Here is a 196,774-nt window from a genome sequence, read left to right on the forward strand (position 1 = left end):
AGTATTTATTGTTTACTCAAGGCGAAAAACCAAAAGGTAGAATAGTGAGTTTGAGTAAAGATTATTTACGTCCCATTGTTCGAGGAAAAGAGATAAAAGCAGTGAAATTTGGAGCAAAAGTAAACAAGCTTCAAATTGATGGGATCAACTTTATTCAGAAAATAAGTTTTGATAATTTTAATGAAGGTACCCAGTTTAAAAACACGATTTACAAAGCCCAAGGACTTACCGAAATAAAAGTAAAAATAGCCGGAGCAGATGCTATTTATGCCACTAACAAAAACAGGATTTTTGCTACAGGTAACACGATACAAACCGATTTTAAACCTAAAGGAAAACCCTCAAAACATCATCATCAACAAAAGAAATTAAAAGCGATGATTACCAAAGAGCGCGCATCGCGATTAGAAGGTAGTTTTGGAAAAGAAAAAGAACATTACCACCTAAAAAAAATTAAAGCAAAAACCAAAGCCACGGAAATACTTTGGATATTTTTTGGAATACACACGGCTAATTGCCTTGAAATTGGTAGAAGAATGCAACAGGGATCTTTAGAAAACGTAGCATAAATTTTTAAAAAACCAATAAAAAACATAGGATAATTGTGCCCTATTATGAGTGAGTTTTAAAAAAAACTTAAAGACTATCAAAAAAAGCAAAGAACCCACCTAATTCTTTGCTTTTTTTTTATTGTTATTAATCCATTAAGCCTTACTTCTGAAAGTGCCTAAAAAATCCCGCATATAGCGGGATTTTTGAACTTTAATATTCAATAAGCTTACACGAATAAAGGTTTCCCTTTCATCATGGCATTCGATTTAATTTTTATAGCTTCTAATACGGCTTCATCTTCGAAATTACAAATAACCTCATCAATCAAGTCGACAATAGCAATCATATCAGCCTCTTTTAATCCTCTGGTTGTAACAGCAGATGTACCTAGTCTAATTCCTGAAGTAACAAAAGGGGATTTATCATCAAAAGGCACCATATTTTTATTTACGGTAATATCGGCTTTTACCAATGCTTGTTCTGCGTCTTTACCTGATAGGTTTTTGTTTCGCAAATCGATTAACATGCAATGATTGTCCGTACCACCAGAAATAATCTGATAATTTTTATCGGTTAAGGCTTTTGCCATGGCTTTTGCATTTTTCTGTACCTGTAATTGGTAGTGTAAAAAATCATCGGTTAAAGCTTCACCAAAGGCAATTGCTTTCGCCGCGATAATGTGCTCTAAAGGACCACCCTGATTTCCTGGGAAAACAGCAGAATCCAATAATGAAGACATCTTTCTTAAAGAACCATTTTTTAATTTCAGTCCAAAAGGATTATCAAAATCCTGCCCCATCATGATCATACCACCACGAGGGCCTCTTAAGGTCTTATGTGTCGTTGTTGTTACTATATGGCAATGTGGTAAAGGATCGTTTAAAATGCCTTTAGCTATAAGTCCCGCAGGGTGTGAAATATCGGCCATCAATATTGCTCCTACGCTATCTGCGATAACCCTAAAACGTTCAAAATCTAAATCTCGCGAATATGCCGAAGCTCCTGCAATAATCATTTTTGGTTGTTCTTTGGTTGCAATTTCTTGAATCTTATCGTAATTTAAAACACCTGTTTCTTGTTCTACACCGTAAAATACAGGATCATAAAGTTTACCTGAAAAATTTACTGGCGACCCATGGGTTAAATGTCCTCCATGTGATAAATCAAAACCTAAAATTTTGTCTCCTGGTGTTAAGCAAGCATGGTATACCGCAGTATTGGCCTGACTCCCAGAATGGGGCTGAACATTCACATATTCGGCACCAAACAAAGCTTTTGCTCTATCGATGGCAATTTGCTCCACCTCATCTACTATCTCACAACCGCCGTAATAGCGTTTTCCGGGGTAGCCTTCAGCATATTTATTGGTTAAAACAGAACCTGCAGCTTCCATAACTTGGTCGCTTACAAAATTCTCTGAAGCAATCAATTCAATACCGTTTAATTGGCGTTCTTTTTCTGCTTCAATAAGTTCAAAAATTTGTTCGTCGCGTTGCATAACTATATATTCTGGATTAAGATTTGGCAAAAATAACAAATAGATTAGTTATTTGCACCATAAAAATAATATTTAGCCAGAAGTTTTACACGGTTTATAAACTATTTTCAAAAATAAAGTACAAGACTCTTCTTTTAAGTTTGTTCAATATTTCTTACTTAGCTTATCCTCTATCAAGTTATAACATAATTTACCCTTTGTTTAACCTAACCCAATAATTTCATGTATTAAGCATCAAATCAACGTTTTCTTTGGCTGCGTATCTCTTCTTCTATTCTTATATTATCAATACGCTTTAAAACATTATTGGCCATATCTTTATACTTTTTTTCATTATCCACATCTCCCAACTTTTTATAAACTTCTGCAACCCCTTTTAACGAAGGCATATGCATCACATTAATATTGAGGCATATTATATATTGATGGATAGCTTCCTTAAAAAAGCCTTTTTCAAAAAGTTGTTGAGCTAAAGCATAATGATTTTCAATGTCTTGTATTTTAGACTCTAGATCTAATGCCACGACATCTTCATTTTTTAAAGTAATGAACGAGCAGGGCACTTTTCTTACCACCTTTTCCGTAACGCTGCCCATTAAGATTTTACTAATACCAGACCTTCCTGTAGTACCCATAATTAGTAAATCTGAGTTGTTTTTCTCTATAGCATTCAGTATGATTTCAGAAGGATTCCCTCCCGCTATTTGCTTTTCTACATCAAGATCGATTAAATTGAATCCTTTTAAAAATGAGTTAAACGTTTCCTTAAGCTCTAAGTGCCTTAATTGGTTTATTTCGGATGGATCAAGATTCGAAAACGTCTGTGAAAAAGTGGAATACACACTCATAATAACAAGCTTCGCATTAAACATTCGAGACATTATAATGGCGCTATGCAAGGCTCGACTGGATTCTTTAGAGAAATCTACAGGGCATAAGATACTTTTAACATCTACAATTTGGTCGCTTTTTACAACAAATACGGGTGCATTGCTTTTTCTGATAATTTTTTCTGCGTTGCTGCCCAATTGAAAGGCATCATCTTTTAGTTTGTTACCAGAACCAACGATTATTAAATTGGCATGTAGTTGATCTGAAGCATTAATGATTTTATCAGAATAGTTGCCGTGTTCTAAAATTGAGGGGGCTACTTCAACACCTTCAGCAGTTAATCTATCAGTAACTTCTTTTAGTTTTGTGGTTGCCGCTTTCTCAACCAACAGGCTTACTTTTTCATTATTAATATCATCGGGCAAAACATGGACAATTGTAACCTTAGACTTAAATGTTTTAGCAAAATTTATGGCATTTTTTAAAACATTTTCTGAAGACTCCGTAAAGTCGATGGCAACCAAGATGTTTTTTATTAATTTCATGATCTGTCAATTTATTTGTTTTACAATCTGATATTTTTTTTCATTAAAGACCAAACATAGATGTTCAATTTAAGGATTATCTCAAATAAGAGTTCAGCATCCAAAGCGTTTTTTCTGTTTCAGAAATATAATCGCTCATTAAGCTTACTGTACCTTCATCATCAGCATCTGCTGCAAGCGATAGTATCAAACGTTCTTTTCTAATTAAAGTAGAGAAGTTTTTTACAACAATTTCTACACATTTTTTCCCATCAATAATGTTCTTTTCTTCAACAATTTCGGTCGTTTTAAGATAATCGGTATACGTATGCAACGGCTCTCCTTCCAAAGTTAAAATACGTTCTGCAATTTCATCAATTTTTGAAAAAGCGTCGTTATATAGTTCCTCAAACTTATTGTGGAGTTCAAAAAAATTCTCACCTTTAATATTCCAATGGAACCCTCTTAAGTTTTGATAAAAAATTTCATAATCTGCCAATAAGATATTTAACTCAATAACTAATTTTTTAGATTTTTCTCTGTCTATTCCTACTAAATTTTTCATGCCTTTTAATTATTTTATACCAAACATACGTGTATTTTTTGTGTTTACAGGTGATATATATCATATATTTATTAAGAAGTTAACGAAAAACAGGAGAAATATCGTACCATTCAAAATATTTAATATTTTTTTATGATTTTCTCATGTACTCTTCGTGTTCAAAACCAATAATATGCTGTTTTTTATTTAATCTTTAAAAATTTTATTAATTTAAAACCTTAATAAACAAACGCTTAAAAGAAACCATTTCCTCTGGTTGCCACTAATACAAAACCCCAGCATCGCCAGGGTTTTCATTTTTTTACTTGTCTTTTACTTCTGTCTGTTTATTAAAAGAATCCCATAGGTCTTTTATCGTAAGAAATCAACATATTTTTAACAACACGGTAATGATCTAACGCCATTTTATGGTTTTCTCGACCAAACCCCGATTCTTTTACACCACCAAATGGTGCGTGAGCAGGATAGGTGTTATACTGATTAACCCAGACCCTACCAGCATGAATGGCGCGAGGTACCTGAAATAATTCGTGAGCATCACGAGACCAAACACCAGCACCCAAACCATAAGGAGTATCGTTTGCAATTTCAATGGCTTCTTCTGTAGAGCTAAATGTTGTTAAAGCTGCCACTGGCCCAAAAATCTCTTCTTGGAACACACGCATTTTATTATTACCCTTTAACACGGTTGGCTGGATGTAATATCCTTCAGAAAGGTCACCTTCATAATTTCCGGCTCCACCACCAGACAGCACTTCGGCCCCTTCTTCTTTACCAATGTTAATGTAGTTAAGAATCTTATCGAACTGTGGTTTGGAAACCTGAGAACCAATCATTGTTTCTGGATCTAAAGGATTTCCTTTTACAACTAATTTTAAGCGCTCTTGCATCTTTTCAATAAAGAGATCTGCAATAGCTTCGTGCACTAAAATACGAGATGGTGTTGTACATATTTCACCTTGGTTAAGTGCGAACATTAACGCACCTTCAACAGCTTTGTTAAAAAAATCATCGTCGTGATCTGCAACAGAAGGAAAGAATATATTTGGAGATTTCCCACCTAGCTCCATCGTTACAGGAATAATATTTTCAGCTGCATTATGGTACACTTTACGACCTGTTTCTGTAGAACCCGTGAATGAAAGTTTAGCAATACGTGTAGACGTTGCCAAAGCCTGTCCGGCCTCTGCACCAAAACCAGTGACTATATTTAATACACCCGCAGGTAAAATATCGCCAATAAGTTCCATTAGCGCCATAACACTTGTAGGCGTTTGTTCTGCTGGTTTTACCACAGCTGTACAGCCTGCTGCTAATGCTGGAGCAATTTTCCAAGCCAACATTAACATGGGGAAATTCCAAGGGATAATTTCACCAACAACACCTATGGGCTCATTTAATACAATACTCAGTGTGTTTTTGTCGTGCTCTGAAATTGTTCCTTCATCTGCACGGATAACTCCTGCAAAATAACGGAAGTGATCAATACAATAAGGGATATCTGCTGCACGCGCCTCACGAATGGGTTTCCCATTATCAATGGTCTCTAACGTAGCTAAGTACTCCAGATTATCTTCCATTACCTGAGCTATCTTTAATAACGCATTACTACGCTCGGTTACTGAAGACCTGCTCCAAGTTGGAAATGCGTTGTGAGCTGCATCAAGGGCAAGATCGATATCTTCTTGAGTTGAACGCGCTGCTTGAGTAAACACTTTACCATCTACCGGAGATATGTTATCAAAGTACTGGCCTTTTACAGGAGCTACAAATTTACCTCCAATAAAATTCCCATACCGTTGTTTGAATTCGGGTTTTGTTACATTTGCCATAGTTATCTATTCTTTTAAATTATTAAATGCTACTTGCTAGAACAAGTGCCTATTAATTACTCTACAAATTTACGTTGGCATATCAGTTTTCTATTTATTGATATAGGTCAATAACTTATGAAATCAGTTCAATATGATACTTTAAAAAAAACACACCAGACGCTTATTACTAACATACAGCATGTTATGTGTTTTTATTTTTATTCAACACACGTATTGGTCCTATTAAATATTCTTCAACACAACACTGAAGTTTACTAAGCGTTAGAGTCCGTATCTAACCTTCTACCCTCTTTTATAAAATTAGGGCTTGTTTAAATCGAGTATCATGAAAAAAAACACCAGAAAAGAGACTTTATCCATATTGGCTGTATCTTAGCAGTCTTAAAATCAATCTTTACAAAAAAACCTCCTGTCGTTTAAGAATTAACATATATCATGAAGCAACTGTTTTCGAATTTACTATTTAAAGTTTTTCTTGCCATAGTTTTAGGTGTTGTTTTCGGACTCTATTTACCTGTAGCTGCAAACCGAATATTCATTACTTTTAATGCGTTTTTCGGACAATTTTTAAACTTCTCCATTCCATTAATAATAATGGGATTAATTATGCCAGCCATTTCTGGCTTAGGCAAAGATGCAGGAAGACTATTATTGTTTACCGCTGCAATAGCCTATAGTTCTACTCTTTTTTCGGGGTTTATGACCTATTTTACAACGTCTAATATTTTTCCACAGTTGCTAGAAACTCACATAAACCACACCCCACCAATTAGTGATTCCAATTCTGAAATAACGCCATATTTTAGTATCGGCATTCCACCTATATTAGATGTTATGAGCGCATTGGTATTAGCATTTGTTATTGGTTTAGGTCTCTCTTATCAAGAGAAGTCAGCTTTAAAATTGGTGGTTAAGGATTTTGAAAAGATTATTATGCAACTAATAGAAAAGGTTATTATACCCCTCTTACCTCTTTTCATTTTGGGCATATTTGTAAACATGTCTTTAACGGGTCAGGTATTTTCAATTCTTTCGGTATTTATAAGCATTATTGGAGTTATATTCGTGTTGCACATTTTATTATTAGTGTTACAATACACTATTGCAGGAGCCCTTACAAAGAAAAACCCTATAAAACTATTGGCCACCATGATGCCTGCTTACTTTACGGCCTTAGGGACCCAATCATCTGCTGCCACTATTCCAGTTACTTTAGAACAAACTTTAAAAAATGGAGTTTCAGAAAAAATCGCAGGCTTTGTAATTCCACTGTGTGCTACCATTCATTTATCTGGAAGCATCATGAAAATTACAGCTTGCGCTATGGCTTTAATGATTTTGCATGGACTCCCTTTTAATTTCACTCTTTTTGCTGGGTTTATTTTCGTATTAGGAATCGCCATGATTGCAGCACCAGGAGTTCCTGGAGGCGCGATTATGGCCGCTGTAGGGATTTTACAGTCTATGCTGGGGTTTAATGAAGAGATGATAGGCTTAATGATAGCTCTGTATATTGCCATGGATAGTTTTGGAACGGCATGCAATGTTACTGGAGATGGAGCTATTTCTTTAGTGGTGAATAAAATCACCAAAACGAAATCGACTCCTTAAACATTAAATTATAATACAGGAGCTTCAAGTATTATCTTGTATCCTTAGCTCTAGCCAGAGTAGATTTCTTTTACAGATTGGTAATGGGGATTGCTTTTTATTAACAACTAAAGGTTAATTGGAAATATCCGTAGGGCTTATTCCGAATTTATTCTTAAAAGCTATACTAAAGTTAGACAGGTTGTTGTAACCTACATCCAAATAAATATCAGACGCTTTCAATTCGCCCGCTTGCAACAATTCTTTAGCTTTCTGCAAGCGTTTATCCTGAAGCCATTTTCCAGGAGGCTCCTGATATTCATTTGTAAAATGACGCTTAAAAGTCGATAAACTCATATTGCATAAAAAGGCTATTTCTTCTAATTTTAGATTAGAATGTACATGGCTTTCTATAGTATTTTTAAATGGTGAAACTTCTTTTGAAATTAATGAATGCAAATAATACTCGAAATTAGAGCCATATTTATTTAGTAAATACAGCATGATTTCTTCGAATTTTAATCCTAAAAGGGCCTCGCTAAAATGCTGATCTATAAAAGTATCGGAAGATAATGAACTTATAAAAGCAGCAAGATAATCATCGTTTTCTATCACAAAACAAGGCATTCCATCTTGATGTGGTTTTACACTATTGGTGTATTTACTTAAAAAACCAATCAGCTTCTCTTCAGAAAAAAATAAGAGCTTACAATAGTAAATGGCTTCCGTATCTAATAACTCTGTCCAAAGCCAATTCCCTTTTTTAAGAAGTAAGGATTGGTCTTTATTTACAGCAACTGATGTACCCGCAAAATGCACTTGTTTTTTACCAACTTGTAAAAAACTGAACATATTCATCCCTAATTTGACCTTGCTTTTCACAACATCACTGGTCATTTTAAAATCATAAACAAATAAATCGGGATGCTTTTCTTGGTCTTTTATAAAATTTTCTGGTATGTTCTCTATAGCCATTTCGCTTTGTATTGAGTGGCTGATATATACATATGGCTTTATCGGAACTATGATGTTTATTTAAAGGAGAACAATGTTAACTCCCCTCCTAATACCAAAGCAACACCATTTACAGGTATGCTATAAAACAGCTAAAATATTATTTTATTAAAACTTCGTGTTAAACCATTAAGATTTTAACCTCTTGCAACACGTTTTTATATTCGACAAGAGATCCGTTACTTTCATTTTCGGGTTCTTTTGTTTTTAATTTCAGATAAAGGGCGCCCCTTCTCTCTCATAAATAAATTATGTTTTGGACTTCCTATTATTTGAGAGGAATAAACACCGGTATGGCCAGAAAACAAATAGGCTGTAGAACAGGCCAATGCAATAAAAACACCAGATTCTATTCCAAAAAGCTCAATCCCCATAACTGTACAGGCAATAGGTGTATTGGTTGCTCCTGCAAAAACAGCAACAAAGCCCATTCCTGCAAGTAAGCCCATGGGCAGAGGAATAAACCAAATTAATACATTACCTAAAGCAGCACCTATAAAAAACAAGGGGGTTACCTCGCCTCCTTTAAAACCAGCACCTAGTGTAAAGGATGTAAATAGAAGCTTTAAAATAAAATCGTAAGAATTAAGATCAACCCGAAACGCATCGACTATAGTAGGAATACCAAGACCTATATATTTTGTAGTTCCCATACTATATATGACAATGGCCAATATCGCTCCTCCAACAACAGGACGAAGTGGCGGGTATTTAATTTGCTTATTAAAAAGATTGCTCCAAAAATGGGTTGATTTAGAGAAAAGCATGGCTACAAGACCAAAAATAATTCCTGCCAATAAAGACCATAATAGATTTATAGGGGTCATGTCTGCCACAATAGGAATATGATATGGTGTATGGGCAACATTCCAGATGTCACAAAAATAATTAGCAAAAATCGCTGCCATAAAACTCGGTATAATCGCATCCAACCGTATTCTACCCAAAACCAATACTTCCAATGCAAAAATACCGCCTGCCAAGGGTGTTCCGAAAACAGAAGCAAATCCGGCACTAATACCTGCAATTAAAATAATTTTTCTATCGCGTTTTGATAATTTCAAAACCTTTGTAAACCGATCGGCAATGGCACCACCCATCTGTACCGCTGTTCCTTCCCGTCCGGCAGAGCCACCAAACAAATGGGTTAAAATAGTACCAAACAAAACGAGTGGCACCATTCTAAAAGGGATGATTTTTTTTGGTGTATGAAACTCTTCAAGCAGTAAATTGTTGCCTTTTACAACACTATGACCAAATACGTGGTATGATAAACCGATTATAAACCCTGCAACAGGCAATAAGGCTATAACCCATACATGCGATTCCCTCCAATTGGTCGCCCAATCTAAACTCAATAGAAAAAATGCTGAGATGCTGCCAACGATAACGCCCAATATCGAACAGATTAAAATCCATTTTAAGAGATATAATAAAGAAGGGATTTGTTCGAATGAGAATAGAAAACTTTTAATTTTATTTTTTTTCATATTACCTTAAATACATGATTCTACAGTGGCATTAAGCCCTTAAAGGTAGATGTCATCAGCTCCAAGCGGAACGGTTCAAGGCAGACCTCATTGCCGAATTTTGAAGTGCAAATATAAAGAAAAAAAACCTTTTATAAGGCTATATAAAGAAAATTGCTAAAACAGGATAGCATCTACTGTTAAAAGCATCCTATTTTAAGCTCTTACCCTTCTAATGCCAAGTTCTGTATTTAAAAAAAGCCTAACCCATAATGAAGCATGAAGCCATAAATCCTTTAGGACACTAATGAATCAGTATTTTTACTTAGACAAACCTAGTGTCTTTTCATTTCATATACCTTTTATCCAAATAATAAGAATCCTTAAATTTATTTTCGTTTAAAAAGTTCGGCAATGGTTTTTCTAATGTCGTCGAGTTTCTCAAGAGGCTCTATAAATGTTGGGTTTTTTAAGTCTATTTGTCCTGCATCCATAACACCAGATTGCATGGGGTATATTAAAATATAGCTTGTGTTTTTAAAATAGGCATTGAGATACGTAGGTATTTTACTCATGTTGTTATGATAAGAGGATTTATCCTTTCTGCTTAATACAATAATCAGGTTATCATTTTTATGAAAATCGCGTGCAAGAATCAAAAAATCGTTCCAATTATTAAAATCTTCAAATACACATGCAATAGGATGGTTGGTCTGGATTTCCTCCAAAAGCTTCAAAGTAGCTTTATTGGCATAAAACACCAATTGCGCACCAGAATTTCGAGCTATGTTCCATACTTTAATCAACCAAAATGGGAATCCTATCTCTTTTTCTGCATTTTCTGGAACAATTATAAGATGTCTTTTTATAGTAGTAAGAGGTTGTGCCGGTTTATAAATTAAAGTCGTGGTATTACATTTGGTTAAGATACCTTCTGTTAGATTTCCTAAAAAGGAACTTGAAATGCCTTTATTGATATGAAGTCCTAGAATTAAATCGGTGATATGGTGTTCTTTTGCGACACTTGTAATGCCATTCACGATGTTTAAATCGTAACGCAACAACTGGTGCAATACCGTATCGGTTGCCGAGGCTGTTACCGCTGCTTTATTTAATATTTTTTTAGCATTTTTATCTGAAGAACCGTCTAATTTATTATTATCGACAATGCTAAGCGCATACAGACCATCCTTATTTCGCTTGGACTTAATGGTTACACCCAAGTTAACAAGCTCATCTATAGTTTCACTATTACTAATGGGAATTAATATTTTTTCTTGATTCTCATACTCCTCATCATCGGTATCGGCACTTTCTAAAAGCGCAATGTTTTGGGCGCCTTTTTGGGCAACAAAAGAAGCAATGGTACAGGTTACCAGTATCATTAAAATAGTTCCATTTAAAACACTTTCATTTAACAAACGGATGGGGTCTCCAGAAGGCGTTTCTCCAATAATAATATTATACCCTACTAAAACGGCAGCTAATGTTGCTGCGGCCTGTGCGTTGCTCAAACCAAAAATTAACCTGCGCTCGTCCTTCGTAAATTTATAGGTTTTCTGTGTAAGCCAAGCCGCTATAAACTTGGCAGTTGTGGCCACAACAATCATTACGGTAGCGACTTTAATGGTTTCCAAGTCTTTAAAAAACACACGATAGTCAATAAGCATGCCTACCCCTATAAGAAAAAAAGGAATAAAAATGGCATTGCCCACAAACTCAATACGATTCATTAAGGGTGATGTGTGCGGAATCAACCTATTTAGTGCCAAACCCGACAAAAACGCTCCAATTATAGCTTCTATACCCGCTAATTCGGCAAGAACTGCACCTAAAAATACCATCACCAGTACAAAAATATACTGAGAGACATTATCGTCAAAACGTTTAAAAAACCATCTACCTATTATAGGAAACAGGAACATCACGATAAGTCCAAAAACAAGAATAGATCCAGACAACCTTACCCAAAACTCTGTATTCACTTCGCCCGTAGTCATGCCCACAATAACTGCTAAAACTAAAAGAGCCAAAGTATCTGTAATCATGGTGCCGCCTACTGTAATGTTTACAGCTCTATTTTTAGCAACGCCCAATTTACTCACTAAAGGGTATGCTATTAGGGTGTGCGACGCAAACATACTAGCCAACAAAACCGATGTAGCAATAGAAAATCCTAAAATATAAATCCCGGACAGGATTCCTAAAAGCATCGGAATCAAAAAAGTATATAAACCGAAAACCAAACTCTTTTTTCTGTTCTTTTTAAAATCGGCCAAATCGATTTCCAAACCCGCAAGAAACATGATATATAAAAGTCCTGCGGTTCCTGAAAGGATAATACTGCTGTCTCGTTCCATTAAATAAATGCCATTTGGCCCAATAACAGCGCCTGCAATAATAAGCCCAAGAAGATGTGGAATCTTTATTTTATTGAGGATAATGGGAGCAAATAATATAATAACCAATATTAAAAGGAATTTTAATATGGGATCCGTTAATGGCAAGGACGTTTCAAAAATATTTATGACCACCATTTTTTATCATTATTAAATTAAGTTTGTTGCTTTTTGAGCGTTTAGCTAATGTTTTGGCAAGAATAATACATACCTTTATTTTAAATCTTGAACTTCCTGTTTTCTATTTATTTAATTTTCCCATAACCTTCTTTACTTTTACAATATCTTCTTATTGAGTTGATTTACCTCCTCCCATTAAAGAGCCAATTGCGTTTCTTTCTTCTTGTTTAAAATAAACCCTGTAGTCTTTCACAAATTTATTGGTAATTTCTGAATTCTATTGTCAAAAAGTTCACCTATTTTTAATTTTTAAATTCTGACCAAAACCCTCGTCTTTACCTTAAAGTCTTTTCGTTTTTTTTTAGCTACGAAGTTACGTGTTTTAAGCACATAAAAACCAACTAGAATAGCCGCTAGGATTGTGGTAAACAGTCTAGATCAAATAATACATTACATATGGCTTAAGTTTTATTTCCACTACAACAGTTAATCTTAGTATTGGGTAAAAGCTTAAAGCAATAACGTCAAAATTTAATGAATAAAGATGTTGCTTTTTAGCTCAGTTATTTTTTAGTCACTGGCTTTATCTTCACTTAAGCTCTCTTCTTCTTGGCCAACTTGAGTATAGATTGTGCCATATCCTTACCGCTACCTAAAACCTTAACTGCTATATGGCCTGTATTCGGGATGGTGTTCATGACCAATTCTAGATTATCAAAAACACGATGGACATGTTCTTCATTTAATTGATCTAAATTAATGTCTTCTACAACCGTAATATGAGGCTCAAAACAAGGCATGCCATTTGAGAATAATTGATGTTTATATCCCACTTTTATAGACTTTTTATTTTTAAAAAGTGTGCTACTGTTTACTTCTTCTTTCCATGGGATAATTTGAATGGATAAACCTTTTTTAGTTTCAGCATCTAAAAACCCATTATTATAAGCCTCTCGTAAGGCTTCGTTTTTTTTATAAAGAAGCGTTTCTAGCTTATTGGTAAATTCCGTGTGCGCTTGTTCCAGCTTTTCATTGGAGGCTCTCAATATGTGTTCTGTACGCTTTTTAGATACCACATAAACAATGATGGAAATGATGATCCAAATTAATGAGGTAATTAAAACCGGTATTAAAATCGTACTGTCCATGGCATATTTGGTTTAATTAAGATGCTTTTTTCACTTCTGATTCATCTTCAACTTAGTTTTTAGACTAGACCGAAAAACCAGAATTAAAACTAAATATAAAAGCATATTTAAAGCTTTGATATTAATTTTAATTCTGGCGTTCCATCTGGTTTTTATTTTGAGTAAAACAATATCTAAACTTCAGCTTGTTTGATGCTTTCCTAAAACAATTTGGTTTCCTCTATTGTTTAAAATTAGCAACGCATCCCATGCGGCATTTATCGTAACATAAATGTCTTGTAATTGGTTTTATCAACCCACATAAAACTAATTTATAGAAGCATTTAAATTTCAATTACCAAAAGTATTATTTTAACCCTTTGCAATCGCTCCTATTTCTGCAATAAACTTATCTGCTAAGCCATCTGCTTCTGTTTGCGATTTTGCTTCTGTATAAATTCTAATAATAGGTTCTGTATTGCTTTTACGCAAATGCGCCCAACTTTCAGGGAAATCTATTTTAACGCCATCAATAGTCGTCAATTGTTCTTCTTGATAACGGTTTTCTATGGTTTTTAAAATTCCATCCACATCCAATCCTGGTGTTAATTCAATTTTCTTTTTACTCATAAAGTAATCAGGATAGGTTTTTCTAAGGGCACTAACGCTCATTTTCTTATCTGCCAATAAGCTCAAAAACAAAGCCACACCCACTAAAGCGTCACGTCCGTAATGCGATTCTGGATAAATAATACCACCATTACCTTCGCCACCAATTACCACCTGGTTCTTTTTCATTAATGCCACAACATTCACTTCGCCCACTGCACTGGCCTCATAAGTACCTCCATGTTTTTCGGTAATATCACGTAGCGCTCTAGTAGAACTCATATTGCTAACTGTATTTCCGGGCGTTCTGCTAAGCACATAATCGGCACAAGCTACCAAAGTATATTCTTCGCCAAACATATCTCCGTTTTCATCCATAAAAGCCAAGCGATCCACATCGGGATCGACCACGATACCAAAGTCTGCTCCATGTTTTTTTACTTCATTAGACAAATCGCCCAAATGTTCTTTTAAAGGCTCTGGGTTGTGTGGAAAATGACCGTTTGGTTCACAGTACAACTTAATAACATCTACGCCCAAGCGCTCCAATAATAAAGGAATGGCAATACCACCAGTAGAATTTACACCATCTACCACTACTGTAAACCCAGCTTTTTTAATAGCTTTTGCATTTACCAATTTTAAATCCAGCACGTGATCGATATGCAAATCGATATAAGCATCGTTTATTGTAATCTTACCAAGGCTGTCCACATCGGCAAACTCCATTTGGTCGCTTTCTGCAATTTCAAGAATTTTAGCACCTTCAGCAGCATCCAAAAACTCTCCTTTAGCATTTAGTAATTTTAAAGCGTTCCATTGCTTTGGGTTGTGGCTAGCCGTTAAAATAATACCGCCATCGGCATGTTCTAACGGTACGGCTATTTCTACAGTGGGTGTTGTAGAAAGCCCCACATCAACCACATCAATTCCTAAGCCCACCAAGGTATTCATTACTAAATTCTGGATCATTTCACCAGAAATACGGGCATCTCTCCCTACTACCACTTTATGCTTATCTTTATTACGTTGCTGTTTTAACCACACCCCATAAGCCGATGCAAATTTAACCGCATCTATAGGAGTTAAGTTTTCGCCAACGGTTCCGCCAATAGTTCCTCTAATTCCTGAAATTGATTTTATAAGTGTCATAAATTTATTTTAATTTTATTGCGTTGCGTATTTTTTATTTCATTATTAATCATGATGAAAGTGTTAAAATTATGTTTTAAAATCAAGTAAGCCTCTAAAATACATATCCTTATATTTTAAAATTAAGAGAAGCACACTCCCTTTTAGGTTACAGGTTTAAAAACCTTACATCATAACGGCACAAATATAGTATTTCAAATTCGTAATTCTTTGATCGTAATTTGTAAATTACGCCAATGAACTACCTTGCCCACATATTTCTCTCTGGAGACAACGAATTAGTGACTATTGGCAATTTTATGGCCGATGGTATTAAAGGAAAAAATTATAAAAATTACCCAAAAGACATACAAACCGGTATTTTATTACATAGAAATATCGACACTTTTACCGATGCGCATCAAACCGTAAGACTAAGCACCAAGCGTTTGCATAAAAAGTACAGCCATTATTCGGGAGTGATCGTAGACATTCTTTACGACCATTTTTTAGCTAAGAATTGGAGCCGTTATTGCGAAATTCCGTTAGAAGTATATGTCGCTGATTTTTATGAGGCTTTAAAAACAAATATTGATGTCTTGCCATTACGGATTCAAAAAATGATGCCCTATATGATTGCCGATAATTGGCTGCTAAGCTATGCATCTATTGAAGGGATTTCCAAAATTTTGGTTGGTATGAACCATCGGACTAAAAACCGTTCGAGCATGAACGAAGCCATAATTGAACTAAAAGCCTTTTATACAGAATTTGAAGCGGAGTTTTCAGATTTCTTTGATGAATTGATTGTCTTTTCAAAAGAGAAATTATTAGAGCTTTCGAAAGAAGAATAAATAGCCCCATACTACATAAAAATCCTGTTTTTTAATTAAGGATCTGGGTTAATAGGGAAATAGTTAGCACAGACACCACTCATCCTTAGGATTGTACACTTGTCGGTTTTAGTTTTATTTATTTTATTAAACCAATCCTATTTAATAACTTGGCATTTAATATACTGAAAAAAAAAAGGGTTTATGTCGAAAAAATTAAAGAAAACCATTAAAATTATCGCTGGGATCGTTGTGTTTTTAACCCTACCCAGTGTGTTGCTTTTTGGCTTTGTATATTTTAAATATAACGAAGATCTTCCTGTTGGAACATCTGGTGAGCAGGCTGATAGTTTAGCACAAAGTATGTTAGAGTCTTTGGACTATGAGGCTTATAAAAACACCAATTATTTGGAATGGACCTTTAAAAATAGAAGGCATTACAAATGGCATAAAAATAAAAACACATGTACAGTATATTGGAAGGATTATAAAGCAACTTTAGATTTAAATAACCATAAAGAAAGTAAAGCTTATGTCCATAACTTTAAAGCAGAAGGCCAAAAAAGAATTGAACTTATCGATACTGCACTAGAGTATTTTAACAACGATTCGTTTTGGGTGGTTGCACCGTATAAAATTTTCGATTCAGGTGTAAAGCGTACTCTAGTTAAAGATAATTACGGTAATGATGCGCTATTGGTTACCTATACCCAAGGCGGCACAACACCTGGCGACTCTTATTTGTGGCAATTTGATACAAACGGTAGGCCGAAAAGCTTTAAAATGTGGGTATCCATATTACCCATTGGTGGCTTAGAAGCCTCTTGGAACGATTGGGAAACCACCGAAAGCGGTGCATGGCTCCCCACCCTCCATAGGTTTCTTTTTATGGGCTTGCAAATTAGCCATATTAAAGGAACGGAATAGGGTATATACCTCCTTTAAAAGTACATTAAAACCACGCCTTCCCCCTTAACTTACTGTCTTTTAAATTTAGAATCACTAATTATTTAAAACCATAAAACTCATACATAAATCTTCAAAAAATCACTTGGCTTTTTGCCCAACAAACTGTTGGCTCTTCGATTTAAATAAAATATTAAAACTGGTTAAGCTCCCATAACTTCTAGTAATATATTGTTGTAAATCATTTTTGCCAAGTTCATCCAGCGCACTGGCATTGATACGCTGTTCCAAAACACGTAACCGGTCGCGCACCATCGTGATTTTATGGAAAAAAGTATCAATAGGCAATTCATACGATTTTAAACTGGTGTCGTTAGGTTCTAAAATAAGCTTTCCGCCCTTGTACTTGTCCGCAATCGGCACTATTTCGCTCACATCGCTCCATTTTTTAAGAATTTGTACCAGACTGCTTTCTATTTCAGAAAAACTAACGGTATCTACATCGCCATCTGCAGCTTCAATAATTTCAAATGCACTATCCAAATCAATAGTTTCCAATCCGTTTTCAATAAATGTTACCCAATAATGCTGGGAAGTTACGTTGGTAACCACTCCTTTTCCGTATTCCGAATGGTCTATTCTAGAGCCTATGCCGAGTATTTTCATATGTATCAATCCTGCGAAAGCAGAAAGTTAGTATTCATTAAACAATTAATTTTAAATTTATAATCGAAATGTTTTATAAAATGAGAAAGTACACCTTTCCAAAAACATCCGATACTTTATAAATGTGTTACAATAATAATAAATACTAAATAAATCTTCACAAAAAATTAGCAACTAAAATCGTAACTTTGCTACTTTGTCTTAACAGACAGGCAGATTTGCAATTTATCTATGAGCGATTTTGAAGATTTTATTGAAGTTAAAGGCGCACGCGTCCATAATTTAAAGAATATTGATGTATCCATACCACGGGAAAAATTAGTGGTGATAACAGGCTTATCGGGCAGCGGTAAATCCTCTTTAGCATTTGATACCATTTATGCCGAAGGACAGCGTCGCTATATAGAAACGTTTTCGGCATATGCTAGACAATTTTTAGGAGGCTTAGAGCGTCCCGATGTCGATAAAATTGACGGCCTCTCCCCTGTTATTGCTATTGAACAGAAAACGACGAGCAAATCGCCGCGATCTACTGTAGGAACTATTACCGAAATTTACGATTTTTTACGTCTATTATTTGCTAGAGCCAGTGATGCTTATAGCTATAATACAGGCGAAAAAATGGTAAGTTATAATGACGAGCAGATAAAGGAACTGATTGTTAGTGATTTTAAAGGAAAACGCATTAACATTTTAGCACCCGTTGTACGATCTAGAAAAGGCCATTATCGAGAATTGTTTGAGCAAATCGCTAAACAAGGCTTTGTAAAAGTTAGAACAGATGGCGCTATCCAAGACCTTAAAAAAGGCATGAAGTTGGATCGCTACAAAACCCACGATATCGAAATTGTTATCGATAGATTGGTTATTGATGGTTCTGCAGATAACGACAAACGCCTTACAGAAACCATCAATACCGCTATGTACCATGGCGAAGATATTTTAATGGTGCTAGACCAAGACACTAACGAGGCCCGTTATTTTAGTAGAAATTTAATGTGCCCGGCTTCGGGGATTTCATATCCAAACCCCGAGCCCAATAACTTTTCCTTTAACTCCCCAAAGGGCGCTTGCGATACCTGTAATGGTATTGGCAGTTTATATCAGGTAAACGAAAAGAAAATTATTCCAGACGATTCCTTATCCATAAAAGCTGGAGCATTGGCCCCTCATGGCCCTGCAAAAAACAGTTGGATTTTTAAGCAGTTTGAAACCATTGCACAACGCTTTGACTTTAAATTGACCGATCCTTATAAGGATATCCCTGAAGCCGCCAAACAGATGATTCTATACGGTGGAAACGAGAAATTCTCCATAGAAAGTAAAATACTGGGCGTAACACGCGATTATAAAATCGATTTTGAGGGCGTTGCGCACTTTATTGAAAACCAATATAACACCGCAGAATCTGCTTCCTTAAAGCGCTGGGCAAAAGACTATATGGATAAGGTTGCCTGCCCTGTTTGCGAAGGGTCTCGTTTAAAAAAAGAGTCTCTGTACTTCAAAATCCATGAAAAGAATATTGCCCAACTGGCAAATACCGATATCGTAGAATTATCGGAATGGTTTGCCAATTTGAATACCCATCTTTCAGAAAAACAATTAAAAATTGCTGAAGAGGTTATAAAAGAGATAAAAACCAGATTACAATTCCTTTTAGATGTAGGCTTGGATTACCTTTCCTTAAACAGAAGCTCGAAGTCCCTTTCGGGTGGCGAGGCACAGCGTATTCGTTTGGCCACCCAAATAGGTTCGCAATTGGTGGGTGTTTTATATATTCTAGACGAACCCAGTATTGGCTTACACCAACGTGATAACGAGAAATTAATAAACTCGCTTGTTGCACTTCGCGACCTCGGAAACTCTATTATTGTAGTGGAGCATGATAAGGATATGATTGAGCGTGCCGATTATGTTATCGATATTGGACCTAAAGCAGGCAAATATGGTGGTGAAATTATTAGTGTGGGTACTCCAAATGAATTAAAAACCCACGATACACTTACGGCCGCATATCTAAATGGTACAAAAAAAATAGAAATCCCAGAACAGCGACGTGAAGGCAATGGTAAATTCTTAGAGCTAAAAGGCTGTACAGGAAACAACCTTAAAAATGTATCGGTAAAACTTCCTTTAGGAAAAATGATTGGTATTACGGGGGTTTCCGGTAGTGGAAAATCTACTTTAATCAATGAAACCCTCTACCCTATTTTAAACGCGTATTATTTTAATGGCGTAAAAAAACCGATGCCCTATAAAAGCATTAAGGGCTTAGAGCATATCGATAAAGTAATAGACATTAACCAATCGCCTATTGGCAGAACTCCTAGAAGCAATCCTGCCACCTATACGGGTACCTTTGGGGAAATTAGGGCTTTATTTGCAAAGATACCAGAAGCTATGATACGTGGCTATAAAGCTGGAAGATTCAGTTTTAATGTAAAGGGCGGACGCTGTGAAACGTGTCAGGGCGGAGGTTTACGAGTTATAGAAATGAACTTTCTCCCAGATGTGTATGTTGAATGTGAAACCTGCCAAGGCAAACGTTTTAACCGTGAAACCTTAGAAATCCGTTACAAGGGAAAATCTATTAGCGATGTCTTGAACATGACCATGAATGAAGCTGTAGACTTTTTTGAACACATCCCGAAAATCCATAAAAAACTTAAAACCATTAAAGATGTCGGTTTAGGCTATATTACTTTAGGGCAGCAAAGTACAACACTTTCTGGCGGCGAAGCACAGCGTATAAAATTGGCAACCGAGTTAAGCAAACGCGATACCGGAAATACATTTTATATTCTGGACGAGCCTACCACGGGTCTACATTTTGAAGATATCCGTGTGCTTATGGTAGTTCTCAATAAATTAGCAGATAAAGGCAATACGGTTCTCATTATAGAACACAATCTAGATGTTATTAAAACAGTAGATTATATTATCGACATTGGCTACGAAGGTGGTAAAGGGGGGGGGAACATTATTGTAGAAGGTACACCAGAAGAAGTTGCTAAGCATAAAAAAAGCTATACGGCGAAATTCCTGAAAAAAGAACTGATGTAAAACACGGGCAACTTATATGCACATGCCCACAAGTATTACGTATAAAATATTAAAGATTTAGAACATGAGAAAAGAACAACATAGTAAGTATTGGAATGAAATAAAAACAAACGATTCTTGGGCCATTTTTAAAATTATGGGCGAATTTGTAAATGGTTACGAGAAACTCAGCAAAATAGGGCCTTGCGTATCCATATTTGGATCGGCAAGAACAAAACCGGACAATCCCTATTATCTTCTTGCAGAAAGCATTGCCAAGCGTATAGTAGAATCCGGTTATGGCATTATTACAGGCGGTGGCCCTGGCATTATGGAGGCGGGCAATAAAGGGGCTCATTTAGGCGGTGGCACTTCGGTAGGATTAAACATCGACCTTCCTTTTGAACAGCACGACAATCCGTATATCGATCCTGATAAAAGTCTGGATTTCGACTATTTTTTTGTTAGAAAAGTTATGTTCGTTAAATACTCCCAAGGTTTTGTTGTAATGCCTGGCGGCTTTGGTACTTTAGATGAGCTGTTTGAAGCCATTACCTTAATACAAACCCATAAAATCGAAAAATTCCCGATTATATTAGTCGGTACAGAATTTTGGGAAGACCTCTTGTCATGGATAAAAAAAATACTTTTGGATAAGTTTGTCAGCATTAGTACAGAAGATTTAGACCTTGTACATTTGGTAGACACGCCAGAAGAAGTGATTACCATATTGGATAATTTCTATAAAGAATCTGGTTTAAGCCCTAACTTTTAAAATGGTTCGATAAGCGTTTAGTTAAAGTGCTTAATATACTAATCATATAAAAAATTATTTTTTAAATATGAATTTGTTATATTGCCATCACTTACATTTAATATGGATTTTAAAATGGTATCAGAATAATTTGAGTATTCGTTTTTGTTACATACTCGTACTCCTTTTAATGAGTATGATTAGCTTTGGTCAGAACACCATAGATATAAAAGCTAAATTTGATATTGAAAAAAATCAAATATCAATTTCTCAAACCATACGATATCACAATACCACATCCGATACACTTAAAAGTGTTTATTTAAACGATTGGAACCATAGTTATTCTTCAAAAAAAACACCCTTAGCCAAAAGGCTAACGGATGAGTATAAAACGGCTTTCCATTTTGCTAAGGAAGAAGAGCGAGGTTTTACAACACTCATTTCACTTAAGCAATTTGATAAAAACCTTAGTTTTGAACGCTTAAAAAATAACCCAGATGTTATTAAAGTCATATTAAAAGACGTCTTACAGCCCCATACCTCTTATACACTTGAGCTCGATTACTTAATTAAAGTACCCCGCGATAAATTTACGAACTACGGCGCCGCTACAAATGGAGATTTAAATTTGAGATATTGGTATATTACACCTGCTGTTTATGATGGAGAATGGCAGTATTACAGTAATAAAAACTTGGATGACTTATTTATCCCTAAAGCCGATATTACTATAAAAGCTGAATTTCCTAAAAACTATCATCTTACCTCCGAATTAAACAGGGTTAGCAACACGGAAACCCCTACAAATAAAACAGTTACGTTAGAAGGAAAAGATAGAGTATCCAGTAAACTGTTTTTAAATAAGGAATCCAAATTCACCGCCATCCAAAATGATAGCCTTGCTATTATTTCCGATATTGAAGAAAAAAACTTGGAACTATTGGAGAAAATCCTCATTACAGAAAAAATCACCAAATTCTTAAGTGATAATTTAGGGGCTTATCCACATGAAAGCTTAGTTCTAGCACAGTTAGAGGCTTCAAAAAATCCTGTATATGGGCTAAATTTTCTACCTAAATTTTTAAAAACCTATTCCACTAGTTTTCAATATGAACTAAAAATATTAAAAGTAACACTTCAAAATTACCTAGAAAACACATTGCTTATCAACCCCAGAAAAGACCAATGGCTTTTTGACGGTATCCAAGTGTATTTTTTAATGAAGTATGTGGAGCTCTATTATCCAGATTTGAAGTTTTTAGGTTCCATGTCCAATATTTGGGGCATACGGTCGTTCCATGCAGCTAGCTTAAAGTACAACGACAAGTATATTTTAGCCTATATGCTTATGGCCCGAACCAATAGAGACCAAATTTTGTCTATGCCAAAAGATTCTTTATTGAAGTTTAATGAGAATATTGGTAATAAATATAAAGCTGGAATCGGTTTTCAGTATTTAGACGACTTTATAAATGCAGATGTTTTAGAAGTCACCATCAAATCGTTTTTAAAAGCATACAAACTCAAACCAACCTCTCCAAAGGCCTTTGAAACCTATCTTAAAGCACAAACACCTAAAGATATTGATTGGTTCTTTAAAGATTACATAAATTCAAGAAGTAAAATTGATTTTAAAATAAAAAACGTTTCTAAAACCCAAGACTCTGTTACGCTTACCATAAAAAACAAGCGCCATAACAGTATGCCTATATCGCTTTATACGCTTAAAAACGACAGTGTTATTTCCAAAATCTGGGTAGAAAACATTATAGGAAATAAAACGCTTACCATCCCCCGAAACCATGCCAACAAGCTGGTTTTAAATTATAACAATGTGATTCCCGAAAACAACCTTAGAGACAATTGGAAATCATTAAAAGGGTTCTTTTTTAACAACAAACCTTTACAGTTTCGGCTTTTTAAAGATATTGAAGATCCCTATTACAACCAAGTGTTCTTTATGCCTATTTTAGAGTTCAATAACATCTACGATGGTATCGATATTGGTATTAGAACCTATAATAAAACCATTTTACGAAAACACTTTACCTACAGCCTCGAACCACAATACTCTCTAAAATCAAAATCTTTAACAGGTGGCGCATCTTTTTCTGTCAATCATTTTATCGAAAACAAAAACTTATATGCCATTAGGTATGGGCTATCGGGAAGCTATAAATCGTACGCCAAAGATTTATTTGTTAGGCAAGTATCGCCATTCGTAAACTTTTCATTTAGAGAAGACGATAATTTTCGATCCAATAAAAGAGATGTGCTAACGGTACGTTATGTGGATATTAAAAGAGATGATGATGTTCTCAATATATCAAACTCCACAAAGCCCAATTACAGTATATTTAATGTAAAGTATCTAAAATCCAATAATAATTTAATTACCCATAATCAATGGGATACGGATCTTGAAATTGGAAAAACATTTTCAAAAATTGCCCTGAACTATGAATATAGAAAACTTTTTGAAAGTAACCGCCAACTGAATTTACGTTTTTTTACTGGTGCTTTTTTATATAACAAAACACCTCTAGAAACAAATTATTTTAGTTTTGCACTAGACCGGCCTACAGATTATTTATTTGAATATAATTATTTAGGGCGTTCGGAAGCCAGCGGAATCTTTAGTCAACAGTATATTGATGCTGAGGGAGGTTTTAAATCAAAGCTCGACACTCCATTTGCAAACCAATGGATTACAACGCTAAATAGCAGTACAACCTTATGGAAATATGTTTTGGTTTATGGAGATATTGGATTGGTGAAAAACAAATTTAACAGTGCCAAATTAGTTTATGATTCTGGAATTCGCATCAACTTAGTTACAGATTATTTTGAAGTATATTTCCCCATATACTCTAATTTAGGCTGGGAAGTAGGCCAACCGCGCTACGATGAAAAAATTAGATTTAAATTCACGTTAGACCCGCAATCGTTATTAGGCTTATTTAGAAGACGTTGGTACTAAATTAGTTCTTTTTTTTATTTAATTCCCTTTCAAAACAGATCTTCAGCTCTCATGGCAGTAAAACCGAATTCATCTGCATTCTATCAATATCTGCTACAGGATTAAAGGATTTTTAAATTGTAATACTCCTAAAGTTTAACTATTTTTGCTACACGCGAAAAACCTGTTCAAATGCAAACTATTCCCGATTTACAAAACAACATGTCTTTTGAAGATTTTAAAGCCGAAGTTTTAAAGGATTACAAAATGGCAGTTATGAGTAGGGAGTGTAGCCTCTTAGGACGTCGTGAAGTCCTTACTGGAAAAGCAAAATTCGGAATTTTTGGTGACGGTAAAGAAATCCCTCAAATAGCCATGGCAAAAGCCTTTTTAAAAGGCGATTGGCGATCTGGATATTACCGCGATCAAACTTTTATGATGGCGATTGGAGAGTATTCGATCGAGCAGTTTTTTTCAGGACTCTATGGCAATACCAATTTAGAGCATGAGCCCATGTCTGCGGGTCGCCAAATGGGCGGTCATTTTACCACACATCTTTTAGATGATCACGGACAATGGAAGGATCAGACCCAGCAATACAATTCCAGTACAGACATATCCCCTACCGCCTCACAAATGCCTCGTCTTTTAGGCTTGGCGCAAGCGTCTAAAGTATACAGGAAATTAGATAACATCGATGCCTCTCGGTTTTCTGTAAAAGGCAATGAAGTAGCCTGGGGAACGATAGGAAATGCCAGTACCTCGGAAGGTGTGTTTTTTGAAACCATTAATGCTGCAGGTGTTTTACAAGTACCTATGATTATTAGTATTTGGGACGACGAATACGGTATTTCCGTACACGCCAAACACCAAACTACCAAAGAAAACATTTCGGAAGTGCTAAAAGGATTTCAACGTGATTCTAAGAAGAACGGACTTGAAATACTTCGGGTTAAAGGTTGGGACTACCCTAACGTTATGGAAACCTATATGGAAGCAGCCACTATTGCAAGAGAAGAACACGTTCCTGTACTTATTCATGTGGTGGAATTAACTCAACCACAAGGACATTCTACTTCTGGTTCTCACGAACGTTATAAAAGCAAAAAACGGCTTGCTTGGGAAGCCGATCATGATTGCAATAAAAAAATGCGGGAGTGGATTATCGAAAGTGGCATCGCCTCTAACGAAAGTCTACTAAATATAGAGCGTCTTATCAAAAAAGACGTACGTGACGGTAAAGAAAGAGCTTGGGCCACTTTTATAGAACCCGTAAAAAAAGAAAAACAAAACCTGCTTAGCGTTTTAAATAGCTTAGAAGGCGTTAGTAATAATGCAAAAAAAATAGCCTTTATAAAAAATGCCTTAGCAAATATTAAAGAGCCCTCACGGAAAGAGATTTTATCCAGTGCAAGAAAAGCTCTTTACGCCTCTGCTGGCGAAACCCTAATAGAGCGCAAAAAACTATGCGACTGGGTAAATCATTATTTTGAATCCATACAACCCAAATTCAGTTCCCACTTATACTCAGAATCTCAAAAAGCTTCAAAACACGTTAAGGAAATACAACCAAATTATGATAGCGATGCGCCATTGGTAGATGGCAGAATCATTATTAGAGATAATTTTGATGCCATTTTTGATACTTATCCAGAAGCGCTTATTTTTGGAGAAGACACCGGTAATATTGGTGATGTAAACCAAGGTCTTGAAGGCCTACAACTCAAATATGGCGAGCCAAGGGTTGCCGATACAGGTATTCGGGAAGCTACCATTATTGGCCAAGGTATCGGTATGGCCTTAAGAGGCTTGCGTCCTATTGCAGAAATTCAATATTTAGATTATTTATTGTACTGTTTGCAAATTATGAGCGATGATTTGTCTACGTTACATTACCGAACAAAAGGACGTCAAAAAGCCCCACTTATTATTCGTACACGTGGCCATAGATTAGAAGGTATTTGGCATTCTGGCTCTCCAATGGGCGGTATTATCAATTTAATTAGAGGCATTCTGGTTTTGGTGCCAAGAAACATGATTAAAGCCGCCGGATTCTATAATACGCTTTTAAAATGTGATGAACCCGCACTTGTTGTAGAATGCTTGAACGGCTATAGACTTAAAGAAAAAATGCCTAATAACATGGGGCGTTTTACCACACCTATTGGTGTAGTAGAAACTATAAAAGAAGGACGTGATATTACTTTGGTTTCTTATGGCTCAACGCTTCGCCTTGTCGAACAAGCCGCAAAAGAGCTTTCTGAAGTTGGTATCGATGCCGAAATTATAGACATACAGTCCTTAATTCCTTTTGATATCAACCATGATATTGCCAAAAGTATTAAAAAAACAAATCGGGTGATGGTAATCGATGAAGACGTTCCTGGAGGCGCTTCCGCATATATATTAAATGAAATCTTAAATGTTCAAAATACCTTTAGGTATTTAGATAGCGCTCCAAAAACCCTTACAGCCAAACCACATAGGCCGGCGTATGGTAGCGATGGCGATTATTTCTCAAAACCTTCTAACGAAGATATTTACGAAGCAGTTTATTATGTTATGCATGAAGTAAATCCTAGCCAATACCCAGCCTTAAGGTAAGTTTCTAAAGCATTATGAAAGCTGTTCCGCTTAAAGTACTCAAAGACGAGTTAAAGGCCATCTCACACCAAGATCTTCAAGATTTATGTTTAAGGCTTTCCAGATTTAAAAAAGAAAACAAAGAGTTGCTCACATATCTTTTGTTTGAATCTTCTAATGAAGAAGCTTATATAGAAAGCGTTAAAGTGCATATAGACGAACAATTTGAGGGCATCAATATTAAAAGCTATTTTTATATTCGGAAAAGTATGCGAAAAATATTAACGAATACCAAAAAGTATATTCGATACTCCCAAAACAAAGAAACAGAAGTTGAGCTTTTATTATATTTCTGCGAAAAACTAAAAAACTTCTCTCCAAGCATTAGAAACAGCCAACAATTGATAAACATGTACAACCGGCAGCTATTACTTGTTAAAAAAATAGTTAGCTCGCTTCACGAAGATTTACAATATGATTACCATATAAACATTGCGAGTTTACAGGACCTGTAGCAGCTGATAATATATTGAAAAAATCAATAAACCCACTTTATAAATCTTATAATACTTTTCAGTGTGAGACACTGCGGTAACAGAAACTATATAGGAATTAAAAAAAATAGAGAATTTTGTTTAAAAACCGAAATCAGATTTAAAATAAAAAAACACCTCGAAAAAGGTGTTTTTTATTAAATACATTATAAGTTAATTAAGTACGTTTTGCTTTTTTAGCAATCTTTGCTGCTTTTTTCTCTTTAGGAGTTAAAGCAGCTTCTTTTTTTACATTTTTTTTTGCGTCTTGAGATTTTGCCATAATAGTTTAAATTAATAATAGTTATGGAAGTAAAATTAATGATTGTTTGAATACGAATCATTAATTTAAATTCAATAAATTATTATAGGTTTATTCCTTAAATTTACAACTTAAAACCTAATTAATCTAAGCCTTATGAAAATATTAGCTATCGGAAAAAACTATGTAAGTGATATAAAAGAAATCGCTGCAAATAAGAGTGGGAATCAGATTATCTTTTCCAAACCAGAATCCAGTCTTGTAAAAGACAATAAAGATGTTGTTTACCCGAGTTTCACTAACCAATTGGTTTATGAGGCTGAACTTGTAATTAAAATCGGAAAAACAGGAAAAGACATTGCGCATGCCGATGCAGCTTCCTATATTTCAGAAATCGGAATAGGGATCGATTATACTGCTAAAGATGTTTTTAATGCCTGCAGAGAAACAAAAGGCCCATGGGATTTGGGTAAAGGTTTTGATGGTGCAGCGCCTATCTCCCCTTTTAAACCTGTTGCCAATTTTCCAGACCTCCATAATATCAATTTCGAGTTATCCATAAATGGCGAAAAAAAACAAGTAGGAAATACAGCCTATATGATTTATAATTTTAGCGATATTATTTCTTTTGTTTCAAAATATATGACCTTACAACCAGGTGACTTAATATTTACAGGAACTCCTGCAAGTGGTACTGGCGAAATTTTTAAAGGCGACCATTTACAAGCCTCTATTGAAGGTGAATTGCTTTTAGACTTTAAAATGATCTAACACCTTTAACCTGTAAGGTAGGGTATTGTTCTATAACTATCGGGACTATTTCTAACATCTTACCTTACAGGATTAAAACGCATAATGCTTATTACACATGGAAGCTTATTTTTAAATATATGAAAAACTCCATTGCCGAAAGAGTACAAGATTTTATAAGTGGTTATCCTCCATTTAATTTATTATCTACTAAATATTTAAAGCAAATTTCTTCTGAAATCACTATTATGTATTTAGAAAAGGGAGATACTATTTTTAAAAAGGACGAGCCCAGTCATGATTATTTCTATGTGGTTAGAGACGGTGCAATAAATTTATATTATGATAACGGTAATGTAAATGAATTTATGAACATCAATGATGCAGGTGATGCTTTTGGCTTGCAACCCCTAATGGTTAAGGCCCCGTATACGCTGACTGCTACAGCTAATGAAGAGTCTATAGTTTATGCCATTCCCATAGCTGTATTTCAATCGGTTACAGAAAATAATGCCAAAATACAAAAATACTTAATCACCTCTTTTGCCTCAAATACATATGCCCCATATACGGCAGAGCAAGCCGGCCAAATTTTTGTTGATTATTTGCCCAATACATCTCAGGACATAGTTAATTTCCAATCTGCAAATTACACCAAAAACCCTATTACCTGTGATATAACATCCTCATTGAAAGATGCTGCAAAAAAAATGAGCTCACATAAAATTGGATGTATTATTGTGGTAGATGGTGATAAAAAACCTGTGGGTATTATTACCGATAGTGATATAAAACATAAAATTGCAACAGGAGAATTTCCTATTGAAACATCAGTAAACAATATCATGAATGCCCCGGTAACTACTGGAAGAAAAAATCTAACAGTAGCAGATGGGCAGTTAAAAATGATAAAAAATAATATTGGCCATTTATGCATTACCAAAGACGGTACCGTAAATTCTAAAGTTGTTGGGGTATTATCCCATCATGATATTTTGGTTACTTTAGGCAATAACCCGACCGTTATATTGAAAGAAATAAAGCGTTGTAAACGCACTAAAAAGCTCCGTGCAGCTAGACTTAGAGCTAAAGGCTTATTAAGAAGCTATATAGAGCAAAATATTCCCATATCGCATATTATCAATGTGATTTCTGAAATAAATGATGCAACAACAGTGCGTGCCATAGAATTGGCAATAAAAAAAATGCCTACACCTCCACCTGTTGCGTTTTCATGGTTGGCTTTGGGGAGCCAAGGTAGGCAAGAACAATTGCTTTTTACCGATCAGGATAATGCTTTAATTTTTGAAGATGTTCCTGAAGCTAAATACGCCGAAACACAAGCTTATTTTTTAGAGTTATCACGATTAGTTACCAGCACTTTAAACAAAGTAGGGTTTGAATATTGCGAAGCCGACATGATGGCCAGCAACCCAGAATGGTGCAAGTCCATTACAAATTGGAAAACGCAATTTAAAAATTGGATTTTAAAACCCGACGAAAAAGCCATTTTGCTATCCTCTATATTTTTTGATTACAACTCTGTTTACGGCAATCCGGACCTCGTGGATCAACTTACAGATACAATTTACAAAACCTTAAAGGAAACCAATTTGTTTTTTAAATTTTTAGGAAGTGATGCGGTTAAAAGTCCGTCGCCTCTTGGTTTTTTTAGACAATTTCTAGTAGAACAAAATGGGGAGCAAAAAGAACTATTCAATATTAAAAGCAGAGCCATAATGCCTTTAGTTGATGCTGCCCGACTATTGGTTTTAAGCAAACAAATAAAAGGGGTGAACAATACCTCTAAACGTTTTGAAAAATTAGCAGAGCTAGAGCCTGAAAACAAAGAGTTACACGAATCTTGCTCGTATGCCTTTAAGGCACTGTCCAAATTCAAGACCAAGCAAGGATTGTTGCATAATAACCCAGGTAAATTTATAGATTTAGAAATTTTAACCAAAGAAGAAAAATTAAAATTAAGGCGTTGCTTTAAGCCTATACATGAAATTCAAGAAGTTTTAAAAATTAGATTTGACTTAAAAAATTTTCTATAAATGATTTTTAATTGGTTTAAAAAAAAACAAAACACCTATCCAGACTTTTGGTTAACTTATCTTGAACATTTTAAAACTGCAAAAAAGGATTCCATTCAAACGACTCGATTTGTAGCTTTTGATACAGAAACCACAGGTTTTGATATACATAAAGACCGTGTACTTTCCATTGGTGCCGTTGCTTTTGTTGGTAAATCTATTCCTATAAAAGAGAGTTTGGAACTGTATTTAAAACAAGATGTGTTTAATCCTGATACTGTTAAAATACACGAATTGCTAAGGACAAGTACCTATAATAAAATAACCGAATTAGAAGCCATAAAACTCTTTTTGAATTATATAAAAAATTCAGTCTTAATAGCACATCATGCCAATTTTGATAAAAATATGATGAATGAAATGCTGTTAAGGCATGGTTTGGGAAAACTCCAAAACAAATTTATTGATACTGGATATCTATTTACCAAGTCCAAACACATCATATACCGCGAAAACTTAAAAAACCATTACACCTTAGACGATTTGTGCCAAGAACTAAACGTGCCAAAAGTAGATAGGCACACCGCCAGTGGCGATGCGCTTATTACTGCTATTGTGTTTTTAAAAATCCTATCCCGCTTAGACAAACGAAAGCATATGGAATGGGGCTACCTATTAAAAAAGTGATGTTTCGTCCTCCTACAGAACATTATCAATAATATCCTGTACTACTTCTGGGTTTAACAGTGTGCTCGTGTCTCCTAAATTACTGGTTTCCTTACAAGCGATCTTACGTAAAATACGACGCATAATTTTTCCTGATCGTGTTTTTGGCAAGCCACTTGTAAATTGGATCTTATCCAATTTCGCAATTGGTCCAATGTGTTCGGTAATAATTTGATTAATTTCTTTGCGCACATTATCTTGTATTCTGCTTTCACCCGTATCTTTTAGAATAACAAAACCATATAGTGCATTTCCTTTTACTTCATGAGGAAACCCAACGATAGCAGACTCGGATACTGCAGGATGTTCGTTTACAGCATCTTCAATTGGCGCGGTTCCTAAATTATGCCCCGATACAATAATAACATCATCCACCCTACCTGTTATTCTATAATAGCCCACTTCATCACGTAAAGCACCATCACCTGTAAAATATTTATTTTCATATACAGTAAAATAAGTGTCTTTGTAGCGCTGATGATTTCCCCAAATGGTACGTGCCATTCCTGGCCATGGGAATTTTATACACAAACGCCCGTCAACTTGATTGCCTTTTAACTCTTCTCCTTCTTCACTCATAAGTGCGGGTTGGATGCCAATAAAGGGCAATGTAGCATAGGTGGGCTTGGTTGGTGTTACGAATGGAATAGGACTGATCATTATGCCACCTGTTTCCGTTTGCCACCATGTATCTACAATCGGACTTTTCTTTTTACCAACATTATCATTATACCAATGCCAAGCTTCTTCATTAATAGGCTCGCCAACAGAACCCAAAACCTTTAATGAAGATAAATCGTACTTATCTACCAATTCCGAACCTTGTTTCGCCAATGCTCTAATAGCGGTGGGTGCGGTGTAAAATTGATTAACTTTATGTTTTTGGATAATCTCCCAAAAACGACCAAAATCTGGATAATGGGGCACACCTTCAAACATGAGGGTTGTTGCTCCATTTGCTAAAGGACCATATAAAATATAACTATGCCCTGTAATCCAACCAATATCTGCAGTACACCAATACACATCTTTTTCGGTATATTGAAATATGTTTTTAAAGGTATAAGATACGTATACCATATAACCAGCAGTGGTATGAACCATTCCCTTAGGCATTCCTGTAGAGCCAGAAGTATATAAAATAAACAAAGGGTCTTCGGCATTCATGATTTCAGGCATGCAATCCTTATAAGCATCATCTAAAAGTGGTTGCAACCACTTATCCCGACCTGCTTTCATGTTTATGTCTGAATGAATTCGTTTTGCAACTAAAACCGTTTCAATACCTGGAGTGTTTTCTAGAGCGTCGTCTACAATGCCTTTTAAATCAATTGTTTTGGCACCACGATAAGATCCATCACTGGTTATAACCATTTTGCAATCGGAGTCATTTATTCTAGTTGACAATGCTGTTGAAGAAAACCCAGCAAAAACAACGGAGTGAATAGCACCAATTCTAGCACAGGCCAAAACAGAAATTGCCAATTCTGGAATCATAGGCAAGTAAATACAGACTCTATCTCCTTTTTTTATACCTTGATCTTTCAACACATTTGCAAATTGACACACCCGTTCATGCAATTGCTTGTACGTAATATGTTCTGCTTCTTCGTCTGGATTATTAGGTTCAAATAAAATAGCCGTTTTATCGCCACGCGTTGTTAAATGCCTATCTATACAGTTTTCCGTAATATTTAATTGTGCCCCTTCAAACCATTTTATATCTGGTTTTGAAAAATCCCAACTTAAAACCTTGTCCCATTTTTTTCGCCACATAAAATGCTCTTCCGCAACCTCCTCCCAAAAATTTTCAGGCTCTCTTACAGATTTTCTGTAAACTTGATAATACTCTTCTAAATGCTTTATGTGGTAATTACTCATCTGCTTATCTTTTTTATAATTAGTACTGATTTCCGAAAATAACAAATTAATATGTATTTTTTAGCTTTTTTCTATGCATAACCTAAATCATTTTAAGAATAAGGCTTTATTTTAAGAGTTTTTATACCTAATAATAGTAGTGAAATAATAGATTAATTAAAAAATCAGACATCTATAAGTAGTATGTTAAACACAATGTATAATCATGCTCTAAACGACACCACCTTAACACCTTGATTCATTTTAAAATCACGTTTTTTTAGAAGCTAAAAGCGTGTTTAGCTACAGGATAGTATTCGATTAGGTTTGGAAACAAAAAAAAAATCGATTATTATTCTTTTAAAACTGCTTAAATGTCTTTATAATAAATTTATATATTTTCACTTTTATTATTTCAAATCTTATGCTGTATATTTACCCCAACCAAACCGAGTATTTTGCATACCAATCGTTTATATTTTATAGATTCTGTTAGAGCATTTGCTATTTTAATGATGCTTCAAGGACATTTCATCGATTCGCTTCTTGATCCTATATACAGAGATACCACCAATACTTTTTATAATATTTGGCTTTATTTTAGGGGTATAACGGCTCCTGTTTTTTTTACTATTTCTGGTTTGGTCTTTATGTATTTGTTACTTAGGGCGCACTCTAAAGGAAAGGACCAGGATAGAATTAAGAAAGGACTCTCTAGAGGCCTTTTACTTATCGCAATTGGTTATAGCCTAAGAATGAATGTTTTTTATTGGTTAAGCGGTAAGTTTAACTACAATTTTCTAGCAGTAGATGTTTTGCAATGTATTGGCCTGTCTTTAATACTTTTGGTTTTATTGCATATCCTATTTAAAAAACACAGCTATATCTTATCATGCATCCTTGCTTTTATAGCCATAGCAACTTTTTTATGTGAGCCACTGTACAGAGATTTGTCCATAAGCGCTGTTCCTAAATTTTTTGCAAATTATATAACTAAAGAAAATGGTTCTGTTTTTACTATTTTACCTTGGTTTGGGTATTCTGCTTTTGGTGCTTGGTTGGCCACTGTTTTTTTTAGACATGTACACCGGCCCCGCTTTAAACTTTTCACCATCTTTTCTTTTTCTATAATTGGTTGTTTCCTACTCTTTTATTCTTCAGGCACATTGTTAAAGCTTTATGATATCACCCATTTTGAACTCTTTAAAGCTTCAGCCAACTACAACTATCTCTTTACCCGCTTTGGGAATGTTCTCCTTATTTTCGCTGTATTTTATACACTTGAACGTTTTTTAAAACAATCTATTATCACACGTATTGGCGAAAAAACCTTATCTATTTATGTGTTTCATTTTATTATTATCTTTGGAAGTTACACGGGCTATGGTCTAAAACGTTATTGGGATAAATCCCTAAACCCAACAGAAGCCATTATTGGGGCAATATGCTTTATGGCTATAGTTTGTATTCTTTCTTTTAATTATGCTAAAACAAATGCTTTTGTTTATAATGGTTTTCGAAAAATAATTCAAAAATTCAAAAATTAGCACCACGACTTAATATTACAAACTAAGAGATAAAACCCGTCATTCTCATAGTAATAAAATTATCATCATTTAACCATTTAACCAATAAAGCAAAATAAAAAGCATTAATTTTGCTATAAACGCAAAGTTACTTTGCCATTCGTAACACGTGAAAAGCATGGCATGTAACGCGCATATACTCATACTCTATTATTAATTTTTATTTATAAAAGATGACCTATAAAGCGATTATTTTTGATTTAGATGGAACATTAGTCAACTCCATAGAAGACATAGGAGATGCCATGAATATTGTGCTTGAGCGCTATAAATATCCAACGCACCACTACAAAGCTTATGAAACCTTTGTTGGCAGTGGTATTAGAAGCCTTGTTGTTAACGCATTACCAGAAGCCCAACGAGACCAAGCACAAATAGACACCTGTTTTGAAGCCATGATGGCTATTTACAGCCAACAGTGTACCGTTAAAACAAAACCATACGATGGGATTGTAGCGTTATTAGACCAATTAAAAACACAACCGATAAAACTGAGTGTATTGTCCAATAAAGCAGACGAACTTACAAAAAAGGTTGTATTAGCGTTGTTTCCCGGTTATTTTAACCCCATTTTAGGTTTAAAAATAGAAGCTCACAAAAAACCAAACCCACATGTAGCCCTAGAACTATGTAAAACATTACAAGTACTACCTGAGGAAACTATTTATGTGGGCGACACCGCTATAGATATGCAAACCGCTAATAATGCCAACATGTTAGCCGTAGGAGTGCTCTGGGGCTTTAGAGATAAAAAAGAGTTAATAGAAGGTGGTGCAAAGCATATTTTAAATCACCCTTTAGATTTAATTGATATTCTGTAAAGATTCTAAAATATACTAGAGAACTATTTAAAGTTTTTTATAGAAGGAATTAATTACAAGAAGTTTTTAAAAGTAAAGACATAAAAAAAGACTTTGTTAATAAGCAAAGTCTTTTTTTATGTCTTTTAGCATGTAAGCTTATTTCAAGTACTCCAATACATTCTGTTCAATACGCTCTTGGATATTAGAAACATCAGCTTTAACAAATGTTTCACCCGTAATATTTTCATAAAGTTCGATGTAACGATCGCTAACAGATTGAATATACCCATCACTCATTTCTGGAACGACCTGTCCTTCTAGGCCTTGAAAATTATTTAAAATTAGCCATTGGCGCACAAACTCTTTACTTAATTGTTTTTGGGTTTCACCATGGTCTTGGCGTTCTTGGTAACCCTCTGCATAAAAATAACGTGAAGAATCTGGCGTGTGTATCTCATCAATCAACACAATTTTTCCGTCTTGGGTTTTGCCAAATTCATATTTAGTATCTACTAAAATCAAGCCACGAGAAGCCGCTATTTCACTACCACGCTTAAATAACTTGCGGGTATAGTCTTCTAAAACAAGATAATCTGCTTCGGAAACAATTCCACGTTTTAAAATTTCATCACGTGAAATATCTTCATCATGATCGCCCATTTCTGCTTTCGTAGCAGGTGTAATAATGGGTTCAGGGAATTTATCGTTTTCTTTCATGCCTTCTGGCATCGCAATACCACAAAGCATACGTTTTCCTGCTTTATATTCTCTTGCTGCATGCCCCGACATATAACCACGAATAACCATTTCCACTTTATATGGTTCACATAAATGGCCTACAGCTACATTGGGATCTGGTGTTGCAGTTAACCAATTGGGAACCAAATCTTCTGTTGCTGCCATCATTTTTGTAGCAATTTGATTTAGTATTTGTCCTTTATAAGGAATACCCTTTGGCATAACAACATCAAATGCAGAGAGCCTATCCGTTGCGATCATAACCAATTGCTCGTTATTGATGTTATAAACTTCTCTTACTTTTCCTTTATAAACGCTTTTCTGTTTTGGAAAATTGAAATTAGTATCGGTAATTGTGTTCATTTAAATAACGTTATGTGTTATGCAAATGTAAATTGTTTACTAGCGCCAAACAAGCGTAAATAAAAAAAGGAGACTAAAATAATAGTCTCCTTTTTAAACTTAACAATATATATGGGTTATTTGAATCGGATATTATAAGTAACACCTACACCAACAGCTTGTAGGTCTAAATCATTTTCTGCCCATGTATTTTGATAAAAGGCATACAGGTTCCAATCCCTATTGTGATATCCAATTTGTGGATTAACATATAATCCACCATCATTATTTTCAACATTCGTTAAAAAACCATAGCCTAAGTCTGTTCCCAAAAATAAACCACTCGGTTTAAAGTAATAGCGAAAAAATCCTGCTACGGGAACAAGCCCAAAATCTTCAAAATCACTTTTCCCAAAATAATGACTGTACCCAGAAGCGACACCAATGGCTACATTAGGATTGAACAAATATTGCCCCCTAAGATCCAAGCCCAAGTTGAATGATGAAACATCACTAGCATCCCCTACTGGAACACCTGCAGTTACGCCTGCTTTTAGCCACGAATTATTGGGTGTGATATCCACATTGGTTTTTTGTGCAAAAATTGGGCTTAACCCTAGTAGTCCGACAATAAAAAATAATTTTTTCATAATGTTTTCTTTTATATTACACTGCAAATATCTACAATGTATATTTAGAAAAATTACAAGATTATCACAAAGATTTATACAATTAAAAACAAATACCATCTTTAAAAAACACAACCACCTGATTAACAAACAAAAACCAGTTTAATAGTATTAACTGGCTTCTCTGATTAAAATATATTTTGTGCGGGTTTAAAAAACGATGGGGTCTTTTATACTATCAGATCACTCCACATTTTCAATACTCCTATAAGCTTCTATTACTTTTTTAACGAGTTTATGGCGTATAACATCTTTATCATCTAAAAAAATCATTCCAACACCTTCCACATTTTTTAAAATCAATAAAGCCTCCTTTAATCCAGATATTGTTCTACGAGGTAAATCTATCTGGCCTGGGTCTCCAGTTAATAAAAATTTAGCATTTTTGCCCATACGTGTTAGAAACATTTTCATTTGGGCATGCGTGGTGTTTTGGCCTTCATCCAAAATCACAAAGGCATGATCTAACGTTCGGCCACGCATAAAAGCCAAAGGTGCAATTTGAATGGTTCCATTTTCAATGTAATGGGCTAACTTTTCTGGCGCAATCATATCTCGCAAGGCATCATATAGAGGCTGCATATAGGGGTCTAGTTTTTCTTTCAAATCTCCAGGAAGAAACCCTAGATTTTCACCCGCTTCCACCGCAGGGCGAGTTAAAATAATACGTTTAACCTCTTTATTTTTTAGGGCTTGTACTGCTAAAGCAACGCCTGTATAGGTTTTTCCCGTTCCTGCTGGGCCTATGGCAAAAACCATATCGTTTTTGCGCATACTTTCTACTAATTTTCTTTGGTTTGCGGTTTGCGCTTTGATAAGTTTACCACCAACACCGTGTACAATAACCTCGTTGCTTTTCTCTGATGTTATATACTCCTCACTGCTTTGGCTAGTTAACACGCGCTCTATAGCGTTTTCATCTAATTTATTATATTTTACAGTATGTTTAAGTAGCATAGCTATTCTGCGGTCAAATTCTTCTAGTAATTCTTCATCCCCAAAAGCTTTTATTTTATTGCCCCTTGCCACAATTTTTAGTTTTGGAAAGTATTTTTTTAAAAGTTCGATATTGGCATTCTGAGGGCCAAAAAACTCTTTAGGGCTAATGTCTTCTAATTCAATAATTATTTCGTTCAAACGCTTATATTTAGTTTTAAATAATATTCTGAGAGAGTAAAAAAATACACAGACTCAGTTAAAATGATTTATTTGTTTTATAACGTATTTATTTTTATAATAGATAAGAAGTCATAACCCATATTTTTCATTTAAAACATAAAACCGAAAACGAAAAATTTATGTAGGTTTGTGAATCTTTTTAAAACTCAAAATTAAACAAATTTGAGTGACTTAACATTAAAACATATCAACATTTTTAACGATGCCAATTATTACATTAACAACAGATTTTGGAGAAAAAGACCACTTTACTGGAGCTATTAAAGGGGCTATTTACAATGAACTATCTGATGTTAATATTGTTGATATCTCTCATGCAGTATCTCCTTTTAATATTTTAGAAGCGGCTTATATTATCCAAAACGCGTATCATAGCTTTCCTAAAGGCACCATTCATGTTATTGGAATAGATTCTGAATTAAATATCGAAAACAAACATATTGCCTTAAAGCTAGACGATCATTATTTTGTTTGTGCCAATAATGGCATCATGAGTATGATTTGTGCTGAAATTGCTCCAGAGAAAATTGTAGAAATTAATATTCACGATAAAATTCATACCAGTTTTCCTGTACTAGATGTTTTTGTTAAGGTTGCCTGCCATATCGCCCGTGGTGGCACCTTGGATGTTGTTGGAAAAAGCATAACCCATATAAAGCCTATTAGAAACATAAAACCTTATGTAAACGATGATAAGTCTCAAATAGTAGGCACGGTTATTTATATTGATAACTATGGCAACGTAATTACCAATATTAAACGTTCTTTTTTTGAAACCATTCAAAAGGGACGTGCTTTTGAAATTTGTGCACGACAACATAAATTTAAAATTATATACAACCGATACAGCGATATTGTTAATTTTGATACGCCCGAAGATAAGCGCCATGTTGAAGGAAAAGGCTTAGTTGTATTTAACTCAGGAGGTTACCTAGAAATTGCCGTTTATAAAAGCAATAGTGCCACCGTAGGTAGTGCCTCTACACTTATGGGATTGGATATGATGGATTCTGTAAGCGTGAATTTTATTAACACGCAAGCACCTCTTAAAGAAATTGAAGGGGATATTTACTAAAATAAAATGCTATGTTTGTAGGTGTTTTCAAAATGAGCGTATTTTACTTTCACATGAATAATGCCTAAATTATATTATAATTTACGATTTTTGAATTAAATAAAAAAAGTCCTAACGCACAACTAAACTAGATGTTAGCAATTTTAAAAAAAGAAATCAATACATTTTTCGCATCGCCAATAGGCTATTTGGTCATTGCTATATTTTTAATTTTAAACGGCATTTTTTTATGGTTGTTTAAAGGCGAATTTAATATTCTTGATTACGGGTTTGCAGACCTATCACCGTTCTTTCTATTGGCGCCGTGGATTTTAATATTTTTGATTCCTGCTATTACCATGCGTAGTTTTGCTGATGAGAAAAAACAAGGCACATTAGAATTGCTTCTCACTAAACCCATATCAAGCTTAAGCATTGTTTTAGGAAAGTATTTTGGCGCGCTTATATTAATTATAATTGCACTTTTACCCACATTGCTGTATGTATATACCGTTTATAAACTGGGTAGCCCTGTAGGTAATTTAGATATGGGTAGCACCATTGGATCCTATATTGGATTGTTATTCCTAGTAGGGTCATATACCGCTATAGGTGTTTTTACCTCCTCCATAACAGACAATCAAATTGTAGCCTTTATAGCAGCTGTGTTTATTTGTCTAGTATTTTATATTGGCTTTGAAGGTCTTGCAGATTTCACCTCAAATTATGCCATCGCACAGTTGGGCATGAGCACACATTTTAAAAGCATGAGTAGGGGCGTTTTAGATACCCGAGACATTTTATATTTTTTAAGTGTTTCACTATTGTTTTTAATTCTTACTAAAGTAAACTTAAACAAGGAACAAAAATGATTTTCAATCTTTCATTTATTCTTTTAATGGGTGTTATATTTATCCTAGTTTGGTTATTTATAAACACGATAGACAAACGCAAATGGCTTAGCTTTTTAATCAGCTTGGGCTTAGCACCACTTGTCTATTTTTACTTGTTTTATCCTATGTTAAATATTTTTAGCAGCTTTTATCATCAAAAACATTTTAATGTAGAAAGGTGGAAAGATAAACCTAGTTTGCGCTACGAAATGACCGATGAAATTATAAATAAAAATATACTGATTGGGAAAACAAAATTAGAAATAGAAGCTATTTTAGGAAAAAGCGAATGGAACAGTTGGGACGAGACACTAAAAGCCCATTCACCCGACATTTGGCACTACAATTTAGGGTTTAAACCTGGTGCTTTTAATAAGCAGCAAGAAACTATGGAAATACTCTTTAGTAAAGATTCTCTTAAAACAGTTAGGCAATATCAAACAGAACACACTTTTGAATAAACAAGTTACGTACATCGCGGCTCTTTTAATCGTTTTAATAACGGTTAACCTTCTAAGCAACAGTTTTTATAAACGTTTTGACTTAACTCATGACAAACGATACACTTTAAGCGAGGCTTCTATAGCTATTATACAAGAAGTAGATGCTCCTATCATTATAGATGTTTTTTTGAGCGGAGAAGACTTTCCTTCGGAATTTAGACGCCTACAAACAGAGACCAGACAATTACTTGACGAGTTTTCTGCAAAAAACAGCAACATTGTATTTCAATTTATAAACCCTCTGGAAGATGATGCTACTCGAGAACGTAATATAGAACAATTAAACCAACGAGGCTTGCAGCCTATGCGGTTGAGCGTTCAGGAAAATGGAAAATCTACCGAAGAAGTCATTTTCCCATGGGCATTAGCGAGTTATAATGATGCTACAGTTATTATTCCTCTTATAAAAAACAAAATCGGTGCTTCACAACAAGAGTTAGTAACTAATTCTGTACAACATTTAGAGTACGCCTTTGCTGACGGTTTTAGTAAGCTTACTAAACCCAAACGGAGAAAAATTGCCATTCTAAAAGGAAATAACCAATGGGAAGACCCCTATATTTTTGATTTTGTAAAAACCTTGGGTGCGTACTATTTTATTGCCCCCTTTACTTTAGACAGTGTTGCCATTGCACCCCACAAAACATTAGAGGCGTTAAAAAATTTCGACTTGATTATTTCGGCAAAGCCAACACATCCTTTTTCAGAAGAAGAAAAACTGGTTTTAGATCAATTTACCATGAATGGCGGAAAAAGTCTATGGCTTATAGATGCCGTATCTATGGAAAAAGACAGTTTGTACCGAACAGGAAGTAGTTTAGCATTTCCAAGAGATTTAAACCTTACAGACTTCTTTTTTAAATATGGTGTTAGAATAAACCCTGTTTTATTAAGCACCCCCTACTCTGCCCCGATAACCTTGGCCTTGGGCGAAGGTAGCGCATCACAATTCCAGCATCTAAAATGGCCGTATTCGCCTCTGGTCTCATCAGAAAACAAACATCCTATTGTAAATAATCTAAATTTAGTAAAGTTCGATTTCGCCAATCAAATAGACACTTTAAAAAACACAGTTAACAAAACGATTTTATTACAAAGTGCAGCTTTAAGCAAAATAGAAGGCACTCCTAAAGACATAAGCTTGGATATTGTTACCCAGGACCTAGACGCTTCACTTTTTAATAAAGGCCCTCAAACCTTAGCCGTATTATTAGAAGGCCAGTTTACATCTGTTTATAAGAATAAGATAAAGCCTTTTAACCTTTCCAATGTAGCCGATATTAGCTCCGCTACTAAAATGATTGTTATAGCCGATGGCGATATTATAAAAAATGATGTAATACGACAGAAGCCCCAAGAACTCGGTTTCGATAAATGGACTGGCAAAACCTATGGTAATAAAGAATTTTTGCTTAATGCCGTCAATTACTTATTGGATGATAATGGACTTATAAACATTCGCTCTAAAGAAATAAGCGTTGCTTTTTTAAACCACGAAAAAATTACAGCACAAAAAACCACGTGGCAATTCGTTAATATGTTGCTGCCATTGGTTTTGTTAGGTATTTTTGGCTTTATATTTAACTACCTAAGAAAGAAAAGGTTTTCCTGATGAATGTTAATAAGTTTGTTTCTTATTTTAGCCTCTATCCAATATATTTGTAATAGTATTTTTTTTTTAATTAAACTCTTTACATCATAGATGAAATTCATAGTTTCAAGTACCTATTTATTAAAGCAATTACAGGTTTTAGGAGGCGTTATTAACAGTTCAAATACCTTACCTATTTTAGATAATTTTTTATTTGAATTGGACCACTCACAATTAACGGTTTCTGCAAGTGATCTGGAAACCACTATGGCGTCCAAATTAGAGGTAGAAAGTGATAGTGCAGGTAGCGTTGCTATTCCTGCACGTTTATTGTTAGACACTTTAAAGACGTTTCCAGAGCAGCCCTTAACCTTTGTAGTGGAAAACAACAATACGGTCGAGATTAGCTCAAACCACGGTAAATATGCTTTAGCTTACGCCGACGGTAACGAATTCCCTAAAGCGGTAGAACTTGAAGACCCTAGCAAAACAGTAGTGACGGGCCACGTGCTTTCTACGGCCATTAGCAAAACTATTTTTGCTGCGGGTAACGACGACTTACGTCCTGTAATGAGTGGTGTGTTTTTTCAGTTCTCTACAGAAGGGCTTACTTTTGTAGCTACAGATGCACACAAATTAGTAAAGTATACTAGAGAAGATATTAAAGCAAGCCAAGTGGCAGAATTTATCATGCCCAAAAAACCTTTAAACCTTTTAAAGAGTATTTTGGCAGCTAGCGAAGATGATGTTACTATTGAATATAACGATTCTAACGCTAAATTTACGTTTGAAAACTCTGAATTGATTTGCCGTTTGATAGATGGAAAATACCCTAATTACGAAGCGGTTATTCCAAAGGAAAACCCAAATAAATTGACGATTGCCAGAAATCAATTCTTAAACTCTGTTCGTCGTGTCAGTATATTTTCAAACAAGACCACACATCAAATCCGACTGAAAATTGCTGGTGCAGAACTTAACATTTCAGCAGAAGATATAGATTATAGCAACAAAGCAGAAGAACGTTTAACCTGCGATTACCAAGGCGATGATATGCAAATTGGTTTCAATTCGCGATTCTTAACCGAAATGCTTAATAATTTAAGTGCAGATGAAGTGCAATTGGAAATGAGCATGCCAAACAGAGCTGGAATTTTAACACCTATTGACGGTCTAGATGAAGGCGAACGTATTACCATGCTGGTAATGCCTGTGATGTTAAATTCATAACACCTGTTTTAGTATAGAATTTCAATTAAATTTTCCTATAAATAAATAACAAAACGCTCATTAAAAAATGAGCGTTTTGTTATTACATCATGTTTTTAGCTATAAAATAATAGTGTTGTTTTTTAAATTTCATTAAAAACGTTTCATCTTTTTCTTACATGATTTAAATAAATGCATATCCAACTCAACACATCTAAGCCCTAAAAAAATCTAAAATACATAGTTCAATTTTAAAGCAGTAGCCCTCGGCAACACCGGTACTACTACAAAACTAGCATCCGGATTATCTTGTATAAACTGTGCGTTAACGCCATTGGCATTAGCACCAAAATCATTAGCACCGAAAAAGTTTGCCAAACCTTCTGAATTAAACAAATTGCTAACCAATAAATTTACTGATAGTTGTTTGTTAAAAGCATATCCTGCCCCTAAATTAAAGATACTGTAAGCAGGCAATTGAAATCTATTTGCCACATTACCTTCCCTTTCTCCCATAAACTGCCATTTAAAAAATGCAGATACTTTGTTTTTTTGATATTCACTACTCAAGTGAAACATGATGTTAGGGTTGAAGGGTAATTGGTTCCCTGAAAAATCTTGAAGGCTATCATCGGTCTCATCTACACTACCTGCAGCATCGTAAACCGACCATGCACTGGCCTTAGCATCTTGAAGCACGCCATTAAAGCGAAATAAAAAGTTTTCGAAAGGAGCATAAACACTCTCTAACTCTAAACCAATAGTCCTAGAGGTATTGGATTGATTGGGTGTGTAAAAAACACTGTTATCAGCTTCATCAAATTCAAAATTGGTCACACTTATATTTTTAAGCTCACTCCAAAATGCAGTTGATGTAAAAGAAAAGTCTTTAAGATTATATTTCAAGCCCACTTCTAATTGATTTATGTTTTGAATTTCCCCTTTTTTATTAATAGGCACATTTGAAAAATTATTAAAATAATAATTCAGCTCGGGCGCTTTATTGCCTTTAGAAAATCTTGTAAAAATAGCCGCTTCATCTTGAATCCTATAATTAATACCTGCAGAATAAGATACATAACTATAGTTGTAGTTAAAAAGGTCTTGCACTCCCGTAGATGCCAAAACACCATTATCATAAGCCGTATCAGGATTACCATCTACACCTCCACTTTCGCTGTATGGTGCATACCGGTCTTTACTCCCTTTATGATTAATGGTTTCTATGCGCAGCCCAAAATCTAAGTGAAGTCTATCTGAGACCCTCCATCTATCATTTAAAAACGTTGCAAACTGACTCACTTTAGCATCTGCATTCACATAAAACAGACCACCATAATTACTAACGCCATTTTTATCTGACAAGTACAAAATGGGCTCATTAGGGTTTTCAAGCGTTACTTCTAACATTTTAGGGTTAGGTTCGTAAGTTACATAGCCAAAACTACCTTGTGTATATAATGACGTATCTGATAAGCCCAAGGATAGTCCCATATTAAAGTCATGATTTTCCCATTGTTTGCGTAGCGTAAGCTGATTCATCCACTCGTTCGCTTTATTATCTTTAAACCACGTAGATGTGCCCATAATACCATCATTGGGCAACGTGCCGTTTCCAATGTACTGAATAGGATTTCCACCTAAAATACCGCTATTACTAAGCCTTGCCATTTCTAAACCCGATTTGGTATCACGAAAAACAACTTCTCCAATAGGAAAGTCTGCTCCACTAATAAAATAAGCCAAGGGATTGTTTAATGACACATAAGCATTGCTAATAGAAGTTTGCCAATTGGCATCCTTTGATGAAAACTTTGTGTTATTTCTGATAGACCATCGATCGCCTAAATCGTGTAATATATCAAAACCAAAGGCTAAATCTTTAGCATGTACGCCTTTTGAAGGATCAAAACTAGTGGTTGCACCTTCTGCGATATGTCTCCCATCTGGAATAGTAGCGCTAAAGGCGGGCATCATTAAAGATGTGGTGTTAAAGTCTTGTCCAAAAGCTGGCTTGGGATCGTTCCAATTCACTGCCGCCACACCGGTCCATCGATTCGTATAATCATCTAAAATCTTTCCGTAGAATTTCAAGTAGCCTCGGTGATGTTTTTTAGTAGCATTAAATTTAAATTGACCGCCTTTACTAAATGTGAAATCGGTATTTCTTGCTCCCTCATCATAACGATAGTGGCCTCCCGCATTGTAAAACCAGTTACTCCCTAAAGGCCCACCAAGAGTAACATCTGCTCTATGCGACAGGTTCCCTTTACCTTGTATAGCACTTTGTAATTGAATCTCTCCATTGAATGTTTCGCTAACGCCTTTAGAGATAAAATTATAGATTCCTCCCGGTGCATTTAAAGCTGTGATAGAAGCACTACCACCACGAATGGCCTCTACTTTATTTGTAGTAAGATCCAAACGATGGAATAAATCGGGAGAATAATAAGAATGCTGCACTAAACTTACCGGAAGTCCATCTTCTTGCAAAGAGACGTAATACCACCCCAAATCATCTTCTGCAGAAGCCGATATTCCACGAGTATACACTTTAGTAAACACTTCGCCAGCAGAGCCATCAGCAAACGTTCCTGGTATATTCTGTAATACATCAGCAGTCCCCCTAGGCACTAGTTGCTTTAAAGTTTCAGAATTCATGCTAGTAACCGCTGTATTGGACTCCAATAGAGTTCGCGGTTCAAAAGTACCTGTTACCACTACCGTTTGTAAATTCAGTAAATCCTCTTCCATTTGAAATAAAAGAGAGCTGTTCTCTACACCAACTTCAATAGGTTTTTGTAGGGATTTGAATCCAATATGTGAGATGTTCAAAACATAATGTCCTAAGGCCACATCTTTAATGCTAAAAAATCCTTGAGCATTAGAGACTGTAAAGAAATCTGTGTTTTTAAATACAACATTTGCACCTTCTATAGTATTTCCATGACTATCTGTTATAATACCTTCAACATTTGATTGACAAAATGCTGAATGAGCAACAATATTCAGTAGGCAAAACACTAGAGTTTTTTTTAAATTATTCATAAATTCAGTTTATTAAGCAAGTCATTTAACTCTTATCTATTTATCATAAAAATAGGTTTACGACAAAGGTGTTTTAAGCATGCAAAAATATAACATACAAACCTGTAACATGTGTAATTTTGTTCACTGAAAAATCTCAAACACTTTATTTTATAATATATATATATATATATACATTTACTTTTTTCTAATTTTTAAACGAATGATCAGCATCTTACAAGCAGATATAATCGCCAAACACCATGACTTCTAGATTAAGCATATCAAAATTTAAAAAACGTTCACCAATCCATCATCTGGAGACTTATTATCGGCTATTCACTTTACGCTAGTCTGCATTTCTTATGTTTATCGATTGGCTACAAGCGGATTATAAGAACGAAATTTTTGGAGCAATGGTTTATGAGAAACCTTACTTAGAAGGGACTAGAGGGTTTATTGGACTCATTATGGCTCTGTTGTTTCAAATTAAAAAAAAGCCAAACAAATAAATGCTTGGCTTTAAAATGGCATATGTTTTAATTATACTATTTAATCTCTAAACTATAAGGCAATAATAACTGGACACCTTTTCGTTGCGACATGGTTTTTAATTCTTTTAAAACCTTATAATTTTCTTCACCCAATTCGTCTTTTAGAATAGATGCTTTAGATTTTATCAATCCAAATCTTTCCAACATTTTATCCAAATTTTTCTCAAAAACAGGAAGGTTTCGTGTTCTATAATCATTAATGCCGGCCGCTTCTGCCGCTCTTTCTAGCGCCAAGTCCAGTCCGCCGAGCTCATCTACCAAACCGTTTTCCAATGCATCCACGCCTGTCCAAACACGTCCTTCTGCAATGTTTTTCACATCATCTTGAGACATATTTCGTCCTACGGCCACACGGTTTGTAAACAGTTCATAAATATCAACAATACTTTCTTTTATAAAATCGTGTTGCGATTCATTTAAAGGCTCAAAAACACTATAAGTAACAGCATTTTTATTGGTTACCACTTGTTCTGCATTAATGCCCCATTTATCGGCCAGACCCTTTGCGTTAGGCAACATCCCAAAAACCCCTATACTTCCTGTAATGGTAGTAGGCTCTGCAATAATTCTATCGGCATTACACGCAATATAATAACCTCCAGAGGCGGCTAAATCGCCCATAGAAACTATTACGGGCTTTAAGGTTTTCGTCAATTCTATTTCCCGCCAGATAAGTTCGCTAGCCAAAGCGCTACCACCTGGAGAATTTATCCGTAAGACTATAGCTTTTATTTTATCATCTTCACGTGCTTTTTTAAAAGATTCCCGCATAGTACCCTGTCCTATAACATTAACATCACCATCGCCATAGACAATTTCACCTTCGGCAAAAATTACTGCTATTTCATTTTGACTGGTTGATTTCGCTTTAAACTTATTGGCGGTGTGTGATGCGTAATCTCTAATGGTGATGGTTTCTAATACTTTGTCCTTTGCTGTACCAGTTGCAGCTTTTAAACCAGAAATATACTCGTCGTAATATGCTATCTTATCAATAAGTTTTGAAGATTGGGCCAAAGTAGCATTTCGAGATAATAAGTTATCGGCAATACTATCCAACTGTTTTATAGATACATTACGGCTATCGGAAATTTCACTTTTAATTTCTGTCCAAATATTATTTAACAAACCTGAAATTTGCTCTCTGTTCTCGTCGCTCATTTCATTGGCCAAATAAGGTTCTACAGCACTTTTGTACCTTCCAAAACGAACCACTTCCATTTTTAATCCCGTATTTTCTTGAAAATCCTTAAAGTACAATTGTTCAGAATGCAAGCCTTTAAACTCGAGCATTCCTGCAGGATTAATAAACACCGTATCTGCAACAGAACTTAAATAATAATCTTTTTGAGTATAAATATCGGCGTATGCCACAATAAATTTTCCAGAGTTTTTAAAATCTAATAAAGCATCTCGTAATGCTTTCGTTTGAGAAATTCCAGCTATTATAAAATTATTATCTATCGAAATACCTTTAATATTATCATCGGTTTCGGCATATTTTATGGCGTGAATAATATCAAAAAGCCCATTTTTATCTTCGTAATTTAAAAAAGGATATTCTTTAAACTCAACCTTTCCTGCGTAATCTTTAATAGGAAAATCTAATTTTAAATCTAGAACGGAATCTGATTTTACGGTAATCAACTCATCTGCGGAAGCACTAAAGATTAAACCTATAATAAATAAAAAAACAACACAGATGCCTAGAAACACAAAAAGACCAGTAACTGTTGATAATACACGTTTAAGAAAATTCATAAATTTAAGGTTATATTAAAATTAAGGCACTATAGTTATAAACTAAAGACCTAGTGCTAGTAATGTTCTTCTACGGTTTACTTTTCCTGATGCTGTTTCAACAAACTCAGGAATCGCAATAATTTCTTTAGGTTTTTCGTATTTTCCTAAATCCTCAAAAACAGCTTGGTCTAATTGATTTGATTTACCTTCCAAAATTAAAATAGCTTTTTGCCCTAAGGTATCATCTGGTTTTGATGCCATAAAAAACCGTTGGTGTATTTTATTTTGAAGCTTAACCTCTATCTGTTCTGGAAACAGTTTGATCCCTCCAGAATTAATAACATTATCGTAACGGCCCAACCATTCAAATTCTGTTTTAGAATGTATTTTGACAATATCGTTTGTTATTACTTTTTTTTCAGAAAGCTGCGGTGCATTAATAACCAGACATCCTCTATCATCCTGAGAAATAGCAATATCGGGCAATGTTTTAAAATAACTGGTAGCAATGCTTTCAGAATCTTTAAAATTATTGAGTTTACGTAATGCAATGTGAGATACTGTTTCTGTCATTCCATACGTTTCATACACCACAGGTTTCTTATCTTTAATGGCGTCTATGATGGTGCTTGAAACTTGTCCGCCGCCCACAATAGCTGTTTTAATATTTAATAAATACTTGGCGAAATTTTTAAGTTGCATGGGGGTGAAAGCACAAAACGTATAGTCTTTTTCATAATCTATAGATGGTAAAGCCGCGGGTTCCGTCATATCTAACTCCAAGCCCAAAATAATAGCCCTAACCATCATCATCTTACCTGCAATAAAGTTTGATGGCAAACAATGTAAAACCTTATCTCCAGGTTTCAAATTAAAAAAATCGCCGGTAGCAATCGCAGAATTTACCATGGCCTCTTTTTTAATTTTAATTTTTTTTGGTTTTCCTGTAGAACCTGATGTATTTACAATAACATAATCTTTATCATCTAACCACTGGAGCAGAAACTGACCTAATTTCTGTTGATAAGGCATGCCTTCTTTTACATAGCTATACGCTATTTCCATTAAGTCGTCAAATTTATAATTAAATCCGTCTAACTTAAATCTTACGTGTACATTCGTATAATTTGGTATCATATTTTATTCTATAATGTTATCATTTTCTTTTATAAGCTCCGTAGCCTTTCCCGTCAATTTATACTTCCAATGGGTCCATTTGTATTTCTTAGACAAAACTAATAAGAGAATTGGGAATACCACGAAAACAGGTATAAATATTTCTATAAGTCCCATTTCCGATGGGTCTGATAAATCTTTTAAAATGGAGTGTGTTTGAAATGCTGTCCAATCTGCTGTAACTAAAAGTGCCGCAAATAAGTTATTGGCAGCATGAAAGCCCAAAGCCAGCTCCAAACCTTCATCCATTAGCGTTAATATCCCTAAAAAGAAGCCTGTACCAATATAATAGACCATAATAACATACCCCAGTTTTTCTACTTCTGGATTTGCAAGGTGCATTAAGCCAAAACACACCGATGTGATGACCAATGGCAGCCATTTGTTTTTTGCCATAACGCCAATGCCCTGCATTAAATAACCCCTAAAAAGATACTCTTCAAAACTCGTTTGTAAGGGTACTAATAAAATCGCAATCAAACAAAGTATTAAAAATGGTCCTAATTGGAAGTTCAGTTCAAAATCTTGTGGATTAAAATAATAATCTATTAACACAAAGCTACTTGACACGATTCCCCAAAGGAAAAAGATAAACCAAAAGCGTTTCCAATCTATTTTTTTTCGGGCAGTTGTTAAACTAATAAAGGATTGCTTATGCCATAATTTAACAGTAAAAATAACTCCCACCAAACCAATAGCAAAAGACAAAAGCATTAAAAACAAAAACATATTGTTTCCTAAAACAGATATCATTTGAGGAATATCGGTTAAAACAGTCCCCGTTTCCATGGCTTCCAGAGCTATAGCGATACCTAATGGCACCATGCCTATACTTTGCCAAACGATAACTATTATAAAAAATCCAATTAAATACCGCCACCACTCATGCAACGATTTAAATGCCTGCGCTATATACATATATTATAAAGTTATGTGCCAATCTGTTTTATTGTTATACATTAATGCGCCATGTTTTACATGCAAAGGTGAATCAAAATTATTGCTAAACAAACTACCTGTCCCCAAACCTTGTGGCAAATCGCTGTTTTTTTGAAACGTATATTGAGCAATAGCACTTAAGCCCACATTGCTTTCTAAGGCACTGGTAATCCACCATCCTATATTTTGCTGTTCGGCTGCTTGTATCCAATCATCACTACCCTTAAAACCGCCTACCAAGCTCGGTTTTAAAATGATGTATTGTGGATGTATGGTGTTTAGCAAACTTTGTTTATCCAAATTAGAAAAAACGCCAATTAACTCTTCATCTAAAGCGATGGGTAGTGGTGTTTTTTCACATAAAAGGGCCATGTCTTCAAGTTGTCCTTGTTTAATGGGCTGTTCAATGGAGTGTAAATCAAAATCAGATAAGCGTTTCAATTTTTCTAATGCTTCATAAGGTGAAAATGCACCATTAGCATCTACACGCAATTCTATATCTTTAGAAGTAAACTGTTTTCTAATGGATTTCAAAAGATTTATTTCGGTTTGAAAATCGATGGCTCCTATCTTCATTTTAATACATTTGAAGCCCGCATTTATTTTCTCTTCAATTTGCTGTTTCATGAAGCTTTCACTGCCCATCCAGATTAATCCATTAATGGGAATAGAAGCTTCCCCTTTTGTAAATGCAGATGGAAACAACTCGAATTTATATTGACTTTCAAGAGATTTAAAAGCCATATGTAGCCCCATTTGGATGCTAGGAAACTCAGTTAAAGCATCTAATAGATAGGCCAATCCTTTATGGATATTTTCACAAGTCCATTTTATTTTACTTTCATAATCTGGCCTGTCATCTATAGATAATCCTCTAAACAAACCACACTCTCCAACACCTTGCTTTTCTTCGGAATTTAAAATAAAAAACCACGTTTCCTTAGTTTTCAAAATACCCCGTGAAGTACCACTGGCTTGCTTAAAATTTAAAATATACTTGTTGTAAGAGGCTGATATCATTTATAATTCAATAAAGTCACCAATACCCAACAACATCAAATCTTTTTCTTTTTCGAAAAATTTTCGCTTAGCCTCTTCATGGTCAATTTCTATATATCCAAACGTATCGTAATGGCAGCCTAAAATCTTATCGCATTCTATAAAATCACTTGCAAGAATAGCATCATGGATTCCCATAGTAAAATTATCGCCTATAGGTAAAATAGCTAAATCTAATTTAGTTTGTAAAGGGATAAGTTTCATGTCATAACTAAGTGCTGTATCTCCTGCGATATAAATATTCTTATGTTCCCCCTCGATAACAAAACCACCTGGTTGCCCTCCGTAGCTTCCGTCTGGGAATGAGGATGAATGGATTGCATTAACATATTTAAGGGTTCCAAACTCAAAATCCCAAGAACCACCATGATTCATAGGATGACCTTCTATACCTAATTTCTCAAAATATCCTACTATTTCAAAATTAGATATAACAATGGCTCCAGTACGTTTTGCAATAGCTTCAACATCTAAGATATGATCTTGATGGGCATGTGTGACCAGAATATAGTCGGCTTTAAGAACTTCAATATTTATATGCGATGCTTTAGGGTTTTCAGAAATATAAGGGTCTACCAAAATGTGGATATCATTTACTTCTATCCCTAAACTGGCATGACCGTAAAATGTGATTTTCATAATTATGATTTAGATAAGAAAAATACGAAAAATTATTAAAATAGCTGCCCAATTCCCATTAGAATAGCTAGAAAAAAGGTAGTTAGCGCTAGTTTTTTTAGCTCAGGATCTAGACTTTTGGGATTATGGTTATTGTATACTTTTTTAAGGTGAAAAAACAAAGGCACATAAGTTACCATGAACATCAAATTAAAAGGAGAGGTATAATAAACCACCCCGAACAAGAAAGATAAAATTAAGGCAAAAACAACCAATATAAAATGATAAATTTTAACGTTTTGTTCCCCTAATTTTACTGCCAATGTTATTTTATTTGATTTCTTATCTGAAATTCGGTCACGCATATTGTTTAGGTTTAACACTGCCGTACTTAGAAGTCCTATGATACAACCCGGTATAACCACTATAAAGTCGATTTTTTTCGCATATAACACATAGCAGCCCGCAACACTTACCAACCCAAAAAAAACAAACACAAATATATCGCCTAAGCCTCGATAACCATATGCCCTACTTCCAACAGTATATTGAATAGAAGCAACAACACTAAGAATCCCTAAAGCGAGAAAAACAGACGTTAGTATAATATAATCGGTTCCAAAGGCATAAAATATAAGTCCAAACGAAAGCCCTATAGCCACTACAATGTTTATTTTAATGGCTTTACGCATGCTTTCCGGACTTATTTTTCCACTTTGAATAGCACGTTGCGGACCAATTCTATCTAAATTATCCGTACCTTTAATACCATCACCATAATCGTTGGCCAAGTTTGAAAGTATTTGTAAACTTAAAGTAGTGAGCATGGCCAAAATGAAGATCCCCCAATTAAAGAAACCCTTATGTTGAGCTAAAAAAGAAGCCAATATAATTCCTGAAACAGAAAGCGGTAAAGTTCTTAAGCGCATTGAAGATATCCACATCGAGATATTATTCATTATGGAATCCATTTTTTATTAAAATTAGGTTTGCGTTTTTCAAGAAAGGCATTGCGTCCTTCCGTAGCCTCTTCTGTCATGTATGCTAAACGAGTGGCTTCGCCTGCAAAAACCTGCTGCCCCACCATACCATCGTCTGTTAAATTCATAGCAAACTTAAGCATTTTTATAGACGTTGGCGATTTGCCCAAAATTTCCTGAGCCCATTCATAAGCAGTCGCCTCTAAATCCTCATGAGGCACTACAGCATTTACCATACCCATATCGAAAGCTTCTTGAGCCGAGTAGTTTCTTCCTAAAAAGAAAATTTCTCGAGCTTTCTTTTGTCCTACCATTTTCGCTAAATATGCAGAGCCATAACCTCCGTCAAAACTAGTAACATCGGCATCGGTTTGTTTAAATATAGCATGCTCCTTGCTTGCTAATGTTAAATCGCAAACTACATGTAAACTATGCCCGCCCCCAACAGCCCAGCCAGGCACCACTGCAATTACGGCTTTAGGCATAAAACGAATGAGACGCTGTACCTCTAAGATATTGAGGCGATGATACCCATCTTCACCCACATAGCCCTGATGTCCTCTTGCTCTTTGATCGCCACCACTGCAAAACGAGTATACTCCATCTTTACTAGACGGCCCCTCGGCAGATAATAAAACCACACCAATATTCACATCTTCATTGGCGTTATAAAAAGCATCATATAGTTCAGTTGTCGTTTTAGGCCTAAAAGCATTACGTACGTCTGGTCTGTTAAATGCTATTCTAGCTACACCATTGTATTTTTTATAAGTAATATCTTCATATTCCTTAACTATTTCCCATTTCGGTATCTCCATCATAAATATTTTAGTCAAAATTAATTTTTATTTTAGTATTAAGCATGATAAGTGTTGAGAAAATAAACCTCATACTTTTCCAAAACTTTTATTAGTAGGGTTAAAAACGATTTGAGTTAAAAGCAAAAGCTATATTATCAATAGCATACAAAGACAACAAAAAAAATAATTATAAAAAAATATTTTCCTATAACTCAAGAATTATATTATATCTTTGCATTAATTTTAACAGTTATTTTAGTACTTAATGATAAACTTATATTGTTTTATCGATTAAATTGGCTTTTAACCAGAACCAAACCTGCTTTCAGAAGATTAACCCCAGCAAATATGTTATCTACCATTACTATTTCTATTCTCGTTCTCATTATAGTAAACCTATTATTACTAAAATTTAGTTGTAATAAAATAGTGAAGTTTAAAAAGACTAATAAAAGGCCTTTAGTATTAAACACAAAAATCACCATTGAACAGGAGGAACAAGAACTTTCTCCAACAGGGAGTTAGTTTTACTAAAATGTCCATTTCCAAACCAGTACCCTCTATTAGCACTTAATGGTGATGGATGGCCACTAGTTAAGATATGATGTTTTTTAAGGTCTATTAGCTTCGTTTTCTGCTTGGCATACCCACCCCAAAGTAAAAAAACCACATGTTCTTTTTTATCGCTAATGGCTTTAATAACCGCATCTGTAAATGTCTCCCAACCTTTTTTCTGATGGCTCCCCGCTTGATGTGCCCTTACCGTTAAAGTAGCATTTAATAACAAAACACCCTGTTTTGCCCAGTGTGATAGGTTACCGCTTTCTGGATATTTTATTCCCAAATCTTTTTCAATTTCTTTAAATATATTTACAAGTGAAGGCGGATGCTTTATTCCGCTATTTACAGAAAAGCACAATCCATGAGCTTGCCCAAATCCGTGATAAGGGTCCTGGCCTAAAATGACCACCTTAACATTTTCAAAAGGGCAATACTTAAACGCATTAAAGATTTGATTTTCCGGCGGGAAACACGTATGTTCTGCGTATTCTGCATTTATAAAATCCGTTAGAGTCTGAAAATAAGCGGACTCAAACTCTTTTTCCAAATAAGGCTTCCAACTTTCATGTATATTCATGTGCTATAAATTAAAATCGAACTAAAATAATATTATCTTTAGTCATTGAAAAATAAATTCAGCTTTGATACCTTTTAAGTTTCCAACCCCTCAAACCATTTTGCTTATTATTGCAGCAATGGTAGCTACGCTTACCTGGTTTGTTCCGGCAGGCAAATACAGTACATTAAGTTTTAATCCCTCTGAAGGTGTGTTTATTAAATCTGATTTTAAAAAAACGCACACCCTTCCTGGTACCCAGAAAACCTTGGACGATTTGCATATTAAAATCCCTCTAGAAAAATTTACAAATGGTGATATATGGAAGCCTGTAGGCATCCCTAATAGTTATAAACAACTGGAGCCTAAACCCCAAGGGCTTGTAGAATTTATAAAATCGCCTATTAAGGGCATTGTACAAGCCGCAGACATTATTTTTTTAGTGCTTTTTATCGGGGGTATTATTGGCATAATGAACTATACCGGGGCTTTTGAGGCTGGTATTTCATGGCTTGCAAGAACACTTAAAGGGCACGAGTACTTACTTATTATTATGGTTACTGTTTTAATTGCAATTGGGGGCACCACTTTTGGACTTGCAGAAGAGACCATTGCCTTTTATCCCATTCTTATCCCCATCTTTTTAGCTGCAAAATATGATGCTATGGTTGCATTAGCTTCTATATATATAGGATCTTCGGTGGGTACGATGTGCTCTACCACCAACCCTTTTAGTACTATTATTGCGTCTAATGCAGCTGGAATTAATTGGACTACAGGATTAACGTCGCGTTTTATAATGCTAGGAATAGGCACCCTAGTTTGTATTCTATATATTATTTATTATGCCCAAAGGGTGAAAAAAGACCCTACTAAATCTATCATTTTTGAACAAAAAGAAGCGATTGAAAAACGCTTCGGAAACTCCACTAGCACAGCACACAAGCTCACTACTCGATTACGCCTAATATTAATTGTTTTTAGTTTGTGTTTTGTCGTTATGATCTATGGTGTATCGCAATTGGATTGGTGGTTTATAGAAATGACTACCGTTTTTTTAGTGGGCGCTATATTGATAGGTATGATTGCTCAAATAAAGGAATATCTTTTTATTGATATTTTTATAAAAGGCGCTAGCGATTTACTTGGTGTAGCTATTATTATAGGTATTGCCCGTGGCATAACCGTTATTATGGATGATGGCCTAATTAGTGACACCATGTTGCACCATGCTAGCAGCATGACCGACGGCATGAATAAAGGTATTTTTATAAACGCGATGCTCTACATTTATGGAGGCCTATCTTTTTTTATTCCATCTTCTTCTGGAATGGCCGTTTTAACCATGCCCATTATGTCTCCTTTAGCAGACACCGTAGGAATTGGTCGCGAAGCTATTGTAAACGCTTATCAATACGGCATGGGCCTTTTCGCTTTTGTAAGCCCTACAGGGTTAATTCTAGCCTCTTTAGCTATTGTTAAAGTGGGTTATGATAAATGGTTAAAATTTGTGATGCCTTTGGTTATCATTTTATTGGTTTTCACAATGCTTTGGCTCACGGTTCAAGTCTATTTATAAAACAGTTTCACAGCTTTAATTATAACTGTGGTTTTTAAATAGAATTCAATCTTTTACTTAATAAAACCTAACAATTCTTACATTAAAATTCTTACTAACATCTCTTTAAGTAATTGCCCTTCTGCAGGTGCATTAGACCCCACCCCTTTGCTTTTTACATCAAATTCATGCAAAATAGCCACCACCTCACTCACTTTTCGCATGGGATAATGTCTTGCTGCCGTAATATACTCATCTACAAAATAAGGGTTTATTTTTATTGCAGCAGCCACATTGCGCGGCGATTTATCGGCCAAACCATGTAAATGTAAAAGCTGCGAAAAAAAAGTAAATAATAAAGATACAGTTACTACCATAGGATTGTCTTTTGGGTTTTCTGCAAAATAGCGAGCTATTTGATGTGCTTTCACGACGTCTTTTGATCCAACAGCCTTCCGTAATTCAAAATTATTAAAGTCTTTACTAATCCCTATATTCTCTTCTATAAGCTCTGGAGTTATTTGACTTCCACTAGGTAAAATAATTTCAAGCTTCTCCAACTCTTTACTAATTTTACTTAAATCAGTTCCAAGAAACTCTACCAACATTTGGGCTGCTTTAGGTGTAATGGCATATTTTTTTGAAGATAAGGTTCGTCTAATCCAGTCTGCCACCTGATTGTCGTAAAGTTTTTTACTTTCATAAACCACTCCATTTTTTTTAATAGCCTTATAAAGCGCCTTTCGTTTATCTATTTTCTTGTACTTATAGTTAATCACTAAAATCGTTGTAGGCTGTGGGTTATTGGCATAACCAGCAAGTTTTTCAATACTGCGCGCTAAATCTTGAGCTTCTTTAACAATAACGACTTGGTAATCGGACATCATAGGGTAACGCTTAGATGTTCCTACAATATCTTCAATACTAACATCGCGTCCATATAACACAGTTTGATTAAAGCCTTTTTCTTCTTCATTAAGAACCTTAGATTCAATAAAATCGGAAATCTTATCTATATAATAAGGTTCCTCTCCCATTAAAAAATAGATTGGCTTTAATTTGCCACTCTTAATATCGGCCACTAATTGTTTAACCTCGTCCAAAATCGTCTTAAAGTTTTTAAATTACAAACACCAAAACCCCATACAAAATATCATTGTCGGAATTTGCCATAAGGAATTGGTTATTATTATTTTGTGTTTAACTTTGAAAAAACATAAAAATACACGCTTGCAACATTTAAATTTTCCAAAGTTTTCATTTCGATTCAAAAATAGCGAAAATAAAATCTCCATTTTTGATGTTCTCCGTAAAAAATTTGTCATTCTTCAACCCGAAGAGTGGGTTCGGCAACACTGTGTCCATTATTTAGTGGAAGAAAAAAAATATCCCAAATCTTTAATTAACGTTGAAAAGGAATTAATAATCAACACCCTAAAAAAACGTTATGACATTGTGGTCTTCAACCCAAATGGAAGCATCCATTTAATTGTAGAATGTAAAGCTCCACAAATTAACATCAATCAAGACACGTTCGATCAAGTGGCACGTTATAATTTAAAGTTAAACGCTACTTATTTAATGGTCACAAACGGATTAAATCATTATTATTGTCAGATGGACTTTAAAAACGAACGTTATGAGTTTTTAAAAGATATCCCAGAATATACGATGCCGTAACCAAAGCGCTGTTGTTAGAGTATCGTTTTAAAAACATTTAAACAGCCACCACTACTAATAAAACTTTAATACCATATTGAAAATAGCCATCGTTATATTAAATTGGAACGGAAAGAAACTTTTAGAACAATTTTTACCCTCCGTTATAGCCCATTCTAAAGAGGCCATTATTTATTTAGCCGATAATGCATCTTCCGATGCGTCTGTTTCCTTTGTAAAAAACACATATCCTTCCGTTAGAATTATTCAAAATTCTATAAATGGTGGATATGCGCAAGGCTATAATGATGCCTTAAAACATATAGAAGCGGACATATTTTGCCTCCTCAACAGCGATGTTGAAGTTACCGAGAATTGGCTTCCTCCTATTATTAACCTTTTTAAAAACGAAAACAATACCGCTATTATCCAGCCCAAATTACTAGATTTTAACAATAAAGATTGTTTTGAATACGCAGGGGCTGCTGGAGGGTTTATTGACAAGTTTGGGTATCCTTACTGTAGAGGACGCATTTTTAACGCTATTGAAAAAGACACGGGACAATTTAACGATACTGCCGATATATTTTGGGCTTCCGGAGCGTGCTTATTCATTAGAAGTACCGTTTTTAATGAATTAAACGGTCTGGATCAGTATTTTTTTGCACATATGGAAGAAATCGATCTCTGCTGGCGCGCTAAAAACTTGGGATATGATGTAAAATATGTGGGTGAATCTGAAGTTTTACACGTAGGAGGTGCTACACTGAATGACCAAAACCCTAAAAAAACATATTTAAATTTTAGAAACAGTCTATTCGCCATTACAAAAAATGCTAAAGGATTTTTGTTTTTTTTAATTGGTATACGATTGATTTTAGATGGTGTTGCAGCTCTTAAATTTTTATTTGAACTGAAACTCCTTCACATTTTAGCCATATTAAAAGCCCACTTAAGTTTTTATGCTCATTTACCAAGGCTTTTAAAACAAAGAAAGGCTATAAAAAATAAAAAAAAATATTACCAAACCGCTTCTATAGTGCTTGAATTTCATCTAAATAGAAAACGGAAGTTTAAAGAATTATAACATATTAGTAAAAGTTTTGTTAAAATGCTAAAAGCGACTGAATTTTGCATATTTTTGTAATTAATCCACGAAAACTAATCCTTTAATAATTATGAAAAAAGTTCTAATACTTAGTATCTCAGCAGTGATGTTATTAAGTTCATGTGTATCCAAAAAAAAATTTACAGATCTTCAAGTAAAACAAACAGAAACTCAAGATTTACTTAATTCTGCAACTGTTAAATTAAACTCTTGTTTAGAAGAGAAAGCTTCTTTAAGCGCCAGATCTCGATCTCTAGAAGAACAAGTTGCCGATTTACGTAAATACAATGACAACTTACAGATTCTTTCTGCTAAAGGTGCTTCAAATGTTGAAAAAACATTAGAAAGTATTAAAGAAAAAGAATTAAAAATTACACGTTTACAAGATGCTCTTACTAAAAAAGACAGTGTTACTCTAGCGCTTGTAACAAGTTTAAAACGTGAAGTTGGCATCAATGATCCAGACATCGAGGTTAATGTTGAAAAAGGTGTGGTGTTTATCTCTATCGCAGATAAATTATTATTCCAAAGTGGTAGCTACAATGTAACATCTAAAGCTAGAGATGTTTTAGCTAAAGTTGCAAAAGTAGTTAACAGCAAACCAGAGTTTGAGTGTATGGTAGAAGGTCATACTGATAGTGTACCTTACAGAAAAGAACCATTATTGGATAACTGGGATTTAAGTGTTAAACGTTCTACATCTATCATTAGAGTTTTACAAGACTTAGGTGTAAACCCAAAACAGCTTATTGCTGCTGGACGTGCAGAATATGTACCGTTAGTAGATAACAATACTGCTGAAAACAGAGCAAAAAACAGACGTACTCGTATTGTTGTATTGCCTAAAATCGATCAGTTCTACGACATGATTGAAAAAGAAATGAAAAACTTAGCGGCTGGTGGTAACTAATCCGTTTTAAAACATAATTTAAAAAAGCTCAACCATAATGGTTGAGCTTTTTCTTTTAATATACAACGACACTACAAAACACTTTTTATTCAATAAATTATTAGTATTACTAAATGACTGAAAATATTAAACAGCGCGCAGCCTTAAGTGTTTATTTTTTGCTTTCTGGATTTTGTTTTGCCTCATGGGCATCAAGAATCCCTACGATTAAAATGATTTACGATTTAAATGATGCTGAATTGGGAAATTTGCTTTTAATTCTTCCTATAAGCTCTCTATTGAGCTTACCGATCTCTGGATGGTTGGTCTCAAAATTTGATAGCCGGCTACCTTTAATTGTTTCTTTTTCATTATTTTCTATTGCTTTAGCGCTTATTGGGCTTTCCAATTCTTTATGGATATTAAGCATTGCTCTTTTTTTATTTGCCTTTAACATGCGTATCATCAATATTTCTATAAACACTCAGTCTTTAACCGTACAAAAAGGCTTTCCAAAAAAAATAATAGGATCTTTTCACGGTATTTGGAGTGGTGGAGGCTTACTTGGTGTAGGCTTTTCAACACTAATGGTTAAAACGGATGTTTTAGTAGCAACCCACTTAATGAGCGTGGGCTTGTTTTCTTTAGTGATTTCCTTTATAGCCTATCCTTTTCTTTTGAAAAATGACAAGTCTCCCCATGGAAATAAGCTCATTTTAGGAAAACCAGACAAAACCATCATGCTATTAGGGCTTATCATCTTTTTTGCTGCGGTTTGTGAAGGCGGCATGTTCGATTGGAGTGGTGTATATTTTAAAGAAGTTGTTAAGGAAGAGATTTTTACTTTAGGCTATCTCATTTTCATCTTATTTATGACGCTTTCAAGATTCTTTTCAGATAAGCTCATGGATTACATTGGAATGAAAAAATTATATATTTTAAGTTCAGTTTTCATATCCTCAGGTATTTTAACTGCTATTATTTTCCCATATTTTTGGCCAGCTCTTATAGGGTTTAGTATTGTAGGCATTGGTGTTGCAGCTATTTTCCCCATGACCTATATGCTTGCAGGAACCTCTAAAAAATACTCTCCAGGTATGGCCATTTCCATTATTACCACCTATGCTATTGCCGGTATGCTCGTGGGACCACCTCTTTTAGGGTACATCGCACATACATTTAATCTAAAAATGTCCTTTTTGTTATTTGTGTTTTCTGGATTAATGTTTATTCCTATCTCCCAACTGTTTTTTAAGTTAAAAGAAGAACAAAGCGAAGGCAAGCAAGGGCTTTAATATATTTACTACATAAGGTAAAGGGAAGCATCTGGAATAAAATTAAAATATTTCCAAACTTCCTTTTCCTTTCCTAATAATTACCGGTTCAGTTTCCGAGAGATCAATAACCGTAGAAGCCTCGTTATCACCATAGCCTCCATCAATAACTGCATCTACAAGTTTATCCCACTTTTCTAAAATAAGCTCAGGATCAGTAGTGTACTCAATCACTTCGTCATCATCATGTATAGAGGTTGAAATAATAGGGTTCCCCAGTTTTTTTACAATTTCCAAAGCAATGTTATTAGCCGGTACACGAATACCGACTGTCTTCTTCTTTTTAAAAGGGTTTGGTAATGTTTTCGAACCTGGTAAAATAAAAGTATAAGGTCCTGGAAGGGCTCGTTTTAATATTTTAAAAACAGACGTGTCTATTTGTTTTACATAATCGCTTATGTTACTTAAATCGTGACAAATAAAAGAAAAATTTGCTTTCTCAAGTTTCACTTGCTTGATTCTTGCTATTTGTTCTAGAGCTTTTAAATTATTAATATCGCAGCCCAAACCATATACCGTGTCTGTAGGATATATGATAAGCCCTCCTTTTTTAAGAATAGCGACAACCTTATCGATTTCCTTCGGATTAGGGTTTTCCTCATAAATTCTAAAATATTCAGCCATAATAATTATCTTGTCATTTCTTTTACAATGTAAAAATTATTTTCCTTATGAAAGCTATCAAACCTGTATTCTTCTATATAATTGTTGGTTTAACAACTTTTAGTTGCTCTAAGGATACCGACAACACGACCATCTTACCCTTAGTAGAGCCCTATCATGAACAAGATGTTTATTATGGACCGGGTAAAGATCAAAGTTTTGATATTTATTTACCTGCAAATAGAAATAGCGATACAAAAACGATAATTTTAGTGCACGGTGGCGGTTGGTCTGGTGGCGACAAAAAAGACATGAACGCTTTTAAAGATTTGATATTACAAGAATTCCCTAGTTTAGCCATTGTTAATATGAATTATCGTTTGGCAGACCATGTACACGCGCCTTACCCCATGCAAATAGATGATATTACAACGGTGGTAGATGAATTAAAAAATAGAAAAAACGATTATAATATTTCTGAAAAAATAGGTTTTATAGGGACTAGTGCTGGTGCACATTTAGCATTGTTATGGAGCTATGCTTTCAGCACCCATAAAAATGTAGAGATGGTATGTAGCATGGTAGGCCCTACTAATTTTACAGACCCTGCATATTTAAACAATACCAACCCCGAATTACAAGGCATGATAGACTTATTTGGTATTAAGCCAGAGATACCATTTCTAAAAAAAATAAGCCCTTATCACCAAGCCACGGCATCTTCTCCCCCAACCATACTTTTTTACGGCGCTAAAGACCCTTTGATTCCTGTAACCCAAGGTACAGCAATGCGAGATAAACTAATAAGCTTAAACGTAAGCCATGAGTTTATATTATATTCAAATGGCGGCCATGGATGGGTAGGCCCAGATTTACTAGATACCTGGATTAAATTAAAAACTTTTATGCAAGCACATCTTTAATATATTAAAAAGACTTAACCAACAACTTCCAGTTTAGCAAACCTTAATAATAATTTTTTAACTCCGCCATGCTGGAAATTGATTTCTGCTTTTACGTCTGCTCCAGTACCTTCTATTTTTATAACTTCTCCTGAACCAAAACGCATATGTTTTACAATATTTCCAACGGCTAATTTACTATCGAATAAGGCTGTATTACCATTTGTCTTTTCTACAGGTTTTAAATTTTTAGGCGTGGTTACTTGAAACTTTTCAGGGTCAGGTTTAGAACTGCCCTTTTTTAACACAGCTTGTTTAGCTGGCTTATATCTAATCTTATTAGGATTTACAGGTGTATGCCCTTCTGCATCACCAAAAATATCGGCACTAAGCATAGGATTGAAGCGACGCTCTTCTATAGGTGTTACAATATCCAAGTATTGTTCATCTATTTCCTCTATAAAACGGCTAGGCTCAGAATCCACTAACTTTCCCCATCGGTATCTTGATAAGGCATAGGTTAAATAGGCTTGTTTTTCAGCACGGGTAAGCGCCACATAAAACAAGCGCCTCTCCTCCTCTAGCTCGCTACGGGTACCCATACTCATAGCACTTGGAAACAAATCCTCTTCTAGTCCAACCACAAACACACAAGGAAACTCTAAACCTTTAGCTAAATGTATAGTCATTAATGCTACATGGTCGCTATCTCCTTTATCGGCATCCAAATCTGTGGCCAGCGCAACATCTTCTAGAAATTCGGCCAAAGAACCTGTAGTGTCTGCAATTTCTTTTTGCCCTTCTACGAAATCTTTCATTCCGTTTAAAAGCTCTTCAATATTTTCCATTCGGGCAACACCTTCTGGCGTTCCGTCTTTATTAAGTTCTTTTATTAAACCACTAGTTCTTGTTACATGTTCTGCCAGCTCGAAAACATCGGCCGTTTGATTTAAAACCTGATAACTTTCTATTAAGGTTATAAAATCCTGGAGTTTGTTTTTTGTTCCTGAATTGATCTTAACATTCGTTTTATCGATGTTTTTCATCACTTCAAAAATAGTTCTATTATAACCATTTGCAGAAACAATCAATTTATCTATAGTAGTCTGTCCGATACCTCGAGGCGGAAAATTAATAATACGTTTTAAAGCTTCTTCATCTGCTGGATTGATAATCAAACGCAAATAAGAAAGCACGTCTCTAATTTCCTTACGTTGATAAAAAGACACCCCTCCATAAATTCTATAAGGGATATCTCGTTTTCTTAAAGCATCTTCAATAGAACGGGATTGTGCATTGGTACGGTACAAAATTGCAAAATCGCTATTAAGCAATTGATTGTTCATTTTCTGCTCCCAAATGGTACTGGCTACATAACGCCCTTCATCACCATCGGTTAAAGAACGATTTACTTTTATTTTCGCCCCTTCATCATTAGCTGTCCAAACCACTTTATCGAGTTTGGTTTCGTTTTTTTCGATAATGGAGTTAGCCGCATTAACGATATTTTTAGTCGATCGGTAGTTTTGTTCTAAACGGAAAACCTTAACATCATCGTAATCCTTTTGGAAATTGAGAATGTTATTAATATTGGCGCCACGGAAAGCGTAAATACTTTGTGCATCGTCGCCCACGACACATATATTTTGAAATTTATCGGATAGCGCTCTAACAATTAAGTATTGTGAGTGGTTGGTATCTTGATACTCATCTACCAGAATGTATTTAAATCGGTTTTGATATTTCATCAATACTTCAGGAAAACGCGTTAAGAGCTCATTGGTTTTCAACAGCAAATCATCAAAATCCATAGCTCCAGCTTTAAAACAACGCTCTACATAGGCTTTGTAAATATCGCCCAACCGCGGTCGCCTGGCCATGGTATCGGCCTCAATCAGTTCTGGATTCTGAAAATAAGCACGCACGGTAATTAAACTATTTTTATAAGAGGAGATTCTAGAACGTACAGCTTTATATTTATAAAGGTCCTTGTCCAGATTCATTTCCTTTATAATGGATGCTATTAATCTATCGGAATCTTGAGTATCATAGATAGTAAAGTTACTGGGATAGCCCAGCCTATCGGCCTCTATACGTAAAATTTTGGCAAAAACCGAGTGAAAGGTGCCCATCCATAGGTTCTTGGCTTCACTGGTTCCTACAATTTGGGCGATACGCTCTTTCATTTCACGCGCTGCCTTATTCGTAAATGTCAACGACAAGATATTAAAGGGATCTACACCCTGACTCATTAAATACGCAATGCGATACGTTAAAACACGCGTTTTTCCAGAACCAGCACCTGCAATAATTATCATGGGGCCATCTTTCTGGATGGTAGGCTCTAATTGTGCCTCGTTTAATTGGCTTAAATACTTCTCCAAATCCTTTTCATTTTAAACCGTGAAATTAACCAATGTTAGGCTTTTAACCCCGTAGATTTATTAATAATTATAAACATAGTAGTTTAATTTTTATCCTTTTCTTTACCATCGCCTGTCATGGCATTCATTAATCCTCCTTTTAGATTGAGCCACAAATAGTTAAACACAGATTTATTTTTAGCACGTTCAATGTCAGATTTTGAACCATGTCTAAAATCTTCAGCTTTATCCTTACTATCCTTGGACACAAAAATATTTACAATGCTAGACAAAAACTTGTTTTTCTCTTCACCATTTTCCTTTAAGATAATAACATCAAAATCATCATAATTCAATTTTAAATCGATATGCCCCTTTTCTTCATTTGCATTCAAGGTAAAATACGTTTTATTGATTTCACCTTCCAATCGCACATTTAAATTGGGCTCCATAAATTGATTCATGCTATCGGCATTTAATTTTCCCATTTCAGCTTTAAACACAAATGCATCACTGGTGTCGTTGATGTCGAAATCCCATTGCACATTTATAGGGCTATTGTCCATAAAAATAGCCTTTACGTTTACCGAGGTAACCGCTTCATCTGGTTTATAGGTATTGCTCAAGTTTTTTATTTGAGCATTTAATTTTGAAAACAAAAGCTTTCCACCTGTGGTTTCTTCATTTACTTTTTCCGTGTAAGTAATAGATGTATTGTTTAAAAGCACAGTACTTAAAGTCATATCAAACTTTAAGTCTCTTAACATTTTACTGTACAAGGGCTTATAGCTCATATCATCTTCCACTAGCTTGTCTCTAAATATTTTGAAATTAGGCTGATACACATCCATACGCTCACTTTTGAAATAAAACAAGGAATCCTGTGCGATACCGAAATCCTGTTTTTGTATTTCAATAGAATCGACACGCAAATTATAATGATCGCGTTCCACAGGGATCATGCTGGAAAGTTTTGATTTAGAATACTTCGTTTGCACACGAAGTCCCTTAAATTTAGAAAAGTTGGGGTGCACATCTATATGCTCTAAAAAGAGATTCTCATAGTCGCTCACTTGATAAAAAACATGCTGTGATGACATAGCAAAGTCCTTATAGGTTATGGGCTGTTTGGGGTTAGATTGGCTAATCTGCAATCCCTCTATTCTTAAATCTATTTTTTTTGAATCCAACATCAAAGAATCATTGGAAACAGTACGAATTTCCACTTCACCTTTATGGATTTGGAAGCTATGGACTTTAATTAATTTGTTCAAGCTGTTCTTGAACGCATCATTATAAGATTTGGATTTTACTAAATCGTTATGATAGTATTTCATCTTAGGCTGACGTAAAACGATGTTTCCTAGGGTAATTTCATCATTAACAAGATAGTTCCAATATCCAAAGTCTGTTACAGAAAAATGCTCCAATTCTATTTGGGCATTTACGCTATCTGTAGTCTTCCCATAAATTACAATCTGTGGATGCTCTAATTCTAAATTCCCTTTTAGGGTATTAATTTTAAGTGATTTGTACTTAATTTTTATGTTTTCAGGAGCTTCTGCAATTTGACTTTCAAGTTTATGCTCCACCACCGCGTTGAGCACGAAAACACATATAATTAGAACCACCATTACCCCAATGGCTACAAGGAGTCCTTTTTTAACTTTTTTGTTCATAATTTAAAGATAGATATTCTATACATGCATTACAATTTATTTTTAATAAGTTAACATATTTAACGGGCTTGATTTTAAGCTTACAGCTCCTTGTTATTTAATGATTTTAAAAAACAGATTCAGAAGCATTCGATAAAAAGCAGGTTTTATAAAACAAATCTTTCATCTTTACATATTTTCTTGCAGGATAAATACAAACCTATTAAGTTTGTATTTAAACTATTTTTTTATGGAAGCCCAACGCATCATTGACCTCTTTTTATACGCCATTCCTACTTTAATTACAGGAATAATTGCGTTTTATTTTTTTAAAGAACACACCAAAAACGAAGATGGCAGAAGGCGCTTCTTGTTAAAAAAAGACTTACAGATCAATGCCATGCCACTACGCCTTCAGGCTTATGAACGAATGGCCCTATTTTTAGAGCGTATTGTTCCTGCAAAACTATTAATTAGAGTAATTCCAACTTCTTCTGATAAAGAGCCTTATGAAGCTTTACTTATAGATAGTATCGAACAGGAATTTGAGCATAATTTATCTCAACAAATCTACGTAAGCGATAAGTGCTGGAACATCATTACCGCAGCCAAAAACGCCACTATACAAATGATAAGAAAAGCGAGCTTATCTGAAAAAACAGACACTGCCAATAAGTTAAGAGAGGTTATTTTAACAGAAATGATGGAGCGTCGCTCTCCTAGTGATGCTGCACTTTCCTTTATAAAAGATGAAGTTTCTGATTTATGGTAACCACCCCATCGGCTATTAATCCCTATGCCTTAAGAATCCATCCGTAACTCGTTAGCCATATGATTCTCGTCTTTGCTTTTTGCATAATCGTAGCCTTGTTGCCACCAAGATACCATGAGTTTTTTATTAAAAATAAGAGAGTTTTCGGTAAGTTTTGATGGGGTATAATATAAATTGAGCTTTACCTCTTTATTAATTGCCGCTAATTTTCCAATAAGAATATCGCTTCGCTCTACTTGGTCTAGTAAATGGCCAAAAAGATTAAGCATCAAGGAAAAAGGGTTTTTACCCAAGACTTTCATGTACTCCATATTCTCCGACTCTAAAACCACAGCATCAATTTCTGTTGCTCCACGTTGGATAGCCTCCCTAATAGGAACGACACACCCAAAAGCACCATCGGCATATTCAAAACCATCTACTTTAGCAAGCGACATAAAAGGAATATAATTGCAGGAAATCCATATCCAATCACAAAACTCATCATAAGAAAAATCTTTTATAGACTTATACTCTACCCTATTTTTGGATAAATTTGAAACCGTAACGACCACATCCTCTTTAGTTGCTCTTATTATATTATATTCCTCCTCGGTAAAATGCTTTTTCAAATAGCGCTTTAAGGCTTTACTCTCCCCAAAAGTCCGTTTCTTTTTCACAAACTGCCATAATGAGTTTAAAAAGTTTATAGATACAAACTCCCTATCTCCTTCTTTACGAATATTAAAAGGGCTAACACTAAAAATATTTCCCTGTTTCACATTCGTAAAGACATGGTATATTTTATCGATTTTTCCTGCAGCGATATGGGGCACTAACAAGCTTCCTGTAGAAGTCCCCAAGAACAAATCGTACTCATGTCCTTTTTCTTTGATTAAGTACTCTGCTACACCTCCTGCATATGCGCCTTTGCTACCTCCGCCTGATATTACTAATGCTCTCATATATTAATTTTCTAAAGGACTGATTTCTTCATTTTTGAATTTAGCAAAATTATAGCCACTTTGCCACCACTCCGTCATTTTTTCCTTATCAAAAATCAATGAATTTGTTGTTAAGATGGTTGGAGCATAGTAAAAGTTGATAATAGCGTTATTATGTGTCGCTACAAATTTGCCGATTTTAATATTTTGCGATTCTATACGATCCAACATAAAACCAAACATATTGGTTATTAATGAGAAAGGATTTTTTGTGGGCATTCTGTTCAATTGATTGATTTCCGTCTGTAAAATAATGGCATCTACTTCTCTTGCGCCACGACTAATAGCCTCCTCAATAGGTACCATGTTCCCCATACCACCATCGGCGTACTCGCAACCCTCCTTTTTAGCCAAGGTCATAAATGGGGTGTAATTGCAGGAAATCCAAACCCAATCACAGAAATCATCATATTCAAAATCACTCAACATTTTATATTCCACTTGATTGAGCGATAAATTAGAAACCGTTACCACAATAGATATATCAGAGTTTTTCAACTCTAGAAAATCTTCAAGAGATATTGTTTTTCTTATTAGCCGTTTTAAATTATAACTTTCCCCAAATGTTTTACTTCCTTTAATAAAGTTTAAAATCACACTCATATGCTTAATAGCGATATTTTGAGTGCCATGTCTTTTTTTAATCACAAATGGACACACACTAAAAATACTGGCATTATTAACATTGGTGTAAACCGATTTTATTTTTTCTATTTTATTTAATGCCAAATGAGACACCAATAAGCTACCTGTTGAAGTTCCTATATAAAGTTGGTATTCACGCTTTAACTCTTCAATAAGATATTGTGCGACACCACCTGCAAATGCGCCTTTGCTACCTCCTCCCGAAATCACTAGTGCTCTCATTTTTTTGATTTTTTATTTAATTAAAAACAAATATTATGAAATAATATAACAATTGAAGTAAATGAGCATTAAAATCTAAACCATAATAGAGTCATTTTAAAACAACAACCACTATAACTATTGCACGTAAACTCACAAAAAGATTCTATCAATCCGCATTCTGCAAGCTTTTAGCTAATTTTGAAAACTGCCAGCTATGATGGGTTGCCGCTTCTTTTAAATTCTCTTTACAAATAGCATTACAAGCCTGTATTTGCGTTAAATACCTAAACGCATTACCCCTTATTTCATGGCCATATCTATTACTGGTATAATTTGTTAACTCCTTAAAGTACTTTGCTTTATTTTCAGGCTCAAAATCTTCGGTAATTAATGCTAGCGTTAACCAAAGTGTTCGGATATTCTTATCATTAAACCCTTGAACACCTTGTGTTCGATCTAAATATTTTTTACGCTCTTGCGGAAAATTTTTCCACAGGTTAAACAATGCTATCTCTTTCGTTATATAAGAGGCATCATTTAAAAGCGTTTCATAAGCTTCTTTTAACGCTAATGGTATTTCAGATAGTGATTGAGCGATTGTTTGACGAACCTTTAAACTGGTATTGAAATCTTCTTTTTTAAGATGGGAAGCCATTTGAAGAACCACTTTTGACTTCGCCTCATCCGACCTATTGGACATTAGGTACTCACTACATGCCACAGTATATGTACCACACGCTATATTTAAATACTCTTGAATAACATCAAATTTCTTTAAGCAGTCCATAATCACATCATACTCCAAGTCACTACTTTTTAACCAAATCTCAACAAACTCACTTAAATCCTGTGCACTCTCTTTTTCAACTTCTTTTATAAAATCATCTGTTTCCACATTTTTAAATTGATGTTTTTGTAGATACTTTTTAACTGCCCCCTTAAAAGCACGATCCCCTACTTGCTCTCGTAACAAATGCAACACCCAAGCTCCTTTTTTATAAAATGTAGCACTACTAGCCTTCGGGTCTAATAATGAAGTGCCTTGTCCTGCTTTATCTTGCGCCAACAACTCTTGGGCGTACTCGTATAGCCGCCAGTAATAATAATCCTCTCCAAAAACTTCACGTTCAGCCAACAAAGCATAATACGTAGCAAACCCTTCCTGTAACCAATGGTGGGTTCCCGAGGTTTCTGTAACCAAGTTACCAAACCATTGATGCGCGAGTTCGTGGGCATTTATATTCACATAATTTCGATCTGCGAAAGCAACAGAATCCACTACAAAAGCATCAGAAAAAATAGTAACACTTGTGTTTTCCATTCCAGCATATAAAAAATCCTTAACTGGCACTTGCTTATAATTTTGCCAGGGGTACAACACACCAATCTCTTTCTCCAAATAATCGAACATCTGTTTGGTATAGCGGTAAGTAGGCTCAAATTTTAAGGCATCTTCTGGATAATAGTACATACCTAATGCTACGCCACTCTGGGAATAAGCAACTTGTTTATCATATTTACCAATAGCGAACGCTACCAAATAACTAGACATGGGCTGTAGCATATCGTAATACCAAGTTGTTGTAGAGGCTCCTATATGCTTATCCACAAGTTTTCCATTAGCAATAACCTCGTAACTCTTATCAAACGTGATATTTAAATCAAATTCAATTTTATCATTCATATCATCAATACTTGGCAACCAATTACTGGTATACTTGCCCTGCCCCTGCGTCCATATTTGTTTTAAACCTTCACTATGCTCCCAGCCAATAAAATACAGTGCTTTTTTAGGCCGTGCTTCATAATAAAACTTAACATTATACGTTTTGTTTTTTTTAAAATTATGATGAAACCAAATTTTAGTAGAATCGTTTGAATACCTTACCTTTTCCCCATTTAAAGTCACAGAATCAAATTTCATCGCAATTGCATCCAAAAAAATCGAGTCTACCGGCTTTAATATTTTAAATTTACCCCTTACGGTTCCTAAAACCGTTCTAGCATCAACATCTAGACCAATACCCACTTTAATCGATTTAAAATCAACATATTCTGTTTGCTGTGAAAACCCAAAACAAGTCACCAATAAAAGCAAAAACACTATAATTTTATTCATATAATAAGAGATAACTGCTAATAAGACCAAAATAGCACTTTTAATCTTAAATGAAATAGCTTAAATTCGCTTTTATGTCTGTTAAACTTCAAACCCCCATAGATTACCTTAAAGGCGTAGGGCCTAATCGAGCGGATTTATTACGCAAAGAACTGGGCATTCACACCTATCAGGATTTAATTAACTTATTTCCAAACAGATACATAGACAGAACACAATATTATAAAATCAACCAATTACAAAAGAGTAATGCCGATGTGCAAGTGATTGGAAAAATAATCGAATTTAAAGAAGTTGCCCAAAAGCAAGGCAAGCGCTTGGTAGCAACATTTGTTGACGAGACTGGCACCATGGAACTGGTGTGGTTTCGAGGACAAAAATGGATTAGAGAAGGTTTACAACTCAACAAACCCTATGTTGCTTTTGGAAAAACCAATTGGTTTTCAGGCAAGTTCAGTATGGCACATCCCGATATGGAATTGCTAGAAGAACATGAAAAAAATCTTCGTGGCGCCATGCAACCCATTTATCCTTCTACAGAAAAACTGTCTAATAGAGGTATTTCCAATCGTGTGATCATTAAAATCATGCAACAATTATTTCTAGAAACTGGCGGGAAATTCGCAGAAACATTACCCGATAGTTTACGCTCGGAATTAAAATTAATGAACAAATCGTCAGCACTTTTTAATGTTCATTTTCCGAAGAGCCAAGCCCTACTTTCCAAAGCCCAATTCCGATTAAAATTCGAAGAATTATTTTATATTCAATTGCAGTTAATCATTAAGAATTTAATGCATAAGTCTAAAATAAAAGGCTTTCCTTTTAAACATGTTGGTCATTATTTCAACACGTTTTTTAAAACGCATTTACCCTTCGAATTAACGAACGCACAAAAACGCGTTCTTAAAGAAATTAGGGCCGATTTAGGAAGCCACGCCCAAATGAATCGCCTTTTACAAGGTGATGTAGGTTCGGGGAAGACCATAGTAGCATTCATGTCAATATTAATGGCACTTGACAACGGTTTTCAAGCTTGCTTAATGGCTCCTACTGAAATTTTGTCAGTACAGCACTATAATGGATTATTAGAACTATGCAACAAACTAAATATCAGCATATCACTGCTTACAGGGTCAACCAAAACTTCAATAAGGAAACAAATCCATGAAACTTTAGAAAACGGAGAATTACAAGTCCTTATTGGCACTCATGCTTTACTTGAAAATAAAGTGAAATTCCAAAATTTAGGACTTGCAGTTATCGACGAACAACATCGTTTTGGTGTAGAGCAACGAAGTAAATTGTGGAAGAAAGGACAAACAAGCCCTCCTCAATCCTCCTACGGGGAGCAAGCCAAAACTATACGCAAAAAGTTTATGACCGCTCGCCCGTCTACATATAAATTATTAATGGAACTTCAAGCTGAAAACAAAAAACACAGCACCCAAGCTGAAGCCATTTTATGGGAATGTTTAAGAAATAAAAAACTGGACCACAAATTTAGAAGGCAACACATAATTGATGAATTTATAGTTGACTTTATCAATCTAGAAAAAAATTTAATAATTGAAGTTGATGGAGGCCACCATAACACTATTGAACAAAAAGAAGCTGATAATTTACGCACACAAATTCTAAATGAAATTGGGTTTTCAGTAATTAGATTTACCAACGAACAAATAATCGGAGACATTGATAATGTGTTACGGTATATTGCGAACCGCTTGGAAAGCCTCCCTTCTGGGGAGGTTGGTGGGGCAACCATCCCGCCACATATTTTGGTGATGACTGCAACCCCCATTCCTAGAACTTTAGCCATGTCTGTTTATGGCGATTTAGACATTTCGGTAATTGATGAATTACCACCGGGAAGACAGGCTATAAAAACAGTACATCGCTATGATAAAAATCGATTAAATGTGTTCCGATTTATCCGTGACGAGATAGCAAAAGGACGTCAGATATATATCGTTTACCCCTTAATCCAAGAAAGCGAAAACATGGATTATAAAGATTTAATGGATGGTTACGAAAGTATATCACGAGATTTCCCCATGCCCGATTATCAAATATCCATTGTGCACGGTAAAATGAAACCGGCGGATAAAGATTTTGAAATGCAACGATTTATAAAAGGTGAAACTCAAATTATGGTCGCCACCACTGTTATTGAAGTAGGTGTAAATGTTCCCAACGCATCGGTAATGATTATTGAAAGTGCCGAGCGCTTTGGTTTGTCGCAACTGCACCAGCTACGTGGCCGCGTAGGAAGAGGCGCAGAACAAAGTTATTGTATCTTAATGACGGGACATAAACTAAGCAGTGATAGTAAAACCAGATTGGAAACTATGGTAAAAACCAGCGATGGTTTTGAAATTGCCGAAGTGGATTTACGACTTCGTGGCCCGGGCGACATCATGGGCACACAGCAAAGCGGCATTTTAACGCTTAAAATTGCTGATATCATAAAAGACAAAGCCCTTTTACAGCTTGCCAGGCACCATGCCAAAACCATTTTAAAACGAGATGCAACGCTATCGAGCCCTGAAAACGGGGTTATTTTAAACACCTATAAACAAATGGGCAAATACAAAAACATCTGGAACTACATTAGCTAATTTTTTTTTTGGTTCTGAAATACTTAACTACTTTTACCTAAAACACATAATATGCTTGGCTTAAAATTAAAAACAGACCCCCGATGGGTCAATATTGTAGAATCTAATATTGAAGAAATATTAACCGATCATGCGTGGTGCGAGCAAAAAGCAGCTACCAATGCTATAACCATTATCACACTTAATCCTGAACATGAAGATTTAGTAACCGAATTGTTGGCTTTGGCAAAAGAGGAACTCGAACATTTCCAAATGGTACACGACATTATTAAAAAACGCGGGTATGCATTGGGCAGAGAGCGCAAAGATAGCTATGTAAACGAGCTCTATAAATTTATGAACAAAGGAGGTAGCAGACAACAAAGTATGGTAGACAGATTATTGTTCTCTGCCATGATTGAAGCCAGAAGTTGCGAACGTTTTAAGCTTTTATCAAAAGAAATAAACGATCCCGAACTTGCTAAATTCTATCACGATTTAATGATAAGCGAGGCCGGTCATTACACTTTATTTATAGGTTTCGCTCGTAAATACGGTAAAGGAATCGATGTGGATAAGCGTTGGCAAGACCTTATAGAATTTGAAGGTGAGGTAATTCAGAATTATGGCAAATCTGAAACCATTCATGGCTAAGCACCAGTCGTAAATTACCAAGTAAAAAAAATACAATGAAATGCTTTATGTGGCAATTTCCAGGTTTTAAAATGAACATCAACACGGTTTCAAATGAAATCGAGAACATCGCTACAAATAATAGCAGAAATCATCATGCTTTTTTTGAATGCTACAATTCAATAATTTATCTTTGCCGCTCAGAAAATTTAGGATATTACAAATGAAGATTTCATACAATTGGTTAAAGCAGTTTATCAACACAGATTGGACACCAGAGCAAACCAGTGAATTGCTTACAGATTTAGGACTTGAAGTAGAAGGCATCGAGGCCTATCAATCCGTTAAAGGTGGATTAGAAGGCGTTATTGTAGGGGAAGTGTTAACCTGTATTCCACATCCAAATGCCGATAAATTAAAAATAACAACAGTAAATATTGGAGAAGCATTGCCGCTTCAAATAGTTTGTGGTGCTCCTAATGTTGCTGCTGGACAAAAAGTACCCGTAGCCCCTATTGGCACTACCCTATATACCGAAGCGGGAGAAGCTTGGACCATTAAAAAAGGAAAGATTAGAGGTGAAGAAAGTTTCGGTATGATTTGTGCTGAAGACGAGTTGGGGCTAGGCAAATCTCATGATGGTATCTTGGTTTTAGATGAAGACATCGTGGTTGGCACTGCTGTTGCAACTATTTTTGATATTGAAAACGATCAGGTTTTTGAAATAGGATTAACACCCAATAGAGCTGATGCTATGAGCCATTGGGGCACAGCTCGTGATTTAAAGGCGGGATTTGCTCAAAAAGACATTCATTCTGAACTTATCACACCATCTGTTAGCGCTTTTCGTGTAGATAATAGAACCCTTAAGATTGATGTAGAGGTTGAAGATAAAACTTTAGCACCACGTTATTGCGGAGTTACCATTTCAAACATTAAAGTAACAGAGTCCCCAAGCTGGTTACAACATCGTTTAAAGGCTATTGGGCTTAAACCCATAAACAATATTGTAGATGCTACTAATTATGTTCTACACGAGTTGGGACAACCGCTACACGCATTTGATACCGCAAGAATTTCAGGTAATAAAATTCAAGTTAAAACATTAGAAACCGGCACAAAATTTATCACTTTAGATGGTATTGAACGCGAGCTTCATGAAGAAGATTTAATGATATGTGACAATGAAAAACCCATGTGTATTGCTGGTGTTTTTGGCGGACAATACTCGGGGGTTTCTGAAACTACCACCAGTATATTTTTAGAAAGCGCTTACTTTAACCCGATTAGCATTCGAAAATCTGCAAAAAGACATGGCCTTAACACAGATGCTTCTTTTAGATTTGAAAGAGGAATCGACCCAAGCATTACCGAATATGCTTTAAAACGAGCAGCTTTATTGATAAAAGAAGTTGCTGGAGGTGAGGTTACCAGTGAAATCGTAGATGTTTATCCTAAAAAAATAGAAGACTTTCAGGTGCGTTTAACCTTTGAAAACGCAAAAAAACTAATAGGTGAAGAAATTTCCCAAGAAACCATTAAGAGTATTTTATCATCGCTAGACATTAAAGTTATTAACGTTACCGAAACAGCTTTGGGCCTAACGGTTCCAGCCTACAGAAATGATGTTCAACGGGAAGCAGATATTATTGAAGAAATCCTTAGAGTTTATGGCTATAACAACATAAATCCAACAGGTAAATTACATGCCTCTATATCTACGACTTCGCGGTTTGAGGATTATAAAATCCAGAATACAATAGGCAATTTACTAGCTGCACAAGGATTTTTCGAAACCATGTCTAACTCTCTTACCACTCCTAATTATACAGAACTAAGTGATGCCTTTAAAAAAGAGCAGAATATTGCAATAGTAAATCCTTTAAGTAGCGATTTATCAGTTTTAAGACAATCCTTATTGTTTTCTGGCTTAGAAGCTTTGGCTTTTAATATCAATAGAAAACGTAGCAATTTAAAATTGTTTGAATTTGGAAAAACTTACCATGGTTATGACGACAAGCGAGAAGAATTTAAACATCTTGCGCTATTTGCTACAGGAAGCCAATCTCCAGAAAACTGGATAAATTCAGAAAAAAAGAGTGATTTTTTCTATTTAAAAGGAAGTATCCTTGCCATTTTAGAGCGTCTGGGCATTTCTCGTTTTAACGAAACACCTAATAAAAATGATTTAATTCCTGAAGGATTGAGCTTTGGTTTAGGAAAAACCGTTTTAGTGGAGTTCGGTTTAGTTAAAAAATCCATATTAAAACATTTTGACATTTCGCAGGATGTTTTATTTGCCGATTTTAAATGGGATGCCATTTTGGAGGTTGTAAAACGTAATAAAATAAGCTTTAAAACCATTACCAAATACCCAGAGATACGTCGGGACTTCGCTTTACTTCTAAATGAAAATGTTTCTTTTGATGCTATTTATAAATTAGCGAAGAAAACTGAAAAGAAATTGCTTAAGAATATAAATCTTTTTGATGTCTATCAAGGTAAAAATCTTCCAGATGGCAAAAAGAGCTATGCCGTTAGTTTTATATTTCAAGACGATCATAAAACGCTCACAGATAAGCAAATCGATAAAATCATGAATACTCTTCAGCTTAATTTTGAAAAAGAGCTTGGAGCAGAGTTACGATAAACGACATGTGGTTAATAAAATCTATATTTTTAGCTATTGCCATAGCACTGGGCCATACAAGTATGGCCCAAAGTAATGATTCTATAAAACCACTCGACTCTACGCTTAATTCTACTTGGGGCTTATTGAAACAAGACACAAATGCAACGTGGAAAAGCGTAAAGTACTCTGTTTCGCGTCCTCTTCATTGGAAAGGCTCTGATTTTAAAAAATTAGGAATTTTACTAGGAGGAACAGCCAGCTTGTCTTTAATGGATGAAGCGTCGAATTCATTTTTCACGAGACAACACCAAGATGTCCCCAAAATAATAAGAGATTTTGGTTGGTATTTTGGCAGTCCTCAAAATTATTTTATGGCCAATGCAGGACTCTACGGCTTTGGTTTATTAACGAAAAACGAAAAAATAAGAAAAACGAGTGTTCTTATAATTTCATCTTCTATAACGTCGGGTTTAATACAAAGTATCAGTAAAACGGCTTTTGGAAGAGCAAGGCCCGGAACAGGTTACAGTCCTTACGAATTTCAGTTTCTATCAAATGAAGGCACATTTCATTCATTCCCCTCTGGCCATACGATTCTATCGGTTACCATGGCGCATGCTATAGCAAAACAATTCACGAATACATGGACTAAAGTAGCTATTTATTCGATTGGAGCAATACCGCCCTTTTCTAGGCTTACCATTAACGCCCATTGGCTAACGGATGTAGCGCTTAGTGCTGCAATAAGTGTTATTGTAGTAGATAGCATCGATAAATTTTTAAACAACAATCGCGTGTACGACACTGAACAAGACCACTCCAAAATCTCTTGGAGTTTAGCCTTTACGCCCAATCAAATTGGGGTTATCGGGAGGTTTTAACCAGCCCCTTAGCTTACCAAATCATACATATTAATAATCTGGATAAAAAACCAGAAGAGATTTAAGCCATACCTATCTAGGTTCACTTTGTTTTAAATCATACTCCCTCTTTTGTTGCCATCCAAGTTCACCTTTTAAAATGATACCCTTTTTCATTTTTTGTTTTCTTTTTTAATAATAACAAAGCGTCGTATTCTGGTAAAAGCAAAAGTGAAAATTTATTCATATATTTTTCATATCTTTAAAAAACATGCGTAAACATTCATATTATGAAAAACTCTAATTATATACGTGTTTTTACAGGAGATTTTATGGCTGTACAACGAGTATTCCTAGAGCTTGAAAGCGAAAACATTTGTGCCGTCATTAAAGATGAATCGGAATCGGGAAGATTAGCCGGTTTTGCCTCTTCAATTCAAGGTTTTCAAGATATACTGGTTCATAAAGACGAACTGGATAAAGCGCTTTCTATAATGGAAACTTTAGCTTCTAGTTTAAAAACAAAATCCTCTGAATCGCCTTTTTAATTTAACATCTAAAAAAATAAAAATTATGTCCGACTCCAATTATACAAAAATATTCACAGGAAACTTTATGATAGGTCAGCGCATTGTTGAAGCCCTAGAAAAAGTAAACATTCACGCCGTTGTTAGGGATGAAACTGAATCGGGACTTTTAAAACCGGTATTTGGAGGCTCTAATTCCGACTATCAAGACATATTTGTACACAACGATGAATTGAACAAATCTATTCCAATTGTAGAAGCCATTAATAGGGAAGCAAATAGTTAAGATACTATATATAAATATCCATCCCCCACGACGTTTTGCGGGGGGATGGATATTTATCAGCTTCTAGATTAGACCGTTACCCCATACATTTTATCGCGAATCTCCTTAATCTTTTTATCCTGCATATAATCCTCAAATGTAGTATACCGATCAATAACGCCATTTGGAGTTAACTCCACTACTCTAGTGGCTACCGTTTGAGCAAACTCATGATCATGTGTGGTAAACAACATAGTCCCCTTAAAGTTTTTAAGTGAATTATTGAATGCTGTAATACTTTCTAAATCTAAGTGATTTGTTGGTTCATCTAACATTAAAACATTAGCTCTAACCATCATCATCCTGCTCAACATACAACGCACCTTTTCTCCTCCAGACAAAACATTTGATTTTTTCAAAGCCTCTTCACCACTAAAAATCATTTTACCCAAAAAGCCCCTAAGATAAACCTCCTCACGCTCTTCTTCGGTTGTAGCCCATTGGCGTAACCAATCTACTAAAGTTAAATCGTTTTCAAAAAACTCACTATTATCAAGGGGTAAATAAGATTGTGTGGTTGTGATGCCCCAATCAAATTTACCTGCATCTGCAGTTTCCTTATTGTTTAAGATTTGATAAAAAGCAGTGGTTGCTCTAGAATCTCTTGAAAACACCACCACCTTATCACCTTTTGCTAGGTTTAAATCGATATCTTTAAATAGAACTTCGCCATCGGTAGAAGCAGCCAAGCCCTCCACATTCAATATTTGGTCACCAGCTTCTCTATCCCGATCAAAAATAATGGCAGGATACCTTCGGCTAGACCTTCTAATATCAGAAATATTCAATTTTTCAATCATTTTCTTTCTACTTGTGGCTTGCTTACTTTTTGCAACGTTAGCAGAAAAACGACGTATAAATTCCTCCAGCTCCTTTTTCTTTTCCTCAGCTTTCTTGTTTTGTTGCGCATGTTGCCTAGCTGCTAATTGAGAAGACTCATACCAAAACGTGTAGTTACCAGAATAATGGTTAATTTTCCCAAAATCGATGTCCGAAATATGAGTACATACAGCATCTAAAAAGTGACGGTCATGCGATACCACTATAACACAATTCTCATAATTGGCCAAGAAATTCTCCAGCCAAGAAATGGTTTCATAATCCAGGTCGTTGGTAGGCTCATCCATAATCAGCAAATCTGGATTTCCAAAAAGTGCTTGTGCTAAAAGTACACGTACTTTTTGTTTACCATCCAAATCTTTCATTAACGTATAATGAAACTCTTCCTTAATACCTAAATTAGAAAGCATCGCTGCGGCATCACTATCGGCATTCCAACCATTCATTTCTTCAAATCGCACTTGAAGCTCTCCAATTCTATCTGCATTCTCGTCGGAATAATCTGCATACAGCGCATCCATTTCAGATTTAATTTTGAAAAGGGGTTCATTTCCCATTAAAATCGTTTCCAAAACGGTATTAGCATCATATAAATTATGATTTTGCTCTAAAACAGACATGCGTTTTCCGGGTTCCAAATGCACTTGTCCTGCAGTAGGATCCATCTTTCCCGAAATGATTTTTAAAAATGTAGATTTCCCAGAACCATTTGCGCCAATGACGCCATAACAGTTTCCGTTATTAAAGGTTGTGCTTACTTCATCAAAAAGAACACGTTTTCCAAATTGAACCGACAGATTTGATACTGATAACATAGCAATTATTTTATTTTTTGCAAAAGTAAAAAAATTAAGCCTCTAACACGACACTTCCTTTACTTATTTTTAGACACTTAACACTGGTTAAACATTTAACAGCGCATTAACAGCACCTTTTAAATGCAAGGCATATTTTTGTATATAAATTATGCCTATTTTTAGGCATTAAACAAGTTATTACAATATGAACTAAGGTTAAACGCCCGTTCATTGATGAAGGCTTGATGGTGTATCATACCGGATCTATTTCTATAAAACATAGGCAACAAATGAAAATTTATTTTTGGCTTCCCATCCTTATTATTTCCCTTGTAAGTTGCAAAACCGATTCTAATGAAAACGATGGTGATGTAGCATATCTTGGAGGGGAAATAATTAATGCAAATACAAATTTTGTCGTGCTTTTAAAAGGCGAGATGGTATTGGACAGTATTATACTTGATGACTCTAATAGGTTTTTATATAAAATTAAACATTTGAGTCCGGGGCTATATACATTTAGGCATGGCAGTGAAATACAAATGGTGCTTCTAGAACCCAAAGACAGTATTATATTTAGACTCAACACCTTAGAATTTGATGAATCTTTGGTTTATACTGGAGATGGTGCTAGAAAAAACAACTATTTTATTAATGAGTTTTTAGAAAATGAATTAACCGAACCTGATATTTTTAAATTTTCACAATTAGAACCTAAAGCATTCGAAAAAAAGTTAGACTCTGTTAGAGCTTCTAGAGTTAAAAAATATCTGTATTTCACGAAAAAACATGAAACCTCCGAGTTGTTTAAAAAAATAGCTCAATCTAATATCGATTATAAATACTATACCAGTAAAGAAATTTATCCTTTTGTGCATTATGGAGAAGGCAAACATAATATTATAAATGCACTGCCAGATGACTTTTATAGTTATAGAAAAAAAATTGATTACAACGATGATTTCCTAAAGGACTATTTCAATTACAATGCTTTTTTAAGATCTAGTTTTAACAATTTAGCACTAAAAAAACACTTCACACACACTAAAGACTGTCACATAAAAAGAAGCTCTATTTGTTACAATCTAGATAGACATCATTTAATTGATAGCTTGGTGACCAATAAAACCATAAAAAATAATTTATTATTTTATAACACGATGTCTTTTTTGGCCAGAAACCAAAATATAGACGGACATGATAGCGTTATCCAATCGTTTTTAGAAAAGAACACCAACGAAGAAAATAAAGTTCTAGTAACAGATTATGCTGAATCTTTAAAAAAATTAAGGCCCGGAGAGAACTTCCCCAGCATAGATGTTATTAATCATGAAAATAAAGTATTTAACAGTAATGCTTTAATAACTTCTCCAACCGCTATCTGTTTTTGGTCCCATGCCTTTTATGAGCATTTTAAGAGAAGTCACGATAAAATTAAGGATTTAAGAAAAAAGTATCCTGAAGTCAATTTTATAATTATAAATATTGATGATTATAGTACAGAAAGATGGGTCTCGACTTTAGAAAAAAACAGGTTTTCTGTAAAAAATGAATACCAATTTAAAGAGCCAGAAAAATCAAAACATTTATTGGCCATACATCCCATGACCAAAGTTATCATTGTTAACAAACACAATAAGATAGTTAATAACAATGCAAATATTTTCAGTATTGGTTTTGAAGAGGAACTTTTAGGATTAATCAATCAATAATCTCTCATATCAACAGAAAAGCCCCAACTTTTATTAAGTTGGGGCTTTTTTTATGGTAACTCTATTATTTAAGCCGATGTTAAAAATTTGATTTTTAGCTACATTTTATTAGCTCTTCCATTATAAGTCACAACACTATTCCAAGCCTTACATTTAAAAAAGCTGCTAACTTTTAATTCAACTGCAATTGCTTCCTTTGCTTCCTTTGCTTCCTTTTCGATATATCAAAACATTTACATTAAATCAGTTATTGAGTGTTTTTTGAGCGTTTTTGAGTTGTTGGTCTATATTCTTATATGGTTGGTATAAATTGTTTTTTTATCTATTTCTACGAAAGTAAATTCACCTTATTTTTAATTTGCTCCAAAACATAGTACCCATGACATTACAACCTAGTCCCGATATCGATAGAGGACCTATAAGTGATATGATACACATCATACGTTATCAGTATAAAAAACATAATCATCTCTGCTTTTAAAGGGGTTATACTGTGGCTTATTAACTCAAATGGAATTTTCACAAACGAGTATGTTTAATGATTTTAACTGCACAGAAGTTAATGACCCAGCATTAGCAACATTCAATAAATAGCACTAAGAGTATAACATGTAATCCATGCCGATGCATATCGAAAATAAACCCCGAATATTAACCTATAAATAATTTTAAAATGAGAACAATCAACACTTTATTTTTTCTACTCTTTTTTATGAAGGCAGCACCAGAAATGGGTGCTCAAAATTGGAATTTAGTCTGGCAGGATGAATTTGATACTGGTATTAGCTCGGACTGGGTATTTGAAACAGGAAATGGCTATTCAGGCTGGGGCAATAATGAGTTACAATATTATCGCCGAGAAAATGCAACTGTAGAAAACGGACAATTGGTTATTACTGCTAAAAAGGAAACGTATGGTGGATATAACTATACATCCGCCAGAATGAAGACCCAAGGAAAAAAAAACTTCAAATATGGTAAAATTGAAGCAAGAATCGCTTCACCTTCAGGGCAAGGCCTATGGCCTGCTTTCTGGATGTTAGGAAGCAACATAACTTCTGTAGGATGGCCTGCGTGCGGCGAAATAGATATAATGGAACACGTAAATAACGAACCAGATTCTTATGGAACAATCCATTGGCAGGATAATAATGGTGCTTATGCTTCTTATGGTGGGCATACCGCAGTGAATGTTAACAATTACCATGTATACTCAATAGAATGGGACGAGAATAATATTAAATGGTTTGTAGATGGAAACCAATTCCATGACGTTAATATAAGTAATGGCATTAACGGAACAAGTGAATTTCATAATGATTATTTTCTACTATTAAACTTGGCTATTGGCGGTAATTGGCCTGGATTCTCTATAGATGAGAGTAAATTACCAGCTCGTATGTTGGTAGATTATGTTCGTGTGTACGAAAGTGACACTAATGGAGGGGGTGAAACATCCAGTCAATTAATTGAAGCAGAAAACCATACCTCTATGTTAGGTGTTGCCACTGAAAACTGTTCGGAAGGTGGACAAAACGTAGGATATATAGATGCGGGCGATTGGATGGCTTATGCCAATATTAATTTCCCTTTTTCGGGAAATTATCTTTTAGAATACCGTGTAGCAAGCGCAGTTAATGGCGCAATCTTATCTGCAGATATTAATGCTGGAGCCACTACTCTAGGACAAGTTATCATTCCAAATACAGGAGGATGGCAAAACTGGACTACCGTATCCCATACTGTTAAGGTAACTGCAGGAACCTATCCTTTTGGGATATACGCTGTCGTTGGAGGTTGGAATGTGAATTGGATAAAAATCACAAACCTAAACTCCACGAAAGCCGTCACCCCCCTACTCGCTTCTAAAAACCATATTGAACAGAAAGTTCAATTATACCCCATTCCCGCAACAAATGAATTGAATCTTAGTGGGCATACCGAAGGAGCAGACATATCCATTATCAATTTTACTAATCAACTAGTTAAAAAGATTAAGACAAATGAATCAGATCGTAATGTAAAAATTGATATCAGTTCACTAAAAGCAGGAGTTTATTTTTTAAGATTAGAAAGCGGTACTTCTGCCCAAACAATCAAATTTATAAAAAAATAAAACTGTAAAACATTTTAGAAGAGGTTGTCTGAAAGTGTTTTTCATATACTTTATCAGGATTACATTGTTAAAAAATATACTGGTTCCGGTAGCTTGTAACATTTAAACAGACCTAATATCATATAATATGACACTTCTTAGACAGCCTATCATAACATGGAAAATTTAAATAACCCAAATAACAACTCATGAATTTTTTTAAATTATTATTTATAACCATAATTTTTGGCGTATTCGGTTTTGGACAAGCTCAAAACAAAAAAGACCCCATCCTTCTGGGAACAATACGTTCTTTTGAAGAAAATATGACTAAACAAATTGAAACAACAACTTTAAAAAAGGGAGGAAAGTTAACATCAAAGCTTTCAGTAACTAAAAATATCGAACTCGATATTCAGTTCAAAGAAATATCCAAAAATGGTTTTAATGTTGTAGGTTCTGTTAGCAATATCCTAAATAGTACATTCTTCATAAAGATGGACCATGGAAATGTTAGTGGGAATATCATACTAAAAGAAAGTAATGAAGCCTATGAGTATTATTCGATATCTGATCAAGTATATATTGTCGAAAAGGATATCAACACTGTATTATGCGTTTCACTTCCCATAACAATTCCTAGTAGTACTGATGAGCAAAAAGCATATGCACCAGTGGAGAGCAACATGGCAACACCCCATAATCTTCAGAGCAAATCTGGAGCTGAGGCCTGCGTCTACTTAGATTATGATGGACATTATTTACCAGCAGGGTCTCGGTGGAACAATGGAAACCCTATAAACGCAGCACCTTCTGGATTTTCTGACGCTCAAATTCAAGAATCATGGGAGGTTGTTGCCGAAGATTTTCGCCCATATGATATTAACATTACTACCAACAAAGCTGTTTTCGATTCTTATCCACCCTCAAGGCGAATGTGGTGTGTTTTTACACCCACCAATACAGCTTCCCCTGGTAGTGGTGGCGTAGCTTATGTAAATTCTTTTGGATTTATTGAGAACGAAGTGTGTTGGGTTTTTCAGGGAGGTGCCAAATTTTCTGGTGAGGCCGCTTCCCATGAATTAGGACACACCTTAGGCTTGGGACATGATGGGCGTACCAACCCTATTGAAACTTATTTTGATGGGCATGGAGACTGGGCTCCCATTATGGGCGTTGGTTACAGAAAACCTATAACGCAATGGAGTAAAGGCGAATATAACAATGCGAACAATTTTCAAGATGATTTATCTATCATGGCGAAATTTATCAGATATAGAAATGACGACCATGGGAATGCTTTTAGCAATTCTACCTATATAAATATAAATAGTTCAGGTACTATAACTCAGCAATATGGAGTTATAGAATCCAAAGGAGATCAAGATATGTTTGCATTCGATTGTGGTACAGGTAATTTATTTCTAGACATTAATACCGTATCTAGGAATGGAAATTTAGACATCAACGTAAATTTATATGAAGGATCCTCAGGAAGTTTAATAGGTGTTTTTAATGGCACTGGTTTAAACACCCATCTTGCTGCTTATTTAGATGCCGGTAGATATTATATTAGTGTTGAAGGTATAGGTGTGGGAAACCCCGCAACAAATGGATATTCAGATTATGGATCCTTAGGTAGTTTTTGGATTTCAGGTACCATACCCCCAAGTTCTGGAAGCAGCAATGTGGCTACAATATATAAAGATTGTGGATATGGTGGATATAGCATAGGGCTAGAAGAAGGGTCGTATTCATTGAGTAAGTTAATTGAACTAGGATCTGGAAATGATGATATTTCTTCTCTAAAAGTACAATCTGGATATCAAGCAACACTTTATTTTGATGATAATTTTAAAGGTTCTTCCATTGTTAAAACAGGTGATATTAGCTGTCTCGTTGCTGATGGGTTTAATGATCAAGTCACTTCTATTATAATTTCAAAAATAAGTCAACATGGATCCGAACAAATAATCGAGGCAGAACACTACACCGCTATGTCTGGTGTTACAGCCGAAACCTGTTCGGAAGGGGGACAAAATGTAGGTTATATAGACACAGGGGATTGGATGGCCTATGCCAATATTAACTTTCCTTATTCGGGTAGTTACCGCATTGAATACCGCGTGGCAAGTGCTGTTGGAGCTGGTGCTTTATCTGCCGATTTAAATGCAGGAACTCTTGTTCTCGGCCAAGTTAATATTCCTAACACAGGGGGTTGGCAAAACTGGACCACCATATCTCATACCGTTAACGTAATAGCAGGAAACTATTCATTTGGTATATATGCCTCAACGGGAGGTTGGAATGTGAATTGGATAAAAATAACCCATTTATCCAGTTTAAAACCTAATAACACCCTGCTAGTTAATAATACAGAAAGCAGCAAGACAGAACCGAAACCAAGGAAAACTAAGGTTTATCCAAATCCATTTGAAAATTCAATACACTTTAATTTTGAAGAAAAGAATGCAAAAATCACTATATACAATATACTTGGACAAATTATGCTGCCATCAAAAAGTATAGAATCTGGAAAAGCTGTTGATCTTTCTATTCTTAGTAAAGGATCATACTTAATACATATTGAAAAGAATGGTGTTATGGAAACCATTCATGTGGTTAAAGACTAATTAATAACAACTTAAAATATTACAAAATGAAAAACAATATATTAAAAAACAAAATAATCAACTTGCTTTATGTAACGGCAGTAATGCTCTTTTTTGGATTAACGGTTCAAGCTCAAACTCTGCCTTACGAAATCGCCAATAATTCTATATATCCAGATCATGAAGTGTTTGTTGCTATTGTAGGTATTACAGATGGCCACGTTTGGGTGGATGCTACTACAGGTCAAGTGAACAATATGAATACCTCAAACAACACAGTTTCTGGTCCCGTAATTAATGGCAACAAAGGTCCTGGCGAAAATGGAAAGTATGCGAATTGTTTCCGACGATTAAGTGATATTCCAAATAAAACTATTAATATTCCTAAAATAGCAGGATGTCGAATATTAATTTCATTTAAAAGTCAGCTATATCTCTATTTTTTCGGACACTCAGGTTCGCCTAGTGGTTATAGTGCTCCAAATCTCGCTAACCCAACAGACCCTAACCAAGGAATCAAGTTTGAATTGATAGAATTAACTTATAACGATGGGGGCCTTTGGTGTAATACATCAAGAGTGGACTCCTACCAATACCCTATGGGACTCGAAATTTGGGGAGATGGTTTTTATAAAAAGGTAGGTGAGTTAAAATCACATGAAAACATTATATCACAGTGGCAAGAAACGGCTCCAAATGAATTTAAAAACTTATTAAACACGGAAGAAGGTAATATACATTTTCCCACCAAAGTAGAAACATTTCCTAAAGATTTTATGGATGATTATATTAATGATATTTGGTCTAAATACTCTACTCAAGAGCTCGTATTTACTTCAGATGCGGGCATTTGGCGTGGAAGTGTTCAAGATGAAAATCAATTTGTGTTTAAAAGAGATAGTGATGGTCAAATAGCAAGAATCCCTGGTAAGCCAACCACTATTCAAGCCATGGAAGGTAGTGGCGTTATGGCATCAGGAGAACGTTGGGATAAAGTAGTGCAGTCTCAAATGGTCGCAGCAATTACTAGACATGCTTTAGATGTAAATGTGCCTTCGGGAGTTCTACAGAATTTTGGAGATACTTCTAAATACTATCAAATTTGGCCATATAACTGGTATTCTAAGTTTTTTCATCAAACAGATATAAGTTTTGAAAGTCAAACCTATACGTTTGCTTATGATGATGTTTATAATCAATCTGCAACCATCCATACACCAAAACCTCTAAATATAAAAATAACCTTAGGTGGTTTGGAAGCAAGTTCAGATCCTAATCCAACTCTGGACCATGTTACTTTATATTGGGACTGTTCCTTTGCAGGAAAATCGGCAGCATTATCGGAAGGTCGCTACACCATGGCTCAATTAGCCGTTTTGGGAGTGCCAAACGACCACGTATCTTCACTACGCATACAACCAGGTTATCAAGCAACCCTATATTGGGATGATAATTTTAGCGGCGCTGATTTAGTAAAAACTTCAGACGTTGATTGTTTAACGAATGACGGCAATTGGAACGATAAAATGACCTCTATTATAATTTCAAAAACAAGTCAAAGCGGATCTGAACAAAAAATTGAAGCAGAACATTATACTTCTATGCATGGCATTACAACCGAAGACTGTGCAGAAGGCGGCCAAAATGTAGGTTATATAGACACGGCCGATTGGATGGCTTATGCTAATATCAATTTCTCTTCTTCTGGGAATTATCGCATTGAATACCGCGTGGCAAGTGCTCTTGAAGGAGGTGCTTTATCAGCCGATTTGAATGCAGGCACAACTGTTCTCGGACAAATTAATATTCCAAATACTGGAGGGTGGCAAAACTGGACGACCCTAGCTCACACCGTATATATAAATGCAGGAACACATGCTTTAGGATTATATGCCACAAATGGAGGCTGGAATATAAATTGGATAAAAATAACAAAATTATCCAGTTTAAAATCCGCTAACATCCTTTTAGATAATAACAATGAAGTTAATAAAAAAACTATAGAAACAAATAAAACCAAATTCTATCCAAACCCTTTTAAGAACGTATTACACTTTAATTTTGAAGAAAAAAGCGCACAGATTACGGTTCTTAATACGCAAGGACAAATTGTATTAGCACCACTAACAGTAGAATCTGGAAAACCCGTAGACTTTTCTAAGCTTAGTAATGGCTTATACCTTATTAATATTGAAAAAAATGGCGTAATAGAAAACATTCGTGTAGTTAAAGAATAGGCTTTTTATTTAAATATAGAACGATTAAAATAGAGCAATCTTTCGCTTTGGTTGCTCTATTTTTTTTATAAAAGGTTGCAAATTCTTTCGTCCTTTTACTATTTTGGTTAATTAAAACTAATTTTTAAATGTATAGACCAAAAAACATCACTGCTTTTTGATCTTATAAATAAAAAAACAACGCCTTGATTGGTGAAATTAAAAACAGAGAATACTTTGATAAAATTAAAGTAGTATTAAAATAGATCTCATAAAAATCAGTTCATTTAAGTCACACAGGCTATTCATTAATTCAAACAATCAGTATAATAAATATCTAGTTAACACTATAAAGGCTCAAAATGATGGGGAACACATGCCCCCTCTCGGTATGATAGTGAAAAACTGACTTTAAAAATGCTCCAGATGCATAAAGAAAGCCGAGAATACAAATATTTATCTACAATACAATCCAATTGAGACAATAAAATGGGACTATAAAACATCTTGTGTTTTTGCTCTTATTCGTTGTTCCCTTTTCAGCATCAAAAAAACACCTAACAGATTTTTAATTTGAAGATTCGAAAATTCAAATAAAAAAACCACCCAATGACTTGTATTGTTATCATGGGTGGTATTGGTTGGTTAATAATATAAATTACTGCTTGATAATTTTACCGTTTATTGTTCTTGTGGCAACTGAAATAGTGTAGAAGTACATACCTGACTCCAAATTACTTATGTTATAGGTTTTTAAATTAAATCCTTCTTTCAAAACCTTATCTTTAAACTCTAATACTTTAACTCCATTAAGATTAAACACTTGTAGTGTAATATTCTCATTAGCTTTAGAAGTTTCAATGTTTAAATACATTAAGCCTTCTTTAACAGGGTTAGGATATACTTTAACACTTTTTATAATCCCCTCATCAAGTACTGATTTATGGTTCAGATTTTCCTTGTTAGATTTTTGAAGATCTATGGTTGTTAAATTTCTTTCTTCTGTACAAACACCTACTTCTTTCCACGCATTTGGCCAAGCCCAATCATCTACACTACCAGGAGTATATGGTCCTCCTATGGTACACCAGCCTCCCACTAAACACTCATATTTCTTACCAAAATTCTGAACAATATCACCTGTATTGTATGTGGAACCATCCACATAGTGACTGGTATCGCAACCTTCCCCTGTATTCATTTCTACGATTATATTCACAACAGAAGATGTGGTATTTGCATTACTATTATCTATTGCTATTGCTGTTAATGTGTGACTCCCAATTACAGCTGTCCAGTTTGCGGTGTATGGCGATGACGTATCTTCACTAATTTTATTTCCATTCACATAGAAGGCAACCTTAGTAACACTACCATCAGGATCATTAGCATTAGCACTAATTGCTATATCATTTCCTATGATAAAAGACGAACCCGATTGTGGAGAAGTTAGAGAAACTGCTGGAGCTATATTAGCTTCTCCACAAGGATTACCATTAACCTGATGGATTGCAGCAAGCAATGAGGTTGAAGCATTACTAGTATCATGGGAAAGTTCCCATATCATAATTCCTCCTCCTCGTTGTTGAGCCAGTTCTGCTTTTTTCTTTATGGTAGTTGTTCCATTGTAATAAACACCATTGTAAACATCACTTGTAGAACTTGCTCCTTCTGCTATTAAAGTTGCATAACTTTTCCATGAAGGGCGCCCATAAAAGGGCACACCTAATATTGCTTTTGATTTAGGTAAACCTCTACCCAACCAATAATCTAAAGAGCTTTCAGCATAACTAAGTGGAGAGTGTAGTGCACCATCGCCACCATCATATGCCATAAGATTTAAAAAATCAACAGCGTCAAATACCTCTGTAAGGATTCCTGTTCCAGCCCATCCTTGTGCAACAACAGCAGCAGTTAATAATTTACCACGACTATGTAGTTGGACACTTAGCTCTTGCATTAAAAGCAAATAGTTTTGCGGTTGACCAGCAGCTCCTTGATCATCTGGATATTCCCAATCGATATCCACACCGTCAAGATTATATTGATTAACCAAGTTAATTACATTATTTACAAATGCGGTTCTTGTAGCAGCTGTAGATGCTAATTGTATAAAACGATTATCATTACCGCCACCGTCACCAATGTCCCATCCTCCTATAGCTATCAGAACCTTAACACCTTGCTGGTGTCCTAAACTAACAACTTGTTGTAGTTTTTGTACATTCTCAATAGGTTCTATACTACCATCTGCTCTAGGCAGTGCAAAGGCGTAATTGATATGGGTTAATTTATCATATTGAATATTATTAGCATCTCCTTGCCAGCTAGGGCTATAGCCTACTACTTTGAAACCATTATCATTATTATCACAATCGTCACTGTCGGTTGAGGTAACATTAATATTTACTGCACTTGATGTAGTTAATAGATTGTTACTATCTGTAGATTTCGTGGTTAATGAATAATGTCCAGCAGCAATATTGTTCCAATTAAAGCTATATGGACTAGAGGTATCTTCTCCTAATTTAGTTCCGTTGCTAAAAAATTCGATTTTGGTAATACTCCCATCATTACCTGAAGCATTTACATTAATCGTCACATTGGCACCTTCAGTATAAGATTGTCCGTAATTTGGTGAAGTAATCACTACCGTTGGTATAGTATTATTTCCTTCACTACATGGACCTATTAATGTCCAAACACCTTCTTGATTGGTTACAGGATTATTATTTTGTGTCCACCATTCAGCTTGGTATTCATTTTCCATATAAGAAACTCTGTCTCCTTTAATATATACTTGTCCAGGGACATATGCGGCCGATGTACAAGAAGCACCACCACTGTTCTTTACAATAAGAGAAACAGATGTTTCTGTTACCCCACTTTCATTGTCTGTAGCTTTTACATTAATCGTATGGCTTCCTTCTAAAACATTCGCCCAGGTATAGGTATATGGCGCTGTCGTTTTTTTTCCTAATAAGGTAGTTCCATTATAAAATTCTACTGTTTTTATGGTGCCATCTGTATCGGTTACATTTGCTGCTATGTTTATTATAGTCCCTGCTGTAAATGTTTCTCCGTTTTTGGGAGAAATAATGGATACCATTGGTGTTTGATTGCCACCAGTTCTACTTACTCTTATTGAAACGGAGGATGTGGCCGAATAATTTTGATTATCAAATGCTTTTGCCTTAATAGTATAATTTCCAGGAGCTACATTCATCCAACTAAACGCATAAGGAGCACTTGTGTCTTCTCCAATTAAAACATCATCATTATAAAACTCTACTTTAGTAATATCACCATCTATATCAGTAGCATTTGCTGTTATAGTAATTTCTGTACCCGCATTAAAAGTAGCGTTTGGGCTTGGAGAGGTTATAGAAACCGTGGGATTGATGTTACCAACAATTCCATTAGCAAACACTTCATTTACTTTATTTATTAATGGTGATTTTACAGTAGACCATCTTTTAAGTTTAGTTCCATAAGATTCGTATGATCCACTTATTTCCAAATCACCAAAAACAGTCCACACGATAGTACCGGCAAGATTATTATCTTTAATATACTGTGCTTTAATACCAATAGACTCCTCATCATCATAACTCAGAAAAAAGTTTCCTTTAGTCATATAAGGTACTTTAGCCTGGTTATCCCATTGCTTTGTCCATCCGCTACCCGCACCTGTTTTTTGATTGATAAAGAAGTAATTTGGAGTGCCATCATAAACATCCAACGGCCAGTTGGTATAATCAGCAGCAGTGCTTACAGGACCATCTGGCTGAATGGTTACATTCGTTTTAACTGTTGCTGCATTTAATGCTGCATTTCCATTGGTAACCACTCCTCTTCCGTAAAATGGGATACCAAAATTTATTTTATTAGAAGGCACGCCCATAGCAGTCATTTTATTAAATAAGGTCTGCCAGTTAAAGTCAGGTGCTTCAGCCCCATCATAAGGATAAACAGGAGCATTATGGCCCGCTTTATTAGACCAGCCCCCATTAAAATCGTAAGTCATCATGTTAAAATAATCCATGCTATTCGCTAGCTTAGACCAATTAAAACCTTCTAACTTTTTATAATCTCCGGCCATAGCCGCTGTAATCAATTTATCAGATCCTATAGCATTTCTAATTTCCTGAACTAAATTCTCAAAATTCGCATAATCCGCATAAGTTCCTGTAAAGTTCATGCCGGAAAATACTCCAGGATATTCCCAATCCAAATCGATACCATCAAAGCCCATATTAATAAGCTTTTTACAATCTTCAATAAAACGAGCCCTTTTTACAGGATCGGCAGCCATTTCAGGAAAATGTTTACACATACTCCATCCCCCAATAGAGGCCATGACTTTAACGCCATTTTGGTGAGCTAAATCCAGTAATCCTTTAGCTCCACTGCCTTCTTTAGGAAGTGGCAATGGCAATACGCCTTCAAGGCCCCATTGAGGATGGGTCCACGTACTGCCACCTACTGCCACTTTAAACCCTAAAGCTTCTGCCCTTTCTTTTACGGCTTCATTTATCCATTGGATAGGTTCAATTTCTCCAAAAAGGATATAAAAATCCCAACTACTGTAAACATCGCCATATAATAAATCAGCGGGTTGTTGTACAGTACCTGACTGATAAATCTGTTTATTCCGAAGATCACCACTATGCAAAGACCCATCTACAGCGACTCCAAAGAAAGAATAGTTAAGAATCGTGTATTTCGAATAGTCGATATTTAATTGTGTTAAAGCTCCTGCAGAAGGAACCCCCGCATTGTCAGACTTCCAGGCATCCCAATTGGTGATATAACCAATAACCTGCTTGTTATGTTTAGACGTATTAGCATTTCCCCCTGTGTTTACTTGGGCATAATTAAAATTTATATAAAGGTTAAAAAATAAAAAGAACAATGTCTTTATGTTTAATGGCTTAAAAAAACACTCTTTAGTGAGTTGTCTTAGTCTTTTAATGTAAGTCATGAATAATTAAGGTTAAGTTTTTAATATAGATTAATATTTAAAACTATAGAAAAGCTCCTTTAATAAAAAACTAATTAGCTAAATGGCTGTGGTATGTATATAAGCAACTGTAAAATGCGCCTAAATAGCTTTATGGTTACGTATTATAAAAAGAGAAGCACAAATGCTAGATAACTCATTACGTAAATTAGTGTTGTTTATCTAAAAAAACAACTTTAAAACATAAAAAGTATTATTTTTCATACATTCGAGAAATATTTTATTAACTGCGACCTTAATATTAAAATGAAGGGCTTTAAAGTAAGAAAAAACACAATACATCACATTCTTTTTTGGTTAATCTATTTTGGATTAAACACCTTTAGATGGGGGCGATATTTTGATGATTATGCCTATTCTTTTAACTCGAATGTGGTTGAGTTTTCAATACATATTATTTTGGTATACTTCAATTTATATTTCTTATTGCCAAGACTAATACCCAATAAATATTTAATATACATTTTCACACTCTTAACAGTCGTATTGGCTATGACTTTCGTAAGGATTATATTTACTTATGAGTTTATCACTACAGATGTATTTAAAGAAGCCGAAAGACCAGGCATTTCAGTCTTTGATTTTAATTATGTTCTTGCTGCTTATATTGGGCAACTATATGTAATTGGGTTTACAACTGCAATAAAAATAACTATTGATTATGTTAAAAACTTACAAAAAACTAAAGATTTAGAAAATCAAAGCCTTGAAAATGAACTCTCTATGCTCAAATCTCAGCTTCAACCTCATTTTTTTTTCAACACTCTTAATAATCTTTATTCTTTAACACTTGAAAAATCTAACAAAGCTCCAGAAACCGTTATAAAACTATCAGAATTAATGAGTTATGTTATTTATCAAGGAAGTAAAAAGGAGGTGCCTTTACACGATGAAATTAAATATATCCAAAATTATATCGACTTAGTATTATTACGATTTGGAAATCGGGTAAACGTACTCTTCTCCATAACTGGAGTTATGGAAAACCACTATATCTCTCCCTTATTATTACTACCTTTTATAGAAAATTCTTTTAAGCATGGAACCGATTGTAATTTGGACAAGCTTTCATTATACGTTGATATTCAAATTTTTAAAAATAAACTAATTTTTAAAACCCGAAATAAAAAAACAAATAATTATATAGATAGTAATGCAAAAGGAATTGGATTAAAAAACACCAAACGTAGACTTGGTTTATTGTTTGGTGATGATTATAATTTGATTATTAATAATACCCCACATAACTATACCGTTACCCTCAAAATACCACTGAATGGAAATAATAAAATGTCTCATTATTGACGATGAGCCCCTAGCAATCAATGTGATAAAAAAACACTTGGAGAATTTTGATCATTTTGAAATTGTAAATAGCTATAATAATCCAGTTGAAGCCATTAATGTACTAACAAAACATAAGATAGATTTAATATTTCTTGATATCAATATGCCAAAACTAAATGGTATAGAGTTTATTAAGAATCTTAAAAACCCTCCCTTTATAATTATTACAACAGCCTATAGAGAACATGCTGTAGAAAGCTTTGAACTGAATGTTGTAGATTATTTAGTTAAACCAATAGCATTAAATCGTTTTATAAAAGCTCTTCATAAAGTATCCCGACTCCAATCCTTTAAAAAGGATACTTCAGCTGGAAATACTAATAGTTCGTTTGTAAATGAAAATGATCATTTTTTTGTAAAAGTCAACAAAAAGATTGTGAAAATTTATTTTGATGAAATTTTTTATATTGAAAGTTTAAAAGATTATGTTTCTATTAAAACTATTTATGGTAATTACATCGTAAACTATAACCTGCTAACCATTACTAAACTACTATCAAAACATCCCTTTATAAGAATTCATAGATCTTATACGGTTGCCACGAATAAAGTAGATGCCATTGATGGAAACTTCATTTATATTCAGGGAAAAACACTCCCTATTGGTAGGAGGTACGCAAAAGAAGTAAAAAGTAAAATACTAGATGGTTTTGTTTAGTTTATTAATTAGGACGTGACTTCAAAATTTTTGTAATATTTTTTAAAAAATCTAGCCATCCCAACGCTATTGGTTTTATTTCTATATAACCAAGTATTAATAACTACATAAACACCTGATTATATATCATTTTTAAATAATATAAAAAGATAAGGGGATTGTTTTCTTAGAAATTTAAGAAAATTTAAATAACACCTTATATAATTGCTACAATAGTATCTCTAAACTTGCTATAAATGCTAGTTGTAAAAACATGAAGTCCCTTAGGCTTGGCTATAAAAACCATCTTGGAAATTATCGAAAACCAATATCGGTTCCGACTAAAAGCAAAAAACATAGATATAAAGTAAATAATGTTGTTAATTTGTACATTAAAAATAAGATTAAACTTATGTTTGGAGCGATAACGATAACATGTATAATATTTACTATTCTACTTTATCTGTATATATAGCCATTTTAAAGATTAAAAATTGAACTTTATAACCCTACACCAACCATAATTATTTAGCGACCCCTTAAATACTCTAAAAGTTTGAAAATTAAATGTATAATAATAGATGATGAACCTTTAGCCATTAATATACTTAAATCTTTTTCAAAAGAGTTTAAAAATATAGAGGTATTAGGGAGTTTTAATAATCCTATAGAAGCGCTTAACCTATTAGAAAACAATTCTATTGATGTTATTTTTCTAGACATTAATATGCCTGAAATTAATGGTCTGGAATTAATAAAAAGCCTAAGTTCTAAGGCGCTTATTGTATTAACTACCGCTTATAGAGAATATGCGGTAGAAAGCTATCAATTAGGGGTTTTCGATTATCTAATCAAACCTATTCCTTTTAAGCGCTTTTTAAAATCTATTACTAAAATTGACGAGTTCTTACATCTTCAAAAAAACAGAAATTATCCAACCAAAATTGATGAAAAAGTATTCTTTTTTTATAAGGTAGATAAAAAATTAATAAAAGTAAAGTTTGATACTATATTATATATCGAAAGTCTTAAAGATTATGTCAGAATTTTTACTGAATCTGAAGATTATATTGTTCATAGTTCCTTAACTAGTATTACTAAAGCATTACCACCTAAAAATTTCATCCGAATTCATAAATCTTTCATCATTTCTATCAGTAAAGTAAAATTTATTGAAGGAAACACAGTAAATATCGCCTCTAAAAGATTACCGATAGGGCGCAAGTACGTTACTGAAGCTAAGAAAACTATCTTAAGTCCCGCTTTATTTGTACAAGGACAATAATTAAAGCCGTTTATATTATCATTCTAACTTCTTGCTATAGCGGTAAAGTATATGTATAATCATCCGATTTCGTTTACCAATAGATAAAAAAAATCTAAAGCTTTTTATACTTCAACAGAAAAGCCCCAACTTAATAAAAGTTGGGGCTTTTCTGTTGATAAAAGTTCCGTTTTAATTTCCTTTTTTATAATCTTCTAGAAACTGAGCTAAACCACTATCAGTTAAAGGATGTTTTAGCAAGCCTTCAATAGAACTTAAAGGGCCTGTCATAACATCGGCACCTAATTTAGCACAATCGATAACGTGCATAGTGTGACGCACTGAAGCTGCTAGAATTTGTGTTTTAAAATCATAGTTATCATATATATGTCTAATTTCTGCAATCAAATTCAACCCATCAGTAGAAATATCATCCAGTCTGCCAATAAACGGAGATACATATGTAGCTCCTGCTTTGGCCGCCAATAAGGCTTGCCCTGGAGAAAATACTAATGTTACATTCGTTCTAATACCTCTTTCAGAAAAATACTTACAGGCTTTAATACCATCTTTTATCATCGGCAACTTCACGACAATCTGCTCATGTAATTCTGCTAAGGCCTCCCCTTCTTTAACCATACCATCAAAATCTGTGGCAATTACTTCCGCACTTACATCACCATCAACAATATTACAAATATCGACATAATGTTTCATGATATTATCATGTTCAGTAATGCCTTCTTTAGCCATTAAAGATGGATTTGTAGTAACGCCATCAAGCACACCTAGGTCTTGGGCTTCTTTTATTTGAGCCAAATTGGCTGTGTCGATAAAAAATTTCATATTTAAAGTTTTATTTTAGAATGTATTGCAAATTTACACTTTTATGAAAACTTTTAAGTGTATTTCAATCAAATTGTGTTATGCTTTTCTAAACCCTTAGCTTTATTAATTTGAAAGCAAACTTTTAATTATGATTTCTTGATTTTTAATTTTTTAATGATAAAGTTATAGGGCAATCTAGTTTTTAAAAACGTAGACCGTTTAAAAAAATCTTTAATTTAAAAGCGGTTAAAGGGAGCTTTTAAAAAGACTAAACCAGATATCCCAACGGGTTTAAAAAAAATTAGCGTTCTTTGCCCAAGGGTTTACACATTATATGTTGTAAAATTTACTCCCATTCACACAAAAGCAACTGTATAAAATAACAATAAATGGATTTTACTAACCCTTTGGTTTACGGTGTTCCCGTTTTTTTAGGACTTATAGCATTAGAACTTTCCTATAGCAAGGTTTATGATAATAAAAAACTATATAAATGGAAAGATTTAATATCAAGTTTATCACTTGGCATAGGCTCTGCTGTAATCGCTGCACTTATAAAAACCATTTCTATTATTGTGATTTTCAATTTCGCTTATGATTTTTTCAATCCTTTGGTTAATGGCGTTCGTATGAATATTATGGGCTGGGAATCCTTTGGGTATGCTTGGTATGTTTGGGTTATTTGCATGTTACTGGATGATTTCACATACTATTGGTTCCATCGTCAAAATCATATGGTTCGCTTCTTCTGGGCGGCACATATCGTGCATCATTCTTCAGATAATTTTAATTTGGGCACTGCTGTGCGCAACGGTTGGTTCACTATTTTTTATAAACCTTTTTTTTATGTTTGGATTGTAATCATTGGGTTTCCGCCAGAAATGGTTGTGGTATGTCTGGGAATAGAAGCGTTATGGCAATTCCAATTACATACACAGTATGTTAAAAAAATGGGATTTATAGAGAAGTTCCTAAACACCCACACCATGCACCAAGTGCACCACGCACAGAATATCGAGTATATGGACAAAAACCATGGTGGCATCCTAAATGTTTTTGATAGAATCTTTGGAACCTGGAAAGAACTGGATGAATCCATCACTATAGAGTACGGCGTTTCCACTCCTCCAAATTCTTATAACTTGTATGTTATTTTAACCCATGAATACATAAACATTTGGGCCGATATGAAAAAATCTAAAAACTGGTACCATAAGCTTATGTATGTTTTTGGACCTCCTGGCTGGAGTCACGATGGAAGTTCTCTAACTGTGAAGCAAATGAGAAAAGCATTAGCAGACACCTCTAAAACACCTCATTAAGTACGCTTTGGAAGTTGTATTTTACAGGTAATTGCTTTTAATAAAGGTTTTTCATGTTTTAATGAGCTTTTCAACATCATTACATAAAAAAGAGAATCCTATATAAAAACCTTGTTCTGCTCTGGCTTATTAAAGCTTATAATGCTTCATCAATAGCTTTTCATAAACCTTATCGGGTAAAACACGTTTCAATACAATAGAAAATTTTTGCATTAGTGCGCCAACTTTATAATGTCCTTTTGGATTTTTCGTATTTATAATATTATACACGGCTTCGGCCATCATATTAGGATTGCTTCCCGCATCTACGTGGTCGTTCATTAAACGCAAGGTATCGCCATAGGGCTTTTTATAGGGAGAATCGTCAAGCAAAGGCGCATGATAGCGCCCTGAAGCAATATTCGTAGCAAAATCGCCTGGCGCCACATTAGTCATCTGTATATTAAACCCCTTTAGTTCCATTCTAAAAGCTTCTGTAATAAGCTCTAGCGCCCCTTTACTAGCACTATAAACCCCTCGATACGGGAGTCCCATATAACCAGCAATAGAGGTTACATTTATAATTAATCCCGATTGTTGTTCTCGCATTTGAGGCAATACAGCTTTTATAACATTAATGGGGCCAAAAAAGTTGGTTTCAAAATTATTTTTAATTTCCGAGTCTGGTGTCTCTTCAATAGGACCGGTAATACCCGCTCCGGCATTGTTTATTAAAACATCTAACCGCCCCGCTTTTTCAATAATGGTTTTCACCGTAGCATTAATAGTAGATACATCCTTTACATCTAAAGCTAATATAGGAAACGTACTGTTTTTATAACGTTCGGGATTTCTACTGGTACCATAAACACGAAAGCCTTTCTCTGTTAAAAACTCGCCAATGGACTTACCGATTCCAGATGAACCACCTGTAATTAAAACAACTTTAGACATAATGAAATAATTTTATAAAAATAAGGCACCAAAATACAATATTAATTAAGAGATATCGTGTTGATGAACATCTTATAAACTAAAAAATCTTGATTCGCCACAGCTTTCAAGATTTGAGTTTATTGCACAAAAAAAGGCAAGCTACCTACATCACACCGCTACGACCATATACCTTTGCTGCGTTCCCGCCCTGGAGGGTTCTACAGGAGCTGGTTGTGTAGGACTTGCCAAGTGCAAATATACAATCTTTTAAAACTAAAGCAATGATTTTTTAAACTGATTTTAAATAAATACCTTGCTTAAAATTATAAAACAGTCATGAAAATACTTAAAACACTCACAACCATAAGTTTAAGCCTTATAATTATTTCGTGTGGTTCCAATTCCAACCAGAACAGAAAAGACTTTTTAATAAAAACAAACACAGAAAAAGGCAATATAGCAATAGGAAGCACCTTAAAACTTAGTTTAGAGAATAAAAAAAACCACATAATCGATTCTGTTTCCTATAATTTAAATGGAAAAAGCATAAAAGCAACTTCAGAGTTAAAAAAAGAAAAACTCGGCAAACACCCACTTGAAGCCACCGTTTATTTCAATAATGAAAAGCAAACAGTATCTACCGCCATTACCATTTTAAACAACGAAACACCTAAAATTTATAATTACAAGGTTATTAATGAATATCCACATGATATCACCTCATACACTCAAGGTCTAGAGTTTTATAAGGACACTTTATATGAAAGCACAGGGCAATACAAAGAATCTAAACTTCGGAAAGTAAATTATAACACAGGGGAAGTTCTAAAAAATATAGATTTAGCCGACGAGTATTTTGGAGAAGGCCTTACCATCATGAACAATAAAATTTACCTTTTAACTTGGCAAGAAGGCACCGGCTTTGTTTACGATGTGAATACTTTCGAAAAACTGAGCAGTTTTAAATATGGAAACAGTAAAGAAGGTTGGGGCTTATGCAACCACGATGGCGTATTGTATAAAAGTGATGGCACCGAAAACATTTGGACCTTAGACCCCGAAACACTCGTGGAGCAAGATAAAATACAAGTGTACACCAACAAGGGCAAAATTATTGGCATTAACGAAATGGAATGGATCGATGGGAAAATTTATGCCAACCGCTATCAAAAAGATGGGGTTGCAATAATTAATCCGAAAAATGGAGCTGTTATGGGTGTCATTGACTTCTCCCCTCTTAAAAAACGAGTTACCCAACACGATGGTTTAGATGTTTTGAACGGCATCGCTTATAACCCAAAAACGAAAACGATTTTTGTTACGGGCAAACGTTGGGATAAATTATTTGAAGTAGAAATTGTGGAGTAAAAAACGTTTTCTAAAAACTTAAATTAAAGTTACCAATTGCCTTGTTAATGCCTGTCTACTATATTTTTGTAAACCGATTGGATATGACTGTAAGCTTTTGTTTTGAAACGCTTTATAATGACTTAATATAGTAGCTTTTAATTTATCGTAATCGGTGTAATAAAAATAATGCCCTGTATTGGTTTCTTTTAAAATGGCTTCCACATCGGAATATTGAGGCCCAAGGGCAATTATAGGGCGATTAGACACCATATACTCAAATAGTTTTCCTGGAATGATACATTTAGTGTCTTCGGAATCAATTTCTACCAACAGCAGCATTTGCGATTCTCTTTGCAATTGAATGGCTTCGTGATGCGACACATAATCTGTTATTTTTAAATGAGTTTCCCATTGATAATTTTGAATAGATTTTAACACCTCTTTACTAACCGCGCCAACCAAATGGAGCTGAAAATCTTTCGAGAACGCTTTATTCTCTTTTATTAAATCGTTTAAAACCTCCCAAAGCACTTTTGGGTTTCTTTTTGAAAGTAAGGACCCTATATGTGCCAATGAAAATTTGGTATCCATAGAAAGCGCTTTGGTAGGCTCTCTATCGTAACCATTAGTAATAACAGCAATCGGTTTTTTAGTGATTTGGGCGAACTCTTTTTTCGTAACAGAACTTGTTACCACAATTTGATCGGCAGTATTTAACACATCAGCTTCGAGAGCTTTATGCTTTTCCTGAGCCGATTTTGTAAGTTTTAATTGTTTATGATACCCAATGGTAGTCCATGGGTCTCTAAAATCTGCCAGCCATTTTAACCCCAATTTTTCTTTTAGCTCCCTGCCAATAAGGTGTAAGCTGTGCGGTGGCCCTGTAGTTATAACAGTTTCAATTTCGTTTTTTAAAATATATGCTGAAAGATATGCTACAGAAGGCTTTACCCATCCAACACGAGCATCGGGAATAAAAAAATTGCCTCTAATAAAAAGCATGATTTTCTCTAAAAATGATTGCTTTTTATCTTCAGAAATAATGCCTTTACTTATCGTTTTAGCCTTACCTTTTGAAAATAGTCCCGCCATTTTATAAGGTTCGTCTATGGGGTGTTTTAAAATCGTGAGCGATTGTGATACTTCCTTAGCTAAACTACCATCAAGCAAAGGGTAGTGAGGATTTTCTGGTACATAAACAATAGGTTCTATGCCAAAGTCTGGTAAATATTTCACAAATTTAAGCCAACGCTGCACGCCCGGTCCACCCGCAGGAGGCCAATAATATGTGAGGATGAGTACTTTTTTTTTTACCATTTTTATTCTGCTCTAGAATTCCTATAATTACTGGAAGAAGAATTTTTAACTACTTTCGTTTCACACGCTATAAGATATATCAAGAAAACACGAAAGAACTATCCCCCATATGTTTCTAATTATAAATGCTTTTAAAATTGTATGTCATGAAGCATTTAAACGATAAAATAAACTTTTGGTTCGCGATATTATAGACTCTTTATTTTTTTTTAAACTCATAAAATAAACCGCCAATCAAAAGCAATCCGAATAAAACCGAACTTCCTAAAGCAATACTACTTCCTGTTTGCACGACTTTAGGTTCAAACTTAAATTCTACTGTATGTTGCCCTGCTGGAATAGACATGCCTCTTAAAATATAGTTTGTCTTTATATGATCTTTCCGTTCACCATCTATAAATGCATGCCATCCGTTTTTATAATACACTTCAGAAAATACAGCAAAGCCATCATTTGAATTGGTCGTACTATATTTTATATAATTAGGGGCGTATTCCACTACCTTAATATTTGCTAAAGCATCTACTTTATAGTTTTCATTTTTTTCTACCCTTGTAATAGCAACGTTCTTATTATCTAAACTATCCAGTTGCAAAATCTCTTGGTTGGCATCATCTACCTGTTTTAGTGTTTTTACAAACCACGCATTCCCATTGGCCTCATCATTTTTATATGGAAACATATTGCCTTTTTCATCTTGTGCTATAATATACTTAGTGTTTAACATATTAAGCACATTTATATTATTATTCGAAATGTAAAAATCGAAAACTTCACGATAACTTTTTAATTCCGCAGCATTATAGCCATTTAAGGAATTATGAAAATAAGACGGTTTAGAAGGTCCGGAAACTAAATCGAATACCCTAAAATGTGTAGTATCTTGTAGGATAAGCTTATCGACCTCATTGGCTTGAAAAGGTTTATTGACTTGAATGGCCGAAACAAAATCATCGTTGTTAACATACCTCCTGGCCACGCCAACCAAATCAAATAAAATAAGCGCTGCAAAAATCACAATCACCCAGGTCTCTTTTAATTTCTTTTTCAGAAACATAAAAATAACTCCTGCAGAAAGCAAGACCAAAATAAGAGTTCGAAAAGTATCTTGCGTAAACAAGTCTTTTCTATCTTCTTTTACCGCCCGAATAAACTCAGGGCCATAAGCCTGTATGTATTGGGCATCTCGAAATCCAACAAAATCGAACGTCGATTTAAAGAGTAAAAACAAAACCGCCAAACCACCAGTAAGTAGCGTTGTATATTTTAGTGCTTTACGTTTTTCTTCGTCTTTCTCATAGGCATTGAACAACTTTACCAATCCAAAAACGCCTAAAACGGGAATACATAATTCTAAAATAACCTGAATAGAAGTTACTGCTCTAAATTTATTGTAAAGTGGCACGTAATCTATAAAAAAGTCGGTTAAAAACCCTAAATTTTTACCATAAGACAATATAAGTGAAAACAGTGATCCACCAACAAGCCACCACTTTAAACGCCCTTTTACCAGAAACAAAGCAAAAACAAAAAGGAAAATCACTACAGCTCCAATATACGCTGGCGCTTCTACTATGGGTTGATTGCCCCAGTACATGGGGGCGCTTTTAGCCCCTTCTAAAGCTTGTGCCGAAGAGACTCCCAATTTTCTATACGCCTCATAAGTATTGGAATCTTTACCTAAATTTTCACCGTTACCCCCCCCCATAAGTCGTGGTATGAACAGATTAAACGTTTCTAAAAAACCATAACTGTAAGCGGTTATGTAGTCTCTATCCAGTCCTGAGGTTACGTCTTTTTCTGTTCCATCAGGATTTATAGTTAGCTCTGTTTGTCCTCTGGTACTCTCCTTAACATATTCTTGCGTAGCCATAATACTCGTGGCATTTAGGGCAATAGCGAACATTACCGCTACCGTTAAAATACCAACCGATTTAAAATAATGTGCTAACACCTGTTTTTTATAAGCATCTATTAAATAAGCAAGGCCCAAAATAATAACCAAGAACATTAAATAATAGGTCATTTGAAAATGATTTGCCACAATTTCGAGCCCCATAGCTATAGTAGTAAGCAAAAAACCTAAAACATATTTTCGTTGAAATGTAAGCAGTATGCCGCTTAGCACAAACGGCATATAAGCAATAGCATGTGCTTTGCTATTATGTCCTACACCTAATATAATAATTAAATAAGTTGAAAAGCCAAAAGCCAAAGCCCCTAAAGCTGCCAATTTATAATCGACTTTAAGTACTAATAGAAGTACGTAACACCCTAAAAAGTAAAGAAACAGATAATCTGCTGGGCGCGGTAGAAAACGTAAACTCAAATCCAGTTCTTTAATATAGTTGTGGGGATATTTCGCACCTAATTGATAAGTTGGCATTCCAGAAAACGCACTATTAGTCCAATATGTTTCCGTGCCCGTCTCTTCCCTAAAATCATTTTGTTGTTTAGACATCCCAATGTACTGCATGATGTCACTTTGAAACAATTCCTTTCCTTTTAAAACCGGGTTAAAATAGGCTAAGGATAAGGCTACAAATCCAACGATTACCAGTAAATGTGGAAGACATTTTTTAAAATTAATTTGCATGAATGGCTGTTAATTGAATGATTGTGAAAAGTAGTTATAATTTTTAAAAATTATATAAATTTAAATCATTAGAATTTTGTCATTTCAAAAACGACATGGCATAAGTCATTCTATTTCTTCATAATCCACATAATCACCCACGTTTTTATTGGACGTTTTTATATTGGGCATTTTATCAATGGTAATTTCCCCTTCTTTTTTAGGTTTTGAAGCTTCTTGCTTCCCTTGAAATCCTCCAAACTGACCACCAAAACGCTCTCCTGCTTTTTTCACCACATATTTCATCAAAACTGGAGCCAATAATCTAGAAAGGATTTTCACACCAAAATAAATCAATAAAATGATTAGTATCATTCGTACCAACCCTGTAGCAGACGCATACTGTAGCATAATCAATAGTTTTTCACAAAAATACAATTCTAAATACTTAAAAAACACCCAAAAATGATAAAAAAACTATAAAATATCTATATTTGAAAATCTTTAACACAGATAAAATTAAACAGAGTTTACCTACTTATCTTAAAGCCTTCAAAATGATGCGAATTAAACCTATAGCCCTTACCTTATTTTGCTTTATATCTTCGTTTACGTATGCGCAATATACCGAAGTTATAAATTCCAATAGACCAGGAGTGTCACGAAGTGCCTTTTCTGTTGGGACCAACGTGGTTCAATTTGAAGTTGGCCCTTTTATAACTCATGAAAAAAGAACGCCTGAGCTACGCAACGACGTGGAGGGATTTGGGGTCGATTTTGCTGTTCGTTACGGGTTGATTTGGGAACCTTTGGAGTTAAATGTAGAAGGAAGCTTTCAAAACGACACCAAGACATATTTTTCGAACATCCCTTTTGAAGATTCTCGGGCCAATTTTAAATACCTATCGGTTGGTGCAAAATATTTAATTTTCGACCCCTATAAAATGGCTAACACACGTACGCCAAACCTCTATAGCTGGAAAGCCAACCAAAGACTAACGCTAAAGACATTGCTTCCAACAATTTCTCTCTATTTAGGTGCCAATTATGATACTAAAAACAATCCTTATGTTGCTCCAGGTGTAGAAGGTCTTAGTCCGAAAGTAATGCTTATAACCCAGCATAATTTTTCAAATAAATGGGTATTTATAATGAACTTTATTAAAGATAGAATTGGCACAGATCAATCTGACTTTCAATACATCCTTACACTTACACACGCGTTTAATCCGAATTGGGTAGTTTTTGGTGAAACACAAGGGATTAAAAGTGATTTTTATGCCGATAACCTTTTTAGCTTTGGAGCTGCTTATTTATGGGGCAGGGATTTCCAAATAGATACAGCGCTAACCTTTAATACAAAAGACACGCCTTCTGTTTTTAGTGTTAACCTAGGCGCATCGTACCGATTGGATTTTCATAAAGATAAAAAACCTACGTATAAGGATTACAGCAAATCTGCTAAAAAAGAAGCCAAAAGACAATCAAGAAGAAGTAAAAAAAATAAAAAAGAACCTTTGCATGAGCAGTTGCTTAGACAAAAAAAAGAACACAACCAATTTTAATTTGTAGCATACATATCTCATTTAAATGATAACAGTTAAAGAAGTAAAAACAAAAAGCGATTTAAAAGCTTTTGTGAAATTCCCTTTTAAAATTTATAAAAACACGCCATATTGGACGCCTCCTATTATTAGTCAGGAGATTAAAACTTTTAATACAAAAGAAAATCCTGTTTTTAAAGATGCAGAAGCGACCTTATTTCTTGCCTATAAAGACAACAAACTTGTAGGTAGAGTTGCGGCTATAATCAATTGGTTAGAAGTAAACGGACAAAATCAAAAAAAAATGAGATTTGGTTGGTTTGATTTTATAGATGATTTAGAAGTTTCCAAAACACTTTTTGATAAAATAGAAGCCATAGGCAAACAACATGGTTTGGAATATGCAGAAGGCCCTGTGGGCTTTTCAAATCTAGATAAGGTTGGCATCGTTACTGAAGGCTTCGAAGAGTTCACATCTATGGTAACTTGGTATAATCACGCGTATTATATCAAGCATTATGAAGCAGCACATTATAAACCTGAAAAAGGATATATAGAAAGCCGATTTCCATTTGAGAATGTGAAACCTGAATTTTTCTTTAAAGCTCAAGAACTTATAAAAAAACGGTATCAATTAAAGGCGCTAAGCTTCACCAAAACCAGTGATGTTATGCCTTATGTTGACAAAATGTTTGACTTGTTTAACGAAAGTTATGCATCATTATCGTCTTTTGTTGCCATTACCGATATTCAAAAAGCATATTTCAAAAAGAAATTTATAAGTTTTATAAATCCCGAATACATAAAATTCGTTGTGGATAAAGACCATAAGCTTATTGGTTTCGCGATCGTGATGCCAGGCTTCTCAAAAGCTTTAAAAAAAGCAAATGGAAAATTATTCCCTTTTGGATTTAAGTACATTTTAGATGCCAAAAAACATAGTAAGGATGTGATGTTTTATTTAATAGGTATTCATCCAGAGTATCAAAACAAAGGCGTACATGCTGTTATTTTTAACGAATATTATAATACGTTTACAGAAAAAGGAATTGAAACATGTTACAGAACACCTGAATTAGACGACAATTTTGCCATTCAACAAATATGGAAACACTTTAAGCCAGAGGTTTATAGACGTCGAAAAACCTATAGAAAATCATTGTCTTAAAAAGACCCGGAACCTAATATGCTTTATTGTAAAAGCAAAAAAAAAACCGAATCTTAACGATTCGGTTTTTTTATCTTATATATTCTATTTCTATTCTCCCATTGCAGCAACTACCGATGCAGACAAACGTTTGTATGTACCATTTTCCAAACGTTCCCTTATAATATCAAAAGCATCTAAAGTAATCTTTACATCTTCTAAATTATGGGTAGCCGTAGGTATCATCCTTAGTAATATTAACCCTTTAGGGATTACAGGATATACAACAATAGAACAGAAGATACCGTAATTCTCGCGTAAATCCTTAACCAAAGCCATCGCTTCTGGAATACTTCCTTTTAGATAAACAGGAGTAACACAGCTTTGAGTAGTGCCAATATCAAACCCTCTCGCTTTTAAACCCGATTGTAAGGCATTGACGTTTTCCCAAAGCTTAGCTTTAAGCTCTGGCATTGTTTTTAACATATCCAAACGTTTACGTGCACCAACCACCAATTGCATTTGTAGCGATTTCGCAAACATTTGAGAACGTAAATTATATTTTAAATAATCAATAATTTCTTGATCTGCAGCAATAAAGGCTCCTGTACTGGCCAAAGATTTAGCGAAAGTGGCAAAATAGACATCAATACCATCTTGAACGCCTTGTTCCTCACCTGCACCTGCTCCTGTTTTACCAAGTGTTCCAAAGCCATGCGCATCATCTACTAAAAATCGGAAATTAAATTTCTTTTTAAGTTCTACAATTTCTTTTAATCTTCCTTGTTCACCACGCATTCCAAACACACCTTCAGAAATCACTAGAATTCCCCCACCGGTTTGTTCTGCCATTTTTGTTGCTCTTTCTAAGTTTTTTTCTAAACTTTCAATATCATTGTGCTTGTAGGTAAAGCGCTTCCCCATATGCAAACGTACACCATCGATAATACAAGCATGAGCATCTACATCATACACAATAATATCATCTTTCGCAACCAAAGCATCAATAGTAGACACCATACCTTGGTATCCAAAATTCAACAAATAAGCGGCTTCTTTACTAACAAATTCTGCCAACTCATTTTGAAGGGTTTCATGTAATTCGGTATGACCAGACATCATTCTGGCACCCATAGGGTACGCCGATCCGTAAGCAACACCTGCTTCGGCATCTACTTTACGAACTTCTGGATGGTTAGCCAATCCTAAATAATCATTGATACTCCATGTGATGACATCTTTACCTCTAAATTTCATCCTGTTAGATATTTGACCTTCTAACTTTGGAAAAACAAAATAACCTTCTGCTTGAGATGCCCACTTACCTAGTGGTCCTTTGTCTTTATAAATCTTTTCGAATAAATCTTTCATTAATTATAAATCTTATTGCTATTAAAAATTTAAAAAATATACCACAAGGGCACGTTAAAATATATCGATCAAAAAAAAATCGTTTTGAGTCAATATAGTTCAGCGCGTTTGTTAGGTGTTAATGGGTGCAAAATTATATATTTATATCGTTCGAACATAATTTTTAGCCCCTAATTATTAATAAAATAAAAAAAGAGACACCTTTTTGCTATTATAACAAGGTTACCTCTTAATTATGTTCTAGTTTTTTATTACCTTATATATTGAATCCCTTCTGCTGTAGCCTTATTTACGCTATCAAAGAAGCCTTGTTCTTCCATCCATTTATCACTATATACTTTACTCATGTATCTGGAACCATGGTCTGGAAAAATAACAACAACCAAATCGTCTTTTTTAAATCGTCCCTCCTCACCTATTTGTTTAATTGCCTGCATGGCAGCTCCAGATGTATAGCCTACAAACATACCTTCTGTTTTAACGATTTCTCTTGCGGTATGGGCACTCTCTTCGTCTGTTACTTTTACAAATTCGTCTATAAGGTCAAAATCGGTTGCCGTTGGTATTAAGTTTTTACCCAAACCTTCTATTCTGTAAGGATATATTTCTTTTTCATCAAACTCCCGGGTTTCGTGATATTTTTTAATTACAGAGCCAAAAGCATCTACCCCTATAACTTTAATATCCGGATTTTGTTCTTTCAGATACTTCGCAGTACCAGAAATAGTACCTCCTGTACCGCTACACGCTACAAGGTGTGTAATTTTCCCTTCTGTCTGTTTCCAGATTTCAGGACCTGTAGATTTATAATGCGCATCGATATTGAGTTGATTGAAATATTGATTGATATAAACCGACCCTTTAATCTCTTCGTGCAAACGTTTGGCGACTTGATAATACGATCGTGAATCGTCTGCACTAACATGGGCTGGACAAACATATACTTTTGCTCCCATGTTTTTTAACATTTCTATTTTATCTGCTGAAGATTTTGAAGTCACTGCCAATACGCAATCGTATCCTTTTATAACACTTACCATAGCTAAACTAAAGCCTGTGTTTCCTGAAGTGGTTTCAATAATAGTGTCGCCTGGAGTTAAAATCCCTTGTCTTTCTGCCTCTTCGATAATATAAAGTGCTATTCTATCTTTTGAGGAATGACCAGGGTTAAAAGATTCTACTTTAGCATAGAAATCACCTTTAAACTCTGAAGCTATTTTATTAAGTTTAATAAGTGGTGTTTTACCTATTAAATCTAATACACTATCAAAAACCTGATTTTTGTGTTTCATAAATGCTTTTTATAAGCTACAGTAATATTACAAAAATATTTGTAACCCAAACGTCGCAAAAATAAAACTTTTTTTTTTATTATCCATGAATTCCCTCTAAATCTAACAGAAAGGCGTATTCTAGCGCCACCTCTTTTAGACTTTCAAAACGTCCGGATGCCCCACCATGACCAGCATCCATATCGATATTAAACAACAATTTATTCGTATCTGTCTTTTTATCCCTTAATTTTGCTACCCATTTTGCCGGTTCCCAATATTGAACTTGAGAATCGTGCAGACCTGTAATTACAAGCATATGAGGATATTCTTTCTCAACGACATTATCATATGGAGAATACGACTTCATATAAGTGTAAGACTCCAACTCATTGGGGTTGCCCCATTCATCATACTCTCCTGTTGTTAATGGAATAGAATCGTCTAACATGGTCGTAACCACATCTACAAATGGAACTGCCGCCAACACCCCATGGTAAAGCTCTGGATTAAGGTTAATAACAGCTCCAATTAATAATCCGCCCGCAGACCCTCCATAAGCATAAAGATGCTTATGGGATGTGTATTTTTGTTCTATAAGGTGTTTAGAGCAATCTATAAAATCGTAAAAAGTGTTTAATTTGGTAAATAGCTTTCCGTTTTCGTACCACTCCCTACCGAGATACTCACCTCCTCTAACATGTGCGATAGCATATATAAAACCTCGGTCCAACAAGCTTAAACGCACGGTAGAAAAAGAAGGGTCTATAGTAACACCATAAGAGCCATAAGCATATTGTAAAACAGGATTGCTTCCATTAAGCGTAATCCCTTTTTTATACACCAACGATATTGGTATTTTAACGCCATCTCGTGCAGTGGCCCAAATTCGCTTAGACTCGTAATTTTCCTTCTTAAATTTAGCTCCTAAAACAATTTGCTCTTTTTTTATCTCGCTCGTTTTGCTATTAAAATTATAATCGATAACCGCACTGGGAGATGTTAAGGAGTTAAAGCCATACCGTAGTATCTGACTATCAAAATCGGGATTATTACCAATATATGCGGTATATGTTTCAGAATTAAAAGGAAGGTAATAATCCTCGGCTCCATCCCAACTTATAATTCGGATAGCATTCAATCCGTTTTGACGCTCATTTACAACCAAATAATCTTTAAAAATCTCGATATCTTCTATTAAAACATCTTCTCTGTACGGAAGAACATCTTCCCAATGTTCTTTTTCTGTAGCATTTTCGCTGGTTTTTAACAACTTAAAGTTGGTGGCTCCATCACTATTAGCAATTATATAAAAGTGGTCTTGATAATGCGCAATACTATAATCTAATTCTCGAATACGGCTTTGGAATATCTTAAAATCGCCATCAGGCGTGTCTGCATTTATAAAACGGTACTCAGACGTTAAGGTACTAGAAGATCCAATTATAATATATTTTTTAGATTTCGATTTATAAACAAAACTATGAAACGTTTCATCTTCTTCATGATACACCTCTACATCATTGGACATACCGGTGTGCAGTTTATGCTTAAAGATTTTGTGCGAACGCAAAGTCACCTCATCTTTCATAGAATAGAACAGCGTTTTATTATCGTTGGCCCAAGTAGCGTTTCCGGTGGTATTTAGCACTTTATCCTTATATACTTCGCCTGTAACCAAATTTTTAATTTGCAATGTATATTGGCGCCTGCTTAATACATCTGTTGAAAAACAGGCCATTGTATTGTCTGGACTTATCGAAATTCCGCCAAGACTAAAATAGCTATGCCCTTTTGCCATCTCGTTACAATCGAACAAAACTTCTTCATCTGCCTCTAAAGTGCCTTTTTTACGGGTATACACGGGGTAATCTTTTCCAACTTCATAACGTGTTAAGTACCAATAGCCATTATGCTTGTAGGGCACGGAGGTATCATCTTCCTTAATCCTAGCTTTCATTTCTTCAAAAAGTTCTTTCTGAAAACCTTCCGTATGCTGCATCATACTTTTGGTATATGCATTTTCTGCATTTAAATACGCAATAACCTCTGGGTTTTCTTTATCGTTAAGCCAATAATACTCATCTATTCTGGGGTCATTATGGATAGTAAGTGTATGTGGTTTCTTTTTTGCTATGGGTGGTGCTATCATGCTTAAATTCTCTATCATTATTCTACTCTTTTTACAAGAAAGTGCAAAAATACTGCTTAGCAACAATATAATTAGGCTGTTTCTCATATTAATTGTTTAAAGCCAGTGTGTAGTTCATTCTTTATTTAATAATTTTGTAAAATAATAACAAAAAAAAGAGACTATGTTTGGAGACATGATGGGTATGATGGGAAAACTAAAAGAAACCCAAAAAAAAGTAGAAGACACAAAAAAAAGAATGGATACTGTTTTAGTAGATGAAAGCAGTAACGACGGCAAACTTAAAGTAACACTAACGGCCAATAGAACTATTAAATCTATAGAAATTGCCGACGATTTACTTCATGATAAAGAGCAACTTGAAGATTACTTGATTTTAACCTTAAACAAAGCCATCGATAAGGCCACAAACATCAATGAAGCCGAGTTGGCCGCCGTTGCTAAGGATGGCATGCCCAATATCCCTGGATTGGACATGTTTAAATAAACTATCGTTCTGGAAACGATTTACCAGGATTATAAGAACAGGGCTTCGTAGTGCTATTAATTAAATAAACGTCGTAGCTTCTAGAACTTTTACATCATCTAAATAAAAAAAGCCGTGTTCCAACCTTAAATTGGCAAATACCAACACGGCTTTTTCTTGAATTTAGAGCTATTATGTTAAATTTAGTTTTAAATAAAATAATGCACTAAGGTTCTAAAAACATTCTAAGTTCTTTTTTTTCCCTATCATTAAAACCTATTTTTGTTAAAATTTAATTTCAAATTAATGATAACCAACGATCATATAAAAGATCTTAACTCCCGCCTTAAAGCCATTAGGCACTATCTTTGACGTAGATGCTAAACTAATTGAAATACAAAACGAAGAGGAGCAAACCTTTGACCCAAATTTCTGGAACGATTCTAAAGCAGCAGAAGCTATTGTAAAATCTATCCGTGTTAAGAAAAAATGGGTAGAAGATTACCATGCTGGCAAAACCATGTTGGAAGACCTTGAAGTCTTACTCGAGTTTTATAAAGAAGGAGAGTCTACTGCTGAAGAAGTTGAAGCACATTATGAAAAACTTACAACGCTTCTTGAAGACATAGAGTTTAAAAATATGCTTTCTGAAGAAGGGGACAGTTTAAGTGCTGTATTGCAAATAACTGCTGGCGCTGGTGGTACCGAAAGTTGTGACTGGGCCAATATGCTTATGCGTATGTATTTGATGTATGCGGAAAAAAGTGGTTTTAAAATAAAAGAACTCAACTTTCAAGAAGGCGATGTTGCAGGTATAAAAACCGTAACCTTGGAAATAGAAGGCGATTTTGCGTTTGGATGGCTTAAAGGTGAAAACGGCGTACACCGCTTGGTAAGGATTTCTCCTTTTGACAGTAATGCTAAACGACATACCAGCTTTGCTTCCGTTTACGTCTATCCTTTAGTAGACGACACTATTGAAATAGACATCAATCCCGCCGATATTGAAATAACCACGGCACGTTCTAGTGGTGCTGGTGGGCAAAACGTGAATAAAGTAGAGACTAAAGTACAGCTCATCCATAAGCCTACGGGAATTCATATTTCCTGCTCTGAAACACGTTCGCAACATGATAATAGATCACGGGCTATGCAAATGCTGAAATCACAACTGTACGAAATCGAACTTCAAAAACAACTATCTCAACGCGATGATATTGAAGCTGGTAAGATGAAAATAGAATGGGGAAGCCAAATTAGAAACTATGTTATGCAGCCCTATAAATTAGTAAAAGACGTAAGAACGGGCCATGAAACCAGTAACGTAGATGCCGTGATGAATGGTGAAATTGGACCATTTCTTAAGTCTTATTTAATGATGATGGGACAAAGAGAAGAGGATCCGTTAAGTTTATAATTAAAAATTTGCAAAGATTCTGATACTGGATTTTATTCCTTATTAAAATCTTTGCAAGTGTAAAAGTAGAGGTTAAAATGAGTAAAATAAAAACTATAATTTTCGATTTGGGTGGTGTATTGATAGACTGGAATCCAGAATATGTGTTTCTGGATGTATTTCAAGGCAATAGAGAGAAAATGGACTGGTTTTTAAAAAACATCTGCACTAGCGCTTGGAATGAAAACCAAGATGCTGGTTACCCTCTTGAAAAAGCCACACAAGAGCTGGTGCTGCAACATCCTGAATATGCCGAGTTAATTAAAATGTTTTATGGCAGATGGACAGAAATGCTTGGAGGCCCTATCGCTGGCACTGTGGATATCTTAGAAAAATTAGTAAACTCAAAACGCTATAAAGTAGTCGCATTGACCAATTGGAGCCAAGAAACCTTCCCTATCGCACTAGAACGTTTTGAGTTTTTAAAATGGTTCGAAGGTATAGTCGTTTCTGGAGATGAAAAAACCAGAAAACCTTTTAAGGCCATTTACGATATCACTTTAAAGCGTTTCAAAATAAAACCAGATCAAGCTATTTTTATCGATGACAATTTAAGAAATGTAGAAGCCGCAAATACTCTAGGTATCCATGGTATTCACTTTAAGACTCCAGAGTTGCTCATTCAACAATTAGAAAAAAATAATATTTCATTATAATGATCACAATCTATCACAACAACCGCTGTAGCAAATCACGTAACGGATTACAGCTTTTAGAAGAATCTGGAAAAGATTTTAAAATAGTCAAGTATTTAGAAGATATTCCTAATGAAAAAGAATTAAAAGACATCATCGATCTATTAAAAATAAAACCTATAGATCTAGTAAGACAAAACGAATCTATTTGGAAATCAAATTTTAAAGGAAAAGATTTAAGTGATGCCGATATTATTTCCGCCATGGTAGAGCACCCTAAATTAATAGAGCGCCCGATTGTTGTTAATGGAAAAAAAGCAGTTATAGGAAGGCCTTCAGAAAAAATTTTAGAAATCATATAAACGCCGCTCCAAAACAGCTGTTTTAAAACTCTTAACAAGATTTTAACTAAAACACTTTAAACCATAGGTTATTTTTGAAGTCATACTTCTTAAAAATAACTTTAGATGAATCTTTCTGTACCTCTTTTTTTTATTCTCGCCATGTGCTTAATGCCTCATACGTTTTATGCACAAGGCCCTAATATTTCAGCTTCTACAACGCACCTTGCCAAAGATGTAAACATATCTGGTAAAGTTATCGATAAAGACACCAAAGAACCCTTAGAGTACGCGACCATAATTTTTACTAATAAAGAAAAAGTAACCACAGGTGGTATTACCGATAGTAATGGTCTTTTTAATATCTCTATTCAAAAAGGAGTTTACGATGTATCCATCGAGTACATTTCATACATAAGCAAAACCATTAAAAACAAAAAAATTGTTTCAGATGAAAACTTAGGCACTGTTTCATTGGAAATCAACATGGAAGCTTTAGGTGAGGTAGAAATTATTGCCGAAAGAACAACAGTAGAGATAAAGCTCGATAAAAAAATATACAACGTAGGCAAAGACCTTACTGTAAGAGGTGGTACTGTAAGCGATGTATTAGACAATGTCCCCTCTGTTTCTGTAGATGTAGAGGGAAATGTGTCCCTTAGGGGCCAAGACAATGTTCGGATTCTTATTAACGGTAAGCCATCTGGTCTAGTAGGCCTTAATTCTACAGATGCTTTACGCCAACTGCCCGCAGAATCTATAGAACGTGTTGAAGTTATTTCCTCTCCTTCTGCACGCTATGATGCCGAAGGTACCGCAGGTATTCTAAACATCATTTTAAGACGAAGTAAACTTCAAGGTTTAAATGGAGCTATTACAACTAACGTAGGGCACCCAACGCAAGCGGGTGTCTCTGGAAATATAAATTATAGAACCGGTGATTTTAATTTCTTTAATACTACAGGTTACAGCTACAGAGAATCTCCAGGCGAATCGTCCACTAAAAACGAATATTTTAACGGGAGTGACCCCAGCACATTCTTAAATGAAAACAGAGATTTTGATAGACAACGTAAAGGCATAAACACCAATTTTGGCGTAGAGTGGTATATTACAGATTCTGCCTCATTAACTAATTCTTTTTTATATAGAAATAGCAATGACGATGATGAAACCAGAAATCTATCAACCGAGTTAGACGAGTATGCCAATGTTATAAATAGCACTAACCGTTTTGAATTAGAAAAAGAAGACGATACTAATATTCAGTATTCATTAAACTTCGATAAACAATTTAATGGGAATAGTGAACATAAATTTACTTTTGATTTTCAATTTGAAAAAAGTAGAGAGAATGAAAATTCGCTAATTTCTGAAGATGGAAATGATGTAGAAACCGTTGAGACCTTAGAAAAACAAGATCAAATTTTATTGCAATCCGATTATGTTATGCCCATAGGCGAAAAAAGTCAATTCGAGTTTGGGTACCGTGGCAATTTCAGCAAGTTAAATACCGATTACACACTTGCTTTTAATGAAAGTGGTAATTATGTAGTAGATACCGATGTTAGCAACAATCTAATATACAAAGAACATATTAATGCGGTTTACTCTCAATTCGGCAGTAAAGTAAAAGATAAGTTTTCATTTTTATTAGGATTGCGAATGGAATCTACTCGTGTAACCATAGATCAAAAAACAAGCAACGACTTAAAAAAGAAAAACTACATTGGCCTATTCCCTACTGTTAACTTAGGTTATGAAATATCAGAAAAACAAAGTGTTACTTTAGGTTATAATAGAAGAATACGAAGAGCGCGTTCTCGTTATATCAATCCATTTCCTTCTCGAAGCAGTGCAACAAATCAATTTCAAGGAAATCCAGATATAAACCCAACCTACTCCAATTCCTTTGATATTGGATATTTAAATAGATTTGGTAAACTTACTCTAAATTCTTCTATATATTTCCAACATGCCACAGATGTATTTACATTTATAGCCCAAGACAGTGGAGAAACAGTAATTGTTGGCGGTACAGAAGTACCTGTTATAACACGTTCTCCAATAAACTTAGCGACCAATGACCGTTATGGGTTTGAGTTTACGCTAACTTATAGACCTAATAAAAAATGGAATATGAATGGAAATTTCAACTTATTCCAGTCTAAAACAGAAGGCTTTTATAATGATATAGATTACGGCGCCCAAAACGCAAGCTGGTTTATTAGGTTTAACAATAAATATACCCTACCCGGCAATATCGATTGGCAAACCCGTTTATTTTATATGGGCCCAAGAGAAGATGCACAAAACAAAACAAAAGGTATGTTTTCTACCGATATGGCCTTTAGTAAAGATTTATTTAAGGATAGCGCCTCTATCGCTTTAAGTGTAAGTGATGTATTCAATTCGGCTAAACGCGACATGTTATCTACCACAGAAACGTTTATTAGCGATAGTGAATTTAAATGGCGAAAACGTACTTTTAATTTATCGTTCACTTATAGGTTTAACCAACAGAAAAGAAATGACCGTGAGAGCAGACAAGGAGAGGATGGTGGAGAAGACATGGGTTTTGAGTAATAAAACCCATACTATTTAAACACAAAAAAAAGGAAGCTAAAAATTAGCTTCCTTTTTTGTTATCTTAAATGTTCAAAATAAATAATGACTTATTTATTTCGAGCCTTTTTTTCATCTCTTTTCTCTTTAATAAACTCTATAAGAGCACCACCGATCCAATACGGTATTACAAAAGTCATTAAAAATATCATCAACCAAAACCCTATGGTCAAAATGGTTAAAAATGCTAAAAATCCTAAATATTGGTCAAAATCGAACATAATGATGCGTGTCTTTTAAAAAATCTAATGCAAAGATAACGCAAAGCCATTAGTTATACAATATCAAATTAAAATATATTAACAGTGTTTTTAACAATTACATAAAGGAATGCCATATTCCAAATGTGGTTTTCTAATGGAATAACAGTTTTGCTTTTAAGATTTACTTATTTTTTTTACCACTGCTTAAATAATCCTTTTCGTAAAATCTCTTTTTAAAAACGGTTCTTTACGATGAACGTAGAAAGGCAAAAGAGGTTTTAAAATTTGATAAACAAAATATTTTTAGTTAAGCTTTAAAAACAACTACATATTATAGTTTTTATTACCTACTTTTGTAGCAACATGAAAAGAATAGCTACAAACATAAAGCATTTAAGAACGCTTAAAAAGCTTTCTCAAGAGGTTTTAGCCACGGAGCTAAACATTACCCGGTCCCGTATTGGTTCTTATGAAGAAGGACGCTCTGCCCCTACTATAGAATTGCTTATAAAGTTATCTGATTACTTTAAACTTCCTATTGATATTTTATTGCGAAACGATTTAACAAAAGCAACAAACGCCTCTTTTATTGAAATTGACAATAGACGGGTGTTGTTTCCTATTACGGTAGACTATGATAATGAGGATTTAATTGAAGTGGTTCCCGTTAAAGCTTCCGCTGGATATTTGGCCGGCTATGATGACCCCGAATATATTGAACAACTACAAAAAATAAAACTCCCCTTTTTACCTACAGGTAAACATCGAGCCTTTCCCATAAAAGGAGACTCCATGCTCCCTATGAAAGATGGTGCATTTGTTATTGGCCGTTTTGTAGAAGACAGAAAAGATATAAAAAGTGGAAGAACCTACGTATTAGTAACTCTAAATGATGGTATGGTATATAAACGCGTTATAAATAATATAGATTTTAACAACTCCCTGCTATTAATGTCCGATAACAAAAAATATAACGATTACAGCATTCCTATTAGTGATGTTTTAGAAATCTGGGAATACACATGCAGTATTAATACCCAAGAATATAGTGAAGAAGAACTCAAGCTAAGCAGCATTATAAATATGTTTACGGAACTGGGGATTGAATTAAAAGCTTTAGAAAAATTAATGTAATGGTATACACAGTTATTGACGTTGAAACTACAGGTGTTGGAAATAAGATTACCGAAATCTCTATTTTTAGATATGAAGATGATGTGCTAGTAGATGAGTTTACCTCACTTGTAAATCCAGAACGGCTCATTCCCGATTACATAACCGCCCTAACGGGTATTGAAGACAGTATGGTTGCCGAAGCGCCTACATTTTATGAGATTTCTGAAAATATTTTAGCCATAACCCAAAGTGCTACATTTATTGCCCATAGTGTTAATTTTGACTACAATGTGATACGAAACGAATTTAAGGCCATTGGTATAAGTTTTACGAGAAAAAAGCTTTGTACCGTAAGGTTGTCGCGAACATTGCTGCCTGGGCATAAGTCTTATAGTTTAGGAAAACTATGTAGCACCCTAAATATTCCTATAGTAGGCAGGCATCGTGCGAGAGGAGACGCTGAAGCCACTGTAACACTTTTTAAATTACTACTAGAACAGCCTAACGCCCATGATACCATTCAGTCTTTCTTAAAAAAAAACTCCAAAGAAGCAACGCTTCCAAAACACCTTAAGCAAGATACTTTTGAGCAATTGCCGCAAGCTCCAGGGATTTATTATTTTAAGGATAAAAAAGGCCGTGTAATCTACGTAGGCAAAGCAAAAGACATTAAAAAGCGTGTCTTAAGCCATTTTTATAGCAAAACAGAGAACGAACTCAATTTATCTCGTGAAACTGCTGATGTGGATTTTGAACTCTCGGGCAGCGAAACCATTGCCTTGCTTATGGAAGATGCTGCTATAAAACAATATTTTCCAAAATACAATCAAGCTGCTAAACGCCCCCCTAAAGCGTTTGCTTTATTTAGCTATCAAGACCGAAGAGGAATTATACATTTGGCTTACAACTCGCTTAAAGCTACCCCAGCGCCTATACAGATATTATACAGCATTCAAGAATGTCGCCAATATTTAGAACTTCTTTGTAAACGTTTTAATCTGTGCCCAAAATATTGTCATTTACAGGAAGGCGTCATGCATTGCTCCCATTATTCTATTCAAACCTGTAAAGGCATCTGTAAAGAAAAAGAATCTAATGCTTTATATAATCTCCGGGTGAAACAAGCTATAGAATATCTTAAAAATATATCTAAAGATTTGATTATAAAACAACTCGGTAGAAATGAAAATGAAGAGGCTTTTATTATGATTGAAAACAACAATTACCGAGGTTACGGCTTTATTGATAAAGATGAGCAGATTACTAATAATGCCGACCTGGAGCGTTTTTTAATTCCACAAAAGGATAATGTAGATATTCAAAAAATAATTAAGACTGCAATTGTGAGTACGTCTTGATTGCTTAAAATGCATCCTTAAAAATGTAATAGACCGACTTCAAATGCTTAATAAAACCATTTTGCCTTTTCATTGTAATTGAGGTTGGCTCCTTTTGAAATTATAAAGACCTGTAAAATCTAAATCCTACTATGCAATGGTTAATCGATACACATTAGTTTCTCTTTTTATAAACCCTAGCTTTTGATATAATTTATTCGCTGCTACTCGCTCCGGACTAGAGGTTAAGTTTATTTTTTCGATATTTTTATCCTTAACATACTCTATAGAAAATTGAATGAGTTGTTTGCCAACACCTTTACCTCTTGCGGCGCTATCAACCACCACGTCTTCTATCCAAACCTTATCTCCCGTTGGGATTCTATTAAAAACCAATGTTAATGTTCCTAATATTTCGTTATTTTCTTCTGCTATAAAAAGCACTGTATTAGGAGAAGCAATAAGGGTTTCCAAGTCTTTTTTTGTCGGCAATGCACAGTCTGGACAAAGCTGAGGAATCAGTTGCCCAAAGGCATTTACCACATTTTCTGTTATAGTTCTTACCTTGTAAATATTCATGATGAAAAATAAGTGTTTATTAAATTCTCAATACTATGCAACGTTTTTCAAAACCAACATATATCCAAATATAGAAAAGAAGTTATCAATAGGCACATATAAAGTATAAAAAAAGCCTTCTCTTAAAATATCTTTTAGATCTAAATAAATCACCAATAAAAAAACACCAGACAGAATACAGCTCTTACTTAGGTTAGGGTTTTGAAACTAGAACAAAAAAACCTGATGAAAAATTCCATCAGGTTTAGTCTCCTATCTTCTAATCTTATGATTTTAAAACAGCTTTAAAAATTTATACTGTTTTCAAATATTCTAATACTTCAATACTGACTTTTTCTCCAGTAAATCCGAATTTATCATCCAGTACACTTGCCGGTGCAGAATAGCCAAAATGTTCTAATCCGAACACTTTACCATTTGCGCCTACAAGTCCTTCTAAGTTTACAGGTAATCCTGCTGTTAAACCAAACAAAGGTTTGTTTTTTGGAACAATACGTTCTTGATATTCTTTTGATTGCAATCTAAATAAACCTTCTGAAATAATAGAAGCAATATTCACTTTTAAGCCATGTTTTACTTCTAAAAGTTCTGCAGCTTCAAATAAAGTCGCCACTTCCGATCCATTGGCTATTAACACCACATCTGGATTCTCTGTTTCTTTTACTAAATAGCCTCCTTTTTCTGCCGCTAAAGCCTCTTTATATCTTGAGGTGCCAAGTGCTGGAATATCTTTAATACCTTGTCTTGATAAAATCAAGCCTGTTGGCGTATTCTTGTTTTCCAAAGCCATTTTCCAAGCCACACTGGTTTCTGCAGAATCTGCAGGTCGTAAAGCCAAGAAACTGGGTTTGCCACTATGATTTTTAAGTTTTTCCAATAAACGTATTTGTGCTTCTTGCTCCACAGGCTGATGCGTTGGGCCATCTTCACCTACTCTAAAGGCATCATGTGTCCATACATATTTTACTGGTAATTCTTGGATCCCACTTAAACGAATGGCTGGTTTCATATAGTCTGAAAACACAAAAAATGTAGCCACTACAGGAATAATCCCTCCATGTAATGCCAATCCATTGGCGATACAGGCCATAGTTAATTCGGCAACCCCTGCTTGTAAAAACGATCCAGAAAAGTCTCCTTTTTGTAACGCTTGTGTTTTCTTTAAGAAGCCATCCGTTTTATCACTGTTCGATAAATCGGCAGACGACACAATCATATTCTCTACATTTTCGGCTAAGTAGCCTAAAACGCCAGAAGAAGCTGCTCTTGATGCTAATCCAGCTTTATGCTCTATAGATTCAAAGTCTAATTCTGGCAATTCTCCAGACAAGAAGAAGTCTAATTTATCGGAAAGTGCTGCGTTTTCTTTTCTCCAAGCTGCAATTTCAGCTTTCTTTTCGGCTGCCTTTGCTGTTTTTTCTTTTAATAAGTTTTGATAAAATGCATTAACATCATCATATATATCAAACGGATTATCTATAGAAGCGCCTAAGTTTAATAAGGTTTTGGCGTAATCTGCACCAGTAGCACCTATGGGCTGACCATGTAATTCACAATGGCCCTCAAACATACTGCCATCTGCAGTAACACAGCCTTTACCAATTATCGTTTTACCAATAATTAATGTTGGTTTTTCTGTTTCGTTATTGGCATCGGTTAATGCTTTTCTTATTTCTTCATGATTATGCCCATCAATAGTCACTACTTTCCATCCCCAAGCTTCATATTTCATGGCGGTATCTTCAGTTGTTACCTCATCTGTTGGTGTAGACAACTGGATATCGTTAGAATCGAAAAACATAATAAAATTGCTCAAACCTAAATGACCTGCAATTCTACCAGCACCTTGAGAGACCTCTTCCTGTATGCCTCCATCTGAAATAAAACCATATATTTTATGGTTCATCCAGTCTCCAAAACGAGCCTGTAAAAACTTAGCGCCAATTGCCGCACCAATACCCATGGTATGACCTTGACCTAAAGGGCCTGAAGTATTTTCGATACCTCTAGCAACATCTACCTCTGGATGTCCTGGTGTAATAGACCCCCACTGACGAAAATCTGCAATATCTTCTTTTTTATAATTACCCAAAAGGTAATACTGTGCATACATTAATGTTGATAAATGTCCCGCATCCATAAAAAAACGATCTCTAAATGGCCATGCCATATCTGAGGGGTCATAATTAAAAAATTCTGAATATAGGATGTGCATAAAATCAGCGCCTCCCATAGGGCCACCTGGATGTCCCGAATTTGCCTTTTCTACCATAGCCACAGCCAATGCCCTAATATTATCCGCGGCCTGTTGATCTATTTTTTTGTTCATTTTGTTAATGATGTTAATATTTATCGTTTGTTCGTAATTTCTTACACTTATTATTAATATAATTACAAATCTATTAAAAATTTATCTCTCATTGATTCTATATTCAAATTTAAAATCAAATTCTAATTTTTTTGATATATATTTTTACTAATATTTTTTTTGATTTTTTAATTCACCAAAACAAAAAAAACACAAAACACTACTTATAAGATGATTAACCAAAACTTTGAAGAATTTTTAACAAGACAATTAACAATTAAAAAATAGGGAGGTTATATAGAGCATATTCAAAATCCTATTGTTTTCAGCGCACTTAAAAATATCCTATATTTATCATACTTGTTTTTAAAATCTTAAAAAACGGATTATATATAATAATAATATTTAAATACCAAATCTATTTTAGCAAGAGGAATTTCCTTTTTCACCATTCTCTTTTAAAAACAATACACTATAACGTTTAAAATGCTCGACCAAAGACTGTAAATGCTTATAGAATTTAATCATGGTTTTTTTACATTTACTTTTTACTATAATTTCAAAAGCGATATTTTTTTCTTCTATTAAATTTATAAAGAACCATCCGTTAGGAAAAAAAACCGTTAAGCCCTTATTTCCCATTTGTGTTTGATATAATATAAATTCACCATTAGCCCAATTAAGCAATTGCCCATAAGCATCTATAGAATTTAGGTGCTCATGCCAAACCATTTGATATCTGGAATCTACAAATTCTGGTTTCATTTTATTGTTTTTTTAAAGCGCTCACATTTAGACCATAGTCTATAAATTAAATCCCGTTGCTAATTACAACGGGATTCCTGCTATTAATCACTCTGTATTTAATTTATTAAATCAATGTTTTAATCTCGGAGATTATACGGTCTGCTAATTTATCTGCTTTTTCTTGAGATAAACTTTCTGTATAAATCCTAATTATAGGCTCGGTGTTGGACTTTCTTAAATGCACCCATTCTGAAGCAAAATCAATCTTTACGCCATCTATTGTGTTAACCTCTTCATTTTTATACTCGATTGCCATTTTATTTAAAATATCATCCACATCGATATCAGGTGTTAAAACTATTTTCTTTTTACTCATAAAATAATTCGGGTAAGTCCCTCTTAAGGCTTTACATGATATCTTTTTATGGGCGAGATGGGAAAGAAATAAAGCAACACCCACCAAAGAATCTCTCCCATAATGGGATTCAGGATATATAATCCCGCCATTTCCTTCACCCCCTATAACAGCTTTTGTTTTTTTCATTTCAATAACAACGTTCACTTCGCCCACCGCACTAGCCGTATAGGTTCCACCGTGTTTCTCTGTAACATCCTTTAAAGCTCTCGAAGATGATAAATTGGAAACCGTATCGCCACCTTTTAATTGTTCCAACACATAATCTGCACAGGCCACAAGCGTGTACTCTTCACCAAACATAGCCCCATCTTCACAAACAATTGCCAACCGATCAACATCAGGGTCGACTACAATACCTAAATCGGCCTTTTCTTTAACCACAAGCTCCGATAGGTCTGTTAAATGCTCCTTTAATGGTTCTGGGTTATGCGGAAAGTGCCCATTGGGTTCGCAATATAACTTAACACAGGCTACACCCAGCTTATCTAATAAGGCAGGAATTGCAATGCCTCCTGTAGAGTTTACGGCATCGACAACCACTTTAAAGTTTGCCTCTTTAATAGCCTTTACATCTACTAGTTTTAATTTTAAAACTTCTTCAATATGTTTGTCTATATATCCAGATACTTTTTTGTAAGTGCCCAAGTCATCCACATCGGCAAAAAAGAAAGCATCTTTTTCGGCAATTTTTAAAATCTTTTTTCCTTCTTCAGCATTTAAAAACTCCCCTTTTTCATTAAGCAATTTTAAAGCATTCCATTCTTTTGGATTATGACTTGCGGTGATTATAATCCCACCATGAGCAGATTCCATAGGAACCGCAATCTCTACAGTAGGTGTTGTAGAAAGGCCTAGATCTATTACATTTACACCTAAACCTACTAAAGTATTACTTACCAATCCACTTATCATCTCTCCAGAAATTCGGGCATCTCTACCCAAAACAACGGTTAAGGTTTTAGTGCTATTTTGTTCTTTTAGCCACATACCATAGGCTGCTGCAAACTTTACAGCGTCAATGGGCGTTAAGTTATCATTTACTTTACCCCCAATAGTGCCTCTTATTCCTGAAATGGATTTTATCAGTGCCATAATATCTCTAATTTATAATTTTAAACCCCATCTTTGGAAACAAGAATGGTGTCTTATGTAAGGTGATATAGGACGAAAGACATATAAAGACTTATTCTTTGAATGCAAAACGTCCTATACCAGCTTATTTAATAATTCCGTTTAATAATATTTTGGTGTATCCTTTAATACTCCCATCTTACAAAGGCTTCCATCGCTGCATAATGCGATAGGCCAAGTTGGTCGTAAAGTTCGGCTGTTTCTTTGTTCCTATCCTCAGCACGTTGCCAAAACTCTCTACTATCGGTACCCTGGAACACCACTCCATCTTTTTGCGATTGGTGTTTAAAGATTCCTTTCCGTTTCTCTAAAACTTGGTCTGGCCCCATGGGTACAGCCATCTCAATCTCATCGATACTCCATTCTTGCCAAGCGCCACGATATAGCCACAACCAACAATCATTCATGAATTTTTTAGGCTTAAGTGCTTTAACAGCTTCGAAAACAGCATCTAAACATACTTTATGCGTTCCGTGTGGATCCGCCAAATCTCCTGCTGCAAAAATCTGATGGGGTTTAATTTTTTCAATTAAATCCATTGTTAACTTAACATCTTCTTCTCCTAAAGGATTTTTCTCGATTTTACCAGTTTCATAAAACGGTAATTCCATAAAATGAATTTGAGCATCTGGAATACCGATAAAATGACATGTGGCACGCGCTTCTCCTTTTCTTATAAGGCCTTTAATATACCGTACTTCTGGCGTGTCTATTTCACTTGATTTTTTGTTTTTCAAAAACTCAGCGGCTTTTTTATAAATGTCTATCGCTTCTTTGCTTTCAATTCCGAATTTCTCATTGTAATCGCAAACAAAACTGGCAAATCGCAAGGCCTCATCATCTGCAACAGCTATATTACCTGAGGTTTGGTAGCCCACATGAACCTCATGTCCCTGTTCATGCAATCTTTTAAAAGTCCCCCCCATACTAATGATGTCGTCATCGGGATGTGGACTAAATATAATAACCCGTTTTTTAGCCGGTTCTGCACGTTCTGGTCGTTTAGCATCATCGGCGTTTGGTTTTCCGCCTGGCCAACCTGTAATAGTGTTTTGTAGTTTATTGAATATTTTAATATTGATATCATATGCTGGACCAGAATCTGCCAAAAGATCACTCATACCGTTTTCGATATAATCGGGATCTGTTAACATTAAAATAGGTTTATTGAGATGAAGGGCCAAATTGAGAACCGCTTTTCTAATCAACTTATCTGTCCAAACAATTTTTTCAACCAACCAAGGCTTGTCTATTCTTGTTAGTTTTGATGCCGCAGCTTTATCCAATATAAAAGTAGCGTTATTATGTTCCTGTAAGAACGATGCTGGTACTCTACTAGTTACCTCACCCTCTGTTGAAGCCTTTATTATATTCGCTTTTCTTTCACCCCATGCTAAAAGTATCACTCTTTTAGCTTCCATAATTTTCTTAACGCCTACTGTAATAGCCGTTCTAGGGGTGTTTTCCAAGCCTGAAAAATCGCCGCTTGCTGCCACTCTAGTAATGTGATCTAAAGCCACCAAACGCGTTCTGGAGTTTTGAAGCGACCCAGATTCGTTAAATCCAATATGGCCATTACCTCCAATTCCTAAAATTTGGATATCGATACCGCCCAAAGATTCTATTTTGGACTCATATTGATCACAAAAATCGGCAATGCCCTCTTTAGATAATAGTCCATCAGGTATATGGCAGTTTTCTGGCAATATATCGATATGATTGAACAAATGTTCTTTCATAAAGCGCACATAACTGTTTACAGAATCGGGCTCCATAGGATAATATTCATCCAAATTGAAAGACACCACATTTCTAAAACTTAAGCCTTCCTCTTTATGCAAACGCACCAATTCTACATATAAGCCCTTTGGAGAAGACCCCGTTGCCAATCCTAGAATACAGGGCTGTTTTTGAGCCTGTTTAACTCGTATAAGATCTGCTATTTCTTTAGCAACGGCTTTCGACGCTGTCGCTGAATTTTCAAAAACCACGGTTCCGATATTCTCAAACCGTTTTTCGAATCCTGTTGCTTTGTCTATACTGCTTTTTAACATATCTATTTTTTTATGTATTATTTAGTTTTAATTATTTCTTCCCAATATCCTGTCTAAGACCCAACTGGTATGCATCGCGGTTTTTCCAGTAGAAGGATGTACAATCCTTTTAGATAAATGGGCTTTCATGTTTTGCACATGAAACTGCTGAATATGTTTCGGGTTTTCTATGACAACACTTTCTTTTTGTCCTTCAGTTTCCAGTTCTATAGGAGCCTCATCAAAAACCGAAAAGCGTATTTTTCCTTTACTGCCATAAATTTCTACTTGATCTTCTCTTTTTGCCGTTCCAAAATTCCAACTTCCAGACCCTGTTACTCCATTCTCATGGACCCAATGCCCTGTAACGGCATCCATGGCTGTATATAAGCCTTGTTGGTTAATGGCCATACCCCTTGCTTCTGTAATGGGACCTAGTAAGTGGCCAAATAAATCTATGCCATGAGATGCCAGATCGTCAAAATACCCTCCATAAGCAATTTTAGCATCGGTACGCCAATTGTAGTTTTTAGACAGGTCTATAGCATTTGCTGGTTTGCTAAGGTGCCAATTGATATGCCTAAGCTCCCCTATTTTATTATTATCGACCCAGGATTTTACGTTTTCAAACCTAGGCAATGAACGTCTATAATATGCCACAAACAATGGAATGTTCTTAGCTTCAAAAGCATTATTAATTTCCACACATTCCTTGTAAGTAGGCGCCATCGGTTTTTCAATACAACATATTTTACCTGCTGCGGCCACTTTTAAGGCATAATAACCATGGGAATCTGGTGGCGTTGCAATGTAAACAGCATCAATTTCAGGAGCATTAATCAAATCTTCTGCCTGTTGATAAACTTTGGGAATCGCGTGTCTTAAAGCATAATCTTGAGCTTTTTCAAAATCCCTTCGCATTACGCCGTGCAACTCAAAACCTTCTGTCTTTTGATAAGCAGGACCGCTTTTAAGCTCCGTAACATTTCCACACCCAATAATGCCCCATTTATAAACCTTAGTCATAACTTCATAAACCTTATTAAAATCTGTTTTTTATTTAGATGTCCAACTTTTAAACTTATGTCCCCATAAGGCAAAAAACAGAACGAAAGCATAACATGGTATTAAAATCCAATAACTGCTTGTAGACGCCGCAGCCATAGCCTCGGCCTGTTCTATGCCACTAGTTACCAATTCATGTTTCGTAGAATCGACCATTCTTCCATATAATGGCGGAATAATAGCACCCCCAGAAATAGCCATAACCAATAAGGCTGAAGCTGTTTTGGTGAACTTTCCTAACCCATCCAAAGACAATGGCCAAATTGCTGGCCAAACTAAAGCATTAGCTATACCAAGAGCAGCTACAAATAATATAGAGGTATACCCGGTGGTATTTAAAATACAGATACTGAAAATAATCCCTAAAATGGCACTAACGATCAATGCTGTGGTTTGCTTAACATATTTAGGTATTAAAAATACGCCTAAAGCATATGTTGCAACCATCGCCATAAGCGTGTAAGTGGTAAAAAATTTAGCCTCTTCTCCAGTAAACCCTAAAGAGATGCCATAAGCGATTATCGTATCGCCTGCAATAACTTCTGCTCCAACATACACGAATAACGCTAAAACACCCAACCATAAATGTGGAAATTGAAAAATACTGGTTTTCGCTGTTTTACCTGTTGCGGTTTCCTCCACCTCTTCTGCCTCAACATGTGGTAATGGTGCTTTTCTTATTAAGGCTCCTAAAACAAATAGAACAACTGCCATAATGATATAAGGCATAAAAACACTATCTGCCATGGTATCCAATAGCACTGTTTTTTCTTCTAGAGTAGCCGTTCCTAGTTTTTCTTTTACTTCATCAATACCCGACAATAATATAGCACCAAAAATTAAAGAGCCCAAAGCTCCAGCGGTTTTGTTGGCTATACCCATAATAGCGATACGTTTAGCACCACTTTCTATGGGACCTAAAATAGTAATATATGGGTTGGCTGCTGTTTGTAAGATTGTCATCCCTACGCCTTGAATAAAAATACCAGTTAAAAACACCCAATAAGTTCTGGCTTCTGCTGCGGGAATAAAAACCAAAGCCCCTATTCCCATGATGATCAACCCTAAAGACATCCCTCTTTTATATCCAATTTTATTTAGAATATACGAGGCTGGCAATGCCATCACCACAAAAGATATGTAAGAAGCCGATGCAACTAAATAAGACTGTGCATCGGTTAACTCGTTAATGGTTTTCATAAACGGAATTAAAGCTCCATTGATCCATGTTACGAACCCGAAGATAAAAAAGAGTCCTGCTATAATAATTACAGGCACCAAGGTTTTGTTTTTAGTTTGTAAATCGTGTGAATTTGACATATAGTTTAAATTAGCGTTAGTGGTTTTCTAGTTGAACTTCATCATACTTTTCGGTTAAACTCTGTATAAGCTTAAACTGGTTCTTTGCACGATCCAAATTATGTTCCGCATATTTTGTTTTATAATACGTATCGCCATTCAAATAATCTGTTAAGAACCGTAACGCCATAATAAATATCATGGTTTTAGCTGCTAATGGCAAATGCTTCAATTCTAAAGGCGATATGGATTTTTTCATTTTCTTTAAAAACCCTTTAGTATAAGCCTTATAGAATTCCACATTAAACTCTACCAAATCCAAATTCGTTTCATCTTCGGCCGCAGTATTGCAAATGGTTCTTATGGCATCTCCAAAATCGTAATGCACAATTCCAGGCATCACCGTATCGGTATCTATCAAACAAAGCCCTTTATCTTTCTTATTGAAAAGTGCATTTGATATTTTAGTATCGTTATGGGTAACCCGTAATTTTATGTCTCCAGATTCCTTAAGTTTTTGAAGGATATGCATTTCTTCTTTTAGCGCTTCCACCTTTTTTATATAGGGTTTTGCCTGACCCAACCGTTCTTTAGAGGCTACTTTTAGAGCTGCTTCAAATTGGGAGTATCGAAATGACATATCATGAAATTTCGGAATAACCTCTGTTAATTGAGAAGCATCAAAATCATCAGTATAGGTTAAGAATTGCCCTAATAATTTTCCGCCTTGATATGCAATTTCTTTACTGGTAACAATTTCATGGGTTACGCTTTTATCTATAAAATACGTTAAGTTCCAATAATTTCCATCTTCGCTTTTATAAAAGGAATGTCCATCTTTGGTTTTAGCGAAGGCCAATACGCGTCTTTTTTTCTTTTTTTCAGATAAATCATTTAGTTTTTTCTGAATATGACGACTCACCGCCACCTTATTTTCGATAAGTCCTGGAACGTCTTTAAAAACGCCATGATTAATACGTTGCAAAACAAAGTAAGGCTTCTTTCTGGTTATAATAAGATATGTATCATTAATATGCCCAGATGCTAATTCTTTAAAACTATAAAATTCGCCATCATGTTCAAATTCCTCGAAAATGGTCTTTAATTTCTCTCTTAACATATTACCAAAGTTTGGTAGGGTAAACGCCCTGTTCTTTTAATTCTTCTATTGCTTTTTGAACAATTTCTTTATCTTCTTTATAAGTAACCCCAAACCATTTGGCATTAGATTTCAAAACTTCTACACTAGCTTTTTCTGATTTCAATATCTCATTGACCACAGAAGGAATATAAAACTCTGCTTTTAAATTATCTTTATTAGCCTCTAAGAACGTTTCAAATAAGGATCCGCCAAACTCAAAACACTTAGGCGTAAATCCCCAAAAATTCATGGACACGACCGTTTCACCATCAATAGGGATCATTTTGCCATCGTCATCTTTTCGCTTCAATTCACCATCTATTTTTTCGATATGCGTACGCTCTGTCACATCTACCAAATACCCATCTTCATCTACTTGGCACTCCCCTCTAGACACATACCCATGATCGGAAACCGTGTTTTTAAGCAAGTAAGCCATCGTATTAAAGTTGTAAGAATTTTTATCTTTTTTCGCTAGAGACTTTGCCATAACCTGAAATGCTTCGGCACCGTAAAAATCGTCTGCATTAATAATTGCAAAGTTCTCTGTAACAGCATCTTTCGCCATTAAAAGAGCATGACCTGTACCCCAAGGCTTAGTTCTTTCTGAGTTTATGTATTTATCAGGAACACTATCCAATTCCTGATACACATAAGCCACTTCTGCTCTACCTTTTAATTTTTTATTAAAAATCGCTTTAAAGTCTTCTTCAAAACTCTTTCTAATAATAAAAACAAATTTTCCAAACCCAGCCCTAAGAGCATCGTATAGTGAAAAATCGATAATGGTATCGCCTTCTGGAGTAAAGGCGTCCATCTGTTTTAACCCCCCATACCTACTTCCCATGCCGGCGGCCAATATTACAAGTGTTGGTTTTTCCATTTTTTTGTATTTTATTTTTTATTTAAAAATCAAGATCATCGAGAAGACAAAAACATAATGCCTTATTAACCAGCAGAATAAACAAACAAAACAAAGCTAAAATCATTCTACCTCTTACAAAAATAGAGAATGTAATTGGATTAAAAAAGGAAAAAGCAAAAATATGTGTTCGAACACACAAAAAATATGTGTTCGATAACATAGTTGGAAATTTCAATTGCTTTTATATATTTGTAACATGTCTAAAAAATATACCATTCGTGATATTGCCGAGCTAGCAGGTGTTTCTAAAGGCACAGTAGATCGTGTTTTACATAAAAGAGGGAAAGTTTCGGAAACGGCCCTAAAAAAAGTAACACAAGTACTAAATGAAATAGACTACCACCCCAACCTTATTGCCCGAAATTTAAAAAACAATAAGGCATATACCATTTATGTGTTACTTCCAGACCCTAATGAAGATCCTTATTGGGAATCTTGTTTAGAAGGTATTGATACGGTAATGGTAGAATTTGGTGCTTTTGGTATTAATATACAACAATTATACTTTAGCCCTACAAACACCCAATCTTTTTTAGATGCTAATGCCTTTATACAACGTGCCGCGCCAGATGGAGTACTTCTAGCGCCCTTATTTTTTAAAGAGGCAAGAATTGTTTTGCAACACTATGACACCTTAGGCATTACGGTTTTAACATTTAACAACGCCATTAAGTCTACCACCACAAAAAGTTTTATTGGTCAAGATCTGTATCAAAGTGGGCGCGTTGCTGCTAAATTAATGCACAGCATTACCGATCATGGAGATATTGCCATACTTCATATTGATGAAAAGTATAAAAATGCGGTATTTATGCAAGAAAAAGAGAAAGGATTTAGAAGTTACTTTAAAGCATGCCCGGATTACAATGTTTTAAAGTGCAAATTGAAACATCCTGATTTTGAACTGGTACTTAACAGTTTTATAAAAGACCATCCTAATTTAAAAGGAATTTTTGTTACCACCTCCAAAACCTATCAAGTGGCAGATTTTATCAAAAAAAACCTTTACAATCATATCGCGCTGGTAGGCTATGATTTGTTAAATGAGAATGTAGCACATTTAAAAGCTGGTACTATAGATTTCTTGATCCATCAAAACCCGAAACAACAGGCATATTTTGGGTTGAAATTTTTAGTGGAGTATTTTCTCTTTGAAAAGGAAATTCCAAGTCAATTATTACTGCCAATAGATATCGTTAATTCTGAAAACGTAAATCCGTTTATGAGACATTAACGTTTAGTATAAAAGAAATAGGTTAATAAATAAGCCCGTACTAATGGGTTAGTACGGGCTTATTTAATTTGTTTTATATACCGCTAAACGAATACTCCCGAGCACTCGGAAACCTTCTTAATAATTTAAAACAAGTTGCTTTTTGTAAAAGTAATAGATTTACCAATTTACAGCTAAATTTAAAATTATGTTTAAAAAAAGTAGCCCTATTATGAACGTGCCTTTATTTAGCTTTGGTTATTGCAAGACGAATACTTAGTTAGTTTGTATTTCTCTCGTTTGATTCCATATTTTGGAATTCCATTGCATATTTAATTTTTGAAATTTAATTCGAATTTTTATCGTACTCATAAGTAAATTTAGCTTTTAAAAGCTTTCCGTTTTCTTTCAATCAAGTGATTATAGTTTAACCTCTTCCAACTGTAAGAGCCCAAAAGAAGTTGAAGTATGAAAGTCTGGAGTTTCTGTGTTTGGATCTACCCAAGTAATCCAAGTAGGCTCATAGTTTCCGTTTTCCTGTTTATTGTATTTTGCTCTATAAATACCCGTTTCAATAGTGCCCTCTTTTAAAAGGTTCTTTTTAATTAATGAAGCTACACTAATGGCTATCTCAACGGTAAAAAAATCGTTTTGAATATCCGATTTAATTGAGATATCTGCTTCAGGCCATTTCCAATTAAAATCAAATACTCTATTAGGTTTCGCTTTAAAATCCATCAAACGAGGTGAAGGGTCTATTTCTAAACAATAATAAGGATCCAATTGCTTGTTCGACCTAAAAAAAAGCTCTACTCTATCTGAATTATTAATGCTTTTTACTGTATTATCTGCAGTATCTATATGGATATCAGAATCTTGAACTTTAAAACAAAAAAACACATATGTACCATCCCATAAGGCTTTAAATTCTATTTCCTTTATGTTTTCGTCATCCCACGGAGAGCAAAAATCTGTTAAACCTGTCGCTTTTTCCCAAAGAGGGTGATCGGCCTTACCATTGATCTTTAGATGATTTTCATCAATTTTTTTAACCCTATACTTTTTTAACTTCGAGTTCAATTGTCTTGCTTTTTTTTACTGTTAATACTGAATTAAATATTTTAAATATGCTTTAGCTGTTAATGTAATTTGATTACCTTGAAATTCTCTATTTCCATGTGGTTGTTTACGGTTCTAAATCCAAAATAACCATTCGTGTATGGGTTTTGGTCGTTTATTTCAAAAACAACAACGCCATCTCTACTATAACTTGTGTAGTTCTTTTTTACCAAAATTTCGATATGCATTTTTTTATTAGCCACAATCATAAATGCCTTATCTGTTAAATCGTGTTCTGGCCGTAATGGCCTATCTAAATTCCCATCATATCGCCTAAATCTGGTTTTGGAATTATGATGCCCTCCATAACCTACATAGTACAATTTTAAATGATGATAGTTTGGAAAATGGCCTGCACGATGCTCAGATTCTTTAAAAAAATCTTTAGGGTTTCTAGGGTCGTTTGCCATCCAAAAACAATTCATATCTGAAACTCTATCGTAGAGGCCATTATGGTCTATAATGGTAATATCGTATTCAATTTTAATATGCCCTTCTAGCTTATGTTTAAACCAAACTGTACAGCCTTTAGCATCTATCACTTCCATTTTTCCATTAGCAACTTCCACTTGGCCTTTGGGTTGTTGTTCTACAACCCAATTTGCGCTGTGACTTAAAACATCATCGTACAAGATTGTTGCTGAATTTTGGCAAGCACTAAAATATAAAAAAGTAATTAAAAATAAGATTTTAAATCCGTTTATCTTTTTCATTGTGTTATAATTTATGGCACTTCCTTAAAAGCACTATTTATTGTGGCTTTATTAGCATTAACAGCCTCCTGGAGATCACGCAATCTTTTTCTAAGGGTCTTTACTTTTTCAGGGTTTTGCAATGCCAGATTATGAGTTTCTGATATATCATCAGATAAATTGTATAGCTCTACGGTGTTTGCTTCATAAAACTCAATTAATTTCCAGTCCCCTTGCCTGATGGCTGCTCCGGGTGTCCATCCACTGGCATGGTAATGAGGATAATGCCAAAAAATATCTTTTCTGTCCAAACTATTCTCTGTAAACAAAGGGCTTAAATCCACACCATCTATTTGTAAGGAGGGGTTTAATGCCACCTGGGTTTGGGTTAAAATCGTTGGAAAAAAATCATGACTAATTACAGGTTCTGAAACCACTCTACCACCTGCTTTATAATACGCTGGCTTTATTAGTAGCGGCACACGCACTCCACCTTCATAAAGCCAACCTTTACCAGCTCTTAATGGATGTACGGCTGTGGGTTTTTGATAATTAAGCCCTTCTTTTATCGTGGTTAGTCCGCCATTATCTGAAGTAAAAATAATGGTGGTATTATCATAAAGGCCTTCCTTTTTTAATTTATCAATTAATCTTCCAACATTTTCATCAAGAGCATACACCATGGAGGCATATTCTGGGTTGTTTTGAACGACCCTAGTAATGGCATGTCCCTCTCTTTTTTCGGTAGTTACCAAGCTATCCATGGTTTTTAGTTTTTCTCTAAACCTAGTGACATGGCGTTTATTTGCTTGTATAGGAGTGTGCACCGTATAATAAGATACATATAATAAAAACGGTTTATCCTGAATAGTATCTAAAAACTTGATAGACTCATCGGTTAGCCTGTCCGTTAAAAACTCGTTTTTAGGCCCGTCGGTTAAATACGGGTTTTTATATGGAGAATAGTACCCTCCTGGCGGCTGTCCCATATGGTATCCACCAAGATTTACATCAAAACCTTGATTGTCGGGTAAAAAACCTTCATCTCCTATATGCCATTTTCCAGCAAAAAAAGTACTGTATCCGTTCGATTTTAAAACTTCAGCAAAAGTAGTTTCATGCAACGGCAGTTCATGCAAATCTTGAGGGCCTAGCAACCTCATGTCTTGATTGTCGTCACCAGGAATCCAATCGGTAATATTGATATGTGCAGGGTGTTTCCCTGTTAAAATGGATGCCCGAGTAGGCGAACATATAGACGCAGAAGCATAGGCATCTGTAAACTGGATACTCGTGTTACTTAAAGCATCAATATGGGGTGTTTCGTAAAATGTGCTGCCGGAATAGCCCAAATCGGTCCAGCCTAGATCATCGACCAGAATAAAAACGACATTTTGCCTTTTTTCTTTCTCTTTACAAGAAAAAATCGACAAAATAAAAATCAGTAAAAGCATCTTGTTTTGCATCTTGTTTTTTTTTGTGACAGCCTAAATTAAAAGTTACATCTGCGTGTATACCTCAAAATATTACACATAGAATTGTTGATTTAAAAGGAGTGCTTTTTACAAAACTCCATATTTCTTTAATGTGCCTGACCAAAAGGGTTAATTTAGCTCGACTTCATGTTTGTTGGTAAAACCATCCTTTTTTAAGTTTACTAATTTCTCTCTTAAATCTTTTACTTTTTCAGGAAATTTTTCCGCAAGGTTGTTTTTCTCGTTTGGATCGTTTTTTAAATCGTAAAGCTGTGGTTCCATTTGAAACCCTGTTTCTATAATAGGTCCCCAAGGTACATATTTTGGTCCCTCTAATGGCTCTATATACTTCCAATGCCCTTCAAGAAAAGACAAAGGCCCCATAAAACTTTCTTGTACCAACGACGTTCTTCCAATCTTATCATCCCCTAACAAAACACTTAACCTGTCTTGGCTATCAATCACATCGTTTCCAAGCTTCTCAACTCCTATAAGTTTTGCAAAAGACCGCAGAAAATCTACTTGGCTAAACAAGGCATTAGAAACCATTCCTTTGTTATTACCATCTGGCCATCGTATAATTAATGGAATTTTGCTTCCTCCGTCGTAAGCGCTATATTTCCCTCCACGCATACCTCCTGTGGGTTGGTGATCACCTAATAGTTCTCGTGCACGATCATGATATCCATCATCGATTACCGGGCCATTATCACTAGAAAAAACAACGATTGTATTATCCAGAAGATTTTGATCTTTCAATTCTTCCATAATTTGCTTTACCGTCCAATCTAACTGCAAAATAACATCGCCTCTAGCCCCCATGCTACTTTTCCCTTGAAACATTTTATTCGCTACTCTTGGCACATGGATATCGTGTGTAGAAAGCATTAAAAAAAAAGGCTGGTTAGTATGTGCTTGAATAAATTTTTTAGATTTATCCACCAACTCCATAGGGATGGTTTCATCATCCCATAAAGCAGCTTTTCCTCCTTCCATATAACCAATTCTACTAATACCATTTACAATGGTGTTATTATGGCCCTGTGATGGTTTTAAGCTTAACTGTTCTGGGTTTTCTTTTCCTGTGGGCCAATCTCCTATTTTTTCTTTATAATTAACGTTAATAGGATCATTAGGATCTAAATTTACAATGTGATGGTTCTCAACAAAAACACAAGGCACTCGATCGCCAGTTGCAGGTATGAGATAGGAATAATCAAAACCGACTTCCAGTGGTCCCGGTGCTATTTTTCCGTTCCAATCCGGACCATCTTCACCTCCTAATCCTAAATGCCATTTCCCTACAATACCTGTTTTATAACCTGCGGTTTTAAGCATGCCTGGTAAAGTGGTTCTAGCGGTATCAATCAATAAAGATTGATCTCCTTTTGCAACACCAGTACCTTTTTTTCTCCAAGCATAATCTCCCGTTAATAAAGAATACCTAGAAGGTGTACATGTGGCAGCCGTGGCATATGCATTATGAAATGCAATCCCTTCGTTTGCCAAAGCATCTATAGCAGGGGTTTCAATACTAGTAGCCCCAAAACTACTAATATCTCCATAGCCAAGATCATCGGTGTAAATTAAAACGATATTTGGTTTTTGTTGTTCCTCTTTAGAAATGTTTGCAGTATCTCTATTTTCTGAAGTTTTGTTTTTACAGCCGATTAGCGTATAAATAAGTAAAAAACTCAATACTAACGTATAATTTTTAAAATTGATCATGGCTTTTATAATTTTATTTTTTTTGGTGATTAACAAATTAGGGTCTTGTTTAATCTTGATAGCAACATTTTGGATTAAAGCTACCTATATTAAAAGGGTTTATCGAATAAGTCGCTTGAGCTCAGATTGCTTGTAGTTGGCATCACCAACTTTCTCAAAAACTTGTTATCTTTCGTTTCTTTACACCAATCTAATAATTTTTGACGGCAATCGTCGATGTTTTCTAAATATGCTTTAGCATTAATCAGGTTGTTCATCTCATAAGGATCGTTCTCTAAATCAAAAAATTGTTCCCTATTTTTACCCCAATGGTATAATACATACTTATACTTTTTAGTAACCAAAGCCCGTCCCATAGTACCATAAGCATTTTTTCCTTCAAATTTTGTTTCTACTACTACAAACGCTCTGCTGTTGTTTATTGTTTCATTTTCAACAAGGGCTTTTACACTTTTTCCCAACAAGCCTTTAGGTTCCGAAATTCCTGCGAAATCGCAGAGGGTTGGGTATAAATCTAATCCGTTAGAAATTAATGCTGTATGTATTCCTCCTTTCGGAATCTTCATGTCTTTATAATTTATTATAAACGGTACTTTAATACTTTCTTGAAACAAGGCGGTCTTTTGGTTCCAACCATGTGATGCATTACCATCGCCATGGTCGCTGGTAAAAATAATAATGGTATTATCCCGCATCCCCAAATCATCTATGGCATCTATAATCTTACCAATCTCTTTATCTACTTTTTCTACTAGCCTATAATACGTATAGCGATACTGGCGCCAATCTGCTTCTGTATAATTCTGGGTGGGATATACTTTTACTTCCGTATCTTGTTCGAATTGTAATGCTTCTGGAAAGGTCTCAGACTTTTTAAAATTTACTGGCAATTCGGGAGTTTTATCCACTGGTACAGGAGTTATATTGCCATAGGGCAGCGGCTCATTTCTAGCCCATTCACAAATGTTATGAGGATTATCAAAAGATGCGACCAAAAAAAACGGTTGCGGATTCTCTTGTCTTGTTTTTAAATAGCCAATACACTTCTCTGCTAAAGGAATATCTCCAAATCCTGCTATTTGATCAAAGCCATTACCCTTTGAAACTTCTGCTTCGTGCGCATGCCATTTGCCTCCATAAGCACAATCGTACCCAGCTTCACGCATCCAATTTCCTAAGCCTGTTTGCTTGTTTTCAGCAGACATGATATTGTCTCCAGCTTTATTGGAATTAACAGCGATAGTGTGTGGAAGTTTTCCTGTAAAAATACTTGAGCGTGCAGGGACGCAAAGCGGAAATGTAACGTAAGCATTTTCAAAACGAACTCCTGTTCTGGCCAACTTGTCTAAATTTGGTGTATGCACATTGGAATTTCCAGCAATACTTAAGGCTTCTGCTTGATGCTGGTCGGTCATAATCAACACAATATTAGGTCTATCGTTACGTACACTCGTGCTTTTTTGGGCAACAGAAGCTGTTTCATTTTGCTTACATGATGAAAACAAAATACTCATTATACACACCATAACCATTACATGTTTTCCGTACATATGCTTTTTTTTTATAAACCTAAGTTTTTTTCAATTTTACGCCACTCTTTTAAACTTTTACATATCCATTTTGGTGTTTTGCCCAACCGATGTTTTAATTGTGCTTCATATAAAGATTCAGGAAAAACCTGAGTACCCAAACTTTCCAAATAGCCCACATGGGCTTCGTTTAAAGTTGTTTTAGAACCATGCAACCCCACAATAGTAGGGTTAACAACAGCAAAGCCCCAATACAAATGATTTGGCCCTGATGCTTTCCAAAAATCGTAATTCTCTTCTGGAGCCCCTATTCTTTTGTAATTCCATAGGGTCAATCCCTTCAAATGATGTGGCTCGTTTCCATAAAAGCCGCCATGATTCGTCATTTTCGAAGCTTCATAAAGATCCACCAAATTGCTAATAGGAATATCGGCATGAGAATCCCAGCCTTGTTTTGGTGTTTTTACACGCCAAATTACAGAACCGGAAGTCTTATGGGACATGGCCGCACCATGAAACTGCCCCGCATTGGTAACATCGGTAACGAGCCCTGTTAATACCCGTGTAGATTGTGTAACATTTGTTAATTTATGGCCCGCATTACCTTCCACCCAAAGCATTAAAATTGACGATGCGAGACTATTATTTATAGAAACTGCCCCCGTAGTGTTACTAAACCTACAATGCCTAACCCAAGAATTAGCCACGCGTTGCATGGAAATTATGGACCATGCATTATCATGTAAAAAATCTTTATGATGTACAAACGCATCCTTAAAATTAGCTTTAAAATGAATAGCTTCTACGCCCACATTTTCCAAGGGGTAAAATGGTTTTGCTTGCCAATTATATTCTGTATTAATCGTGTTTATTAACGGGTCTTTAATAGTAATAACATGTCCTGAAATATGGTCTATTTCATGATTCTCTATAAATGTTACTCCTTTATTCTGGATTTTATCCCAATGTGGTCTTGGTGTTCTCCCTTCTAAAGATTCGCTTACGGCACCTACATTATAAGGCATCTCTAATTGAATAAACTTTGCGTTTTTAAAAATCGTTGCATCTGCAACTTCAATGGAAAAAGCACCTTCATTCGTGTTTTTTGTGATTTTGGTTTGTTCTCTCTCTCCTTTTTTAGAAAAAAAAGTAAACATGTAACTCACCTTCCATTCTGCTTCATTGGGCGTGCGCTGCAACATGTGGTCTTTCATGGTAATTGTCGTACCTGTTTCACCTAATCCACTTCCCTTTAAAACAATATTAGATTCTTTTATTTCTATAGGATTTGTTTTTTGAGGGCTAACGTTAACTAAAAATTCGCCCTTTGGAAAAAACACAACACCGCCTTTATTTTTTTCTGCGGCATGTATTGCAGACTGAATGGCCTCTTGATCGGAAATAGTATCATTAGGAATAGCTCCAAAATCCAAAACATTAAAAACCTTTAAACCTTTATGCTTATTAGGAACTCCTTCTTTCCCTAGCTTATAGCCTGCATACGAATAATCCAGAAGCAGGGGAACTTCTGGATTTTGTATTTCACCTATGTATTTTTTCCAGATCATGGCGTCTTGACCATGACATGTGGTGCTGATAAGTATAAAAACTATAAAATAATTAATTAAAGCAACTCGCATTTTTATAAATTTTATGTTTTGTCACTGCGAGACACAAATTGTTCCAATTTTTCTTCGGCAAAGCAAGCCTTTTATAAAAAAGTGTTCCAAAATCAAAAAATGGCTGTGCCACCCCAATAACGGGTTGTCTATAATGTATTAACTTTAAATTCTCTTGGCAAGCCGTCTATACACTCTAAAGTGATGATGGTATTATTACCAGAGTAATCAACCTTTTTAATAAAATCTTCTGGAAACGCACTCCATTTGCCTTCCAAAGTAAGTTTAAGTGCTACCGGTTGGCTATAATTTCTAAATTTTCCTTTTTTATATTCTGGAAAATTCAAATCGGGCTGCACGGCACTAATTGTTAAAGAATTATGGTTTCTATGATTTATCATCACCAATGCTGGTTCTGAAACCTCTTTTAAGATACCGCTTTCCAAATTTTGGTGGGCCTCAAACACCACATATCCAGTTGTTTCCGTTTCTTTATTAAGCACGATGTGCGCTACACCATCGGCACGTTTTATTTCAAAGGAATTGTCTTTTTTAACTATTTTTCCAAAAACCTTTTGATTATCTTCATTAAGAAATGGATAAACAACATACTGATATGCCCCTTTTTTTGGTGCCAAACCATGATCGATCCAAGCGGTTGCGTAATCCCCTTGCGTTTCTTTTGCTCCTTTACCTTTGGGATTCATAGACCCCGTATTAATGGAGTATTTATTGTGATAAGATTTCTGGTTTTCTTTCTTAAAATGAATGGGAGTATCCGATAGCATATGATAGCCATTACCATATGGGTCTATTAACCAAGAGCCCGATTTAGAATTTTGCTCTAAAACCGTTTCATATGGAAATTTTCTAATCGTTTCTGAAGCGGTGAATATAGGTGCTTTTGTATCTGTTAAAAACGATTGAAAAATATTGGTTTGGGTTGGGTTTTTATCATCAATACTAGAGATATCTGTGCCTATATATATCAATTTATTATCAAAAGAGAACACTGATTTTTTTGCATAAAGTTTACCTGGATATCCTATATTAACCTCTTTGCCATCTGCATTAGAGCCTTTACTTTCATTTAAAATCATTCCAAAAATACCATCGCCATCTAAGGTTGTCGTTCCTGCAAATGTTTCGTTAGAACGGTACATGATTAAAGACATTTTAGATTCGAGTTCTTTAAGTGGTAAATAAATTACGGTAGCACCTGGGTAACGGTTCCAATCCCAGCCTTCTTGGCGGAAACCACTCCCCTTCTCTCCTTTACTATTTAGTAGCTGAACGGTACCATTTGCAGGATATCGCCCATATCTATTTTCATTTACATAGATTTCGGAAGCCCATACATATTTGCTATACCCTTTAATCAATGCTGCCCAATCATTTCGTCTGTGTACAGCTGTTGCGCCATAAGGAAATGTATAATATCCCGATAATCTTTCTTTATTTATACCATTTATTTGAGTAAAAACAGAAGTGTTCATCATATCGTCTTTTCCCCAAAGTCTTAAATAAGCTGCCGCAACATCTTGGTCTATATTAGAAGTGCCTTCTGGGTTTCCTGCATAGGCCATTTGTAAATATTGTCCTTTTAACGATTCTATACCATTTCCTTCTAACGGGTGACGCCCTCCATTACCGAAGCCCCATTCAAATGGTTGGCTATAAATCCTGGCTGCTAAAAATGCTTTTTTAAAGTTTTTATGACCTTCCGTTTCAATACGAAATCTAGTACCTGCTAGGGTTTTAATTACTTTTGGTACGACTTGAAAGGCGCCCACACCATATGCTGGATAATGCCCGTTGTGGTGCCATGCCGTTCCATCTACCTTAAAGCCCCATTCTTCCTTTTGCTGTGCTAAGGTAATAGACATATATTTAGAGTATGCCCGTAATACTTCTGCTTGCATTTCTTGTTTTTCAAATAAGAAAATAAGCATTAAATGGTAATAGGATTGAGTATTTAAATAGTCTATATTAACATAGAAATTACTTTCATCATCTAATAGCATCCCTAAGTTATACAACCAATGCAAACTTGCCCCTACATCTTTTAAAAGCCCGTTATCAAAAAGTAATTGACGCATAACAAAAAATGCTTCAGTAATTTCTCTAACATTATACCCTACATGATGCCTAGTTCCTCCATTTGAGCCAGCTTGCCAGCCTTGATCAATAAAATACTTAGTGCCTGCCAAAAACATCGTTTCAATTTCTTGCTTCTCTAAAGTATTGGCACGATCGTGGAAATTAGCCAGTTTTTTCATGACTTTACCTAGATCTTGAATATCATTAAAGACTTTTGGCCCTTGTTGTTTTTCACTATAAAACTCTTGTTCTTCTTTAAAAGTTAAGGGTGGCCCTACTACGGTTTTACCATGATCCTTAATCTTCAGTTTTTGAAAATCATCACGCAAGGTCTTAATATATACTTTGTATTTCTTATCGATTACCAATTCTTGAGCAATTAATTGTTCGAATTTTTTAAGATCCATTCGAATGGCCATAGAAACAGGATTGGGATCTAGATTTTTAATACGATCGTAATTTTGTATCAAAGGCATCCAATGGTCTTTTCCTAAATCGGTATCTGCTTTTATAAAAGGAACCGTTTCATCTGGATATTGATGCCTATCATCTTGGTACTGAGAAAATATAATATCATCAAAGAACAACTTCCCATTTGGTATTAAGGTCGAAATTCTAAAATAATCATAATCTACTTGGGCTAGTTTTTTAGGAGCATCGCCTTGCATTTCATAAAATGGAACCCAAATACGTCGCCATCCTTTAAAAGATAATTCTATATCGAACCAAACTTTTTTCACACCTTCTTTTTCAAAAGAAATAGTGATTTTTTCATTTTTAGGCGTTTCATTATAAATAGACATGTGCAAGGTTGGACTTGCAGGAAAATGATTGCCATACGCTAGCGGACTTTCGTCTAGGGATAGGATTTTAAAATGAGAAGTACCTAAAGTACTTTCACCTGTCCACTCCCATTGCAAAGCGGTTTTACCAAATCTTTTATGTATATCGGTTAGTGTTAACTTACTATTAGTGGCATCGTAAAAGGATAAGGCTTTTTCAGACTCGAAAGACTCGATAGCCGGCTTATACGAATCCTGAGAAAAGCTTAGCGTCGCCATGAGAGAAAATAGCAATGTTACCCCTAACTGTTTTTTTGATTCTAAAAATGAATATATCATAATTTAATGTTGTTTTTAGTACATGACAAATTTTAAACTGATAATTGGTAATGTTGTTTTTATTTATTCAACTCCAAATAACGCTCTAACCAAGGGTCTTTTTTCTCTTTCAATTTTTGCAAGAGTTGATTGTGCAAGTTTTTTTCCAACTCAGAATTTTTACCTGCGATATTAGTTAATTGGTAAGGATCTGCAACATTGTTGTACATCATAACACGCTCTACATCATCTTTATCTAAAGTAACGACATAGGTATGTGTTTTGGTTCTTATACCCCGATGTCCAGAGGCCGGTTGCCCTTCTTCAATGAAAAAATACATTACAGAAGTGGGTTCATTTCCTTCTTTTTTTAGAATTAAAGAGGATAGATCTAAGCCATCTAAATTATCAGGTATTCCCTTGGTGGTTCCTAGCATATTTAAAATTGTAGGCATAATATCTGTGGGGCTAACCAATAAATCACTTTTTTGATTCGCTTTTATTTTTTCTGGCCATCGGATGATAAACGGCACATTCATAGCCTCTTCATACCAAATGTTTTTAGACATCAAACCATGGCTCCCCATCATTTCGCCGTGATCTGAAGTGATCACTACAATAGTGTTTTTATCCAATCCCTCTTCCTTTAAAGCCTTTAAAACTCGCCCTATTTGCTCATCTACTCCGGTTACCATCGCAAAATAATCGCGTACATGATCTTTTGCCAAATGAGTACGGTTTCTGGTGGCCCCTTTGTGGAACGCTAGATTTTCGGCATCTGTATCTAATAACACATTGTCCCTTACCAACAAATCGTCTAAAGCTTCGTCTTTATATGCTTCTAAATGTTCTTCTGGCACGTATTGATATGGCGGATGTGGTGGGTTTACAGACCAAAATAACGCAAAAGGCTTATCGGCACTTCTTGTTTCTTCTGATGGATTTTTAATATAATCGATTATCACATTAGCTTCGTGAACCGGGGACCATTCGTTTACATAAGTTAGTTCATCTTCCTTGGCATCATTTATCCAATAGTGAGGTTCATTATGCACATCGAAAGTACCATAAGAATACCAAAAATTAAACCCATGGCGTAATTCCTTTGGTGTATAAGCATCCCAAATTACAGAATCCTTACCTTTAATGGGAGGTGGTGAAGTTAAATGCAATTTACCTACATAACCGGCATCATATCCATTTTTAACCAAAACATCAGAAAAACTAATATCACTTTTCTGCCAAGAATTATCGTATTGATACCTTTGGGAATTACTATTGGTCAACACATTATTGTTGTATGGGAATTTACCCGTCATAAGCATACCTCTGTAAGGGCTACATAAAGGATAACTGCTTATGGCATTAGAAATAATCATACCCTCTTTTGCCAGCTGGTCTAAATGAGGCGTATGAACAGGATCCTGATTATTGATGCCTATGGCTGCATTTCTTAATTGATCGGGAAATATAAACAATAGGTTAGGCTTCTCCTGATGGCTTTCTGCTTCAGTTTTATTTTGCATCATACCTAAACAACTTAATAAAATTGTAAATGCAGAACCTGCTATAATGTATTTAATAATGGGTTTCATAAAGCTTTGTCTTTATAAGGTTATTTTTTTTCTTGCATTTTTCTCAAGCGATCCAAGGCTTCGATATAATAATAATCGGCATAGATTAATGCCACATCAATTTCATGTCCTAAAGATTTAGCTCCCGTGGAATGCAATAAGAAAGCATCTGCTTTTCCAACTGCCGAATATTTATCCGACCCTAATGACTTCAACATTTTAAGAGCGGCATTGTAATAGCGTTCTTGATCCTCTTTTTTCTCTACAAAAGTGCTTAAATCCAATAATGCAGATGCCACTACAGCAGCAGCCGAAGCATCCTTTTCTTCGTTTGGATCATGAGCTACATCAAAATCCCAGCATGGCACCATGTCTTCTGGTAATAAGGATAAATATTTATCTGTTATTTTTTGAGCAAAATCTAAAAACTTTTTATCCTTCGTTTCTTTATAAACCATGGTATACCCATAAACGCCCCAAGCTTGTCCTCTAGACCAACGGCTATCATCTGCATAGCCTTGTTTGGTGTGGTGGTTTAAAACATTTCCGTTAATAGAATCGTATTCCAACACGTGCCAAGATGTAAGGTCTGGTCTAAAATGTTTTTCCATAGTGGTTTCTGCGTGTGTTACTGCAATATCATAAAGTTTTTGATCACCACCGTGTTTTGCAGCCCAAAACAACAATTCTAAATTTAACATGTTGTCAATAATAGTAATATGTTGCTGCCAGCGTGGATGCATTTTATTGGACCAAGATCGTATCGTACCTACGTTAGGGTTAAAACGACTAGCCAACGAGTTTGCCGAGGTTAATAGAATGTCTTTATATTCTTTTTTACCGCCAATTTCATATCCTAAGCCATATGCTGGAAACATCATAAATCCAATATCGTGATGTTCGGTAATGTTTTTAAAATCTTCGAAAACCTCTGTGCGTTTAATGGCTTCTTCTTTCCATCTTTCATTTCCTGTAGCATGATATGCATACCATAAAATACCTGGATAAAATCCAGAAGTCCAAATCAATTTATGGTTTGGCACTTGCTTCCATTCGGTTTCATTGGTTTCAATTAAACGCGGATGTTTGGTTAAGTCTGTTAATTTTGGAACGGATATTTCCAATTGTGCTTCACAATCATCTATTTGCTTTTGCAAATCTATGGTTATGTTGTTTTCTGTTTCAACTTTAGAAATAGGTTCTTTTTTTGAGTTTTTACAACCGACTGTAAAAGCTAAAACACCTATTAAAAAAAGACTTTTTGTTATCGAACCCATGTTATGTGATACGTTTAAATGTGTTTTCATTAGTTATAATTATAATATTTATATTTCTTTAACCATTAAATTATTTAGTCGAATGGTGTTTACAAAGTAATGTAATACAACTTAAATTTAGGCGGTGTATGCGTTCTTAGGAAAGGGGGTAATTGTTCTTTTTACTGGTTTTACACAGTATTCACAGTCATTTGCGTCATATTCCTTTTTTATTGGTTTGGATAAGACAAACACGAATGCCATATATCCATTTGTTGTAAAAAAGCTTTTTGAAAGACATACAGGATAGGATATTTTATACCAATCGAAATGACTTTTAATAAACCCTTATTTTAATATATCCAGTTATCGCATAGCATATCTATTAAAACAACACCAGGCAGTAATTTTAAAATTACTGCCTGGTGTATAAAATAATTTAAATTGTTTTTTTTAGTTAACTAGAACTTTTTTTGTTGATACAGCACCATCATGAGATTCAATTCTTAAAAGGTATAAGCCCTTAGCATAATTTTGTACAGCGATAGGCTGCGCATCCATTTTGTTATAAATTACTTTACCGGTAATATCGATAAGTTTTACATTCTTAATCTTGATGTTGGTATTCGCCGTAGTTATGTTTATAACCGTACTCGTAGGATTTGGATAAACCGAAATACCATGACTTAGCACACTATTATTTTGAGTAGACAATACCGAATCATCCACCGTAAAATCTATTTGTTGCAATGCGGTATATGCTCCAATAGGTGTCCAAGGGCTTGCTAATACAAAACGGTAATATCTGTAGGCCTGTGTGGTTGTTAAAGCTATAGGATATGCTGTACCTGCACCACTATTTGTACTGAACATACCAACAGGGTCACTTAAATTATCCCAAGTGCTATCGTCGTTACTTCCTTGTACTTTCCATTTTGATTCCTCACCAGATGTTCCCTGATTGGAAGTCCCATTTACCAAAATGTATCTTACTTCTGAAACAACGATAGGATTATAAACATTAGAAACTTCAAATTTATAACCTTCTTCTGCTGGCATTAAACTTTTTGCCAATCTTGGAACGGATGTTCCAGGTGCTAAAACATCTGCCCACTTACTCGTATTAGTAAAATTAGCATCAGAGATGGAAGCACTTGGTGTGTTAAATATATTGGTTTGTCCAGAAGCACTTGTATTTAAAGCTGAAAAATCTCCGTTAGCAACATCTTGAGGTGTAGCTTCAAATTTTACGTCAGAAATATAAAAGGTACCATGCTGACTTATGCCAGCACTATAAGGGGTGGCATCGGTTATAACTTTAAATGCCACAGTAACCGACGTACTGGTATATGCAGATAAATCCAATGCTCCTTTTACATACACTTGATCAGACACATCTGAAGTTGCAATGTTCCCTATAATATTTCCAGTTTCGTTAATCCAAGTTGCCGTGTTTGGCGCCATACCATGGGTATAGTTTTGTGAGACCCAAACTGTAAGTGATGCCCCGCCCCCAACAACATATCGTTGTTGCGTCCAAAAGGACACTTTGGGTGTATTTACATTTGAAAGATCTTGATTGGTCATTAATGCCCATGCTTCTATTTGATGGTTTGTGTCTGCAGGACTACCACTTGTATTATTAAAAGCAATGGTTTTTTGATCTCTTACTGTACCTTGGGGTGTACGTTCTGCTGGCCTAGAGTTTTCATCGAATACAGGGCTAGAATCGGCTGCATCCACTATATCATTTACTCTTTTACCTAGTTCCCCTTCCAATTGGCCACCAAGAGCTACTTTTTGTACTGTAAACCCACGACTTTCGTTTTCATACCTAAAATCTTCATAATATATGGTTTGTGCTTTCACGGCAAATATCACCATACAAAAGGTGAAAAATAAAATAATTTTTTGTGTAGTTTTTTTCATAATAAATAAAATTTAAGAGTTAATGAATTTGTTTTTAAATATTATTATAAAATTAGACGTTACAACAATAAATGATGAGGGGGTAGACGTTCAATCACAGGGGCATTTTAACCTAAACCCCATATCCTGAATTTTTCTTCGTCCCGCTTTGTGAGATTTAAAACGTTAATCAATAATTATTTTTTTATGGATTATGTTGCCTGTTTGGGTTTCAAGTCTTAAAAGATAAAGCCCTTTTGGAGCTCCATTTACCCGCACCGTATCGGTATCAAAACTATTATAAATGATTTTTCCATACATATCGATAAGGCATACTTTGTGGACTTTTATATGTGGGTTTGAAATCTTTATGTTAAAAAAATCACTTGAAGGATTTGGGTATATAGAAACATCCTCGTCCATTAATACGTGATTCTCAACCTCCAAAGGAGAAGACTGTACAAAAAACTGCAAATCTGAAAAATAGAACGTCCCATTTCGGTTTGAGCTACTATATGCACTAGAACTGCCCTGATAGCGAAGGGCTACGGTAACGGAAGCCCCTGTTGCACCATGGGCATAAGGAGACAGGTCTACGACACCTTTTACATAGGTAAGCCCGTCTGCTGTTTCGGCTAACTTACCAGAATGCAAGGGCAAATTAGTCCACGAAGTCGTTGCTGGGTCGCCTGTATAGGCTGTCGTTACCAATAGGCTGATTGTTGCAATATCACCATCACCATACCGCCTTTCCGTCCAAAAGGATGCATATGCATATGTATCAGAAGGGCTAATACGTGGATTGTTATCGGTTAAATCTAAAGTAGTAAAAATAGCATAAGCATCTAACGGAAAATTAGTAGTCCCATTATTGCCCACTATTGATAGAGCTCTTTGATCACTAATCTGCCCTACAGGAATGGTTTTGCTTGGCCTATCTTCATTAGGGTCGAATTCATTGTTCGTATCCGTAGCATCTGGTATATCACTTACTCTTTTGAAAATTTTAGAATCGTCTGTATGGCCACCTGTATTTTTAATATTTCGGATAAAACCACTACCTATTTCATTAGAAAAGTCTTCATAAAATATTATAGGATAATCTGTATTTACAGCTCCTTTTGTTAAGGTTATATCTACAGGTAATCCTTCTTTAAGCTCAATAACCAATTGGGTCTCCCCTGTATTTGTTATAACACTCACATTGCCGCCATAACTTGTATTTAGGTTCCATTCGCCATGGATAGTTAAATCGATGGTATGGGTTTGACTGTTACCATTATTTACGGCAAAATTTAAATCTGGACTTACCACAGACAACTCCATGGACTCTCCATGATCTTGTAACATAACTAAACAAGGACCTAAATTTTCTTTTATTGGTGTTTGGGTTCCATAATTAGCATCATCAAACAAAGCATATCCATATATATTGTTATATTTAACAATGTGTGCAAATTGGTCTTTTTGGATTACTTGGTAAAACGCTGTTGCTGCATTTGCCATATGGGTACTAAAGTTTTCCATTTCGGTTGCGTTAGTGCCCGGTAGGATAACATATTCGTAACCTGCATTATTAGGTGCTGCTGCATGCGAAATATAAGCAGAAGCAAAATCACCATTAGTCATAGTTCCATTTCCTTTTTCAGACGGAGCATCTTGGTTTTTTCTATCGATAACAACCGTATTTCCACTTTTAACAAAATAACCTGTATGGGCCGCATCTATTAACCAATTATTAGCGGTACTGCTTAACGTGCTGTTATAGGGAAATGTTGCTACTTCTACATGGTTTACATGTATTGGTAATGATGTACTGCTTAAATAATTTTGAAATAAGTTGGTTGCTACTAATCCTGTACCACTACTTATATTGCTTCCTAAACAAATAAGTTTACCATCAAAACAAAAGACCGATTTTTTGAATTTGAAATTTGAATCGTGCTTAAACGATATCGCTTTCTGCTCAAAATCCATCCCAAAAACGCCATAATTACCTTCTATTTTAGAGTCGATATAATAATTGGCTTTAGAACCAAACCTAAGACTTGCTGCAAAATTAGAATCGGTTTTTTCATCCTGTCTGCTGTTAACTGCCAATAAATCATTCCAAGATAAGTGTTTGGTAGTGGCTCCTGGTATTTTTCTCCAATCCCAACCATTAATGTTTAATTTAGAATTTGCATGTCCGCCTGGGTACATTACCTCAACAGCGCCGTAGCTTTGGTATCTGCCATACCTGTTTTCAGAAGGGTAAATTTCAGAACCATAAAAGTATTTATTAAATCCTTTCATATTAGCTACCCAATCGCTTTGTCTATACACGCCTAAATTCGCAAAATTGACTTGCCAAAACCCGTTTGGAGGCGTTTCACTACCATAAGAAGCGGTCTGTGAATCACTACCATACATGTAATTATGCGCTTTTATCAATTCGGTATCTACAGGACTTGCAAGTCCTAAATCTTTTAATCCGTTTTTAAAAGACGGATTAAAAAATGGGTTTCTCCCTGCTAAAGCGTTTGGAATATCACCGCCCGTAGAAGACACTCGTGCCAATAATAGCGATTTTTTAAGCACATCTTTATGCTGTGTTGCAAGTGCAAATATTCCTCCCGAGGTGTAATTAATAACTTTTCCTAATTCATTATACCCCAAAAAAGCATACCCTGGATAATAAATATTATGATGGAATCCTGTAAAATCCACTTTCATCCCCTGCCCTTCTTTAGGATAGCGTGTTAAAAAATTTTCTAGATATTTTTTATACCCTTTTAAATACTGTACTTTTTCTGCATCTGTAGTTTTATACAAACAAGCGCCCAATCTGTAAAGTGAGCGTGTGTTAGCATCATCCATATTACTGTTTGATGCTCTTGGTTCCCAAATACCATCTACGGCCGTGTACCATTCTACCATTTTTTGGGCTTGCTCCCACAAACCTGCTAGTTCCAATTCCTCTTTCATAAGATGAATAGCAGAGGGTATGTTCCTAAAATTATATCCAATATGGTGAATGGTTTCCATCATGCTTCCATCTGCAAACCCTTGATCCAATAAATATCTTACCGTATTTAAAAAATAATCGCGACTGCTGGTGGTAGATTTATGAGCAAAATCTCTTGCGAAATTGAGAATAAAATCTTCAACCGCTTTAATGTTTTGAGCATTAGGAAAATCTTGTCCATATAACGGGGTTCCTTTTACAAGCCCTGCTTCATAGCTTATGTTTAGGGCATGATATCTACTAATAGCACCCGCAACATGGCTCGCAGTTGGCGCATTTCCTTTAATAGCGGTATCATATTTTTGTTTTACACTAGCTAAGTCCGTTAGTTCTTGTGCAGTAGGGCTTGCTAACGATACTGTTTTAGGTAAAGATTGAAAATACATGATATCCCCCCAGTGTTCGCCATTATTTAAATTTATAAAAGGGAGTTGATAATCGGCACTTCTTGAAGTATTTCTGGCCATTGTATAGTCTATAAAATCAAAAAAGAAAGTCCCACTTCCTGAGTCGGGAGCCTTGATTTTCATAGTGGTTATATCATCAGAATTTTTATTACCCGACATCTCTTTTACATAACTGGCAGATGCAGCACGCCATCCTGTAAAATTTAACTGAACCGTATAAAAAAAACGTAAAGCATCTGTATTATCGTAAAACTCTACCGTTAAAGGCGTTGTTTGAATAGCACCTGTATTATAAAGCCACATTCTAAACATGTTATGGTAAAAACCTAAAACCTCAGATTTTACCAAGCCATGGTCTTGGAGGTTGTTTACGGTAATAACCGCATTTGCATTCCAGTCCCAACGTAAGGATTTGCTTCCTAATTTGTAATGATCTGTAGAGGTGTTTAAAGTTCCATTTGTTGTACTCCAATGTGAAGGCACTGTAGTTTCAAAGGATTCGTCTTGAGCATATAAGTTAAAAGTAATGCACAAAGTACACAATAGCACCCAAAAACAAGGTTTCTTGGGGGTGTAAAAAAAAATATGTAGAGGTGTTTTCATAATATAGAGTTTTATTTTTATTGGTGTTGAAATTTAGCTTGTATTCCAAACTATAAGTGGATGGGTGCTTGAAAGTAAATGCTATTTTATGCCTATTCAAACTTATTAATAACCAAAAATCCCCAATGCCTATACTATAAATTGTAATGGATTGGGGATTTAAACGGGCTATTAAAACTGCAATCTATTCCGTTACCGTAATAGTGTATTCTTTAATATTATCTTCTTGGCCGTAAATGGTTTCATTACTGCCTACAAACGTAATTTTATAAGTTCCTGGTTCTGTATACGTATATTCAAAAGCCTCTAACCTTTCAGAGTACGTTTTTAAAGGCAAGCCTCTGTCTGGATCTACTGCTCCCGATAAGGTTAGTGGAAGACTAATCAACCAGTCATCATTAGTGTATTCTGCCAAGCCGCCATGCAACCTAAAACCACCCGATTTATTAACCCAATGGTCGTAAGAATCGTTTGAGTTTGTTCCTTCTATATTAACAGACACCCATCCCGGATTCTGAATATTAGCGATTTCTAAGGTTTGTACTTCATCAAGCTCTACCTTAAGGTCAAAACTATAAAAATCGAATATTCCCTGTCTGTTACCGTCTTCTTTTTTACCTTCTGCATATACTCTTAATGCAAAGTATACGGGTTTGTCTGTTGATAAGTCCGTAATATCTACAATACCAGAGTTTGTTTTATTATATGTTCTGTCTGTAGCAAACGTAAACCTATCTGAAATATCGGTCCATGTAGCGGTTTGTACATCCTCAACGAGACCTGATCCAGAGTAATCTGTTGAATACAACAAGCTCCAAGCGTTGTCTGTTAAGCTAGCGCCATCCATATAATGCCTAGAGGTTTCAAAAGATAAAGTGAAACTCCCCTCGGCTTTGGTTCTATTTCTGTTTTTGTACTCACGACCAAGCTCTCCTGTAAAGAAACTTAAAAAGTTAGGCGCGTTATTTACCGTAAATTCTATAGGCTCTCCCACTTTTACTGTTTCATTAAAAGCAATATCAAAATTAGGAGTATCTACTTCTTCTAAGTCATCACAACTTTGAAACACAAAGGTTACAAGAAGCAATATTGACAATACATAAACTGTTTTTTTCATTGTGTATGTTTTTAAATTAATATATCTTATTACCAACCTGTGGTTTGTTTTAAGTTTGTATTTACACCCAATTCTTGTTCTGGTATAGGAAGTATATAATGCTTAGTAGGATCAAAATCATTATAACCTTCATAAAAATCAAAAGAGGCGTTCATCACATTGTTTCTAATCTCACGGTTTACTGGCTCATCGCCACTTTCTGGAATACCATCAGGCCCTAAATTAGGTTCCCCTAACGAGGTCCAATCTTCGTTAACAAAATTAGGATTCGCTTCTAAGGTTTTCATTTGAGTTCTGGTCTGGTTTACGCGTTGCTCCAAAATCCCCCATCTTACTAAATCGAATTTACGTTGCCCCTCAAAAGCCAACTCCAATAAACGTTCATCCTGTATGGCTGCATCTGTAATCGTTGTTATTGGTGTTGCATTTGCTCTATTTCTAACACGATTAACAGCGTCTAAAGCAAGACTAGACCCTGGTGTTAATTTATTTTCAGCTTCTGCATACATTAGTAATACATCGGCAAAACGGATTACAGGCCAGTGGTGCGGCCCATAGCTGGTGTTGCTATTATTAGGCTCTAAAAACCTACGCCATTTAGAGACCGGATACATAAATTGACTGTTAATAGTACTTAATTCACAATTGTTATTTCGTTTATTAAAGTAAGGGTATGTATTCCAAAATCCTCTTTCATCTGCAGGATCTGATCTGTACTTTAAAACTAAACCAATAGTGGCATAGGTTAGCGCATAGCCCTTACCACAACCTTCATCGTCGATTTTCATTCCGAAAGCAGATCCTAATTTTGAAGATTGATTAGAATCTTGATCGGCAAAAGAAAAACCAATTTGAAATAAAGTTTCCTTAGTTTCATAATTACCCATAGCCAATTGGTTGAATATATCCTCATAACTATTATTTAACTGATGGTAAGGATCCTCTATCACCATTTTGCTCCAATCACTGGATTTTTTATAAGCTCCCGCTTCGTTAAATGGTGCACTTGCCATATATAAATAGGCTCTTGCCAACAACCCTCTTGCAGCGCTTTTGTTTGCTCTACCCGGGGTAGCTTCAGCAGCTGTTTTTAAGTTTTGCTCAGCAAATTCTAAATCTTTAACAATTTGCTTGTACACATCGATTCCGGGTGTTCTGGGTAATAATTGCTTATTGGTATCTTCCAATGGCATAGGAATGCCTTGAATGCCGCCAAATGCTTTCTGTATATCGAAATACAAGAAGGCTCTTAAAAACCGACCTTCGGCGATAAACTCCTGTTTAAGGCTTTCTTCTAAAGTCGAGTTTTCCAAGCCTACCAATAGCGTGTTTGTAGCAGCAACACCCTCATAGTACGTACCCCAAATATCTCTTATCATAGGCTCTGCAGCCGTAAAATTATTTTTACGAATGTCTTGTGCCCCTTTTCTATTATAAAACCCTTCGTCTGTAAACTGTGTTGGGTATTGTGCGTTAATAACAGCTTCTCTGTACACCGCAACTGCACGGCTATACGCTCCGGTTAAGCCTGCCAAAGCACCTGCCTCGGTATCGTACAGATTTTCGGCTGTAATGTTATCTTTTTGTTCTATTTCTAATTGATCGTCACAACCTTGCAAAATAAAGGCAGTAAGAACGGCTACTAATATGAATTTTATTTTCATGATATCTTTTTTTTAAAATGAAACATTTAAACCAAAACTGAATGTTCTATGCTTAGGATAAGCAGAGTAATCAATACCTGGAGTAATTAACGAGCTCTCAACAGATACTTCTGGATCAAAACCAGAATAGTCTGTCCATGTAATCAAGTTTTGGCCCGAAAGGGATAACTCTATACTGTTTAAGCTCAATTTTTCTACTACATCTTTAGAGAACCTGTACGAAAGATTTATTGTTTTTAACCGTATATAAGAACCATCTTCTATCACTCTAGACGACACATCTTGAAATCCTTGTCCACCAGCTCTATATAAATCGGTATCTTGATTTTCTGGAGTCCATCTGTTTAAAGTAGAAGCTAATTGATTTTGATTTGGTCTATCCATGCTTTCAAATATCAATCTGTTGGCGTTTAATATATCATTTCCGTAAGACCATTGTAAAAAGGCACTTAATTGGAAGTTTTTATAGCTAAACGTGTTTCCAAAACCACCAAAATGTTTTGGTAAAGCATTCCCGATAATAGTTTTGTCTGCACCTGTAATTTGTCCGTCTCCATTCAAGTCTTTGAATTTTTCGTCTCCAGCTTGATGACTTTTATAACTTGGTTGTCCAGACACCAAAGTGTGTGTAGAAGCATCTGAATCATAATTAACAAAATCTGATGGTTGATAAACTCCATCGGATACATAACCATACATATTACCTAGTGCCATACCTTCTTCCACAATAAATTGTTGGGTACTTAGCAACCTGTAATAATTTGGCTGTCCAAAAATAGGCTTACTTTCTGGTAAAGACTCAATGGTGTTTTGGTTGAAAGAAATATTAAAATCTGAGGTCCACATAAAGTTTTTAGTTTTAACGTTCACAGTGTTTAAACTAAGCTCTAAACCTTTATTTCTTACTTGTCCGGAATTAACCCATATAGACGAGTACCCTTGAGACAATGCTGCATCTGCATTAATAAGAAGATCATTAGTGTCTTTTTGGTAAACTTCTAAAAGTAAAGACACACGATCTTTAAAGAAGCCCATATCTAAACCAATATTATACTGCTCAGTCGTTTCCCAAAACAAGTCTGGATTCGCACCAAAACTAGTAGGACGTTGGCCCGAAACGGTTTGTCCGTTATAAAAATAAGATGCATCGCTATCGGTTAAGAATTCAAATCTTGCCGTACCAGGAATCCTATCATTACCTGTTTTACCGTACCCTGCTTTAAATTTTAACTGAGAGAACACATTTAAGTTTTTAATAAAGTCTTCTCTATCGGCATTCCAAGATACTGCTGCAGATGGGAAATATCCAATTCTATTTTGTTTAGGGAAATTGGACGATCCGTCACGTCTTAAAGATGCTGTAAACAAATACTTTCCTTTATAACCATAGTTAACTCTTCCTAAAACTGAAAATATTCTAGATTCCTCAGAGTCATTGATATCGTCAGAACTATCTAAAGTTCCACCATCCATAGAATTGATTCCTAAATTTTCAAGATACTTTGGAATGTCTATAGACTTGAACCGTGTTCTTGAATTCTTTCTAACATTTAAAGTAACCCCAACAAGTCCATCTATAGCGTGATCATTAATTTTCTTTTTATAATTTAAGGTGTTTACAGTAGAGAAGTTTTTCCATCTTTGGGTATCCATGTTTCCATTAATACCATCAATTTTATTTACCAATCGACCGTAAACTGTATTACTATTATTAAACGTTCCTGTGTTTCTAAATTGGCTACTAAAGCTACCTTTAGTTTCTAAAGTAAAGTCTGAGTTTAATTTATACTTTAAACTTAAGTTTGCTATAAACTGGTCGTTTTCACGTTTTCTGTATTCATTTTTTAAAGACACAATCGGGTGCCAACTTACAATGTTTACCAAATCATATTCATCACTAACTTGATCTAATGGATCATAGCCTGCTGGGTAATCGATAAATTTATTGGCAACGTTGTTATAGGTAATCAAGTTTCTCATAAAGGAATACGATGATGTTCCTGCCACATCTAAGCCTGTTTGTATATAATTGGTATAAAGCACATCGAAAGTAGCATCTAGTTTTTCATTTACTTTATGATTAACGGTTATTCTACCATTCAATCTATTGTATTCTGAATTTAGTAACGATCCTTGATCTTCAACCGCATTTATAGAGGCGTTCAACCTTGTTTTATCGCCCCCACTTGAAATGTTCAACTTATGGGTTTTGGAATAAGCAGTTCTAAAAGCTTCATCTTGCCAATCTCTACCTTTAACATTTTTATAATCTTCAAGACCACCTACTTTAGTGCTCAGTCCATCTTCATCGTAAACAGAAAAGAAACGTGTAGATGTACTGTTTTCATTAATTTCAGAAGAAAGCTTTAAAAAATCATAAGGTTCTAACACGTCTAATGTATTAGACACGTTTTTAACATCCAATCGGGTTTCATACGAAATTTTAGTTTTCCCTGTTTTAGCACGTTTTGTTGTTATAATGATAACCCCATTAGCCCCCCGAACACCATAAATAGCTGTTGCAGATGCATCTTTTAAAACAGACATGGTTTCAATATCTGAGGGGTCGACAATACCAGGATCAAAGTTTTCCATAATAAAGCCATCCATAACATATAAAGGAGAGTTATCGCCATTTACCGTGTTACCGCCTCTTATTACAATATTCATTCCGCTTCCTGGCTCACCACCTCCAGAACTTACTTGCACACCTGCAACACGTCCTGCTAGCGCTTCGTCGAAATTGGCAACGGGCGCCTCGGTTAATTTGTCCATTTTCACAGAAGCTACAGAACCTGTAAGGTCTTTTTTCTGTACGCTACCATATCCTATTATAACCACATCATCCAATTGCTGAAGATCGGGCTCTAAAGTAACGTTCATGATCGATTGGTTATCTATAGGTTTTTCAATTGTTTTATAACCAATATAACTAAAGGTTAAAAACGCTTTAGATTTTACCTTAATGGAAAACTTTCCATCAAAATCTGTAGTGGTTCCATTTAATGTCCCTTTTTCCAACACGTTGGCACCAGGAAGTGGCAAACCAACCTCATCGGTAATCGTACCGGTAATTGTTTTTACTTGAGCGTGAGTAGAAAAGCTACATAATGCAACAAATAAAACCATCAAGAAAACGATTTTATTGCTTTTCGGTTTAATTGAGAATAGTTTAAAATGATTTTTCATTTCTGTATCTAGTTTAATTAGAGTTTTAATTTAACGTAAAATTATGAAATCAAACAGAGTTCCAAGGGGGGGATGGCGTTCATAGAACTGGGGGTAGCTGTTCTTTTTCAACCAAAAAAGCATTGATTATAAGCCTCTTGCTCAAATGTTAAAGAAAAAACAAAAAAAACACGATAAAGGTAATGGGCAATTTGCTTAATTATCTGTACGTTCACTTTCTGAATCGACACCATGGTTTTGGCGGTATTCTGAAGGCAGTTCATTAAATAATTTTTGAAAGGATTTTCTGAAATGTTTAAGGTCGTTAAATCCAAGATCAAACGCTATTTCAGAGATATTTAATTGGGATTGTGCAATTAATTGTCCGGCACGTTTTAATTTTATAGTTCTTATAAACTCCGTTAGGGATTGATCGGTGAGTGCTTTCAGTTTTCTATAGAGTACCGATCGGCTCGTTCCCATTTCGTTAATAAATTCATTAACCCCAAATTCTGAATTAGATAAATTATCTTCCACCAAACTGATGGCTTTTTGTAAAAACACTTCGTCTGCAGAAGTAACGGTAAGCTCTTTTGGTTGAAGAATAATATCTTTTCTAAACTTATTGATAAGACTTTTTCTAAATTTCAATAAGTTACGAACTCTCATTTCTAAAATATGCGCATCAAAAGGTTTTGTGATATAAACATCTGCACCTAAAGCATAACCTTGTTTCTGTGCATCTTCAGAAGTTTTCGCAGTTAAAAGAATTACAGGGATATGACTTGTTATAATGTTCGACTTTATTTTATCACACAGGGTTACACCATCCATTATTGGCATCATAACATCGCTAATAATTAAGTCTATATCCTTATTTTTAGCAATTTCTAAAGCTATTTCTCCATTCTCTGCTTCTAATATGTTATTTTTCTCTTCAAATATCTCTTTAATAAACCGCCTTACCTCTGCATTGTCTTCAACCAATAAAAGGGTGGGCTTCGATTTGTTTAGTTCCACCTCACTTTCTTCGGGCTCATCTGTTAAGGGATTGTGCATTAATACATCTGGATTTTTTAAATAGAATGAATTGTCCTGATTCATTTCTGCAGACTCAGAAACCATTTCGCTATCTTTTAAGTGCTGTTTCCCTAAGGGCAATAGCACGGTAAACGATGCACCTTCCCCTTCTTTACTCTTTACCTTAATACTACCATGATGTAATTTTACTAAATTTTTACATAGCGCTAAACCAATGCCCGTTCCTACACGTTGGTTTTCATCTTCACCTAACTGATAATATCTTTCGAAAATAGCTTTTCGGTTTTTTTCAGGAATGCCTTTACCCGAATCTTTTATTACCAACTTTAAATACTCTGTAGTATTGAGTATTTTTCGTTTTTTAGAAACAGTGGATACCGTTATCGATATTTTCTCACCATCTGAAGTAAACTTAAAGGCATTGGATAATAGATTAAACACTATTTTTTTAAGATTGATTTTATCAAACCACACTTGGATATCGGTATCCGAACTATCAAAAGTATAGGTTATCTCTCTTACCCTAGCCAGTTCTTCAAAGGAAAGTTTTATGTTTTCTATAAACGGAACAATGTTGCTTTTAGAAGCATTAAGATGAAGCTTGCCCGATTCACTTTTTCTAAAGTCCAAAAGTTGATTGATCAATTGCAACAGGACGCTTGCATTTCTGTGCATGATTTCATGCTGCTTCTGGACAAAATCATTCCCTATATTTTTACTCAGCATACGCTCTAAAGGCCCTATAATTAACGTTAGCGGTGTTCTAAAATCATGCGAAATATTAGTAAACAACTTCAATTTCATTTGGTTAATTTCTTCAATCCTTTCTTTCTCCAGACGTTCTTGTTTTAATTCGTTTTTTTCATGAATCCGGATAAGAGTTTGTTTTCTTATAAACCACAACACCCCTATTACCATTAGGCTATAAATAAGATAGGCCCACCATGTTTGCCAGGGTGCTGGTTTAATGATTACTTCTACAGATGCGCCCGCTTCATTCCACAAACCATCATTATTAGACGCTTTAACCCGAAAGAGGTAATCTCCTGCATCTAAATTGGTATAGGTAGCCGATTTATTATTTCCAATATAATTCCAATCCGGATCAAAACCTTCTAGTTTGTAAGCATACTGGTTTTGGTTGGGTTGTGAATAGCTTAACGCCACAAAATTAAAACTGAACACATTTTGGTTGTGTTTTAATATTATTTTTTTGTTATCGCTATCTTTAGGTAAAAAGGGTTTGTTATTTACAGAAATAGAGGTTACAGAAACGGGGGGTATAAATTCATTTTCCACGATACCTTCTGGATCAAAATAATCGATGCCACTGGTACCTCCAAACATAAGCTTGCCATTTTTTAACTTTAAATAAGCACCATAGTTATATTCATCTCCTATAAGACCATCCGATACATCAAAGTTTTTAAATTGCCCCGTATTTAAATCAAAACGGCTTAAACCTCGATTTGTGCTTAGCCAAAACACTTTAGAGCTTGTTGGTAAAATACTATATATAACTTCGTTGGGCAAGCCTTCTGTCATACCATATCTTATACTTTTTTTGTTTGTAGCATCATAGTGATACAAGCCATCTCCTTCTGTTGCAACCCATAGATTTTGTTGGGCATCTTCATACACACAAAGTATGGCATTTGGGCTATAAACCTCTTGCTTTTCTTTATACCTAATAGAGGTTATCTTTTTTGTTTTGATATTGATTTTAGCAAGACCTTTATCGCCTCCTAGTATTAAAATATTTTTATCTGAAGTTTTAGAAATGTTATAAACCAAGCTTCCAACCGTATTTAAAGGATCTGAAATCCTTGTGATTGTTTTTGATGACACATCCATTACATTTACACCACCTCCCGACGTACCGATCCAAATATTGTTCTCATAATCTTCAAACAAAGCAATAACTCTATTATTGCTTAAGCTTGTACTATCGCCAGGTATATTATTATAAGATATAAATTCAAAGGGCTTTTTTTTAGGATTAAAAAACTGAAGACCGCCATCGTGCGTTCCAATCCAGAAATTTCCCTCTCGAGTCTGTATCATGGCCTTCACATTGTTTGTACTAAGGCTTTTAGGGTTGTTCTTATTGTGGGTGTAATAAGTAAATTGCCCTGTAGAAGTATTAAGGAAGTTAATCCCGCCACCTTCTGTTCCTATCCATAGGTTTTGATTGGAATCTTCTACTATGGAGCTCACAACTTTATAATTGAGTTTGGAAGGATTGCTCCCCGCCGAAAAGTGCTTGAACAGATCGAAACTTCTATCATAATAATTTACACCACCTGCATAGGTACCCAACCATATATCGCCTTTAGTATCCTCAAATATTTTATAGATAGAATTCTGGCTCAAACTATTCGGTTCGTTTTCGTCATGTAAATAGTGTGAAATGGTTTTTTTTTCACTATTCAGGATATATAGCCCCACATACGTTCCTATCCACAAATCTCCCCTTTGGTCTTGATGGATACTTCTAACCTCTTCATGAATTCCTGTAATACCCGTGGATTGTATTTTATAAGGCTCAAAAACCTGGCATTCTTCATTAAAAAGAAACAGACCATTTCTATACCCTAACCAAAAATTATTATCCGCATCTTTATATAGAACGGGAACATAGTTTATATTTCTTTCTTTAGAAGCCCCTTGAGGATAATCATAATGTTTAAAGTTTTGGTTTTTAGCATCGTAAACGTCTATATTTTCAGTATTACAAATCCATAAATCACCATTATCGGCTAAAAACAAAGATCGAATCTGATTGTTCAAAATAGCATTTGAGCTTTCTTTTTCAGCAATAAAACGTATTGTTTTTCCTGTTTGCGTATTAAATTTTTCTAAACCATAGTTGGTCCCTAGCCATAAATGCCCATTTCCAGCAGAAGCAATACTCCAAATCTCATGATTGGAAATACCGTACTCATTATTGGCCAGTTTAAATCTCTCGAAGCGGTCTTCTTCTGGAATATATTTGTTTAACCCATTAATGGTTCCTACCCAAAGCGTTCCTTCTTCATCTTCAAATAACGATTTTATAAAACTGTTGCTTATACTTTGCGGGCTTTGTGAGCTATGTCTGTATATTTTAAAATCGTGCCCATCATATTTATTTAATCCATCTCTAGTGCCAAACCATAAAAAACCTTTGGTATCCTGTAAAATACAAAGAACAGAACTCTGCGAAAGCCCTTCAATTAAAGAGAGTTGCTTAAATTTTAGGGATTTAAACTCATTTTTCTGTTCTTGCCCATAAGCCCCACCTATTAATAAACATAAAAATAAAAATGTTAGGTATTTTTTAAAACTCATTTTTCTCTTATTATCGTTCTATTTAATCAGGATTCGCAATTTTATAAAGATAAAAATCAAAATGATGATAAAAGCTTTTTAGCACTAAAAAATTTCGTAAAAAAACCTATTTAAAATTATAAAAACCATATTGATTTTAGGTAAAAGGCGCTTTAAAACAATAGGATTGTTTGAATGATTATAAAAACCCATTATATCATCCCTATAAAACTATAGCTAAAAAAATCCCGCTGTATAGCGGGACTCTGTAATACTTTATTTTAATATGTTTGGTTCTTCTCTACATATTAGCGAAATTACCTAGAGAACCGTATTCTAAGCTTAAACACTAAACGCTTTCACTTGAGGTTTTTGTTCCACTTCTTCAATCTTAAGTGCTTTTACACCAGTAGGGAAATCCCAATTAACAACATCGCCAACGGAATACCCAAATAAAGCAGCACCCATAGGGGTTAAGATTGATATTTTATTATTTTGTATATCTTTTTCTGAGGGCTGCACAATTTGTATGCTTTTTTCCCAGTTGTCGTCTGAAGACACTTTAACGATACTGTTTAAGCGCACCACATCCTCTGGCATATCTTTATCTTCTACAATTTTAGCAGATTTCATTTCATCAGAAAACTTCATTAAAGATTTATGGATAACATGGTTCCCTACATATCCAGAAATATTAAGAATGCTTTTTATATACACATATTCCTTTTTTTCAAGTATTAAATTTCCGTATTTCATTTTTTTAATTATTTATGGGTACTCCCCTATTATTTAGTTTCTTAGTTTTTTTATAGCAAATAGGATAAACAATAGTTTGTAAATCCAAAAAATATCAAATGATAACAGTCAAAATTAAAGCGCCTATTCTTTTAAATGGATTCTTATGAAATTCCAAGGATTTATGCCTACTGTATATCTGGGATATGCCTAAGGGTGTTTACCTAACCCCTTTAGCCAATACATAACAAGGTGTTATGCTAAATCAATTATAATACATTAAAAATTATTCTAGTCATTCTATTTCTAATTTCATTTCATTACAATTCAAAATAGAATAGCAATCTATATACCAAATAAAAAATTTAAAATAGATAGGATTTAAAACCCCTAATAAACATAGGGATATGAAATAAAAAAGAAATAGAATAAAAAATCGAACTGGTACAATATGACTCGGTCGACCCAAAAAGCATCAATCTTAAAGTAGTTTATTCTGAAAGTTTTTGCCGGATAGTTTTTCGATCTATACCTAAAATTTCGGCAGCTTTTGTTTTATTATTATTTGTGGCATTTAAGACGTTTTGAATATGTCGCTTTTCCATTTCTTTTAAAGGCAGTAATCCTTCTTTAGGAAAATCGATATTAAATTTCAAGCTTTCAGGGAGATGCTCCACTTCAATCCCATTATCAGACATGATAACGGCGCGTTGAATAACATTTTCCAGTTCTCTGATGTTTCCGGGCCAATCATAACGGCGAAGTACCGCAATGGCTTCTGGACTTATTTTCACAAACTTATCTTTATATTCTACTCCGTACTTGAACAAAAATTTATCAATCAATAAAGGGATATCTTCTTTACGCTCTCTTAAAGGCGCCACATGTATCTCTACCACTGTAAGGCGATAATACAAATCTTCCCTAAACGTTTGTTTTTGTATCATATCCTTTAAATTGGCATTTGTTGCTGCAATTACACGCACATCTATTTTTTCTGCTTTTTGAGAACCAACCTTTAAAACTTCTTTCTCTTGCAATACTCGAAGCAATCGCGATTGTGCTGCTAATGATGCATTAGCTATTTCATCTAAAAAAATGGTTCCGCCGTTGGCTGCCTGAAAAAAACCATTACGGTTCTGCTCTGCTCCTGTAAAAGCACCTTTGGTATAACCAAACAATTCCGATTCTAATAAATTTTCGGGAATACCGCCACAGTTTACTGCAATAAAAGGCGCACGGGAGAATTTACCTTGATAATGGATAGCACGCGCTACCAATTCTTTACCTGTACCACTTTCGCCTTTAATAAAAATAGTGGCTTTATTGTTTTTAACACGCTCAATAATTTGAATAACCGTATCTATTTTTTCTGAAACACCTATAATCTCACCATAAGAATCTTTAGGCTTAATGGGTAATGGGGCTTTCGTATTATTGATTTCCAATTTTGCCCATGCCCCATCCATAGCAACTTTCAATTCTTCTCTTGTAAAAGGCTTGGTAAGATATGCCACTACACCAGATTTAATGGCCGCTAAAGAGTCTTGTACCGAAGGATATCCCGTAACAACAAGTTTTGGAAGTTTAGGATAATGCTCTGATACAAATTTAATAAGCTCAAAACCATCAATTTCGGGCATTTTTAAATCTGTAATCAACAAATCAATAGGCGTATCCCTTAAAATAGTTACAGCTTCTTTTACAGAAACAGCTTTATAAGTATGATAATTCCAAGATTGAAGATGGCGTTGCAACAACTCCAAAATATTCATATCATCATCTACAATAAGTATGTTTTCTTTACGAAGTTTCATTTTGTTTCTTTTGGTAAAATTACCGTAAAGGTAGCGCCTTTAGCGGGATTATTTTCTGCTGAAATAGTGCCGTTATGGCTGGAAACGATACCATGCACCACACTTAAGCCCAAACCCGCTCCATCTCCTGTGGGTTTTGTGGTAAAAAAAGGTTGAAATACTTTCTCTAACGCCTCTAATGAAAGCCCTGGGCCTTGATCTGAAATTTTGAGTATAATATCTTTTCCCGATTCAAAAGCTTCAATAGTTACCAGTCCATTTTTTGGTGAAAAATAAATAGCATTAATAATAAGGTTGAATATAATTTGAGTGAGTTGTATAGTGTCTGCCTGCAACCATAAGGTTTCGGTTTCTATCTTTACAACGTATTTGACTTGATGTTTACGAAACGTAGCATCTAGTAAATCTATTGCATTTTTAATGTTGGGCACAAGGTTTACCTGCGTCATCTCTTGAGGCATCTCACAAGCAAAGAACATGAGTTTTTTAACAACTTCTCTGGAAAAAATAGCGTTTTGGATTATTTTATCTAAATCTGCGATATTTTTATCATCAGCCTCATCTAAGTTATCTTTTATCAATTCTGAAAAACCTAAAATATTAGCCAAAGGAGTATTCAACTCATGAGCAATACCGGCAGTAAGCTCTCCTAATATACCCAATCTGTCTGCACGTTCCATTTGGCGTTTTAAAGAGGTCTCACTTTTTCTAATTTCCATACGTTCCAGCAAACTTCCTAGTTTTAAAGCTATATTATCAAGTAAAAGTTGCTCCTCATTTAAAAAGCCTTTTTTTAAACCTTTAGGATCTTTTAAATAGGCAGAGATGGTACCCTCATGCTTATTAAAAATAGATATATTTGTAACTAATTTCGCTTTTACATCTATAGGGTTATGAGAAGTACCCACTTCAATATTACCTGTAGCAATAACAATATGTGTTTCTTTAGGATAACGAAATGCTTTTTTTAAACTAAAGGCAATCGCACCTATAGTGTCTTCAAGAATTTCCAAATCTGCATTTACAATAATAGACGAGACTTCGTAAAGACAGGTTAATTCTTTAATACGTTCTCTTAAAGCTAGTTCAGTATTAATTTTTAATTTCATTTGTTGTATCCACTTCTGCTGGTTTCTCCTTTTTCATCACAATAGTTCTGTATGGAAAAGGGATTTCTATACCTTCTTTATCAAAACGCTTTTTTATACTCTCTAAGGCATCGCATTTAATTTGAAAGGTATCGCTAAAGTTACGCCCCCAGGTCCAGGCCCTAATCGTCATTGAAGAATCGTTAAGGGCTGTTAAGGCGGTTTTCACAATAGGTTTACCCTCATTTTTTTCTAAAGCTGTACGATTATCAAAAATGAGAGGATGCTTTTCACACTCCTCTTGCATTATTTTTTTGGCCAAATCGATGTCGCTATCATAAGATATTCCTATTTCAATACGCTCACAACACTTAAGTTCTCCTAAATCGTAATTAATCAACTTTTCTTTATTGATAATGGCATTAGGTATAACAATCATTTTATTTTCGAAATTACGAATAATAGTATGACGTAACGTGATATCGGTTACCCTACCGACCATATTGTCCGTTATTTTTACAAGATCACCTATTTTAAAAGGTTTAAATGAAATTATAAACACACCACCTACTAGGTTTGAAAGGGCTTCTTGAGAGGCAACACCTGCAATAAGCGCCAATACTCCAGCGCCACCCAAAGCCGTTTGGGCAACACCTTTAAGCGATGGAAACGCCAAAAGCCCAAAAAGAACCCCTATAAAACAAATGGTAAATACCGCAATATAGCGCAAGAACTTAAAACTAGTAGGATCATAATCTTTTTCGATTTTCTCCTGAATTTTATATTTAAACCACATGTTGCACGCCGTGGCCAATATAATAGTGATTACAGACAAAAGCCCCAAATAACCTACCAATTTGAAATAACTTACCAGTGCTACATCTTTATCTCGGTCTACAAAAACAAAGCTCAAGGCTATAAGCCCTAAAACCAACCATAAAACATTTAAAATACGTTTAATGAGTTTTACGGGTTTTACCGATGCACCTGGAAAATGTTCTCTTTGCTTTTTTAAAAGCCACTTATATATCAAATTATTCAATATATAAAGCACAACAACTGCTGCAATTACAATTGCTGCAAAAATAAGAGGAGACTGATAGGTTTGTAGAAACTCTTCCATAATTAATACATTTATACGTCACATTCCATTAAAAGTACCACAGGGTAGAGGCGCTCCAAATATTATAAAACAAACCTTACAACTCCCAACGCCCTATCCCATAAAACCAAACCCAAAACAAACCTTCGGATTTAATTATCGATTATTTCCAACCACCGCCTAAGGCCTCATAAAGGTTGATTATCGATTGCAATTGGTTGTTTTTTGCTCTTACTAAATCTAAACTTGTATTTAGGGTGTTCTCTTCAGCTCTTAAAACCTCTAAATAATTTGCCAAACCGTTATTCAATAACTCTTGAGAATATTCGGTTGCCAATGCATAGGCGTCATACTCTTTTTGTTTTATTTCGCTTTTCTCAACAGCAGTATGATAAGCAAACATAGCATCTGAAACCTCTTTACTGGCCACTAGCAGCGCATAATTAAAATTAAGTTTGGCTTGCTCTTGTTGTGCCTGGGACACTTCATATTGTGTACGGATTTTTCTTCCATTAAAAATAGGCTGTGTTAAGCCTCCAACTACAGTTGCAAAAAGAGAATTGGCATTAAAAAGTTCATCCAGCTCCAGGCTTTGAAAACCACCATTTGCAGAAAGTGTAAGCGAAGGATAAAAATGGCTTCGTGCTACATTTGTAAGTTCAAAAGCATTACGCAATTGGAACTCCGCAGCAATAACATCAGGACGATTACTTAACAACTGGCTGGGAACACCCACAGCTAAAGGCGTTGTGATTTTTTGCTCCTGTAAAGTAGAGCGCTCTATATCATGAGGCATTTCTCCCAATAATATAGACATCGTATTCTCTAATACATGCAATTCGTTTTTTAAATCAACAAGAATCGCTTGTGCAGTGTATAGTTGTGCCTCGGTTTGCTTTACACTTACCTGCGTAACACTTCCTGCTTCTTTTAAAGCTTCAGAAGTCTCTAAACTGTTAATTCGTGAAGCAATTGTTTTTTCTGTTATATTAATTTGTTCATCTACTGCAAGCAATTGATAATATACCGAAGCAATATTAGCAATCAATCTTGTTTTTACAGCCGTATGTGCCGCAACAGTTTGTAAATAACTGGCTTCAAAAGCTCGTTTATTGCTTCTTATTTTCCCCCATATATCCGCTTCCCAGGATAATGATCCCATCACATCATATTGATCTAATGACCCTCTGGACAAGCTTCCTAACGGACTATTTTTAGATAGTTCCTGATGCGTAAATTGTGCTTTGGCAGAAAGCGTAGGGTAGTAACCTGATTTCCCTTGCTTAAAATAAGCTTCGGAAGCCAAAATTTTCTGTAAAGCTACACGGATATCCATGTTGTGTTCTAAACCTTTTTCAATATAACTATTCAATATAGGATCTGTAAACAAATCTTTCCATGACACATCTGCCATCGTTAAGCTATCTGTAGAAATATGATCTGTTCTAAAATTAGCTTCGAGGTTTTCTAATTCTGGTTGCGTATATTCTTTTGCAACGAAACAAGATTGTAAAGTCAGCAATGCTAAAAACACAAGGCTGACTTTTATAATTATTGATTTTTTCATTTTTTTTAAATTTCAAATTGCAAATTATGCTTCGTCTATTACTGGCTTAGGTTTAGAGCTTACTTTTTCATGTAACCATTGGAAAAGCATATACAGGATAGGAATGGTAAACACTCCTAAAACAGTCCCTATTAATAAACCACCAACAGCACCTGTACCAATAGCCCTGTTTCCTTCAGAACCTACGCCTGTTGCTATTACTAAAGGGGTTAGCCCAAAAATAAAAGCTAAAGACGTCATTAAAATAGGACGTAAACGCGCTTTTGCTCCATCAATGGCCGCATCGTATATACTCTCACCCTGTTGTCGTCTTTGTATCGCGAACTCCACGATCAAAATAGCGTTTTTCGCTAATAGACCAATCAACATAATTAAGGCAATTTGGAAATAAATATTATTTTCCAAACCTGCAAGCTTGGTTGTAATAAATGCTCCAAAAATCCCCAAAGGTAAAGAGAACAATACTGCGAATGGTAACATATAACTCTCGTACTGTGCCGCCAATAAGAAATACACAAACACAATAACCAAAATTAAGATGGTAGTGGTTTGATTTCCTGCAGCGAGCTCCTCTCGTGTTAAACCAGAATAAGCCGTAGAGTAATTACTTGGCAACGTAGCAGAAACCTCTTCTATTGCAGCAATACCATCCCCTGTACTAAACCCCGGATTTAAAGCCCCCGTAATAGATGTGGAGTTAAACAAGTTGAATCGTGTTACCGATTGTGGCCCAAAATCACGCTCTAAACTCACAAATTGGGTTATAGGAGCCATCTCCCCAGTTCCGGTTTTTACAAATAGGTTGCTTATGTCTTGTTTTTGAGCTCTATCTTCTGGTAAAGCCTGAATATAAACTCTAAATTGTTTTCCAAAACGAGAGAAGTCGGCAGCGTAAATACTTCCAATATACCCTTGCATGGTATTGAAAATGGTATTGATATTTACACCATATTCTTTGGCCAACGGCACATTGATATCCAATTTATATTGTGGATATTTGGTGCTAAATGATGAGTTCGCGTATTGAAACTCTGGTCGCTGACTCAATTTAGAGATAAACTCTTGATTGGTTTTGTCTAAATCTTCAAAACTTCCTCCAGAACGATCTAACAGATTAACTTCAACACCAGCAGAATTCCCAAAACCTGGTATACTTGGTGGAGAGAAGAAAATAATATTTGCTTCCGGAATAGTCGAAGCAACGCCAAACAGTCTTCCAATAATTGCTTTTGATGATGTTTCGTCTGTCTCACGCTCACTCCAGTTCTTTAACTTAATAAAGCCCAATCCATAGTTATTTCCAGCGCCACTTATTAAACTTCGTCCGTTAATAAGCGTAACACTTTGCACACCTTCCACTTGTAGAATTTTTTCACGTAAACCTCTGTTCACTTCTGCTGTTCTATCTACAGAAGCTCCTGGTGGCAATTCCACATTTACAAACACCAAACCTCTGTCTTCATCTGGCACAAAACCTGTAGGTGTAGTTGATGACGCGTACCAAATACCTGCAACAGCGGCAACCAGTATAACAACATTTAACCATTTATGTCTATATAAAAAGCCAATGGATTGTCCATACTTATAAGTCATGGCGTTAAAACCTGCATTAAAAGCATTGTAAAAACGTTGCAATACCGTTCTTTTCTTTTCTTCTTCAGAATGTGGTTTTAAAAAGATAGCACATAAAGCCGGACTTAAAGTTAAGGCATTTACTGCAGAAATGATTATAGCTACAATAAGGGTGACACCAAACTGCTTGTAAAACACCCCTGTAGGCCCTGTAATAAACGTTACGGGAACAAAAACCGCTGCCATTACCAAGGTAATAGACACGATTGCTCCAGATATTTCACTCATGGCAGTCATGGTTGCCTTTTGTACATCTTTAGCGCCTTGATCGATTTTGGCGTGCACGGCCTCTACCACAACAATGGCATCATCTACCACAATCCCAATGGCCAAGAGTAATGCGAAAAGTGTTAAAAGGTTAATGGTGTATCCAAATAAATTTAAAAAGAAAAAGGTTCCTATAATAGATACCGGCACCGCAATAGCTGGAATTAACGTCGATCTAAAATCTTGCAAGAAAATAAAAACCACAAGGAATACCAAAATAAAGGCTTCTATTAGCGTATGGGTTACTTTTTCTATAGAAGCGTTTAAAAACTCATTGGTATCATAAGGAATGATATACTCTATCCCTTCTGGAAAGTTTTTCTCAAGTGATGCCAATTCGGCTTTAACTTCTTCGATAATGGTTTGTGCGTCGGATCCTTTTGTTTGAAAAACACCTAAAGCGACACTTGGGTTTCCATTGGTGTTAGCACTTGCTGCATAAGATTGTGCATCAAGTTCTATTTTAGCGACATCTTTTAATCTTAAAAACTCGCCATTTCCTAAAGATTTTAAAATGATATTTTCGTACTCTTCTTGATTACTATATCTACCATCGTAAGTAATTACATAAGAGAATGCCTCACCACTGTTTTCCCCAATAGTTCCGGCCGCAGCTTCTTGACTTTGCTCGTTAATAGCAGCCGTAATATCGGAAGGTGCAAGACCATAAGTAGCCAATTTATCTGGTTTTAACCAAATACGCATGGCATAATCTTTAGCTCCAAATACGGAAACATTTCCAACACCGTTAACCCTTTGGAAGGCAGGTACCGCATTAATTTTTAAATAATTTTGAAGGTAAGTGTCATTATAATCTTTATTAGTACTAAAAAAACTAATAAACATTAAAGCACTGGTCTGTTGCTTTTCTGTTAAAACCCCTGTTTGCCTAACAGCCTGAGGTAAAAGCGGATTGGCACGTGCCACCCGGTTCTGAACATTTACGGCAGCAATATCCGGATCGACATCTTGATTGAAATAAACCGTAATATTTGCAGTACCATTATTAGTGGCCGTAGAGGTGATATAGGTCATCCCTTCTACACCATTAATTTGTTCTTCTATGGGAATAATTACACTTTCCAGAATGGTTGCTGCGGTTGCCCCTGGATAGGAAGCGGACACCTGAATGGTTGGAGGTGCTATATCAGGATATTGGGTTACGGAAAGAGACTGGAGTCCCAAAATACCCAATATCACTATAATTATAGAGATAACTGTAGATAATACAGGTCTCGTTATGAATGTTTTAAGCATGGTTTCTTAATTTTTCTTGTCTTGATGAAACATTATATTATTGAAACTCTGGCGTGATAGGCTTTGAAATACTATCAAAATCAGATTTTGTTGGTTCGATGGGCATACCATCTCTTACTTTACCAATTCCTTTGGCTATAACAGTTTCCCCTTTTTCAAGACCTGTATCTACGATAAATAAATTATCGCTTTTTCCTTTAATAGTGATCGCTTTTGAAACTGCAACGGTGTTTTTTGCCGAATCTTGTTGTACAACATAAACAAGTCTGCTATTTTGATTTTCGAAGGTTGCTTCTTGAGGAACAACGACCACATTTTCATAAACGGTTGGCACTTTAATCGTACCACTATTTCCATTGGTTAAAATCCCATTGGCATTGTCAAATCGTGCTCTAAATGATACGGTTCCAGTATTCCTATTGATTTGAGAATTAATGGTTTCTATCTTTCCTTTAGAATCGTATTCACGACCATTGGCCAGAATCAAAGTAACTTCTGAAAGATTTTTTATTTTTTCTTCTTTTGAAGTCCCTTCAGCATTTTGAATAAAGTCAAGATACTCTTTTTCATTCATAGAAAAATAAGCATAAACATTGCTAATATCTGAAACGGTGGTTAAGGCACCTTGACTGGAAGGGCTTACTAAAGAGCCTTTTCTCAATCTTATTTCGCCAACATAACCATCTACTGGGCTCTTTATAGTTCCATATCCGATGTTAGATGAAATACTATTAAAACCACTTTTAGCCTGTTCCAGTTGTGCTTTAGCCGTTTCCAACTGCACACTACTAATGATGTTTTTTTCCACCAAAGGTTTTAATTTATTCACCTCAACCTGTGCGGCATTTACATTCGCTTTTGCTGCTAAGGCATCTTGGTTCATGGATTCTGTTTCCAATCTAAATAACACTTGGCCTTTTCGTACCTTTTGGCCTTCATCTACCAAAACATCTGTAATGTACCCTGAAATTTTTGCACGTACTTCACTATTTACAACCCCCTCAATACTGGTTGGATAACTAATGTAGGTTGTAACGGTTTTAACAGGAATTTCAATTACCGGCAATGCCATAGCCCGAGGTTGGCCTCCAGCAGCATTTTGGGAGTTTTTATCGTTACCGCATGAAGCCACCAAAATAAGTAGCAATAAAGGCATTATGTTTTTTGTAATAGAGTTCATTGTATTTGATGTTTAAGCTTGATTTTGAAAATCGGTTATTTTTTTGAGTTTACTGGTAATTTTTTCTCGTTGGTCTTTAAGATATTCTTCAAAAAGACTTCCTAAGTACTTTTCGTTTTTAAATTTATCAGGATTATTCGCTTTATTAAATGTGTTTATTTTTTGCACAATTTCCAACTCCTTGTCAATGGTAAACAAATGCTGCTCCATGGTGTTCATGATGTAAAACCTAGACGTTCGAAAATAACGTTTTCGATCTCCTGGTTTGGTGTAGTACTCAATATAATGTAATTGAATCAATACATTTATGTTGCTAGAGACCGAACTCTTACTGGCTTGCGTAATTTGGATAATATTATCAAAACTTAATCCGTCATAGCAAGAAAGAATAAGAGCGGCATAAATTCTGGCCGCAAGTGGAGATAAATCTGAACGCTCCTCAAGCATAAGCCCAACTTCTTCTATTAGCTGTTTTTGTTCTTTAGATATATGTTCCATAATAATTATTAAGGATGCAAAAATATAATTAGTTCGGAATGTACCGAACTAAAAAACACTAAATATTTGTTAAAAAGAAACGAAAGGTTCGCTTTATACCGAACTAAAGCGAACCACCTGTGATAAGGCCTATAAAAACGGCACTTAAATGTGGTTTTTATTAACATCCTAGAGTATTAATATTAGAGAAATCGATGTTTTTTAAAAAAATCAGATGAAAAAAAATAGGGTAACGAAACAAACTTGGTAATTATATATCAACTCCAATTTTAAACAGCATTCATATACTTTTACACGACCAAAAATTACTTATAAGCTATAGCGATAACATTAAATACTCTATTTTCGTCTGCCAACTTCAAGACTACTAATGCCCCTACTTTTTTCCCCATTAATAGCTGGGCTACAGGCGATATAAAAGACATTTTTTGTTTAGCAATATCGGCTTCGTCAACACCTACAATTTGATAAGTTTGATAGTTTACCTCATCACCTAATCTTTAATGTAATTGTGGCACCAAAACGGATTTCATCTTTTGGTTGCGTTGCTAAATCAATAATTTTAGCTGTAGCTATTCTATTTTGGAGCAGCTGCAACTTTGCAGCGGTATAATTAGAAGCGATTCGTTTTTCTTTTTCATCGGTATAGGCAACGGCATCCAACGCCTTTAAAAGCGATTGTTTTTCAGATATGAGTTCGTGCATGCCCGCTTGCGTAACATAGTTAGTAATACCAACTGGCAGGTCTGCCCTTGGCGGTACTATAGGCATTTCTTCTTGATCCTCTTCTTTTACAAATCCCCTGCTCATAACCCCCTCTTTAATTTATTTATCTTTTTTTAATTTAACACTGTATTAAGGTAAAAAGACTTAAGCACTTTACCAAAATACAGCGAAATAAAATAGCATCTTTACAAGCTTATCTCTAATATTAAAATACAAGATACATTGGATGTGTTTTTAAAGAAAGGGCAGAAAAAGCCTCACGATTTTGCCCAAAAACATCTGTATTTCAGCTTGTAATCAATCTCAAATGCTTGTGTTCATTTTTGAGCCATTTCTTTACTAGACACTCGAGCCGTTACTAGATTTGCTTTATTAACTTTATAAGCTATGGCTCTATATCTATAAAAAAACCTCACAGATTTTAAAAATCTGTGAGGCTCTGCCTGAACAATGGCAGCATCTTATCTATACGCGTTCTTTTTCATGCGCTTCCGAAACTCCGTCTTCACATTCTTCTTGGTATAAATAACGTTCTTTACTATCGTCAAGTTCATCCATCCATTCGGTATGGTGCGTTTCAGCCTTGGTTCCTGTAACCACACTCTGAAACGTTTTATCCCTATAGGTTAAAATATTCTCGTCTTTATCTTTAAGCCATTCTTTAAACATGACAGCAACTTGATCGACATTAAAATCTGGATAATCAGATAAAGCCAACAAATCTTTTATATAAGCCGTTTGAAAATCGACGTGATCAAAACTCGTTTCCAGCTTCTCATTAGCATCCAGCCATTTATCGATATCTATACGACGCTCGGCTTTTTTAGGCAATTGGTATTGATTCATTATAAAATCTCTGGCAACCCACGCTTGCGCATCAAACATATTAAAGGTATAATATTGATCTTGCATCCCCAAATAGATCAGGTTAGGCAGATCGTTAAAAAACACGCCTTTGTACAAGTGGTCTGGATAAAGATTATTTTTGGTCTTTAATCGCAATTCATCTGGAAGAAACGGAAATTTATGTTGATATCCCGTACACATAACAACCGCATCAAACCTTCGGGAGGTACCATCTTTAAAATATGCCGTGTCTCCTTCAAAATATTTCAATAACGGCACTTCTGTAATACCATCTGGCCAATTAACGCCAATTGGGTTGCTTCGATAACTTAAAGTTACCGATTTTGCGCCGTGTTTATAACACTGAACGCCAATATCTTCAGCAGAATAACTACTTCCAATAATGAGCAAATCTTGATCCTTATATGGGTCTGCCCCCCTAAAATCATGAGCATGCATCACCTGTCCTGGGAATTGTTCTATCCCTTTAAAATAAGGCATATTAGGTGTAGAGAAGTGACCAGAAGCCACTACCAGATAATCAAACTCCTCGGAGTAGGTTTTATCAATTTTTAAATTATCTAGTACCACTTCGAATTTTTTTGTCTCCTCGTTATAGTTCACCCAACGCACCGTGGTATCAAAACTTATATAATCCCTAACATTATTCTTTTTAATACGCCCTTGAATATAATCGAACAAGACAGGCCTTGGCGGATAAGAGGATATCGGTTTTTTAAAGTGTTCATCAAATGAATAATCTGAAAACTCCAAGCATTCTTTAGGGCCATTAGACCATAAATACTTATACATACTGCCATGAGTGGGCTCACCATATTTTCCCACTCCCGTACGCCATGAGTAGTTCCACATACCGCCCCAATTGCTTTGTTTCTCAAAACAAACTACCTCTGGCACTTCCAAACCTTCATTCTTTGCTGCTTCAAAAGCTCTTAATTGAGCCAAGCCACTCGGCCCAGCACCAATAATTCCTACACGTTTTTTTTTCATATTATATAACAATAGTTGTTTAGGCTGATATAAAAATGAATTGAAAACAATCCAAATATACCAACAATTATTAATTCTATTTTTAGTAAAAGGCTGCGTTAGTGCAGTATATAAAACAACACAATACCTATTCCAATTTAAAAGTATAGCTTTTAATACCGGATAATTGCGCTATTTTTCATGGGCCAATAATATAATGTATTTTCAGTAATATTCCTAATCATAACACTTAAAAACACTCCCTTAGCCTGGATGCCCGATCTATTTAAAATCCCCTTATAGATGATGGTTTATCGGGGTATATGCTGTGGTTTTTTCTTTTGTTCTCGAATTAAATAAATTCCAACCAAAATTAAAACAGCCCCAAGAAGGTACCAAATAGTAAATTTTTCACCATCCAAGAGTCCCCAAGCTACAGCTACAACTGGCAATAAGTAGGTTACCGTACTAGCAAATACCGGCGACACGTCTTGAATCAATTTATAATAAAGAACACCACAAATAGCGGTGCCCAAAACACCAAGAATCATCATATACCCCATGGCTCCCCATGTTTGTGGGTTCGACTGGAAATTTGTAAAAAAACCCGATGCCCCTAAAACTACAAACGATGGCACAGTCCACAACATAATGGCGCCACTGGACAATTGCAACGAAGGCACATGTGCTAGCTTGTTTTTTACAATTAATGCAGCAAGCCCATAACAGGCCGTTGCTAGAACAATAAGTAAGGCCGACCCCAATTGTGTGTTTTCAGAACTGGTTTCTGAAAAATATAAAAGTATTGCAGCTCCAGAAAAGCCTATTATCGCTCCTACAAATTGGATGATTTTACTTTTAATCCCAAAAAATAAGAATCCCAGAATTAATATAAAAACTGGGACTAAGGTATCTAAAATACCTGCCATAGAACTGCTTACATGCTTCTGAGCGATAGGAAATAAAAAAGTGGGGAAAAAATTACCAAAAAAACCTGTTATACCTACCCAAATTAAGGTGTTTTTAGACATATACCGTAATGCTGGCACACCAAATTTTACAAGAGCGATACCCGAAAACAACATCCGTAACGCTCCAATTTCATAAGGATTAAAAACCAAGAGCGTTTTTTTTATTAATATAAAAACACTTCCCCAAGTTAAGGCAAGAATAATCAATACCATCCATTTATTGCCGAGTGCTTTTTTCATTATTCGAATTTGTTTAAAGTCATTCCGTAAAAAATAAAAGTTAAAATAAAAAGCAGTTCAAAACACAAGGCAAAAACCTTTCCTTTCACATTGCGCCCAATATAAAGCTTATTTTAAAATAGGCTGTAACATCCTCTTCTAATTAAGCCCATTAGTTCGCTCTACCTCCTTTTAGAAAAATAGCCTGTCCCCTCTCCCTTTCAGGAACCGTATGGTATTTTGCTCAATTTACTGCAAAACATTCCAATCGCTCTACAAGCATTTATAGCTTAAAAAAGATGGGCTGGTTTTAACCCCAATTGCTTGTGCCGCCCTCTGGTTTAAAAAATGATCTTTTCCTCTAAATTTACAAGATGCAAATCGGTGCGAAAAGAAAAGCAGCTTAGTAAATAGGAATGTCTTAATTTCAGAAAGCTTGTAAAGGCGCATGGGCAATAAAAGGACTTAAAAGCATGAACCAACCAAATTAATAGCTAGCGCAACCCCTCAATACAACGGTATTTTATAATCGATGATTGCTTTATGAATGCATTCTATGGATAAGGCTTTGCTTTTTCATTACCAATCTAACATCATGGTCCAGATAGTAATCTTCTGAGGTAAGAACATGTTCAAATCCTAAATTCTGATAAATTTTTATAGCTGAAAAGTTATCAGGATGAACCGTTAAACAAATTTCATTGCTCAAATTATTTTCCAGTATTTCGACCAATCGCTTTATTAATTTCTTTCCTATATTATGACCTCTAGCATCTGGGTGTACGCACATTGACAAAACCCAACCTTGACCGGATTTTTTGATTAAATGTCCCAATGCATACCCTAAGATTTCATTTTGTTCTTCTGCAACCAAAAAATAGGGTTCTGAAATATCAAAAAACTGTCTTAAAACAAAAAGAGGATAACTGCCTTTATCAAAACTCAAAACCTCAATATCATGAATACGTTTTAAGTCTGCCAATGTTGCTTTTCTAATCATACTTATTGCATTTGCACTGTTCTATGGGCACTCCATATTCCTTGTTTTCTCATTTAAGCGTCCCATTCCTTACGAATATCTTCTACCAACGCATCATAACGCTCCCTTAAATCTGAAGAAAGTACTTTTGATGAGTTATAAAGTTTTCGCAATTGTAAAGCTAAAAAAACACTAAAAAGTCCAGCAAACAAAAAGCTTAAGGCAATTAGAATAACCACACTCATACCTGCAAAAACAGGATTCCAAATTAAGAAAAAAGAGGCGACACCACCTAAAACGCCCAACACCAGTAATCCACTCCAGTTTTTGTTACCATATCTTTTAACATCCATAGCAAAGCTTATGGCCGAAACAGAACGAAATAATATGATAAATCCAATATAAAATGCTAATACCCTAATAGAAAGGGCAGGATGAGCAATTAGAGAAATACCGATAATAAAAGTGATGATCCCGAATGCCAAAGACCAGCCCCAATTATCCATGTGATATCTGTTAGCGATAGAGAAAATAATTTCTGAAAGCCCTCCAAATAAAAAGGATAGCGCAAATAAAACAGATAATGCAAGCAATGAGCCTGCGGGCGAAGTAAACACCACCATACTAACGATTACAAAGAACAGCCCTACCAACAAAGGAATGTACCAATGCTTAATCGCATTTCTAATGGATTTTAAAAAAAATGTTTCCATAATAATCTACATTAAAATATTTTTCACTCTCTTTTAATTTCTAAGCTTAATCTTCAATACTGAATCTTTTTGAAATGAAAATTTACAATCTTCGTAAGAAGGCGCAGAAAACTTAGGTTTTATATTGTTTGAAAAACCATAGGGCTCTTTAGGAATACCTATAAAATTCCGATTACATATACCATCTGAATTTTCATCATGATACATAGAAATGGCATAAACCCCTTTTGGCAAATCCTTAATAACAAGGGTTTTTGTAGTCTCATCTGCAGCAATGGTATAATTTTTTATTGCAGCGCCCTCTCTTAAAAAACGGGTTCCTGTATTGAAAACACCTATAATTATTTCGCCTTCCGAAACTTCAATATTTTGGATTTCAATAGTTAATTCAGGATTGTTGATAGAAAAAAAATTTATTAAAATAGAAACATATAATACAAAAATAATCATGGTTTTGAGTTTTGGTTAAAAAAATGATTTATACGAGTTATGTCGTTTCTTTTAAAGGCTTGATAAGGTTCAGACTGTTTTAGCAAATACCATTTGATAGGCCGCCTAAACAAAGATGCCATGTTTTTTTTAAAAGAAGACACCTTTCTACGTTCTGTTTTAAAATAATCTTCTAAAGTATGGTGTCTAAAATGAACTATTTTATTAAGATCTTCCCAATCGGCATAATAGCCACAATGAAAATTTTTATCTGCAAAAGCATGATGAGGAAAATCTAATTTCCCTAAACCAAATATAGCAAATGAACGTTCTAAGAAATGGGCATAACCAATCCGGCAGGTTTCTCCTCCTCCTAAGTTAAAAATACGTTTTGAAAGGAGGTTTTGTTTCTCAATTCCATTAACAAAAGCACGTGCGGTATCTTGAGGTGTTGCAATCTCCAATGCGGTATTTAAAGGTTGATGAAACATAAGCTTAGATACTTTATGATTGCCCATAATGGCTGCCAATCTAAAGATAGTCCAATTTAACTTGCAGTTTTGAACTCGTTTTTCTGAAGCTATTTTGGTATCGGCATAAGCATCCCCTTCACTTGGAACAAGAGGATCGGTTACTTTTATATAAGGTGTTTTTACCCGATCGCCATATACAGAAATACTAGAACTATACATAAAAAATGCGTTAGGTGCATGCTGTTCCAAGTGCTCAATTAAGTTTTTTGTACCCTGGGTATTTACTTGTTGTGCTAATTCTGGAACATCGTCTGCTAACGGTGGAATAATAGCAGCCAAATGAATAACAACATCTACTGGGGTTTTAATTTCATCAAAATCCTTAGGATCGGTAATATCCCCAAAAACAATTTTTAATTTGTCTTGATAAGGTGTAAGTTTTCGAATGGACGTTTTTGTTTTTTTATCAAAAACAGTAATATCATAACAGGCCTTATCTATAAGCTGCTTTAAGACCTCAAAACCAACGGTTCCGGAAACACCAGTAATTAAAATATGTTTTTTTACCATATACGTGTGTCGTTTTATTGCTTTTTTATTCGATTAATGATAGGTCAATTGACCATTTTTCAACTGTGCCGGTTTGGTATAAGGGTGCTCGGTTGGTGTATGGCCATCTATAATATGATACACCTTCCAACCCTGGGCCTTTAACTGATCGGCAATCATAGAACGATGGCAACGCCACCAAACCGCTTCAGAGCACATTATAGCACAACGCTTTTTTTTAGCCATATCCACAAGCGCATGCAGGGTATTTTTAAATTCTAGAGTTTCCATATAATCCGCGTATCCCCTAAAAGAAGGATGTCTCCACACCGTGTTTTCTGAATCAACACTGGCTTTTCTACGCCCTCCAAGTGCCTCTAAATGACTATAAATAAGTCCTTTTTGAGGTAACACACTCTCCAAATTTTCTTTTTTAAAATGAGGAAACCTTTTAGAGCCAGGAAAGCGCCGCACATCGACCAATTGCTCTATACGGTAGAAAGTTAACAACTCCAGGAAAGCATCCATAGCTCTAGTGGAGTGTCCAATAGTCCATACTATCTTATCGGATATGACCATGTGCTTTAATTTTTTAACTCATTTTTTTTATGTGCTGTATCACGCCGCCGTCTACTAAAATATCGGTTCCCGTAATAAATTGCGCTTCATCGCTAGCTAAAAACCGTACTACACCTGCAACGTCTTCCGGTGTTCCGTTTCGTTTTAGAGGCGTGGCCTGCTTAATCATTTCCATTCTTTCGGGATGTTCTTCAGCGGCTTTTAAAGCCATAGGGGTTTCAATAACCCCTGGAGAAACACTTACAATTCTTGCACCTTTTTCACCCCATTTATCTACATTCTTGTAAACCAACAATTGTACACCTCGTTTAGCAAAATTATACATCAAGTCTGAACTGTTCTTTACAAAACCACTTATAATACCAAAGGATTCTGATGCCTGTGGATTTTTAAGGGCTTCATCGTACGCTGTGTTTACAGGAATGGTATGAGCCATCATAGAAGAAAGTAAAATGGCAACGGAATCCTTTTCAGCAATCGTGTAAAAAGCATCTACCAAAAGCTCTGTAGCCACCAAATCGATAGTATATACTTTTTGTATATCCGTTACGGTACCGCTAACCCCTGCCGTGTGAATTAATGCTTTTAGCGCTCCTAAATTAGAAACATATGTAACAAGCTTTTCAATATCACTTTCTTTTGTAATATCGCAAGCAATACCCGTAACATCAAAGCCCTCTTTTAATAACTCATCTACAGTAGAGTCTACTTGTTCTTGAACGTAATCTGTTATAACCATAGAATGGTTTTTAAACGTTCTAGCACAAGTTTGACCTATACCCCCAGCGCCTCCGGTAATTACAATTATTTTTTTTTGGACGTCCATTTTTATATTAGTTTATAAGTTAATACATTTTTAAAAGTCTGTTTTTTAAAATTTTCACTTCACATACACGGCTTCAAAAACAGCTAATGGAGCTTTTCTTCCCATATTTAGTGACAACATATCCTTATCTAGGGTATAGTGATCTGCAAGTTCAAACACCTTTAAAAACTCAGATTCATTAAAATCCATATCTGGACATGCTCTCATGGTTACGGCTATGTTTTCAAATTGAATGCTGTTGTCCTTTTCTAATTTATATGCTCCACTTAATGAATTACAGCCCGAAAACCCTGTTATACGATTTTCATCTGCGGCTAAAATGAAAAATATCTCACGCTCTTGCTGATCTGCCATAACGATATCTTTGCCCCCTAAGGTTCTAAGTACCCAACGCTTTTCAACAATAGGCTCCTTATTTATACCCGCTTTTTTAAAACCTGCCAAAACCTCGTTTGAAGCACTATAAAGTGTTAAATGATTATCTGAAATAGTGAAGCTATCGGCACCTTCAAAAACACCTAAAATTACCGACTCGTTTATTTTAGCATCTGGACATGCCATTCTCGTCGATCCTATTTGCGAAAAAGAAATACGCTTGCCCTCTTCTAAAGTATAAGTTCCCATAAACGTATTACATCCTGAATGGCCAGTAATTCGTTTGTTTTTAGGATTTAAAACAAAGTATATTACAGGCGCATCCACCTCTTTACCAGGCGTATCCTCTCCCTTTAACGTGTTTATAACCCATTTTGTATTTTCAATAGATACAGTTGAAACCTTAACTGCTACATCTGAAGTTTTTAAGTGTGCTTTTTCACCATTCTTACAGCCCATAGCCATTAGAGCACCTATTATTAACCTTGTTTTCATATTTTATCATGTTTTAAAATGTCAACCCCTCAAATCTACGATTAGTTCGTTAAGTTACGAACCAATCAAATGTAAAATATTGTTAAATTATTTATATCCATCATACACAAAAGGCTTTTTAAACAAGTTGACCTCACACCTAAATGATTGTTTAAGTATTTTTAAAGAAGTTTTAAAAAAAAAAGACCAATCCTCCCTTATTTTAAAAAATCGGTTTGTTGTCTTACCGAAATCCGCATCACAAGGGTTTCCCGATTTTGTACTTCTATCTCTGGATGATACGCTATAGCCCCTATATCTAAAAATAGCCGAATACTTATCTTGTATGTTCGGTATTAGGCCAAGCAAAGGCATTTTCACTTTTTAAAGGGGAGCTTTCTTTTAAATAGTTTTTTTTCTAAAAACAACCTGAACCACAGCCATAACAACCGTAAGGGAAAGCCCTAAAAGCGTTACGCCCATCCATTTATAATGCTCCCAAGCAAGAGCTCCAAACGCAGTGCCTAAAGCACCTCCAATAAAAAAGCCGACCATATAAATAGTATTAACCCTATTTCTAGCGTCCCTATTTTTTGAGAAAATAATATTCTGATTGGTTATATGTAACGCTTGCAAACCTAAATCTACAAAAACAACCCCTAAAATGAGTCCAATAATCGAATTCCCAGAAAGCATGAAAATTACCCAAGATCCCATTAAGATGATAACCGAAACGATAATAATTTTAGCTTTATCAAAACGGTTGTTTAATTTCCCCACTACGGTAGCCGCTAAGGCTCCAAAAATAGCAAACACTCCAAAAGCACCTGTAGCACTGCTGCCATATCCAAAATTATCTTCCATTAAGAATACCAATGTGGTCCAGAAAGCACTTAACCCCGCAAAGGCCAGTGCCCCTCTTAAGGTTGCCAATCGCAATGAAGGCTCTGTTTTAAAATAATACCATAGAGAGCTCATTAAATTACCATAACTACCTTTATAATCTGGACTGATTTTTGGCAATTTTAAGATCAATAATATATATAAAGCTATCATCATGAGTGCCGCAGCAAAATACATCACCCGCCAACCATATAATTCTCCCACAAAACCACTTATAATCCGACTTCCTAAAATACCTATCAACAAGCCACTCATTACAATACCAATGGCCCGCCCCCTACCTTTATCATCACTTAATTGAGCTGCCATGGGTACAAATAACTGCGGTATGGCAGAAGTGAACCCAATAAAAAAACTACTTAATATTAGTAAAAATAAAGATGTAGAAAAACCAGCTGCCAGCAATGCTAGAACCATAAGAGCAAAATCAAATTTCAATATTTTATGATTGGAAATTTTATCTCCCAATGGAATAACAAATAAGAGGCCAAAGGCATAACCTAACTGCGTTGAGAGTGCCACATAGCTAACGGCCGATTCCGAAACCTTGAAAGTAACCGATATAAGATGCAAAAGTGGCTGGTTGTAATATAAGTTTGCCACAACCAGTCCTGCAGACACACTCATTAGATATAATACATAATTATTCAACTTGGGCATAGTATGATTTTTTATGGCTACAAAGTTAAGGGATTGCTCATGATACCATAAACTACTCCAAGGTTTTTATATCTACGTGTGAAAAACACCAATTAAAAATAAGTCATCTAAATTATAAGTTATAAGTAAAAAACAATTATGTTGTCTGTTTGATAGTTTAAATGGTAGTCTTATCTTTAAGGTTTAAATAGAAACCAATTTATGAAAGTTCGTGAATTTTTTATTATAAGTTCCATATTAACCGTTGTAGCGGTAATAGCAATTGCTTTTTTTTGGCTCCTCATATTATGGGCCTTTATACTAATAGCCCCTCTTATTATAATGGGGGTTTATGATATCATTCAAAAAAAGCATACCATTCGACGCAACTTCCCTCTTATTGGGCGCTTTCGCTATGTATTAGAATCTGTGCGACCAGAAATCATGCAATATTTTGTAGAAACCGATACGGAGGGAAGACCTTTAAATCGCATCTTAAGGTCACTTGTATACCAAAGGGCCAAAGGCGAAAACGACACCGAGCCTTTTGGTACCCAAATGGACATTTACCATTCGGGTTATGAATGGATGGAACACTCTATGTACGCCAAACACAATCCTAAAAAAATTGGAGAATTCCCTAGAATACTTATAGGTGCCAAGAACTGTAAACAGCCCTACTCCTCCAGTTTATTAAATATTTCTGCCATGAGTTTTGGCTCCCTTAGCAAAAATGCCATTCTGGCTTTAAACAAAGGTGCTAAAATGGGCGGTTTTGCACACAATACAGGGGAAGGCGGGATTAGCGATTACCATTTAGAACATGGAGGCGACCTGATCTGGCAAATTGGAACAGGGTACTTTGGATGTAGAAACGATGACGGTTCATTTAATGAACAGACCTTTAGAGAAAATGCGATACGCCCTCAAGTTAAAATGATAGAAATCAAATTATCTCAAGGTGCCAAACCAGGCCATGGAGGCATATTGCCTGCCATAAAAAACACTGAAGAAATTGCTAGAATAAGGCATATACCTCCCCACGTCGCAGTACATTCTCCACCGTCCCATTCTGCATTTTCAAACCCGATAGCCTTCATGCATTTTATAAAAAAACTTCGGGACCTCTCTGATGGTAAACCTGTGGGCTTTAAATTATGCCTGGGCAGGAAACAGGAATTTATGGATTTCTGTGAGGCAATGATTTACACAGGCATAACCCCAGATTTTATAACTGTTGATGGCGGTGAAGGCGGTACTGGGGCTGCGCCAGTAGAGTTTTCGAACTCTATGGGCATGCCGTTAAGAGAAGGATTAATTTATGTACATGACACCTTGGTAGGCTTCGACCTAAGAAAAGATATCAAGGTAATTGTTGCAGGTAAAATCATTACTGGTTTCCATATGGCAAGAGCCTTAGCACTTGGCGCCGATGCCTGTAATAGCGCACGTGCCATGATGCTTTCCATCGGTTGTATTCAAGCGTTAAAATGCAACACCAACACTTGTCCTGTAGGCGTAGCCACACAAGATAAATCTTTAGTTAAAGGCTTAGTTGTAGAAGATAAGGCACCACGTGCCCACCGGTATCATGAAGCGACAATCCATAGTTTTTTAGAGCTTATTGCCGCTGCAGGACTTGATGCTCCCGAAGACCTTTCCCGTGAGCATATAAGCAAGCGTGTAGGGATGTATAATGTTCAAACCTATGATGAGATTTACCCGCCAATGAAAGTTGGGGCACTTTTAGATATCAATACCATTCCAGATAACTATAAACGCTATTTTCAGCTCACAAGAATAATGAATCAGGATTTATAAAACCTGAAACAAATCGTAACCGAGTTAATAAAAAAACTAAAGAAGTTTTGTACTTTTATTGAAAGTACAATTTCAAAGTTTAATTTTGCTGCTCAAATATTATATTTTGAGAAACCTTATAAAACCCTATCCGAATGCTTTTTTTGAACTAGTACAATTCATGAAAAGTACTAATTTTTCAAAAGCTATCCTTATCGTCGTTTCGGTTACCATTCCTGTTGTTATAGGGGTATCGTTGGGTCATTTTGAAATAGGACTTGCCATATGTTTTGGGGCCTTTTGGTGTTCTCCAAGTGATATTAGCGGCAGTAACAAACACAAAAACTTAGGCATCTTGTTCTCTGCAGCCATGGTTATGGTTGTAAGTTTTATTGGAGGCTATCTCAAATTTTCAATTTGGATTTTATTACCCGTTTTAGGCCTACTCACCTTTGCTATCGCCTCTATCTCTGTCTATGGATTTAGGGCCTCTTTAATAAGTTTTTCAGGACTTTTGGCCCTTGTACTGAGTTTTGCAAACGATTCTGACACCTTAGAGGTCTATCAACGTGCTATATTAATTGGTATTGGCGGTATTTGGTACTTATCATTGTCTACATTATGGTATTATATTAACCCTAAAGCGCAAACCGAAGAGGTTTTAAACAAAATATTCCTTCTAACCGCCGAGTTTATAGAAACTCGAGCAAAGCTTATTGAATCGCAAAAAGAACGCCAAAATTTATTAGTAAAACTATTAGAGCAGCAGCATGAGCTTACAGAACATCATGAAACAATGCGTGATATTTTCATGGTTTCGAGAAAAAACTCAGGAAAATCTAATTACCAAGGAAAGCGTTTATTAGTATTTGTTCAACTTATAGACCTTCTAGAAACAGCTATTGCCAATCCTGTAAATTACAATAAACTAGATACATTATTATGTAAGCATCCAAAATTTATTCAGAGCTTTCAAGATTTAATGTTTGAAATGGCATCGCAATTAACACTTATCGCCAAATACAGCAATACACCAAAAAAACTCCCTAGAAACAATAGTTTAACCCATGCTTTTAATACTATAAAACAAGATATTGAACACTTTAAACAAACTATGGGGCAAGAGGATTATGAAGGGTATTTAATGCTTCAAAACCTATTAGACTATCAAGAAAAACAAATTGGAAAACTAAAAGAGATTAAATGGCTGTTAGGAAATCCTAAACTAGACACAGATGATTTTATTGAAAAGGATGTTTTAAAACGATTTGTTGTCCTTCCCGATTACGATCCTAAAATATGGATAAGAAATTTTAGTTTTAGATCTACAATTTTTAGGCACTCCTTGCGTTTGGCCGTAACTGTAATGATTGGGTATGTAATTGGTAAAGTTTTCGATTTCCAAAATCCTTATTGGATACTCTTAACCATTATCGTTATTATGAGGCCTAGTTATGGACTTACAAAAAAACGCTCTAAAGACCGTATTATCGGTACGCTAATAGGTGCTTTACTGGCCACAGGCTTGGTGTTTTTAATACAAAACCCCTACCTCTATGCTATTTTAGGGATAGCTTCGTTAGTAGTAACCTTTTCAATGGTTCAAAAAAACTATAAGGCCTCTGCTATTTTTATCACCTTAAGTGTTGTTTTTATCTACGCTATTATCGAACCGGATGTGCTTACTGTTATTCAATTTCGTGTTTTAGATACTATTATTGGTGCTGTTCTATCCTTTATGGCCATTTTATGGTTATGGCCAGCTTGGGGAATTATGGAAATAGGCGAAAACATTAGAGACAGCATTAAAGCTAACTGTCATTTTTTCAAGCACATTAGTACGTTCTATCAAGAAAAAGGCAAGGTGAGCACTGCTTATAAAGTATCTAGAAAAGAAGCCTTTTTACAAGTTTCCAATTTAAGTGCTGCCTTTCAACGCATGGCACAAGAACCACAATCGAAACAAAAGCAATTAGATGACGTTTACGAACTTGTAGTGCTTAACCACACCTTTTTATCTGCCCTGGCCTCCTTAAGCATTTACATCCAAAACCAGCCCACTTCTGAAGCTTCCGATACGTTTGTTCTGATGTGTGACGACGTCAATACCAATCTCAATCAAATATTAAATATTCTAGAAACAAAGCCCTCTGCCAACATAAAGCAGAGAGACCTCTCTAAATCACATTTAAATAGACAACGTTTTTCAGAAACATCCAATAAAATCAAGGAGCTTACTATTTCGGAAACTAAAAATCAGCGCGACCACCAAGAAGCTCACTTAATTTGGGAACAATTAAACTGGTTATACTCGTTAAGTGAGAAAATATTTAAACGCGTATCCCTGCTTAAAATATAAAGTTTTTTTTGAAATGATTAGCATTGAGAATTCATTCTAGTTTAGAATAAATATCAAAGAACTTATTGAAATAGTCATCCAAAGTAGAAATCCTAATAGAAAAGGTTTAGGACCAGTCTCTTTCATATCTGAAATACTCAAGGTACTTCCCACTAAAAACAAGGTTACAATAAGTAGACGCTTAGACAAACCAGTTATACCGTTTGTTAGCGCCTCAGGCATCGGCAAGTAACTATGGATTAAAATAGCCAATATAAAAAGCAAGATAAACCAAGGAATTTTTATCTTCCCTTTTGTGGTTTTGAATACAAACATAGAGATAATAGATACAGGAATGATCCAAAGTGTTCTTGCCAATTTAATGGTTGTGGCAACCGTTAAGGCTTCAGTCCCATAGCTTAATGCCGACCCTACTACCGAACTCGTATCGTGAATGGCAACCGCAGCCCATACCCCAAATTGATGCTGTGTTAAATGAAAATAATGCCCCACGGCAGGGAAAACAAATAAAGCTACAGAGTTAAGAAAAAAGACCACACATAACGCTACCGAGATGATTTTCGGTTTAGCTTGGATTACTGGCGAAACTGCTGCTATGGCACTTCCTCCACATATAGACGTGCCCGAGGAAATTAAGTGCCCCAGTTTTAAATCCATTCTTAAAAGTTTTGCCAAAATATATCCTACAGAAAATGTAATGGCTATCGTAAATATGGTTATAAACAATCCATCTTTACCCGTCTGTATGGTTTCCATAAAGTACATCCCAAAACCCAGTCCAATAACCGATATTTTTAATAAGTATTGAATCCCATCGTGCACTAATTTTTCAAAAGGATTTCCCAGAAACAGTGTGAATAGAAACCCTAAAACCAATGCAATCGGACTGTCCACAAGACCACTTAAACACAACAGGCCTCCTAATATAAATAAAACTTTAATCCACATACTTTTCATACTGTATATACTCTTCATAAGTAACAGTACAAAGGACGAAATAACATGTGGTTTGTTTGCGAAGCGATTGGTAATAGGCTATTACCTCTGGTTATAATGGTTTAAAAATAACTGTTGCAGTTTTTGTTGGGTTTTAGACTGAAAACCTTGCCTAGATACGAAATAAAACCAACGCTCGATACTCAGGCCTTCCACTTCTACCACACGTAATTGTTGGTCTATTAACTCTTGGTTAATGGCATGTATGGATAAAAATGCAGCATGATCGCTGTGTTTCAAATAATTTTTAATACTTTCTGTACTTCCCAAAACACTTACGGTTTCCCATTTGTGATTCCCTTGTTTTTTTAAGGCATTTTCTATAACTTCACGTGTGCCAGAGCCAAATTCACGTTCAACAAAAGAAAAGTTATCAAGTTCGGAAACAGAAATACTATCTTTTTTACAAATGCTATTTTGATGCCCGAGCGTAAGGACTAATTCATCTTTTACAAAAGGGTCATAATGCAAACGTGTATCGTGATTATCCCCTTCGACAATAGCAAAGTCGAGTTGACCATTTACTATCAAGTTCTGAATATCTTCGGTATTTCCACAAGTTAAAACCATATACAATTCGGGATGTTTTTTTTGTATTTGTGCTGTAATTTTGGGTGCTACATATTGTCCGATTGTTGTACTGGCCCCTATTTTAATTTTTGATGGAAGTGTTTTGTTGGGATTGAGGAAATGATTATATAAATCTGAATAAACATCTAATAACGTATTGGTATACTTTAAAAAATCATGTCCTTCGGGCGTTAAAGAGATGCTGTTTCCTGATCTTCTAAAAAAAGCAACACCAAATTCCTGTTCTAAATTTCTTATTGTTTTAGAAATGGCCGGCTGAGACAAAAAAAGATTTTCTGCTGCTTTTGTAAAACTTTTGGTTAAGGCTACTTCTTTAAAGATTTTAAGCTTATGATTCATGCCTTAAATATACACTTTTTTGTGAGTGTTCAAGAGCAACAACTGCTCCAAAGCATTGGGGAGTTTTTAAAACACGACAGGTTGTTGAAATCTTTCGGTAGTAGTTCTAAAATAATCATTTGCTCCAAGGCTTAAAATAAATTTATATCCTTCAAGTTTTCCCTCAAGCACATAAGAACCTTATCTTTTTACCCAAAAACAAATTCCGCCTTCATCCTGCGAATTTCCAAAAAACAACCTACCGTTAGTGGCATCATTAGCCTAGTTCTTATTGAAAAATTCATTCACCTAATAGAACTTTCATTTATAATAATGTAGCATTTCGATTCAGATTGCCAACCACACTTATACAGACACGACCAGTTGCGTCTAAATTCTTTATGTGTTCGTATCTACCATATAGCTTTTAAACACTATAATAAAACAGGCAGAACGAAAACCGTTCTGCCTGTTTTATTTTATAACGCACTAGAAAAAGCATGAACATTCCTTTGTAATAACGTGTAGCCTATTATTTTTCACAATATACAAGGGGCTATTCAAACCCAAAATAGTTAACGGTGTTATTATAACAGATATTCTCCACGAGTGTACCGAAAAAATCGATATCATTTGGCAATTCGCCATTTTCGATCTGACTGCCTAGTACCTCACACAAAATTCTTCTAAAGTACTCATGTCTTGGAAAGGAAAGAAAACTTCTGCTATCTGTAAGCATGCCTAAAGAACGGCTTAACAGACCTAGATTAGACAAAACTTTTATATTCTGTTCAATACCGTCTTTTTGGTCTAAAAACCACCATCCAGCGCCCCACTGCATTTTTCCAGGGAGTTCTTCTGAGTTAAAATTCCCCATCATGGTGGCAAATACTTCGTTGTATGCTGGATTTAAGTTATATGTTATAGTTTTTGCCAATTTTTCTTCAAAATCCAATTGGTTTAAAAACTTAGAAAGGGACTGTGCCATCGGGAAATCGCCAATAGAATCGCATCCGGCATCCGCGCCGAATTTTTGCTGTAAGCGTTTGTTATTATTTCTTATGGCTCCTAAGTGATATTGTTGTGCCCAGCCTTTTTCATGGTATTTTTTCGCTAAATAAAATAATAAAAACGATTTAAATTGCTCGACGTCCTCTGCAACTAAAACCTCCTTATCCATATGCTTTTTAAAAATAACAGTGGCGCGTTCTTCCGAACAATCTTTAACATACAAAGGACTTCCTATTCCGTAATCGGAAAGCTTGCACCCCATTTCTTTAAAGAATTCTATTCTATCATCAATCGCTTTTAAGTATCCTTTTAAATTTGAGATTGAATAACCAACACGAGATTCCAATTTCTTTAAATAAGAAGCAAAATTAGCATCCTCTATTAAAAACAAACCATCTGAACGAAAAGTGGGTAGCACTTTGGTGTAAAAGTCTCCATCGGCAATCTGTTTATGGTATTCTAAAGTGTCTGTTGGATCATCGGTGGTACAAACTAACTTAACTTGCATCTGCTCCAATAGCTGTGCTGGTGTTTTGTTTTTTAGAACAGCATTGGCTTTATCGTAAATAGCTTTTGCTGTAGAGGGCTGTAACACCTCGTCGATATCAAAATAGCGCTTTAGTTCCATTTGAGTCCAGTGAAACAACGGGTTCCCAACAGTATAAGGTACCGTTTCCGCCCATTTTTCAAACTTTTCCAATGGAGAAGCATCGCCCGTAATATAGCGTTCATCTATACCATTGGCACGCATCCCACGCCATTTATAATGGTCCTCTTTCAACCAGGCTTCTGTTATGTTTTTTATAGGTTTGTTCTCAGCGATTTTTTTAGGTGACAAATGATTGTGATAATCTACAATCGGCATTTTTGCCGCAAAATCATGATATAAAGTTTTAGCTGTTTCTGAGTTTAGGAAGAGGTTCTCTAAATCAAATTTTAAATTGGTTTTGAAATTCATATATATACTTTTTAATAGTCTAAATTTTAAAATCGAATCTTCAATGCTTGGGATGAAATCTATTTTAGAATTTCAAAAATATAAGTTTTTGTTGGTTTTTATATGGATTATTCATCCTTAAAAGGTGAAAACTTGTCCAAAACACCCCATTATAATCATGTTTCCTGCAAAACAAGCTTAGTCGCACAGATATCTTAAAATTAATTTCAAATTTAGAATCTTATAAACATCTTGTTTCTCGTTGAGAATACAATCTCTTAAATTTTTATTTTTTTGTATTTTTATATCTTAGGAAGGCTGTAAAAAAAGCAACACTTTTAAAACTTTACTTTATCTATCATTATATATCCTTTTAGAAGCTATTCTGAACAAAAAAATAAGACTATTTTCGCCATATAAACAACAATGTATGCCAATTTACTTTTCTGAAATTACCGTTACCGAAAGCGATATAGACGAGCTTAATCACGTAAACAATATCCGTTATATAGAATGGGTACTTGATGTTGCCATAGCGCATTGGAAAAAAAATGTGACTTCAGAAATTGACGCCAACTATTTTTGGCTGCTATTAAAACATTGCATTGAATATAAAAGTGAAGCTTTTTTAAATGATGTTATCGTTATTAAAACCTATATTGAAAAAGCTGAAGGGGTAAGATCAACGCGCATTGTAGAAATAACCAATAAGCATACCCAGAAATTAATAGCCAAATCGGAAACCACCTGGTGTTTAATGCATTCTGAAACTAAACGTCCCGTAAGAATAACAAAAGCTATTAAAGATCTGTTTCGCTAACGGCATAATACAATACACTGTTAAAAAATATAAAACTGTCCTTATCCGTTTTAAAAATACATTAATTTGTGTTTTGACCCCTATAAAACAAGAGTAATCTTTTAAATTTCGATTATTAATTATGCGTTTAATTTTCTCATTATTATTAGCTGTTTATCAGCGTTCCAT

The 196,774-nt window shown here is 35.1% G+C and carries 142 protein-coding genes, 1 other RNA gene and 1 riboswitch; of the genes, 54 read left to right on the forward strand and 89 right to left on the reverse strand.

Annotated features, from left to right (window positions below):
- On the forward strand, window positions 1–569 hold a 569-nt coding region (locus ACFFU9_RS15455), incomplete at its 5' end, for a transposase (RefSeq protein ID WP_379862386.1).
- Between the two features lie 209 nt (window positions 570–778).
- On the opposite strand, the gene glyA is transcribed toward ACFFU9_RS15455, so the two are convergent.
- From glyA to ACFFU9_RS15475, 4 genes are all read right to left on the reverse strand, one after another.
- Entirely contained in the window at window positions 779–2,050 is a 1,272-nt protein-coding gene (glyA, locus tag ACFFU9_RS15460) for a serine hydroxymethyltransferase (protein ID WP_379862387.1), read from the reverse strand.
- A 239-nt stretch (window positions 2,051–2,289) separates the two neighbouring features.
- Window positions 2,290–3,426, reverse strand: coding sequence for a universal stress protein (locus ACFFU9_RS15465; RefSeq protein WP_379862388.1), 1,137 nt, complete (start codon window positions 3,424–3,426; stop codon window positions 2,290–2,292).
- Window positions 3,427–3,502: 76 nt separating this feature from the next.
- Window positions 3,503–3,970, reverse strand: a complete 468-nt coding sequence (locus tag ACFFU9_RS15470; RefSeq protein ID WP_379862389.1) for a Dps family protein — start codon at window positions 3,968–3,970, stop codon at window positions 3,503–3,505.
- Window positions 3,971–4,299: 329 nt separating this feature from the next.
- Window positions 4,300–5,802, reverse strand: a complete 1,503-nt coding sequence (locus ACFFU9_RS15475) for an aldehyde dehydrogenase family protein (RefSeq protein ID WP_379862390.1) — start codon at window positions 5,800–5,802, stop codon at window positions 4,300–4,302.
- A gap of 438 nt (window positions 5,803–6,240) precedes the next feature.
- Between ACFFU9_RS15475 and ACFFU9_RS15480 the strand changes: the two genes are divergently transcribed.
- Complete coding sequence (locus tag ACFFU9_RS15480) at window positions 6,241–7,416, forward strand: dicarboxylate/amino acid:cation symporter (RefSeq protein WP_379862391.1); 1,176 nt, start codon at window positions 6,241–6,243, stop codon at window positions 7,414–7,416.
- 114 nt (window positions 7,417–7,530) lie between these two features.
- On the opposite strand, the gene ACFFU9_RS15485 is transcribed toward ACFFU9_RS15480, so the two are convergent.
- From ACFFU9_RS15485 to glmM (ACFFU9_RS15505), 5 genes are all read right to left on the reverse strand, one after another.
- The gene (locus ACFFU9_RS15485) at window positions 7,531–8,370 is read right to left on the reverse strand and encodes a helix-turn-helix domain-containing protein (protein ID WP_379862392.1); all 840 of its coding nucleotides are present in this window, start codon (window positions 8,368–8,370) and stop codon (window positions 7,531–7,533) included.
- A gap of 224 nt (window positions 8,371–8,594) precedes the next feature.
- Complete coding sequence (locus ACFFU9_RS15490) at window positions 8,595–9,899, reverse strand: voltage-gated chloride channel family protein (RefSeq protein WP_379862393.1); 1,305 nt, start codon at window positions 9,897–9,899, stop codon at window positions 8,595–8,597.
- A gap of 39 nt (window positions 9,900–9,938) precedes the next feature.
- A riboswitch (Fluoride riboswitch) is annotated at window positions 9,939–10,003 on the reverse strand.
- Between the two features lie 264 nt (window positions 10,004–10,267).
- Entirely contained in the window at window positions 10,268–12,415 is a 2,148-nt protein-coding gene (locus ACFFU9_RS15495; RefSeq protein ID WP_379862394.1) for a cation:proton antiporter domain-containing protein, read from the reverse strand.
- Window positions 12,416–12,990: 575 nt separating this feature from the next.
- Window positions 12,991–13,545: a hypothetical protein gene (locus ACFFU9_RS15500; RefSeq protein WP_379862395.1), complete on the reverse strand. Its 555-nt coding sequence runs from the start codon at window positions 13,543–13,545 to the stop codon at window positions 12,991–12,993.
- 351 nt (window positions 13,546–13,896) lie between these two features.
- Window positions 13,897–15,285, reverse strand: coding sequence for a phosphoglucosamine mutase (gene glmM, locus ACFFU9_RS15505; RefSeq protein ID WP_379862396.1), 1,389 nt, complete (start codon window positions 15,283–15,285; stop codon window positions 13,897–13,899).
- Window positions 15,286–15,521: 236 nt separating this feature from the next.
- On the opposite strand from glmM (ACFFU9_RS15505), the gene ACFFU9_RS15510 reads away from it, so the two are divergent.
- A complete protein-coding gene (locus tag ACFFU9_RS15510) occupies window positions 15,522–16,118 on the forward strand; it encodes an acyl carrier protein phosphodiesterase (protein ID WP_379862397.1) in 597 nt (198 codons plus the stop codon).
- A 183-nt stretch (window positions 16,119–16,301) separates the two neighbouring features.
- On the forward strand, window positions 16,302–17,024 hold the full coding sequence (locus ACFFU9_RS15515) for a hypothetical protein (protein ID WP_379862398.1): 723 nt from the start codon (window positions 16,302–16,304) through the stop codon (window positions 17,022–17,024).
- A gap of 120 nt (window positions 17,025–17,144) precedes the next feature.
- Here the strand turns inward: ACFFU9_RS15515 and ACFFU9_RS15520 are convergent, their stop codons facing one another.
- Window positions 17,145–17,669: a DUF8685 domain-containing protein gene (locus tag ACFFU9_RS15520; protein WP_379862399.1), complete on the reverse strand. Its 525-nt coding sequence runs from the start codon at window positions 17,667–17,669 to the stop codon at window positions 17,145–17,147.
- A gap of 231 nt (window positions 17,670–17,900) precedes the next feature.
- Between ACFFU9_RS15520 and uvrA the strand changes: the two genes are divergently transcribed.
- From uvrA to ACFFU9_RS15560, 8 genes are all read left to right on the forward strand, one after another.
- Window positions 17,901–20,732: an excinuclease ABC subunit UvrA gene (gene uvrA / locus ACFFU9_RS15525; protein WP_379862400.1), complete on the forward strand. Its 2,832-nt coding sequence runs from the start codon at window positions 17,901–17,903 to the stop codon at window positions 20,730–20,732.
- A gap of 64 nt (window positions 20,733–20,796) precedes the next feature.
- Window positions 20,797–21,486: an LOG family protein gene (locus ACFFU9_RS15530; RefSeq protein ID WP_379862401.1), complete on the forward strand. Its 690-nt coding sequence runs from the start codon at window positions 20,797–20,799 to the stop codon at window positions 21,484–21,486.
- Window positions 21,487–21,655: 169 nt separating this feature from the next.
- Window positions 21,656–24,448 (forward strand): gluzincin family metallopeptidase, encoded by a 2,793-nt coding sequence (locus ACFFU9_RS15535; protein WP_379862402.1) that lies wholly within the window; start codon window positions 21,656–21,658, stop codon window positions 24,446–24,448.
- A 171-nt stretch (window positions 24,449–24,619) separates the two neighbouring features.
- The gene (locus ACFFU9_RS15540) at window positions 24,620–27,031 is read left to right on the forward strand and encodes an alpha-ketoacid dehydrogenase subunit alpha/beta (protein WP_379862403.1); all 2,412 of its coding nucleotides are present in this window, start codon (window positions 24,620–24,622) and stop codon (window positions 27,029–27,031) included.
- Window positions 27,032–27,045: 14 nt separating this feature from the next.
- Window positions 27,046–27,525 (forward strand): hypothetical protein, encoded by a 480-nt coding sequence (locus ACFFU9_RS15545; RefSeq protein WP_379862404.1) that lies wholly within the window; start codon window positions 27,046–27,048, stop codon window positions 27,523–27,525.
- A gap of 436 nt (window positions 27,526–27,961) precedes the next feature.
- Entirely contained in the window at window positions 27,962–28,576 is a 615-nt protein-coding gene (locus ACFFU9_RS15550) for a fumarylacetoacetate hydrolase family protein (protein WP_379862405.1), read from the forward strand.
- Window positions 28,577–28,695: 119 nt separating this feature from the next.
- Window positions 28,696–30,612: a DUF294 nucleotidyltransferase-like domain-containing protein gene (locus tag ACFFU9_RS15555; protein ID WP_379862406.1), complete on the forward strand. Its 1,917-nt coding sequence runs from the start codon at window positions 28,696–28,698 to the stop codon at window positions 30,610–30,612.
- Window positions 30,613–31,278 (forward strand): 3'-5' exonuclease, encoded by a 666-nt coding sequence (locus ACFFU9_RS15560; RefSeq protein WP_379862407.1) that lies wholly within the window; start codon window positions 30,613–30,615, stop codon window positions 31,276–31,278.
- A gap of 12 nt (window positions 31,279–31,290) precedes the next feature.
- Here ACFFU9_RS15560 and acs read toward each other — a convergent pair whose 3' ends face one another.
- Window positions 31,291–33,228, reverse strand: a complete 1,938-nt coding sequence (gene acs / locus ACFFU9_RS15565; protein ID WP_379862525.1) for an acetate--CoA ligase — start codon at window positions 33,226–33,228, stop codon at window positions 31,291–31,293.
- A gap of 407 nt (window positions 33,229–33,635) precedes the next feature.
- Between acs and ACFFU9_RS15570 the strand changes: the two genes are divergently transcribed.
- Complete coding sequence (locus ACFFU9_RS15570) at window positions 33,636–34,724, forward strand: heparan-alpha-glucosaminide N-acetyltransferase domain-containing protein (RefSeq protein ID WP_379862408.1); 1,089 nt, start codon at window positions 33,636–33,638, stop codon at window positions 34,722–34,724.
- Window positions 34,725–34,936: 212 nt separating this feature from the next.
- Window positions 34,937–35,584: an HAD family hydrolase gene (locus ACFFU9_RS15575; RefSeq protein ID WP_379862409.1), complete on the forward strand. Its 648-nt coding sequence runs from the start codon at window positions 34,937–34,939 to the stop codon at window positions 35,582–35,584.
- Between the two features lie 138 nt (window positions 35,585–35,722).
- Here the strand turns inward: ACFFU9_RS15575 and ACFFU9_RS15580 are convergent, their stop codons facing one another.
- From ACFFU9_RS15580 to ACFFU9_RS15590, 3 genes are all read right to left on the reverse strand, one after another.
- Window positions 35,723–36,667 carry a phosphoribosylaminoimidazolesuccinocarboxamide synthase gene (locus ACFFU9_RS15580; RefSeq protein ID WP_379862410.1) on the reverse strand — a complete coding sequence of 315 codons (945 nt, stop codon included), beginning with the start codon at window positions 36,665–36,667 and terminating at the stop codon, window positions 35,723–35,725.
- Window positions 36,668–36,783: 116 nt separating this feature from the next.
- Window positions 36,784–37,296 (reverse strand): hypothetical protein, encoded by a 513-nt coding sequence (locus ACFFU9_RS15585; protein WP_379862411.1) that lies wholly within the window; start codon window positions 37,294–37,296, stop codon window positions 36,784–36,786.
- A gap of 222 nt (window positions 37,297–37,518) precedes the next feature.
- Window positions 37,519–38,472, reverse strand: coding sequence for a PhoH family protein (locus ACFFU9_RS15590; RefSeq protein WP_379862412.1), 954 nt, complete (start codon window positions 38,470–38,472; stop codon window positions 37,519–37,521).
- 244 nt (window positions 38,473–38,716) lie between these two features.
- Between ACFFU9_RS15590 and ACFFU9_RS15595 the strand changes: the two genes are divergently transcribed.
- From ACFFU9_RS15595 to dnaN, 5 genes are all read left to right on the forward strand, one after another.
- Window positions 38,717–39,589 carry an SAM hydrolase/SAM-dependent halogenase family protein gene (locus tag ACFFU9_RS15595; RefSeq protein WP_379862413.1) on the forward strand — a complete coding sequence of 291 codons (873 nt, stop codon included), beginning with the start codon at window positions 38,717–38,719 and terminating at the stop codon, window positions 39,587–39,589.
- Window positions 39,590–39,720: 131 nt separating this feature from the next.
- Window positions 39,721–40,440 (forward strand): gliding motility-associated ABC transporter permease subunit GldF, encoded by a 720-nt coding sequence (gene gldF, locus ACFFU9_RS15600; RefSeq protein ID WP_379862414.1) that lies wholly within the window; start codon window positions 39,721–39,723, stop codon window positions 40,438–40,440.
- A 146-nt stretch (window positions 40,441–40,586) separates the two neighbouring features.
- Complete coding sequence (locus tag ACFFU9_RS15605; protein WP_379862415.1) at window positions 40,587–40,922, forward strand: hypothetical protein; 336 nt, start codon at window positions 40,587–40,589, stop codon at window positions 40,920–40,922.
- Window positions 40,915–42,576 (forward strand): gliding motility-associated ABC transporter substrate-binding protein GldG, encoded by a 1,662-nt coding sequence (gene gldG / locus ACFFU9_RS15610; protein ID WP_379862416.1) that lies wholly within the window; start codon window positions 40,915–40,917, stop codon window positions 42,574–42,576. Before ACFFU9_RS15605 ends, gldG begins: the two co-directional genes overlap by 8 nt.
- Before the next feature lie 90 nt (window positions 42,577–42,666).
- Complete coding sequence (gene dnaN, locus ACFFU9_RS15615) at window positions 42,667–43,785, forward strand: DNA polymerase III subunit beta (RefSeq protein WP_379862417.1); 1,119 nt, start codon at window positions 42,667–42,669, stop codon at window positions 43,783–43,785.
- A gap of 210 nt (window positions 43,786–43,995) precedes the next feature.
- On the opposite strand, the gene ACFFU9_RS15620 is transcribed toward dnaN, so the two are convergent.
- The 9 genes from ACFFU9_RS15620 to ung form a co-directional block, all read right to left on the reverse strand.
- On the reverse strand, window positions 43,996–46,812 hold the full coding sequence (locus ACFFU9_RS15620) for a TonB-dependent receptor (RefSeq protein WP_379862418.1): 2,817 nt from the start codon (window positions 46,810–46,812) through the stop codon (window positions 43,996–43,998).
- A gap of 527 nt (window positions 46,813–47,339) precedes the next feature.
- Window positions 47,340–49,106 (reverse strand): signal peptide peptidase SppA, encoded by a 1,767-nt coding sequence (sppA, locus tag ACFFU9_RS15625; protein WP_379862419.1) that lies wholly within the window; start codon window positions 49,104–49,106, stop codon window positions 47,340–47,342.
- A 42-nt stretch (window positions 49,107–49,148) separates the two neighbouring features.
- Window positions 49,149–50,225 (reverse strand): AMP-binding protein, encoded by a 1,077-nt coding sequence (locus ACFFU9_RS15630; protein WP_379862420.1) that lies wholly within the window; start codon window positions 50,223–50,225, stop codon window positions 49,149–49,151.
- A 3-nt stretch (window positions 50,226–50,228) separates the two neighbouring features.
- Entirely contained in the window at window positions 50,229–51,182 is a 954-nt protein-coding gene (locus tag ACFFU9_RS15635; RefSeq protein WP_379862421.1) for a CPBP family intramembrane glutamic endopeptidase, read from the reverse strand.
- A gap of 3 nt (window positions 51,183–51,185) precedes the next feature.
- Window positions 51,186–52,223 carry an o-succinylbenzoate synthase gene (locus tag ACFFU9_RS15640; protein WP_379862422.1) on the reverse strand — a complete coding sequence of 346 codons (1,038 nt, stop codon included), beginning with the start codon at window positions 52,221–52,223 and terminating at the stop codon, window positions 51,186–51,188.
- Window positions 52,224–52,901 carry a metal-dependent hydrolase gene (locus ACFFU9_RS15645; protein ID WP_379862423.1) on the reverse strand — a complete coding sequence of 226 codons (678 nt, stop codon included), beginning with the start codon at window positions 52,899–52,901 and terminating at the stop codon, window positions 52,224–52,226. It abuts the gene before it with no gap.
- A 35-nt stretch (window positions 52,902–52,936) separates the two neighbouring features.
- A complete protein-coding gene (menA, locus tag ACFFU9_RS15650; protein ID WP_379862424.1) occupies window positions 52,937–53,839 on the reverse strand; it encodes a 1,4-dihydroxy-2-naphthoate octaprenyltransferase in 903 nt (300 codons plus the stop codon).
- Window positions 53,839–54,678, reverse strand: coding sequence for a 1,4-dihydroxy-2-naphthoyl-CoA synthase (locus ACFFU9_RS15655; protein WP_379862526.1), 840 nt, complete (start codon window positions 54,676–54,678; stop codon window positions 53,839–53,841). Before ACFFU9_RS15655 ends, menA begins: the two co-directional genes overlap by 1 nt.
- A gap of 460 nt (window positions 54,679–55,138) precedes the next feature.
- Window positions 55,139–55,798: a uracil-DNA glycosylase gene (gene ung / locus ACFFU9_RS15660; protein ID WP_379862425.1), complete on the reverse strand. Its 660-nt coding sequence runs from the start codon at window positions 55,796–55,798 to the stop codon at window positions 55,139–55,141.
- Window positions 55,799–55,862: 64 nt separating this feature from the next.
- Between ung and ACFFU9_RS15665 the strand changes: the two genes are divergently transcribed.
- Complete coding sequence (locus ACFFU9_RS15665; RefSeq protein WP_379862426.1) at window positions 55,863–57,356, forward strand: YfcC family protein; 1,494 nt, start codon at window positions 55,863–55,865, stop codon at window positions 57,354–57,356.
- A gap of 77 nt (window positions 57,357–57,433) precedes the next feature.
- Here ACFFU9_RS15665 and holA read toward each other — a convergent pair whose 3' ends face one another.
- Window positions 57,434–58,438 carry a DNA polymerase III subunit delta gene (holA, locus tag ACFFU9_RS15670; RefSeq protein ID WP_379862427.1) on the reverse strand — a complete coding sequence of 335 codons (1,005 nt, stop codon included), beginning with the start codon at window positions 58,436–58,438 and terminating at the stop codon, window positions 57,434–57,436.
- A gap of 127 nt (window positions 58,439–58,565) precedes the next feature.
- Between holA and ACFFU9_RS15675 the strand changes: the two genes are divergently transcribed.
- The 4 genes from ACFFU9_RS15675 to ACFFU9_RS15690 all read left to right on the forward strand — a co-directional run bounded on the left by ACFFU9_RS15675 (window position 58,566) and on the right by ACFFU9_RS15690 (window position 62,286).
- Window positions 58,566–59,015: a type I restriction enzyme HsdR N-terminal domain-containing protein gene (locus tag ACFFU9_RS15675; protein ID WP_379862527.1), complete on the forward strand. Its 450-nt coding sequence runs from the start codon at window positions 58,566–58,568 to the stop codon at window positions 59,013–59,015.
- Window positions 59,016–59,091: 76 nt separating this feature from the next.
- A complete protein-coding gene (locus ACFFU9_RS15680; RefSeq protein WP_379862428.1) occupies window positions 59,092–60,081 on the forward strand; it encodes a glycosyltransferase family 2 protein in 990 nt (329 codons plus the stop codon).
- A 91-nt stretch (window positions 60,082–60,172) separates the two neighbouring features.
- The gene (locus ACFFU9_RS15685) at window positions 60,173–61,012 is read left to right on the forward strand and encodes an OmpA family protein (RefSeq protein WP_379862429.1); all 840 of its coding nucleotides are present in this window, start codon (window positions 60,173–60,175) and stop codon (window positions 61,010–61,012) included.
- Window positions 61,013–61,125: 113 nt separating this feature from the next.
- Entirely contained in the window at window positions 61,126–62,286 is a 1,161-nt protein-coding gene (locus ACFFU9_RS15690) for an MFS transporter (RefSeq protein ID WP_379862430.1), read from the forward strand.
- 42 nt (window positions 62,287–62,328) lie between these two features.
- Here ACFFU9_RS15690 and ACFFU9_RS15695 read toward each other — a convergent pair whose 3' ends face one another.
- Window positions 62,329–62,949: an L-threonylcarbamoyladenylate synthase gene (locus ACFFU9_RS15695; protein ID WP_379862431.1), complete on the reverse strand. Its 621-nt coding sequence runs from the start codon at window positions 62,947–62,949 to the stop codon at window positions 62,329–62,331.
- A 47-nt stretch (window positions 62,950–62,996) separates the two neighbouring features.
- Between ACFFU9_RS15695 and ACFFU9_RS15700 the strand changes: the two genes are divergently transcribed.
- Window positions 62,997–63,851 (forward strand): alpha/beta hydrolase fold domain-containing protein, encoded by an 855-nt coding sequence (locus ACFFU9_RS15700; RefSeq protein ID WP_379862432.1) that lies wholly within the window; start codon window positions 62,997–62,999, stop codon window positions 63,849–63,851.
- 14 nt (window positions 63,852–63,865) lie between these two features.
- On the opposite strand, the gene ACFFU9_RS15705 is transcribed toward ACFFU9_RS15700, so the two are convergent.
- Entirely contained in the window at window positions 63,866–66,214 is a 2,349-nt protein-coding gene (locus ACFFU9_RS15705) for an ATP-dependent helicase (protein ID WP_379862433.1), read from the reverse strand.
- 83 nt (window positions 66,215–66,297) lie between these two features.
- Window positions 66,298–67,872, reverse strand: a complete 1,575-nt coding sequence (locus ACFFU9_RS15710) for a hypothetical protein (protein ID WP_379862434.1) — start codon at window positions 67,870–67,872, stop codon at window positions 66,298–66,300.
- A gap of 229 nt (window positions 67,873–68,101) precedes the next feature.
- Between ACFFU9_RS15710 and ACFFU9_RS15715 the strand changes: the two genes are divergently transcribed.
- Window positions 68,102–68,623 carry a DUF7935 family protein gene (locus tag ACFFU9_RS15715; RefSeq protein ID WP_379862435.1) on the forward strand — a complete coding sequence of 174 codons (522 nt, stop codon included), beginning with the start codon at window positions 68,102–68,104 and terminating at the stop codon, window positions 68,621–68,623.
- Window positions 68,624–68,652: 29 nt separating this feature from the next.
- On the opposite strand, the gene ACFFU9_RS15720 is transcribed toward ACFFU9_RS15715, so the two are convergent.
- The 3 genes from ACFFU9_RS15720 to ACFFU9_RS15730 form a co-directional block, all read right to left on the reverse strand.
- Window positions 68,653–69,567 (reverse strand): patatin-like phospholipase family protein, encoded by a 915-nt coding sequence (locus tag ACFFU9_RS15720; RefSeq protein WP_379862436.1) that lies wholly within the window; start codon window positions 69,565–69,567, stop codon window positions 68,653–68,655.
- 3 nt (window positions 69,568–69,570) lie between these two features.
- The gene (locus ACFFU9_RS15725) at window positions 69,571–70,473 is read right to left on the reverse strand and encodes a patatin-like phospholipase family protein (RefSeq protein WP_379862437.1); all 903 of its coding nucleotides are present in this window, start codon (window positions 70,471–70,473) and stop codon (window positions 69,571–69,573) included.
- Window positions 70,474–70,621: 148 nt separating this feature from the next.
- Window positions 70,622–72,574, reverse strand: coding sequence for a M1 family metallopeptidase (locus ACFFU9_RS15730; RefSeq protein WP_379862438.1), 1,953 nt, complete (start codon window positions 72,572–72,574; stop codon window positions 70,622–70,624).
- A 74-nt stretch (window positions 72,575–72,648) separates the two neighbouring features.
- Between ACFFU9_RS15730 and ACFFU9_RS15735 the strand changes: the two genes are divergently transcribed.
- From ACFFU9_RS15735 to ACFFU9_RS15760, 6 genes are all read left to right on the forward strand, one after another.
- A complete protein-coding gene (locus ACFFU9_RS15735; protein WP_379862439.1) occupies window positions 72,649–75,195 on the forward strand; it encodes a DUF559 domain-containing protein in 2,547 nt (848 codons plus the stop codon).
- Between the two features lie 51 nt (window positions 75,196–75,246).
- On the forward strand, window positions 75,247–75,828 hold the full coding sequence (locus tag ACFFU9_RS15740; RefSeq protein WP_379862440.1) for a MiaE family protein: 582 nt from the start codon (window positions 75,247–75,249) through the stop codon (window positions 75,826–75,828).
- Between the two features lie 202 nt (window positions 75,829–76,030).
- Complete coding sequence (gene pheT / locus ACFFU9_RS15745; protein WP_379862441.1) at window positions 76,031–78,457, forward strand: phenylalanine--tRNA ligase subunit beta; 2,427 nt, start codon at window positions 76,031–76,033, stop codon at window positions 78,455–78,457.
- Between the two features lie 5 nt (window positions 78,458–78,462).
- On the forward strand, window positions 78,463–79,320 hold the full coding sequence (locus ACFFU9_RS15750; RefSeq protein ID WP_379862442.1) for a phosphatase PAP2 family protein: 858 nt from the start codon (window positions 78,463–78,465) through the stop codon (window positions 79,318–79,320).
- A 269-nt stretch (window positions 79,321–79,589) separates the two neighbouring features.
- A complete protein-coding gene (locus ACFFU9_RS15755) occupies window positions 79,590–79,847 on the forward strand; it encodes a putative signal transducing protein (RefSeq protein ID WP_379862443.1) in 258 nt (85 codons plus the stop codon).
- A gap of 25 nt (window positions 79,848–79,872) precedes the next feature.
- Window positions 79,873–80,112, forward strand: a complete 240-nt coding sequence (locus ACFFU9_RS15760) for a DUF2007 domain-containing protein (RefSeq protein ID WP_379862444.1) — start codon at window positions 79,873–79,875, stop codon at window positions 80,110–80,112.
- A gap of 68 nt (window positions 80,113–80,180) precedes the next feature.
- On the opposite strand, the gene ACFFU9_RS15765 is transcribed toward ACFFU9_RS15760, so the two are convergent.
- Window positions 80,181–81,806, reverse strand: a complete 1,626-nt coding sequence (locus ACFFU9_RS15765) for an ABC-F family ATP-binding cassette domain-containing protein (protein ID WP_379862445.1) — start codon at window positions 81,804–81,806, stop codon at window positions 80,181–80,183.
- A 272-nt stretch (window positions 81,807–82,078) separates the two neighbouring features.
- Here ACFFU9_RS15765 and ACFFU9_RS15770 point away from each other — a divergent pair, with 272 nt between their 5' ends.
- The 4 genes from ACFFU9_RS15770 (at window position 82,079) to ACFFU9_RS15785 (ending at window position 90,444) form a co-directional block, all read left to right on the forward strand.
- Window positions 82,079–83,500 carry a hypothetical protein gene (locus ACFFU9_RS15770; RefSeq protein ID WP_379862446.1) on the forward strand — a complete coding sequence of 474 codons (1,422 nt, stop codon included), beginning with the start codon at window positions 82,079–82,081 and terminating at the stop codon, window positions 83,498–83,500.
- Between the two features lie 673 nt (window positions 83,501–84,173).
- Window positions 84,174–85,616, forward strand: a complete 1,443-nt coding sequence (locus tag ACFFU9_RS15775; RefSeq protein WP_379862447.1) for a carbohydrate-binding protein — start codon at window positions 84,174–84,176, stop codon at window positions 85,614–85,616.
- A gap of 188 nt (window positions 85,617–85,804) precedes the next feature.
- Window positions 85,805–88,228, forward strand: a complete 2,424-nt coding sequence (locus ACFFU9_RS15780; protein ID WP_379862448.1) for a carbohydrate-binding protein — start codon at window positions 85,805–85,807, stop codon at window positions 88,226–88,228.
- Window positions 88,229–88,254: 26 nt separating this feature from the next.
- Complete coding sequence (locus ACFFU9_RS15785; protein ID WP_379862449.1) at window positions 88,255–90,444, forward strand: beta-1,3-glucanase family protein; 2,190 nt, start codon at window positions 88,255–88,257, stop codon at window positions 90,442–90,444.
- A gap of 637 nt (window positions 90,445–91,081) precedes the next feature.
- Here the strand turns inward: ACFFU9_RS15785 and ACFFU9_RS15790 are convergent.
- A complete protein-coding gene (locus ACFFU9_RS15790) occupies window positions 91,082–95,407 on the reverse strand; it encodes a glycosyl hydrolase family 18 protein (RefSeq protein ID WP_379862450.1) in 4,326 nt (1,441 codons plus the stop codon).
- Window positions 95,408–95,692: 285 nt separating this feature from the next.
- On the opposite strand from ACFFU9_RS15790, the gene ACFFU9_RS15795 reads away from it, so the two are divergent.
- From ACFFU9_RS15795 to ACFFU9_RS15805, 3 genes are all read left to right on the forward strand, one after another.
- A complete protein-coding gene (locus ACFFU9_RS15795) occupies window positions 95,693–96,751 on the forward strand; it encodes a sensor histidine kinase (protein WP_379862451.1) in 1,059 nt (352 codons plus the stop codon).
- Complete coding sequence (locus ACFFU9_RS15800; RefSeq protein WP_379862452.1) at window positions 96,723–97,451, forward strand: LytR/AlgR family response regulator transcription factor; 729 nt, start codon at window positions 96,723–96,725, stop codon at window positions 97,449–97,451. The genes ACFFU9_RS15795 and ACFFU9_RS15800 overlap by 29 nt, the downstream gene beginning before the upstream one ends.
- Before the next feature lie 535 nt (window positions 97,452–97,986).
- The gene (locus tag ACFFU9_RS15805) at window positions 97,987–98,715 is read left to right on the forward strand and encodes a LytR/AlgR family response regulator transcription factor (protein ID WP_379862453.1); all 729 of its coding nucleotides are present in this window, start codon (window positions 97,987–97,989) and stop codon (window positions 98,713–98,715) included.
- A 171-nt stretch (window positions 98,716–98,886) separates the two neighbouring features.
- On the opposite strand, the gene fsa is transcribed toward ACFFU9_RS15805, so the two are convergent.
- Window positions 98,887–99,540, reverse strand: coding sequence for a fructose-6-phosphate aldolase (gene fsa / locus ACFFU9_RS15810; protein WP_379862454.1), 654 nt, complete (start codon window positions 99,538–99,540; stop codon window positions 98,887–98,889).
- 371 nt (window positions 99,541–99,911) lie between these two features.
- On the opposite strand from fsa, the gene ACFFU9_RS15815 reads away from it, so the two are divergent.
- Window positions 99,912–100,844 (forward strand): sterol desaturase family protein, encoded by a 933-nt coding sequence (locus ACFFU9_RS15815; RefSeq protein ID WP_379862455.1) that lies wholly within the window; start codon window positions 99,912–99,914, stop codon window positions 100,842–100,844.
- A gap of 129 nt (window positions 100,845–100,973) precedes the next feature.
- Here the strand turns inward: ACFFU9_RS15815 and ACFFU9_RS15820 are convergent, their stop codons facing one another.
- Both ACFFU9_RS15820 and ffs read right to left on the reverse strand, forming a co-directional pair.
- A complete protein-coding gene (locus ACFFU9_RS15820) occupies window positions 100,974–101,777 on the reverse strand; it encodes an SDR family oxidoreductase (protein WP_379862456.1) in 804 nt (267 codons plus the stop codon).
- Between the two features lie 131 nt (window positions 101,778–101,908).
- Window positions 101,909–102,007: signal recognition particle sRNA small type (gene ffs / locus ACFFU9_RS15825), an RNA gene on the reverse strand.
- An 88-nt stretch (window positions 102,008–102,095) separates the two neighbouring features.
- On the opposite strand from ffs, the gene ACFFU9_RS15830 reads away from it, so the two are divergent.
- Window positions 102,096–103,127 carry a glutaminyl-peptide cyclotransferase gene (locus tag ACFFU9_RS15830; RefSeq protein WP_379862457.1) on the forward strand — a complete coding sequence of 344 codons (1,032 nt, stop codon included), beginning with the start codon at window positions 102,096–102,098 and terminating at the stop codon, window positions 103,125–103,127.
- An 18-nt stretch (window positions 103,128–103,145) separates the two neighbouring features.
- On the opposite strand, the gene ACFFU9_RS15835 is transcribed toward ACFFU9_RS15830, so the two are convergent.
- The 3 genes from ACFFU9_RS15835 to ACFFU9_RS15845 all read right to left on the reverse strand — a co-directional run bounded on the left by ACFFU9_RS15835 (window position 103,146) and on the right by ACFFU9_RS15845 (window position 107,412).
- Entirely contained in the window at window positions 103,146–104,426 is a 1,281-nt protein-coding gene (locus ACFFU9_RS15835; RefSeq protein WP_379862458.1) for a glycosyltransferase family protein, read from the reverse strand.
- 199 nt (window positions 104,427–104,625) lie between these two features.
- Entirely contained in the window at window positions 104,626–107,022 is a 2,397-nt protein-coding gene (locus ACFFU9_RS15840; RefSeq protein ID WP_379862459.1) for a YfhO family protein, read from the reverse strand.
- A 105-nt stretch (window positions 107,023–107,127) separates the two neighbouring features.
- A complete protein-coding gene (locus ACFFU9_RS15845) occupies window positions 107,128–107,412 on the reverse strand; it encodes a DUF4834 family protein (protein WP_379862460.1) in 285 nt (94 codons plus the stop codon).
- Between the two features lie 146 nt (window positions 107,413–107,558).
- On the opposite strand from ACFFU9_RS15845, the gene ACFFU9_RS15850 reads away from it, so the two are divergent.
- Together ACFFU9_RS15850 and ACFFU9_RS15855 are read left to right on the forward strand one after the other, a co-directional pair.
- Entirely contained in the window at window positions 107,559–108,566 is a 1,008-nt protein-coding gene (locus tag ACFFU9_RS15850; protein ID WP_379862461.1) for a transporter, read from the forward strand.
- Between the two features lie 25 nt (window positions 108,567–108,591).
- Entirely contained in the window at window positions 108,592–109,713 is a 1,122-nt protein-coding gene (locus tag ACFFU9_RS15855; RefSeq protein WP_379862462.1) for a GTP cyclohydrolase, read from the forward strand.
- A gap of 90 nt (window positions 109,714–109,803) precedes the next feature.
- Here the strand turns inward: ACFFU9_RS15855 and capB are convergent, their stop codons facing one another.
- The 3 genes from capB to ACFFU9_RS15870 all read right to left on the reverse strand — a co-directional run bounded on the left by capB (window position 109,804) and on the right by ACFFU9_RS15870 (window position 114,573).
- Window positions 109,804–111,063, reverse strand: a complete 1,260-nt coding sequence (capB, locus tag ACFFU9_RS15860; protein ID WP_379862463.1) for a cysteate-C-fatty acyltransferase — start codon at window positions 111,061–111,063, stop codon at window positions 109,804–109,806.
- Window positions 111,064–111,314: 251 nt separating this feature from the next.
- On the reverse strand, window positions 111,315–112,355 hold the full coding sequence (gene capA / locus ACFFU9_RS15865; protein WP_379862464.1) for a cysteate synthase: 1,041 nt from the start codon (window positions 112,353–112,355) through the stop codon (window positions 111,315–111,317).
- A gap of 79 nt (window positions 112,356–112,434) precedes the next feature.
- Window positions 112,435–114,573 carry a S9 family peptidase gene (locus ACFFU9_RS15870; protein WP_379862465.1) on the reverse strand — a complete coding sequence of 713 codons (2,139 nt, stop codon included), beginning with the start codon at window positions 114,571–114,573 and terminating at the stop codon, window positions 112,435–112,437.
- Between the two features lie 76 nt (window positions 114,574–114,649).
- Between ACFFU9_RS15870 and ACFFU9_RS15875 the strand changes: the two genes are divergently transcribed.
- From ACFFU9_RS15875 to ACFFU9_RS15895, 5 genes are all read left to right on the forward strand, one after another.
- Window positions 114,650–114,973 (forward strand): YbaB/EbfC family nucleoid-associated protein, encoded by a 324-nt coding sequence (locus tag ACFFU9_RS15875; protein ID WP_379862466.1) that lies wholly within the window; start codon window positions 114,650–114,652, stop codon window positions 114,971–114,973.
- A 285-nt stretch (window positions 114,974–115,258) separates the two neighbouring features.
- Window positions 115,259–116,369 (forward strand): peptide chain release factor 2 gene (prfB, locus tag ACFFU9_RS15880; protein WP_379862467.1). Its coding sequence is split into 2 segments (ribosomal slippage): window positions 115,259–115,321 and window positions 115,323–116,369, totalling 1,110 coding nucleotides; the frame shifts between segments, so codons are not numbered across the junction.
- Between the two features lie 77 nt (window positions 116,370–116,446).
- Window positions 116,447–117,064, forward strand: a complete 618-nt coding sequence (locus ACFFU9_RS15885; protein WP_379862468.1) for an HAD family hydrolase — start codon at window positions 116,447–116,449, stop codon at window positions 117,062–117,064.
- Window positions 117,064–117,405 carry an arsenate reductase (glutaredoxin) gene (gene arsC / locus ACFFU9_RS15890; protein WP_379862469.1) on the forward strand — a complete coding sequence of 114 codons (342 nt, stop codon included), beginning with the start codon at window positions 117,064–117,066 and terminating at the stop codon, window positions 117,403–117,405. The genes ACFFU9_RS15885 and arsC overlap by 1 nt, the downstream gene beginning before the upstream one ends.
- A gap of 105 nt (window positions 117,406–117,510) precedes the next feature.
- Window positions 117,511–119,970, forward strand: a complete 2,460-nt coding sequence (locus ACFFU9_RS15895; RefSeq protein ID WP_379862470.1) for a TonB-dependent receptor — start codon at window positions 117,511–117,513, stop codon at window positions 119,968–119,970.
- Between the two features lie 89 nt (window positions 119,971–120,059).
- On the opposite strand, the gene ACFFU9_RS15900 is transcribed toward ACFFU9_RS15895, so the two are convergent.
- Window positions 120,060–120,230: a hypothetical protein gene (locus tag ACFFU9_RS15900; protein WP_379862471.1), complete on the reverse strand. Its 171-nt coding sequence runs from the start codon at window positions 120,228–120,230 to the stop codon at window positions 120,060–120,062.
- 345 nt (window positions 120,231–120,575) lie between these two features.
- Here ACFFU9_RS15900 and ACFFU9_RS15905 point away from each other — a divergent pair, with 345 nt between their 5' ends.
- Together ACFFU9_RS15905 and ACFFU9_RS15910 are read left to right on the forward strand one after the other, a co-directional pair.
- Window positions 120,576–121,346, forward strand: coding sequence for an XRE family transcriptional regulator (locus ACFFU9_RS15905; RefSeq protein ID WP_379862472.1), 771 nt, complete (start codon window positions 120,576–120,578; stop codon window positions 121,344–121,346).
- Window positions 121,346–122,686, forward strand: coding sequence for an exonuclease domain-containing protein (locus tag ACFFU9_RS15910; protein ID WP_379862473.1), 1,341 nt, complete (start codon window positions 121,346–121,348; stop codon window positions 122,684–122,686). The genes ACFFU9_RS15905 and ACFFU9_RS15910 overlap by 1 nt, the downstream gene beginning before the upstream one ends.
- Before the next feature lie 129 nt (window positions 122,687–122,815).
- Here ACFFU9_RS15910 and ACFFU9_RS15915 read toward each other — a convergent pair whose 3' ends face one another.
- The 9 genes from ACFFU9_RS15915 to ACFFU9_RS15955 form a co-directional block, all read right to left on the reverse strand.
- Complete coding sequence (locus tag ACFFU9_RS15915) at window positions 122,816–123,244, reverse strand: GNAT family N-acetyltransferase (RefSeq protein WP_379862474.1); 429 nt, start codon at window positions 123,242–123,244, stop codon at window positions 122,816–122,818.
- 292 nt (window positions 123,245–123,536) lie between these two features.
- Entirely contained in the window at window positions 123,537–125,573 is a 2,037-nt protein-coding gene (locus ACFFU9_RS15920; protein ID WP_379862475.1) for a transketolase family protein, read from the reverse strand.
- A gap of 402 nt (window positions 125,574–125,975) precedes the next feature.
- Entirely contained in the window at window positions 125,976–126,317 is a 342-nt protein-coding gene (locus ACFFU9_RS15925; protein WP_379862476.1) for a hypothetical protein, read from the reverse strand.
- Window positions 126,318–126,423: 106 nt separating this feature from the next.
- Window positions 126,424–127,809: a phosphoglucosamine mutase gene (gene glmM / locus ACFFU9_RS15930; protein WP_379862477.1), complete on the reverse strand. Its 1,386-nt coding sequence runs from the start codon at window positions 127,807–127,809 to the stop codon at window positions 126,424–126,426.
- Window positions 127,810–127,973: 164 nt separating this feature from the next.
- Window positions 127,974–129,902, reverse strand: a complete 1,929-nt coding sequence (nagB, locus tag ACFFU9_RS15935; RefSeq protein ID WP_379862478.1) for a glucosamine-6-phosphate deaminase — start codon at window positions 129,900–129,902, stop codon at window positions 127,974–127,976.
- A 27-nt stretch (window positions 129,903–129,929) separates the two neighbouring features.
- Window positions 129,930–130,907 carry a Gfo/Idh/MocA family protein gene (locus tag ACFFU9_RS15940; protein ID WP_379862479.1) on the reverse strand — a complete coding sequence of 326 codons (978 nt, stop codon included), beginning with the start codon at window positions 130,905–130,907 and terminating at the stop codon, window positions 129,930–129,932.
- A gap of 30 nt (window positions 130,908–130,937) precedes the next feature.
- Window positions 130,938–132,266: a sugar MFS transporter gene (locus tag ACFFU9_RS15945; protein WP_379862480.1), complete on the reverse strand. Its 1,329-nt coding sequence runs from the start codon at window positions 132,264–132,266 to the stop codon at window positions 130,938–130,940.
- Between the two features lie 16 nt (window positions 132,267–132,282).
- Complete coding sequence (locus ACFFU9_RS15950; RefSeq protein WP_379862481.1) at window positions 132,283–133,365, reverse strand: phosphotransferase enzyme family protein; 1,083 nt, start codon at window positions 133,363–133,365, stop codon at window positions 132,283–132,285.
- 1 nt (window position 133,366) lies between these two features.
- Window positions 133,367–134,269 (reverse strand): nucleotidyltransferase family protein, encoded by a 903-nt coding sequence (locus ACFFU9_RS15955; RefSeq protein WP_379862482.1) that lies wholly within the window; start codon window positions 134,267–134,269, stop codon window positions 133,367–133,369.
- Window positions 134,270–134,507: 238 nt separating this feature from the next.
- On the opposite strand from ACFFU9_RS15955, the gene ACFFU9_RS15960 reads away from it, so the two are divergent.
- Window positions 134,508–135,545 carry a LacI family DNA-binding transcriptional regulator gene (locus ACFFU9_RS15960; RefSeq protein ID WP_379862483.1) on the forward strand — a complete coding sequence of 346 codons (1,038 nt, stop codon included), beginning with the start codon at window positions 134,508–134,510 and terminating at the stop codon, window positions 135,543–135,545.
- Between the two features lie 399 nt (window positions 135,546–135,944).
- Here the strand turns inward: ACFFU9_RS15960 and ACFFU9_RS15965 are convergent, their stop codons facing one another.
- The 35 genes from ACFFU9_RS15965 to ACFFU9_RS16135 all read right to left on the reverse strand — a co-directional run bounded on the left by ACFFU9_RS15965 (window position 135,945) and on the right by ACFFU9_RS16135 (window position 187,795).
- On the reverse strand, window positions 135,945–136,604 hold the full coding sequence (locus ACFFU9_RS15965) for a sugar-binding protein (protein WP_379862484.1): 660 nt from the start codon (window positions 136,602–136,604) through the stop codon (window positions 135,945–135,947).
- A 59-nt stretch (window positions 136,605–136,663) separates the two neighbouring features.
- On the reverse strand, window positions 136,664–137,356 hold the full coding sequence (locus ACFFU9_RS15970; RefSeq protein ID WP_379862485.1) for a DUF6250 domain-containing protein: 693 nt from the start codon (window positions 137,354–137,356) through the stop codon (window positions 136,664–136,666).
- 11 nt (window positions 137,357–137,367) lie between these two features.
- Entirely contained in the window at window positions 137,368–138,789 is a 1,422-nt protein-coding gene (locus ACFFU9_RS15975) for a sulfatase (protein ID WP_379862486.1), read from the reverse strand.
- Between the two features lie 150 nt (window positions 138,790–138,939).
- Window positions 138,940–140,538, reverse strand: coding sequence for a sulfatase family protein (locus tag ACFFU9_RS15980; protein WP_379862487.1), 1,599 nt, complete (start codon window positions 140,536–140,538; stop codon window positions 138,940–138,942).
- Between the two features lie 89 nt (window positions 140,539–140,627).
- On the reverse strand, window positions 140,628–142,088 hold the full coding sequence (locus ACFFU9_RS15985) for a sulfatase family protein (RefSeq protein ID WP_379862488.1): 1,461 nt from the start codon (window positions 142,086–142,088) through the stop codon (window positions 140,628–140,630).
- Window positions 142,089–142,099: 11 nt separating this feature from the next.
- Window positions 142,100–143,707, reverse strand: a complete 1,608-nt coding sequence (locus ACFFU9_RS15990) for a DUF4955 domain-containing protein (RefSeq protein WP_379862489.1) — start codon at window positions 143,705–143,707, stop codon at window positions 142,100–142,102.
- A 128-nt stretch (window positions 143,708–143,835) separates the two neighbouring features.
- Window positions 143,836–146,907: a chondroitinase family polysaccharide lyase gene (locus tag ACFFU9_RS15995; protein WP_379862490.1), complete on the reverse strand. Its 3,072-nt coding sequence runs from the start codon at window positions 146,905–146,907 to the stop codon at window positions 143,836–143,838.
- A 59-nt stretch (window positions 146,908–146,966) separates the two neighbouring features.
- Complete coding sequence (locus tag ACFFU9_RS16000; protein WP_379862491.1) at window positions 146,967–148,481, reverse strand: sulfatase family protein; 1,515 nt, start codon at window positions 148,479–148,481, stop codon at window positions 146,967–146,969.
- 20 nt (window positions 148,482–148,501) lie between these two features.
- Complete coding sequence (locus tag ACFFU9_RS16005; protein ID WP_379862492.1) at window positions 148,502–149,767, reverse strand: glycoside hydrolase family 88 protein; 1,266 nt, start codon at window positions 149,765–149,767, stop codon at window positions 148,502–148,504.
- Between the two features lie 402 nt (window positions 149,768–150,169).
- The gene (locus ACFFU9_RS16010; protein WP_379862493.1) at window positions 150,170–151,645 is read right to left on the reverse strand and encodes a T9SS type A sorting domain-containing protein; all 1,476 of its coding nucleotides are present in this window, start codon (window positions 151,643–151,645) and stop codon (window positions 150,170–150,172) included.
- Between the two features lie 165 nt (window positions 151,646–151,810).
- Window positions 151,811–155,641, reverse strand: coding sequence for a chondroitinase family polysaccharide lyase (locus ACFFU9_RS16015; protein ID WP_379862494.1), 3,831 nt, complete (start codon window positions 155,639–155,641; stop codon window positions 151,811–151,813).
- A gap of 184 nt (window positions 155,642–155,825) precedes the next feature.
- On the reverse strand, window positions 155,826–156,758 hold the full coding sequence (locus ACFFU9_RS16020; protein WP_379862495.1) for a DUF5017 domain-containing protein: 933 nt from the start codon (window positions 156,756–156,758) through the stop codon (window positions 155,826–155,828).
- 29 nt (window positions 156,759–156,787) lie between these two features.
- Entirely contained in the window at window positions 156,788–158,422 is a 1,635-nt protein-coding gene (locus ACFFU9_RS16025; RefSeq protein WP_379862496.1) for a RagB/SusD family nutrient uptake outer membrane protein, read from the reverse strand.
- Between the two features lie 12 nt (window positions 158,423–158,434).
- Window positions 158,435–161,611, reverse strand: coding sequence for a SusC/RagA family TonB-linked outer membrane protein (locus tag ACFFU9_RS16030; protein WP_379862497.1), 3,177 nt, complete (start codon window positions 161,609–161,611; stop codon window positions 158,435–158,437).
- Between the two features lie 195 nt (window positions 161,612–161,806).
- Window positions 161,807–165,961 carry a hybrid sensor histidine kinase/response regulator transcription factor gene (locus ACFFU9_RS16035; RefSeq protein ID WP_379862498.1) on the reverse strand — a complete coding sequence of 1,385 codons (4,155 nt, stop codon included), beginning with the start codon at window positions 165,959–165,961 and terminating at the stop codon, window positions 161,807–161,809.
- A gap of 321 nt (window positions 165,962–166,282) precedes the next feature.
- Complete coding sequence (locus tag ACFFU9_RS16040) at window positions 166,283–166,696, reverse strand: GreA/GreB family elongation factor (protein ID WP_379862499.1); 414 nt, start codon at window positions 166,694–166,696, stop codon at window positions 166,283–166,285.
- Between the two features lie 470 nt (window positions 166,697–167,166).
- A complete protein-coding gene (locus ACFFU9_RS16045) occupies window positions 167,167–168,492 on the reverse strand; it encodes a sigma-54-dependent transcriptional regulator (protein ID WP_379862500.1) in 1,326 nt (441 codons plus the stop codon).
- Window positions 168,489–169,601, reverse strand: a complete 1,113-nt coding sequence (locus ACFFU9_RS16050) for a sensor histidine kinase (protein WP_379862501.1) — start codon at window positions 169,599–169,601, stop codon at window positions 168,489–168,491. Before ACFFU9_RS16050 ends, ACFFU9_RS16045 begins: the two co-directional genes overlap by 4 nt.
- Window positions 169,585–170,703: a mechanosensitive ion channel family protein gene (locus ACFFU9_RS16055; RefSeq protein ID WP_379862502.1), complete on the reverse strand. Its 1,119-nt coding sequence runs from the start codon at window positions 170,701–170,703 to the stop codon at window positions 169,585–169,587. Before ACFFU9_RS16055 ends, ACFFU9_RS16050 begins: the two co-directional genes overlap by 17 nt.
- 142 nt (window positions 170,704–170,845) lie before the next feature.
- A complete protein-coding gene (locus ACFFU9_RS16060) occupies window positions 170,846–172,249 on the reverse strand; it encodes a TolC family protein (RefSeq protein WP_379862503.1) in 1,404 nt (467 codons plus the stop codon).
- Window positions 172,250–172,273: 24 nt separating this feature from the next.
- Window positions 172,274–175,405 carry an efflux RND transporter permease subunit gene (locus tag ACFFU9_RS16065; protein ID WP_379862504.1) on the reverse strand — a complete coding sequence of 1,044 codons (3,132 nt, stop codon included), beginning with the start codon at window positions 175,403–175,405 and terminating at the stop codon, window positions 172,274–172,276.
- 37 nt (window positions 175,406–175,442) lie between these two features.
- Complete coding sequence (locus ACFFU9_RS16070; protein WP_379862505.1) at window positions 175,443–176,585, reverse strand: efflux RND transporter periplasmic adaptor subunit; 1,143 nt, start codon at window positions 176,583–176,585, stop codon at window positions 175,443–175,445.
- Window positions 176,586–176,597: 12 nt separating this feature from the next.
- Window positions 176,598–177,083 carry a GbsR/MarR family transcriptional regulator gene (locus ACFFU9_RS16075; protein ID WP_379862506.1) on the reverse strand — a complete coding sequence of 162 codons (486 nt, stop codon included), beginning with the start codon at window positions 177,081–177,083 and terminating at the stop codon, window positions 176,598–176,600.
- Between the two features lie 305 nt (window positions 177,084–177,388).
- Window positions 177,389–177,508, reverse strand: a complete 120-nt coding sequence (locus ACFFU9_RS16080; RefSeq protein ID WP_379862507.1) for a GreA/GreB family elongation factor — start codon at window positions 177,506–177,508, stop codon at window positions 177,389–177,391.
- 64 nt (window positions 177,509–177,572) lie between these two features.
- Window positions 177,573–177,893 carry a hypothetical protein gene (locus tag ACFFU9_RS16085; protein ID WP_379862508.1) on the reverse strand — a complete coding sequence of 107 codons (321 nt, stop codon included), beginning with the start codon at window positions 177,891–177,893 and terminating at the stop codon, window positions 177,573–177,575.
- 381 nt (window positions 177,894–178,274) lie between these two features.
- Entirely contained in the window at window positions 178,275–179,666 is a 1,392-nt protein-coding gene (locus ACFFU9_RS16090; protein WP_379862509.1) for a trimethylamine monooxygenase, read from the reverse strand.
- Between the two features lie 290 nt (window positions 179,667–179,956).
- Window positions 179,957–180,856, reverse strand: coding sequence for a DMT family transporter (locus ACFFU9_RS16095; protein WP_379862510.1), 900 nt, complete (start codon window positions 180,854–180,856; stop codon window positions 179,957–179,959).
- Between the two features lie 520 nt (window positions 180,857–181,376).
- On the reverse strand, window positions 181,377–181,835 hold the full coding sequence (locus tag ACFFU9_RS16100) for a GNAT family N-acetyltransferase (RefSeq protein ID WP_379862511.1): 459 nt from the start codon (window positions 181,833–181,835) through the stop codon (window positions 181,377–181,379).
- Window positions 181,836–181,888: 53 nt separating this feature from the next.
- A complete protein-coding gene (locus tag ACFFU9_RS16105) occupies window positions 181,889–182,527 on the reverse strand; it encodes an HdeD family acid-resistance protein (RefSeq protein ID WP_379862512.1) in 639 nt (212 codons plus the stop codon).
- Between the two features lie 33 nt (window positions 182,528–182,560).
- Window positions 182,561–182,977, reverse strand: a complete 417-nt coding sequence (locus ACFFU9_RS16110; protein WP_379862513.1) for a DUF2141 domain-containing protein — start codon at window positions 182,975–182,977, stop codon at window positions 182,561–182,563.
- On the reverse strand, window positions 182,974–183,999 hold the full coding sequence (locus ACFFU9_RS16115) for an NAD-dependent epimerase/dehydratase family protein (RefSeq protein WP_379862514.1): 1,026 nt from the start codon (window positions 183,997–183,999) through the stop codon (window positions 182,974–182,976). The genes ACFFU9_RS16110 and ACFFU9_RS16115 overlap by 4 nt, the downstream gene beginning before the upstream one ends.
- A gap of 33 nt (window positions 184,000–184,032) precedes the next feature.
- Window positions 184,033–184,557 carry a DUF488 domain-containing protein gene (locus ACFFU9_RS16120; protein ID WP_379862515.1) on the reverse strand — a complete coding sequence of 175 codons (525 nt, stop codon included), beginning with the start codon at window positions 184,555–184,557 and terminating at the stop codon, window positions 184,033–184,035.
- 13 nt (window positions 184,558–184,570) lie between these two features.
- The gene (locus ACFFU9_RS16125) at window positions 184,571–185,383 is read right to left on the reverse strand and encodes an SDR family oxidoreductase (protein ID WP_379862516.1); all 813 of its coding nucleotides are present in this window, start codon (window positions 185,381–185,383) and stop codon (window positions 184,571–184,573) included.
- A gap of 54 nt (window positions 185,384–185,437) precedes the next feature.
- Window positions 185,438–186,253 (reverse strand): META domain-containing protein, encoded by an 816-nt coding sequence (locus ACFFU9_RS16130; protein ID WP_379862517.1) that lies wholly within the window; start codon window positions 186,251–186,253, stop codon window positions 185,438–185,440.
- Window positions 186,254–186,634: 381 nt separating this feature from the next.
- The gene (locus tag ACFFU9_RS16135) at window positions 186,635–187,795 is read right to left on the reverse strand and encodes an MFS transporter (RefSeq protein ID WP_379862518.1); all 1,161 of its coding nucleotides are present in this window, start codon (window positions 187,793–187,795) and stop codon (window positions 186,635–186,637) included.
- A gap of 201 nt (window positions 187,796–187,996) precedes the next feature.
- Here ACFFU9_RS16135 and ACFFU9_RS16140 point away from each other — a divergent pair, with 201 nt between their 5' ends.
- A complete protein-coding gene (locus ACFFU9_RS16140) occupies window positions 187,997–189,595 on the forward strand; it encodes an FMN-binding glutamate synthase family protein (protein ID WP_379862519.1) in 1,599 nt (532 codons plus the stop codon).
- A 160-nt stretch (window positions 189,596–189,755) separates the two neighbouring features.
- Window positions 189,756–191,933, forward strand: coding sequence for an FUSC family protein (locus tag ACFFU9_RS16145; protein WP_379862520.1), 2,178 nt, complete (start codon window positions 189,756–189,758; stop codon window positions 191,931–191,933).
- Between the two features lie 36 nt (window positions 191,934–191,969).
- On the opposite strand, the gene ACFFU9_RS16150 is transcribed toward ACFFU9_RS16145, so the two are convergent.
- The 3 genes from ACFFU9_RS16150 to uxaC form a co-directional block, all read right to left on the reverse strand.
- A complete protein-coding gene (locus ACFFU9_RS16150; RefSeq protein WP_379862521.1) occupies window positions 191,970–192,908 on the reverse strand; it encodes a YeiH family protein in 939 nt (312 codons plus the stop codon).
- 63 nt (window positions 192,909–192,971) lie between these two features.
- Window positions 192,972–193,859 carry a LysR substrate-binding domain-containing protein gene (locus tag ACFFU9_RS16155; RefSeq protein ID WP_379862522.1) on the reverse strand — a complete coding sequence of 296 codons (888 nt, stop codon included), beginning with the start codon at window positions 193,857–193,859 and terminating at the stop codon, window positions 192,972–192,974.
- Between the two features lie 535 nt (window positions 193,860–194,394).
- Window positions 194,395–195,807, reverse strand: coding sequence for a glucuronate isomerase (uxaC, locus tag ACFFU9_RS16160; RefSeq protein ID WP_379862523.1), 1,413 nt, complete (start codon window positions 195,805–195,807; stop codon window positions 194,395–194,397).
- 409 nt (window positions 195,808–196,216) lie between these two features.
- Between uxaC and ACFFU9_RS16165 the strand changes: the two genes are divergently transcribed.
- Complete coding sequence (locus ACFFU9_RS16165; protein WP_379862524.1) at window positions 196,217–196,606, forward strand: acyl-CoA thioesterase; 390 nt, start codon at window positions 196,217–196,219, stop codon at window positions 196,604–196,606.
- Window positions 196,607–196,774: the final 168 nt, after the last annotated feature.

This window comes from Mariniflexile ostreae (assembly GCF_042427585.1).
In the GTDB taxonomy this organism is placed as follows: Bacteria; Bacteroidota; Bacteroidia; order Flavobacteriales; family Flavobacteriaceae; genus Pseudalgibacter; species Pseudalgibacter ostreae.

What these genes read in the sequence shown, in the direction of transcription:
- ACFFU9_RS15800 (WP_379862452.1), top strand. Translation starts at nt 96,723, where the DNA reads ATGGAAATAATAAAATGTCTCATTATTGACGATGAGCCCCTAGCAATC.
- sppA (WP_379862419.1), bottom strand. Translation starts at nt 49,106, where the DNA reads ATGAATTTTCTTAAACGTGTATTATCAACAGTTACTGGTCTTTTTGTG.
- ACFFU9_RS15960 (WP_379862483.1), top strand. Translation starts at nt 134,508, where the DNA reads ATGTCTAAAAAATATACCATTCGTGATATTGCCGAGCTAGCAGGTGTT.
- ACFFU9_RS16105 (WP_379862512.1), bottom strand. Translation starts at nt 182,527, where the DNA reads ATGGAAACATTTTTTTTAAAATCCATTAGAAATGCGATTAAGCATTGG.
- ACFFU9_RS15975 (WP_379862486.1), bottom strand. Translation starts at nt 138,789, where the DNA reads ATGCTTTTACTGATTTTTATTTTGTCGATTTTTTCTTGTAAAGAGAAA.
- ACFFU9_RS15980 (WP_379862487.1), bottom strand. Translation starts at nt 140,538, where the DNA reads ATGATCAATTTTAAAAATTATACGTTAGTATTGAGTTTTTTACTTATT.
- ACFFU9_RS15835 (WP_379862458.1), bottom strand. Translation starts at nt 104,426, where the DNA reads ATGGTAAAAAAAAAAGTACTCATCCTCACATATTATTGGCCTCCTGCG.
- ACFFU9_RS16080 (WP_379862507.1), bottom strand. Translation starts at nt 177,508, where the DNA reads ATGTCTTTTATATCGCCTGTAGCCCAGCTATTAATGGGGAAAAAAGTA.
- ACFFU9_RS16145 (WP_379862520.1), top strand. Translation starts at nt 189,756, where the DNA reads ATGAAAAGTACTAATTTTTCAAAAGCTATCCTTATCGTCGTTTCGGTT.
- ACFFU9_RS16005 (WP_379862492.1), bottom strand. Translation starts at nt 149,767, where the DNA reads ATGAAAACACATTTAAACGTATCACATAACATGGGTTCGATAACAAAA.
- ACFFU9_RS15475 (WP_379862390.1), bottom strand. Translation starts at nt 5,802, where the DNA reads ATGGCAAATGTAACAAAACCCGAATTCAAACAACGGTATGGGAATTTT.
- ACFFU9_RS15750 (WP_379862442.1), top strand. Translation starts at nt 78,463, where the DNA reads ATGTGGTTAATAAAATCTATATTTTTAGCTATTGCCATAGCACTGGGC.
- ACFFU9_RS15770 (WP_379862446.1), top strand. Translation starts at nt 82,079, where the DNA reads ATGAAAATTTATTTTTGGCTTCCCATCCTTATTATTTCCCTTGTAAGT.
- ACFFU9_RS15595 (WP_379862413.1), top strand. Translation starts at nt 38,717, where the DNA reads ATGCCAATTATTACATTAACAACAGATTTTGGAGAAAAAGACCACTTT.
- ACFFU9_RS15695 (WP_379862431.1), bottom strand. Translation starts at nt 62,949, where the DNA reads ATGGCTGAATATTTTAGAATTTATGAGGAAAACCCTAATCCGAAGGAA.
- ACFFU9_RS15515 (WP_379862398.1), top strand. Translation starts at nt 16,302, where the DNA reads ATGTCGAAAAAATTAAAGAAAACCATTAAAATTATCGCTGGGATCGTT.
- ACFFU9_RS16020 (WP_379862495.1), bottom strand. Translation starts at nt 156,758, where the DNA reads ATGAAAAAAACAGTTTATGTATTGTCAATATTGCTTCTTGTAACCTTT.
- ACFFU9_RS16070 (WP_379862505.1), bottom strand. Translation starts at nt 176,585, where the DNA reads ATGAACTCTATTACAAAAAACATAATGCCTTTATTGCTACTTATTTTG.
- ACFFU9_RS16110 (WP_379862513.1), bottom strand. Translation starts at nt 182,977, where the DNA reads ATGATTATTTTTGTATTATATGTTTCTATTTTAATAAATTTTTTTTCT.
- ACFFU9_RS15875 (WP_379862466.1), top strand. Translation starts at nt 114,650, where the DNA reads ATGTTTGGAGACATGATGGGTATGATGGGAAAACTAAAAGAAACCCAA.
- ACFFU9_RS15520 (WP_379862399.1), bottom strand. Translation starts at nt 17,669, where the DNA reads ATGAAAATACTCGGCATAGGCTCTAGAATAGACCATTCGGAATACGGA.
- ACFFU9_RS15760 (WP_379862444.1), top strand. Translation starts at nt 79,873, where the DNA reads ATGTCCGACTCCAATTATACAAAAATATTCACAGGAAACTTTATGATA.
- ACFFU9_RS16085 (WP_379862508.1), bottom strand. Translation starts at nt 177,893, where the DNA reads ATGAGCAGGGGATTTGTAAAAGAAGAGGATCAAGAAGAAATGCCTATA.
- dnaN (WP_379862417.1), top strand. Translation starts at nt 42,667, where the DNA reads ATGAAATTCATAGTTTCAAGTACCTATTTATTAAAGCAATTACAGGTT.
- ACFFU9_RS16095 (WP_379862510.1), bottom strand. Translation starts at nt 180,856, where the DNA reads ATGAAAAAAGCACTCGGCAATAAATGGATGGTATTGATTATTCTTGCC.
- uvrA (WP_379862400.1), top strand. Translation starts at nt 17,901, where the DNA reads ATGAGCGATTTTGAAGATTTTATTGAAGTTAAAGGCGCACGCGTCCAT.
- ACFFU9_RS15545 (WP_379862404.1), top strand. Translation starts at nt 27,046, where the DNA reads ATGAAAGCTGTTCCGCTTAAAGTACTCAAAGACGAGTTAAAGGCCATC.
- ACFFU9_RS15905 (WP_379862472.1), top strand. Translation starts at nt 120,576, where the DNA reads ATGAAAAGAATAGCTACAAACATAAAGCATTTAAGAACGCTTAAAAAG.
- ACFFU9_RS15630 (WP_379862420.1), bottom strand. Translation starts at nt 50,225, where the DNA reads ATGATACCAAATTATACGAATGTACACGTAAGATTTAAGTTAGACGGA.
- ACFFU9_RS15490 (WP_379862393.1), bottom strand. Translation starts at nt 9,899, where the DNA reads ATGAAAAAAAATAAAATTAAAAGTTTTCTATTCTCATTCGAACAAATC.
- ACFFU9_RS15775 (WP_379862447.1), top strand. Translation starts at nt 84,174, where the DNA reads ATGAGAACAATCAACACTTTATTTTTTCTACTCTTTTTTATGAAGGCA.
- ACFFU9_RS15945 (WP_379862480.1), bottom strand. Translation starts at nt 132,266, where the DNA reads ATGTCAAATTCACACGATTTACAAACTAAAAACAAAACCTTGGTGCCT.
- glyA (WP_379862387.1), bottom strand. Translation starts at nt 2,050, where the DNA reads ATGCAACGCGACGAACAAATTTTTGAACTTATTGAAGCAGAAAAAGAA.
- ACFFU9_RS16050 (WP_379862501.1), bottom strand. Translation starts at nt 169,601, where the DNA reads ATGAAATTAAAAATTAATACTGAACTAGCTTTAAGAGAACGTATTAAA.
- ACFFU9_RS15850 (WP_379862461.1), top strand. Translation starts at nt 107,559, where the DNA reads ATGATGCGAATTAAACCTATAGCCCTTACCTTATTTTGCTTTATATCT.
- ung (WP_379862425.1), bottom strand. Translation starts at nt 55,798, where the DNA reads ATGAATATACATGAAAGTTGGAAGCCTTATTTGGAAAAAGAGTTTGAG.
- ACFFU9_RS15940 (WP_379862479.1), bottom strand. Translation starts at nt 130,907, where the DNA reads ATGACTAAGGTTTATAAATGGGGCATTATTGGGTGTGGAAATGTTACG.
- ACFFU9_RS16035 (WP_379862498.1), bottom strand. Translation starts at nt 165,961, where the DNA reads ATGAGTTTTAAAAAATACCTAACATTTTTATTTTTATGTTTATTAATA.
- arsC (WP_379862469.1), top strand. Translation starts at nt 117,064, where the DNA reads ATGATCACAATCTATCACAACAACCGCTGTAGCAAATCACGTAACGGA.
- ACFFU9_RS15920 (WP_379862475.1), bottom strand. Translation starts at nt 125,573, where the DNA reads ATGAACAAAAAAATAGATCAACAGGCCGCGGATAATATTAGGGCATTG.
- ACFFU9_RS15740 (WP_379862440.1), top strand. Translation starts at nt 75,247, where the DNA reads ATGCTTGGCTTAAAATTAAAAACAGACCCCCGATGGGTCAATATTGTA.
- fsa (WP_379862454.1), bottom strand. Translation starts at nt 99,540, where the DNA reads ATGAAATTTTTTATCGACACAGCCAATTTGGCTCAAATAAAAGAAGCC.
- ACFFU9_RS16065 (WP_379862504.1), bottom strand. Translation starts at nt 175,405, where the DNA reads ATGCTTAAAACATTCATAACGAGACCTGTATTATCTACAGTTATCTCT.
- ACFFU9_RS16100 (WP_379862511.1), bottom strand. Translation starts at nt 181,835, where the DNA reads ATGATTAGAAAAGCAACATTGGCAGACTTAAAACGTATTCATGATATT.
- nagB (WP_379862478.1), bottom strand. Translation starts at nt 129,902, where the DNA reads ATGTTAAAAAGCAGTATAGACAAAGCAACAGGATTCGAAAAACGGTTT.
- ACFFU9_RS15535 (WP_379862402.1), top strand. Translation starts at nt 21,656, where the DNA reads ATGAGTATGATTAGCTTTGGTCAGAACACCATAGATATAAAAGCTAAA.
- ACFFU9_RS16165 (WP_379862524.1), top strand. Translation starts at nt 196,217, where the DNA reads ATGCCAATTTACTTTTCTGAAATTACCGTTACCGAAAGCGATATAGAC.
- glmM (WP_379862477.1), bottom strand. Translation starts at nt 127,809, where the DNA reads ATGGCACTGATAAAATCCATTTCAGGAATAAGAGGCACTATTGGGGGT.
- menA (WP_379862424.1), bottom strand. Translation starts at nt 53,839, where the DNA reads ATGAATAATATCTCGATGTGGATATCTTCAATGCGCTTAAGAACTTTA.
- ACFFU9_RS15685 (WP_379862429.1), top strand. Translation starts at nt 60,173, where the DNA reads ATGAAAAAAGTTCTAATACTTAGTATCTCAGCAGTGATGTTATTAAGT.
- ACFFU9_RS15560 (WP_379862407.1), top strand. Translation starts at nt 30,613, where the DNA reads ATGATTTTTAATTGGTTTAAAAAAAAACAAAACACCTATCCAGACTTT.
- ACFFU9_RS15620 (WP_379862418.1), bottom strand. Translation starts at nt 46,812, where the DNA reads ATGAATAATTTAAAAAAAACTCTAGTGTTTTGCCTACTGAATATTGTT.
- ACFFU9_RS15470 (WP_379862389.1), bottom strand. Translation starts at nt 3,970, where the DNA reads ATGAAAAATTTAGTAGGAATAGACAGAGAAAAATCTAAAAAATTAGTT.
- ACFFU9_RS16060 (WP_379862503.1), bottom strand. Translation starts at nt 172,249, where the DNA reads ATGAAAAAATCAATAATTATAAAAGTCAGCCTTGTGTTTTTAGCATTG.
- ACFFU9_RS15845 (WP_379862460.1), bottom strand. Translation starts at nt 107,412, where the DNA reads ATGCTACAGTATGCGTCTGCTACAGGGTTGGTACGAATGATACTAATC.
- ACFFU9_RS16120 (WP_379862515.1), bottom strand. Translation starts at nt 184,557, where the DNA reads ATGGTCATATCCGATAAGATAGTATGGACTATTGGACACTCCACTAGA.
- ACFFU9_RS15915 (WP_379862474.1), bottom strand. Translation starts at nt 123,244, where the DNA reads ATGAATATTTACAAGGTAAGAACTATAACAGAAAATGTGGTAAATGCC.
- ACFFU9_RS16155 (WP_379862522.1), bottom strand. Translation starts at nt 193,859, where the DNA reads ATGAATCATAAGCTTAAAATCTTTAAAGAAGTAGCCTTAACCAAAAGT.
- ACFFU9_RS15985 (WP_379862488.1), bottom strand. Translation starts at nt 142,088, where the DNA reads ATGTACGGAAAACATGTAATGGTTATGGTGTGTATAATGAGTATTTTG.
- ACFFU9_RS16090 (WP_379862509.1), bottom strand. Translation starts at nt 179,666, where the DNA reads ATGAAAAAAAAACGTGTAGGAATTATTGGTGCTGGGCCGAGTGGCTTG.
- ACFFU9_RS15640 (WP_379862422.1), bottom strand. Translation starts at nt 52,223, where the DNA reads ATGATATCAGCCTCTTACAACAAGTATATTTTAAATTTTAAGCAAGCC.
- ACFFU9_RS15480 (WP_379862391.1), top strand. Translation starts at nt 6,241, where the DNA reads ATGAAGCAACTGTTTTCGAATTTACTATTTAAAGTTTTTCTTGCCATA.
- ACFFU9_RS15795 (WP_379862451.1), top strand. Translation starts at nt 95,693, where the DNA reads ATGAAGGGCTTTAAAGTAAGAAAAAACACAATACATCACATTCTTTTT.
- ACFFU9_RS16125 (WP_379862516.1), bottom strand. Translation starts at nt 185,383, where the DNA reads ATGGACGTCCAAAAAAAAATAATTGTAATTACCGGAGGCGCTGGGGGT.
- ACFFU9_RS15910 (WP_379862473.1), top strand. Translation starts at nt 121,346, where the DNA reads ATGGTATACACAGTTATTGACGTTGAAACTACAGGTGTTGGAAATAAG.
- ACFFU9_RS15885 (WP_379862468.1), top strand. Translation starts at nt 116,447, where the DNA reads ATGAGTAAAATAAAAACTATAATTTTCGATTTGGGTGGTGTATTGATA.
- glmM (WP_379862396.1), bottom strand. Translation starts at nt 15,285, where the DNA reads ATGACACTTATAAAATCAATTTCAGGAATTAGAGGAACTATTGGCGGA.
- ACFFU9_RS16015 (WP_379862494.1), bottom strand. Translation starts at nt 155,641, where the DNA reads ATGAAAACACCTCTACATATTTTTTTTTACACCCCCAAGAAACCTTGT.
- ACFFU9_RS16150 (WP_379862521.1), bottom strand. Translation starts at nt 192,908, where the DNA reads ATGAAGAGTATATACAGTATGAAAAGTATGTGGATTAAAGTTTTATTT.
- ACFFU9_RS15870 (WP_379862465.1), bottom strand. Translation starts at nt 114,573, where the DNA reads ATGAGAAACAGCCTAATTATATTGTTGCTAAGCAGTATTTTTGCACTT.
- ACFFU9_RS16030 (WP_379862497.1), bottom strand. Translation starts at nt 161,611, where the DNA reads ATGAAAAATCATTTTAAACTATTCTCAATTAAACCGAAAAGCAATAAA.
- ACFFU9_RS15690 (WP_379862430.1), top strand. Translation starts at nt 61,126, where the DNA reads ATGACTGAAAATATTAAACAGCGCGCAGCCTTAAGTGTTTATTTTTTG.
- ACFFU9_RS15755 (WP_379862443.1), top strand. Translation starts at nt 79,590, where the DNA reads ATGAAAAACTCTAATTATATACGTGTTTTTACAGGAGATTTTATGGCT.
- ACFFU9_RS15955 (WP_379862482.1), bottom strand. Translation starts at nt 134,269, where the DNA reads ATGGAAAAACCAACACTTGTAATATTGGCCGCCGGCATGGGAAGTAGG.
- ACFFU9_RS15530 (WP_379862401.1), top strand. Translation starts at nt 20,797, where the DNA reads ATGAGAAAAGAACAACATAGTAAGTATTGGAATGAAATAAAAACAAAC.
- ACFFU9_RS15715 (WP_379862435.1), top strand. Translation starts at nt 68,102, where the DNA reads ATGGAAGCCCAACGCATCATTGACCTCTTTTTATACGCCATTCCTACT.
- ACFFU9_RS15720 (WP_379862436.1), bottom strand. Translation starts at nt 69,567, where the DNA reads ATGAGAGCATTAGTAATATCAGGCGGAGGTAGCAAAGGCGCATATGCA.
- ACFFU9_RS15830 (WP_379862457.1), top strand. Translation starts at nt 102,096, where the DNA reads ATGAAAATACTTAAAACACTCACAACCATAAGTTTAAGCCTTATAATT.
- ACFFU9_RS15540 (WP_379862403.1), top strand. Translation starts at nt 24,620, where the DNA reads ATGCAAACTATTCCCGATTTACAAAACAACATGTCTTTTGAAGATTTT.
- ACFFU9_RS15900 (WP_379862471.1), bottom strand. Translation starts at nt 120,230, where the DNA reads ATGTTCGATTTTGACCAATATTTAGGATTTTTAGCATTTTTAACCATT.
- ACFFU9_RS15500 (WP_379862395.1), bottom strand. Translation starts at nt 13,545, where the DNA reads ATGGACAGTACGATTTTAATACCGGTTTTAATTACCTCATTAATTTGG.
- ACFFU9_RS16045 (WP_379862500.1), bottom strand. Translation starts at nt 168,492, where the DNA reads ATGAAACTTCGTAAAGAAAACATACTTATTGTAGATGATGATATGAAT.
- ACFFU9_RS15780 (WP_379862448.1), top strand. Translation starts at nt 85,805, where the DNA reads ATGAATTTTTTTAAATTATTATTTATAACCATAATTTTTGGCGTATTC.
- uxaC (WP_379862523.1), bottom strand. Translation starts at nt 195,807, where the DNA reads ATGAATTTCAAAACCAATTTAAAATTTGATTTAGAGAACCTCTTCCTA.
- ACFFU9_RS15550 (WP_379862405.1), top strand. Translation starts at nt 27,962, where the DNA reads ATGAAAATATTAGCTATCGGAAAAAACTATGTAAGTGATATAAAAGAA.
- ACFFU9_RS15700 (WP_379862432.1), top strand. Translation starts at nt 62,997, where the DNA reads ATGAAAGCTATCAAACCTGTATTCTTCTATATAATTGTTGGTTTAACA.
- ACFFU9_RS15895 (WP_379862470.1), top strand. Translation starts at nt 117,511, where the DNA reads ATGAATCTTTCTGTACCTCTTTTTTTTATTCTCGCCATGTGCTTAATG.
- ACFFU9_RS15765 (WP_379862445.1), bottom strand. Translation starts at nt 81,806, where the DNA reads ATGTTATCAGTATCAAATCTGTCGGTTCAATTTGGAAAACGTGTTCTT.
- ACFFU9_RS16010 (WP_379862493.1), bottom strand. Translation starts at nt 151,645, where the DNA reads ATGAAAAAAACTACACAAAAAATTATTTTATTTTTCACCTTTTGTATG.
- ACFFU9_RS15855 (WP_379862462.1), top strand. Translation starts at nt 108,592, where the DNA reads ATGATAACAGTTAAAGAAGTAAAAACAAAAAGCGATTTAAAAGCTTTT.
- ACFFU9_RS16055 (WP_379862502.1), bottom strand. Translation starts at nt 170,703, where the DNA reads ATGGAAGAGTTTCTACAAACCTATCAGTCTCCTCTTATTTTTGCAGCA.
- pheT (WP_379862441.1), top strand. Translation starts at nt 76,031, where the DNA reads ATGAAGATTTCATACAATTGGTTAAAGCAGTTTATCAACACAGATTGG.
- ACFFU9_RS16040 (WP_379862499.1), bottom strand. Translation starts at nt 166,696, where the DNA reads ATGAAATACGGAAATTTAATACTTGAAAAAAAGGAATATGTGTATATA.
- ACFFU9_RS15785 (WP_379862449.1), top strand. Translation starts at nt 88,255, where the DNA reads ATGAAAAACAATATATTAAAAAACAAAATAATCAACTTGCTTTATGTA.
- ACFFU9_RS15465 (WP_379862388.1), bottom strand. Translation starts at nt 3,426, where the DNA reads ATGAAATTAATAAAAAACATCTTGGTTGCCATCGACTTTACGGAGTCT.
- ACFFU9_RS15585 (WP_379862411.1), bottom strand. Translation starts at nt 37,296, where the DNA reads ATGAAAAAATTATTTTTTATTGTCGGACTACTAGGGTTAAGCCCAATT.
- ACFFU9_RS15635 (WP_379862421.1), bottom strand. Translation starts at nt 51,182, where the DNA reads ATGTATATAGCGCAGGCATTTAAATCGTTGCATGAGTGGTGGCGGTAT.
- ACFFU9_RS16115 (WP_379862514.1), bottom strand. Translation starts at nt 183,999, where the DNA reads ATGGTAAAAAAACATATTTTAATTACTGGTGTTTCCGGAACCGTTGGT.
- ACFFU9_RS15555 (WP_379862406.1), top strand. Translation starts at nt 28,696, where the DNA reads ATGAAAAACTCCATTGCCGAAAGAGTACAAGATTTTATAAGTGGTTAT.
- ACFFU9_RS15510 (WP_379862397.1), top strand. Translation starts at nt 15,522, where the DNA reads ATGAACTACCTTGCCCACATATTTCTCTCTGGAGACAACGAATTAGTG.
- ACFFU9_RS15495 (WP_379862394.1), bottom strand. Translation starts at nt 12,415, where the DNA reads ATGGTGGTCATAAATATTTTTGAAACGTCCTTGCCATTAACGGATCCC.
- ACFFU9_RS15970 (WP_379862485.1), bottom strand. Translation starts at nt 137,356, where the DNA reads ATGAAAAAGATAAACGGATTTAAAATCTTATTTTTAATTACTTTTTTA.
- ACFFU9_RS15815 (WP_379862455.1), top strand. Translation starts at nt 99,912, where the DNA reads ATGGATTTTACTAACCCTTTGGTTTACGGTGTTCCCGTTTTTTTAGGA.
- ACFFU9_RS15725 (WP_379862437.1), bottom strand. Translation starts at nt 70,473, where the DNA reads ATGAGAGCACTAGTGATTTCGGGAGGAGGTAGCAAAGGCGCATTTGCA.
- ACFFU9_RS16140 (WP_379862519.1), top strand. Translation starts at nt 187,997, where the DNA reads ATGAAAGTTCGTGAATTTTTTATTATAAGTTCCATATTAACCGTTGTA.
- capB (WP_379862463.1), bottom strand. Translation starts at nt 111,063, where the DNA reads ATGAAAGATTTATTCGAAAAGATTTATAAAGACAAAGGACCACTAGGT.
- ACFFU9_RS16075 (WP_379862506.1), bottom strand. Translation starts at nt 177,083, where the DNA reads ATGGAACATATATCTAAAGAACAAAAACAGCTAATAGAAGAAGTTGGG.
- ACFFU9_RS16130 (WP_379862517.1), bottom strand. Translation starts at nt 186,253, where the DNA reads ATGAAAACAAGGTTAATAATAGGTGCTCTAATGGCTATGGGCTGTAAG.
- ACFFU9_RS15605 (WP_379862415.1), top strand. Translation starts at nt 40,587, where the DNA reads ATGTTAAATATTTTTAGCAGCTTTTATCATCAAAAACATTTTAATGTA.
- ACFFU9_RS15730 (WP_379862438.1), bottom strand. Translation starts at nt 72,574, where the DNA reads ATGAATAAAATTATAGTGTTTTTGCTTTTATTGGTGACTTGTTTTGGG.
- ACFFU9_RS15575 (WP_379862409.1), top strand. Translation starts at nt 34,937, where the DNA reads ATGACCTATAAAGCGATTATTTTTGATTTAGATGGAACATTAGTCAAC.
- ACFFU9_RS15995 (WP_379862490.1), bottom strand. Translation starts at nt 146,907, where the DNA reads ATGATATATTCATTTTTAGAATCAAAAAAACAGTTAGGGGTAACATTG.
- capA (WP_379862464.1), bottom strand. Translation starts at nt 112,355, where the DNA reads ATGAAACACAAAAATCAGGTTTTTGATAGTGTATTAGATTTAATAGGT.
- ACFFU9_RS15580 (WP_379862410.1), bottom strand. Translation starts at nt 36,667, where the DNA reads ATGAACACAATTACCGATACTAATTTCAATTTTCCAAAACAGAAAAGC.
- ACFFU9_RS15950 (WP_379862481.1), bottom strand. Translation starts at nt 133,365, where the DNA reads ATGTTAAGAGAGAAATTAAAGACCATTTTCGAGGAATTTGAACATGAT.
- ACFFU9_RS15790 (WP_379862450.1), bottom strand. Translation starts at nt 95,407, where the DNA reads ATGACTTACATTAAAAGACTAAGACAACTCACTAAAGAGTGTTTTTTT.
- gldF (WP_379862414.1), top strand. Translation starts at nt 39,721, where the DNA reads ATGTTAGCAATTTTAAAAAAAGAAATCAATACATTTTTCGCATCGCCA.
- ACFFU9_RS15710 (WP_379862434.1), bottom strand. Translation starts at nt 67,872, where the DNA reads ATGAACAAAAAAGTTAAAAAAGGACTCCTTGTAGCCATTGGGGTAATG.
- ACFFU9_RS15925 (WP_379862476.1), bottom strand. Translation starts at nt 126,317, where the DNA reads ATGAAACCAGAATTTGTAGATTCCAGATATCAAATGGTTTGGCATGAG.
- ACFFU9_RS15655 (WP_379862526.1), bottom strand. Translation starts at nt 54,678, where the DNA reads ATGGAGATACCGAAATGGGAAATAGTTAAGGAATATGAAGATATTACT.
- ACFFU9_RS15735 (WP_379862439.1), top strand. Translation starts at nt 72,649, where the DNA reads ATGTCTGTTAAACTTCAAACCCCCATAGATTACCTTAAAGGCGTAGGG.
- ACFFU9_RS15485 (WP_379862392.1), bottom strand. Translation starts at nt 8,370, where the DNA reads ATGGCTATAGAGAACATACCAGAAAATTTTATAAAAGACCAAGAAAAG.
- ACFFU9_RS15645 (WP_379862423.1), bottom strand. Translation starts at nt 52,901, where the DNA reads ATGAAAATCACATTTTACGGTCATGCCAGTTTAGGGATAGAAGTAAAT.
- ACFFU9_RS16135 (WP_379862518.1), bottom strand. Translation starts at nt 187,795, where the DNA reads ATGCCCAAGTTGAATAATTATGTATTATATCTAATGAGTGTGTCTGCA.
- ACFFU9_RS15820 (WP_379862456.1), bottom strand. Translation starts at nt 101,777, where the DNA reads ATGTCTAAAGTTGTTTTAATTACAGGTGGTTCATCTGGAATCGGTAAG.
- ACFFU9_RS15840 (WP_379862459.1), bottom strand. Translation starts at nt 107,022, where the DNA reads ATGCAAATTAATTTTAAAAAATGTCTTCCACATTTACTGGTAATCGTT.
- ACFFU9_RS15990 (WP_379862489.1), bottom strand. Translation starts at nt 143,707, where the DNA reads ATGCGAGTTGCTTTAATTAATTATTTTATAGTTTTTATACTTATCAGC.
- ACFFU9_RS16025 (WP_379862496.1), bottom strand. Translation starts at nt 158,422, where the DNA reads ATGAAAATAAAATTCATATTAGTAGCCGTTCTTACTGCCTTTATTTTG.
- ACFFU9_RS16000 (WP_379862491.1), bottom strand. Translation starts at nt 148,481, where the DNA reads ATGAAACCCATTATTAAATACATTATAGCAGGTTCTGCATTTACAATT.